The 225,461-nt window shown below is 60.7% G+C and carries 219 protein-coding genes, 2 tRNA genes and 1 riboswitch (2 of these 222 running past the window's edge); of the genes, 78 read left to right on the top strand and 143 right to left on the bottom strand.

The features are described 5' to 3' along the window. The 5 genes from ung to ACWHXT_RS07530 form a co-directional block, all read right to left on the bottom strand. Positions 1-233, bottom strand: the 5' portion of a protein-coding gene (ung, locus tag ACWHXT_RS07550) for a uracil-DNA glycosylase (RefSeq protein WP_447957810.1). It extends 451 nt beyond the left edge of the window; the window shows 233 of its 684 coding nt (coding positions 1-233); its start codon is at positions 231-233; the stop codon falls past the left edge of the window. Between the two features lies 1 nt (position 234). Beyond that, positions 235-714 (bottom strand): xanthine phosphoribosyltransferase, encoded by a 480-nt coding sequence (gene gpt, locus ACWHXT_RS07545; RefSeq protein WP_447528581.1) that lies wholly within the window; start codon positions 712-714, stop codon positions 235-237. An 8-nt stretch (positions 715-722) separates the two neighbouring features. Next, on the bottom strand, positions 723-1,268 hold the full coding sequence (locus tag ACWHXT_RS07540) for an adenine phosphoribosyltransferase (RefSeq protein ID WP_447957809.1): 546 nt from the start codon (positions 1,266-1,268) through the stop codon (positions 723-725). Between the two features lie 38 nt (positions 1,269-1,306). Further along, complete coding sequence (locus ACWHXT_RS07535; protein WP_447928865.1) at positions 1,307-2,605, bottom strand: NCS2 family permease; 1,299 nt, start codon at positions 2,603-2,605, stop codon at positions 1,307-1,309. Between the two features lie 160 nt (positions 2,606-2,765). Beyond that, positions 2,766-3,386, bottom strand: a complete 621-nt coding sequence (locus ACWHXT_RS07530) for a riboflavin synthase subunit alpha (protein ID WP_447957808.1) — start codon at positions 3,384-3,386, stop codon at positions 2,766-2,768. Between the two features lie 419 nt (positions 3,387-3,805). On the opposite strand from ACWHXT_RS07530, the gene ACWHXT_RS07525 reads away from it, so the two are divergent. The 4 genes from ACWHXT_RS07525 to ACWHXT_RS07510 all read left to right on the top strand — a co-directional run bounded on the left by ACWHXT_RS07525 (position 3,806) and on the right by ACWHXT_RS07510 (position 6,956). Next, positions 3,806-4,849 carry a methionine ABC transporter ATP-binding protein gene (locus tag ACWHXT_RS07525; protein ID WP_447928863.1) on the top strand — a complete coding sequence of 348 codons (1,044 nt, stop codon included), beginning with the start codon at positions 3,806-3,808 and terminating at the stop codon, positions 4,847-4,849. Next, on the top strand, positions 4,830-5,483 hold the full coding sequence (locus tag ACWHXT_RS07520) for a methionine ABC transporter permease (protein ID WP_447895839.1): 654 nt from the start codon (positions 4,830-4,832) through the stop codon (positions 5,481-5,483). The genes ACWHXT_RS07525 and ACWHXT_RS07520 overlap by 20 nt, the downstream gene beginning before the upstream one ends. 104 nt (positions 5,484-5,587) lie before the next feature. Continuing rightward, a complete protein-coding gene (locus tag ACWHXT_RS07515; protein WP_447928862.1) occupies positions 5,588-6,382 on the top strand; it encodes a MetQ/NlpA family ABC transporter substrate-binding protein in 795 nt (264 codons plus the stop codon). A 94-nt stretch (positions 6,383-6,476) separates the two neighbouring features. Then, positions 6,477-6,956 carry a GAF domain-containing protein gene (locus tag ACWHXT_RS07510; RefSeq protein ID WP_447928861.1) on the top strand — a complete coding sequence of 160 codons (480 nt, stop codon included), beginning with the start codon at positions 6,477-6,479 and terminating at the stop codon, positions 6,954-6,956. A gap of 65 nt (positions 6,957-7,021) precedes the next feature. Here the strand turns inward: ACWHXT_RS07510 and ACWHXT_RS07505 are convergent. Beyond that, positions 7,022-7,098, bottom strand: a tRNA-Val gene (locus ACWHXT_RS07505). A gap of 24 nt (positions 7,099-7,122) precedes the next feature. After that, positions 7,123-7,199: transfer RNA gene (locus ACWHXT_RS07500), tRNA-Val, on the bottom strand. 170 nt (positions 7,200-7,369) lie between these two features. On the opposite strand from ACWHXT_RS07500, the gene ACWHXT_RS07495 reads away from it, so the two are divergent. Next, positions 7,370-8,440, top strand: coding sequence for an endonuclease/exonuclease/phosphatase family protein (locus ACWHXT_RS07495; protein ID WP_447957807.1), 1,071 nt, complete (start codon positions 7,370-7,372; stop codon positions 8,438-8,440). Positions 8,441-8,456: 16 nt separating this feature from the next. Here ACWHXT_RS07495 and ACWHXT_RS07490 read toward each other — a convergent pair whose 3' ends face one another. From ACWHXT_RS07490 to ACWHXT_RS07480, 3 genes are all read right to left on the bottom strand, one after another. Next, entirely contained in the window at positions 8,457-9,833 is a 1,377-nt protein-coding gene (locus tag ACWHXT_RS07490; RefSeq protein ID WP_447957806.1) for a class II fumarate hydratase, read from the bottom strand. 303 nt (positions 9,834-10,136) lie between these two features. Further along, positions 10,137-10,841, bottom strand: coding sequence for a DnaA regulatory inactivator Hda (hda, locus tag ACWHXT_RS07485; protein WP_447928858.1), 705 nt, complete (start codon positions 10,839-10,841; stop codon positions 10,137-10,139). Beyond that, complete coding sequence (locus ACWHXT_RS07480) at positions 10,838-11,947, bottom strand: AI-2E family transporter (protein ID WP_447928857.1); 1,110 nt, start codon at positions 11,945-11,947, stop codon at positions 10,838-10,840. The genes hda and ACWHXT_RS07480 overlap by 4 nt, the downstream gene beginning before the upstream one ends. Before the next feature lie 195 nt (positions 11,948-12,142). On the opposite strand from ACWHXT_RS07480, the gene purM reads away from it, so the two are divergent. Next, positions 12,143-13,225, top strand: coding sequence for a phosphoribosylformylglycinamidine cyclo-ligase (gene purM / locus ACWHXT_RS07475; RefSeq protein WP_447957805.1), 1,083 nt, complete (start codon positions 12,143-12,145; stop codon positions 13,223-13,225). Between the two features lie 35 nt (positions 13,226-13,260). Beyond that, the gene (purN, locus tag ACWHXT_RS07470) at positions 13,261-13,956 is read left to right on the top strand and encodes a phosphoribosylglycinamide formyltransferase (RefSeq protein ID WP_447958017.1); all 696 of its coding nucleotides are present in this window, start codon (positions 13,261-13,263) and stop codon (positions 13,954-13,956) included. 60 nt (positions 13,957-14,016) lie between these two features. Here the strand turns inward: purN and dcd are convergent, their stop codons facing one another. From dcd to ACWHXT_RS07455, 3 genes are all read right to left on the bottom strand, one after another. Further along, entirely contained in the window at positions 14,017-14,583 is a 567-nt protein-coding gene (gene dcd, locus ACWHXT_RS07465) for a dCTP deaminase (protein ID WP_447528568.1), read from the bottom strand. A 9-nt stretch (positions 14,584-14,592) separates the two neighbouring features. After that, positions 14,593-15,408 (bottom strand): iron-sulfur cluster carrier protein ApbC, encoded by an 816-nt coding sequence (apbC, locus tag ACWHXT_RS07460; protein ID WP_447928855.1) that lies wholly within the window; start codon positions 15,406-15,408, stop codon positions 14,593-14,595. 145 nt (positions 15,409-15,553) lie between these two features. Further along, the gene (locus ACWHXT_RS07455) at positions 15,554-16,777 is read right to left on the bottom strand and encodes a kinesin (protein ID WP_447957804.1); all 1,224 of its coding nucleotides are present in this window, start codon (positions 16,775-16,777) and stop codon (positions 15,554-15,556) included. 277 nt (positions 16,778-17,054) lie between these two features. On the opposite strand from ACWHXT_RS07455, the gene ACWHXT_RS07450 reads away from it, so the two are divergent. Then, positions 17,055-18,245: an amino acid aminotransferase gene (locus ACWHXT_RS07450; RefSeq protein WP_447957803.1), complete on the top strand. Its 1,191-nt coding sequence runs from the start codon at positions 17,055-17,057 to the stop codon at positions 18,243-18,245. 128 nt (positions 18,246-18,373) lie between these two features. Then, a complete protein-coding gene (locus ACWHXT_RS07445) occupies positions 18,374-19,855 on the top strand; it encodes an NCS2 family permease (RefSeq protein WP_447957802.1) in 1,482 nt (493 codons plus the stop codon). Here ACWHXT_RS07445 and ACWHXT_RS07440 read toward each other — a convergent pair. The 3 genes from ACWHXT_RS07440 to ACWHXT_RS07430 form a co-directional block, all read right to left on the bottom strand. Continuing rightward, entirely contained in the window at positions 19,818-21,143 is a 1,326-nt protein-coding gene (locus ACWHXT_RS07440; RefSeq protein ID WP_447958016.1) for an MATE family efflux transporter, read from the bottom strand. The genes ACWHXT_RS07445 and ACWHXT_RS07440 overlap by 38 nt on opposite strands. A 146-nt stretch (positions 21,144-21,289) precedes the next feature. Next, positions 21,290-21,874 carry a YceI family protein gene (locus ACWHXT_RS07435; protein ID WP_447528563.1) on the bottom strand — a complete coding sequence of 195 codons (585 nt, stop codon included), beginning with the start codon at positions 21,872-21,874 and terminating at the stop codon, positions 21,290-21,292. Positions 21,875-21,951: 77 nt separating this feature from the next. Beyond that, the gene (locus tag ACWHXT_RS07430) at positions 21,952-22,509 is read right to left on the bottom strand and encodes a cytochrome b (protein ID WP_447957801.1); all 558 of its coding nucleotides are present in this window, start codon (positions 22,507-22,509) and stop codon (positions 21,952-21,954) included. 425 nt (positions 22,510-22,934) lie between these two features. On the opposite strand from ACWHXT_RS07430, the gene ACWHXT_RS07425 reads away from it, so the two are divergent. Continuing rightward, positions 22,935-23,204, top strand: coding sequence for a hypothetical protein (locus ACWHXT_RS07425; protein ID WP_447928850.1), 270 nt, complete (start codon positions 22,935-22,937; stop codon positions 23,202-23,204). A gap of 88 nt (positions 23,205-23,292) precedes the next feature. On the opposite strand, the gene ACWHXT_RS07420 is transcribed toward ACWHXT_RS07425, so the two are convergent. From ACWHXT_RS07420 to leuC, 15 genes are all read right to left on the bottom strand, one after another. Further along, positions 23,293-24,489, bottom strand: a complete 1,197-nt coding sequence (locus ACWHXT_RS07420; protein WP_447957800.1) for an O-succinylhomoserine sulfhydrylase — start codon at positions 24,487-24,489, stop codon at positions 23,293-23,295. Positions 24,490-24,519: 30 nt separating this feature from the next. After that, positions 24,520-26,043, bottom strand: coding sequence for an amidophosphoribosyltransferase (purF, locus tag ACWHXT_RS07415; RefSeq protein ID WP_447928848.1), 1,524 nt, complete (start codon positions 26,041-26,043; stop codon positions 24,520-24,522). Positions 26,044-26,146: 103 nt separating this feature from the next. After that, positions 26,147-26,737, bottom strand: a complete 591-nt coding sequence (locus ACWHXT_RS07410) for a CvpA family protein (protein WP_447928847.1) — start codon at positions 26,735-26,737, stop codon at positions 26,147-26,149. Between the two features lie 2 nt (positions 26,738-26,739). Further along, positions 26,740-27,411: an SPOR domain-containing protein gene (locus ACWHXT_RS07405; protein WP_447957799.1), complete on the bottom strand. Its 672-nt coding sequence runs from the start codon at positions 27,409-27,411 to the stop codon at positions 26,740-26,742. Between the two features lie 60 nt (positions 27,412-27,471). After that, entirely contained in the window at positions 27,472-28,761 is a 1,290-nt protein-coding gene (folC, locus tag ACWHXT_RS07400; protein WP_447957798.1) for a bifunctional tetrahydrofolate synthase/dihydrofolate synthase, read from the bottom strand. Next, positions 28,754-29,755, bottom strand: a complete 1,002-nt coding sequence (gene accD, locus ACWHXT_RS07395; protein ID WP_447928844.1) for an acetyl-CoA carboxylase, carboxyltransferase subunit beta — start codon at positions 29,753-29,755, stop codon at positions 28,754-28,756. Before accD ends, folC begins: the two co-directional genes overlap by 8 nt. Positions 29,756-29,844: 89 nt before the next feature. Further along, positions 29,845-30,648: a tryptophan synthase subunit alpha gene (gene trpA, locus ACWHXT_RS07390; RefSeq protein ID WP_447957797.1), complete on the bottom strand. Its 804-nt coding sequence runs from the start codon at positions 30,646-30,648 to the stop codon at positions 29,845-29,847. A gap of 8 nt (positions 30,649-30,656) precedes the next feature. Then, positions 30,657-31,907: a tryptophan synthase subunit beta gene (trpB, locus tag ACWHXT_RS07385; protein ID WP_447957796.1), complete on the bottom strand. Its 1,251-nt coding sequence runs from the start codon at positions 31,905-31,907 to the stop codon at positions 30,657-30,659. Positions 31,908-31,959: 52 nt separating this feature from the next. Further along, positions 31,960-32,607 carry a phosphoribosylanthranilate isomerase gene (locus ACWHXT_RS07380; RefSeq protein ID WP_447957795.1) on the bottom strand — a complete coding sequence of 216 codons (648 nt, stop codon included), beginning with the start codon at positions 32,605-32,607 and terminating at the stop codon, positions 31,960-31,962. A gap of 52 nt (positions 32,608-32,659) precedes the next feature. Continuing rightward, a complete protein-coding gene (truA, locus tag ACWHXT_RS07375; protein ID WP_447957794.1) occupies positions 32,660-33,601 on the bottom strand; it encodes a tRNA pseudouridine(38-40) synthase TruA in 942 nt (313 codons plus the stop codon). Between the two features lie 25 nt (positions 33,602-33,626). Then, the gene (locus tag ACWHXT_RS07370; protein ID WP_447957793.1) at positions 33,627-35,489 is read right to left on the bottom strand and encodes a FimV/HubP family polar landmark protein; all 1,863 of its coding nucleotides are present in this window, start codon (positions 35,487-35,489) and stop codon (positions 33,627-33,629) included. Between the two features lie 179 nt (positions 35,490-35,668). Next, complete coding sequence (asd, locus tag ACWHXT_RS07365; protein WP_447957792.1) at positions 35,669-36,781, bottom strand: aspartate-semialdehyde dehydrogenase; 1,113 nt, start codon at positions 36,779-36,781, stop codon at positions 35,669-35,671. A gap of 114 nt (positions 36,782-36,895) precedes the next feature. Next, positions 36,896-37,978: a 3-isopropylmalate dehydrogenase gene (gene leuB / locus ACWHXT_RS07360; RefSeq protein ID WP_447928830.1), complete on the bottom strand. Its 1,083-nt coding sequence runs from the start codon at positions 37,976-37,978 to the stop codon at positions 36,896-36,898. Between the two features lie 31 nt (positions 37,979-38,009). After that, positions 38,010-38,657 (bottom strand): 3-isopropylmalate dehydratase small subunit, encoded by a 648-nt coding sequence (gene leuD, locus ACWHXT_RS07355; RefSeq protein WP_447957791.1) that lies wholly within the window; start codon positions 38,655-38,657, stop codon positions 38,010-38,012. A 3-nt stretch (positions 38,658-38,660) separates the two neighbouring features. Beyond that, the gene (leuC, locus tag ACWHXT_RS07350; RefSeq protein ID WP_447928828.1) at positions 38,661-40,130 is read right to left on the bottom strand and encodes a 3-isopropylmalate dehydratase large subunit; all 1,470 of its coding nucleotides are present in this window, start codon (positions 40,128-40,130) and stop codon (positions 38,661-38,663) included. Between the two features lie 317 nt (positions 40,131-40,447). Here leuC and ACWHXT_RS07345 point away from each other — a divergent pair, with 317 nt between their 5' ends. From ACWHXT_RS07345 to ACWHXT_RS07325, 5 genes are all read left to right on the top strand, one after another. Further along, positions 40,448-41,320, top strand: coding sequence for a LysR family transcriptional regulator (locus tag ACWHXT_RS07345; RefSeq protein WP_447957790.1), 873 nt, complete (start codon positions 40,448-40,450; stop codon positions 41,318-41,320). Between the two features lie 207 nt (positions 41,321-41,527). After that, positions 41,528-43,969: a poly-beta-1,6 N-acetyl-D-glucosamine export porin PgaA gene (gene pgaA / locus ACWHXT_RS07340; protein ID WP_447957789.1), complete on the top strand. Its 2,442-nt coding sequence runs from the start codon at positions 41,528-41,530 to the stop codon at positions 43,967-43,969. Next, positions 43,969-45,918: a poly-beta-1,6-N-acetyl-D-glucosamine N-deacetylase PgaB gene (gene pgaB, locus ACWHXT_RS07335; protein ID WP_447957788.1), complete on the top strand. Its 1,950-nt coding sequence runs from the start codon at positions 43,969-43,971 to the stop codon at positions 45,916-45,918. The genes pgaA and pgaB overlap by 1 nt, the downstream gene beginning before the upstream one ends. Continuing rightward, the gene (gene pgaC, locus ACWHXT_RS07330; RefSeq protein WP_447957787.1) at positions 45,915-47,186 is read left to right on the top strand and encodes a poly-beta-1,6-N-acetyl-D-glucosamine synthase; all 1,272 of its coding nucleotides are present in this window, start codon (positions 45,915-45,917) and stop codon (positions 47,184-47,186) included. The genes pgaB and pgaC overlap by 4 nt, the downstream gene beginning before the upstream one ends. After that, a complete protein-coding gene (locus tag ACWHXT_RS07325) occupies positions 47,155-47,544 on the top strand; it encodes a hypothetical protein (RefSeq protein ID WP_447957786.1) in 390 nt (129 codons plus the stop codon). The genes pgaC and ACWHXT_RS07325 overlap by 32 nt, the downstream gene beginning before the upstream one ends. Here ACWHXT_RS07325 and ACWHXT_RS07320 read toward each other — a convergent pair. From ACWHXT_RS07320 to ACWHXT_RS07295, 6 genes are all read right to left on the bottom strand, one after another. After that, a complete protein-coding gene (locus ACWHXT_RS07320) occupies positions 47,541-48,116 on the bottom strand; it encodes a nucleotidyltransferase family protein (protein WP_447957785.1) in 576 nt (191 codons plus the stop codon). The two genes, ACWHXT_RS07325 and ACWHXT_RS07320, sit on opposite strands and share 4 nt — an antisense overlap. Before the next feature lie 73 nt (positions 48,117-48,189). Continuing rightward, positions 48,190-48,666, bottom strand: a complete 477-nt coding sequence (locus tag ACWHXT_RS07315; protein ID WP_447957784.1) for an HD domain-containing protein — start codon at positions 48,664-48,666, stop codon at positions 48,190-48,192. Positions 48,667-48,905: 239 nt separating this feature from the next. Next, entirely contained in the window at positions 48,906-49,253 is a 348-nt protein-coding gene (locus tag ACWHXT_RS07310) for a DOPA 4,5-dioxygenase family protein (protein WP_447957783.1), read from the bottom strand. A 230-nt stretch (positions 49,254-49,483) separates the two neighbouring features. After that, positions 49,484-50,056, bottom strand: coding sequence for a hypothetical protein (locus ACWHXT_RS07305; RefSeq protein ID WP_447957782.1), 573 nt, complete (start codon positions 50,054-50,056; stop codon positions 49,484-49,486). A gap of 114 nt (positions 50,057-50,170) precedes the next feature. Then, positions 50,171-50,659 carry a hypothetical protein gene (locus ACWHXT_RS07300; protein WP_447957781.1) on the bottom strand — a complete coding sequence of 163 codons (489 nt, stop codon included), beginning with the start codon at positions 50,657-50,659 and terminating at the stop codon, positions 50,171-50,173. 19 nt (positions 50,660-50,678) lie between these two features. After that, positions 50,679-51,296: a DUF7822 domain-containing protein gene (locus tag ACWHXT_RS07295; RefSeq protein ID WP_447957780.1), complete on the bottom strand. Its 618-nt coding sequence runs from the start codon at positions 51,294-51,296 to the stop codon at positions 50,679-50,681. 414 nt (positions 51,297-51,710) lie between these two features. On the opposite strand from ACWHXT_RS07295, the gene ACWHXT_RS07290 reads away from it, so the two are divergent. Continuing rightward, positions 51,711-53,024: a hypothetical protein gene (locus ACWHXT_RS07290; RefSeq protein WP_447957779.1), complete on the top strand. Its 1,314-nt coding sequence runs from the start codon at positions 51,711-51,713 to the stop codon at positions 53,022-53,024. A 24-nt stretch (positions 53,025-53,048) separates the two neighbouring features. Here the strand turns inward: ACWHXT_RS07290 and ACWHXT_RS07285 are convergent, their stop codons facing one another. Next, positions 53,049-53,567 carry a zinc ribbon-containing protein gene (locus ACWHXT_RS07285; protein WP_447528541.1) on the bottom strand — a complete coding sequence of 173 codons (519 nt, stop codon included), beginning with the start codon at positions 53,565-53,567 and terminating at the stop codon, positions 53,049-53,051. A 172-nt stretch (positions 53,568-53,739) separates the two neighbouring features. On the opposite strand from ACWHXT_RS07285, the gene leuS reads away from it, so the two are divergent. The 5 genes from leuS to ACWHXT_RS07260 all read left to right on the top strand — a co-directional run bounded on the left by leuS (position 53,740) and on the right by ACWHXT_RS07260 (position 59,335). After that, the gene (gene leuS, locus ACWHXT_RS07280; protein ID WP_447957778.1) at positions 53,740-56,325 is read left to right on the top strand and encodes a leucine--tRNA ligase; all 2,586 of its coding nucleotides are present in this window, start codon (positions 53,740-53,742) and stop codon (positions 56,323-56,325) included. Beyond that, a complete protein-coding gene (locus ACWHXT_RS07275; protein ID WP_447957777.1) occupies positions 56,322-56,831 on the top strand; it encodes an LPS-assembly lipoprotein LptE in 510 nt (169 codons plus the stop codon). Before leuS ends, ACWHXT_RS07275 begins: the two co-directional genes overlap by 4 nt. Next, positions 56,828-57,889, top strand: a complete 1,062-nt coding sequence (gene holA / locus ACWHXT_RS07270; RefSeq protein ID WP_447895809.1) for a DNA polymerase III subunit delta — start codon at positions 56,828-56,830, stop codon at positions 57,887-57,889. Before ACWHXT_RS07275 ends, holA begins: the two co-directional genes overlap by 4 nt. Before the next feature lie 112 nt (positions 57,890-58,001). Further along, the gene (locus tag ACWHXT_RS07265) at positions 58,002-58,400 is read left to right on the top strand and encodes a PA2779 family protein (RefSeq protein WP_447957776.1); all 399 of its coding nucleotides are present in this window, start codon (positions 58,002-58,004) and stop codon (positions 58,398-58,400) included. A gap of 8 nt (positions 58,401-58,408) precedes the next feature. Continuing rightward, positions 58,409-59,335, top strand: a complete 927-nt coding sequence (locus ACWHXT_RS07260; protein WP_447957775.1) for a PA2778 family cysteine peptidase — start codon at positions 58,409-58,411, stop codon at positions 59,333-59,335. 59 nt (positions 59,336-59,394) lie between these two features. On the opposite strand, the gene sthA is transcribed toward ACWHXT_RS07260, so the two are convergent. The 9 genes from sthA to ACWHXT_RS07215 form a co-directional block, all read right to left on the bottom strand. Next, a complete protein-coding gene (gene sthA, locus ACWHXT_RS07255; RefSeq protein WP_447528535.1) occupies positions 59,395-60,786 on the bottom strand; it encodes a Si-specific NAD(P)(+) transhydrogenase in 1,392 nt (463 codons plus the stop codon). A gap of 84 nt (positions 60,787-60,870) precedes the next feature. Continuing rightward, on the bottom strand, positions 60,871-61,125 hold the full coding sequence (nqrM, locus tag ACWHXT_RS07250; RefSeq protein WP_447528534.1) for a (Na+)-NQR maturation NqrM: 255 nt from the start codon (positions 61,123-61,125) through the stop codon (positions 60,871-60,873). Between the two features lie 212 nt (positions 61,126-61,337). Next, the gene (nqrF, locus tag ACWHXT_RS07245; RefSeq protein ID WP_447928808.1) at positions 61,338-62,570 is read right to left on the bottom strand and encodes an NADH:ubiquinone reductase (Na(+)-transporting) subunit F; all 1,233 of its coding nucleotides are present in this window, start codon (positions 62,568-62,570) and stop codon (positions 61,338-61,340) included. A 65-nt stretch (positions 62,571-62,635) separates the two neighbouring features. Then, entirely contained in the window at positions 62,636-63,253 is a 618-nt protein-coding gene (nqrE, locus tag ACWHXT_RS07240) for an NADH:ubiquinone reductase (Na(+)-transporting) subunit E (protein WP_447528532.1), read from the bottom strand. A 1-nt stretch (position 63,254) separates the two neighbouring features. Beyond that, positions 63,255-63,923, bottom strand: a complete 669-nt coding sequence (locus ACWHXT_RS07235) for an NADH:ubiquinone reductase (Na(+)-transporting) subunit D (protein ID WP_447895806.1) — start codon at positions 63,921-63,923, stop codon at positions 63,255-63,257. 2 nt (positions 63,924-63,925) lie between these two features. Next, positions 63,926-64,747: a Na(+)-translocating NADH-quinone reductase subunit C gene (locus ACWHXT_RS07230; RefSeq protein WP_447928807.1), complete on the bottom strand. Its 822-nt coding sequence runs from the start codon at positions 64,745-64,747 to the stop codon at positions 63,926-63,928. Continuing rightward, positions 64,747-65,970, bottom strand: coding sequence for an NADH:ubiquinone reductase (Na(+)-transporting) subunit B (locus ACWHXT_RS07225; RefSeq protein WP_447928806.1), 1,224 nt, complete (start codon positions 65,968-65,970; stop codon positions 64,747-64,749). Before ACWHXT_RS07225 ends, ACWHXT_RS07230 begins: the two co-directional genes overlap by 1 nt. 1 nt (position 65,971) lies before the next feature. Next, entirely contained in the window at positions 65,972-67,321 is a 1,350-nt protein-coding gene (locus ACWHXT_RS07220; RefSeq protein WP_447928805.1) for a Na(+)-translocating NADH-quinone reductase subunit A, read from the bottom strand. Positions 67,322-67,614: 293 nt separating this feature from the next. Further along, the gene (locus tag ACWHXT_RS07215; protein ID WP_447928804.1) at positions 67,615-69,072 is read right to left on the bottom strand and encodes a glyceraldehyde-3-phosphate dehydrogenase; all 1,458 of its coding nucleotides are present in this window, start codon (positions 69,070-69,072) and stop codon (positions 67,615-67,617) included. Between the two features lie 238 nt (positions 69,073-69,310). Between ACWHXT_RS07215 and mfd the strand changes: the two genes are divergently transcribed. Both mfd and ACWHXT_RS07205 read left to right on the top strand, forming a co-directional pair. Further along, positions 69,311-72,763 carry a transcription-repair coupling factor gene (gene mfd / locus ACWHXT_RS07210; protein ID WP_447957774.1) on the top strand — a complete coding sequence of 1,151 codons (3,453 nt, stop codon included), beginning with the start codon at positions 69,311-69,313 and terminating at the stop codon, positions 72,761-72,763. Positions 72,764-72,857: 94 nt separating this feature from the next. Continuing rightward, positions 72,858-73,997 carry a L,D-transpeptidase family protein gene (locus tag ACWHXT_RS07205; protein WP_447957773.1) on the top strand — a complete coding sequence of 380 codons (1,140 nt, stop codon included), beginning with the start codon at positions 72,858-72,860 and terminating at the stop codon, positions 73,995-73,997. A gap of 198 nt (positions 73,998-74,195) precedes the next feature. Here the strand turns inward: ACWHXT_RS07205 and ACWHXT_RS07200 are convergent, their stop codons facing one another. The 6 genes from ACWHXT_RS07200 to ACWHXT_RS07175 all read right to left on the bottom strand — a co-directional run bounded on the left by ACWHXT_RS07200 (position 74,196) and on the right by ACWHXT_RS07175 (position 81,906). Next, the gene (locus ACWHXT_RS07200; RefSeq protein WP_447528524.1) at positions 74,196-74,459 is read right to left on the bottom strand and encodes an Lpp/OprI family alanine-zipper lipoprotein; all 264 of its coding nucleotides are present in this window, start codon (positions 74,457-74,459) and stop codon (positions 74,196-74,198) included. 227 nt (positions 74,460-74,686) lie between these two features. Then, positions 74,687-75,316: a L,D-transpeptidase family protein gene (locus ACWHXT_RS07195; RefSeq protein WP_447957772.1), complete on the bottom strand. Its 630-nt coding sequence runs from the start codon at positions 75,314-75,316 to the stop codon at positions 74,687-74,689. Positions 75,317-75,458: 142 nt separating this feature from the next. Further along, entirely contained in the window at positions 75,459-75,929 is a 471-nt protein-coding gene (locus ACWHXT_RS07190) for a 2-hydroxyacyl-CoA dehydratase (RefSeq protein WP_447957771.1), read from the bottom strand. Positions 75,930-76,029: 100 nt separating this feature from the next. After that, a complete protein-coding gene (locus tag ACWHXT_RS07185) occupies positions 76,030-76,491 on the bottom strand; it encodes a DUF6586 family protein (protein WP_447895799.1) in 462 nt (153 codons plus the stop codon). Beyond that, positions 76,488-79,115, bottom strand: a complete 2,628-nt coding sequence (gene topA / locus ACWHXT_RS07180; protein ID WP_447957770.1) for a type I DNA topoisomerase — start codon at positions 79,113-79,115, stop codon at positions 76,488-76,490. The genes ACWHXT_RS07185 and topA overlap by 4 nt, the downstream gene beginning before the upstream one ends. A 328-nt stretch (positions 79,116-79,443) precedes the next feature. Then, on the bottom strand, positions 79,444-81,906 hold the full coding sequence (locus ACWHXT_RS07175; RefSeq protein ID WP_447957769.1) for a DUF3141 domain-containing protein: 2,463 nt from the start codon (positions 81,904-81,906) through the stop codon (positions 79,444-79,446). Between the two features lie 207 nt (positions 81,907-82,113). Between ACWHXT_RS07175 and ACWHXT_RS07170 the strand changes: the two genes are divergently transcribed. Both ACWHXT_RS07170 and lipA read left to right on the top strand, forming a co-directional pair. Further along, on the top strand, positions 82,114-83,103 hold the full coding sequence (locus ACWHXT_RS07170; RefSeq protein WP_447957768.1) for a LysR family transcriptional regulator: 990 nt from the start codon (positions 82,114-82,116) through the stop codon (positions 83,101-83,103). Positions 83,104-83,313: 210 nt separating this feature from the next. Further along, positions 83,314-84,366 (top strand): lipoyl synthase, encoded by a 1,053-nt coding sequence (gene lipA / locus ACWHXT_RS07165; RefSeq protein WP_447928796.1) that lies wholly within the window; start codon positions 83,314-83,316, stop codon positions 84,364-84,366. Between the two features lie 91 nt (positions 84,367-84,457). Here lipA and lipB read toward each other — a convergent pair whose 3' ends face one another. From lipB to ACWHXT_RS07110, 11 genes are all read right to left on the bottom strand, one after another. Then, complete coding sequence (gene lipB / locus ACWHXT_RS07160) at positions 84,458-85,117, bottom strand: lipoyl(octanoyl) transferase LipB (RefSeq protein WP_447957767.1); 660 nt, start codon at positions 85,115-85,117, stop codon at positions 84,458-84,460. Then, positions 85,117-85,428, bottom strand: coding sequence for a YbeD family protein (locus ACWHXT_RS07155; protein WP_447528515.1), 312 nt, complete (start codon positions 85,426-85,428; stop codon positions 85,117-85,119). Before ACWHXT_RS07155 ends, lipB begins: the two co-directional genes overlap by 1 nt. 81 nt (positions 85,429-85,509) lie before the next feature. Next, positions 85,510-86,709 (bottom strand): D-alanyl-D-alanine carboxypeptidase family protein, encoded by a 1,200-nt coding sequence (locus tag ACWHXT_RS07150; protein ID WP_447928794.1) that lies wholly within the window; start codon positions 86,707-86,709, stop codon positions 85,510-85,512. 58 nt (positions 86,710-86,767) lie between these two features. After that, the gene (locus ACWHXT_RS07145; RefSeq protein WP_447957766.1) at positions 86,768-87,760 is read right to left on the bottom strand and encodes a septal ring lytic transglycosylase RlpA family protein; all 993 of its coding nucleotides are present in this window, start codon (positions 87,758-87,760) and stop codon (positions 86,768-86,770) included. Then, positions 87,757-88,782 carry a lytic murein transglycosylase B gene (gene mltB / locus ACWHXT_RS07140; RefSeq protein ID WP_447957765.1) on the bottom strand — a complete coding sequence of 342 codons (1,026 nt, stop codon included), beginning with the start codon at positions 88,780-88,782 and terminating at the stop codon, positions 87,757-87,759. Before mltB ends, ACWHXT_RS07145 begins: the two co-directional genes overlap by 4 nt. 37 nt (positions 88,783-88,819) lie before the next feature. Then, positions 88,820-89,980, bottom strand: coding sequence for a rod shape-determining protein RodA (gene rodA, locus ACWHXT_RS07135; RefSeq protein ID WP_447928791.1), 1,161 nt, complete (start codon positions 89,978-89,980; stop codon positions 88,820-88,822). Beyond that, entirely contained in the window at positions 89,980-91,887 is a 1,908-nt protein-coding gene (gene mrdA, locus ACWHXT_RS07130) for a penicillin-binding protein 2 (RefSeq protein WP_447957764.1), read from the bottom strand. The genes rodA and mrdA overlap by 1 nt, the downstream gene beginning before the upstream one ends. 60 nt (positions 91,888-91,947) lie before the next feature. After that, complete coding sequence (rlmH, locus tag ACWHXT_RS07125; protein WP_447528509.1) at positions 91,948-92,415, bottom strand: 23S rRNA (pseudouridine(1915)-N(3))-methyltransferase RlmH; 468 nt, start codon at positions 92,413-92,415, stop codon at positions 91,948-91,950. Between the two features lie 16 nt (positions 92,416-92,431). After that, the gene (gene rsfS / locus ACWHXT_RS07120) at positions 92,432-92,821 is read right to left on the bottom strand and encodes a ribosome silencing factor (protein ID WP_447528508.1); all 390 of its coding nucleotides are present in this window, start codon (positions 92,819-92,821) and stop codon (positions 92,432-92,434) included. A gap of 78 nt (positions 92,822-92,899) precedes the next feature. Continuing rightward, a complete protein-coding gene (nadD, locus tag ACWHXT_RS07115) occupies positions 92,900-93,556 on the bottom strand; it encodes a nicotinate-nucleotide adenylyltransferase (protein ID WP_447957763.1) in 657 nt (218 codons plus the stop codon). After that, on the bottom strand, positions 93,553-94,860 hold the full coding sequence (locus ACWHXT_RS07110; RefSeq protein ID WP_447957762.1) for a glutamate-5-semialdehyde dehydrogenase: 1,308 nt from the start codon (positions 94,858-94,860) through the stop codon (positions 93,553-93,555). The genes nadD and ACWHXT_RS07110 overlap by 4 nt, the downstream gene beginning before the upstream one ends. Before the next feature lie 240 nt (positions 94,861-95,100). Between ACWHXT_RS07110 and ACWHXT_RS07105 the strand changes: the two genes are divergently transcribed. From ACWHXT_RS07105 to ACWHXT_RS07095, 3 genes are read left to right on the top strand one after another with little or no spacing between them, the layout of a single operon-like run. Further along, on the top strand, positions 95,101-95,940 hold the full coding sequence (locus ACWHXT_RS07105) for a hypothetical protein (RefSeq protein WP_447957761.1): 840 nt from the start codon (positions 95,101-95,103) through the stop codon (positions 95,938-95,940). Continuing rightward, positions 95,937-96,869 (top strand): diguanylate cyclase domain-containing protein, encoded by a 933-nt coding sequence (locus tag ACWHXT_RS07100; RefSeq protein ID WP_447928786.1) that lies wholly within the window; start codon positions 95,937-95,939, stop codon positions 96,867-96,869. The genes ACWHXT_RS07105 and ACWHXT_RS07100 overlap by 4 nt, the downstream gene beginning before the upstream one ends. A 43-nt stretch (positions 96,870-96,912) precedes the next feature. Then, positions 96,913-98,310, top strand: coding sequence for a bifunctional DedA family/phosphatase PAP2 family protein (locus ACWHXT_RS07095; protein ID WP_447957760.1), 1,398 nt, complete (start codon positions 96,913-96,915; stop codon positions 98,308-98,310). A gap of 7 nt (positions 98,311-98,317) precedes the next feature. Here ACWHXT_RS07095 and ACWHXT_RS07090 read toward each other — a convergent pair whose 3' ends face one another. The 3 genes from ACWHXT_RS07090 to mpl are packed head-to-tail and all read right to left on the bottom strand — an operon-like array spanning position 98,318 to position 100,990. After that, a complete protein-coding gene (locus tag ACWHXT_RS07090; RefSeq protein ID WP_447957759.1) occupies positions 98,318-98,941 on the bottom strand; it encodes a LysE family translocator in 624 nt (207 codons plus the stop codon). A gap of 27 nt (positions 98,942-98,968) precedes the next feature. Continuing rightward, positions 98,969-99,613, bottom strand: coding sequence for a flavin prenyltransferase UbiX (locus ACWHXT_RS07085; protein WP_447957758.1), 645 nt, complete (start codon positions 99,611-99,613; stop codon positions 98,969-98,971). Further along, positions 99,614-100,990, bottom strand: coding sequence for a UDP-N-acetylmuramate:L-alanyl-gamma-D-glutamyl-meso-diaminopimelate ligase (gene mpl / locus ACWHXT_RS07080; RefSeq protein ID WP_447957757.1), 1,377 nt, complete (start codon positions 100,988-100,990; stop codon positions 99,614-99,616). A gap of 219 nt (positions 100,991-101,209) precedes the next feature. Between mpl and ACWHXT_RS07075 the strand changes: the two genes are divergently transcribed. The 8 genes from ACWHXT_RS07075 (at position 101,210) to pepQ (ending at position 110,084) form a co-directional block, all read left to right on the top strand. After that, positions 101,210-101,596, top strand: coding sequence for a glutaredoxin family protein (locus ACWHXT_RS07075; RefSeq protein WP_447957756.1), 387 nt, complete (start codon positions 101,210-101,212; stop codon positions 101,594-101,596). A 402-nt stretch (positions 101,597-101,998) separates the two neighbouring features. Then, positions 101,999-103,570, top strand: coding sequence for an ABC transporter substrate-binding protein (locus tag ACWHXT_RS07070; RefSeq protein WP_447957755.1), 1,572 nt, complete (start codon positions 101,999-102,001; stop codon positions 103,568-103,570). Between the two features lie 160 nt (positions 103,571-103,730). After that, the gene (locus ACWHXT_RS07065; RefSeq protein WP_447957754.1) at positions 103,731-104,780 is read left to right on the top strand and encodes an ABC transporter permease; all 1,050 of its coding nucleotides are present in this window, start codon (positions 103,731-103,733) and stop codon (positions 104,778-104,780) included. Continuing rightward, positions 104,777-105,712, top strand: a complete 936-nt coding sequence (locus ACWHXT_RS07060) for an ABC transporter permease (protein WP_447928779.1) — start codon at positions 104,777-104,779, stop codon at positions 105,710-105,712. The genes ACWHXT_RS07065 and ACWHXT_RS07060 overlap by 4 nt, the downstream gene beginning before the upstream one ends. A gap of 6 nt (positions 105,713-105,718) precedes the next feature. Further along, the gene (locus ACWHXT_RS07055) at positions 105,719-106,735 is read left to right on the top strand and encodes an ABC transporter ATP-binding protein (RefSeq protein ID WP_447928778.1); all 1,017 of its coding nucleotides are present in this window, start codon (positions 105,719-105,721) and stop codon (positions 106,733-106,735) included. Next, positions 106,732-107,814: an ABC transporter ATP-binding protein gene (locus ACWHXT_RS07050; protein ID WP_447528494.1), complete on the top strand. Its 1,083-nt coding sequence runs from the start codon at positions 106,732-106,734 to the stop codon at positions 107,812-107,814. The genes ACWHXT_RS07055 and ACWHXT_RS07050 overlap by 4 nt, the downstream gene beginning before the upstream one ends. Positions 107,815-107,863: 49 nt before the next feature. Continuing rightward, positions 107,864-108,775, top strand: a complete 912-nt coding sequence (locus ACWHXT_RS07045; RefSeq protein ID WP_447928776.1) for a LysR family transcriptional regulator — start codon at positions 107,864-107,866, stop codon at positions 108,773-108,775. A gap of 10 nt (positions 108,776-108,785) precedes the next feature. Beyond that, the gene (pepQ, locus tag ACWHXT_RS07040; protein WP_447957753.1) at positions 108,786-110,084 is read left to right on the top strand and encodes a Xaa-Pro dipeptidase; all 1,299 of its coding nucleotides are present in this window, start codon (positions 108,786-108,788) and stop codon (positions 110,082-110,084) included. A 72-nt stretch (positions 110,085-110,156) separates the two neighbouring features. Here the strand turns inward: pepQ and ACWHXT_RS07035 are convergent, their stop codons facing one another. Then, positions 110,157-110,963 carry a TatD family hydrolase gene (locus tag ACWHXT_RS07035; RefSeq protein ID WP_447957752.1) on the bottom strand — a complete coding sequence of 269 codons (807 nt, stop codon included), beginning with the start codon at positions 110,961-110,963 and terminating at the stop codon, positions 110,157-110,159. A gap of 110 nt (positions 110,964-111,073) precedes the next feature. Further along, positions 111,074-111,688, bottom strand: a complete 615-nt coding sequence (locus tag ACWHXT_RS07030; protein WP_447528490.1) for an OmpW/AlkL family protein — start codon at positions 111,686-111,688, stop codon at positions 111,074-111,076. 571 nt (positions 111,689-112,259) lie between these two features. On the opposite strand from ACWHXT_RS07030, the gene ACWHXT_RS07025 reads away from it, so the two are divergent. Together ACWHXT_RS07025 and ACWHXT_RS07020 are read left to right on the top strand one after the other, a co-directional pair. Further along, positions 112,260-113,114, top strand: a complete 855-nt coding sequence (locus tag ACWHXT_RS07025; RefSeq protein ID WP_447957751.1) for an AAA family ATPase — start codon at positions 112,260-112,262, stop codon at positions 113,112-113,114. 3 nt (positions 113,115-113,117) lie between these two features. Further along, positions 113,118-114,296 carry a vWA domain-containing protein gene (locus ACWHXT_RS07020; RefSeq protein WP_447957750.1) on the top strand — a complete coding sequence of 393 codons (1,179 nt, stop codon included), beginning with the start codon at positions 113,118-113,120 and terminating at the stop codon, positions 114,294-114,296. 29 nt (positions 114,297-114,325) lie between these two features. On the opposite strand, the gene ACWHXT_RS07015 is transcribed toward ACWHXT_RS07020, so the two are convergent. Continuing rightward, positions 114,326-114,886 carry a hypothetical protein gene (locus tag ACWHXT_RS07015; protein WP_447957749.1) on the bottom strand — a complete coding sequence of 187 codons (561 nt, stop codon included), beginning with the start codon at positions 114,884-114,886 and terminating at the stop codon, positions 114,326-114,328. Positions 114,887-115,063: 177 nt separating this feature from the next. Between ACWHXT_RS07015 and ACWHXT_RS07010 the strand changes: the two genes are divergently transcribed. After that, complete coding sequence (locus ACWHXT_RS07010; RefSeq protein ID WP_447957748.1) at positions 115,064-115,501, top strand: RidA family protein; 438 nt, start codon at positions 115,064-115,066, stop codon at positions 115,499-115,501. Positions 115,502-115,523: 22 nt separating this feature from the next. Here ACWHXT_RS07010 and ACWHXT_RS07005 read toward each other — a convergent pair whose 3' ends face one another. Continuing rightward, complete coding sequence (locus ACWHXT_RS07005) at positions 115,524-116,996, bottom strand: cobyric acid synthase (RefSeq protein WP_447957747.1); 1,473 nt, start codon at positions 116,994-116,996, stop codon at positions 115,524-115,526. 154 nt (positions 116,997-117,150) lie between these two features. Here ACWHXT_RS07005 and ACWHXT_RS07000 point away from each other — a divergent pair, with 154 nt between their 5' ends. After that, positions 117,151-118,071 carry a glutaminase gene (locus ACWHXT_RS07000; RefSeq protein WP_447928769.1) on the top strand — a complete coding sequence of 307 codons (921 nt, stop codon included), beginning with the start codon at positions 117,151-117,153 and terminating at the stop codon, positions 118,069-118,071. A 13-nt stretch (positions 118,072-118,084) separates the two neighbouring features. Here the strand turns inward: ACWHXT_RS07000 and ACWHXT_RS06995 are convergent, their stop codons facing one another. Both ACWHXT_RS06995 and ACWHXT_RS06990 read right to left on the bottom strand, forming a co-directional pair. Beyond that, a complete protein-coding gene (locus tag ACWHXT_RS06995; protein WP_447957746.1) occupies positions 118,085-118,612 on the bottom strand; it encodes an O-acetyl-ADP-ribose deacetylase in 528 nt (175 codons plus the stop codon). Between the two features lie 3 nt (positions 118,613-118,615). After that, a complete protein-coding gene (locus ACWHXT_RS06990) occupies positions 118,616-119,476 on the bottom strand; it encodes a methylated-DNA--[protein]-cysteine S-methyltransferase (RefSeq protein ID WP_447958015.1) in 861 nt (286 codons plus the stop codon). A gap of 150 nt (positions 119,477-119,626) precedes the next feature. On the opposite strand from ACWHXT_RS06990, the gene ACWHXT_RS06985 reads away from it, so the two are divergent. Further along, the gene (locus ACWHXT_RS06985; protein WP_447957745.1) at positions 119,627-120,220 is read left to right on the top strand and encodes a LysE family translocator; all 594 of its coding nucleotides are present in this window, start codon (positions 119,627-119,629) and stop codon (positions 120,218-120,220) included. Here the strand turns inward: ACWHXT_RS06985 and ACWHXT_RS06980 are convergent. Then, a complete protein-coding gene (locus tag ACWHXT_RS06980; RefSeq protein WP_447957744.1) occupies positions 120,185-121,039 on the bottom strand; it encodes an AraC family transcriptional regulator in 855 nt (284 codons plus the stop codon). The two genes, ACWHXT_RS06985 and ACWHXT_RS06980, sit on opposite strands and share 36 nt — an antisense overlap. A gap of 157 nt (positions 121,040-121,196) precedes the next feature. Here ACWHXT_RS06980 and ACWHXT_RS06975 point away from each other — a divergent pair, with 157 nt between their 5' ends. Together ACWHXT_RS06975 and ACWHXT_RS06970 are read left to right on the top strand one after the other, a co-directional pair. Further along, positions 121,197-122,018 carry a DUF1206 domain-containing protein gene (locus tag ACWHXT_RS06975; RefSeq protein WP_447957743.1) on the top strand — a complete coding sequence of 274 codons (822 nt, stop codon included), beginning with the start codon at positions 121,197-121,199 and terminating at the stop codon, positions 122,016-122,018. Positions 122,019-122,021: 3 nt separating this feature from the next. Continuing rightward, on the top strand, positions 122,022-122,624 hold the full coding sequence (locus ACWHXT_RS06970) for a YqaA family protein (protein ID WP_447895769.1): 603 nt from the start codon (positions 122,022-122,024) through the stop codon (positions 122,622-122,624). A 42-nt stretch (positions 122,625-122,666) separates the two neighbouring features. On the opposite strand, the gene ACWHXT_RS06965 is transcribed toward ACWHXT_RS06970, so the two are convergent. Beyond that, positions 122,667-122,984, bottom strand: coding sequence for an antibiotic biosynthesis monooxygenase family protein (locus tag ACWHXT_RS06965; RefSeq protein ID WP_447957742.1), 318 nt, complete (start codon positions 122,982-122,984; stop codon positions 122,667-122,669). A gap of 194 nt (positions 122,985-123,178) precedes the next feature. Between ACWHXT_RS06965 and ACWHXT_RS06960 the strand changes: the two genes are divergently transcribed. Next, a complete protein-coding gene (locus tag ACWHXT_RS06960) occupies positions 123,179-123,748 on the top strand; it encodes an isochorismatase family protein (RefSeq protein WP_447957741.1) in 570 nt (189 codons plus the stop codon). Then, the gene (locus ACWHXT_RS06955; protein ID WP_447957740.1) at positions 123,738-124,769 is read left to right on the top strand and encodes a GlxA family transcriptional regulator; all 1,032 of its coding nucleotides are present in this window, start codon (positions 123,738-123,740) and stop codon (positions 124,767-124,769) included. Before ACWHXT_RS06960 ends, ACWHXT_RS06955 begins: the two co-directional genes overlap by 11 nt. Here ACWHXT_RS06955 and ACWHXT_RS06950 read toward each other — a convergent pair. After that, positions 124,745-125,167 carry an MAPEG family protein gene (locus ACWHXT_RS06950; protein ID WP_447895765.1) on the bottom strand — a complete coding sequence of 141 codons (423 nt, stop codon included), beginning with the start codon at positions 125,165-125,167 and terminating at the stop codon, positions 124,745-124,747. The genes ACWHXT_RS06955 and ACWHXT_RS06950 overlap by 25 nt on opposite strands. A 162-nt stretch (positions 125,168-125,329) precedes the next feature. Here ACWHXT_RS06950 and ACWHXT_RS06945 point away from each other — a divergent pair, with 162 nt between their 5' ends. The 3 genes from ACWHXT_RS06945 to ACWHXT_RS06935 all read left to right on the top strand — a co-directional run bounded on the left by ACWHXT_RS06945 (position 125,330) and on the right by ACWHXT_RS06935 (position 127,498). Next, entirely contained in the window at positions 125,330-126,145 is an 816-nt protein-coding gene (locus ACWHXT_RS06945) for a helix-turn-helix domain-containing protein (protein ID WP_447957739.1), read from the top strand. Between the two features lie 52 nt (positions 126,146-126,197). Next, positions 126,198-126,659, top strand: coding sequence for a carboxymuconolactone decarboxylase family protein (locus ACWHXT_RS06940; RefSeq protein WP_447957738.1), 462 nt, complete (start codon positions 126,198-126,200; stop codon positions 126,657-126,659). A 95-nt stretch (positions 126,660-126,754) separates the two neighbouring features. Continuing rightward, entirely contained in the window at positions 126,755-127,498 is a 744-nt protein-coding gene (locus ACWHXT_RS06935) for a class I SAM-dependent DNA methyltransferase (protein ID WP_447957737.1), read from the top strand. Between the two features lie 113 nt (positions 127,499-127,611). Here ACWHXT_RS06935 and ACWHXT_RS06930 read toward each other — a convergent pair whose 3' ends face one another. After that, positions 127,612-128,013: a DUF4019 domain-containing protein gene (locus tag ACWHXT_RS06930; protein WP_447957736.1), complete on the bottom strand. Its 402-nt coding sequence runs from the start codon at positions 128,011-128,013 to the stop codon at positions 127,612-127,614. 292 nt (positions 128,014-128,305) lie between these two features. On the opposite strand from ACWHXT_RS06930, the gene ACWHXT_RS06925 reads away from it, so the two are divergent. Next, a complete protein-coding gene (locus ACWHXT_RS06925) occupies positions 128,306-129,757 on the top strand; it encodes a hypothetical protein (protein WP_447957735.1) in 1,452 nt (483 codons plus the stop codon). Between the two features lie 82 nt (positions 129,758-129,839). Here the strand turns inward: ACWHXT_RS06925 and ACWHXT_RS06920 are convergent, their stop codons facing one another. The 6 genes from ACWHXT_RS06920 to ACWHXT_RS06895 all read right to left on the bottom strand — a co-directional run bounded on the left by ACWHXT_RS06920 (position 129,840) and on the right by ACWHXT_RS06895 (position 134,602). Continuing rightward, on the bottom strand, positions 129,840-130,325 hold the full coding sequence (locus tag ACWHXT_RS06920) for a DUF1456 family protein (RefSeq protein WP_447957734.1): 486 nt from the start codon (positions 130,323-130,325) through the stop codon (positions 129,840-129,842). Positions 130,326-130,335: 10 nt separating this feature from the next. Further along, a complete protein-coding gene (locus ACWHXT_RS06915) occupies positions 130,336-130,758 on the bottom strand; it encodes a tetratricopeptide repeat protein (protein WP_447895761.1) in 423 nt (140 codons plus the stop codon). 82 nt (positions 130,759-130,840) lie between these two features. Further along, positions 130,841-131,239, bottom strand: coding sequence for a fosfomycin resistance glutathione transferase (gene fos / locus ACWHXT_RS06910; protein ID WP_447957733.1), 399 nt, complete (start codon positions 131,237-131,239; stop codon positions 130,841-130,843). Between the two features lie 343 nt (positions 131,240-131,582). Further along, the gene (locus ACWHXT_RS06905; protein WP_447928752.1) at positions 131,583-132,191 is read right to left on the bottom strand and encodes a DNA-3-methyladenine glycosylase I; all 609 of its coding nucleotides are present in this window, start codon (positions 132,189-132,191) and stop codon (positions 131,583-131,585) included. 79 nt (positions 132,192-132,270) lie between these two features. Further along, positions 132,271-133,116, bottom strand: coding sequence for an EamA family transporter (locus ACWHXT_RS06900; protein WP_447957732.1), 846 nt, complete (start codon positions 133,114-133,116; stop codon positions 132,271-132,273). 241 nt (positions 133,117-133,357) lie between these two features. Further along, positions 133,358-134,602, bottom strand: coding sequence for an acetylornithine/succinyldiaminopimelate transaminase (locus tag ACWHXT_RS06895; protein WP_447957731.1), 1,245 nt, complete (start codon positions 134,600-134,602; stop codon positions 133,358-133,360). Between the two features lie 99 nt (positions 134,603-134,701). Here ACWHXT_RS06895 and ACWHXT_RS06890 point away from each other — a divergent pair, with 99 nt between their 5' ends. Further along, positions 134,702-135,607: a LysR family transcriptional regulator gene (locus tag ACWHXT_RS06890; protein WP_447957730.1), complete on the top strand. Its 906-nt coding sequence runs from the start codon at positions 134,702-134,704 to the stop codon at positions 135,605-135,607. A gap of 42 nt (positions 135,608-135,649) precedes the next feature. Here ACWHXT_RS06890 and ACWHXT_RS06885 read toward each other — a convergent pair whose 3' ends face one another. The 7 genes from ACWHXT_RS06885 to ACWHXT_RS06855 form a co-directional block, all read right to left on the bottom strand. Next, a complete protein-coding gene (locus ACWHXT_RS06885) occupies positions 135,650-135,991 on the bottom strand; it encodes a GFA family protein (RefSeq protein WP_447957729.1) in 342 nt (113 codons plus the stop codon). 31 nt (positions 135,992-136,022) lie between these two features. Beyond that, positions 136,023-136,568, bottom strand: coding sequence for a GNAT family N-acetyltransferase (locus ACWHXT_RS06880; protein ID WP_447957728.1), 546 nt, complete (start codon positions 136,566-136,568; stop codon positions 136,023-136,025). 130 nt (positions 136,569-136,698) lie between these two features. Further along, positions 136,699-137,148 (bottom strand): GNAT family N-acetyltransferase, encoded by a 450-nt coding sequence (locus tag ACWHXT_RS06875; RefSeq protein WP_447957727.1) that lies wholly within the window; start codon positions 137,146-137,148, stop codon positions 136,699-136,701. A 50-nt stretch (positions 137,149-137,198) separates the two neighbouring features. Beyond that, positions 137,199-137,942, bottom strand: coding sequence for a class I SAM-dependent methyltransferase (locus ACWHXT_RS06870; protein WP_447957726.1), 744 nt, complete (start codon positions 137,940-137,942; stop codon positions 137,199-137,201). 173 nt (positions 137,943-138,115) lie between these two features. Next, the gene (locus ACWHXT_RS06865; protein ID WP_447957725.1) at positions 138,116-138,652 is read right to left on the bottom strand and encodes a GNAT family N-acetyltransferase; all 537 of its coding nucleotides are present in this window, start codon (positions 138,650-138,652) and stop codon (positions 138,116-138,118) included. Positions 138,653-138,703: 51 nt separating this feature from the next. Next, positions 138,704-138,979: a putative quinol monooxygenase gene (locus ACWHXT_RS06860; RefSeq protein WP_447928743.1), complete on the bottom strand. Its 276-nt coding sequence runs from the start codon at positions 138,977-138,979 to the stop codon at positions 138,704-138,706. A gap of 271 nt (positions 138,980-139,250) precedes the next feature. Next, on the bottom strand, positions 139,251-139,676 hold the full coding sequence (locus ACWHXT_RS06855) for a VOC family protein (protein ID WP_447928742.1): 426 nt from the start codon (positions 139,674-139,676) through the stop codon (positions 139,251-139,253). A gap of 97 nt (positions 139,677-139,773) precedes the next feature. On the opposite strand from ACWHXT_RS06855, the gene soxR reads away from it, so the two are divergent. The 4 genes from soxR to ACWHXT_RS06835 all read left to right on the top strand — a co-directional run bounded on the left by soxR (position 139,774) and on the right by ACWHXT_RS06835 (position 142,544). Next, positions 139,774-140,235: a redox-sensitive transcriptional activator SoxR gene (gene soxR / locus ACWHXT_RS06850; RefSeq protein WP_447928741.1), complete on the top strand. Its 462-nt coding sequence runs from the start codon at positions 139,774-139,776 to the stop codon at positions 140,233-140,235. A gap of 61 nt (positions 140,236-140,296) precedes the next feature. Then, positions 140,297-140,977, top strand: coding sequence for a class I SAM-dependent methyltransferase (locus ACWHXT_RS06845; RefSeq protein ID WP_447957724.1), 681 nt, complete (start codon positions 140,297-140,299; stop codon positions 140,975-140,977). A gap of 165 nt (positions 140,978-141,142) precedes the next feature. Further along, positions 141,143-142,009, top strand: a complete 867-nt coding sequence (locus ACWHXT_RS06840; protein ID WP_447957723.1) for an SUMF1/EgtB/PvdO family nonheme iron enzyme — start codon at positions 141,143-141,145, stop codon at positions 142,007-142,009. Then, a complete protein-coding gene (locus ACWHXT_RS06835) occupies positions 142,002-142,544 on the top strand; it encodes a carbapenem self-resistance protein CarG family protein (RefSeq protein WP_447957722.1) in 543 nt (180 codons plus the stop codon). The genes ACWHXT_RS06840 and ACWHXT_RS06835 overlap by 8 nt, the downstream gene beginning before the upstream one ends. Before the next feature lie 33 nt (positions 142,545-142,577). On the opposite strand, the gene sugE is transcribed toward ACWHXT_RS06835, so the two are convergent. The 4 genes from sugE to ACWHXT_RS06815 all read right to left on the bottom strand — a co-directional run bounded on the left by sugE (position 142,578) and on the right by ACWHXT_RS06815 (position 144,497). After that, positions 142,578-142,895, bottom strand: a complete 318-nt coding sequence (gene sugE / locus ACWHXT_RS06830; RefSeq protein ID WP_447957721.1) for a quaternary ammonium compound efflux SMR transporter SugE — start codon at positions 142,893-142,895, stop codon at positions 142,578-142,580. A 121-nt stretch (positions 142,896-143,016) separates the two neighbouring features. Then, entirely contained in the window at positions 143,017-143,322 is a 306-nt protein-coding gene (locus tag ACWHXT_RS06825) for an NIPSNAP family protein (RefSeq protein WP_447528454.1), read from the bottom strand. Between the two features lie 90 nt (positions 143,323-143,412). Continuing rightward, entirely contained in the window at positions 143,413-143,805 is a 393-nt protein-coding gene (locus ACWHXT_RS06820; protein ID WP_447957720.1) for a GNAT family N-acetyltransferase, read from the bottom strand. A 137-nt stretch (positions 143,806-143,942) separates the two neighbouring features. Continuing rightward, positions 143,943-144,497, bottom strand: a complete 555-nt coding sequence (locus ACWHXT_RS06815; RefSeq protein ID WP_447957719.1) for a GNAT family N-acetyltransferase — start codon at positions 144,495-144,497, stop codon at positions 143,943-143,945. A 248-nt stretch (positions 144,498-144,745) separates the two neighbouring features. Here ACWHXT_RS06815 and ACWHXT_RS06810 point away from each other — a divergent pair, with 248 nt between their 5' ends. Then, entirely contained in the window at positions 144,746-145,246 is a 501-nt protein-coding gene (locus tag ACWHXT_RS06810) for a hypothetical protein (RefSeq protein ID WP_447957718.1), read from the top strand. 15 nt (positions 145,247-145,261) lie between these two features. Here the strand turns inward: ACWHXT_RS06810 and ACWHXT_RS06805 are convergent, their stop codons facing one another. Together ACWHXT_RS06805 and ACWHXT_RS06800 are read right to left on the bottom strand one after the other, a co-directional pair. After that, the gene (locus ACWHXT_RS06805) at positions 145,262-145,582 is read right to left on the bottom strand and encodes a hypothetical protein (RefSeq protein ID WP_447957717.1); all 321 of its coding nucleotides are present in this window, start codon (positions 145,580-145,582) and stop codon (positions 145,262-145,264) included. A 55-nt stretch (positions 145,583-145,637) separates the two neighbouring features. Next, complete coding sequence (locus ACWHXT_RS06800; RefSeq protein ID WP_447957716.1) at positions 145,638-145,955, bottom strand: hypothetical protein; 318 nt, start codon at positions 145,953-145,955, stop codon at positions 145,638-145,640. Between the two features lie 313 nt (positions 145,956-146,268). Between ACWHXT_RS06800 and ACWHXT_RS06795 the strand changes: the two genes are divergently transcribed. After that, positions 146,269-147,465, top strand: coding sequence for a DEAD/DEAH box helicase (locus tag ACWHXT_RS06795; protein WP_447957715.1), 1,197 nt, complete (start codon positions 146,269-146,271; stop codon positions 147,463-147,465). Between the two features lie 126 nt (positions 147,466-147,591). Here ACWHXT_RS06795 and rho read toward each other — a convergent pair whose 3' ends face one another. Next, on the bottom strand, positions 147,592-148,545 hold the full coding sequence (rho, locus tag ACWHXT_RS06790; protein ID WP_447957714.1) for a transcription termination factor Rho: 954 nt from the start codon (positions 148,543-148,545) through the stop codon (positions 147,592-147,594). Positions 148,546-148,764: 219 nt separating this feature from the next. On the opposite strand from rho, the gene ACWHXT_RS06785 reads away from it, so the two are divergent. Together ACWHXT_RS06785 and ACWHXT_RS06780 are read left to right on the top strand one after the other, a co-directional pair. Continuing rightward, positions 148,765-149,037, top strand: a complete 273-nt coding sequence (locus tag ACWHXT_RS06785; protein ID WP_447957713.1) for a type II toxin-antitoxin system Phd/YefM family antitoxin — start codon at positions 148,765-148,767, stop codon at positions 149,035-149,037. Next, positions 149,018-149,290 (top strand): Txe/YoeB family addiction module toxin, encoded by a 273-nt coding sequence (locus tag ACWHXT_RS06780; RefSeq protein WP_447957712.1) that lies wholly within the window; start codon positions 149,018-149,020, stop codon positions 149,288-149,290. The genes ACWHXT_RS06785 and ACWHXT_RS06780 overlap by 20 nt, the downstream gene beginning before the upstream one ends. Positions 149,291-149,885: 595 nt before the next feature. Here ACWHXT_RS06780 and ACWHXT_RS06775 read toward each other — a convergent pair. From ACWHXT_RS06775 to cbiE, 10 genes are all read right to left on the bottom strand, one after another. After that, positions 149,886-150,461 (bottom strand): hypothetical protein, encoded by a 576-nt coding sequence (locus ACWHXT_RS06775; RefSeq protein ID WP_447957711.1) that lies wholly within the window; start codon positions 150,459-150,461, stop codon positions 149,886-149,888. A gap of 391 nt (positions 150,462-150,852) precedes the next feature. Next, positions 150,853-151,809 (bottom strand): hypothetical protein, encoded by a 957-nt coding sequence (locus ACWHXT_RS06770; protein WP_447957710.1) that lies wholly within the window; start codon positions 151,807-151,809, stop codon positions 150,853-150,855. A gap of 92 nt (positions 151,810-151,901) precedes the next feature. Next, positions 151,902-152,336: a hypothetical protein gene (locus ACWHXT_RS06765; RefSeq protein ID WP_447957709.1), complete on the bottom strand. Its 435-nt coding sequence runs from the start codon at positions 152,334-152,336 to the stop codon at positions 151,902-151,904. Further along, the gene (locus ACWHXT_RS06760; protein WP_447957708.1) at positions 152,333-153,046 is read right to left on the bottom strand and encodes a sensor histidine kinase; all 714 of its coding nucleotides are present in this window, start codon (positions 153,044-153,046) and stop codon (positions 152,333-152,335) included. The genes ACWHXT_RS06765 and ACWHXT_RS06760 overlap by 4 nt, the downstream gene beginning before the upstream one ends. An 8-nt stretch (positions 153,047-153,054) precedes the next feature. Continuing rightward, positions 153,055-153,960, bottom strand: a complete 906-nt coding sequence (locus ACWHXT_RS06755; protein ID WP_447957707.1) for a restriction endonuclease — start codon at positions 153,958-153,960, stop codon at positions 153,055-153,057. A 490-nt stretch (positions 153,961-154,450) separates the two neighbouring features. Further along, on the bottom strand, positions 154,451-154,891 hold the full coding sequence (locus ACWHXT_RS06750) for a YtoQ family protein (protein ID WP_447957706.1): 441 nt from the start codon (positions 154,889-154,891) through the stop codon (positions 154,451-154,453). A gap of 68 nt (positions 154,892-154,959) precedes the next feature. Next, a complete protein-coding gene (gene cobF / locus ACWHXT_RS06745) occupies positions 154,960-155,724 on the bottom strand; it encodes a precorrin-6A synthase (deacetylating) (RefSeq protein WP_447957705.1) in 765 nt (254 codons plus the stop codon). Further along, a complete protein-coding gene (gene cobM, locus ACWHXT_RS06740; RefSeq protein ID WP_447957704.1) occupies positions 155,721-156,512 on the bottom strand; it encodes a precorrin-4 C(11)-methyltransferase in 792 nt (263 codons plus the stop codon). The genes cobF and cobM overlap by 4 nt, the downstream gene beginning before the upstream one ends. Continuing rightward, entirely contained in the window at positions 156,509-156,913 is a 405-nt protein-coding gene (locus ACWHXT_RS06735) for a cobalamin biosynthesis protein (RefSeq protein ID WP_447957703.1), read from the bottom strand. The genes cobM and ACWHXT_RS06735 overlap by 4 nt, the downstream gene beginning before the upstream one ends. Continuing rightward, complete coding sequence (gene cbiE, locus ACWHXT_RS06730) at positions 156,914-158,116, bottom strand: precorrin-6y C5,15-methyltransferase (decarboxylating) subunit CbiE (RefSeq protein ID WP_447957702.1); 1,203 nt, start codon at positions 158,114-158,116, stop codon at positions 156,914-156,916. Positions 158,117-158,134: 18 nt separating this feature from the next. On the opposite strand from cbiE, the gene ACWHXT_RS06725 reads away from it, so the two are divergent. Then, entirely contained in the window at positions 158,135-158,884 is a 750-nt protein-coding gene (locus tag ACWHXT_RS06725) for a cobalt-precorrin-6A reductase (protein WP_447957701.1), read from the top strand. On the opposite strand, the gene cobJ is transcribed toward ACWHXT_RS06725, so the two are convergent. From cobJ to ACWHXT_RS06625, 20 genes are all read right to left on the bottom strand, one after another. Then, positions 158,860-159,609: a precorrin-3B C(17)-methyltransferase gene (gene cobJ, locus ACWHXT_RS06720; RefSeq protein WP_447957700.1), complete on the bottom strand. Its 750-nt coding sequence runs from the start codon at positions 159,607-159,609 to the stop codon at positions 158,860-158,862. The two genes, ACWHXT_RS06725 and cobJ, sit on opposite strands and share 25 nt — an antisense overlap. Further along, a complete protein-coding gene (locus ACWHXT_RS06715; protein WP_447957699.1) occupies positions 159,606-160,331 on the bottom strand; it encodes a precorrin-2 C(20)-methyltransferase in 726 nt (241 codons plus the stop codon). Before ACWHXT_RS06715 ends, cobJ begins: the two co-directional genes overlap by 4 nt. Next, the gene (locus ACWHXT_RS06710) at positions 160,328-160,957 is read right to left on the bottom strand and encodes a precorrin-8X methylmutase (protein WP_447957698.1); all 630 of its coding nucleotides are present in this window, start codon (positions 160,955-160,957) and stop codon (positions 160,328-160,330) included. The genes ACWHXT_RS06715 and ACWHXT_RS06710 overlap by 4 nt, the downstream gene beginning before the upstream one ends. After that, the gene (locus tag ACWHXT_RS06705) at positions 160,941-162,092 is read right to left on the bottom strand and encodes a cobalamin biosynthesis protein CobG (RefSeq protein ID WP_447957697.1); all 1,152 of its coding nucleotides are present in this window, start codon (positions 162,090-162,092) and stop codon (positions 160,941-160,943) included. The genes ACWHXT_RS06710 and ACWHXT_RS06705 overlap by 17 nt, the downstream gene beginning before the upstream one ends. 5 nt (positions 162,093-162,097) lie before the next feature. After that, complete coding sequence (gene cobN / locus ACWHXT_RS06700; RefSeq protein ID WP_447957696.1) at positions 162,098-165,922, bottom strand: cobaltochelatase subunit CobN; 3,825 nt, start codon at positions 165,920-165,922, stop codon at positions 162,098-162,100. After that, complete coding sequence (cobW, locus tag ACWHXT_RS06695) at positions 165,922-167,043, bottom strand: cobalamin biosynthesis protein CobW (protein WP_447957695.1); 1,122 nt, start codon at positions 167,041-167,043, stop codon at positions 165,922-165,924. Before cobW ends, cobN begins: the two co-directional genes overlap by 1 nt. Next, on the bottom strand, positions 167,030-168,391 hold the full coding sequence (locus ACWHXT_RS06690) for a cobyrinate a,c-diamide synthase (protein ID WP_447957694.1): 1,362 nt from the start codon (positions 168,389-168,391) through the stop codon (positions 167,030-167,032). Before ACWHXT_RS06690 ends, cobW begins: the two co-directional genes overlap by 14 nt. Beyond that, on the bottom strand, positions 168,391-168,984 hold the full coding sequence (gene cobO / locus ACWHXT_RS06685; protein WP_447957693.1) for a cob(I)yrinic acid a,c-diamide adenosyltransferase: 594 nt from the start codon (positions 168,982-168,984) through the stop codon (positions 168,391-168,393). Before cobO ends, ACWHXT_RS06690 begins: the two co-directional genes overlap by 1 nt. Further along, positions 168,981-170,786 carry an AAA family ATPase gene (locus ACWHXT_RS06680; protein ID WP_447957692.1) on the bottom strand — a complete coding sequence of 602 codons (1,806 nt, stop codon included), beginning with the start codon at positions 170,784-170,786 and terminating at the stop codon, positions 168,981-168,983. The genes cobO and ACWHXT_RS06680 overlap by 4 nt, the downstream gene beginning before the upstream one ends. Further along, positions 170,783-171,580: an ABC transporter ATP-binding protein gene (locus ACWHXT_RS06675; RefSeq protein WP_447957691.1), complete on the bottom strand. Its 798-nt coding sequence runs from the start codon at positions 171,578-171,580 to the stop codon at positions 170,783-170,785. The genes ACWHXT_RS06680 and ACWHXT_RS06675 overlap by 4 nt, the downstream gene beginning before the upstream one ends. Beyond that, complete coding sequence (locus ACWHXT_RS06670) at positions 171,577-172,593, bottom strand: FecCD family ABC transporter permease (protein ID WP_447957690.1); 1,017 nt, start codon at positions 172,591-172,593, stop codon at positions 171,577-171,579. Before ACWHXT_RS06670 ends, ACWHXT_RS06675 begins: the two co-directional genes overlap by 4 nt. Further along, the gene (locus tag ACWHXT_RS06665; protein ID WP_447957689.1) at positions 172,551-173,438 is read right to left on the bottom strand and encodes a cobalamin-binding protein; all 888 of its coding nucleotides are present in this window, start codon (positions 173,436-173,438) and stop codon (positions 172,551-172,553) included. The genes ACWHXT_RS06670 and ACWHXT_RS06665 overlap by 43 nt, the downstream gene beginning before the upstream one ends. Next, positions 173,428-175,236 (bottom strand): TonB-dependent receptor domain-containing protein, encoded by a 1,809-nt coding sequence (locus tag ACWHXT_RS06660; RefSeq protein ID WP_447957688.1) that lies wholly within the window; start codon positions 175,234-175,236, stop codon positions 173,428-173,430. The genes ACWHXT_RS06665 and ACWHXT_RS06660 overlap by 11 nt, the downstream gene beginning before the upstream one ends. 136 nt (positions 175,237-175,372) lie before the next feature. Next, positions 175,373-175,587, bottom strand: a riboswitch (cobalamin riboswitch). A 20-nt stretch (positions 175,588-175,607) separates the two neighbouring features. Further along, a complete protein-coding gene (locus tag ACWHXT_RS06655) occupies positions 175,608-176,045 on the bottom strand; it encodes a bifunctional adenosylcobinamide kinase/adenosylcobinamide-phosphate guanylyltransferase (protein ID WP_447957687.1) in 438 nt (145 codons plus the stop codon). Next, positions 175,997-176,641, bottom strand: a complete 645-nt coding sequence (locus ACWHXT_RS06650) for a histidine phosphatase family protein (protein ID WP_447957686.1) — start codon at positions 176,639-176,641, stop codon at positions 175,997-175,999. The genes ACWHXT_RS06655 and ACWHXT_RS06650 overlap by 49 nt, the downstream gene beginning before the upstream one ends. After that, positions 176,593-177,354 (bottom strand): adenosylcobinamide-GDP ribazoletransferase, encoded by a 762-nt coding sequence (locus ACWHXT_RS06645; protein ID WP_447957685.1) that lies wholly within the window; start codon positions 177,352-177,354, stop codon positions 176,593-176,595. Before ACWHXT_RS06645 ends, ACWHXT_RS06650 begins: the two co-directional genes overlap by 49 nt. A 13-nt stretch (positions 177,355-177,367) precedes the next feature. Further along, positions 177,368-177,898: a bifunctional adenosylcobinamide kinase/adenosylcobinamide-phosphate guanylyltransferase gene (locus ACWHXT_RS06640; protein ID WP_447957684.1), complete on the bottom strand. Its 531-nt coding sequence runs from the start codon at positions 177,896-177,898 to the stop codon at positions 177,368-177,370. Next, positions 177,895-178,914 carry an adenosylcobinamide-phosphate synthase CbiB gene (gene cbiB, locus ACWHXT_RS06635; RefSeq protein WP_447957683.1) on the bottom strand — a complete coding sequence of 340 codons (1,020 nt, stop codon included), beginning with the start codon at positions 178,912-178,914 and terminating at the stop codon, positions 177,895-177,897. Before cbiB ends, ACWHXT_RS06640 begins: the two co-directional genes overlap by 4 nt. After that, positions 178,911-179,948, bottom strand: a complete 1,038-nt coding sequence (gene cobT, locus ACWHXT_RS06630) for a nicotinate-nucleotide--dimethylbenzimidazole phosphoribosyltransferase (protein WP_447957682.1) — start codon at positions 179,946-179,948, stop codon at positions 178,911-178,913. The genes cbiB and cobT overlap by 4 nt, the downstream gene beginning before the upstream one ends. A gap of 159 nt (positions 179,949-180,107) precedes the next feature. Continuing rightward, positions 180,108-181,556 (bottom strand): efflux transporter outer membrane subunit, encoded by a 1,449-nt coding sequence (locus tag ACWHXT_RS06625; protein ID WP_447957681.1) that lies wholly within the window; start codon positions 181,554-181,556, stop codon positions 180,108-180,110. Between the two features lie 205 nt (positions 181,557-181,761). Here ACWHXT_RS06625 and ACWHXT_RS06620 point away from each other — a divergent pair, with 205 nt between their 5' ends. The 12 genes from ACWHXT_RS06620 (at position 181,762) to ACWHXT_RS06565 (ending at position 196,212) form a co-directional block, all read left to right on the top strand. Beyond that, entirely contained in the window at positions 181,762-182,790 is a 1,029-nt protein-coding gene (locus ACWHXT_RS06620) for an efflux RND transporter periplasmic adaptor subunit (RefSeq protein ID WP_447957680.1), read from the top strand. 9 nt (positions 182,791-182,799) lie between these two features. Next, entirely contained in the window at positions 182,800-185,961 is a 3,162-nt protein-coding gene (locus ACWHXT_RS06615; protein WP_447957679.1) for an efflux RND transporter permease subunit, read from the top strand. Positions 185,962-186,088: 127 nt separating this feature from the next. After that, positions 186,089-186,985, top strand: coding sequence for an NAD-dependent epimerase/dehydratase family protein (locus ACWHXT_RS06610; RefSeq protein ID WP_447957678.1), 897 nt, complete (start codon positions 186,089-186,091; stop codon positions 186,983-186,985). A 126-nt stretch (positions 186,986-187,111) separates the two neighbouring features. Next, positions 187,112-189,001, top strand: coding sequence for a phosphogluconate dehydratase (gene edd, locus ACWHXT_RS06605; protein WP_447957677.1), 1,890 nt, complete (start codon positions 187,112-187,114; stop codon positions 188,999-189,001). Next, a complete protein-coding gene (gene glk / locus ACWHXT_RS06600; protein WP_447957676.1) occupies positions 189,001-189,966 on the top strand; it encodes a glucokinase in 966 nt (321 codons plus the stop codon). Before edd ends, glk begins: the two co-directional genes overlap by 1 nt. A gap of 111 nt (positions 189,967-190,077) precedes the next feature. Beyond that, positions 190,078-191,043, top strand: coding sequence for a carbohydrate kinase family protein (locus tag ACWHXT_RS06595; RefSeq protein ID WP_447957675.1), 966 nt, complete (start codon positions 190,078-190,080; stop codon positions 191,041-191,043). A gap of 83 nt (positions 191,044-191,126) precedes the next feature. After that, on the top strand, positions 191,127-191,840 hold the full coding sequence (locus tag ACWHXT_RS06590; protein ID WP_447957674.1) for a FadR/GntR family transcriptional regulator: 714 nt from the start codon (positions 191,127-191,129) through the stop codon (positions 191,838-191,840). 43 nt (positions 191,841-191,883) lie between these two features. After that, positions 191,884-193,032 (top strand): galactonate dehydratase, encoded by a 1,149-nt coding sequence (gene dgoD / locus ACWHXT_RS06585; protein ID WP_447957673.1) that lies wholly within the window; start codon positions 191,884-191,886, stop codon positions 193,030-193,032. A 20-nt stretch (positions 193,033-193,052) separates the two neighbouring features. Further along, positions 193,053-194,018: a 2-dehydro-3-deoxygalactonokinase gene (locus ACWHXT_RS06580; RefSeq protein WP_447957672.1), complete on the top strand. Its 966-nt coding sequence runs from the start codon at positions 193,053-193,055 to the stop codon at positions 194,016-194,018. Positions 194,019-194,031: 13 nt separating this feature from the next. Beyond that, entirely contained in the window at positions 194,032-194,646 is a 615-nt protein-coding gene (locus ACWHXT_RS06575) for a 2-dehydro-3-deoxy-6-phosphogalactonate aldolase (RefSeq protein ID WP_447957671.1), read from the top strand. Beyond that, positions 194,639-195,520, top strand: coding sequence for an SMP-30/gluconolactonase/LRE family protein (locus tag ACWHXT_RS06570; protein WP_447957670.1), 882 nt, complete (start codon positions 194,639-194,641; stop codon positions 195,518-195,520). The genes ACWHXT_RS06575 and ACWHXT_RS06570 overlap by 8 nt, the downstream gene beginning before the upstream one ends. A gap of 71 nt (positions 195,521-195,591) precedes the next feature. After that, positions 195,592-196,212, top strand: coding sequence for a TetR/AcrR family transcriptional regulator (locus ACWHXT_RS06565; RefSeq protein ID WP_447957669.1), 621 nt, complete (start codon positions 195,592-195,594; stop codon positions 196,210-196,212). 60 nt (positions 196,213-196,272) lie between these two features. Here the strand turns inward: ACWHXT_RS06565 and ACWHXT_RS06560 are convergent, their stop codons facing one another. From ACWHXT_RS06560 to zwf, 5 genes are all read right to left on the bottom strand, one after another. Next, positions 196,273-197,064 (bottom strand): SDR family NAD(P)-dependent oxidoreductase, encoded by a 792-nt coding sequence (locus ACWHXT_RS06560; RefSeq protein ID WP_447928665.1) that lies wholly within the window; start codon positions 197,062-197,064, stop codon positions 196,273-196,275. Between the two features lie 166 nt (positions 197,065-197,230). Further along, positions 197,231-198,829: a solute:sodium symporter family transporter gene (locus ACWHXT_RS06555; RefSeq protein WP_447958014.1), complete on the bottom strand. Its 1,599-nt coding sequence runs from the start codon at positions 198,827-198,829 to the stop codon at positions 197,231-197,233. A gap of 208 nt (positions 198,830-199,037) precedes the next feature. Continuing rightward, the gene (locus ACWHXT_RS06550) at positions 199,038-199,700 is read right to left on the bottom strand and encodes a bifunctional 4-hydroxy-2-oxoglutarate aldolase/2-dehydro-3-deoxy-phosphogluconate aldolase (protein ID WP_447528412.1); all 663 of its coding nucleotides are present in this window, start codon (positions 199,698-199,700) and stop codon (positions 199,038-199,040) included. Positions 199,701-199,747: 47 nt separating this feature from the next. Next, positions 199,748-200,413, bottom strand: a complete 666-nt coding sequence (gene pgl / locus ACWHXT_RS06545) for a 6-phosphogluconolactonase (protein ID WP_447957668.1) — start codon at positions 200,411-200,413, stop codon at positions 199,748-199,750. Between the two features lies 1 nt (position 200,414). Next, on the bottom strand, positions 200,415-201,908 hold the full coding sequence (zwf, locus tag ACWHXT_RS06540; protein ID WP_447928662.1) for a glucose-6-phosphate dehydrogenase: 1,494 nt from the start codon (positions 201,906-201,908) through the stop codon (positions 200,415-200,417). Between the two features lie 250 nt (positions 201,909-202,158). Between zwf and ACWHXT_RS06535 the strand changes: the two genes are divergently transcribed. Then, positions 202,159-203,649, top strand: coding sequence for a TrkH family potassium uptake protein (locus tag ACWHXT_RS06535; RefSeq protein ID WP_447895690.1), 1,491 nt, complete (start codon positions 202,159-202,161; stop codon positions 203,647-203,649). Positions 203,650-203,651: 2 nt separating this feature from the next. Here the strand turns inward: ACWHXT_RS06535 and ACWHXT_RS06530 are convergent, their stop codons facing one another. The 6 genes from ACWHXT_RS06530 to kdpF are packed head-to-tail and all read right to left on the bottom strand — an operon-like array spanning position 203,652 to position 211,569. Next, positions 203,652-204,371: a response regulator gene (locus ACWHXT_RS06530; protein ID WP_447957667.1), complete on the bottom strand. Its 720-nt coding sequence runs from the start codon at positions 204,369-204,371 to the stop codon at positions 203,652-203,654. Next, complete coding sequence (locus ACWHXT_RS06525) at positions 204,361-207,039, bottom strand: ATP-binding protein (RefSeq protein ID WP_447957666.1); 2,679 nt, start codon at positions 207,037-207,039, stop codon at positions 204,361-204,363. Before ACWHXT_RS06525 ends, ACWHXT_RS06530 begins: the two co-directional genes overlap by 11 nt. 4 nt (positions 207,040-207,043) lie before the next feature. Next, the gene (gene kdpC, locus ACWHXT_RS06520; protein ID WP_447957665.1) at positions 207,044-207,730 is read right to left on the bottom strand and encodes a potassium-transporting ATPase subunit KdpC; all 687 of its coding nucleotides are present in this window, start codon (positions 207,728-207,730) and stop codon (positions 207,044-207,046) included. 10 nt (positions 207,731-207,740) lie between these two features. Continuing rightward, the gene (gene kdpB, locus ACWHXT_RS06515) at positions 207,741-209,777 is read right to left on the bottom strand and encodes a potassium-transporting ATPase subunit KdpB (protein WP_447957664.1); all 2,037 of its coding nucleotides are present in this window, start codon (positions 209,775-209,777) and stop codon (positions 207,741-207,743) included. Between the two features lie 10 nt (positions 209,778-209,787). Then, complete coding sequence (kdpA, locus tag ACWHXT_RS06510) at positions 209,788-211,479, bottom strand: potassium-transporting ATPase subunit KdpA (protein ID WP_447957663.1); 1,692 nt, start codon at positions 211,477-211,479, stop codon at positions 209,788-209,790. 9 nt (positions 211,480-211,488) lie between these two features. Continuing rightward, positions 211,489-211,569 carry a K(+)-transporting ATPase subunit F gene (kdpF, locus tag ACWHXT_RS06505; RefSeq protein WP_447896152.1) on the bottom strand — a complete coding sequence of 27 codons (81 nt, stop codon included), beginning with the start codon at positions 211,567-211,569 and terminating at the stop codon, positions 211,489-211,491. A 206-nt stretch (positions 211,570-211,775) separates the two neighbouring features. Here kdpF and trkA point away from each other — a divergent pair, with 206 nt between their 5' ends. After that, positions 211,776-213,149, top strand: a complete 1,374-nt coding sequence (gene trkA / locus ACWHXT_RS06500) for a Trk system potassium transporter TrkA (RefSeq protein ID WP_447895684.1) — start codon at positions 211,776-211,778, stop codon at positions 213,147-213,149. Positions 213,150-213,171: 22 nt separating this feature from the next. On the opposite strand, the gene ACWHXT_RS06495 is transcribed toward trkA, so the two are convergent. The 3 genes from ACWHXT_RS06495 to ACWHXT_RS06485 form a co-directional block, all read right to left on the bottom strand. Next, positions 213,172-213,885, bottom strand: a complete 714-nt coding sequence (locus ACWHXT_RS06495; RefSeq protein ID WP_447895683.1) for an anti-sigma factor — start codon at positions 213,883-213,885, stop codon at positions 213,172-213,174. Continuing rightward, complete coding sequence (locus ACWHXT_RS06490; protein ID WP_447957662.1) at positions 213,882-214,442, bottom strand: sigma-70 family RNA polymerase sigma factor; 561 nt, start codon at positions 214,440-214,442, stop codon at positions 213,882-213,884. The genes ACWHXT_RS06495 and ACWHXT_RS06490 overlap by 4 nt, the downstream gene beginning before the upstream one ends. A 137-nt stretch (positions 214,443-214,579) precedes the next feature. Next, positions 214,580-215,101, bottom strand: coding sequence for a DUF3455 domain-containing protein (locus ACWHXT_RS06485; protein ID WP_447895681.1), 522 nt, complete (start codon positions 215,099-215,101; stop codon positions 214,580-214,582). 254 nt (positions 215,102-215,355) lie between these two features. Here ACWHXT_RS06485 and ACWHXT_RS06480 point away from each other — a divergent pair, with 254 nt between their 5' ends. Then, positions 215,356-217,347 carry a bifunctional 2',3'-cyclic-nucleotide 2'-phosphodiesterase/3'-nucleotidase gene (locus ACWHXT_RS06480; RefSeq protein WP_447957661.1) on the top strand — a complete coding sequence of 664 codons (1,992 nt, stop codon included), beginning with the start codon at positions 215,356-215,358 and terminating at the stop codon, positions 217,345-217,347. Between the two features lie 138 nt (positions 217,348-217,485). Here ACWHXT_RS06480 and gap read toward each other — a convergent pair whose 3' ends face one another. Further along, complete coding sequence (gap, locus tag ACWHXT_RS06475; protein ID WP_447895679.1) at positions 217,486-218,490, bottom strand: type I glyceraldehyde-3-phosphate dehydrogenase; 1,005 nt, start codon at positions 218,488-218,490, stop codon at positions 217,486-217,488. A 279-nt stretch (positions 218,491-218,769) separates the two neighbouring features. Between gap and pyk the strand changes: the two genes are divergently transcribed. Together pyk and ACWHXT_RS06465 are read left to right on the top strand one after the other, a co-directional pair. Then, complete coding sequence (pyk, locus tag ACWHXT_RS06470) at positions 218,770-220,236, top strand: pyruvate kinase (RefSeq protein ID WP_447957660.1); 1,467 nt, start codon at positions 218,770-218,772, stop codon at positions 220,234-220,236. 57 nt (positions 220,237-220,293) lie between these two features. Next, on the top strand, positions 220,294-220,770 hold the full coding sequence (locus tag ACWHXT_RS06465) for a methylglyoxal synthase (RefSeq protein ID WP_447957659.1): 477 nt from the start codon (positions 220,294-220,296) through the stop codon (positions 220,768-220,770). A gap of 33 nt (positions 220,771-220,803) precedes the next feature. On the opposite strand, the gene cra is transcribed toward ACWHXT_RS06465, so the two are convergent. Then, entirely contained in the window at positions 220,804-221,802 is a 999-nt protein-coding gene (cra, locus tag ACWHXT_RS06460) for a catabolite repressor/activator (protein WP_447957658.1), read from the bottom strand. A gap of 201 nt (positions 221,803-222,003) precedes the next feature. Between cra and ptsP the strand changes: the two genes are divergently transcribed. Together ptsP and pfkB are read left to right on the top strand one after the other, a co-directional pair. Then, positions 222,004-224,892: a phosphoenolpyruvate--protein phosphotransferase gene (gene ptsP, locus ACWHXT_RS06455; RefSeq protein ID WP_447957657.1), complete on the top strand. Its 2,889-nt coding sequence runs from the start codon at positions 222,004-222,006 to the stop codon at positions 224,890-224,892. Then, positions 224,892-225,461 carry the 5' portion of a 1-phosphofructokinase gene (pfkB, locus tag ACWHXT_RS06450; protein WP_447957656.1) on the top strand. It continues 399 nt past the right edge of the window, so the window shows 570 of its 969 coding nt (coding positions 1-570); its start codon is at positions 224,892-224,894; the stop codon falls past the right edge of the window. Before ptsP ends, pfkB begins: the two co-directional genes overlap by 1 nt.

The following is a 225,461-nucleotide window of genomic DNA, read 5'->3' as shown; positions in this document are numbered from 1 at the left end:
CAGAGCCCGTGGGCCTGGTCGGGGCCGTGGTAAGGATCCTGGCCCAGAATGACGACTTTCACCTCCTCCAAAGGCGTGAGCTCGAAGGCGCGAAACCAGTTGGACGAGTGCGGATAGATGACCTTTTTAGCCGCTTTCTCATCGGCCAGAAACGCTTTTAGCGCGGCCATGTAATCCGCCTGGAACTCCTGGCCGAGCCATTGGCTCCAGTCCTTGGGTAGAGGGTCGGTCATATCATTTCTTCAATTGATCGGCGAGCGGTTCGACATAGGCGATGCCCATGTCCCAGGGAAACTGAATCCAGCAGTTCTGGCCCACTTCCGTGAGGTACTGATCGACCAACGGGCGGCCGTCGGGCTTGGCGTAAATGGTAACGAAGTGGGCATTGGGCAGCATTTCACGCACGGCCCGGGCGGTTTTACCGGTATCGACCAGGTCGTCCACTAAAAGCCAGCCCTCGCCGTCGTGGTCCACGCCCTTCATGATATCGAGCCCGCCCTGATCCATATGATCGTAGCTTTTGATACAGACCGTGTCGATCAGGCGGATATTGAGCTCGCGGGCGATCAGCGCGGCAGGAATCAACCCGCCCCGGGTGATCGCCACGATACCCTTGAAATCGCGCTCGATCAGTTGGTGGCAAAGGGCCCGAACGTCGCGATGGATCTGGTCCCAGGAGACCGTGAAGTGCTGGTGATAGCGTTCGCTGCTCATGGGAGGCGTTACTCGTCTTCGTTAAATGAACATACCGCGAACACGCCAAAGCCAGCGTCGCGAATCTTTTGAGAGCCGCCGAGTTCGGGCAGATCGACGATCGTCGAGGTCTCGACTACCTGACCGCCACAGCGCTGAATCAGGTTGGCGGCGGCCAGCATCGTGCCACCGGTCGCGATCAAGTCGTCCATCAGCAAAATCCGGTCACCCTTTTCGAACGCGTCGGAGTGAAGCTCCACTTCCGCGGCGCCGTATTCGAGAGTGTAGGTTTCGCTAACCGTTTTGAACGGAAGCTTGCCCTTTTTACGTACCGGCACGAAGCTGCAACCAAGCTCATAAGCCAGCGGTGCGCCGATGATGAAACCGCGCGCGTCGATCGCCGCAATGGCATCCAGATTCATGTCCTGATAGCGGTGTACGAAGCTATCGATCAGTTTACGAAAGGCTGAGCTGTTTTGCAGCAAAGGCGTGATGTCACGAAAATTGACACCCTGCTCGGGCCAGTCGGGAACCGTGCGAATAACGGACTTGATGTAGTCGCCGTAAATGCTCATCGCGTCTCTCATTGGTTAATACAAAGCCGGGCCAACGCCTAGCCGAAGAATACGAATTTCACCGCAAACAGCAGCGCCAGAACGATCACCGCCGGATTGAGGTCCTTGAAGCGCCCGGAGAGCGTCTTGATACCGACAAAGCTCATAAAGCCCAGCGCGATGCCGTCGGCAATCGAGAACGTCAGCGGCATGGCAATCGCGGCGATCAGTACCGGCGCGGCGTCGGTGGGGTCTTCCCAGTTGGCATGGGCCAGGCTACCCGCCATCAGCACCGCCACATACAAAAGTGCTCCGGCGGTGGCGTAGGCCGGAATCGAGCCCGCCAGCGGCGCGAAGAACAGGCTGATCAAAAACATCACACCCACGACCACGGCGGTCAAGCCCGTGCGCCCGCCGGATGCGATACCTGCGGTGGATTCGATATAGCTGGTGGTGGTCGAGGTACCCAATACCGCACCGGCCATGGAAGCCGTGCTGTCGGCCATCATGGCGCGGCCAATGCGCGGAAGCTTACCGTCTTTATCCAAAAGCTTACCGCGATGGGCAACGCCGACCAGCGTACCGGAGGTGTCGAACAGGTCCACGAACAAAAAGGCAAAGATGACGCTGAGCATTGCCACGTCGAAAGCGCCGGCCAGGTCCATCGCCATGAAGGTCGGCGCGATGGACGGCGGCATCGACATCAGCCCGCCGTACTCGTTATGCCCCAGAAGCATGGCCGCAACGGTCACGCCCAGAATGCCGATCAGCACCGCGCCGGTAACGTTTAAGTAGGCAAGCGCGGTAATCACGAAAAAGCCGAGCAGCGCGTAAATGGCCGAAGGCTCGGAGAGATCGCCCATCGCGACCAGCGTTGCCGGATTGGCAACCACGATACCGGCGTTTTTAAGCGCGATCATCGCCAGAAAAAGCCCGATACCGGCGGCAATGCCCAAGCGCAGCGAAAGGGGTATGGCGTTGATGATCCATTCGCGAATCTTGAAAATACTCAGCAGGAAAAAGGTAAGACCCGAAAGAAATACCGCCCCGAGCGCCGCCTCCCAGGTATAGCCCATGCCCAGCACCACCCCGTAGGTGAAGAAGGCGTTGAGCCCCATACCCGGCGCCTGGGCAATGGGGTAGTTGGCCCAAAGACCCATGACGAAACAGCCAATGGCCGCCGCCACGCAGGTCGCCACGAACACCGCGCCGTAGTCCATCCCCGCTTCCGACAAAATGCTCGGGTTGACGAAGATGATGTACGCCATGGTCAAAAAAGTGGTGATGCCCGCGATCACCTCGGTTTTGACGTTGGTATTTTGCTCGGTGAGCTTGAAGTAGTTGTCCAAACCTTTCATATCGTTTTGTTCCCTGCGCCCGGTGATGCGAGAAAAGCCGCACAGTCTACCGAAAGCCCGAAAGCGATGCGAGCTTCGGCGCGCAGCCGATGAGTGCGGGCTTCCCCGCTCTGATTCTCCAGCAATTTTCAGGCCACTACTTAACCAACTGGTCAAAGCCTCAAGCGCGCGCCGCCAGCACCCGCTCGACGGTTTCCACGATGACCTGGGTTTGCGGGTCCACCTCGATGTTGACCTGGGCGCCGGGCAGGCGCTCTTTCAACACCGTGCGCTGTAGCGTTTCGGGAATTAGATTGACGCTGAACACGATGTTTTCACCCGCCGAGCGCACATCCCCCACCGTGAGACTGATACCGTCGACGCCGACATAGCCCTTCTCGAAAACGAAGCGCCCCAGGGTTTTGGGCAGCGAAAACCACAGCCGGCGGTTGTTGGGCGCCTCGTCGATGCCCACCACATCCGCCATGGCGATGATGTGCCCGGACATGGCGTGGCCGCCGATCTCGTCGCCAAAGCGCGCGGCGCGCTCTATATTGACGCAATCGCCAACGCTCAATGCACCAAGATTGGTCAATCGCAGCGTCTCGCGCATGAGATCAAAGCTTACCTTGTGGCCGTCGATGGCGGTAACGGTCAAGCACACCCCGTTATGCGACACCGAGGCGCCAAGCTCGAGCCCTTCGCAAAGCGCGGGCGAAAGCTCGACCACATGGGTTTGAAACGCTTCGAGCTCACGGATTTCGACAACCCGGCCAACGCCTTGCACAATGCCTGTAAACATTACTCCCCCTAACGCCCTGCGGGCCTGAACGTTTTGCAAACCGCCATTATCGCCTTTAACCCGCTTCAAGCTAAAGGCCCGAGTAGGGTTTATTGCTCCCGCCGGGTACGGTCGTCGTTTTTTCGAGCGCCTAACGGGCCCTAAAACGCTGCTTTGTGCGTCGAATGCTTTCGATTTGGCGCGGGTGGCGTTTTAGCGCCGCTTTAATTGACAAGCCGACAGGCCCTCTCTAGACTCTCGCCGCTAATAGTTTAGACGCCGATTTATACCCGGATTGCGGGCGTCCACCAGCCAAGCGCGGTGAAGTGCAGCTAAAAGGGTGTGTCCAGCGTCGATGGCCACCCCAAGGGGTGGCCTTATTTATTTTAAGCCCCTCCCCCTGCACTTCACGTCTTTGGCCTCACGTTAAGGCAGACGCCATGATAGAACTCAAAAACGTCAGTAAAACCTACGGCAGCGGCCCCCGCGCGGTCCACGCCCTGAAAAATGTCGATTTAACCGTCCCCCGGGGCGCCATTCACGGCGTGATCGGCCTGTCCGGCGCGGGTAAGTCAACGCTCATCCGTTGCGTCAACCTGCTCGAGCGGCCCAGCGAAGGTAGCGTGTTGGTCGATAACCGCGACATCACTCACCTTAGCCGGGGCGAGCTCAACCAGGCCCGCCATCGCATGGGCATGATCTTTCAGCACTTCAACTTGCTGACCACCCGCACGGTCTTCGACAACGTCGCCCTGCCCCTGGAGCTGATGGGCGAGAAGCGCCGCGGGATTAAAACCCGCGTGACGCCGCTTCTGGAGATGGTCGGCCTGGCGGACAAGGCAACGATGTACCCGGCCCAGCTCTCTGGCGGGCAGAAGCAGCGCGTGGCGATCGCCCGGGCGCTGGCGAGCAACCCCCACGTGCTGCTGTGCGACGAAGCGACCTCCGCCCTCGACCCGCAAACGACCAGCTCGATTCTCGAACTTCTGCGCGATATCAACCAAAAGCTCGGTATCACCATCTTGCTGATCACCCACGAAATGGAGGTCGTGAAATCGATTTGCCACCGGGTAAGCCTGATTTCCGGCGGCGAGCTGGTCGAAGACGCCGACGTGGGCGACTTCTTTACCGCCCCGACCACGGCCCTGGGCCGCGAGTTTCTCAACGACTTCTTGCAGCTAAGCCCGCCCAAGGAGCTCACCGCGCGGCTAAGCGACGTGCAAAGCCCCGATAGCCACCCGGTGGTGCGCCTGACGTTTTCCGGCGACGCGGTTTCGACGCCGCTGATTTCAAGGCTTGCCCGGGAGTGCGACGTCGACGTGAGTATTTTGCAGGCCAAGGTGGAGTCCATTCAGGAGCGCACCCTGGGGCTGATGATCGCCGAACTGCTCGGTAGCGCCGAGCAGACCCAAAAGGCGATGACCTATCTTCAAGCGCATCAACTACAGGTAGAGGTACTTGGCTATGTCCAGCGCGATGTTTGATCTTATCTGGCAGGCAACCCTGGACACGCTCTATATGGTGGCCATCTCCGGGGCGATCTCGACGCTGCTTGGCCTGCCGCTGGGCGTCCTTCTCTACGTGACCCGCCCGCGTCAGATTCTGGCCATGCCGGTGCTCAACCACGTGCTCAGCCTCGTCACCAACGTCGGCCGCTCGATTCCGTTCATCATTTTGATGGTGGCGATCATCCCCTTCACACGGATGCTGGTCGGCACCTCGATCGGCATCAACGCCGCCTCGGTGCCGCTGACGATCGCCGCTATCCCCTTCGTCGCCAGGTTGATCGAAGGGGCGCTCAACGAGCTCTCTCCGGGGCTTGTAGAGTCCGCCCAGGCGATGGGCGCCACCCCTTGGCAGATCATCTGCAAGGTACTGATCCCCGAAGCCCGGGGCGGTATCATTACCGGCCTTACGATCACCGTGGTCACGCTGGTCAGCTATTCGGCCATGGCCGGTGCGGTCGGCGGTGGGGGCCTTGGGGATTTAGGCATTCGCTACGGTTACAACCGCTTCAACCCGACCATCATGCTGACGACGGTGGTGATTCTGGTGGTGATGGTGCAAGGCTTTCAAAGTCTGGGCGACTATCTGGTGCGCAAAAGCGATCGCAAGTAGCCGGGCATTGAATAAAATCGCTATCGGCCATATAACCTGAAAGAATTATGCGCGGCTTTTTTATTGCTATAATATCGTCAAGATTCGCTTACAGGAGAACTCGCATGAAAAAACAGCTACTCACCGGACTGACCGCTTTGGCCCTGGCCGTTAACGTGGCCAACGCCCAGGAAGCCCGCAGCATCAAAATGGGCACCGTGGCCGGCCCGGAAACCGAGGTGATGGAAGTCGCCGCACGCATCGCAAAGGATGAGTACAACCTGGACGTCGAGATCATCGAGTTCACGGACTACGTGACGCCTAACGCCGCCCTTGCCGACGGCAGCCTCGACGCCAACGCGTATCAGCACGCGCCCTATCTCGAAACGATGAACAACGATCGCGGCTACGACCTAACGGTTGCCGGCTACACCTTCGTTTACCCGATCGGCGCCTACTCGGAAAAATTCGACAGCATCGACGATCTTCCGGACGGCGCGCAGATCGCCCTGCCCAACGACCCGACCAACGAAGGCCGTTCGCTGATTCTGATGCACAACGAAGGGTTGATCACACTCAACGACCCGGAGAATCTCGAAGCCACGCCGATCGACATCGCCGAAAACCCGCGCAACTTCCGCTTTCGCGAAATCGAAGCCGCGCAGCTGCCGCGCGTACTGCCGGACGTGGACATGGCGTTCATCAACAACACCTTCGCCCAGCCGGCCGGCCTGAGCCTGGAGGATGCGCTGGTGCGAGAAGGCGCCGAGTCCCCTTACGTCAACCTGATTGCGGTGCGTAGCGGCGACGAAGAGCGCGAAGAGATTCGTCAAATGGTCGACGCCTACCAGCGCGACGAAGTCATCGAAAAAGCCGAAGAGCTCTTCCAGGGCGGCGCCGTGCCGGGCTGGATCGAGTAACTCCAAGGCAAACTACCCAACGCCTCGTTTGGCGTGCTTTGAATGCACAAGGGCCGGCCGCAAGGCCGGCCTGCTCGTTTATAAGGAAAATGACATGGCTTACGTAGACTACGCCCTACTGAACCGCCAGCTCGACGCCCTGCTGGACACCTCAGACTGGCTGACCAACAGCGCCCAAACCAGCGCGTTCATCATGCAGTCGCTGGGTTCGCTCAACTGGGTCGGCTTTTACCTTCAACGCGAGCCCCAGGTGCTGCATCTGGGGCCGTTCCAGGGCAACCCCGCCTGCAACCCGATTCCCTTTAGCAAAGGCGTTTGCGGGGCCGCAGCGCGCACCCAAACCACCCAACGGGTAGACGACGTACACGCCGTTGCCGATCACATTGCCTGTGACGCGGCCTCCCAGTCGGAGCTGGTCGTGCCCATCGTGGTCGACGGCGCGACATGGGGCGTTCTGGACATCGACAGCCCCGAGCTCAACCGCTTTAGCCAGGAAGACCAGGCGGGCATCGAGGCGCTGGTAGCGACCTTTATTCGCAAGACCACGCTTGCGGCTCAAACCTCGGCGGTTTAAGCCTTGATCACCTAAGCGACCCAACGCAAAACGCCCCGACCTTTCGGCCGGGGCGTTTTTAAATTTGGTAGGACCAGGCGGATTTGAACCGCCGACCTCTACGATGTCAACGTAGCGCTCTAACCAACTGAGCTATGGTCCTTCAAGCAGGCACTTTAACGCAAAATGGTAGGACCAGGCGGATTTGAACCGCCGACCTCCACGATGTCAACGTGGCGCTCTAACCAACTGAGCTATGGTCCTTCAGTGCGGGGCGTATTCTACTTCTTCACAGCGTAATTGCAACCAGTTTTTTACCTCGTGACATTTTCATAGGGTGTTGAAAAGAAAGTTCTCTTTTACATCGACACGTCTTTCGCAACAAAGCTAAGCTTACCCCAAAGAGTTTCTTATCCTGAGTTAAGGGGGTTGATTTGCTGGAGTTCTTGTTTGCTGGCACGGCGGTGGCGCTCGTTCTTGCCACTTTAATGCCTCATATACCGCTTCGCTGGTGGTTCATTCGCAGCTTCGAATTCCCTCGTGTCCAGATCGCCCTGCTGGCCCTTTTGAACGCCCTGGTGGTCTACTTTTTTCTCGACACAGGGCCCTGGCGGTCGCTGTCGGGTATCTTTTCGTTTAGCGCGCTGGTCGTTCAGGTGGGCTACATTCTGCCCTGGACGAAAATCTGGCCCGTGGAGGTCAACGCCGCCGGCGACCCGCCGGAGGAGCAAACCGTTACGCTGTTGGTCGCGAACGTGCTGACGAGCAATCACAATACGCGCAAGCTCTTTCAAATGATCGAGGCGCACCAGCCGGATATCGTACTCACCCTGGAATCCGACCAGTGGTGGCAGGTACAGCTCGACACCGCACTGGACGAGCAGTGGCCCTATAGCGTCAAGATCCCGCTGGATAACCTGTACGGCATGCACCTCTACTCGCGGCTGGAACTGACCGATACAGAGGTCAAAAGGCTGATTCAGGAGGACATCCCGTCGATCCACACCTATGTGACGCTAAAAAATGGCGCAAGAATCCGCTTTTACGCGGTACACCCGCGCCCACCCGCCCCCAGCGAAAGCGATAAATCGCTCTGGCGGGACGCCGAGCTTTTATGGGTGGGTGAACGCATCCATGAAAAACCCGAACCGACCCTGGTGGCGGGGGATCTCAACGACGTCGCCTGGTCGCATACCACTCGCCGGTTTTGCCGCGTAGGTGGCATGCTCGACCCGCGCCGGGGCCGCGGCATGTTCAGCACTTTCCACGCAAGCTACCCCTTTTTACGCTGGCCGCTGGATCATATCTTCGTGACCGAGCATTTTACGTTGGTCGGCATGCGCCGCCTTGATGCCTTTGGCTCGGATCACTTCCCCATTCTGGCGACGTTTTGCTACTGCCCTTCGCAAAAAGACGAGCAAGAAACGCCACAGGCAAGCGAAAAGGAGCGTGAAGAAGCCGACGAGACCATCGTCGAGGGCAAGACGGAAAAGCAGGAGCGCTGATCCGCCTTGCGATGGGTTACTCCGGTACGCCGCCTTGGGTTAGCACGGTGGGATCGAGCAGGCGCTCCAGGGTGGCGCGGTCCAGGTCGGTCTCCTCTTCGGCCACGTCAATGATCGGCCGACCGGCCTGATAGGCCTTCTTGGCCACCTGGGCGGCGGCGTTATAGCCAATCGTGCTGTTCAGCGCCGTCACGAGTATGGGATTACGCGCCAGCGGCTCCTTGAGGTGATCTTCGCGCACCTTGAAGGTTGCGATGGCCCGCTTGCCGAGCAGCTCGGCCGTATTGCTCATCAGCGTGATCGCGTTTAACAGGTTCGAGGCCACCAGCGGCAACATGACGTTGAGCTGGAAGTTGCCACTTTGGCCGGCCACGGTAATCGCGGTGTCCAGGCCAATGACCTGAGCCGCGGCCTGGGCGGCGGACTCGGGGATCACCGGATTCACCTTGCCCGGCATGATCGAGCTGCCCGGCTGCAGCGCCTCGAGCTCGATCTCGCCAAGCCCGGCCAGCGGCCCTGAGTTCATCCAGCGCAGGTCATTGGCGATCTTCATCACCACGCACGCAAACCCTTTGAGCTGGCCGGAAAGCTCCACGGCGGCGTCCTGGCCCGAGAGACTGGCAAAGAAGCTGTCGTTGGGCGAAAACGCAAGCCCGGTTTGGCGACTCAGGTCGCTGGCCACTTTTTCGGCAAAACCTTGCGGGGCGTTGATACCGGTACCGACCGCGGTGCCCCCCTGGGCGAGTCTCTGCAGGCGCTCCATGGCGCTGTCGAAACGCTCGATCGCCTGCCCTACCTGGCTTGACCAGGCACCCAGCTCCTGGTCCATGCGCAGCGGCATGGCATCCATCAGGTGGGTACGCCCGGTTTTGACCACGTCTTTTAACTCACCGGCCCGCTGGTCGATGGTCTCGCGAAGCGCCACTAGCGCCGGGCGCAGCGACTCTTTCACGGCAATGGCGGCGGCCACGTGAATGGCGCTGGGGATCACGTCGTTGCTCGACTGACCCATGTTCACGTGGTCATTGGGCGTTACCTCGACCCCTTCTCTCGATGCAAGAGTGGCCAGCACTTCGTTGACGTTCATATTGGTCGAGGTGCCCGAGCCGGTCTGATAGACATCGATCGGGAACTGATCGTCGTGCTCACCATCGATGACCGCCTGCGCGGCTTTTTCGATCGCCTGGGCACGTGCGTTATCCAACAGGCCAAGTTCGAGGTTACTGCGCGCGGCGGCGAGCTTGATACGTGCGACCGCGTGCACGAATGCCGTGGGCATGGGCGTATGCGATACCGGAAAGTTATTGATCGCCCGCTGGGTCTGGGCGCCGTAAAGGGCGCCCGCCGGTACCTCGAGTTCGCCCATGCTATCGCGCTCGATACGTGTTTCCATACAACGTCTCCTTTGTGCTCAACCCATGTGCGCGCGTTTCGCGCGGCTACCCTTCACCCTAGTCACTGTAGCGGCTCGCGACAATATAAAGCCCTGCTTGTGCGCATAAAACGCGCCGCCAGGTGGGGCGCAATATGTCAGCGCATACCGATAGAACGCGACAAAGACGACCCGGGCCAGGTCGCCTCCATCCGGCGTGACATTTGCAAAAGCGTTAGAAACTTACAGAAGAGAACGTGCCAAGGCACGCCGCGCCGCCCGCGGAGCAAAACGGCTCAAAGCCGTTTTCGACAAAGCCGGGGGCTACCAGCCCAGCGCCGATTTGACGAAGGGGATGGTCAGCTTGCGTTTGGCAGAAAGCGATGCCTGATCAAGCGTATCCAGCGCCGCGCAGAGCTCGCCAAGCTCGCGAGGGCCGCGATGCAGGATATAGCGGGCTACGTCGTCGGGGAGCTCGAGCCCCCGCGCCTTGGCGCGCAGTTTCAACGCCTCGAGGCGGTCGGCATCGTCGAGGGGCGGCAAATGGTACGTCACGCCGAAGCTAAGCCGGGAGGCAAGATCGGAAAGGGCCACGTTGAGCTGGCGCGGCGGGGCGCTCGCGGCAATGATCAACCCCTTGTTCGCGTCGCGCAGTCGGTTGAACGCGTGAAACAGCGCCTCCTCCCAGCGCTTTCGGCCAACCACACACTCCAGGTCGTCGATGGCCACCAGATCCAGACGCTCGATATCCTCGAGCATCAGCGGTGGAAAGTGCCCCAAATCCTCCAGCGGTAGATAAAGCGCGCGCTTGTCGTTATCCGAGGCCGCGTGGCAGGCGGCCTGTAGCAGATGGCTACGCCCGCTGCCCGGCGCCCCCCAAAGGTAGAGAAACGGCTCGGCGTCCGGTTCCAGCTGGCGGGTGAGCGACGTTAATAGCGAGGCATTGGCACTCGAGGCAAAGTAGTTGCTAAACGTGGCGTCATCGCGCAGCCCGACGCCTAACGGCAGCTGAGCCGGTACTCTGCTCATGGATTCTCCCTATCCCTTTTATGGTCGAGCTGGTGAAGCGGCCTTCTGGCAAGCGGGCCATCAACGTCACTGTAAAGCTCGCTTTTCTTGTAGCGCTCGATCACCTCGCGCAAAAGCACCATGATGACCGCCGCGGCTGGAAGCGCCAATAGTACGCCAGTCAGCCCAAAAAGACTGCCCCCGGCCAGTACGGCGAAAATCACCGCCACCGGATGCAGGCCTATTTTATCGCCCAGAAGCTTGGGCTGTAAGACGATGCTTTCGGCCACCTGGCCCACGCTGAACACCCCCAAAACGCCCACCAGGCCCCACCAGGTATCGAATTGGAAAAACGCGACCACCAGCGCCACGCCCATCCCCACGATAAACCCAAGAAAAGGCACGATGCTGACAAGCCCCGATACCACGCCGATCAAAAGGCCAAAGTTGAGCCCCATCAGCGTCAGCCCCACGGCGTACATGATCCCCAGACAGAGCATGACCAAAAGCTGGCCGCGCAAAAAAGCGGACAAAACCTCGTCGCAGCGTTTCGCCAGGCGTGTCGCATCGCTTAACCAGTGACGCGGTACCAAGTCGGCGATATTGGCGATCAACCGGTCCCAGTCGAGCAGCAAATAGAAGGTCACCACCGGAATCAGCGCCACGTAGGTCACCCAGGTGATGAAGGCGGCCCCGGAGCGGCCGATCTGACCCAGCGCCTGAGCCAGGTAGCCGCCGGCGTCGCGCCAGTTGTCGGCAAGCGTTGCCTGCACGTTGCCAAGCTCGGCGCGCACGTCGTAGCCGGTCCATTCCAGCACCTGCGGGGCTAGCCGGCTCTCTACCCAGCTAAAGATACCCGGCAACGCCTCACCGAGCTGTTTGAGCTGAGAGACGATCAGCGGTATCAAAATCAAAAGCGCCACGGCGAAGATCAACAGGAGCACTACGAACACGCTGGCCACGGCTAGCGGGCGCTTCATCCCCCAGCGCTGAAGCCGATTGGCGAGAGGGTCGACCAGGTACGCCAGAATCATCCCGGCGATGAAGGGCATCAAAACGGAGTCCAGCAGGTAGACCAGGCCCACCAGCAGTATCAAACAAAGAGCGCCCCACCAGGAGTTGCGCATGGAATTTTTTCCTCCGAAGTCGTTGCCGCGTGCCCACAAAGGCCATGTTGACTTAATAAGGTAACGTGTCTTGGCCCATAACTCGACACGGCAATGCGGCCTGCGGTACCAAATGATACAATCCGCCCGTTTATTTGCCAGCACCGGCTCCGCGCCATCCTATCCTGTACCGCTATAGGCTCTAAAGGACCTGTCATGACCAAGACGACCCCTTCTCAGGCTTCCCCTTCACTTAGCTATAAAGATGCCGGGGTCGATATCGATGCCGGTAACGCCTTGGTTGAACGTATCAAGCACGTAGCCAAGCGCACGACACGCCCGGAAGTGATGGGCGGGCTGGGTGGTTTCGGCGCGCTTGCCGAGCTTCCGGCGGGCTATCACCAGCCGGTGCTGGTCACCGGTACCGACGGGGTAGGCACCAAGCTCAGGCTGGCAATGGAGCTTGGTAAGCACGACACCATCGGTATCGACCTGGTGGCCATGTGCGTCAACGACCTGGTCGTGGCCGGGGCCGAACCGTTTCTGTTTCTCGACTACTACGCCACCGGCAAGCTCGATGTCGATATCGCCGCCGACGTGGTGACCGGGATCGGCACTGGCTGCGAGCAGGCGGGCTGCGCGCTGGTCGGCGGAGAAACCGCAGAAATGCCCGGCATGTACGAAGGCAGCGACTACGACCTGGCCGGCTTTTGCGTAGGCGTGGCCGAAAAGGCCGACATCCTCGACGGTAGCAAGGTCGGCGAAGGCGACGTGCTGCTGGGCCTGGCCTCCTCCGGCCCGCACTCCAACGGCTACTCGCTGATTCGTAAAATCCTCGAGGTCAGCGGCGCCTCGTTGGATGAAACCATCGACGGCGTACCGCTTGGCGATGCGTTGATGGCGCCTACGCGCATCTACGTGAAGCCGCTTTTGTCTCTGCTGCGCGATACCGACCTTGCCGTTCACGCGCTTTCGCACATCACCGGCGGCGGCCTGTCCGAGAACATTCCCCGCGTCCTGCCCGATGACCTGGCTGCGCGGGTCGATGTCACCACCTGGCAGCGCCCGGCCGTCTTCAACTGGCTGCAGGCCAAGGGCAACGTCAGCGAAGCCGAAATGCACCGGGTGCTGAACTGCGGTATCGGTATGGTGGTGGTCGTGCCCAGCGCCCAGGCCGACGAAGCGCAGGCCTATCTGCAGAAACAGGGTGAGACCGTTTACCGTATTGGCGATATCGTCAAGCGCGACGCCGAAGCGGTGTTGCTGGAAAACCTGGCCTTGGGAGAAACCACGCAGTGAGCAGTGACGAATACGCAAGTGATACGTTAAACGACATGACGCCGGAACCGGTGGATCAGCGCCGTATCGTGGTGCTGATTTCGGGTAGCGGTAGCAACCTGGCCGCACTCATCGAAGCGCAGAGCCATGATCGGCTGGGCGGCGAGATCGCCGCGGTGATCTCCAACGAACCCGGCGCTTACGGGCTTAAGCGGGCCCACGAAGCGGGGATCGAAGCGGTCGCGCTGCCCCACCGCGAGTACGAAAGTCGCGACGCCTACGACGGCGCGCTGATCAAGGTGATCGAGCGCCACGAGCCTGACCTGATCGTGCTGGCGGGCTTTATGCGCATCCTGACCCCGCGCTTCGTACAGCGCTACCTGGGCAGGATGCTCAACATCCATCCGTCGCTGCTGCCCGCCTACCAGGGGCTCAACACCCACGCCCGGGCGCTGGCCGACGGCGTCACCCAGCACGGCTGCAGCGTGCACTTCGTCACCGAGGAGCTCGACGGCGGCCCGGTCGTGCTGCAGGCCGAGTGCCGGGTCGAGCAAGGCGACAGCGAAGAGAGCCTGAAAGAGAAAGTGCACGCCCGGGAGCACTTGATCTACCCCATCGCGGTACAGTGGTTCCTGCAAGGCCGGCTTCAGTTCAAGGACGACAAGGTCGCCATGGACGGACACACCTTGCCGGCGCACGGCATGCGTCTTTCCCACGACGACGCGGCAGAAGAGCTGGACGAGGACGTTTAGCGCTAATATCTGCCTACAAAAAAGCGCGCCCCCAGGGCGCGCTTTTTTTGATCCAACCGCTCAAGTCCGCGGGAGCGTAACCCCGCGCTGGCCCATGTACTTGCCGCCGCGGTCCTTGTAAGAGGTTTCGCACTCCTCGTCGGCGCCGAGAAAGAGCATTTGCGCCACGCCTTCGTGGGCGTAGATCTTGGCGGGAAGGTTGGTGGTGTTGGAAAACTCCAGCGTCACGTGGCCTTCCCACTCCGGCTCGAGCGGCGTCACGTTGACGATGATACCGCAGCGCGCGTAGGTGGATTTGCCCAGACAGATCGTCAACACGTTACGCGGAATACGAAAGTACTCCACGGTGCGCGCAAGCGCGAAGGAGTTCGGCGGAATGATGCAGACATCGCCCTTCACATCGACGAAGCTTTTATCATCGAACGCCTTGGGGTCGACGATCGCCGAATGGATATTGGTGAACACCTTGAACTCGTTCGAGCAGCGCACGTCGTAGCCGTAGCTCGACGTGCCGTAAGAGATGACCTTTTGATCGTTGACATGACGCACCTGGCCGGGCTCGAACGGCTCGATCATGGCGTTGTTTTGCGCCATGCGGCGAATCCACTTATCAGACTGAATACTCATTCTTGCTTATCACTCACTAAAGGAAATCGTGGGACCGTCTTGACGCGTTCCCATGACGGTGCCTGCCACCTGGCGGGCAATATCGGCAAAGGCCTGGCTTTCGGAGCTTTCGGGGTCGGCGACAACGCTTGGCGCGCCGGAATCAGCGTGCTCGCGAATGGAAAGCGTCAGCGGCAAACGGCCTAGCAGCTCGGTGTTGTACTCGCTGGCAATACGCTCGCCGCCGCCGGTACCGAACACCGCCGCCTCGTGGCCGCATTTTTCACACGTGTAAAGGCTCATGTTTTCGACCACGCCCACCACCGGCACGTTGACCTTACGAAACATTTCGATGCCCTTACGCGCGTCGAGCAGCGCGATATCCTGGGGGGTCGTCACGATGACCGCGCCGGATACCGGCACTTTCTGGGCAAGCGTCAGCTGGATGTCACCCGTGCCCGGCGGCATGTCGATCAGCAGAAAATCGAGCTCGCCCCACTGGGTCTGGTTGAGCATCTGCTGGAAAGCGCCCACGACCATCGGGCCACGCCACGCCATGGCATCGCGGCTATTGACCAAAAAGGCCATCGACATCGCCTTGAGACCATGGGCCTCCAAGGGTTTGAAAGCGTTTTCGCCCGCGGGCTCGGGGCGCGTACCCTCTTTGACGCCGAGCATTTGGGCCTGGCTCGGGCCGTAGATATCCGCGTCGAGAACGCCCACGCGGTAGCCCTGGGCGGAAAGCGCCAGCGCCAGGTTGACGGTGACGGTCGATTTGCCCACGCCGCCCTTACCGGATGCTACCGCGACGATATGCTTGATGCCTTCCATTGGACGCTCCTTCATATAGCGTTTCGATGACTAAATCATACGCGCTGGGGCCGCGTTCATAAACTCGAAACACGAAAAAGCGGATACGGCCGCTAGCCGTACCCGCTTTATAGCGCCAAGACCTGACGGGACGAACCCGCTGTTACGAGCCCGTCATCGATCAGTTGTTTTGCTGACTAGCGCTCTGCTCGTCGTCTTGCTGCTCGGCGGCTTCCTCGCTTTCTTCACCGCCTTGCTGGCCGGAGGCGCCCTGCTGACCCTGTTCGCTCCGGTTCTGCTCGTTCTGGTTCTGGTTCTGGTTCTGGTTCTGGTTCTGCTGGCCGTCTTCGTTTGGCGCCAGATTGGGCACGTCGTCTTCCGCCGCGTCGTCTACTTCACCCAGGCGCGAATCCAGCGCGGAAAGCTCGTTGCGCCACTCGCTTAACTGGCTTTCCAAGCGCTGTAGCTGCTCTTCGCGGGTTTCGACGTCATCTTCGACACTGGCAAGCTCTTCGCGCCCCATATCGAGGGCAACCATGAGATCGTCCATTTCCGAGCGTACCTGGGTCAGGCTTTGCTCTTCCTGCTCACGCTGCTCGCTGAGCGAATCGATTTCCGACTGCAGTTCGTCGCGCTCACTAGAAGCGCTTTCGCGATCGCTTTCGAGCTGCTCGAGTTCTTGCTGGCCGCTTTCAATTTCCTCTTCCAGGCTTGCTATACGCTCATTGGCCTCGCTGACCTGAGACTCCAGGGCTTCCAGCTCTTCCTGCGCTTCGCTCTGTTCATCGAGGGCTTGTTGGCGCTGTTCTTCGGCTTCCTGGCGGGCGCTTTCGGCTTCCTGACGCGCCTCTTCGGCACTTTCCCGCGCCTGCTCGATCTGATCCAGCGTCGACTGGGCTTCATCGCGCTCGTCTACGGCGGCGTCGCGTTCGTCACGCAGCGACTGCATATTGCTCTCGGCGTTTTCGAGCTCTTCGTTGAGGCTTTCCACTTGTTCCTGAAGCGTATCGCGCTGGCTTTGCAGCTCCTCGAGGCGCGACTGGGTTTCGCTTACCTGCTGCTCAGCTTCCTCGAGCTCGGCCTGGGCCTCGGTTTGGCGCTGCTGAAGTGCCTGCGCTTCTTCACGCATGGCGTTCAGGTCGGTTTCGGCCTGCTCGATCTCGTCGACCCGCTGGCTTAGGCGGCGATTTTGCTGCTCGGTGGCGGCAAGCTCACTTTCGAGCGTGTCGATACGGTCGCGGTGGGTGCCGGCATTGGACTGCGCCATGATCGCCCACACCACCGCGATGGCGGCGATACCGGCAATGGCCCGAACGCGATTGTCCTTGAAGAGTGCCCCGGTGCTGAGCTTGCGCGCGGGTTCCTGTTCATGGTCCTGGTGGTCCAACTGGTTATCGTCTGCCATGTAATACGTCCCTGAATAATTTGTTTATATTCAAAAAAGTAGTTAACTTGCCCGCCTCGCGCCAGTAATTCCCGCCAATCGCCCTTCAACGATCGACCGACCCCGCCAAGGGTACGCCTGGCTCTGCAAACCGTTTATGACCAAGGTGAGTAGCGCTAACACGTTAAAACCTCACTCTTTTCGCGATTACCGCGCCGCCGGTGTGGCAGTTCACCGAGCACGATGGCATCATGAAGCGCTGCTGTTTTTTGTCATCGCTAAAGAGGTAGTCACTTAAATGTTCGAGCATATTGAGCGGGTCCCGGGAGATGCCATTCTTGGACTGATCGAGGCTTTCAAAAAAGACACCAACCCACAGAAAGTGGACTTGGGCGTGGGCGTTTACCGCGATGCCAATGGCACGACGCCGGTCATGCGCGCCGTCAAGGAAGCAGAGGCTCGTCTGCTCAATAACGAAACCACCAAGACCTACATCGGCTCTCATGGCGCTCCGGCCTACGCCCAGGCCGTACTGCCGATCGTGCTCGGTGAAGGCTCGAACGTGCTGAGCGATAATCGGGCCAGCGTCACCCAGTCTCCCGGCGGCACCGGCGCACTGCGCCTGGCGGCGGACTTCATCGCCAGCCAAATGCCGGGCAAGGGCATCTGGGTAAGCGATCCGACCTGGCCGAACCACCACGGCATTTTCACCTCGGCGGGTATCGAGCTTCACAAATACCCCTACGTCGACCCGGACAACCGGTTGGACTTCGAGGGTATGATCGGGGCGCTGAACAAGATCCCGGAAGGCGACGTCGTGGTGCTTCACGCTTGCTGTCACAACCCGACCGGCTTCGATCTATCCGAGGCGCAGTGGCAGGAAGTCCTCGAGGTACTCAAGGAGCGCAACTTGCTGCCGCTGGTCGACTTCGCCTACCAGGGGTTTGGTGAAGGCCTCGAAGAAGATGCCTACGGGGTTCGCCTGCTGGCGGAAAACCTCGACGAAGTCATGATCACCAGCTCCTGCTCGAAGAACTTCGGCATCTACTGCGAGCGTACCGGCGCGCTGATCATGGTGGCTAAAAACGCCGAGCAAATGGAGAACGTACGCTCGCAGATCGCTATCGTCGCCCGCGAGAACTACTCCAACCCGCCGGCCCACGGCGGCGCCATTGTCAGCGAGATCCTGCTCGATTCCGAACTCAAGGCGATGTGGCACGAGGAGCTAACCGAAATGCGCGATCGTATCAATACGCTGCGCCGCGATTTCGTCGAGGCACTCAAGCCCTACGGGCTTTCCGATAAATACGCCTGCGTGGCCGAGCAGCGCGGCATGTTCTCCTATACGGGCCTGACGCCGGAGCAGGTAGACCGCCTGCGCGACGAGTTCGGCATCTACATGGTGCGCTCGGGCCGGGCCAACGTGGCCGGGTTCTCCCAGGAGAACCTGCCCTATCTCGCCAAGGCGATCGCCGCCGTTAACGAGTAAACCGGTATTCCTCAAGCGCCCAGACATTTTGTCTGGGCGCTTTTGTTTCAGTCAGTATAAACCTGACCGATTAGTCAAGCAGCGCCCGATATCATTCGAGCGCCTGCATTCACTCTCGAGGCTTTTTCATGGCGGCCACCGGCTTTCACTACCCCTGGTATAAAAAAGCAGATACCGACGCGTTTTTCGCGCTTTTCCAAAACAATATCGCCAACTTCGTGATCATTGCGATCACCATGCTGGGAATGGGCTTTCCCGCCGAGATCGTCTACGGCCAGGTGCTGCCCGGTGCGGCGGTGGCGGTCATGGTGGGTAACTTCTACTACGCCTGGAGTGCTGCGCGCCTGGCGCACAAGGAGCAGCGCAGCGACGTCACTGCCCTCTCCTACGGCATCTCGACGCCGGTCATGTTCGTTTTTCTCTTCGGCGTTTTGCTGCCCGCCAAGCAACTGACCGGCGACGCCGAACTTGCCTGGAAGGTGGCGGTCGCGGCCTGCTTTATCAGCGGCGCGATCGAAGCGCTGGTGAGCCTGGTGGGCCGTTTCGTTCAGCACCACTTACCGCGGGCGGCCATGCTGGGCGCGGTGGCCGGGGTGGCGCTGACCTTCATCGCCGGTGAGATGCTATTTAAAACCCTCGAAATGCCAATAATCGGCCTACTGGTACTGGGCATTACCATCGTCGGGCTGATCGCGCGAGTGAGTATGCCGTTCAAACTGCCTACCTCGCTGTTCGCCATCGTGCTGGGCACGGCGATGGCCTACCTGATCGGTGATGCCGGCGGCGAGCGCTTCAGCGATGCCTTTACCCACCTGGGCTTTTATCCGCTGCTGCCCAATACCGCCTGGTGGGAAGGGCTTGGCCTTTTGTTTAGCACCATGCTGGCGGTATTGACCGTCGTGCTGCCCATCACGCTCTATAACGCGATCGAAACGATGAACAACGTCGAGGCGATGGAAGCCGCCGGCGACAGGTACGATGTCCGCGAGTGCCAGGCGGTGGACGGCGCAGGTACGATGATCGGCGCGCTATTCGGCGGCGTATTTCCGACCACGGTCTACATCGCCACGGTGGGCGCCAAGTGGATGGGCGCGGGCCGGGGCTACAGCATCGCCAACGGCGCGGTGTACGCGTTGGCGACCATGCTGGGGCTGATCGCCGCACTCGCGGCCATCATACCCGTCTCGGTCGTCGCCCCCATTCTGGTGTTCGTGGGGATCTCGATGATCGCCACCGCCTTTCAGGCCAACGACACCCGCTACTACCCGGCGGTGGCGCTTGCCATGCTGCCTTATTTCGCCAACTACGTCTCGACCCGCTTCAATCGCGGCGCCGAAGACGTGGTTAGTGGTATCTCACCCGCCATCGTGGGGATGGGCCAAGGCGCGATGTTCATGGCCATTTTGCTCGGCGCGATGACGGTCTGCGCCATCGACCACCGGTTTCGCAAGGCGGCGGTGTTTGCGCTGGTGGCCGCTGGGTTCTCCTTCGTCGGCCTGATGCACGCGCCAAAGCTTGCCTTGAACGCCGCGCCGGATTTCGTTTTGGGCTATCTCGCCATGGCGCTGCTGTTCATGTACTTCGCGCTTCAACAGGCGCCGCGTCGCTAGCAGCGTCCGCCTCCCCCGCCTGGCGATGCGGGCGGGATAAAATACGGCGCAGCACGTACCAGGCGGCGAGGCCGGCAAGCACGTTGCCCATCGCCGCGCCGGCGGCAAGCCCGGTCCAGCCAAACAGCAGCGCCCCGACCCACAAGCACGGCAGGTAGAACAAGAAAAGCCGGGCGCTGGACAAGAGCATCGCACGAAGCGGCCAACCCAGCGCGTTGCCCGCCGATACGACCAGCATGCACACCCCAAGCAGCGCGTAGCTTGGCAGCATGAACCGAATCAACAGCGTCAGCGCCTCGCGCACCTCGACACTGCCCGCCAGCGCCGCGGCCACCCAGGGCGCGGCCAGGGCCAGCACCCCGCCCAGCACGAGCTGCCACACCACCGCGACCTTGAGCGCCAGGCGCATCAACTGATGAATTTGGCCCCAGTCACCGGCACCGTAACAGCGCCCAAGCCAGGGCGGCAGCGACATGGTCATGGCGAGTATGACCATCAGCGACACGGTCTCCAGGCGGCTGGCAAGCCCCCAGGCGGCGACCTGGACCTCGCCAAGCCCGGCCACGGCGGAAATGGCCAGCATGGCGGCCAGGGGCGGCATGAGCTGACTGACCATCGCGGGCCCGGCAATACCGGCAAAGCCGCGGCCGGAGCGTCGCGCTTCCGAGTAGATCCCCTCGAAAGCGAGCCACTGGTTGCCAAGCAGCTTGCGCCCGGTGACCAGCAGCCCCACACCGAAGGCGACCACGCTCGCCCAGGCGGCGCCCGGCAGCCCCAATCCCTCCCAAGAGCCGAACCCAAAGATCAGCAAGGGGTCGAGTGCCAGGTTGATCGCACTGGTCAGCACCATGACCGACCCCGGCAGCCGGGTATCGCCGTGGGCGCGGAACAGGCTATAAATAAAATACAACATCGCCGCCAGCCAGGCCGAGAAGAGCTGGGGTCCCCAGTAGGTGTGTATATAGCCAAGCGTGGTGTCATCGGCGCCGAGCAGCGAAAAAATCGGGGTCTGAAAAAGCCACAGCGCGATGACCAGCACGCCGATCACCCCGCCGCCGGCCAGAAGCACCAGGCTTGCCAGCCGCTTGGCGCGCAGGTTTTCACCGGCCCCTAGCGCCCGGGAGACCAGCGCCGCGATGGCAATCCCCATGCCCACCTGTACGCCAATGATCAAAAAAGAGAGCGGAAACGTAAACGACTGAGCAGCCAAGGGCGCGGTACCCAAACGGGCGATAAAGGCGCTGTCCACCAGCTGAAAGCCGAGTAGCGCGAGTACCCCGATCGCCATGGGCCAGGTTTGCTGCCAGAGAGTAATGGCCAAAGTGCGCTGACTTAAAACTGCCACGTCGGGACTCCTTACATGAATTTAGTGACCGCTAACGAAAAAGCGCCGCCACCCCGGCGAGGGTGGCGGCGCTTTTTAACATACCAGGCTTACTGGCGGATACCTTCGAATACGACGTACAGATCGAGTTCCTGCATGGCGTCGCCAAATTCACTCATGTCGATGTTGTAATCGCTTAGCGTGATGGTGGTGGTGCCTTCGAAACCGGCGCGGTAGTTGCCCCAGGGGTCTTCGCCCTGGCCGATCAGCGTTACCGGCATTTCGAGTTCGTGGGTTTCGCCGTTCAGGGTGAAATCACCGGTGATCACGCCTTCGTTATCACCTTCGGACTCGAACCCGGTAGAGGTGAACGTAGCGGTCGGATGCTCGCTCGCGTTCAGAAAGTCTTCGCTTAGAATGTGACGATCACGTTCGGCGTGATTGGTATTGAGGCTGTCGATCTGAACTTCCATCTCGATGGAAGAAGCGTCCAGGTCGTCCTCGTCATAGGTGAAATCGCCGGAGAACTCTTCGAAGCTGCCCAGAATGTAGGACATACCCAGATGGCTGATCTTGAATTGAACGAAGGCGTGCTGGCCTTCTGTGTCGATGGTGTAGTCAGCGGCCTGGGCCTGGCTCAACGGAACCAACGCTACGGCGGCAACGGCGCTTGCTAAAAGGCTCTTTTTAAACATCGAATAAACTCCTCGCTTTCCCTGGAAGAACCCAAAGCGCTAAACCGCTTCGGGGTGTGAAAAATGGTGGCGCCGGCTTACGTTAGCTGACGGCTATGGGCCGGGTTGAGCATACGCACCAGCGTTTTGTGACGGCCAAGCCAGTGGTGCTTGAGCGCGGCCAGGGCGTGGCCAGCGGCAATGACGATGAGCGTTACCGCGCTGTACCAGTGGATATCCCCGGCAAGGCTTGCCTGATTGGGGAGGCCGGCCAAAAAAGCGGGCACTTCGAACCAGCCAAATACGCTGATACCGCGCCCGTTCGCCGTCGATATCAAATAGCCGCTCAGCATGACCAGCAGCAAGAGCATATAAAGCCCAATGTGTCCGACGTGGGCCGCCATACGCTCGAACCGGCTACCCTCTCCGTCTGGCGTAGGCTGGCACACGCGCCAAATCAAACGCGCCAGGGTTACGAAAAGCAGCAAAATACCGATCGAGCGGTGAACCCAGGGACCCTGGTTATACCAGCTGTCATAGTAGCCAAGGCCTGTCATCCACCAGCCTAGTACAAAAAGACCCACGATGGTCAGCGCGCTCAGCCAGTGAAACGAGATACTCATAAGGCCCCAGCCACTTCGCGTATTACGCCACATGCTTTTTTCCCTGCTCTTGCGACCCAAAGGGCCATGCTTTTGCCGAAAGAGGATTAAGTATTTTTTTTGATTCGATTAAGTGGCAAAGAGCATAGCGCTTTGAACCTCAAACTACCGCTGAAAAAAGCAGGACAGTTCGTTCGTAAAAACCATTTGTTAACGGGCTAACGAAACTAAAAAAATCGCGGTATACAAATCGAAAAAATGGTCGGCGCACCCTCGCAATCTCTTACAACCAAAGTTGTATAGCCATAAATCAAAGCGTATGAAAATAGCGATTATAATTAAATTAATCGAATGGTCTAGCGCATTTTTCTCAATTTTTATTTTCTTTTTTCGACTTTAGTATGACGCCACGTTTTACGAAAGATCGGCGAACCGATCGCCTAATAAAGCTTTATATAAACCAAAACGAGTACGCCACCATGAAAAAACTAACCACTTTTGCTGCCATCGCCGTTGCACTCGCTTCCGGTTCTGCCTTCGCCGAGCGTGGCTCTGCCGAGCAAAACACCATTGAAAAACCGAGCTCCTCGAGCGAGCAGCGCTCCGACGAGAGCCGCAACGCCTCCGTTGAGAACCTGCGCATCAAGAACAGCGCCGGCGGCCAGATGATCAATCATCCCGAGTCCAACACCGAGTCGCGCGACAACGACTTCAATGACCCGCACGACCTGCCTGCGCGCAACCAATAAAGATTTAGCTTCCCCTTGAACGAAAAAACCCCACCTCGGTGGGGTTTTTCGGTTTAAAGCGCTCATTCACCCGCAGCGGCACTGCTTGCTATTGGGCAAGTGCGTCTAGCCCGCGCGCCAGATCCTGGCGAATATCTTCCTGGCTCTCCAAACCGACCGCGATACGGATCAACCCCGGCGCAATGCCGGCGGCGCTGCGCTGCTCGTCGCTCAGCCTGCCGTGGGTGGTCGTCGCCGGGTGGGTAATGGTCGTTTTGACATCCCCCAGGTTGCCGGTAATCGACAGCAGTTGCGTGGCGTCGATCACCTGCCAGGCGCCCTCCTGCCCGTTGATGACCTCGACGCCAAGCACCGCGCCAAAGCCGCGCTGCTGCGCTTTGGCGAGCGTGTGCTGGGGGTGGGTTTCCAAACCACTGTAATGGACGCGCGTCACCGCCGGGTGCTGCTCGAGCCACTCGGCCAGCGCCTGGGCATTTTCGCCGTGAGCCTTCATGCGTATCGCCAGGGTTTCGAGGCCCTTGGTGAAAATCCACGCATTGAACGGACTCATGCAGGGTCCGCAGGTGCGCACCACGCCAAAGACTTCTTCCAAAAGGTCGTGGCGCCCGACAACGGCGCCGCCAATGGCGCGGCCCTGGCCGTCGAGATACTTGGTCGCGGAGTGAATCACCAGGTCCGCCCCCAGGGCGATGGGCTGCTGAAGCGCCGGGGTCAAAAAGCAGTTATCGATCGCCAACAGCACCTGGTGCTTTTTAGCAAGCGCGGCAAGCCCGGCAATATCCGCCACTTCGGAAAGCGGATTCGAGGGCGTTTCGGCAAACAGCAGTTTGGTATTCGGGCCGATCGCGCGCTCCCAGGCGGCCAAATCGGAAAGCTCGACGTAGCGCGTGGTGATCCCGAATTTGCCCAGGTATTTGTCGAACAGGCTAACCGTGGAGCCGAACAGCGAGCGCGAGGCGACGATCTCATCGCCCTGGGACAAAAGCGCAAGCGCAGTGGAAAGGATCGCCGACATGCCGGAGCTGGTGGCCACGCAGCGCTCGCCCCCTTCGAGCGCGGCCAAACGGCGCTCGAAGGTGTGTACGGTCGGGTTGGTAAAGCGTGAGTAGACGTTACCGGCCTCTTTACCGCCGAACTTGCGCGCCGCCTCGGCGGCGCTTTCATAGACGAAGCTCGACGTAGGAAAGATCGGCTCGGCGTGCTCTTGCTCGAACGTGCGGTGGTGGCCGGCACGAATGGCCAGGGTCTCTAGCGACCACTGGGGACGTTCACTGTCATCCTGCATGAGTAGACCTTCTTGGCATTCGTTGGCGGGTTAGTCGTCCAGGTCGTCATCGTCCTGGTTGTGCATATCGACCAGGGCGTGGTCCCCCGCGCTCTGATCCTTGGCCGAATCGTTGCGGTTGGCTTCCAGAACCGCCAGGTACGCCTCGTCGATATCGCCGGTGACGTAGTTGCCGTCGAACACGGAGCAGTCGAACTCCTCCATTTCCGGGTTCACTTCACGGCAGGCGGACTTTAGATCCTCAAGATCCTGATAGAAGATACGATCAGCGCCGATCAGCTCGCCGACTTCCGCTTCCGTGCGCCCGTGGGCGATCAACTCCGAGGCCACCGGCATGTCGATACCGTAGACGTTGGGATAGCGCACCGGCGGCGCGGCGGAGGCAAAGTAGACATTGCGAGCACCGGCATCCCGGGCCATTTGAATGATCTGCTTACAGGTCGTGCCGCGCACGATGGAGTCGTCCACCAGCAGCACGTTCTTACCGCGAAACTCGACGTCGATCGCGTTGAGCTTTTGACGCACGGACTTCTTACGCTGGGTTTGCCCCGGCATGATGAAAGTACGCCCGATATAGCGGTTTTTCATGAACCCTTCGCGGTAGGTCACGCCCAGGTGCTGGGCCATCTCGAGCGCCGACGTACGCGAGGTATCGGGTATCGGGATGACCACGTCGATATCGTGATCCGGCCATTCGTTCAGGATACGATCACCCAGTTTGCGGCCCATCTGCATCCGCGTGCCGTACACGTAGGCGCCGTCGAGCAGCGAATCCGGGCGGGCAAGATAGACGTGCTCGAAAATGCACGAGTAGAGCTTTGGCTGATCCGCGCAGACCTGGGTGTGATAGTTACCCTGCATGTCGACGAATATGGCTTCCCCCGGGGCCAGGTCGCGGGCAAGCTCGAAACCGCCCACATCCAGCGCCACCGACTCGGAGGCGATCATCACTTCCTGGCTGTCGCCCTCCTGGCGGGTGCCGAACACCACCGGACGGATACCGTGGGGGTCGCGAAACGCCACCATGCCAAAGCCATTGATGATCGCCACCGCCGCGTAACCGCCTTTACAGCGGCGATGCACCCGGCGTACCGCATCGAAAATGTCCTCGGCGGTGAGGTGAAGGCCCTGCTTGCCAAGCTCGTGCGCAAAGACATTAAGCAGTACTTCGGAGTCGGAGCTTGTATTGATGTGGCGAAGATCGGTGGAGAAAAGCTCCTGCTTCAACTGCTCGGAGTTGGTCAGGTTACCGTTATGTGCCAGCGCAATGCCGTAGGGGGAGTTAACGTAGAAAGGCTGCGACTCGGCTTCGCTCGAGGAGCCCGCCGTTGGATAGCGTACGTGGCCGATACCCAGATGTCCTTTCAATCGCGCCATATGGCGGGTATGAAAGACATCGCGCACCAGGCCATTGCTTTTGCGCAGTAAAAAGCGTCCCTCGCTCCACGTCATCATACCCGCGGCGTCCTGGCCCCGGTGCTGAAGTACGGTCAAGGCGTCGTAAATGCCCTGATTCACCGCCTGCCTGGCCAGAAGGCCCACAATACCGCACATTCCAGTTACCTCTCTTTGTGCCGCGGCTTACCGGGAGTAAGCCGGAACATTATCGATCCAGGACGCTGTGCCCTGCTGGCTCACCAGGAAGTCCCGCGCTTGGTTAGCGGTCGTTCGGTGGTGGCAACGTAATATTGGAGGAATCGTTCATCACGCCCTTCGAGCGAAACTCGGGCAGGCTGATATCGCGAAGCGATTCCGGCGCTTGGGGTAGCTCGCGCTCCCATTGATTAAGCTGGCTGACTGCCCAGTCTCGTAGTTCGATAAAGGTGGGGCGAAGGCTCGCTTCCTGCCAGGCCTGGAGGTCTGAAAACGGTGTCAGAGTAATCAGCACCGTGGCAATCAGCAAAACGACCACGCCGCGGGCGAGGCCAAACACGGCCCCGGCAAAGCGGTTCAAAAGGCCCATGCCAGCCCATACGATGGCGGCGTGGACCAGTCGAATCACGATGCCACACAAAAGGATCACCGCGAAAATCACCAGCGCGAAGGCAAGCACCAGGCGCGCATCGTAGCTATCGATCATTCCCGACAACAGTTCGGCGACCGGGTCGGCAAGCACGCGTGCCACCATCAGCGCCACGACCCAAGCCGTTAGGCCCAGCGCCTCGCGAATGAATCCGCGCAGGAAACCGGCCAGCATGGAGAGCGCCAGTACGGCGAGAAAAACCGCGTCGAGCCAAGTCAGCGCCATGGTCAGTCTCGTACCCTGACCAGTAGCCCTTGCACGTTGGCCCGCTGTTTGATCAGCGCCATTGCCGACTCGCCCTCTTCCGCAGTGGCGTAGGGGCCGACGTACACGGACGTCAGGTCATTGTCCCGGGCACGGCGAAACGCGCTAAACCCCTGGCCCGAGAGCTGATCGCTCAGCCGCTCGGCGTTGCTCACATCACCGAAACTCCCCACTTGAACCGCCCACTCGCCCTGTTCGGCGGTCGCCGGTGCCCCGCCACTTTCGCTCTCACTGGAGGAAGACGAATTGGAGGAAGTGTTGGACGTCGCCGCGTTGGAGGCGACCAAATCGGCGATCGGGTCCGCCTCGGCGGGCGCCGGGGAAGATGTGCTTTCGGCTTCGGCCGTCGCCTGGCCGGTCTGCGGCTGGGCGGGGTCGGCGCCAATAGGATCGGTAATGATCTCGCCCCCCGCGTCTTCGGCCTGCCCCCCTTGGGGCATGGCCTCGATACTGGCGGGCATTTCGGGCGCAGGGACATTTTGACGCGTGACGTTATTGGGCTGCTCGATGACGAACGTCGGCTGGGGACGCTCTTCGCGGGGGGCCGGGTCGCTCATTAGCCAGGGCACGAAAATCGCCAGCAGCGCGAGCAAAATCACAATTCCGCTAATGCGTTCCGTTTTACCGTATTTCATATCCCTCTCCTCAAAGCGTGGGGCCGGCCAGGCCTGGAAGTCTCGCGAATACGCATAGCATCAGGCTTGCGGTAGCGAGCACTCCAAAAGCGCAGCAACGGTTTTAAACGAACCCATGGCAAGCACACGATCATTACTGCTTAGCTGCTCCTCGATAAGCGCGACCCCCGCTTGCGGCGACTCGGCCATACCTTGAACCACGCCGCCTTTCGCCCGAATGCGCTGGGCCAGATCATCGGCGCTACGGCCACGCTCACCGTCAAGGCTCACGCACACCCAGTCGCTCACCCGGGCCATCAATGCTTCGATCACGCCGTCGGCATCCTTGTCCTCGAGCATACCGATCAAGGCCCATTGACGCCCGCCTTCGCCAGGCGCGGGTAGGCGGCTGGCCACATAGCGCGCGGCGTGAGGATTGTGCCCGACATCCAGACACCACTGGCCGATCCACTGCATACGTCCGGCCACGATCAGCGCGCGAAACGCCTGATTGACCAGCGCGGTATCGAAGCTAACGCCGACCAGCGCAAGCGCTTGAAGCGCCGTCGCGGCGTTGTCGATTGGAAGACCGGGATCCGCCAGCGCATCCAGCGACACCGTATCGCCGTCACGGGTCAACCCGTGCCAGCACCAGGCGGTGGTCAGGTCGCTACCCGCCCAGGCCTCGGCGCTATGCTTGAAGCCTACGCCCAGCGCGTAAATGGTCGAGGCCATGGCAATGGCGGTATCCGCCACGCTGACCGGAAGCGACTGGCTGCCCAGCACCGCAGGCTTGAGCGGGCGAAAAATACCGGCCTTTTCGCGCCCGATCTGCTCGAGATCAGACCCCAGGTAGTCGGCGTGATCAAGCGCGACCGTGGTCACCACGCTTACATCCGGCTCGACCACGTTGACCGCGTCCAGGCGCCCGCCCAGGCCCACTTCCAGAAACGCCAGATCCAGCGCCTGCTGCGAAAGCGTCCAAAGCGCGCAGAGCGTTCCGGCCTCGAAGTAGGTCAGGCTGACCGCTGGGGCCTCGGTACGCGCCTTTTCGACGCGCTCGAAGCCCTCGATGAGCTGTGCATCGCTTGCCAGTTGGCCGTTGATGGTCACCCGCTCGTTGTAGCGCATCAGGTGTGGCGAGGTGTAAGTACCCGTTCGAAAGCCGTGGGCCCGAGCTATGGCGTCCATCATGGCAAGGGTCGAGCCCTTGCCATTAGTGCCGGCTACCATGACCACGCGGGTTGCCACGGGGCGCTCGAACAGCCCCATACGCGTCGCCACTTCGGACACCCGGTCAAGGCCCATGTCGATGCCGACGGGGTGCAGCGTTTCCAAATGGTCGAGCCAGTCGGCTAAAGAGCTAGGCATTGCGGCTGGATTCGTCGCTCGCTGCGTTGGCAGCCGTCGATGTGCTGGCTTCGAAAGCGTTGGCCAACGCCTCTTCATCGACCAGGGGCTCGCTCACCTGGGCGCTGGTATCCTCGACCGCTTCGACCTGGGGCCGGGCGCTTTGGTGGGTCAGCTTACGCAGTATCCCGCCTACCCGGTCGCGCATTTCGTGGCGGTGAACGATCATGTCCACGGTGCCGTGCTCGAGCAGGAATTCGCTGCGCTGGAAGCCTTCCGGCAGCGTTTCGCGAACGGTCTGCTCGATGACCCGCGGGCCGGCAAAACCGATCAGCGCGTTCGGCTCGGCGATATTGAGATCGCCAAGCATCGCAAGTGACGCCGAGACGCCGCCGAACACCGGGTCGGTCAGCACCGAAATGTAGGGAATACCCGCCTGCTTGAGCCGTTCGAGCGCCGCGGAGGTTTTCGCCATCTGCATCAGAGAGAAAAGCGCCTCTTGCATGCGCGCCCCGCCGGAGGCACCAAAGCAGATCAATGGAATTTGCTGTTCGAACGCGAGCGTGGCGGCGCGCACGAATTTCTCGCCCACGATAGCGCCCATCGAGCCGCCCATGAAGGTGAACTCGAAAGAGACGGCCACGATGGGCAGGCCGTCGAGCTCGCCACGCATAGCGATCAGTGCATCTTTCTCACCGGTCTCTTTTTGCGCGGCCGCCAAGCGGTCCTTGTACTTCTTGGAGTCTCTGAACTTGAGCCGGTCGACGGGCTCAAGATCGGCGGCGATCTCTTCGCGGCCCTCTTTATCCAGGAACCAGTCGAGGCGTTTGCGCGCGGTGAGCCTTAAGTGATGCTCGCACTTGGGGCAAACGCTTTGATGTTTCTCAAGTTCGGGGAGGTAAAGCACCGCCTCGCACTTGGGACATTTACGCCAAAGACCGTCGGGCACGCTGGCACGACGGTCCTTACGCTGGATACGCCCCATGGAGGGTACGATTTTATCTAACCAGCTCATATCAAAAAGGCTTCCGTATACGTCAATGCCCGGCCACGCCAGGCGAATGAGTGTCGTCGATCAAGTCAGTGTAGACAATGGAGGCACCCTTAGGCGTCCATCGCCGTGCGCATTTCGGCCAGCACGGTTTTAAGCTCGCCAGCAATCACTTCCGGGGTATCGGCATTCTCGGCGATACGGTTCACCAATGCGCTACCTACGATGACCCCGTCGGCCACTTTGGACACTTCGGCGGCGGTCACGCCATCGCGAATACCAAAACCCACGCAGAGCGGAAGATTCGTCATCTCACGCAGCGGCGCAAGGTGCTCGGCCACGTCCTGGGCATTGAGCGTGGCGGCGCCGGTCACGCCTTTGAGCGACACGTAGTAAAGATACCCCTGTCCATGGGCGCATATTGTAGCGGCTCGGGCATTGGAAGTGGTAGGTGCAACCAGAAAAATTGCAGCTAAATCACGCTCTTTCAAGAGCGGGCCGAACTCCTCGGCTTCTTCCGGCGGCATATCGACCACGAGCACACCGTCCACGCCGACGCTGGCCGCTCTATCGGCAAAACTGGCGTAGCCGATACGCTCGATCGGGTTCAAATAGCCCATCAGCACCACTGGCGTGATGGTATCGGTTTGGCGAAATTCCGCGACCATGTCGAGAAGATCCACCAGCCGGGTGCCCTTCAAAAGCGCGCGCTCGCAGGCTTTTTGAATCACCGGGCCGTCGGCCATGGGGTCGGAAAACGGCACGCCAAGCTCGATCACGTCGGCGCCGGCATCTACCAACGCGTGCATGAAACCGACGGTGTGCTCGGGGCCGGGGTCGCCCGCGGTGATGTAGGGGATCAAGGCCTTGCGGCCCTGCTGTTTAAGTTCGTCGAAGCGCTGATCGATACGGTTCATGCTGACCCTTAAAACTTGAGACCGTCAATATTGGCAACGGTCATGATGTCTTTATCACCCCGGCCCGAGAGGTTGACCACGATATGCTGGTCGGTGCGCATGGTCGGCGCCAGCACCTTGGCGTGAGCCAGCGCGTGAGCGGACTCCAGCGCCGGCATGATGCCTTCCATGCGGGTAAGCTCACGAAACGCCTCGAGCACTTCCTTGTCGTTGGCGGCCACGTAGTTGACGCGCCCGACATCCTTCCAAAGCGAATGCTCGGGACCGACGCCCGGGTAGTCGAGCCCGGCGGAGATCGAGTGGGTGTCCGAGACCTGCCCGGCCTCGTCGGACATCAAGTAAGTGCGGTTACCGTGCAGCACGCCTCGCGGCGCGTTGGAGGCCAAAGGCGCGGCGTGACGACCGGTTTCCACCCCATCGCCGCCGGCTTCGACACCGTACATGGTAACGTCGTCATCCTCGATGAACGGGTAGAAGAGCCCGATAGCATTGGAGCCGCCCCCCACGCAGGCCACAAGCGCGTCCGGCAGCCGGCCGATCTGCTCGAGGGACTGGCGCCGCGCCTCGCGTCCGGTTACTGCGTTGAAGTCGCGCACCAGTTGCGGGTACGGGTGCGGCCCCGCCACGGTGCCGATGATATAGAAAGTGTTGTCGACGTTGGTGACCCAGTCGCGCAGCGCTTCGTTCATGGCGTCTTTCAAGGTCCGCGTGCCGGATTCGACCGGAATCACCCGGGCGCCAAGCAAGTGCATGCGGTAGACGTTGAGCTTTTGGCGCTCCACGTCCTGGGCGCCCATGTAGACATCGCACTCAAGCCCCAAGCGCGCGGCAACGGTGGCCGTGGCCACGCCGTGCTGGCCCGCGCCGGTTTCGGCGATCACCCTGGGTTTACCGGTCTTTTTGGCCAGAAGCGCCTGGCCGATGGTGTTGTTGACCTTGTGGGCACCGGTGTGATTCAGGTCTTCACGCTTGAGCCATATCTGCGCCCCGCCGAGATGCTCGGACCAGCGCTTGGCGTGATAAAGCGGCGATGGCCGCCCCACGTAATGCGCAAGGTCATAATCGAACTCGGCCTGAAAATCCGGGTCGTCGCGCAGGCTGGCGTAGGTCTTCTCCAGCTCTTCCAGCGCGAAGCTCAGGGTTTCCGAGACGAAGCGGCCGCCGTAAGGGCCGTAATGGCCGCGGGCGTCCGGCATTTTGGTCAAATCGCTAAACCGGGTCTTTACGATGTCGGTGTCACCAGTTGCTGAGACAGTCACAGAGGTACCTCACAAGATCGCCCGAGCAGGCAAACAATAAATGAACGTAGCGTCACGAATCGGCGCCGCCTCGATCCGGTGTTTCGGCGTCGGCAAGCGCTACCTGACGAACGAATGCGCTCATCAAGGCCGGGTCCTTGACGCCGGGTGACGCCTCGATCCCGCCGGAAACATCCAGCGCGTAGGGCGCAACGCGAGCCGCCGCCTCCCCCGCATTGGAGGAGGTCAATCCACCCGCGAGGATAACAGGTTTTGCAAGAGATGCGGGAATTCTAGACCAATCGAAGGTCTCGCCGGTACCGCCTGGAATGCCCGGCCGGTAGGCGTCGAGCAGCAGCGCCTGCGCCCCTTGATACTCCCCGGCAGCGTGATGCAAATCCACGCCGTCGCGCATGCGTAGCGCCTTGATCCAGGGCGCACCAAACTGCTCGCAAAATGCCGCCGATTCGTCACCATGAAACTGCAAAAGATCCAGATACGGCAGGCAGCGCTCGATGTCGTCAACGCTTTGGTTGACGAAAAGCCCCACCCGGGTCACGAAGGCCGGCACCCGCCGACTGAGCTCTTCGAGCTTGTGTGGCGTAAGCGCCCGTTTGCTTTCTGGCCACATGACGAAGCCGAGCGCGTCGACCCCAAGGGCCACGGCGCACTCGATATCCTCGGCCTGGGTGAATCCACAAAACTTGATGCGCGTGCGCATGACGCTCCTCGGCTTTAAAAAATGGGGGACGCTAATGATAAGACCGCGGCGCTCAAGGCGTTGAAGAGCCCTTTGCCGTCGCTTTGGGGCTATCGGCAAACGTGAGCTTGCGCCTAGCGGCGATGCGCGGGTTGTCCGGCAGCACCCGGTCGCCGGTCCACTCGCCGGTAAAGGCGAGCAGGTTCGGCCCGAGCGGCTCCTGGGGGAGCGCAAAACGCTCGTCGTAAATCGAGTCGACGAAGTGAAGGCCGCAGGCCGGCGCCGTCACATCGCCTTCGCGACGGCTTTTTTTGGCCAGCAGCGCCTCGATATAGCCTTCGTTTTGCGCACCGCGCCCTACACTTGCCAGCGCCCCGGCGATATTGCGAATCATGTGATGCAAGAAGGCGTTACCCTGGATATCGATGACCACCAGTTGCCCGTAGCGATGCACTTCGCAAAAGTGCATCTGCCGCCAGGGGGTTTTGGACTGGCACCCCGCCGCGCGAAAGCTTGAGAAATCGTGCTCGCCCACCAGCGCCTGGGCGGCGCGGTGCATGGCGCCTGCATCCAGGGGGTCGCGACACCAGGTTACGTTGTTGCGCTCCAGCACCGGCCGGCTTGGCTGGTTCAAGAAGAGATAGCGATAGCGCCGCCCAAGCGCCCCCAGCCGGGAGTGAAAGTCATCGGATACCGGTTTGACCCAGCGAATGGCGACATCCTTGGGCAGATTGGTGTTGGCGCCGAAGATCCAGGCTTTTTCGCTGCGCTGGGCGGGCGGGTCGAAGTGGACGACCTGACGGGTAGCGTGTACACCGGAGTCGGTGCGCCCGCTTGCGTGAATTTGCACCGGCGCCCCAGCCACCTTCGCCAGCGCCTGCTCGACGGCCCCCTGCACGGAGGCGGCGTGCTTCAAGCGCTGAAAGCCGCTAAAGCGCGTGCCGTCGTACTCGATACCCAAGGCCAGCCGCCCGGTGAGCGGCGTGGTTTCATCAAAGTGGTAAAAAAGCGTCATTAGCCACGCCGTGTTGGAAAAAGGGTTAGCTATTATCCCGGCGTCGCGGCTTAAATGCTACCTCCTCGATTTCCCACTGCGGCTCAGTAGAAGATGGCGGCTCGGTCGCGCCAACGTCCTGGGAAAGCGGCTTTGCGTCAGTGTCTTCGGGTGCAGTCGCGCGCGCCGGCGGGTAATCGATCAGGTGATTCGACGAACTAGCCGGGGCTTTCGGCGCCAGCGCCGGTTCATCTTGTTCGCCAGGCTCTAACGCCTCGCTGAACGCCCCGGCAGACTCAGGTTCGTCTGGCTCGCCTGGCGCGTCGTTTGGCGCCCAGGGCGCGGGCGTGGGTTCCATCAGGTCTTGTTCGGCCAGGGCGCGGCGTTCGACCGCCAGGGTTTGCGGCCCGGGGCTTTCTGGCATCTGTGGCTCAGGTGTTTCATCAACAGGCGGTGTTGCGATGGACGATGAAGCGGCAGCGGCCGGCACGGTGTGGCTCGGCGGTGCAGCGGATGCCGCGGGCGCTACCGGCGCAACCGGTAGAGGCGCAGCCTCCCACTGGCTTTCGCGACGCTTACGACTGATCACCATGGACGCCAGCAGCAGCAAAAGCGCAATACCCGCAAGCCACACCCAGCGCTCGCGAAGCGATGCCCAGACGCCAGGCGCCGGGGCGCTTGGCTGCGCACTGGCCGAGACGGGGCCGGTTTGAGCCAGCGCGAGCGTTTGTACATCGCCAAGGGTTTGGCGCAGCGCCGCCACCTCCTCTCTCAGTGTGTCGATTTCTGCTGCTTGGCGGGCCTGTTCATCCAAAAGCGCCTGATACTCGCCGCCATTGGGTGCGGCTTCGGCGGTGGGAAGCGGCGAAAATGGCGCCAGCGCCTGGCTTACAACCGCCGTAGGCGCGGCGCCGCTATCGGCCAGCAGCGGGGTCGCGGGCGTTTCCGCCTCACCGGCGGCGAGCGCCGCCTCGAGACTGAGCGAGGCCATTAACGCATCCAACACCGCGGCTTCGACGTCGGCCTGTTCGCCGGCCGGTGGCGAAGGCTCCCGGGCGCTATCTTGCTCGTTACTCTCGCCACCGCTTGGCTCAGCGGCCCGAGGCGCGGCCGGCGCTTGCGCGACGGCTTGATTTTGAGGCTCGGGCGAAGCAGCGCCGCGCTCCGGCGATTCGCCGCTGCGCGCGCTCACGGCCCGGGCTGCCTGCTGCGGGCTTCGTCCTAGCGCCTCTTCCCGGGAAGGCAGGCGCAGGCGCTGGCCAACGCGGAGCGAGTCGATGCTTTCCCCGGCGAATGCGGCCGGGTTGGCCTCTGCCAGCGCGGCGATCATCTGCTGAACGTCGACGCCAGGAGCGCGGGTTCTCAGGGCGATATCCCAAAGCGTGTCGCCGGGCTGAACGGTGGTATGGGTGGCATCCGGCTGGGCGCTTGCTGGCGGGGCCGGCCGCGATGGCGCCGGGGCCGGCGCAGCGGTTTGACGCACGTCCGCAACCCCAGCGCCTGGTTGGCCGGGCAGGTAATCCACCGGGTCGAACAGCAGCGTGACCGCTTGAGTTTGGCGCCCGGTGGGGGTATCGAGGGTAATCAGCACGTCGAGCCAGGGCGCGCTCACCGCCTGGGGGCTACTCAGGCGCAAAAAAGTGCGCCCGTTTTGGCGCGCTGGCGTCACCTGTAGATTGGACAGCAGCGGCGACCACTCGAGCCCCAGCGCGCTGAATGCAGAAGGCTCGGCCACGCTTGCCCGAATATCCTCCACGCGGTAACCATCGCTTTCAAGCAGAACCACCGTGGCATCGAGCGGCGCTTGAAGCGGTGAAAGCGTTGTCGCATGGCCCAGGCCCAAGGCAAGCGCGGCCGGGCTCAGCGTTGCAAGAACGAGCCAAACACTGGTGGCTAGCGTTTTATTCATCAAGGCCCCTTGCCTTTGATTACCCACGAGCCCTGAGTGACGGGCCCCACTCATCATTCTTTATTACTATAACCTGGCGAGTTAAACCTTCCTTGGGAAGTTTAGCGATTTTTAAGGTATGCAAATAAAAAGGGAAGCCACTGGGGCTTCCCTTTTTCAGGCGTTAAACCTTATCGAGCTTACCGCTCGCGCAGAATCTTCAGCATACGCTTGAGCGGCTCCGCTGCGCCCCACAGAAGCTGGTCGCCTACGCTGAACGCCGACAGGTATTCGCCGCCCATGTTGAGCTTTCTAAGCCGCCCCACCGGTACATCCAGGGTGCCGGTGGCGGCCGTGGGCGTAAGCCCCGCGATGGTGGCGTCTTTATCATTGGGGATCAGCTTGACCCACTCGTTGTGCTTGGCGATGCGATCCTCGATCTCATCGAGCGGCACGTCCTGCTTGAGCTTGATGGTGAACGCCTGGCTGTGCGAGCGCATCGCGCCGATACGCACGCAAAGACCGTCGATGGGGATCGGGTTATCGCCCAGTCCCAGAATCTTGTTGGTCTCGACGAAGCCCTTCCACTCTTCGCGGCTCTGGCCGCTGTCGAGCTTGCTGTCGATCCAGGGGATGAGGCTTCCGGCCAAGGGCGCGGCGAAGTTCTCGGTCGGGAAATCACTGCCGCGCATTTTGGCGGTGACCTGGCGGTCGATATCCAGAATCGCGCTGGCCGGATCGTCGAGGTCAGCCGCCACGCTTTGGCGCAGATCGCCCATCTGGTTCAAGAGCTCGCGCATGTGCTTGGCGCCAGAGCCCGAGGCCGCCTGGTAGGTCATCGAGGTCATCCACTCGATCATGCCAGCCTCGAACAGGCCGCCAAGCCCCATCAGCATCAGGCTTACGGTGCAGTTGCCGCCGCAGAAGGTTTTCGTGCCCTTGGTGAGCTGCTCGTCGATCACGCGGCGGTTGACCGGGTCGAGCACGATGGTGGTCTCGTCTTCCATGCGCAGGGTGCTGGCCGCGTCGATCCAGTAGCCGTTCCAGCCGTCGCTACGCAGATCCTTGTAGACCTTCTTGGTGTAGTCGCCGCCCTGGCAGGTAATGATGACGTCCAGCGCCTTGAGCGCCGCCAGGTCAAAGGCGTCTTTTAGTGCCGGCACATCGACGCCGATGTCGGGTCCGGGCTGGCCGACCTGAGAAGTGGTGAAAAACACCGGCTCGATGCCGTTGAAATCACCATCTTCCTGCATACGGTTCATTAGAACCGAGCCCACCATCCCCCGCCAGCCTACAAAACCGACCTTCAACATGTAACGTCCTCCAGTAGATTAAAGTCTTCTCAACACCACTATAACAAAAGAGATCGGCCGCTGCGTAAGGCGGCCGATCTCGTTAAACGTTTCTAACCTCGAGGCCTGCCCGCTTTAGCCAAGCCGGGCAAACGCCGCGAGCACGGCGTCGCCCATCTCGACCGTCGAGGTGCTCGGCTCGCCGCTTTGGGCGATATCCGCCGTGCGCAGCCCCTGGTCGAGCACGTCGCCCACGGCGGTTTCGATGCGCGCGGCAAGGCGGGGCTCGTTGAGCGAGTAGCGCAGCATCATGGCCACCGACAGCATCATCGCCAAGGGGTTGGCGATGTTTTGTCCGGCGATGTCCGGGGCGCTGCCGTGGCAGGGCTCGTACATGCCCTGGCCGGATTCGTTGAGCGACGCCGAGGGCAACATGCCGATGGAGCCGGTCAACATGGCCGCGGCATCGGAAAGGATGTCGCCGAACATGTTGCCGGTCACGACCACGTCGAACTGCTTGGGCGCACGCACCAGCTGCATGGCCGCGTTATCCACGTACATGTGCGAGAGCTCGACATCCGGATACTCCGGCGCCAGCCGCTCCATCACCTCGCGCCACAGGATGGTGACTTCCAGCACGTTGGCTTTATCGACCGAACAGAGTTTCTTGCCCCGCTTTTGGGCCATCTCGAACGCCACGCGGCCGATACGCTCGATCTCGCTTTCCGAGTAAACGTAGGTATTGAAGCCCACGCGTTCGCCGTCGCGCTCTTCGATACCCCGCGGCTCGCCAAAATAAATGCCGCCGGTGAGCTCGCGCACGATCATGATATCGAGCCCGGCGACCAGTTCAGGCTTCAAACTCGAGGCGCTGGCCAGCTGCGGGTACAAAAGCGCCGGGCGCAGGTTACCGAAAAGCCCCAGATGCTTGCGCAATCCCAAAAGCCCCTTTTCCGGACGCTTGGAGAGATCCTCGATCTTGTCCCATTTCGGCCCGCCCACCGCGCCGAGCAAAATGGCGCTGGCGGCTTTGGCTTTCTCGAGCGTTTCAGCCGGCAGCGGCTCGCCGTGAACGTCATAAGCCGAGCCGCCGACCAGCGCCTCTTCGACGTCGATATCGAGCCCCGCCTCCTGACAGGCTTTTAGCAGCCGTGCCGCCTGGGCGGCAATTTCCGGGCCGATACCGTCACCGGGCAGCAGTAAAACTTTCTGGGTCATGCGGTTTCCTCAACAAACGAAGCGGTAAATCTCAAGCGGACTGGCGGAAAAGCCAGGGGCGAGCGGCCTTGTGCTTTTGCTCGAAGGCGCGAATGGCGTCCTCGTCTTTCAGGGTGATGCCGATATCGTCCAGGCCTTCGAGCAGGCAGTGCTTGCGAAACGCATCGACCTCGAAGGCGAAGCTGTCGCCGCCGGGGGTGGTCACGCGCTGGCCTTTCAGGTCGATATCCAAGCGGTAGCCCTCAATCGCTTCGACCTCCTGGAATAACTGCTCTACCTGCTCTTCCGCCAACGTGATCAGCAAAATGCCGTTCTTGAAGGCGTTGTTGTAGAAGATATCGGCAAAGCTTGGCGCAATCACCACCCGAAAACCGAAGTCCTCGAGCGCCCAGGGGGCGTGCTCCCGGGAGCTGCCGCAGCCGAAGTTACGCCGCGCCAGCAGCACCTGGGCGCCCTGGTAGCGGGGCTGGTTCAAAACGAACCCTTCGTTGAGCGGGCGCTCGGAGCAGTCCTGGCCCGGCTGGCCTTCATCCAGGTAGCGAAGCTCGTCGAACAGGTTCACGCCAAAGCCGGTACGCTTGATGGATTTCAAGAACTGCTTCGGGATGATCAGGTCGGTATCGACGTTGGCGCGATCCAGCGGCGCCGCCAGGCCTTCGAGACGTTCGAACTTTTTCATGGCTTAGGCCTCCTGGGCGTGGCTTTCATCGTTGGCGGGCAATGTACGGACATCGACAAAATGCCCGGCAATCGCGGCGGCGGCGGCCATGGCCGGGCTTACCAGGTGGGTGCGCCCGCCGTAGCCCTGGCGGCCTTCGAAGTTACGGTTGGACGTCGAGGCGCAGTGCTCGCCGGCACCGAGCTTGTCGGCGTTCATCGCCAGACACATCGAGCAGCCCGGCTCGCGCCACTCGAAGCCCGCCGCGGTAAATATCTTGTCGAGGCCTTCCGCCTCGGCCTGGCGCTTCACGAGCCCCGAGCCCGGCACCACCATGGCGAGCTTGATCGAATCCGCCACCTTCTTGCCCTTGGCGACCTTGGCGGCTTCGCGTAAGTCTTCGATGCGTGAATTGGTGCAGGAGCCGATGAACACCTTGTCGAGTTTGATATCGGTGATCTTTTGATTCGCCTGCAGGCCCATGTACTCCAACGCCCGGGTATGGCTGCGCTGTACCGTGTCATCCACGGCGGCCATCGGGTCCGGCACCTGGCCGGTAATACCGGTGACCATCTCGGGGCTGGTGCCCCAGCTCACCTGGGGTTCGATCTCTTCCGCCTGAAGGGTGACGACCTTGTCGAATTCGGCGTCCGCGTCGGAGACCAGCTCGCGCCAGTCGGCCACGGCGGCCTCCCACTGCTCGGCGGTGGGCGCGAAAGGACGCTTGCCAAGATAGTCGATGGTGGTGTCGTCCACGCCAATGAGCCCGACCCGGGCACCGGCTTCGATGGCCATATTGCAGACCGTCATGCGCCCTTCCATGGAGAGCGAACCAATGGCGCTGCCGGCGAACTCGATGGCGTAGCCGGTGCCGCCGGCGGTGCCGATCTCGCCGATGATCGCCAGCACCACGTCCTTGGCGGTCACACCCAGGCCCAACTCGCCTTCGACGCGCACCTGCATGTTCTTCATTTTTTGCGCCAGCAGACACTGGGTGGCCAGCACGTGCTCGACTTCTGAGGTACCGATACCGTGGGCCAGGGCTGCGAAAGCGCCGTGGGTGGCGGTGTGGGAGTCGCCGCATACCACGGTCATACCCGGAAGCGTGGCGCCCTGCTCCGGGCCCACTACGTGGACGATGCCCTGGCGCGGGTCGTTGATCTTGAACTCTTCGATGCCGTACTCGCCGCAGTTGTCGTCCAGGGTTTGTACCTGGATCAGCGAGACCGGGTCTTCGATACCGCTGTTGCCCGCGGCGCGCTCCTTGAGCGTGGTGGGCACGTTGTGATCCGGTGTAGCCAAATTGGCGTCGAGGCGCCAGGGCTTACGCTTGGCCAAGCGCAGGCCTTCGAACGCCTGGGGCGAGGTCACCTCGTGGAGCAGTTGGCGGTCGATATAGATGAGCGCCGTGCCGTCATCGCGCTGCTTCACCAGGTGTTGATTCCAGAGTTTATCGTAAAGGGTTTGGCCTGACGTCTCGGTGTGACCTGACATTGTGCTCTCCCGGGCGGTGCCCTGCTGGTTCGGTCCGGCGTTTTCGCATTGCCCGCCTCTTGGGGCGGTTTTAGGCTCTGTCTGAAAAGCGCCTGCGCTCGACAATACGGCGTTAAAAATTGGCTCGCGCGCGAGTCCGATCAAAATACTCATTTACACATGTAAACTCCGTTTTTTCGTCAATTTTTGCCTTGTCTTGTCTTCGCTCGTCGACTTTTCAGACAGACCCTAGTGAAGCCAGTGTTGCGCGCCTCGCGCATAAAAGCAATTCATGTTATTTATGGATTGGATTCCAAAAAGGAATAGCGAGAACATACATGGATACGCAGAGCCTCCAGGCCTTTATCGCCGTTGCCGAGTCGCGAAGCTTTTCCCGCGCCGCCGAGCAGCTCCATCTGACCCAGCCGGCGGTCAGCAAGCGTATCGCGACGCTCGAAGCCCAGGTCGGCACCCGGCTTTTCGACCGCATAGGCCGGCGTATCGCGCTCACCGAAGCGGGGCATCTTTTGCGCCCCAGAGCGCTGCGTATTTTGCAGGCCGTAGAAGATAGCCGCCGGGCGCTGGCGAACCTTTCCGGCCAGGTGGGCGGCACGTTGACCCTGGGCACCAGCCATCACATCGGTCTTCACCGCCTACCGCCGGTGCTCAAACACTACACCGAGCAGCATCCGGAGGTAGCGCTGGATCTGCACTTTCTGGATTCGGAGCTTGCCTATCAGAACGTACTGGACGGCACGCTCGAGATCGCCGTCGTCACCCTGGCCCCGGCGCCGTTTGAGCAGCTGGAAACCGTCGAGCTTTGGCGCGACCGGCTCTGCTTCGTTTGCGCGCCGGACCACCCCCTTCGCCGCTCCTCCGTGCCCATCACGCTCGAGACGCTGTGCAATCACAACTGCGTAATGCCCGGGTCCAGAACCTTCACCCATGCGTTGATTCAAAAGCGCTTCGAAAATGCCGGGCTCACGCTTCACGTAAGCATGGCGACCAACTATCTCGAAACGCTCAAGATGATGTGCAGCGTGGGGCTGGGCTGGAGTCTGCTACCCGAAAAAATGCTCGACGACACCATCGTGGAGCTAAATGTTCAAACACCGCGTATCGAGCGCCCGCTAGGCTACCTGGTGCACACCAACCGCACGCTTTCAAACGCCGCCAGCCGCATGATCGAGGCGCTCATCAAAAGCTATTGATTCAAAAGCAATCGGTCCTTATCAGCATGGGAAACCCCATGTCATGCCACTCCTTTAGGTGAATGAGCTTGCCGCTCCCCGGGTAGCATTGCCTCATTACCACATTCAGCCATTAGCCTGATTCGGCGCTTTGTATACTTCTATACACTCAAAGTTACACTTTATTACATAAGTGTCACGCCTTTCGCTTTGCGCAGGAATGTCACCATGCCCAGCCGTCTTTGCCGCTTTTGGCCACTTGGCCTGCTCGCAAGCTTGATGGCGGGGGCCGCTCATGGCCAAACCACTCATGATCAGCGCACCACGGATCTCACCCGCGAGGCATGGGTGCTCGAGGCGCGGGAAGGCGAGCTGGCCGCACCGATCCAGGGCCTTGAAACGCTTTACGCTCAAACCCGCGATGAGGCAGTCCGCGCAGACCTGATCGCGCTGCTCTTACGCGCCGAGCGCTACCAGGAAGCACTCGATGTCTGCGCCCGCTGCCCTGTCGAGCAGTACCGGCCCAACGAGCTGGAGAACCTGGGCGGCGCGGCGCGTCGCGTCGAGGCCTTTGATGAAGCGCTGGCGTTTTTCCAGGCGCTGGCTCACCGCCACCCGCAAAATGGCCAGGGGTTTTTGGGCCAGGCGCTGATCTATACCGATATGCAGCAGTATACGCTCGCCGAGATTGCCCTGGATCGCTACACCCAGGTAGCGGGCACGACACCTCAGGGGCTAGAGGCGCAAGGATATCTTGCCTCGCGCACGCAAAACGCCACCCAGGAACTCGCCGCACGCCAAGCGCTTGTAGAGCTCGACCCGGCCAATACAAGCGAGCTTCAGGCGGTTTACCGGCTCGCGGTGGGGCTGGGCGCCAGCAGCGCCGCCCGCGCGCTCATGCAGCAAAACCCGGATACCTTCAACGCCAGCGACCGGCTTTGGCTTACCTACTACGAGGCGGTAACGGATGTTCGCTTAGGCATTCATACCGATGAGCCCCGCCGTACCGCAAGCGGGTTGGCACAGCTGGATACGGTGATAGCCAACGCCGATACGCCCCAGGAACTTGAGCGCCTGGCCGAATACGACCGGGTCGTGGCTCTTACCGAGCTTCGCCGCTTCAGCGAAGCCGAAGCACTCTCCACACGGCTCACCACCCAGCACGGCACCCTTCCGGACTACGTGCTGCGTGCCCGGGCGCTAGCGCTTACCGGGCTTGGTCGACCGGATGACGCCACGAGGCTTTATCGTGAGCTCATTGCGCGCAACCCGAGCATGGCCATCACGCCGGAAGACCCGCTCAACGAGGGGCTTTTCTACAGCTATACCGATGCCCAGCGCTTCAAGGACGCCGACCAATTGCTGCAGAACTGGCTGAGCCAGGAGCCGGAGTATCGCTGGGACTTCACCCGCACGACGCAAATCACCAATACCCAGTATCAAAAAATCCTGATGCTCGATGTTCTACTGACCGCCTGGCGCGGGCAAATGGACCAAGCGAGTGAGCGCTTGGCGAGCTACCAGGCCCAGGCCCCGGGCGAGCCCTACCTATGGATTACTCGTGGCGATCTCGAGCGTGCTAGAGGCTGGCCCCGTCAGGCCGAAGCCTCTTATCAGCGGGCCGAGACCATGCTTCCCCCGGATCAACGCTACCAGGTCGAGCACGGTGAGCTGTTATCGCGCCTGCAGCGCGGCCAGTGGGAAGGTACGACGACCGAGATCGCCAAGCAGATCGTCGAAACACGCCCCAGCGCCTCCCGGGACGAACTGGCCCGGGAGTGGCGCGAAGCGCGGGCGCCCCAGTTAAGCGCCACCGTTACCCGCAGTAGCGGCGAAGGCGTCAGCACCCAGGCCTCGAAAGAGTGGCGCTCGGATGTACGCCTGGACGGGCCACGCAATGCCAACGGTTCGCGCCCGTTCGTTCAGCAAGTCAACCAGTACGGCGAGTTCGATGAACAGGATCTGCGCGCCGGTTACACCATCGCGGGCTACGAGCTGAACCTGCACCCTACAACGCTGGTGCTCTCGGCGGGTCATGGCGCTCAGCTTGGTAGCGACTTTCTCGCCCAGGCAGAGCTCCGTTACGCGCCAACGGATCATATAACGACCACGGTAGGCGCCGAACTCAACACGAAGGAGACACCCCTTCGCGCGTTGGTGGATGACGTGAGTGCCGACCGCTACCACGGCGAATTGACGCTTCGCCGCGACGAGCGCGGAGCCGGCGCATTCGGGGTGGCAGCGGTGGATTTCGATGATGGCAACCTGCGCCGATCAATCTACGGCTATTGGAGTGAAACCTTCTACCATCTGGATCGCTGGCAGGTGAACGGCGAGATTCAGGCCGGCGCCTCACAAAACGACGAAGTGGCGGCGAGCTACTTCAATCCCGAGCGCGACGCAAGCCTGGCCGGCGTCGTGTCGGTGAACTACGAAATGCCGCTGGATTACCGCCAGAGCTTCATACAAACGGTTTCGCTGGGCTCCGGACGTTACTGGCAAAAGTCGTTCGATGACGAAAACACCTGGTCGATCGGCTACGGCCACCGCTTCGAACTCGCCCCGGCCTTCAGCCTCGAGTACGGCATCACCCGCGAACGCGCGGTCTACGACGGCCTCCCCGAATACGACAACACCTTCACCGCGGGCTTTGTATGGAGATTTTTGTGATGCACTGGCGAACAATCGTGACCGGTATGGTGTTGCTGCTTTTAAGCGTTCAGGTCCAGGCTCAGCGGGCACCGGACGACTTCGTCGTCATCAGCTACCACGACGTGGTCGACCATCAGGTGACGCCGAATCTGCCGCTCTATTCGCAAACTATCACACGCACCCGGCTGGTCGAACACTTCAACCTGATCGAAGCCGAAGGCTACCAGCCGGTAAGCTTTCAGCAAATTATCGACGCCAGGCAAGGACGCGCGCCGCTGCCGGAAAAAGCCGTACTGCTCACCTTCGATGACGGCTACCAAAGCTTTTACGATATCGTTTTTCCGCTTTTGAAACTCTACGACTTCCCCGCCGTGCAGGCCGTCGTGGGCAGCTGGCTCGACGTGCCTGCCGGCGGCCAGGTGCCCTACGGCAGTATCACGCTGCCGCGGGATCGGTTTCTAAGCTGGGCCCAAGTGCAGGAACTCGACGCCTCGCCGCTGGTGGAGATTGCCTCTCACTCTTTTGATCTTCACCACGGCGTGCCGGGTAACCCCATGGGCAACGAACAGGGTGCGGCGGTTACCAGCACCTGGCACGCCGGCACCGGCTATGAGAGTGAAGCCGCTTATCTCGAGCGCATTCGTGGCGACATGGCCCGCACCCACGCGCAGTTCGAAGAGTATCTCGGGCGCGAACCGCTGATGATGGTCTGGCCCTACGGTGCGTACAGCCAGGCCACGCTCGAGATGGCCGCCGAGGTTGGCATGCGCTACAGCTTCAGCCTGACGAGCGCCCCTAATCGGCTTGACGACCCGCTCGAGAGTATCAACCGCTACTTGATCGATCAGGAGACCAGCCTCGAGACTTTTAACGAGATACTGGCCAACCGCACCTGGGAAATCGAGGCGCTGCGCATCGTGCACGTGGATCTGGACTACGTGTATGACCCCGACCCGGTTCAGCAGGAGCAAAACCTCGACCGGCTGGTACAGCGTATCTACAGCTACGGCGTCAGCACCGTGTATCTGCAGGCGTTTGCCGACCCGGACGCCGATGGCGTGGCCCAGGCGCTCTACTTCCCCAACCGCCATCTGCCGATGCGCGCCGACCTTTTCAACCGGGTGGCCTGGCAGCTTAAAAAACGCGCCAACGTAAAAGTGTACGCCTGGATGCCGGTGCTCGCTTTCGACCTGGGCGAGGGGCATCGTTACGTCATCAACGACCGCACCGGCGGTGAGTCGCCGAAACATTACCGCAGGCTCTCGCCATTCAATTTGGATAACCGCCGTATTATCAACGAAATCTACCAGGACTTGGGCCGCATGACCAAGTTCGACGGCGTGCTGTTTCACGACGACGCCTTCTTGACCGATCATGAGGATACAGGCCCCGACGCGCTCGATGCGTACGCCCGCGCAGGCCTGCCCCGAGATATTGGCGCCTTGCAGCAAGACGGTGTCATAACGCGCTGGACCGCCTTCAAGGAACAGTACCTGGGAGATTTCACTCAAGAGCTGCTGGCCTCGGCCAATCACTATCGTCAGTCGGATAACAAGGCGTTTACCAGTTCGCGCAACCTCTATGCGATGACGGTGATGGAGCCCGAGAGCCAACAGTGGTTCTCCCAAAGCCTTGCCGGCTTCGCCCGTGATTACGACTACGTGGCGGTCATGGCGATGCCCTACATGGAAGAGGCCGAGCACCCCAACGCCTGGCTCACCGAACTCGCCCGCCGCTCACTTAGAGAGGTCAGCGCAAAACAGCTGGTATTCGAGCTACAAACCCAGGACTGGCGCACCCAGACGCCGATTCCCAGCGAAGAGATCGCCGAATGGGTCCGGATTCTACGCGCGCAGGGCATCGTCAATATCGGCTACTACCCGGACGATTTTCATCGAAACCATCCGGATATCGACGTCATCAGGCCACACTTTTCCAATGGACTACGCTTTAGAGCCGTGCCATGAACCTGCTCGACGCATTGGCGGTGTTTACGTTGGGCTACCCAAGCGTGATGGCCACTATCTGGATATGTGGCGGGGTCTATTTCTACCTGCACTGGGAGCGCAAGCAGCCAGCCTTCACCACCTTTCAGTTCGAGAGCACGGCGCCGAAGGTGACGGTACTACTGCCCTGCTACAACGAAGGTCTGAATGTAGACGAAACGCTGCATCACCTGTTCCGGCAAAACTACCCCCATATGGACGTGGTCGCGATCAACGACGGAAGCCAGGACGACACCCTCGCTCGCCTTCAGGCGTCAACCGCGCAGTATCCCAAACTGACGGTACTGAACCAGCCCAACCAGGGCAAGGCCAGCGCCATGAATCACGGCCTGGCCTGCGCCACCGGCGACATCATCGTCGGTATCGACGGTGACGCCATTCTCGATTACGACGCCGTGGGCTTCATGGTCAGCCACTTTCTCAATAGCCCAAAAGTCAGCGGCGTGACCGGTAACCCCCGGGTGCGCACTCGTTCGACGGCGATCGGCAAGATTCAGACCGGCGAGTTCTCTGCGATTATCGGCCTGATCAAACGTGCCCAGCGTATCTATGGAATGGTGTTCACTATTTCCGGGGTGATCTGTGCGTTCCGCCGCGATGCGATCGAGAGAATCGGGGGCTGGAACACCGACATGATCACCGAGGATATCGATATCAGCTGGCGACTGCAGCTCGACGGCGGCCAGGTGCGCTACGAGCCGCGCGCCATGTGTTGGGTACTGATGCCGGAAACCCTGCGCGGGCTTTTCAAGCAGCGCCTGCGCTGGGCCCAGGGCGGCGGCGAGGTCTTTCTACGTTACTTCACACAAACCATGCGCTGGAAAAACCGACGCTTTTGGATACTGATGCTTGAGTACGTTGTCAGCGTCGTGTGGTGTTACTCGGTGCTTTTACTAATCATCGCGTGGCTAGTCGCCAAGGCGCTTTCACCCACGACCTGGCCCGTCACCGCCAGTGTGCTCTCTTACTTCAGCAGCCTTTTGATCTTCATTAGCTTCATTCAGTTTTCGGTGAGTTTTTATATCGACAGCCGCTACGACCGGGAGATTCTCAAGTGCGTTTACTGGAGCATTTGGTACCCCTTTGCGTACTGGATACTGAACCTGATGACCGTCATCGTCGCTTTTCCCAAGGCGATGAGACGTCAACAAGGCCGCCTGGCTACCTGGCAAAGCCCCGACAGAGGAGAAGCGTTCAATGAACAAACTGATACCCGTCATCATCGATAACCCCTGCCAAAAGTGCTGGCAGTACCGCACCCGAGACGCGGTCATGGCAACGGCCACGCTTGCGCTGTGGCTGGTGGTGCTGTCACGGCTTCACGGGTTTTATATGCTCGAGGAGGCGATCATCGACCAGCTTTACGGCTCTACCATGCTGAAAATGCTGGTGGCGGGCTTTATCACCACCTTTCTAACCTTTCACCTATGGGCGATCTACAACCGCTACCTCTATACCAGCGTACTCAAACGTGGCGAACCTACGCCCCCAACGCCCCTACTCGAAGAGCACGCTCCTAACCAGCCCCTGGAGCTTTTGAATGGAATACCCCACGCCTCCAAGCCGGAAGGCAACCTCATCCCTTAGACGTCCTTGGCATCCGGTGGCACCGGCAACCCCTGCACTACCAGTTTGGGCCAGCTTATTTGCCAGCCTTTTTCGATTATCCGTTTTTCGAGCGCCTGGGGTTTAGGCCGCGCCGGGTTGAGGGTAATGGTCAGTTCGAAAAGCGCCGCCACGCCAAAGGGCGCGACCAGCCGAATCCTTCCGCGCTCATCGAGTAGCGCCCCCACCGCGGTTTCTACCTCCACCCAGTGGCGCATGGCGTCTTCACATGAGCCGTAGGGCGCATCACCGTTGCGGGTATGCATCCGCGCCTGGTTTTTCACCGACCAGGGCAGTGCCATGCGCCGGTTAAGTTGCAACTCGAGGGCGCGGTCCTTCTCGGGGCAGGTATCCTGGGGGTCAAAATAGATCAAATCGATGTCGTTGAGCGGCGTGGCGCTACCGAAGCCGTGTGCTTTATCCCAGGCCAGGTTGCGCACAAACCCGGCGGCCAGACACCAATGGCGCAGTCCCAAACCAGCCGCCACCCGAAGCGCCTGCATACGCAAGCGGTCTTGACCCAGCCACGCCATCAGTCTGGCCTCGTTGGTCATCTAGCCCCCTCATGCAAGCGCCGAGCGAAAATAGCACCGTCGTTGGGTGTCGCCCAACGGCGTCGACCGTTTTTTAACTCAGCCGAGTCGCTGGTTCGGGGGTATAAAATACCCCGCGCGCCCGGGCTTGTGACAGCAAACGCCGATAGTACTCTTTGAACACCCCATCCGAAAAAAACGCTTCCAGATAATTGACGGCCTCCGCATACTCGACGCCGCTGTCTCTGTAGGCCGAGCGCTGTTCGCTGGTGCACAGGTTTTGAATGAGCGGCATCAGCTTATCGGCGGACTTTACCAATTGTGCCTCGCGGGTTTGCTGCGCCGTGTACTCATCGAAAAGTGCGGCAAAAGAGTGGGCCGTGTGCTCGGGCAGTTTGGAAAAAAGCTTGTTCGCCGCCGCTTTTTCGTGCACTTCTTTATGGCGCGTATCGCTTCGATAAGGGTTGGTGTCCCCGGCGTATAGTTCGGGAAGATCATGAAGCATCGCCATCTTGAGCATTTTGGGAAAATCGACGTCTTCCAGTTCGTTTTCAACCAGCATTAAAAACATCGCAAGATGCTAGGAGTGCTCCGCATCGCTCTCGGCTCTTCCGATTTGCGTCGTATGGCACTCTCTTTCACAGGTTTTGAAGGGTTCTATCTCTTTCAAAAACGTGATTTTCGACTCGATATCCATGTACGGCTCTCATTACTGCTTAAAACGTTTACTACTTACCGCAGGCCTTTAGCGCTTCACCCATGCGCCCCTTAAGCAGCTTTCAAGACGGCGCCTGGCTTCAGCCCTGGCGACTACAATCCGTTCAGATCCAGCGCCACCGGCTCACCGAGCCAGTAGGCGTAGGTCGTGTGATCCATGAGTGTGTTACCCGTTAGGGCGTGGATCAATACGCTAAGGCCCTTTCTGTTCGTATCCAACCAGGCAATGAACTGCTCGAAGCTTTTCTGACCAAACACGATCTGGCAGCTCCACTTGGTGTGCGGCCCGACGCACTTTTGGTGCACGCGGCCAACCTTGAGGCCAAATATTTCGCCAGCATCGGCGCAGAGCTTGGTGGCGAACACGACCGTCTTTTCGTCGAAGTAGACGTGGGCGTGGTAGGCCTTGTGAAGGTTAACGGGTCTGTTGGGTTGATTCATGGGAAGCCTCGCTCTCGATTAACCGAATGGGGTAGCCATAGGTATTTAGTCGGCGCTTATTTCATTCAGCAGCCTTAAGCAGGTGTCCTTTTAGAACGCGGGTATGAATATACGTTTCGAGGTTTGCACTATAGAGCACTAAGAGGCGCTGTTTACCTCCTCCTCTTCAAATACGGCATTACCATGACCCAAGTCATAATCGAAAAGAAATGTTTAGTAGACACCCAACATCAATACCGTCCCATCAGGTAACCGAGAAAACGTACCAGGGCGTTGGGACGGGGCCGACAATCCCATTTATAAATTTCCCCTTGAGGCATTTCTTCCTCGGCGCCATAACCCGTGAGGTCTTTGGCTTGCAGCAGCGCCAGGGAGTAAAGGTGGTCGATGACTTCATCGTCACGCTCCTGCTGGCGCTGCATTCCCAACAGCGTTTTCTTGATAACGGCGTAGTTTCCCGGCGGCTTCCCGGTTTCCTCGAGATGGGTAACGCCCTCATCGCCTATATGGCAAACACCCCACTCGTTAAGTCCGTCTTTCCAAAAAGATATGTCTGAAAAATGCGCGCGCTCCTCTGCCTCACAGAAAAGTACGTCGCGTTTTGCGGAAAGGTAGCGGCGCTCTTTAACCTGAAAGAAGAGCGAGGCACGTTTTCCGCCGTACTCAAAGACAAAAAGCTTTTTTTCAGGCGTGACGATGGCAATCAAGTCGGGATCCTCTGGGTCGTTCGTCTCCTGCGCCACCAGGTCCTTTTTCATTTGCGCAAAATGCGCTGCGTCACACACCAACCATGAAAAATCCATACTCTATGACCTCTTGCCTATATCCTGCACAAAAACCAGAACACCAAAAGCGGTTTGGTCGCTGCAAACAGTCACAACGATGGTCAAACGCACCGTCTTCTATAGCGTGCAACTTTAAGGTGATACGAGCGCTATAGAACGTGTCTCGACGTCTCGTTTGGTAGCGGCGATAGCGTTCGAAAGCTGCCTTTTGAAACTTCCCCACTCATCAGTTTTTTTGCCATGAAACATAAGTACACTGCCGCTTTTATCTTCATAGCTCAAAATAGAAGCCGTTACGGGTGTTAAAAATCCAATTTGATCGTAAACAAGCGATAGTGAAAGGATGAATATAAAAATGCCGATGATCGCAATCCAAAATGTCGAGGTAAGCCATAGTATTACCGTGGATACCGATAAACAGATCAGCGCCTTCAAGAGCCCTTCCCCGACAAAATGAGGATAACCTCGCCAACGCTCGAATACCGGAGACATCTCGGCCAGCGGGTACTGGTCCTCTACTAAATTTTGCCCTTTTTTCCAGTACAAATAGAAATACTCCTCGTCAAAGGAGTACCGATATATTGCCCTGAACTTCTTCACTTCGATAGACTGATCAATCAAACTGACCTACCTATTTCGGTTATTCATCGCGAGTATAAAACAGAGTGTTCGACCAGTTACCGAAGCCCAGGGCAAGGACATCGTTATATGATTGCCGGTATGGCGCAGGCTTGAACAGCGAAATAAGCCGGCTCATTACTCCACCAGCACTACGCTCATGAAGTTCTGTCGCCACTGCCTTGCTGGTAACAACGATGTTTTTGACCTCTTCGAGTAAGCGTTGATTCTGGATTTCCGCATTCTCATCATCCATCCAGAAAACCTCGGCGCACTCGAGTAGAAAATAGCGATTTTTGACCGTATCCGAGGCAAGAAACTGACGTGCTTCCTCAATAGCATTGGATACATCCTCTCGCTCAATACGGCTCAGAAACTGTTCGAGATTGGCAAGCCCCCCTTCAAAATCACCCAATAAGGCAATCTTTTCCTCTTTCTCATCAAGCTCCCCGTCGTCCAGCTCTTCCTCAGCGTCTTCAGGGTCGAAAATCATCGAATCACAAACTCGCGGCTGGCTCGAAACCAACAGTTTGAAAAGTAGTGGGATGTCGTAATTCCATTCTGACACGCCCGTGATTGACACTTTTTCATCTTCGCCTGGTATGCCACTGCAGCTATACAAATAAGCGCGATTCGCCATGGTCTCTCTCTGTCATCTGATTATTCTGAAACAAACCCAGTATCAACCAGGTTCATAATGTCAATAACCTATCTTAATATCCATTCGATCATCAATATCATTTAATAATTTTTATCAATTGAAAGATTGCGGGTAAAGCTCGTTTATTAGCCCAAGCTCTCTCTTCCAAGGGATTTGATGGATTGGTCTTAGCGCGGTTAATGCGCTTGCGAGCCGCCCGCGAAAGCTATCGGCGCTAAGTTACTGGAACAACCGAACCTATTTCTTCCAAGAGCATCTATCCAGGCCTCGGGTGCGCTAATCGCTTACTCGCGCCACATGGCCGTTTCGACTCTAGAAGCGCGCCGCCGCCCTTCTGCTGGCCTTTAGGCGCTTTCCCGATTAGCCTAATCCTTCGAAGTTAAAGGATCACGTATGGATCAAACGACCTCTCGGCGGCGCCTGGCGGGCACGCTCGCCTTGCTTGGGCTTTTTTTGCAGATTATCGGGTTTACGCCCTTCATCACCTCGACCCAGCTTGTGAGTTATCTGCTTTGGGCGGCGGTCGTCCTGCTTTGGAAAGACATTCCCAAGCGCTCGCGGGTGCAGGCGGCGGCGCTGATCGGGATTGGCGGGCTGATGCTTTTGGCGGCGCGGTTCCTATACGGCGCTGATGTGGATTGGCCGCACGTGCTGGAAGGTAACGTGTTCGTGGTCGCGATGCTGATCGGGGTGAGCTTTATCTCGCTGGTCGGCCGGCAAGGCAACAAACCCGCGGCGGGTAAGCGACTGACCGGCAGCGGCGGTGTACTGCGCACCTGGCTTGGGGTGCACTTTCTGGGCACGATTTTGAATCTTTCCACCGTGTTCATGGTGGGCGACCGTATCGCGCGGCGAAGTCCACTCACCACACCGCAGTTTTTAGCACTCAACCGCGGACTCTCGAGCGCTGCTTTATGGTCGCCGTTTTTTGCGTCCATGGGGGTGGTGATCGCACTGGCGCCCGAGGTTCAGTACAGCCAAATCGCCCTGGTGGGCTTTCCCATCGCCATGCTGTCCGGGCTAATTACGACGCTGGAGCTTCGCCGCCGCTTCGATTTGAGCGGCGTCGACGGCTTTTCGCTCTCACCGCGTAGTCTCTTCATGCCGCTGGGCATGGCGTTTGGGGTGATGCTCTTTCACTTTTGGCTCACCCCGTCGCTTTCGATCGTGAGTATCATTACCTTTTTACTGCCCGGCGTGGCGCTCGCGGTCAATCTACGCGAGGGCCCCGTTTTCACGGCAAAGCGAATTCGCCAGCACACCTTCAACCGGTTGCCCGCCATGCGCGGGGAAATATCCCTGTTTCTGGCCGCCGGGCTTTTGACCGTTGGTCTTTCCACGCTGGTCAACGCCGCGGCGGGGGATGAGTGGACACTGTTCGAGCGCTTCGCCACCGGCCAGGCGATGATCAGCTATGTCGCGATCTTATTGAGCGCCCTGGCGGGACTTCATCCGATCATTGGGGTGTCGGTGCTGGCCTCGATACTGAATCTTTCTGCCAGCGAGCAGACGCTGTTCGCCTTTGTCGCCCTGAGTAGTTGGGCGGTGGGCACCAGCGTCGGGCCGCTTTCGGGGATCAATCTTTCGCTACAGGGGCGCTACGGGGTGAGCGGCTATCAGATGATGCGCGATAACCTGGCCTACGCCGCCATCATGAGCCTGCTCTCGCTGGGCGCGATCGCAGGCATCGGGCAGTTTAGCGCTTGAATCGTCGAAATCCGGTTCGTGAACTCAGGTTTCGATGATCTTGTTGGGGAAGCGGTAGAAGTAGCGATGGCCGCATTCATGGCAGGGCTCCAGCCGCGCAACGCCGCTAAGCATGACCTGGGCGTCGCAATGCACGCAGGCCATGAGGCCAGGGGCTGCCAGCTCGCCTTCGCAGTAGTCGGCCCGGGCCGCCTCTAAATCGTCTTCGAATCGCTCGCGCTCGACCACGCTGCGATCGGCGATGGATAAAAGCGACTCGACCACGCGCCGCGAAACCCCATCGACATCGATACCCAGCCACTGCGCCACCTGTTTGCCGGTATCCGACATGTAGTGACGCATGTCGCGCAAATCGCGTTCGACCCAGGCGCGCAGAAGCGCCAGTTCGTCCTTGGTGTACTCCTCGAACTCGGCTTCAAAGGCGACGGCGTCGTCCAGATCCCTTTGCAGATTCGTCCAGGTGAGTTCACCGGTACCATCTTTCATACGCTCGAGCAGGCGCTCGTAGCCTTCGCGTAAACGGTGGTCGTTATCTCGTTCCATGGTTACTCTCCTGTTTCAGTACCACGCGGTCCTTGCTTGAAGGGCTATCACCGGCTAACCGTTCAAGGTTACACCAGCATAGGATACAATCGGCACTACTAATCTGACAGCCGCCATTATCATTCATACTGCGCCCTTGTGGGGCGAATTACGCCAAGGCATTGAAAAACCGATGGATGCACACTATAGCCCTCGCGAGATCGAACGTGACGCCCAACAGTACTGGGACAAGAATCAGTGCTTCAAAGCCGTAGAAGACGCCAATCGCGAAAAGTTCTATTGCCTTTCCATGTTCCCCTACCCTAGCGGTAAGCTCCACATGGGTCACGTGCGTAACTACACCATTGGCGATGTGGTTTCGCGTTTTCATCGTATGCAGGGCAAAAACGTCATGCAGCCCATGGGCTGGGACGCCTTCGGCATGCCGGCGGAAAACGCCGCTATTCAAAACCAGGTGCCACCCGGCGAGTGGACCTACCAAAATATCGATTACATGCGCACCCAGCTCAAGGCACTGGGCTTCGCCTACGACTGGAGCCGCGAATTCGCCACCTGCGATACGAGCTATTACCGCTGGGAGCAGTGGTTCTTCACCAAACTCGTCGAAAAGGGCCTGGTCTACAAGAAGATGTCCACGGTGAACTGGGACCCGGTGGACCAGACGGTGCTGGCCAACGAGCAGGTCATCGAAGGCCGCGGCTGGCGCTCCGGCGCGTTAGTCGAGCGCAAAGAGATTCCGCTGTGGTTTCTTAAGATCACCGACTACGCCGACGAATTGCTGGCTGATCTGGACAAGGTCGAGTGGCCCGAGCAGGTCAAGACCATGCAGCGCAACTGGATCGGCAAGTCAAAAGGCGTCGAGCTCAGCTTTGATATCGAAGCCGCGGACGGCGCCGCGTGTGAGCCGCTTTCGGTCTACACCACCCGCCCGGATACGCTGATGGGCGTGACCTATGTGGCCGTGGCCGCCGGCCACCCGCTGGCGAAAGAAGCCGCCGCGCATAACCCAGAGCTTGCGGCCTTTTGCGAGGAGTGCGCCAAGGGCGGCACCTCGGAAGCCGAGATGGCCACCAAGGAGAAGCTGGGGATGGCCACCGGCCATAGCGCCGTACATCCGCTTAGCGGTGAGCGCGTGCCGGTGTTCGTTGCCAACTTCGTGCTCATGGAGTTCGGCACCGGCGCGGTCATGGCCGTGCCCGCTCACGACCAGCGCGACTGGGAGTTCGCCACCAAGTACGGTGTCGAGATCAAACCCGTCATTGCCGATGAAAACGGCAATACGCCGGATCTCAGCCAGGCGGCCTTTGTTGAGCACGGCACGCTGATCAACTCAGGTGACTTCGATGGTCTCGAGTTTGAGGCGGCTTTTGATGCCATCGCCGCCAAAATTTCCGAGCTCGGCCGCGGCGAGACCAAGACCAACTACCGCATTCGCGACTGGGGCGTGGCCCGCCAGCGCTACTGGGGCGCGCCGATTCCGGTGAAGTACGGCCCCGAAGGCCAGACAGTGCCGCTGACCGATGACGAGCTGCCGGTTGAACTTCCCATGGAAGTCACCGTGGATGCCTCGGGTTCGCCGCTCAAGAAGATGCCGGCATTTTCCGATCTGGGCGATGGCTGGACCCGCGAAACCGATACCTTTGACACCTTCATGGAGTCTTCCTGGTACTTCGCGCGCTTTTGCTGCGCGGACAACCATGATGCGATGCTCGACGAGCGCGCTAACTACTGGCTGCCGGTGGATCTTTACATCGGCGGGATCGAACACGCCATTTTGCACCTGCTCTACGCCCGCTTCTTCCACAAGCTGATGCGCGATTTCGGCCTGGTCGAATCGGATGAGCCGTTCCAGCAGCTTCTCACTCAGGGCATGGTGATCGCCGAAACCTTCTATCGGCCCATGGATAACGGTGGCAAGCAGTGGTTCAACCCAGCGGATGTGGAAGTGACCCGCGATGAAAAGGGCCGCCCGATCAGCGCCGTGTTGATGAGCGACGGCGAGCCGGTGGAAATGGGCGGCATCGAGAAGATGTCCAAGTCGAAAAACAACGGCGTCGACCCGCAGTCGATGATCGACAAGTTCGGCGCGGACACCGTACGGTTGTTCATGATGTTCGCCGCCCCGCCGGAGCAGTCCCTGGAGTGGTCGGATTCCGGCGTGGAAGGCGCACACCGCTTCTTGAAGCGACTCTGGCGCCAGGTCAGCGAGCATCTGGAAGCCGGTACACCCGAGGCGCTTTCCGTCGAGGCCCTCGACGAGCATCAAAAGACACTGCGCCGCAAGACGCATGAAACGATCAAGAAAGCCGGTGACGATATCGGTCGTCGGACCACCTTCAACACTGCTATCGCCGCCGTGATGGAGCTTTCCAACGCGGTGGGTAAATTCGACGATAGCTCGCCCCAGGGCCTGGCCGTGGCGCGGGAGGCGTTGGAAGCCAGCGTACTGATTTTGGCACCGATCACCCCGCACCTTTGCCACTCGCTTTGGCAAGCGCTTGGCCATCAGGAGCCTGCCATCGAAGCGCGCTGGCCTGCCGTGGACGAGTCGGCCTTGACCCGGGATAGTCTGGAACTGGTGGTACAGGTCAACGGCAAACTGCGCGCGCGCATCGAGGTACCGGCGAGCGCCGACAAGGCCTCCGTGGAGAAACTCGCCATGGAGAACGACAACGTACAGCGCCACCTCGAAGGCCAAACCGTGCGCAAGGTCATCGTGGTACCCGGCAAGCTGGTCAATATCGTGGTGAGCGGATGAGCACGATGAGATTAACGCGCCGGCGCTTGCTGGCGCTGGGGGCCGCCGCCATTACGGCGGCCACACTGGCCGGCTGCGGTTTTCAACTGCGGGGGGCGGACTCGCTCCCCACGCTTCCGGCGCTCACGATCGAAGGTGAGACGGCTACTCCGCTTGCCCGCGAGCTCGAAAGCCAGCTTACCCGCATGGGGACCAACGTAACCCCTGGCGCGCCCTGGCGGGTGACCCTGGGCACGCCCAGGGTCGAAAACCGCGCACTGGGAAGCGAAGGACGCGCCAACCGCGACCACGAGCTGACCATGCGCGTCTCACTCTCGGTGCAGCAGCGCGACACCAGCGCCTACGCGCTCAACAATGCCGTGGTCGATACCGCAACGCGTATCCGCGTCAACGACGACGACCTCTTGAACCGCGAAACGCTGTTGGATGAAGCGAATCAAACGCTGAACCGTCAGCTCGCCAAGCGCATCATCGAGCGCCTCGCCACGCTAGAGACGCCGCCGTGAAGGTGTTCGCCGACCAACTGCCGGGCCAGCTTGCCAAAAAGCTGCCCCGGGTCGTGATCGTTGCCGGTGAAGAGCCCTTGCAGCACCGCGATGCTTGCGACGCGGTGCGCCAAGCCGCGCGCCAGGCCGGTATCGAGGAGCGCGAAGTGCTCGATGTCGAGCCCAATTTCGCCTGGGGGCGGCTTCTGGAGACGGCGAGCAACCTGTCGCTATTTGCCACCAACAAGCTTTTGGAACTGCGTTTAGGCAATCAAAAGCTCGGCCAGGAAGGCAGTAAGGCGCTTGCCCAGTACGCCGAGCAGATGGACGCCAGCGACGATGTGCTCTTGATCAGCATGGGCAAGCTCGACGCCAAGCAGCAAAAAAGCGCCTGGTTCAAGAGCCTGGATAAACACGGGCTCTTCGTGCCGGTATGGCCGGTGGATGCTTCGCGGCTGGGTTACTGGCTACGCGACCGCGCTGGGCTCTACGGCGTGCAGATCGATTTGGACGCGGCCAGGCTTCTGGGCGAGCGTACCGAGGGTAATCTGCTCGCCGCCGACCAGGAGCTTCAAAAACTTGCGCTGATTCACCCCCAGGGCACGCGGCTCAACGTCGAAAGCATCGCCGTGGGTGTCGAGGACAGCTCGCGCTTTGACGTGTTCAACTTGGCGGATGCCTGCTTGAAAGGCGAGCCCCAGCGGGTCTCGAAAATCGTCTCCGGGCTCAAAAGCGAAGGGGTCGAGGCGCCCATCGTGCTTTGGGCGCTGACCCGCGAGCTGCGTACGCTCTTGTCGCTGCATCAACATCTCGATCAGGGCCAGAGCTTCGAACACGCCTGCAAGACCCAAAAGCCGATGATTTTCGATAAGCGTCGCCCGGCGTACCAAAAGGCGATCAGCCGCCTGCCGATGAAGCGGCTGCACAAGCTGTTGCTCATGGCGCAGCGCCTGGATCTGTCGGTCAAGGGCGCGTCCAGCGTGCCGCTCTGGCCCGGCCTGCACGATTTGGCGATGACGATGTCCGGCGCGAAAGGTATACTAACCGAAACCGCATGGACCTACCGAATTGGCGTGTAGCCCGTTAGCAAAGGCTTGAATGGCCGCCCTTAAGGTGGTCCAGGCGACTCATTACCTATTACTCATTACCTACTTAAAAAGCGCTCTGCGCATTTGTCCAAGGATGAAGACGATGAAAACCCTGCGTGCCTCCCTTTCCGCTCTGTTGATTCTGGCGCTGGTCGTTACCAGCCTGCCGGTGATGGCGTCGAGCAACAGTGCCTCGACCGGTATGGTGTCGACTCAGTCGATGCTCGCCAGCGACCAGGCCGGTAGTGATCGTCAGCGTATCAACGACCTGCTGGCCCGCGCCGATGTTCAGCAAGCGCTTGTCGGCCAGGGCGTCGACCCGAGCGACGTTCAGGCACGCGTGGCCGCCCTGAGCGACAGCGAAGCCCAGCAAATGGCCGAGCGCCTGGACGAGCTGCCCGCCGGCGCCAGCGGCGTGGTCGGCACCCTCTTTGCCGTGTTCATCATCCTGCTGATTACCGATATTCTCGGCCTGACCGACGTCTATCCGTTTACTCGCTAATCGCACCGATGCGCCCTCTTCTTCACTACGCCCGCCTTGCGGGCGTTTTCATGCTCGCGCTTTGGCTTTGCGGCTGCGCGCGCAGCCCGGTTCTACTCGAAAGTACCTATCAAAGCATTGCCCCCCAGGCCGAGCTTGCAAGCGTCCCCTTCTTCGCGCAAAGCGAGTACCAGTGCGGCCCGGCGAGTCTTGCCATGGTGCTCGCGTACCAGGGCAAAGACGTCAGCCTGAAGAAGCTCATTCCCCAGGTGTACGTGCCGGGGCGAGAAGGCAGCCTGCAGCCGGAAATGCTGGCCACGGTTCGCCGCCATGAGCTGATCGCCTACCCGATCCGCCCCACCATGGACGCACTACTTGCCCACCTGGCGGCCGGCGAGCCGGTGGTGGTGATGCAAAACCTGTCACTGCCGATCTACCCGCTTTGGCACTACGCGGTGGCGATCGGCTATGACCTGCCCGAGCAGCGCTTGATTCTAAGAAGCGGTGAAATCGAGCGGCACACGATGGCGTTTAGCCGCTTCGATGCGACCTGGGCGCGCAGCGAGCGCTGGGGGTTCGTGGTCAAGGCGCCGGGGGAGCTTGCCGCCAACGTATCGGCGCGCGGCGCGGTAGAGGCCATTAGTGCTTACGAGGGGCTACACGGCCCGGTTGCCGCCCTCAGCAGTTGGCAGGCACTCGTCGAGCGCCACCCCGCCAATGCGCTGGGCCAGTTCGCCCTCGGTAATGCGCTCTTTGCCAATCAGGAGCCGGCCGCCGCACAGCGCGCTTTTGAGGCGGCGACGCAAAGCGACCCTAACCTGGGCGCGGCCTGGCTCAACCTGGGGTTGCTGCGTGCCAACCAGGGGGATTCAGAGGCCTCCCGCCAGGCGCTAAGCCGGGCCGCCGCCCTCGAAGGGCCCTGGCAAAGCCGTGCCGAGGCGCTATTGGGCGATTGATCGGCTGGCATTAAAAAAGGGCCCGTTGGGCCCTTTTTCGCTTGCATGGCAACCTGCGCCTAGAAAACGCGGTTCAAGCCATTTTGCGCCGCTACCCGGTAGGCCTCGGCCATTGTCGGGTAGTTGAACGTGGTGCTCACGAAATAGCGCAGCGTATTGGCCTCGCCCTCTTGCTGCATGATGGCCTGGCCGATATGCAGAATTTCCGACGCCTGGTCGCCAAAGCAGTGGATGCCGAGAATCTCCAGCGTATCCTGATGGAAAAGAATTTTTAGCATGCCCACCGTATCGCCGGTAATTTGCGCCCGAGCGGTATCCTTGAAAAACGCCTTGCCCACCTCGTAAGGCACTTTCGCCTCGGTCAGCTCGCGCTCGTTGGGGCCAAAAGAGCTGATCTCGGGAATCGTGTAGATGCCGGTCGGGATGTCGGTCACGAACCGGTAGTCCTTGTCCAGCAGCTCGTTACAGGAGTTCAGGCCCTGATCGTAAGCGGCGCTGGCCAGGCTCGGCCAACCGATGACGTCTCCCGCCGCGTAAATATGGGGAAGCTCGGTGCGGTAGTGGTCGTCCACGCTTAGCTGGCCACGGCCGTTAGCCTTCAGGCCGATATTCTCGAGCCCCAGGGTATCGGTATTGCCGGTGCGGCCGTTTGCCCACAAAAAGGCGTCGGCGCGAATCTTCTTGCCGGATTTCAAGTAGACGACCACGCCGGACTCATCGCCCTCTACCCGGTCGTACTCTTCGTTATGGCGAATCAACACGCCGTGCTTGCGCAGATGATAGGAGAGCGCGTCGCTGATCTCGTCATCGAGAAACGACAGTAGACTGTCGCGGCTATTGACCAAATCGACCTTGATGCCCAGCCCGGAGAAAATCGAGGCATACTCGCAGCCGATAACGCCGGCGCCAAATATCACCATCGTGCGCGGAGTGTGCGCCATGCTCAAAATCGTATCGGAGCAGTAGATACGCGGGTGACGGAAGTCGATATCGCCGGGGCGATAGGGGCGTGACCCGGTCGCAATGACGACTCTTTTAGCCACCAGCTCCTCGACGCCTTCCTGGCGGTCGCGGACCAGCAGCGTGTGCTCATCCTTGAAATGGGCGGTGCCGTGAAACAGGTCGATACGGTTACGCGCGTAAAAGGTCGTACGCATCTCGACCTGCTGGTCGATGGTATCGCGGGAGCGCTCCATGACCCGGGGATAGGAGAACATCCGGGGCTCGCCGATATCGCGAAACATGCGGTTGGTATTGAACGCCAGGATTTGCTTGACCTGGTGGCGCAGCGCCTTGGAGGGAATCGTACCCCAGTGGGTGCAGTTGCCGCCCACTTGGGGTTGCTTTTCGATGATAGCCACGCGCTGATCGTTCTTGGCCGCGTTGATGGCCGCGCTCTCGCCGGCCGGGCCCGTACCAATCACTACGACATCGTAATTATGAACCGCCATACCGTCTGCGTCTCCTCGATCCCATGATCGCGCGTACGAAACGTACGCGCGCTTACCTCACTTACACCGTCGCTGGCGTGGCGCTTAACGGCGGGTAGCGTTGTAGCCGAGATCCGCACCCCGGCTTTCATCGCTTACCCGGCGCGCGCCGCCCCGCTTGCGGTTCTCTTCTTCGCATACCTTGTCTTTACCACCGCAGATATCGCAGCCGTCTTTCATGCCGATCTGATTGAGCCCGCCGCAGGAACCGGCGATCGGCTTGCGCCCCATCAAGACACCTACCGCCATGGCGGTCATGATGAGCGCCATGAAACCCAAAACCAGTAACCAAATAGCCATATAAGCCTCCTCTGACGTTGTCTTTCTCGGGACAGCAATAGGCCCTGAAAGTGCCGTCATTCGGGTTAACACACCCGCTTTGATGGGTGTACTGCGTCATTATACCTTGGTCATTATACCCTGGAGCGGGCGATATAATCAGGCAGTACGGCCATGGGGTAAAACGAACGGGGCTAGCATCAAGCTAGCCCCGCTGAGCGTGGGATAAACCCTTAACCGCCGAAGTCATCCAGCATGATGTTTTCAGGCTCGACGCCCATATCCAACAACAGCTTGATAACGGAGGCGTTCATCATGGGCGGACCGCACATGTAGTACTCGCAATCCTCCGGCGCCGGGTGATCCTTCAAGTACTCTTCATAGAGCACGTTATGGATAAAGCCGGTCGCCCCTTCCCAGTTATCTTCCGGGAGCGGGTCGGAAAGCGCCAGGTGCCACTCGAAGTTCGGAAACTCTTCGGCCAGCTGATCGTAATCTTCGTTGTAGAACGTCTCGCGCCAGGAGCGCGCACCGTACCAGAACGAGATCTTACGATCGGTTTTCAAACGCTTGAGCTGATCGAAAATGTGGCTGCGCATCGGCGCCATGCCCGCACCACCGCCGACGAAGATCATCTCGGCATCGGTATCCTTGGCGAAGAATTCACCGAAGGGCCCCATTACGTCGACCTTGTCGCCCTCTTTCAAGCTGAAGACGTAGGTCGACATCAAGCCCGGCGGATGGTCGGACTTGGGCGGCGGCGTGGCGATACGGATGTTGAACTTGAGAAGCCCCTTCTCTTCCGGGTAGTTCGCCATGGAGTAAGCGCGAATTACTTCTTCGTTGTTCTTGTGGGAAACGTCGAACAAATTGAAGGTTTCCCAATCACCGCGGTACTCCTCTTCGATATCGAAGTCCGAGAACTTGATATCGTAGGGCGGTGCGACGAGCTGCACGTAGCCACCAGCGCGGAAGGCCACTTCTTCGCCTTCAGGAAGCTTGAGGTTGAGCTCCTTGATGAAGGTCGCGACGTTGGGGTTGGCGGTGACTTCGCACTCCCATTTCTTGACGCCGAATACCTCTTCAGGCACTTCGATCTTCATGTCCTGCTTGACGGGCACCTGGCAAGAAAGACGCCAGCCTTCCTTTTTCTCGCGCATGGTGAAGTGCGACTCTTCGGTCGGCAGAATCGAGCCGCCGCCCTCTTCTACGCGGCATTTACACTGCGCGCAGGAGCCGCCGCCACCACAGGCGGAGGAAAGGAAAATACCGTTGGCCGCCAGGGTGTTCAACAGCTTGCCGCCAGCCTGGGTGGTCAGGGTGTTCTCGGGGTCGTCATTGACTTCGATCGTCACGTCCCCGCTACTCACGAGCTTGCTGCGCGCTGCCAGAATGATCGCCGTCAAACTAATGACGATGACCGTGAACATGACAACACCGAGCAAGATGACAGATGTATCAACCATGTCGGTTTCCTATTGCTGAGGGTTTTCTACCTCGGCGACGAACCGCCGCCGAGAAAACCGGCCGATTAAAGCTGAATGCCCGAAAAGGACATAAAGCCCAGAGACATCAAGCCAACGGTGATGAACGTGATGCCAAGGCCCTGCAAGCCACCCGGTACGTCGCTGTACTTTAGCTTCTCGCGGATACCGGCCAGGGCGGCAATCGCCAGCGCCCAGCCCGTACCGGCACCAAAGCCATACACCACGGCTTCGCCAAAGTTGTAGTTACGCTCCACCATGAACAGTACGCCACCCAGGATCGCGCAGTTAACGGTAATCAGCGGCAGGAAAACGCCCAGCGCGTTGTAAAGCGACGGCACGTACTTATCGAGGAACATTTCCATGATCTGCACGAGTGCCGCAATAACGCCGATGTAAGAAAGCAGACCCAAAAACGATAGATCGATGTTTTCAGCCCCATCGATGCCCGTCCAGGTCAGCGCACCTTCCTGCAGCAGATAGGTGTACACCAGGTTGTTCACCGGCACCGTGACGGTGAGTACCACGATGACCGCGATACCCAAGCCGATGGCCGATGAAACCTTTTTGGACACCGCCAAAAACGTACACATGCCCAAAAAGAAGGCCAGCGCCATGTTCTCGACAAAGACCGAAGCAACGAAAAGGCTTAAATAGTGTTCCATGTTACACGGCCTCCTTCGGCTTGGTGTTTTCCTTCATCTTGAACTCGTTCTCTTCGACCTGCTCCGGGTTGAGCGAGCGCAGCACCCAGATCAAAAGGCCGATGATGAAGAACGCGGAAGGCGGCAGCAGCAGCAAGCCGTTGGTAATGTACCAGCCGCCATCCTGAACGGTCGGCAAAATGGTGTAACCGAACAAGCTGCCCGCGCCGAGAAGTTCGCGGAAGAAACCCACGACCAGCAGTACGAAACCGTAGCCCAAACCGTTACCGACACCGTCCAGAAACGACATGCCCGGCGAGTTGGACATGGCGAAGCCTTCGGCGCGGCCCATGACGATACAGTTGGTGATGATCAAGCCAACGAAAACCGACAGCTGCTTGGACATTTCGTAGGCGTAGGCTTTCAGAATCTGATCCACCACGATAACCAACGATGCGATGATGGTCATCTGCACGATGATACGAATCGCCGAGGGAATGTGGTTACGTATCAATGATACGAACAGATTCGAAAACGATGTTACGAAGATAACCGCTAGCGCCATGACCAGCGATACACCCATGCTGGTGGTTACCGCCAGCGCCGAACAGATCCCCAGAATTTGTAGCGCAATGGGGTTATTCTGGAATATGGGCGCGGTCAACACGCCCTTTGCATTTACATCCGCCATGATCAAGCCCCCTCAACGTCGTTGAAGTCGGTGTCGGTGTCTGCGGCGTCTTCCGGCTCGGTGTCACCCCGGAACTTGGCCAGGTACGGCCCAAAGCCTTCCTCGCTGAGCCAGAACTGGAGCATATTGGTAACGCCGTTACTGGTAAGCGTGGCACCGGAAAGTGCATCCACCTCGTACTCGCTGCTGGCGCCGCCCTTGGTCAGGTGAATCGCCGGTGAGAGGTCGCCCTCTTCATCGTAGATCTCTTTACCTTCCCACTGAGCCTGCCAGCGCGGGTTGTTCACTTCGCCACCCAGCCCAGGCGTTTCGCTGTGCTCGTAGTAGGTGATACTGACAATGGTATTGCCGTCACCTTCTACCGCCAGAAAGCCGCGCATACGGCCCCAAAGACCCTGTCCGCGAATCGGCAGAACGATCTGTTCCGGGTCTTCCGGGTCGCCTACCAGGTAGACGGTCGAGTAGTTCTCGACACGGGACAGACCCGCGATGTCGCGATCGCCAGACAGCGTACGACCGGTCGCCGGGTCCCGCGCCGCTTCGAAGCCATCGTACTCGTCCGCATCGAACTCATCGGTATAGTCGCCGGTTTCAAGCTCGACGACGCGACCGGTGATCTGCTCGCTGAACGCCTGCTCGACATCCATGCCGGGCTCATAGAGCCTGGCCACGTTCAGAATATTGGTCTTGCGGTCGAGCTCCTGGTTGAGCTGCTGCGCAGGGCGCAGCGCCACGGCCGCGGTAGAGACAATCACCGAGCAAACGATACATAGCGAGAACGCTACGATCAGAATTTTCTTGATGGAGTTGTTACCTTGTGCCATTAGGCAGTCTCCTCGGCCGGTGCGCCGATACGCTTGGTACGGCGTTTGATATTGGCCTGGACGAAGAAGTAGTCAATCAAGGGCGCAAACAGGTTCGCAAACAGTATCGCCAGCATGATGCCTTCCGGGAAAGCCGGGTTCACCACGCGGATCAATACGGTCATCACACCGATCAATGCACCAAAGACCAGACGCCCCTGGTTGGTCATCGACGCGGATACCGGGTCGGTGGCCATGAACACCATACCGAAGGCAAAGCCGCCGATCACCAGGTGCCAGTACCAGGGCATCGCAAACATCGGGTTGGTCTCGGAGCCGATCAGATTGAACAGCGCACTGGTCGCCACCATACCCAGGAAGACCCCGAGCATGATCCGCCAGGAAGCGATACGCGTCCAAAGCAGCACCGCCGCGCCCACCAGTATAGCAAGCGTCGACACTTCACCCACCGAGCCTGGCACGAAACCGAAGAAAGCATCCGTCCAGCTAAAGGTGTTGGCGAGTGTATCCATGCCGTCCTGGAAAGCGACGGACAGCGCCGTTGCGCCGGTGTAGCCATCCGCGGCCACCCAGACGGCGTCGCCGGAGATTTGCGCCGGGTAGGCAAAGTACAAAAACGCCCGGCCGGTCAGCGCCGGATTCAGGAAGTTCTTGCCGGTACCCCCGAAGATCTCTTTACCGATCACTACACCGAAGGTAATGCCCAATGCCACCTGCCAAAGCGGAATGGTCGCCGGCAGGATCAGCGCATAGAGCACCGAGGTTACGAAGAAGCCTTCATTGACCTCGTGGCCCCGCTTGATGGCGAACAGCACTTCCCAGAACCCGCCCACGGCGAAGGTGACCAGGTAGATCGGCAGGAAGTACACCGCGCCGAGCGCGAAGTTGGACCACAGGCTACCGGGGTCGTGACCCGCTGACATCAGCAAAAACAGCGTTTCACGCCAGCCTTCGAGGGCCGCGTAGCCCGAATCGACCGCCACGTTGGTCTGCCAGCCGGCGTTCCACATGCCAAAGAACATCGCCGGGAAGGTGCAAAGCCATACGGTGATCATCATCCGCTTGAGATCGATACCGTCGCGAATGTGGGCAGTGGTTTTGGCAACGCTGGGGGGCGAGTAAAAGATCGTGTCGACCGCCTCGTAGAGCGGGTAGAACTTCTCGTATTTGCCGCCCTTGTGGAAGTGCGGCTCGAGCGTGTCGAGCGTTTGTCGAATACCCATATCAGGCCTCTTTCTCGATCATGGTGAGATTGTCACGCAGGATGGGGCCGTACTCGTACTTGCCAGGACAAGCGTAGGTGCAAAGCGCTAGATCTTCTTCATCCAGCTCCAGGCACCCCAGGTCCATGGCAGACTCGATATCTCCCACGATCAGCGAACGCAGTAGCTGCGTCGGCATCACATCCAGCGGCATAACCCGCTCATAGTTGCCCACCGGCACCATCGCCCGCTCGGAGCCATTAGTGGAGGTGGTCGGCGCAAAGTTATTCAATCCCTTGAACCCGGAAAGGTAGATACCCATGACCGAATGGCGGTTTTTCCCCGGCGAGAGCCAGCCCAGGAAGGTGCGCTTGTTACCCTCTTCCAACAGGCTGACCTGGTTGTGAAAGCGGCCAAGATAGGTCAGTTTGCCTTCGGCGGAAAAGCCTGAAAACACCGAACCGGAAATGACGCGGGTGCCGTGCGGCTCGATCACTTCGCCCTCGAAGAGCTCGTCGGTGCTGGCGCCAATGCGGGTACGCAGCAGGCGCGGCTTCTCGGCCCGCGGGCCGCCGAGTGCGACGATACGCGTGACGTCGAGCTTGCCTTCCACGAATAGCTTGCCGAAAGCGATCACGTCCTGATAGCCGATATGCCACACGCTTTTATGCAGGGCGACCGGCGAAAGGTAGTGAATATGCGTGCCGACCAGCCCCGCCGGGTGCGGCCCCTTGAAGCTTTCGCTCTTGACGCCGCTGACATCCCCACCGGGGATAGAGGCATTTTCACCCGTGCACAGAAAAACGTTGCCCTCGGTCAGGCGGGTTAGCACCTTGAGGCCGTCTTCGAATGCCTGGGAATTTTCGTTGATGATCTGAGCAGGGTCAGCGCTGAGCGGATGGGTATCCACGGCGGTGACGAAGATATCGGAAGGCGTGCTATCCAGCGCCGGTGTGCGCGAGAAGGGCCGGGTCCGCAGCGCGGTCCAAAGGCCGGTCTCCACCAACTGGTCGACGACCATCTGACGGTCAAGCGTTGCCAATGCGTCGCGCTCGTGAGAGGCAAACGCCATGGCTTCTTCATTCTCATCGACTTTAATGACGACGGAAAGTAAACGTCGTTTTTCGCCACGGTTAATAGCGACTACCTCACCGCCGGCCGGCGCTGTAAAACGCACGCCTTCCGTTTTCTTGTCGGTGAAAAGTAGCTGGCCCAGTTTGACCTTGTCCCCTTCCTGAACTTCCATGGTTGGCTTCATGCCAACGTAGTCAGTCCCCAGAATTGCCACATGGCGCACAGGCCGCGCATCGTCGATACGCGCCTCAGGCGCTCCCGTGATGGGAAGATCCAGGCCTTTTTTGACTTCGATCATAGTCTCGCCCAGTTGATGGATCGGATATACGAAGGTAGGGGTTCGAATGCTTATTTTCTGCTGGATGAATTGTTATTTGCTCTGCAGATTGTTACCAGTCAGGCCCAAGCACGCTTGAACCACCCCGAAAAATCTACCGTATTATAAAGATAAGCGCGGCCAATGACCACAACCCCGACCGTCTCCTAAAGTGCTATATACATATACTTTTCGCTTTATTTAACGACATAAAAAAACGCCACCTTGCGGTGGCGTTGGCTGAACGAGGCGTCGAGTGCCCGCGAAACGCGCCTTCAGGCGCTTGGCAGCTTCAAAAACGCAACGTTAGACATGTGCTGCAAAATGCGAATCACCTGGCAGCTGTAGCCGAACTCGTTGTCGTACCACAGGTAGACCACCGCGTGGTGACCATTGGCAATCGTTGCCTTGGCATCGACGATGCCCGCATGGCGGTTGCCGACGAAATCCGAGGAGACCACTTCCGGCGAATCCACGAAGTCGATCTGTTTTTGGTAGCGGGAATCGATCGACATGCGGCGCAGGTAGTCATTGAGCGCGGCGACGTCGGTCTCTTTTTCCAGCGTCAGATTCAAGATCGCCATCGAGACGTTGGGGGTCGGCACGCGAATGGCGTTGCCGGTCAGCTTGCCGTCGAGCTCCGGCAGCGCCTTGGTCACCGCCTTTGCCGCGCCGGTTTCCGTCAGCACCATATTGAGCGCCGCACTTCGCCCGCGCCGGTCGCCCTTATGGTAGTTGTCGATCAGGTTTTGATCGTTGGTGTAGGCGTGCACGGTTTCGACGTGGCCGGTCTTGACGCCATACTCGTCGTTAAGTGCCTTGAGTACAGGGACGATCGCGTTGGTGGTACACGACGCCGCCGAGACGATACGATCGTTTTCACCGATTGCCTCGTGATTGATGCCATAAACGATATTTTTGATATCGCCTTTGCCCGGCGCGGTCAAAAGCGCCTTCGCCGCCCCCTTGCACTCGAGATGCTGGCCAAGGCCGGCTTCGTCGCGCCAGATACCGGTGTTATCCACTACCACGGCGTTATGGATGCCGTAGTGGGTGTAGTCGACCTCACTGGGCGAGTCGGCGTAGATGACCTGCACCACGTTGCCGTTGACCGTGAGCGTGCGCGCCTCGGTGTCGATGGAGATCGAGCCATCGAAGGGGCCATGAACCGAGTCGCGGCGTAGAAGGCTTGCGCGTTTCTCCAGGTCCTTGGCGATATCGCCACGCCCGCGCACCACGATAGCGCGTAGCCGCAACAGATTGCCGCCACCGGCTTTTTCCACCAGCACGCGGGCCAGCAGGCGGCCGATACGCCCAAAACCGTAAAGCACCACGTCCTTGGGCTCACCGGTGCTTGCGCCCGGCTCATAGCCGTCGATGATCTCGCCAAGCTCGCGTTTTAGAAAACCGTCGAGATCATCGCCGCCCTGATGTTTGAAGGCGACCGCGAGTTTGCCGATATCCACGTGCGCCGGGGCCAGGTTCAACGTGGCCATCGCTTTCACGATCGGAAAGGTGTCCCGGACCGAAAGCTCGGTGCCTTCGATTTTGCGCACGAAACGGTGATCTTTCAGAATGCGGATGACCGAGCGTTTGATCAGCGAGCGCCCGAACATGGTGGCCACCACGTTGTTCTGACGATAAAGCACACCGACCAGCGGAATCATCTGCTCGGCAAGCGCTTCGTCGCCTTGCCACTGTTGAAAAACGTTCTCGAGCGTTGACTGACTCACGTGCGGCCCCTTTGCATGGTTTTACTTGATGGATGGAAAACATGGTGCGAGGTAATCTGCGCGTATTATCCGGGGGTTACGATAAGGCCGCAATCAAAGGATAGTCGCACGCCGTGTAGGGGTATTACACAAATGCCCATTTGACTACACGCGCAAAACAGGGTTGGGCACAGCTCTCTAACTGGTGCGGCGGATGGTGTATGATTGCTCCTTTGTTCAAGCGCAAGATACTCTGACTATGCCCTCTTTTTCTCTGCTCGACCCACCCAGCCCCCAAGGGGCACGCGACACGCTCTATCTGACGGCGCCGCCGGGCAGTGCGACGGCGCTTGCGCTTGCCCAAATAGCCAATGCGGCCCCCTTACTGGTGGTGACCCCCAGTACGGCCAGCGCCCAGCGCCTGGAACAGGACCTGGCGTTTTATAGCCAGGTGCCGGTACTGCCTTTTCCCGACTGGGAAACGCTGCCCTACGACAGCTTCTCGCCGCACCAGGATATCGTCTCCGCCCGTTTGCGCACGCTCAAGTTACTCCAGGACGGCGTCAAGGGCATCGTGCTGGTACCGATCAATACGCTCATGCAGCGCCTGCCGCCGGTGGATTACATCGCCGGACGCGTCATGACCCTCGAGGCCGGCACGACGCTTGAGCGCGAAAGCTTTCGCGAATCGCTCTCCCGTGCCGGTTACCGGGCGGTCGAAACGGTGTACGAACCCGGCGAATACGCCATGCGCGGTGCGCTGATCGACCTGTTTGCCATGGGCATGGATGAGCCGATTCGTATCGACCTGTTCGACGACGAGATCGACACCCTGCGCCACTTCGATCCGGCCAATCAGCGCTCCACCGACAAAGTCGACAAAATCGAGCTGCTGCCCGCTCACGAATATTCGCTAAGCCGCAGCGCCATCGCCTGCTTTCGCGAGCAGTTCGAAACGCTGTTCGACGTCGACCCGCGCCAGTGCGCGCTTTATAACGATGCGCTCAAGGCGATCCCCTCGCCGGGGCTCGAGCAGTATTTGCCGCTGTTTTTCGACGAGACGGCCTCGCTTTTCGAACACGTCACCCCCGACACACGGGTCGCACTACTGCCTGGTGTGTTCGAGGCCGCCGAGCAACATTGGCGCTCGATCGAGTCGCGCTTTGAAAACCTGGGGGTCGACCCGACTCGGCCACTATTGCCGCCCCACCGCGCCTTCATCCCGGTCAACGAGATATTCTCGGCGATCAAAGAGCGCCCGCGCCTGGAACTGGTTAGCGAAGAAGACGCCAACCGCCATGCGCACACCCCCAAGGCGCACGAGCTGCCTACGCTTGCCGTCAACGCCCGGGCGAAAGAGCCATTCGCCAGCCTGCTGGAGTTTCTCGAGCAGCACCCGGACACCCGCGTACTGTTCGTGGCAGAGTCCCGCGGACGCCGCGAGGCGCTCGAGGAATTGCTGGCACCGCTTCATTTGAAACTGCCCCACGTAGAGAGCTTCAGCGCCTTTTTGCAGGGCGGCGAGCGCGCGGCGATTACCGAAAGTCAGGTCGGTAGCGGCCTTTGGCTGACCGAGCCCAACGTGGCGGTGATCAGCGAAACCGAACTCTTCGGCGACGTGGTACGTCAAAGCCGCCGCCAGGAGAAAGCCACCGACGACAACGAGCTGGCGGTGCGCCATCTCTCCGAGCTCAAGGAAGGCGCGCCGGTGGTCCACCAGGCCCACGGTGTAGGCCGCTACCTGGGGCTCGAGGCGCTGGAAGCCGGCGGCCAGGCCAACGAGTTTTTAGCACTCGAATATGACGGCGGGGCCAAGCTCTACGTGCCGGTGGATAGCCTGCACCTCATTTCGCGCTATAACGGCGCCGACGACGAGCACGCGCCACTTCACAAGCTCGGCTCGGACCAGTGGGAGAAAGCGCGGCGCAAGGCCGCCGAGAAAATTCGCGATACCGCCGCCGAGCTTCTGGATATCTACGCTCGCCGCGAAGCCCAGCAGGGCACGGTGTACGAAACGCCGGACGAAGAATATAGCCGCTTTGCGGCCAGCTTCCCTTTCGAGGAAACACCGGATCAGAAAAACGCCATCGAAGCGGTGATCGGCGACATGATTTCGCCACAGCCGATGGACCGCGTCGTGTGCGGCGATGTCGGCTTTGGCAAGACCGAAGTCGCGATGCGCGCGGCGTTTTTGGCGGTGCAGTCCGGCCGCCAGGTCGTGGTGCTGGTGCCCACCACCCTGCTCGCCCGCCAGCACTTCGAGAACTTTCGCGACCGCTTCGCCGACACCGCGGTCAATATCAGCCTGATTTCGCGCTTTACCGGCGGCAAGGAGATGACCAAAACCCTCGAAAGCATCAAGGAGGGGCAATCGGATATCGTCATCGGCACGCACAAGCTGCTCTCCAAGAGCGTCGAGCTACCCAAAATGGGCCTTCTGATCATCGACGAGGAGCACCGCTTCGGCGTGGCGCAAAAGGAGAAGCTCAAAACCCTGCGCGCCGAGATCGACATTTTGACGCTTACCGCCACGCCGATTCCCCGCACACTCAATATGGCGATGAGCGGCATTCGCGATCTTTCGATCATCGCCACGCCCCCGGCCCGGCGGCTATCGGTCAAGACCTTCGTTCAACAGCGCAACGAAAGCCTGATCAAGGAAGCCCTCCTGCGCGAGATTCTGCGCGGCGGCCAGGTTTACGTTTTGCACAACGAAGTCAAAACCATCGAAAATACCGCCGAGCAAATCCGCGAGCTCGTCCCCGAGGCCCGCGTAGGCGTGGCCCACGGCCAACTGCCGGAAAGAAGCCTCGAGCGGGTCATGTCGGATTTTTACCACCGGCGCTTCAACGTACTGGTCTGCTCGACGATCATCGAAACCGGGATCGACGTGCCCAGCGCCAACACGATTTTGATCGAGCGGGCGGATAAGTTCGGCCTGGCCCAGCTGCACCAGTTGCGCGGGCGCGTGGGGCGTAGCCACCACCAGGCCTACGCATACTTACTGACCCCGCCGCCCAAGGCAATGACCCGCGATGCGGTCAAACGCCTGGAAGCCATCAGCGCCTCGGACGATTTGGGCGCCGGCTTCACGCTTGCCAGCCACGACATGGAAATCCGCGGGGCCGGCGAGCTTTTGGGCGACGAACAAAGCGGGCAGATGGAGACGATCGGCTATTCGCTCTATATGGAAATGCTCGACCGGGCGGTGAAGGCCATTCGGGCCGGTAAAACGCCTAATATCGATGCGCCGTTCAATAGCGGGCTCGAAATCAGCCTGAACCTACCCGCTTTGATCCCCAACGACTATATTCATGATGTACAGCAGCGCCTGGTGATGTATAAGCGCATTGCCAATACGCAAAGTGACAGCGAGCTCAAGGAACTTCAGGTAGAACTCATCGACCGCTTTGGCCTGCTGCCGGATGCGCTCAAAAACCTGATACGCCAAACCCAATTGCGCCACCGAGCCGAGCCCCTGGGGATCGCGCGTATCGAAGCCGGTGAAAGCCGCGGACGCGTACTCTTTACCAACGACACCCAGGTCGACCCGCTGACGCTGGTAAAACTGATTCAGACCTCGCCGGAACGCTACCGTTTGGACGGATCGGACACGTTAAGGTTTGAATTCGAAATGGAAAAAACCGAGCAGCGTTTTGAAGCCGTTGAAAACCTGCTGGGGCTTCTCAATCAAAAAGTAGCGGCGGCGTAACGCTTGGGGCAAACTAGACCTAAGCCGTATATACCAACGGATTGGTTCGCATCGAAACCCGACCTCGCGGTGGAACAACTCATCAGGAACGACCATGACGACACGACGTACTTATAAACTTTGGGGCCCCACCAGCCTGGCGGTACTGTTAGCTGCCAGCCTGAACGGCCCGGTCCTTGCTCAGCAGACCGACGACCAGGCCCCCATTGCCACACCCACGCTTGAAAGCGATGCGCTTGCCAGCGCAGACCAGGTGTCGGCACAGCGCGAACTACCCCGCGGGCATTTTCGCTTGCCGGAAGAAGGCGACATCGTTGGCCAGTACTACACCGTAACGGTGCAGGACCCGGAAGAGACGCTGCTCGATATCGCCAGACGCCATAATATCGGCTACGAAGAGATTCGCATGGCCAACCCGGACGTAAGTCTCTGGGTACCCGGCGAAGGCACCGAAGTGATCATTCCCGCCCAGTACATTCTTCCCCCGGCCCCGCGGGAAGGCGTCGTGGTGAACCTTTCGGAACTGCGCCTTTACTACTACCCGGCGGATAACCCGGGCGTCGTCGAAACCTATCCGGTCAGCGTAGGCCGCGAAGAGTTCGCAACGCCGGTGGGCATGACGCGTACCACGGTGAAGGTAAAAGACCCGGCCTGGTCGCCGCCCTCTTCCATGCGGGCCGAAGCCGCCGCGCGTGGCGAGCCCGCGCCGTCGGTCGTACCGGCAGGCCCGGACAACCCGCTTGGCCGTCACGCCATTTTGTTGGCCATGCCCAGCTACCTGATTCACGGCACCAACCGCCCGGAAGGCGTCGGTATGCGCGCCAGCCGCGGCTGCATTCGCATGTACCCGGAAGATATCGAGTCGCTTTACGAGCGCGTACCCAGCGGTACCCAGGTCAACCTGATGGACGCACCGTTCAAGGCAGGCTGGGGCGCCGATGGCACGCTGTTCGTGCAGTCTTACCCGCAGCTTGAAGAGAACGTGGGTGATTTCGAGCCGCTTTTGAACGCCATCGAGCGCGTCGAGTCGCTCACCGAGGACGACGTCCAGGTCGACTATGCCCAGGTCAAGCGCGCGGTCGAGTCCCCCAACGGGCGCTTCGTCGCGCTGTATGGCCCGCAGGCGCCGGCACCGGAAGCCGAATCCCCCGCCGAGCAGGCACCTTCCCAGCGCAGCGGGCTGTTCGAGGAAGTAGAGCTTAGCGCCATCAGTGAGCGCGACAGCGACGCTTAATCGCACGCGATAAAGGCAAGCCTGGCCGCTCGAGGCCCAAAGAGGCTATCGCTTTGACGAGCGGTAGCCTTTTTCGTACCCGCTCGGTCGACACCAGGCGCCAAACGGCAGGCAATAAAAAACCCCGCACGAGGCGGGGTTTTTTTACATCTTACGCAGACCGCTGAGCCTAAAAGCTGCTCAGTGGTCCATGCAGAATTACTTCTGCATGGAGCGCTGGAACTGACGGCTCATTTCTTCACGGTTCTGCTCGGTCATCTGCAGGGCAGCTTGCGCGTCGCGCTGAGCCTGGTTAGCAGTGTTCAGAGCTTGTGAAGCCATGCTGCGAGCTTCTGCAGCGTCAGCCTGGGCGGACTCGGCAGTCATGCGAACTTCTTCCAGAGCGCTGGTAGAGGCACAACCAGCCAGAACGGCCAGAGAAGCAGCAGCAGCGGTCATTTTCAGAGCAGTCTTAAGAGTCATAATGTTCTCCTTGAGTCTTCCTTGGGTACTACGTTGAAGGTATGACAAAAAATAAGGCTAGAAGGTAAGCTTAATTTTGTCTACCTGCGATGCAGGTTCATTTCGGTGACTGGCGCCAATAACTTATGTCATGTTGCCGAAGTCAAACGCTGTTTTATATTAGTCCACAACGCTTGTCTATAGCCACCTCTTTAAAACCTCGAACTTCCTTAGGGACTACGCCCATATTAGCGGATCACGACGCGGGTGCCAACATCTACGAGCGACGCAATGCGCTCAATTTGCTCGTTGTTTACTGCAATGCACCCTTGGGTCCAGTGAAACCGCCCGTGAATCTGCGGGTCGGACGACCCGATACCGTGTATCCCGATAGCCCCCCCAAGCGCGGTGTTTTGCGGTGGGTAGCCGTAGCGGCGGTATTCATCGAAATAGGCCTCGTAATCGGCCTGGGAGTAAATACCCTGCTCCAGCGCCATGCGAGCATGCGGGGGCGTAGGATAATCGATTCCGATGAAGATGCGCCAGCGGCTTTCGTGATTAAAACGATAAACCCGGAACTCGCCCAGTGGCGTGGTGCTGTCGCCCCGCACGCGCTGAGTTCTCGCGCCGCCGGTCCCCCGCGAGATCGGCGTAAAACGCTCGATCAGGGCGCTTCCGCGAAAAATGCTCAGCACCCCCTCTTTATCGTCGATCAGCACCCAGAGCTCGGTACTGTGGCGCGGCACCGCCGCCCGATTCAAAAGCGTCTCGATGATGTCGCTTGAGGGAAGAGTGCTGGCAGGCGCGGAGACGTTAGCGCTGGCCACGGCAGGCAAGCCCATGGCAAGTGCTAAAAAGCGGCGGCGGTTTACAGACATGGGGCAGCTCTCGGTACAGGCCGGGGCAACCGACCAACGGGTATGAATAGCCTGGAACGTTTATACCTTATTGCCACGCCCTGTGTCAGCGCCCGAGCGTTAAAAAGCCATCGCTTGCGCCGTTGCTTCAAACGAAGAGGCGCTAGATATCCTCGAACTCACGCATGCTGGTGACCAGTTTACGCACTTCGGCTTCATGCCCCTGGGCCAGCGAGTTGAAAAATGCCTCCTCCGGCTCGATCTTCGCGCACTCGGCGCGATGCTCGTAAAGTGCGCGAAGAAGCTCATGGGCTTCGGAGGCGGTTTCGATGGCTTCATCGATGGAAGCGGCGAAGCCGCGCTCGTAAAGCGCCTCGAGCTTGGGCGGACGCGGGAAATCACTCGTCTCATCGAACCAGAGCTCGAGGACTTCACGGTGATCACTTCCATCGTGAAAAATGGCCTCGAGCCCGCTGCGCATTTTGACCTCGCGGGAGGCCAGATAGGTCAACGCCATGGCAAGGCGCTCGTTATCAGTGCGGGCGGCGCCGTCGCTGTACTGCTTGGCCATACGCCCGTGAAAATCCTGGGCCCACGTTAGTAGATCCTTTACCTGGTTATAGCGCGTTTGCATCGTTTCTCCTCGACCATAGACCCGAGTAGTCACCACTCGGTTAACGTCTTTTCAGAGCACCTGGCCAAAACAGAGTTCCCGTTGTGGGTATCTTGAGACGCTACCACTCCTGGCTGGTTTCGCGCAGCCCGGCCATTTCCCGTTTGGCCGCCTGTACATTGGCATGCAGTGCGCGCGCAAGCGATACCTCCCCATCAAGGGCAATCATCGACGGGTTGCTTACCGGGCGCCTGGCGGCGCCCTCGTCGCTTTGGAGCTTCATGAGCTGGCTGATCAGCCAGTGAAGCCAGCTATCGGGCTGGGCCGCCAAATCGCGAAGCCGGGTCAGCTCGGCGACCTGGGGTCCGTCGGCGGCCAGCAGCGTCTGCCAACGGCGCGTATCCAAACGCGCGTGCTCGGTCACCTCGGCCAGAAAGGAATTCAGGGCGAGCTCGAACAGGGCAAGCGCGCCCTCTTCGATGGCCATCTGACGGACAATGGCCTGCTCCCCCGCCGCTACCGGCGTCTCGATCAAAAGCTCGGTCTGGTAAAGGAGCTGATTGGTGCGGGTGCGGGCACTCACTTGCGCTTGTCCTCCACGTGCCACTTGCCGGCCTCGAAAGTCGCCTTCCAGCCGGTCGCCTTACCGCCTTCGTCGGTCATGACGTACTGCTCTTTATTTTTGCGCGAGTAGCGGATCTGCGCGGGACGGCCATCCGGGTCTTCGCTTGGCGCCTTGAGAATGAAGTGGTACTTCTCCGGCAGCTCGTCCTTGTGCGCTTTTAACTCCTTGACCAGAGGCGGGCGCGTTTCGCGGTTTTTGGGGAACTTGCTGGCGGCTAAAAACAGCCCGCTCGCCCCATCGCGCAGCACGTAGTGGTCCTCCACCTTTTGGCAGGCGAGCTCCGGCATCGGGATCGGGTCCATTTTCGGCGGCGCCACCTCGCCACTTTTCAAAAGCTTGCGGGTATTGCTGCAGTCGCTGTTGGTACAGCCGAAGTACTTGCCGAAACGCCCGGACTTGAGCTGCATCTCACTGCCGCACTTGTCGCACTCGATGACCGGACCTTCGTAGCCCTTGATCTTGAACTTGCCTTGCTCGACCGCAAAGCCGGTGCAGTCCGGGCTTTCGCCGCAGATATGCAGCTTGCGCGTCTCATCGATCAGGTAACTGTCCATCGCCGTACCGCACTTGTCGCAGCGGCGCTTGGCACGCAGCGCGTCGGTTTCCGCCTCTTCGCCGGCGTCGTCGGCGACCACCTCGTCGCCGGGAATCAGGTCGATGGTCGTCTTGCAGCGCTCCTTGGGCGGCAGGTTATAACCACTGCAGCCCAAAAACACCCCGGTCGAGGCGGTACGAATCTGCATGTCACGCCCGCAGGCCGGGCATTCGATATTGGTCGGCACGGGCTGATTGGGGCGCATGCCCTCGTCGCTTTCGGCCTTGCCCAGTTCTTCGCGAAATTCGCCGTAGAAGCTATCCAGCAGCGCCTGCCAGTTGCGCTCGCCGTCGGCGACTTCGTCCAGGCTATCCTCCATCCGCGCGGTGAAGGAGTAGTCCATCAAATCCGGGAACGACTCTTTGAGACGCTCGGTGACGATGTCGCCGAGCTTCTCGGCGTAGAAGCGCCGGCTTTCGAGTTTGACGTAGCCGCGATCCTGAATGGTCGAGATGATCGCCGCGTAGGTCGAGGGGCGCCCAATGCCCTGCTTCTCGAGCTCCTTGACCAGGCTCGCTTCGGTATAGCGGGCCGGCGGCTTGGTGAAGTGCTGCTGCGGATCGAGCTGCTCGAGGGTCATTGCGGTACCGACGGGCAGGTCCGGCAGGCGCTGATCGTCGTTCTTGCCGGCGGGTTTGATGACCCGGGTATAACCGTCGAACTTCAGCACGCGCCCTTTGGCGCGCAGGTCATAGCCGCCCACCTCCACGCTCAGCGTACTAGAGAGATACTCCGCGGGTACCATTTGGCAGGCCAAAAACTGGCGCCAGATAAGCTCGTAAAGGCGCTCGGCGTCGCGCTCCATACCGGCCAGGTCGCTCGCTTTACGCTCGACGCTGGACGGGCGGATCGCCTCGTGGGCCTCCTGAGCGCTCTCCTTGCTCGAATAGCGCACCGGCGCCTCTGGCAGGTACGCCTTACCGAATTCACTCGAGATATAGTCGCGGGCGCTCTCGACCGCGTCCTTCGAGAGGTTGGTGGAGTCGGTACGCATGTAGGTGATATAGCCCGCTTCATAAAGACGCTGGGCCATGGTCATGGTCTTTTTCACCGAAAAGCCCAGCCGGCCGCTCGCCGCCTGCTGCAGCGTAGAGGTAATGAACGGCGCCGAAGGCTTGGAGCTGGTCGGTTTGTCTTCGCGGTTGGTGATCGAAAGCGATGCATCGCGCAGCGCCGCGATCCGCGACAGCGTTTCGTCTTCCGAGGTGGGGCGAAACGCCTGGCCGTCCTGACGGGCAAGCGCAAAGCGCACCCCCTCGCCGTCCGGGGAGACCAGGTCGGCGTGAACGTCCCAAAATTCTTCGGGAATGAACGCCCGGATATCGCGCTCGCGCTCGACGATCAGACGCACCGCCACGGACTGCACCCGTCCGGCGGAAAGCCCGCGGGCGATTTTCGCCCACAGCAGCGGTGAAAGCATAAAGCCCACCACCCGGTCGAGAAAACGCCGCGCCTGCTGCGCTTCCACGCGAGGGATATTCAGCGCCCCCGGCGCCTTGAAGGCGTCCTGAATGGCGTTTTTGGTGATCTCGTTGAACACCACGCGCTTATAGCGGGCATCGTCACCGCCGATGGTCTCGCGCAGGTGCCAGGCAATCGCCTCCCCTTCGCGGTCCAAATCCGTCGCAAGGTAAACGGCGTCGGCCTTCTCGGCGAGCTTTTTGAGCTCGGCAACGACTTTTTCCTTACCCGGCAGCACTTCGTACTGCGCCGCCCAACCGTTGTCCGGGTCGATTCCCATGCGCCGAATAAGCTGGTCGTGCGCCTTACGCTTTTTATAAACCGCTTTCTCGTCCGGCGAGAGTTTGCGGGTCGCCGCGGCCTGGCGCGCGCGCTCCTTGGGATCCGAGGCGGCCTTACCCGAGCCGCTGGTCGGCAGGTCACGTATATGGCCCACGCTCGACTTGACGATGAAATCGTCGCCGAGATACTTATTGATCGTCTTCGCTTTGGCAGGCGACTCGACGATGACCAGTGACTTGCCCATAGTGCTCCACTTCCTGTTGCTTAAGCTCTCAAGACCAGCTCTCAAGACCAGCTCTGAATACGTACCGCGTTTGAAAACGTGGTGGCGGTGTGAAAAATGCGCCTACCCTACCCCAGCCCTTTCTCAAGCGCCAGTGGCTCTGTAACAAGCAAGCGCACTTTACTAAATAGGGGTGTAGCGCGGCGTTTGCAAATTTTGCGATGAAATAACCCACGACCCGATCACCCGCTCGGCCCGAAAACACCCACTGCCGGGACAAAAAAACGCCCCCGGCCAGGCCGGGGGCGTGATAACGACAACGTCAAAAAGGCTATATCGAAGTTTGGCGTTAGCGTTTGTTACGCGGCTTGCCGCGCGCGCCCGAGGTACGTTTTGCCGCACCGCTTTTAGCGTTAGCGCCACTTGCACTGGCCGGATTTGCGTTTTCCGACGTCGCTTCACTAGCACTGCCTGGCTGATCAAAACTTGCCTGGGCGCTCGGCTTTTCTTCATCGGTGCTTTCGACGGCCGGGGGCGCGCTCTGCGCAGGGGCGACCTCTTCGCTGCGCCGCGCTTTGTCGAAAAGCGCCTTGATCTGGTCAAAGCGTTTTGCGCCCTGCTCGCTTAGCTCGCCGCTGGCGGCGAATACCTGGGTCATGTGCTGGATGTGCTCATCAAGCGCTGCGTTGCTCTCACCTTCCAGAAGGCCCGGGAGCGAGTCGAGCGCCTGCTCGCGGTCGAGCTTTAAAATGAAGAACTGCTCGCGCACCAAGCGCTTGAACTCGCAAAGCGTCGTTTGCGATTCGAGCTCGGCGCGGGAGGCGCGCAGGCGTTTGAAGTTACGCTCATCCGAGGCCGGTGCGCCGCCCAGCACGTAGATGACCGAGCGAATGGTGGCTTCCAGCGGGCCGCCTTCGACGATCTTCTCGCGAAGCGCCGCCTTACGGCTTTCGATGTAGCGAAGATGCTCGGGTTCGGCCCCCGGCCGGCGGCGGTGCACGTGGGCGTCGCCATGAAGCCCAACCGCCGCTTGAAGCTGGGGCTGGCCGTAGAAAGCCATGAACATTTTTTCGGTGGCGCCATCGCGAATATCGCGGAAGGTATTCAGGCTATCGACAATTTGATTCGAGGCGAACGACTCGAAGGTCTTGAAGATATTGTCCTCGCTGACCTCGGCGCGATTCTGGCGCACTGCGTCGGCCATTTTGGGCAGCCACACCGTCATCGGATTGCGATCCGACATGAGCCGGTACCCCAGGCGAATCGGATGCATTTTACGCATGAAGCGCGCCGATTCCGGCGTGACCGCCGCGCGAATGAACGGCTGCAGGCAAAGCCGATAAAAGCCCAGGTTGATCTCGGAAACCCGCGCGACGGCTGCAAAGCGCCGGTCATCCTCGGGGCGGTGCTGCACTTCCTTGTCGAGCTCTTCGAAGTTGCGCGGCGTGAACTCGAGCAGGTAATCGCGCTCTATCAGCTCGGCATCCTTGCGCTCGCTGGCATGCGTGATCGTCGTCTCGTAAAGCCCGGGCGGCATGACATCGATATAGTCCATGTTCGCCGTGAACTCGGAGTGCTCCTTGCGCGAAACGCTGCCGGAGACAAAAATCCCCAGGTGGCCGGTAGTATCGTGCATGCAGTACATGATCGTCTGCTCGTTGGCGACGATATCGTCCGTGCCCTCGTAAAGATCGCGTATCCACCCCAGCGCCTGAGGCGGTGGGGTAATATCGTCGCCGCGGGAACAGAACACCACGACCGGCGAGCGCAGATTACGAAGGTCGATCCGACGACCGTCGCTGGTCACCAACTGCGCCGTAGACAGGCGGTTGCCGACGAACAGGTTATCGACGATGTACTGTATTTCGTCGCCGCCGAGTATCACGTGACCGCCCCACCACCGTTCGAACTCCAGATAGCGCGTGGACTCGGTATCCACGTTGGCATAAAGGTGATACTGCTTTTTCCAATAGGTATTGGCCGGGTTCAGACGCTCGAAATTTTGCACCAACCAGGCACCATCGAACTGGCCATTGCCCAGGTCGCTGGTCAGTGCGGTCACCCAACTGCCGCCAGCCATGCCGCCGGTATAGCGCATGGGCGCCTTGCCGCGCTCGCCGGCCCAGTAGGAAAGCGGCGCGCCGGCAATCAGGATCGGCCCGAACACGTCGGGCTCCAGGGCGGCTGCCATCATCAACTGCCAACCAGCCTGGCAGTTACCCACCACCATGGGTTTTTCGGTGATAGCCGGATGCAGCGAAATCACATGGCGCAAAAAGGCGACTTCCGCTTCGACCACGTCTTCGACGGTTTGACCAGGCTCCGGGTAGGGCAAAAAGCCGATGAAATAGCAGGGATGCCCCGCCTTGAGTGCTACCCCGAGCTCGCTATCGGGCTTGAAACCACCAATGCCGGGGCCGTGGCCGGCGCGCGGGTCGACCACCACGAACGGACGTTTTTTGGGGTCGACCAGGCTGCCCTCCGGCGGTAATACCCGCAGAAGTTCGTAGTTGGTGGGACGGGCCAGGGTGCGACCATCCACCAGCACCTCGGTTTTGAACCCCAGCACGTTGGGCTTGGTCTGCTCCATGTGCTCGAGGTATTGGTTGCCTCGCTCGCGCATGACATCCCAGTAGAGAATGTTGCGCTCGACGCTGTCGCGCCAGTAACTGGCGGCGGCACGGCCAAAACCGAAGGGGTCCATCATGCTGACCAGCGCCTCCTGGCCCGGGAAGGCGGAGGCGCTTTGGCGGGACTCGGAGGCGCCGTTCAACCAGCGGCCCGAGAGCAAGGGATTAGCGAGAAAATTCATGGATTCTCCTGATGGATCGATGCAAGACGCTCATCCATACACACATCATGATGCTGCAATGCAATATAGTCTAGACCAAACCCGCAAAGCCGTCGATAAAGACGCCACCGGTGCATCGGTGGTAGCATCACCCCAGGATCTTGCCATTTTTCATCAAGCCGCCTGCCGCCCGCCCGGCGGCTCGAACCGATGTATTGAGGGGCTTACATGACACCCAAGAGCCTTCTCAACCGCCTGACGTTCCGCCAGCTCCAGGTCTTTCAAGCGGTCTACCAAAAGCGCTCCTACTCCCGCGCCGCCGAGCAACTCGGTTTGACCCAGCCCGCCGTGAGCGCACAGATCCGCCAGCTCGAACAAGCCGTGGACGAGCCGCTTTTCAAGTACGCCGGCAAAACGCTTTATGCGCTGCCCGCCGCCGACACGCTGGCGGTATCCGCCCGCGAAATCATCGGCCAGCTTGCGAAGCTCTCGATGAACCTGTCCGACCTGAACGGCACTATCAAAGGCGAGCTCAATCTGGCCGCCGTCTCGTCGGCCCAGTACGTGGTGCCTTACCTGCTCGCCCGCTTTCGCGCCCAGTACCCGGAGGTAACGGTGCGCTTGAAAGTGTGTAACCGGAGCCAGGCACTGGAGCGGCTGGCCGAGCAGCGCGACGACCTGGTGATCATGGCCATGGTGCCCGACAACGACGGCCTTTCGGTGACCCCGCTGCTCGAAAACGAGCTCATCCCGGTGGTGTGGCCCGGCCACTCGCTTTTGACCATGCAAGCGCCGACCCTTGGCGACTTTGCCCGCCACTACATATTGATGCGCGAACCCGGCTCCGGCGTGCGCAACGCCTTCGAGCAGTTGGCCGCAAGCCAGGAAGTGGGCCTTGCCCACCGTATCGAGCTGGGTTCCAACGAGGCGATCAAACAGGGCGTCATGGCGCGCCTGGGCGTGGCGGTATTGCCGCGCCTGGCGGTACAGCTCGAGCTCGAGCATCAGCTACTTGCAAGTCTGGACCTCCCCGCCTTTCCAATCCGCCGGGCGTGGTGTGCCGTCCATCGCCGGGAGCAGTTCCTGTCGCCGGTAGCCGAGCTCTTCTTGCGTTTCACCAAGGAGCGTTTGAAAGAGTACCGCCGCTACTTCCAGGCCCCGGCCACGGCGCTGCCCGGCCATGATGTCGCGTGCCTGCCGCTCACCACTCCCCCTTGAGCCCCGCGCCTGGGGGCTATCGTGCTATTTTGCACTTTGCTAAATATGTTACATTAACGAGTACTACCTACGTCGTGTCTAGCGCGTAGAGACCGCATTTTAAAGAGTGCCCATTGGAGAAGCGCCGCGGGCCCAGCCCACCGGGCGCCTCGCCCTTTTCCTAACGCGCTTTTTGATGTAGCCCGTTGCACAGTAGAGAGGCTCTTTTTTATGAGCAACACCCCCACACAGCGTGTGTCCAGCGGCGAAAAATATCGTAACGAGCACGGCACCTCGGCGATCAAGGACGGCATGAAGCAGCGAAAGGAAGAGCCCCAGGCGCCTTCGCTGGAGCGCAAGCCCAAGTGGCTGCGCGCGCAGATTCCCGCCGGCGAGCGCTTCGAAGCCGTCAAGAAAAACGTCGCTGAGCACCGCTTGAGTACGGTATGCGCGGAGTCTCACTGCCCCAACATGGGCGAATGCTGGAGCAACGGAACCGCCACGATCATGCTGATGGGCTCGGTATGCACCCGGGCGTGTCGTTTCTGCGCGGTGGATACCGGCAACCCCCAGGGCTGGCTCGACAAGGAAGAACCTGAAAACACCGCCAAGTCCGTCGAGCTGATGGCGCTTCGCTATATCGTGCTGACGTCCGTCGACCGTGACGATCTCGATGATGGCGGCGCTGGCCACTACGCCAGCTGCATTCAGGCCATCAAGGCGCGTACACCCGAAGTGGTGGTCGAAGCGCTGACGCCGGATTTCGACGCCGAACCCGCGGCGATCGAGCGCGTCGTCGATTCAGGGCTCGAGGTATTCGCCCAGAACGTGGAAACCGTCGAGCGGCTGACCTCGCGGGTGCGCGATCCGCGGGCGGGCTACCGTAAAACCCTCGACGTACTGGCCCATGCCAAAAAGCATCGCCCGGACGTGATCACCAAAACGAGCCTGATGCTGGGTCTTGGCGAAACCGAGGAGGAGATTCTGCAAACCTTCGATGACCTGCGCGAAATCGGGGTGGATATCGTGACGCTGGGCCAGTACCTGCGCCCGACGAAAAACCACCTGCCCGTCGAGCGCTGGGTCACCCCGGAAGAGTTCGACCGCTACCGCGTGCTGGGTCTGGAAAAAGGCTTTATGGAAGTGCCTTCCGGACCGCTGGTACGCTCGAGCTATCGCGCCGACAAGGTATTCGAGAAGAACAACCTGGGACTGGCCTCGCCGGCCGCGGTACCCGGCCAGCAGGAGGATGAAAACCGCATCCCCGCCCTGAACGTCGGCTAAAGCCCCGCCCGTTAACGCCAACCCATAAAAAAAGCGCCTGACCGATAACGGTCAGGCGCTTTTTTTGGGCGCCGCCTGGCAAGCCGCCGCGCTAAAACGTTTTGCGCTGGGCAGGCCCCAACGTGCGCCCGAGCTCGCAAGCCAACGCCCGAGCAAGCTGCTCGCCCACTGCCTCAGGCGCCTGGAGCTTCACAAGATCGGCAAGCCGGGTAACGGCCATACCCGCATAGCCGCAAGGGTTGATGCGCACAAACGGCGCGAGATCGGCGCTGACGTTCAACGCAACGCCGTGATAGCTCGCCCCGCGGCGGATACGTAGCCCCAGGGAGGCAATCTTTGCCTCCCCCATCGGCGTTGGTACGTAGACCCCTGGCGCATCCGGGCGGGCGCGGGCGCTCACGCCGTACTCCCCCAGCACCGCGATCACCGCGTTTTCCAGCGCGCTGACCAGCTCGCGCACGCCAAGCTTCGCCCGGCGCACGTCCAGAAGCGGGTAAAGCACGACCTGGCCCGGGCCGTGGTAGGTCACCTGCCCGCCGCGATCGGTTTGCACCACCGGGATGTCGCCTGGCATCAACAGGTGCTCGGGCTTGCCTGCCTGTCCCTGGGTAAACACCGGGTCGTGCTCGACCCACCAAAACTGATCCGCGGTGTGTTCATCGCGGGTATCGGTCAGGTGGCGCATGGCCTGCCATACGGGGGCGTAGGGCTGCCTTCCCAGGGCGTAGAACTCGATAGGCTCGCCTGCCATTAAACGACCATATGTACGCGGCCGGTCGCCTTGAGCTCTTCGAAAAGCGTTGCCAACTGTTGCTCGCCGGTGGCTTGAAACGTCAAACGCACCGACTGGAAGCGGCCATTGCGGCTGGGCACCACTTTAATGGCGGTAGCATCGAAAGCGGGATCGTACTTCACCAGAATCTGACACACGCTCGCCGCGAAGTCGTCCGCGGCGTCGCCCACCACCTTGATGGGGTAGTCACAGGGAAAAGTAATTTTGGGGGGCTCGCTGGCGCTTGGCATTCTTAAATCGCGAAACCCGTTATTCGCATCCTTTTTCATAGTCCAACCTTGTTTACCCAATAGAGGACGCGCGCCGGGCAAGGCCAGGCGCGCGCATGACATCCATTTTAGACGATTCGATCAGTCAGTGAAGCTTGCGATCAAGCCACTGAAAAAGCGCCGCACCTGATCGAATAGACGCTTGAACAGCCCACCCTCTTCGACGGCTTCGAGAGCGGTCAGCTGGCGCTCGCCCATCATCTCGTCACCCAGATAAACCTCGAGGGTGCCGACTTCGTCGCCCACGGCGATCGGCGCCTGAAGATCCTGATGCAGGTTGAGGCGCGCACGCAGCTCTTCGTTACGGTTACGCGGCAACGTCATGAAGACCTCGTCGTCTACGCCAACGCGTAGCTCGTTGGCTTCGCCACCCCATACGCGTGGAGTGGCCAGCACCGCGCCGCGCTCGTAGAGCTTCATGGTTTCGTAAAAGCGGAAACCGTAGCTCAGCAGTTTCTGGGTTTCCTGGGCGCGGGCTTCTTCGGAGTGGGTGCCCATGACCACCGAAATCAAGCGCATGTCGTCGCGCTTGGCCGACGACACCAGACAGTAACCCGCCTCGGTCGTCCAGCCGGTTTTCAGGCCATCCACGGTCGGGTCGCGCCAGAGAAGCCGGTTACGGTTGGGCTGATCGATGCCACCGAAGGCAAAATTACGCTGAGAGTAGATCTCGTAGTGCTCGGGGTAGTCGTTGATGATGTGCTGCGAAAGCCGCGCCAAATCGTGCGCCGAGGAGTAGTGATTCTCGTGGGGCAAGCCCGTGGCGTTTTCGAAATGGGTGTTGACCATGCCCAGGCGGTCGGCGTGCTGGTTCATCAGGTCGGCGAACGGCGCCTCACCGCCGGCCAGGTGCTCGGCCATGGCAACGCTTGCATCGTTACCCGACACGATGATGATACCGTGGAGCAGGTCGTTGACGGAGACCCGGTCGCCGACCTCGATAAACATCTTGGAGCCGCCGGTACGCCAGGCGTTCTCGCTGATGTTGACCATATCCTCCATGTTGATAGTGCCCCGATCCAGCTCGCGTTCGACCAGGTAAGCGGTCATCAGCTTGGTGATACTGGCCGGCGGCAAACGCTCGTCGGCGTTGTGCTCGACGAGTATGCGCCCGCTATTGGCATCCATCAAAATCCAGGAGCTGGCCGCCAGCTGCGGGGCGGCGGGAATGATGGTTTGCGGTTGAGGAATTACCTGGGCCGTGGCGGGTAGCGCCACTGCGGTCACCGTTGCAAACAAACAGAGCCGGGCGGTACGGCGAAACGCATTAAAAATAGTCATTACTCACTTCTCACTTGCATAAAGAGCGTCAAAAAACGTTAAAACCAGGGTAATCCGATTATCTCACAACAAACACCTGCGGGAAGCCCGCCTGACCAAGCGCTGAGCGAGCCTGCTGCTCCTGGCCGGGTGACATGGGCCCGACCTGCACCCGATACACACCGGCATCGCTTTGCACGCGCACCGAGTGTAAAAGCTCATCGCCCAGGCGCTGTTGAAGCGCGCGGGCGCTCTCTTCGCTGCCGAGCGCGGCGATCTGCAAAAATATCTCTTCGCCGCCGTTCTGGGGCGCCGCTGCGGGCGCTGGCTGAGATGGAGGCTGCGACTGGGGCTGAGGCGCTGGCTGGGCGCGCGGCGGCGCCTTTGCGGGAGCGGCGGGCTGAGCGGGGGCGGAAGCACCGCCGCGGCTGGCCAGCCACTGCTGCGGGTCGATCGCCTCGACGCGCACCGGGCCGGTCCCGTTATCCAGAATACCCAGCCGCGCCGCCGCCGCGTAGGAAAGATCGATCTCGCGGTCACTGTGGAACGGGCCACGGTCGTTGACGCGCACGATGACCGACTCGCCGCTATTCAAACTGGTGACGCGCGCAAACGTCGGCAGTGGCAGCGAACGGTGCGCCGCCGACATTTTATACATGTCGTAAATTTCGCCGTTGGAGGTCGCGTAGCCGTGAAATTTCTCACCGTACCAGGAGGCATTGCCCTGCTTGGCATAGCCTGAAGCGCTTGGCAGCACGTTGTAGGTCTCGCCCCACACCTCGTAGGTCGAACGGTTGCCCGCCCGGGACGGCTCCTCGATACGCGGCTGGGCGTCGGGCACTTCGCTGACGTCCGGTGGCTCGAGCGGGTAGGCATCCCCGGTCATGGCGTAGCGCTCGCCGCTTTTTGCAGCGCCCGAACTGGACGCCTGGCTTGCGGGGGCCGGCGCGGCTTCTCGAGGCGGATGATCGGGATTGACCGCCGGCGGCGCGCTTTGGCTGGCACAGCCGGTCAATAGCGCCAGCAGAGTGACACCTCCGACCAGGCGCGGCTTCTTAAACAGTGACCTCATCCTTGCCCCTCAAGCGTGTGCGCAATGGCCTGTGCAAGCTCCACCACGGCCATCGCGTAGAGGTGGCTATGGTTGTAGCGGGTAATGACATAAAAATTGTATTCGCCAAGGCCGTAGCGGGTATCGCCATTGGCAAGCTCGAGTTTTAACGGCACTACATCGCGGGACGCCTCGAGCTCGGTATCGGCGGGCACTAGCCCGGCCTCGGCGGCCTCGGCGGCGGTGGTCACCGGCGTGCTGGTCTGGTTGAACGTAAGCGTGTCCAGCGTATCGCCGCTTGCCTGGGCTTCGTGGTAGACCGGCGCACCCGGCTGCCAGCGGTGCTCGGCGAAATAGTGGGCGACGCTGCCAATCGCATCGACGGGATTTTCCCATAAATCACGGCGGCCATCACCATCGAAGTCGACCGCGTAGGCATCGTAGCTGGTGGGAATGAACTGCGGATATCCCATTGCGCCGGCATAGGAGCCATAAACGCTCTCCGGGGCGACCTGCTGCTCATAGGTGATATCCAAAAAGGCGGCCAGCTCGCCGCGAAAGAACGCGCCGCGCGTGGGGTGATGAAAGGCGAGCGTGGCTAGCGAATCCAGCACGCGGTGATCGCCTTTATAGCGCCCGTAATAGGTTTCCACGCCGATGATCGCGGCGATGATTTCTGCAGGCACGCCATAGGTTTGCTCGGCGCGCTCGAAGGCATCCTGATGGGCCTTTATGAAGTCGGCGCCCTGGGCGATACGCTCGTCGCTAATGAAAATATCGCGGTACTCGTACCAACGCAGGCGGCGCTCCGCGGCGCCTTCCATCGCATCCAGCACGTTCTGGCGGTACTCGGCCGTGTCGAAGGCTTCTCGCAGCCAGGCCTCGGGGATGCCCTGGGCGCTGAGCTCTTCGAGCAGTTGCCGGGTCTCGGGGTGCTCGTCCGGGGCGAAGGCGCTTTTGCCCTCGCTTGCCAGCGCCGGATTGAGGCCGGCAAGGGTCATCATCAACACAAAGCCGCTGACGCTGTTTCGGGTCCTGCCCATTACCACCACTCCTTTGTAAACGAATCGCGCCGCGAGTCTAGCGCGACAGCAGCCGCCGGTGGGCGTGTATCGACATGAGAATACCGAAGCCGGCCAGCAAGGTCACGCTCGACGTACCTCCGTAGCTGACCAGCGGCAGTGGGACACCCACCACGGGCAAAATGCCGCTGACCATGCCTACGTTGACGAACACGTAGATGAAGAATGTAAGAATGATGCTGCCGGCAAACAGCCGGCCGAACGTGTCCTGGGAGCCGGCCGCAAGCCACAAACCGCGGCTGATGATCAGGGTGTAGAGCGCGAGCAGCACCAGCATGCCGACCAGCCCGAACTCCTCGCCCAGCACCGCAATGATGAAATCGGTGTGGCGCTCGGGCAAAAACTCGAGCTGTGACTGGGTCCCTTCGAGCCAACCCTTACCCCATACGCCGCCGCTGCCGATCGCCGTGGTGGACTGGATGATATTCCAGCCCGAGCCCAGCGGGTCGCTGTCCGGATCGAGAAAGGTCAGCACGCGCTGGCGCTGGTAGTTGTGCATGTTCATCCACAAAAGCGGCAGCGCCGCCCCGGCAAGCCCGGCGATGAAGGCAATCAGCCGCCAGGAGAGTCCGGCCAACAGCACCACCAAAACGGCGGCGCTGGCAATCAAAAGCGAGGTACCTAGATCGGGTTGAATAGCGGTCAGCACCACCGGTACGCCGATGATTACCGCGCACACCGCGATATCGCGAATCCGCGGCGGCAGCTGGCAGCGGTTCAAATAGGTGGCCACCATCAGCGGTACGGCCAGCTTCATCATTTCCGAGGGCTGAAAGCGAATGACCCCGGGAATTTCCAGCCAACGCTTGGCGCCCATGCCGATATCACCGGCGATCTCCACCGCCAGCAGCATGGCAAGCCCAATGCCGTACGCCAGTGGCGCCCAACGCAAAAACGTGGTCGGGCTTAGCTGGGCGAGAATGAACATCCCCGCCAGCGCCACCCCAAAGCGCGACGCCTGGCCGATGACGACTTCGATGCGCTGGCCCGAGGCGCTATACAGCACCAGCAACCCCCCGGCCATCAGCAGCAGCAGCATGCCCAAAAGCCAGGGGTCGATGTGTAGCCGCTCCCAAATACTCTTGCGCCGCGCGATACCGCTATCCGGTGGGCGGACCGGGTGACGGCGGAAACTACGCGGCAGCGGCCAGGCCGTCATCAGTTGCCCTCCACGTTGGCACTTTCGTTTTCCATCTCATCGAGCACCTCTTCCGCCTCCGGGGCGTCGTCGCGCAAGAGCCAGGCGTCGGTCATGGCACGGGCCAGGTGAGCGGCGTGGGTACTGCCGCCGCCCGCGTTTTCGACGATCACCGAGACCGCGATTTGCGGATCGTCGATCGGCGCGAAGGCCATGAACAGCGCGTGGTCGCGCAGGCGCTCTTCGAGCTCATTGGCGTTGTAGCGCTGGTCCTGGCCTAGCGAGAACACCTGGGCGGTACCGGATTTGCCGCCCATGCGATACTCGAGCCCCACGCCGGTACGCCGGGCAGTACCTTCGCTGCCGCTAAGTACTTTTTCCATGCCGCTGAATACCCGGTCCCACCAGCCGTCGTTGTCCAGCTGGATATCCTCGAGGGTATTCGGTAGCGGCATGGCCAGCGGCTCGCCGCCAATCGTGCGGGCCAGGTGTGGTTTGACCCAGTGGCCCCGGTTGGCAAGCGTCGCGGTGGCGCTGGCAAGCTGCAGCGGGGTGATTTGCCAGTAGCCCTGACCGATGCCGACGGATAACGTCTCCCCCGGGTACCAGGGCTGATTGAAGCGGGCGCGCTTCCAATCCCTGGAGGGCAAAAGACCGGTGCTTTCACCCTGAACGTCGTGGGCAACGCGCTGGCCGAAGCCGAAGTTGCTCATTTGCTCGTGAATATTGTCGATGCCCATATCGTGGGCCAGCGAATAGAAGTAGGTATTGTTGGAGACCGCAAGCGCGCGCTCCATATTCACCCGCCCGTGGCCCCAGCGCAGCCAGTTACGGTAACGCCGCGAGTCGTTGGGCAACTGATAATAACCCGGGTCGTTGATCGTGGTGTCCGGCGTAATGGAGCCCGTGACGAGGCCGGCAAGCGCCAAAAACGGCTTGACCGTGGAGCCCGCCGGGTAGTGGCCCCGAATGGCGCGGTTGAAAAGCGGCAGGTCGATATCGTCCTGAAGCGCCCGGTAAGAGGCGACATCGATACCGGTCACGAACTGGTTGGAGTCGAATCCCGGCGTCGACACCATGGCCAGAATTTCACCGGTACCGGGCATGATGGCGACGATCGAGCCGCGTCGGCCATCCATGAGTTCGTGGGCAAGCGTTTGCAGTCCCTTGTCCAGGGTCAGCGTCACGTTCTGGCCAGGCACCGGGTCGGTCCGGCCGAGCTCTCTGAGCACCCGGCCCCGGGCGTTGGTTTCGACCTTGCGAAAGCCCGCCTCGCCGTGAAGCTCCTCTTCGTAGAAGCGCTCCACCCCGGTTTTACCGATGAAGTGGGTGCCGGCGTAGCGCCCGCTATCGAGCTCCTTGAGCTCTTCTACGTTGATCCGCCCAACATAACCCAAGGCGTGGGACATGATCTCGGCATCGGGGTAGTAGCGCAGAAGCTGCGCCTCGACCTCTACCCCGGGCAGGCGGTGGCGGTTGACGGCCAGTCGGGCGATCTGGTTTTCGCTGAGATCGCTCATCAAGAGCGCCGGCTGGAAGGGGCGCTGGCGCTGGCGGGAGCGCACGTTGAACGCCTCGATCTCTTCTTCGGGAAGCGCCAGCAGATCCACCAAAAGCGCCAACGTCTCGTCCAGGTCGTCCACCCGCTCGCGCACCAGCGTCAGGTTATAGGTCGGCCGATTTTCCGCCAGCAGTACGCCGTTGCGATCGAAGATCAGCCCGCGGTTGGGCGGCAGCGGTTCGACCCGCACGCGGTTTTTCTCCGAGCGCGTGGTGTAAAGCTCGTGCTGGGTGATTTGCAAATAGGCGAGCCGGCTGGTCAAAAGTCCGGTCAAAATCATGACGAACACGATCGCTAGAAGCGCTCGTACCCGGAAAATACGTAGCTCCTGCTCGGCGTTTTTTAGCGTGTCTCGGCGCTTGCGCATAGCAACAGACTGTTCCTGGATATGGCGCGGGGCGACCCTGGCGAGCGGCCAGGGATGCGCCTAGCGGTGGTAAGGGTGACCGATAAACAGCGTCCACGCCCGGTAGAGTTGCTCGGCGAGCAGAACCCGCACCAGCGGGTGCGGTAGCGTCAATCCGGAAAGCGACCAGGTTTTGTGCGCCAGCGCGGAAACCGAGGGTTCCAAACCATCCGGGCCGCCGACCAGCAGGACGATGTCCCGCCCGTCCATGCGCCACTCGCCCACTTCCCGGGCTAACTGTTCGGTGGTAATACGCTTGCCGTTCACTTCGAGGGCGACGATGAGCTCATCGCCGCGCAGCTTTTCGCGGATGCGCTGGCCTTCGAGTGCCCGCGCCTTGGCGATATCGGCATTCTTGCCCCGGGCGCCAAGCGCAATTTCTTCGACCTCGAGGGCAAACTCGCGCGGCAGACGCTTACGGTAAGTGTCCACGCCCTCTTCCACCCAGCCAGGCATTTTCGTGCCGACCGCCAGAAGCCTTACCTTCATGAATCGAGGCTCGCCATCACGACATCGTGATGCGCTGATCGGACTTTTGCAGCGTTTCGTTGATCATATCATCGCTGTCGCTGGGTAGATCCGCCCAGAGCCGCTCCAGGTCGTAAAGCGCGCGCGCCTCGGGCAACATGACATGCACCAGCACATCGCCCAGGTCGACCAGTACCCAGTCGGCGTTATCGCCGCCTTCTACGCCCTGGGGCTTCAAGCCCTCGGCCTTGGCTTTTTCGACGACGTTTTGGGCAAGCGCCGATACGTGGCGTGTCGAGGTGCCGCTGGCAATCAGCATCAGGTCGGTGACCTGGGTCAACTGCGACACATCGAGTTGCGTAATATCGCGGGCCTTGAGCTCTTCTAGCGCGTCAATCGCCAGGTTTTTCAGTGTATCGATTTGCATGACTCCCTAAACAACCTCATGTGATGGTCACTAAATAGCGGGCCATTGTAACGGCTTCTTTACCGACTACCAGCGCTATTAGCGACTTTGATAGAGCCGACGGGCAAAAATACGTGCTTCAACTGCCTCGGGCAGCAGGTAGCGCACGCTTTTCCCCTCGCTCAGGCGCGTACGGATGGCCGTGGCCGATACCGCCATGCGCGACTCCAGGCTAAGCGATAAAAACCGCCCCTGGGGGTGGGCCATTAGGCTTGCCACCGTATCGACTTCGCGATGGCTCACCAGTTCCGTAAGCGGCGTGGGCCACCGCGCTTGATAGCCCGGCCGCGCGATCACCGCCAAATGGGCCAGTTCAAAAAGCGCTTCGGGGTTTTGCCACTCGGCCAGGCGCAGGAAGGTATCATAGCCGATCACCATGACCAGCCGCGCCTGGGGGCCGTACTCCTGGCGCAGCTCTTTGAGGGTATCGACGCTGTAAGACGGCCCATCCCGCTTGAGTTCTCGGTCGTCGGCGATCAAACCGGGTGTATCGCCGACCCCGGCCTCGAGCAGCGCAAAGCGCTCTTCGGCAGTGACCTGGGGGGTGTCGCGAAGCGGCGGCCGGGGCGCGGCAATCATGTGGAGTCGGTCAAGTGTCAGCGCCTCGCGCACTTCCACCGCGCTTCGCAGATGACCGACATGCACCGGATCGAAGGTGCCACCCAGCATGGCCACCTTGAGCACTGCCTGGCTCATTGGCGAACCTGACCCTCGCCCAACACGATATATTTCTGCGTCGTCAGGCCTTCGAGACCCACCGGGCCGCGGGCGTGAAGCTTGTCGGTGGAAATACCGATCTCGGCGCCCAGGCCGTACTCGAAGCCGTCGGCGAAGCGGGTCGAGGCGTTCACCACCACGGAGCTCGAGTCCACCTCGGCCATGAAGCGCCGGGCAAGCGTATAGTCCTCGGTCACGATCGCATCGGTGTGCTGCGAGCTATAGCGCTCGATATGGGCGATGGCCTCGTCGACGCCGTCCACCACCTTGATGGCCAAAATCGGCGCGAGATACTCGGCCTCCCAATCCGACGGTTGAGCCTCGAGCGCCTGGGGCAGCAGCGCGCGGGTGCGTTCACAGCCGCGCAGCTCGACCTGGTGCTCGGAAAACGCGCGGGCAAGCTCTGGCAGCAAAATATCGGCCACCGCGGCGTCGACCAGCAGCGTCTCCATGGTATTGCAGGTTCCATAACGCTGGGTCTTGGCATTGACCGCGATGGCCAGCGCCTTGGCGGGGTCGGCGGTGGCATCGATGTAGACGTGACAAACGCCGTCGAGGTGCTTGATGACCGGTACCTTCGCATCCGCCGAGATCCGCGCGATCAGCGATTTCCCGCCCCGCGGAATGATCACGTCGACGAACTCAGGCATGCTGATCAGCTCGCCCACCGCGGCACGGTCGGTGGTCGCCACCACCTGCACCGCGTTCAAGGGTAAGCCAACACTTGCAAGCCCCGCCTGAATACAGGCGTTGAGCGCGGTATTGGAAGCGTGGGCCTCGGAGCCGCCGCGCAGAATGCAGGCGTTACCGGATTTCAAACACAGGCTCGCCGCCTCGATGGTCACGTTGGGGCGGGACTCATAAATGATCCCGATCACACCGAGCGGTACCCGCATCTTGCCGACCTGAATGCCGCTTGGCCGATAGTTCATCGCGCTGATCTCCCCCACCGGGTCGGGCAAGGCGGCCACCTGGTCGAGCCCTTCGATCATGGCGTCGATGCGCGCCTCGTCCAGCGCCAGCCGATCCAGCAGCGCCGGCTCCAGGCCGTTTTGCCGCCCCCGCGCCAGGTCCTCCGCATTGGCCTCGATCAGCGCAGCGCGGGCGTTATCGAGTTCGCTTGCAATCGCGCCAAGGGCGCGCTGCTTGATACCGGTATCGGCGCTACGCAGCACTCTTGCTGCAGCCCGGGCGTTTTGTCCGACGTGTTGCATATAAGCGGGCACGTCGCTTGTGGCTAACGTGGGCAAGTCGTTTCGTTGGTCGGCGCTGGCAACGCTCATGCTCCCTCCGGGTGGTGTCCACAGGCATTAAAATCATGAAGATGGCGGCTCGTAATACGGTGACCGGGGCGTTAAAGGGCACCACAAAATGACGACCGCCACATCCGGTAACATTAACACCCCCCAATAGATAAACTAAACGTTATAATGCGTTTTAAACGCCGCTTATCACCGCGCGAAAGATGTTCTCAAATCGGTCAATAGTTCGCCTTTATGGAAAACAAGTACAAGATACACTTTTTGAGAATCAACTTACTGATGGCCGCCGCAGCGCTTGCCTGCTGGAGCGTAAGCGCCCCGGCAATAGCCGCCACCGCGCTTTGGGCAAGTGCGCTCTGGCTTGCGTTAACCGCGCTGCTTTTGGATTTTACCCTTCGCCGCTCTCGCGACGTTTGCTGGCAGCTTTTCACCAGTGGGCTGCTGTTATGCCTGATTGCCGCTGCCCCGGCGCGCCACAGCATGCTCATTTGGGTCTGGACGGCGCTTTTCATGTTGCCGCAAAGCCGGCGCATGACGTTTTGCAACGTGGCCGGCGCGCTGATTAGCTGGCTGCTGATTGCGCCCAGCACCCCCAGGCCCCAGGCCGTGATGCTGCTTTTAGCGCTTTGCGGGCTTTCACTTCTGGCGTTTGCTCAAAGCCGCTGGCTGATCAACGTCAACGGCACCATACGCCAGCGGCTGCGCCTGATCCCCGGGTTAAACCTGTGGGCAGGCGAGCAGCTTTTGAAGGACCTGAGCCGCGAGCAGATTCGCGCCGAGCGCGAGAACATTTACGCCGAAGTGTTGATCATTCACGTCAAACGCAAAAAGCTATGGTCGTCGGCCCAGCGGCTTTGCGAGCTCATCCACGGTTTCGAAAATGTCTACCACTTGAACGGCTCTTGCCTGGCGGTGCTGCTTTTGTGCCACGACCGCGACGCGGGCGCCAGGCGCCGCCACGGGCTTTGCAAGGCGCTCTCCAGTAGCGCGGTCTACCATCATCTGCCGCTCGCTCAGCTCGACACCACCACCGTAACGCTCGACTCGCTCAGTCAATACTCACTCAGCCAACACTCTGCCTTCGAGGAGACCCGCACATGATTCGGTGCTTACATCCCAAGGCGCTCATGACACTGACCTACGCGATCTGTCTTTTGATCACCGCGCTTTATACCGCCTGGCTTTATGCCATGGGCTACTACCGCGAGCTGGTCGTGCCGATGTTCGTGACGCTACTGCTTCTGGCCGCGCTGCTGCTGCACTACGGCCAGGCCTTTTCGCCCTACGGCCCCCGGGCCATTTTGCTAATAAGTGCCTATATCAGCGTCTCCTCGGCGCTCTATTTCGGGCTCACGCACTCCATGCTGTGGCTTGGCCTGCCCATCGCCGCCGCGTTCGTGCTCTTGCCCCACTGGAGTGCGATGCTCCTCAACCTGCTTTATATACCGCTTTGGTGGCTGCTCCCCCCTGCCGGCGAGGCGTTTTTCCCGTTTCCCTTCGAGTACCTCGCCCTCGTTTTGCTGTTCGCGCTGCCCCCCTGGGAGCTCGCCAGGCGCCACGCCCTGTTAAAGGCGTCCGACCCCAACGACAGCGAGTGCAACGCCTACCATATCGACACCTTGAAGGAGCGCTTGGGCAACGAGTTTCAGCGCGCGCTACTGCTCGACAAACGCCTCGCCGTGCTGGTGCTTCACCTGCCCCAGCTGGACATGGCCGAGGAGCAGTTTGGCGTACGCACCAAAAAAGCGCTGCTCGGGGCGTTTTGTAGCGAGGTCAATAGCCGCTGCCGCGACCACGACTTGCTGGGCCGGGCCGGTAGCGCAAGCTTTTGGCTGGTATTGCCGGACACCAGCGAAAGCGGCGCACTTCTGGTGCGCGAGCGTCTTTATCGGGCGCTCTCCCGGCGGGTCTTGATCGAAACCGGCCCGCTCGAAGCACGTATCGGGGTATGCTTACCGCAGCAAAGCGAACGCTTCGCCCCTTACGTCCGGCGCCTCGAGTACGTCTCGAGAACGCTGCCCGGCGCTTGACGGTCTCGCTTTGGCGCGCCACCAACATTGAATGGAGTCATTTGTGCACCTAGCTGAGCAGTTGCTGGACCTTTCTCTCTCGCCGTTAACCCTGCTGTTGATGATTTTTCTGATTTCCGCGCTCGAGTCCCTGGCCGTGGTGGGGCTTTTGGTGCCCGGGGTGGTACTGGTGACCGCCGCGGCGTCCATGGCGGGCCATCAGGGAGTCGATGTCATTTGGCTACTGCTGGCCGCTTTTCTGGGTGCCGTGATTGGCGATGGGGTGAGTTTCAAGCTGGGCTATGACCACCATGAGCAGGTGACAAAGCGATGGCCCTTGTCGCAGCACCCGGAATGGCTGGGCCGCGGGGCGCGCTTTTTCGAGCGCTACGGCATCTATTCGGTCTTCATCGGACGCTTCGTCGGGCCGGTACGGCCGATCATTCCGCTGGTGGCAGGCATGATGCACATGCGCCCACGCACGTTCTTGTGGGCCAACGTAAGCTCTGCGGCGATATGGGCTCCGGCCTACGTGCTGCCAGGGTATTTGCTGGGCCATACCTGGCAGCGCTACCTGGAACTACCGTCCAATATCGAAACCGCGGTTTTTGCTATCGCCGCGATTATCGTCGCGCTGATCGTGGTGTTCTCCTGGGGTCGCGCTCAGGTAGGCCGCCACGGCCGGCTCTATTTGATGACGGCGCGCCTGGTGCGCCGGGTGCCGTTTATCCGCCGACCCTGGCTTGCCATGAGCCATTCCGGCGAAGTGCCGCTGGCCTCGCTACTGCTGCTGATCATCGCGCTGGCCGCTTTTAGCGGCTGGACGCTTTACATACTACAAAGCAATGGCCCGCTTGCGCTGGACCTGCAGGCCCAGCGGCTGTTCGAATGGCTGCATACCGCGCCACTTCTAAGCGTCAGCGTATTTCTTGCCAAGCTGGGCGATAAGCTCGGTATCGTGGTGCTGATGACGCCCTGGGCGCTTTGGCTTTTGCTGCATAAACGCATCGACGTACTGAGCCACTGGGCCGTAGCACTGGGCGGGGTAGCGCTTCTCAATACCGCCGGAAAAGCCGCCTTCGGCCGCGCTCGGCCCGATACGCCGGACTACCTGACCGGCTCGCTCTCCTACCCAAGCGCCCACACCTCGGGTTTTGTGGTGGTGATCGGCCTGGCCGCGGCGTTCGTGGCCGCCGAGTGCTCGCGTCAGTATCGGCTGTGGATTTACTGGGCCGCCATTTTACTGGTGGTGCCCATGGCCCTTTCACGGCTTTTGCTCGGCGTGCACTGGCTAAGCGATTTAATCGGCGGTGCACTTCTGGGGCTCATCGTGTGCGCGCTGGTCAGGCTTTCCTGGCAGCGCCGTGCTCGCCCGGCGCTGCCGCCCTGCCCAGTGACGCTGCTGGTGGGCGCAACCGTGGTGCTAATGGGCCTACGGGTCGGCTTTTTGCCCCCGGTTTAAGGCGCGCCTAGCCCAGCGCGAGCCAAAGCCCCACCCCAATCATCAAGGTGCCGGCGATACGGTTCATAAGGCGCACGTTACCGCTTTTACCCAGCGTACGACGCAGGGTTTTACCGCCCGTGGCGTAGATCAGCATGCTGGCAAATTCGATGACGAGAATCACCGCGATCAGCGCGGTGAGCTGCTGCGCAAGCCCCCGGGAGCTATCCAAAAACGGCGGCAACAGGGCAACGAAAAACGCCCAGCCTTTGGGGTTGGCGATCGCAGTCACGAACCCTTGAGTCGCCAGTTGCAGGCGCCCGGCGGGCAGGCCCGTATCGAGGGTATCGGGAATTGCCATGCGCCCACGCGAGCGCCACATCATCACGCCCAGGTACACCAGGTACGCCCCGCCGGCCCACTTGAACACCGTAAATAGCGCCGGCTGTTTGAGCATCAGCGCCGCCACGCCCGCCCCGGCCGCTGCGGCCACCAGGCCGACGCCGGCAAGCTCTCCTATCATCATCCAAAGAGTGCGTTTGACCCCCTGGGTCATACCCAGCACCATCGCCAGGGTCATGCACATACCCGGCGTGAGCGAGACGAACAAAAAAGTGGGGATGAAAACGGAGAGTGTCGCCCAGGAGAGCATTCGCGAAGTTCCTTACTATTGAACGGGTTATGAGCCAGCGGGTTGTTCGCCCCAGCGGGGCACCAGAGAATGGGCGATACCCAACTGATTGAGAATGCGCGCCACGATAAAGTCGACCAGGTCGTCGATCGAGGTTGGCTTGTGATAAAAGCCGGGGGCGGCGGGCAAAATGACCGCGCCCAGCCGACTCAGCGTCAGCATGTGCTCCAAATGAATCGCCGAGAACGGCGTTTCGCGGGGCACCATGACCAGGGTACGGCGCTCCTTGAGAGCGACATCCGCGGCGCGCTCGATCAGGTTATTGCTCGCCCCGGTGGCCACCGCCGAAAGCGTGCCGGTAGAGCACGGACAGATCACCATTCTAGAAGGCGCGCCGGAGCCCGAGGCGACCGGGGCCATCCAGTCTTCACGCCCGAAGCAGCGAATCTGGCCCGGCTTCGCGCCGCTTAGCGCCGTCAGGGCTTCCTGCAAGCGCTCGGGCTTGGCGGGCAGGTCCACATCGGTTTCCGTGGCGATGACCATGTGGGCGGCCTTGGAGATCATCACCCACACCTCACAGCCAGCGCCTACCAGTACCTCGATAAGGCGCAGCCCGTACTGGGCGCCGGAGGCGCCGGTCAGCGCCACGCTCACCGGGGCCTTGAACCCCGTCGTGCTATCACGCTCGTCCATTCAAACCCCCTTGTCAGCCAGTGCGCGTAAAAGACGCTCGTGAACGCCGTCGAAACCGCCGTTGGACATGACCACGATACGGTCCTGGGGCAGCGCCCGGGCCACCACCGCCTCAACCAGCGCGTCGATATCGTGATACAGCCCGCCAGGCTTTTGGTCGTCCACCAACGTGGCCATCGACCAATCGAGCCCCTTGGGTTCGAACCAAAAGGCGGCGTCGGCATCTTCGACAGAGCCTTTCAACCGCTCGGCAAGCGCCCCAAGGCGCATGGTATTGGAGCGCGGCTCGATCACGGCCAAAAGCCGCCCGTTGGGGGTTGCGGCGCGCAGCCCCTTCAGCGTAGCGGCGATGGCGGTGGGGTGATGGGCAAAGTCGTCGATCACCTGTATGCCGTTTATGTCGCCGCGCACTTCCTGGCGGCGCCGCGGCGTTTGAAAGCGTGAAAGCGCCGCGCACGCCCGCGCCAAATCCACGCCCAGCCGATGAGCAGAGGCGAGCGCGGCGAGGGCGTTACGCGCGTTGTACTCGCCGGTCAGCCCCCACTCCACTACGGCGTCCTCGGCGGTCTCGCCCGGCTCGTGAATCACCCGAAAGCGGCTGGCGTCCGGCTGTTCCAACTGATAGCGCCAGGGGCTTGCCGGGTCATTTCCAAAATACGCGATCGGTGACCAGGCGCCCATATCGAGCACCCGCGTCAAAGCGCTTTGATCGTCGGCGGTGAGCAACAGGCCCTTGCTCGGCACGGTGCGCACCAGGTGATGAAACTGGCGCTCGATCGCCGCCAGGTCCGGAAAAATATCGGCGTGGTCGAACTCCAGGTTATTGAGCACGGCGATATGCGGGCGGTAGTGGACGAACTTGGAGCGCTTGTCGAAAAACGCCGTGTCGTACTCGTCGGCTTCGACGACAAAGGGCGCTTCTTGCGCTCCCAGCCGGGCGGAAACCCCGAAATTGCGCGGCACCCCGCCGATCAAAAACCCCGGTGTGAGCCCGGCGCTCTCCAAAAGCCAGGCCAGAAGGCTAGCCGTAGTGGTTTTACCGTGAGTGCCGGCGATCGCGATCACCTGGCGACCGGGCAGCACGTAATCGGCAAGCCACTGCGCACCGGAGGTGTAGCGCAGGTTCAAATCGAGCAGCGCCTCGACTTCCGGATTACCCCGGGACAGCGCGTTACCCACCACGACCAGGTCGATGTCCTCGCCGAGGTTATCGGCCCGGTAGGCGTTTTTAAGCGTGATGCCGGCGTTTTCGAGCTGAGTGCTCATCGGCGGGTAGACGTTGGCATCCGAGCCGCTGACCTGATGGCCAAGCTCGCGGGCCAACAGCGCAAGGCTGCCCATAAAAGTGCCACAGATACCGATAATATGCAGACGCATGGGTTTTACCCCCTCCCCTTGGCGACACCGCTTGGCCGAGCGATTCCAAAAAAGCGTAAAAAATCAGTCGCTGAGACTAGCACGCCTTGAAGACAGGCTCATCTTCGCCCGCCAATTTCGTGGCCTGAATGTGACAACGCGCCCGCTTTGTTGCAGGATGCAGCCACTCAATCGACCCACCCTTTTCAAGCGGCGCAGCCCCCGCTTATGGAGTACCTGATGCGTAGCGTGATTCGCACCTTCTTTCGCGGCGTCCGTTTGGTGATGTCTCCTTTCATGCTGGCCTCGGAGAAGCTCTCCACGCCCAAGGGGATGGAGCGCACACCCGAGGCGCAGGCCGAGGCCGACAAGGCCTGCGAGAACCTGGCGCTTTATCAGTTCCGCACCTGTCCTTTTTGTATCAAGGTGCGCAAGGAGATCGCCCGACTGAATCTCAACATCGAAACCCGGGATGCCCAGCACGACGCCGCCAACAAGGAGGCGCTATTGCAGGGCGGGGGCCGGACCAAGGTGCCGTGTCTTAAAATCGCGCGGGACGACGGCGAGACCGAGTGGCTTTATGAGTCCGATGATATCAACCGCTGGCTTCACCAGCGCTTTGGCTAACCTCTTCGCGGGAAAGCGCTGACCGCCGAGACTACTTCGCCCCGGCCGCGATACTCCACCACGACACCCAGCCACGACACGGGCGCAAGCGCGCCCCAACATGTTGGCGCTTGGCCCGGCGGCTTTAGCGGCGTTTTGGGACGCGTCTTCATCGCCATTCCCTTATACATCATCGCTTTGAATCATACGTTAGTTTTATTTCATGAATAAGGCACCACGCGGCTTTGCGCCGACTCATTCAGTAGATGAATGAAGCGTGTCATTTTTTCGATTGTGCCTGGCCACGGGCAATCTCTATGTTATTAAGATGGCTTACGGGCTGACCGTGTCTACTTTGTTGGCGCCTAGTGGAATAGGCGCCAACAAAGTTGAACAATAACTAATGTCTAACGGGAACAATTCATGAAGCTTAAAAAAACGATCCTCGCGTCCGTTATCGGCGCGGCTTTGGCGGGTACTGCCCTACTTCCTCTCACCGCAAGCGCTGAAACGCTGCGTATCGGCTACGCCGCGGACCCGGAAACCCTGGATATCCACGAACAGCTCTCCGGCGGCATGCTGCGCTTTTCTCACCTCGTTTTCGACCCGCTGGTACGCTGGACCAAGGATTTCGAGTTCGAGCCGCGCTTGGCAACCGAATGGGAACAGGTCGACGAAACCCACCTGCGCATGACGCTACGTGAAGGCGTGACCTTCCACTCTGGTAACGAATTGACCGCCCAGGACGTGGTGTGGACCATCGAGCGTTTGCAGCAGAGCCCGGACTACCGCGCGATCTTCGAGCCGATCGCAAGCGTCGAGGCCGTGGACGACTATACCGTCGAGATCACCACCACCGAGCCTTACCCGTTGATGCTCAACCTCGCCACCTACATCTTCCCGATGGATAGCCAGTTTTATACCGGTGATACCGATGGTGGCGACGATAAAGCCGAGATCGTGAAAGCAGGCAACTCCTTTGCCTCACGCAACGTCTCCGGTACCGGTCCCTTCGAGGTCACTAGCCGCCGCCAGGGCGTACGGGTCGACTTCGCGCGTTTCGATGACTACTGGGACACCGAAAGCGAGGGTAACGTCAGTGAAATCGTGTTGACGCCGATTTCCGAAAACGCTTCTCGCGTCGCCGCGCTGCTTTCCGGCGGGGTCGACTTCATCGACGCCGTGCCGCCCAACGACCTGGACCGTGTACGCGACGCCCAGGGCGTTGACCTCATCGAGGTGCCCGGCACGCGTATCATCGGTTTCCAGCTCAACGAAGAGCGTGTCGAAGCCTTCCAGGACGTACGCGTTCGCCAAGCCGTCGACCTGGCCATCAACCAGGAAGGCATCGCTGATCGCTTGATGCGCGGCTTCGCCACCCCGGCCGGTCAGCTCTCCGCGGAAGGCTACGTCGGTTTCAACCCGAATCTGGTACCGCGCTACGATATCGAACGGGCCCAGGAGCTGATGAACGAGGCGGGCTTCGAAGACGGCTTCACCGTTGAAATGATCGCGCCTAACAACCGCTACGTGAACGATGCCCAGATCGCTCAGGCGGTCGCCAACATGCTGTCGCAAATCAATATCACCGTGAACCTGCGCACCATGCCGCTGGCCCAGTACTGGCCGGAGTACGACGAGCGCACCTCCGATATCGCGATGGTCGGCTGGCACTCCGATACCGAAGATACCGCCAACCTCTTCCAGTACCTCACTTTCTGCCCGGATGAAGAGACCGGTGCCGGTCAATACAACTACGGCAGTTACTGCAACGAAGAGATCGACGCGCTGGTCACCGAAGCGGATAGCGAAACCGATCTGGAAAAACGCGCCGAGATGCTCCAGGAAGCCGAAGCCATGCTTTACGAAGACGTCGGCTATATCACGCTTCACTGGCAGAACCTGGCCTACGCCGCCGCCGAAGGTATCGATATCGAGCCGGTCGTGAACGCGATCGACTTCCCGTACCTGGGCGACCTGGTGATCGACCGCTAATACTTGCGCGTTTCGTAGCCGCTAGTTCCCAGCACGACCCGCAGGCAAGGATGCTTCGCTCTCTCGACCGAGAGGGCGAAGCATTTTACGTGGCTGCCCGCTGCGGCTGCGAATCACCCTTTTGCTCCCCTGACCAACGATTACATAGGTGGCGTACGCCATGATTGCTTTTTTAATCAAGCGGCTGATGCACGCGGTATTGGTGATGTTTGTCATCAGTGTATTGGCCTTCGCCATCCAGGATAACCTGGGTGACCCGGTACAACAGCTGGTGGGCCAGTCCGTTCCGGAAAGCGAGCGCGAGGCGCTGCGCGAGCGGATGGGGCTCAACGACCCCTTCCTGGTGCAGTACGCGCGGTTTGCCACCAACGCCGTGCAGGGCGATTTCGGCCAATCCTACTTCTATCGCGAACCCGCGCTCGAGGTCATTGCCCGCCACCTGCCCGCCACCCTCGAGCTGGTCTTTGCGGCAACGCTCATCATCGTGGTGTTCTCGGTCCCCATTGGGGTATACAGCGCCATCAAGCCGCGCTCGCCGGTCTCGCGCTTTTTTATGGGCGCCTCGATTATCGGCATCTCGGTCCCGGTATTTTTGACCGCGATCGTGTTGATCCAGATATTTTCGATCGGCATGACCGTGACCCTCTTTCCCCAGGCCACCGGCTGGGGGGCATGGCTCAACGGCCTGCTTTCCACCTCGGGCAACATGCCCTCCTTCGGGCGCGGCTACGACCTGGTCCATGTCGCCGGCCACTGGGACACCAACTTACTCACCTGGAGCGGTATCCAACACCTGGTGCTGCCCGCGATCTCGCTGGCCTCCATTATGCTGCCGCTGTTCGTCCGCCTGATTCGCGCGGAAATGATGGAAGTATTGCAGTCGGAGTATGTGAAGTACGCCCGCGCCAAGGGTATTTCCATGCGGCGCATCTACTTCGTTCACGCGCTGAAAAATACCATGCTGCCGGTCATCACCGTGGGCGGCGTGCAGATCGGCACCATGGTGGCCTACACCATCCTGACCGAAACCGTTTTCCAATGGCCCGGCATGGGACTGATGTTCCTGGAAGCAATCAACCGGGCCGACATTCCGCTGATCGTCAGCTACCTGATGATCGTCGGCGTCATATTCGTGGTGACGAACACGATCGTGGATTTGATCTACGGCTTCGTTAACCCCACCGTAAAACTGACAGGTAAGCCCGCATGACCACCACGACCGCCCCAAGCCGCTGGGAGCGCCTGCGCGACTCCTATCTGTGGTACAGCTTCAAGCGTGACCGCACCGCTCAACTGTGCCTGTTCATTTTCATCTGTTTGGTGGTCGCGGCCTTTTCGGCACCGCTTTTGGCCCCGACCGACCCCTACGATCTACGCCAGATCAACATCCTCGACTCCGAGCTTCCGCCCTTCTGGATCGACGGTGCCGACGATCGCTACAGCCTGGGCACCGACGCCCAGGGGCGCGATCTTTGGTCGATCATCCTCTACGGCACCCGCGTCTCGCTTTTGATCGGCTTTGGCGCCGTGCTGCTACAGGCGCTGATCGGCGTCACCTTTGGCCTGATGGCGGGCTACCTGGGCGGGCGCGTCGATGCGATTCTGATGCGCCTGGCCGATATCCAGCTTTCGTTTTCCACCCTGATGGTCGCGATCGTGGTGGGTGCGGTGGTCAAGGCCACCATGGGCAGCGCTTTTTACAGCCAGTACGCGGTGCTCATGCTGATTCTGATCATTGGACTTGCCGAGTGGCCTCAGTACGCGCGTACCGTGCGCGCCTCGGTGCTGGCCGAGCGAAGCAAAGAGTACGTCGACGCCGCCCGGGTCATGGGCCTTCGCAGCAAACGCATCATGTTTCGCCACGTGCTGCCCAATACGCTGTCGCCGATTTTCGTCATCTCCACCGTACAGATCGCCAACGCGATCATCTCCGAGGCCGCGCTTTCGTTTCTGGGCCTTGGGATGCCGGAAACCCACCCATCGCTTGGTTCACTGATCAAGGCCGGGTTCGACTATATTCAGTCGGGCTCCTGGTGGATTACGCTGATCCCCGGTGCGGTACTGGTCGTGCTGGTGCTCTCTATCAATTTGCTGGGTGATTGGCTTCGCGATGTCATGAACCCCCGGCTCTACAAGGGGTGACACACCATGGCACTACTTGAAGTTTCACAGCTCGATGTTCGTTTTGCGCTGCGCCAGGGCGAAGTGCACGCCCTGCGCGACATCAACTTCACCCTGGACCGCGGCGAACGCCTAGGGATCGTCGGTGAGTCCGGCGCCGGCAAGTCGGTGGCCGCGTTTTCGCTTTTGAACCTCATCTCCAAACCCGGCTTCATCGCCGGCGGCAGCGTCGCGTTCGAGGGTCAAACGCTCAACAAGATGTCCGAGCGCGGCTTGCGCAAAGTACGCGGCAACCGTATCTCGATGATTTTCCAGGACCCGATGATGACGCTCAACCCGGTGCTTTCCATCGGCGAGCAGATGGTCGAGTGTTTGAAAGCGCACCGGCGTATTTCCAGCAAGGCCGCCCGCGCCATTGCGCTGGACAAGCTCCAGCAAGTGCAGATTCCCTCGCCGGAGAAGCGCCTGGACCAGTACCCGCACGAGCTTTCTGGCGGTATGCGCCAGCGCATCATCATCGCCATCGCCCTGCTGCTCGACCCGGACATCATCATTGCCGACGAGCCCACCACCGCCCTCGATGTCACCATCCAGGCGGAAATCATGGCGCTATTGCTGGATCTTTGCGAGCAGCACAACGTCGGTTTGATCCTGATCACCCACGATCTGGGGGTGGTCAGCCAGGTCACCCAGCGGATGCTGGTCATGTACGCCGGCCGGGTCATCGAGCAGGGCCCAACCCGGGAGATCATCAACGACCCGCAGCACCCGTACACCCAGGGGCTGATCAACGCCCTGCCGCAAATGGCCACGCCCGGCGAGAAGCTCAACCAGATTCCCGGCAGCATGCCGTCGCTTTCCAATCTGCCCAGCGGCTGCGCGTTTCATCCGCGCTGCGACTTCCGGGTCCGCCAAAATGGCGAACCCCGGACGGCGTGTACCGAACAGGTGCCAGGCTTTGTCGATACCGGCAACTGCCGCGTCGCCTGCCACATGGTGGCCGAAATGCTCGAAGACCGCCGCGCGAAGGAGGAAACCCCATGAGTGCCGAGGCCAACGTGATCCCGGCTCGTGAGCTCGAGACGTCCAGCACCCCTGGCGTCAACGAGCCAAGCCCCGAATCGCTTTTACAAATTCGCGACCTGAAAAAACGCTTCTCGCTGTCCGGCGATTTTCTCGATCAGCTGCGCTTTAAAAAGGGCCGGCTGGTCCGCCATCAGGAGTACGTTCACGCCATCAACGGCGTGAACCTGGATATCAAGCGCGGCGAAGCCCTTTGCGTGGTCGGCGAGTCCGGCTGCGGCAAATCCACCGTGGCGCGCACCGTCATGGGGCTTTTGAGCCCTTCCGAGGGGGAAATTCATTTCGACGGTCAGCGTATCGACGACTTGAGTTCCCGCCAGCTGCTGCCGTATCGCAAGCGCATGCAGATGATCTTTCAAAACCCCTACGCGTCGCTCAACCCGCGGATGACCATCCAGCAAACCCTGGAAGAGCCGCTGCGCTTTCACCATCCAGAGTGGGGCCGTGACGCGGTGGCCGACAAGGTACAGTCGGTGATGCAGTCGGTGGGCATCGACCCGGACTGGGGCAAGCGCTTTGGCCACGAATTCTCCGGCGGTCAGCGCCAGCGTATCGCCATTGCTCGCGCTTTGGCGGTAGACCCGGAGTTCATCGTCGCCGACGAGCCGATCTCGGCGCTGGACGTCTCAATTCAAGCCCAGGTGCTGAATCTTTTGATGGACGCCCAGCACGAGCGTAACCTGACGTATCTGTTCATCACCCACGATCTGGCCGTGGTCGAGCACTTCGGTACCCGGGTCGCGGTCATGTACCTGGGGACGGTGTGCGAAATAGCCACCACCGGTACGCTTTTCGACAAGCCCCGCCACCCCTATACTCAGGCGCTGTTATCGGCGATCCCGCGCTTGCAGGATGACCGGCCCCAGCACATTCGCCTTTCCGGCGAGGTGCCGACCCCGGTGAACTTACCCAGCGGCTGCGTGTTCCACGGCCGCTGCCCCTATGCCAACGCGCGTTGTAAGCAGGAGATTCCCGTACTACGAACCCAGGACGACGGCACGCGGGTGGCCTGTCACGGCGTTGAAGAAGGCCGATTATAATGTCGAGCCACCGGATTAGCGCCGCTCCTTCATTATCACGGAGTAAGGCATGGAAATTCGCTGGCTAGAAGATTTTATCGCCCTGGCCAGGACCCGGCACTTCTCCCGCGCGGCGGACGAGCAGCACGTGACCCAGCCCACCTTTTCACGGCGAATCAAGCTACTCGAAGAGGAAATGGGCGCAACGCTGATCAACCGCCAAACCCTGCCGCTGTCACTCACACCGGCCGGGGAGGAGTTTTTGACCCTCTGCGAGCAAATCACCGACCGAGTGCGCCTGACCCGCGACCGGGTTCAGGAAATCAGCGCCGGTCAGCAGCGGCGGATCATGGTGGCCACCCCCCAAAGCCTGCTGCCCCAGTTTCTGCCCCGATGGCTTTCCGACATTGGCTGGCAGGACCGCATTCAGCCCTACCTAAGGGCGACGGGTTGGGTGGCCGGCGACTACTTTCAGGCGCTGGCCCGGGCCGAGTGCGATCTGGCGATCTGCTACTGGCCCACCGGGCGCTGCGATCTGGATATCGACACCAGCGGTTGCATCTACCGGGTAATCGGCAAGGAGCGGCTGATTCCGGTAACCGCGCTGAACCCGGCGGGCGAGCCCGCCGCCCAACTGCCTGGTACCTCCGCACAGCCCGTGCGCTGGCTGGCCTACCCCAAACGCGGGCTTTTGGGCGCGGCGGTGAAAGCGCACCTGGCTCGGCTCTCTCAGAGCAGCTATTTGACCGCCCAGAGCGAAAACCTGTTTGCCGCGAATATCAAGGAGCTGGTGCTGCTGGGTTACGGCATGGCCTGGCTACCCGAGCGCAACGTCGCCACCGAGCTTGAAAGCGGCACACTGATGCGCGCCGGCAGCACCCAGTGGGATGTAACGATGGAGCTTCGCCTGTATCGTCATCAGAAAAAGCACCACGCCGAGCTCGAAAGGCTCTGGAGCGAGCTGCCCTCGCTACGCGTTTAAAAGGATCGTTATGTCTGACACACTCTTGTTACTTCAAAAAGCACACTTGGCGCATCTCGAGCGCACTTACGCCGACCTGTTACAACGCACTGCCTTCGATAGCGTCGCGATTTACAGCGGCCACACCGATAATTTCTTCGCCGACGATCACGCCCCCGCCTTCCAGGCTTACGGTCACTTCATGCACTGGGTAGGGCTAAGCGATGCCCAGCACAGCTGGGTGGTGATCGAGCCGGGCAAAAAGCCCAAACTGCTTCTTTTTGCTCCGAGCGACTTCTGGCACCTGACCACCGCGCTTCCCGAAGAGCCCTGGGTCGAGGCGTTCGACATCACGCTTTGCCGCGAGCGCCCCACTCCCACGCTTTCCAAAAATGCCGCGGTGATCGGTGACATCGAGCGCCTGGACGAGGGCCAACGCCAGGCGCTTGAAGGCCAGGTGATGCCCAAGGCGCTAGTCCACGCGCTGGACGAAAACCGCCTTTATAAAACCGACTACGAACTTGCTTGCCTACGCGAGGCCAACCGGCTGGCCCTGGCCGGCCACCAGGCCGCCAAGGCTGCATTCATCGGCGCCAGCAGCGAACTCGACATTCAGTTGGCGTATCTCGGCGCAAGCCGTCAGCGCGAATCCGCAGTGCCCTATCAAAACATCATCGGCCTCAACGACCACGCCGGGGTGCTCCACTACCAGCACTACGATTTAGCGCCGCCCCAACTGCGCCATAGCCTGCTGGTGGATGCCGGGCATCGCTTCCGGGGTTACTGTGCGGATATCACCCGCACCCACGTCGGCCCGGATGCCCCGGAAACCTTCGGTGCGCTGGTGGTCGCCATGCACGGGTTGAAAAACGAACTGGTCAAAAGCATCGGGCCGGGAGTCGAATACCTGGCGCTGCACGAAAAGATGCACAAACGCCTGGCGGATATTCTGGTGAGCTTCGATCTTTACAAGGACACCGCCGAAAGCGCCGTGCGCCTGGGGGTGACGCGCGCGTTCTGCCCCCACGGGTTGGGGCATTCGCTGGGCCTGCAGGTGCACGATGTCGGCGGGCTCAATGCCGCCGACGGCACCCCGATGCCCGCCCCGAAGGAGCACCCGGCACTGCGCCTGACGCGCACGCTCAAACCCGGCATGGTCGTGACCATCGAGCCCGGGCTCTACTTCATCCCCATGCTGCTGGACCCGCTCAAGGCGCAGGACGTTGCCATCAACTGGCCGCTGGTGGCGTCACTGCTGCCCTGCGGCGGGATTCGTATCGAGGATAACGTAGCGGTCACCGAATCGAGCTTCGAGAACCTGACGCTTTAAAGCGTTGCGCCTTTGAGGGGCGCTTTTAAACACCGGCGCGCTGCTCCGGCGGCCGCGCAAAGGCGCCGGCGCTCAGATACGAAACAGACGGCGGCTATTGTCGCGAAGGGTGTCCGCAATGTCTGACGGCGACTCATCGCGGATCTCACAAAGGCTCTGCCAAACGTGGCGAATACGCTCGGGGCGGTTGGGCTCGCCCTGGAACCCTTGCACGGGCATATCCGGCGAGTCCGTTTCCAGCAAAAGCGAAGAGAGCGGCAGGCGAGACAGGGTGCGGCGGGTTTTGGTGGCGCGCTCGTAGGTCATGGTACCGCCCACCCCAATGAAGTACCCCGCCTCGATAAAGGCTCGCGCCTGCTGCTCGCTGCCGGCAAAGCCGTGCACCACGCCGGCTCTGGGAAGCTCGAGGCGCCTTAAATGCATCGCGAGTTTGTCGTGGGTGCGCCGGGAGTGAAGTATCACGGGCAAATCGAACTGGCGGGCCAGGCGCAGTTGAGCCGTCAGCACCGCCTCCTGTTTTTCGAACTGGGGGTCATCGATAAAAAGATCCAGGCCGATTTCTCCGATCGCCACCAGCTTGTCGGGCTTTTGTTGAAGCCACGCCTCGAGCTGCTCGAGATCGCCCTCTTGCACCTCCTTTACCGCCATGGGGTGAATGCCGAGCGCGGCATACACCGGCTCGAAACGCTCGGCCAGCGCCATGACGCCGTCGAAGCGCTGCGCTGAGACACCTACCGCAATGATCTTTTCCACCCCGGCGTCTCGTGCCAACGCCAGGCTCCGGGTTTCGTTCCCGACAAACGGGGGAAAATCGAAGTGACAGTGGGTATCAACGAAGTAGGTATCAGCTGAGGGGGTATCAACAGACTGTGCGGGCATGTCGGCACTCCTTTAACCGTGACCGGCGTCGTGGCAAACCGGGCATACACAAAAACGCCCGGCGTTTGCCGAGCGTCTAGGTGCTTATCTAGCGCTGTTCACCCGAAGGCTTAGAAGCGGTAGGTAACGCCGCCACCAACGGTAACAGGGTTCATATCGACTTCACCAACGGTCTCGCCGCCGACACGAATGTCGGAGTCCACATCCGAGTAGCTTACGTAACCGTTGAGCATGACGTTGTCGGTGACGGCCAGATCGACACCGGCCTGGCCGATGGCGCCGTAGCTGTGCTTGACGCTAACGTCGCTGGGCTCGCCAGAGAAACGCGTGTAGTTAAGGCCCGCGCCTACATAGGGCTGTACGGGAGAGTCAAAACCACCCAGCGGGTAGTAGTTGACCAGCAGGTTGACCGGTAGACGATCGATCGAGCCGATATTACCCGCCGAGCCAGTGTTCAAGGTGTGCTCGAATTTTTCGGAGCTGTTGAGCTCGAGGCCGACGTTAGGCGTGAACAGGTAGCCCGCACCGAAGGTGAAGCCATTTTCACTTTGCACGTTCAGGGAATCACCGGCCACGTTACCGTTGCTGGAACCGGTATCCGTTTGCGCGAAACCACCGCGAACGAAGATGTCGCCCGCCTCGTTCTGGCTTGCGAAAGCCGCTTGGCTCGCCATCAAGACGCTGGCGGAAATCACGGCGGCAGAAATCGTTTTAACGCTGTTCATAAGAGTCATCCTTTATCTTTTGCCAGGGATTGGCGCCGGTTCGACCGGCTTACTTATACAATATATACCAATCGAACACTGTTTCCAAATAAAGCGTAGAACATATTTATAATATTTTTACATGACGACTGCTTTTTTAAGCACAAAAAAAAGGCCCCCCGAAGGGGGCCCAGGTGGAGCACGCCAGCTCACTCAGTGTGCCGCCCGGCTCGGGCGGCGTAGCAGTAAAGGGAGAGTCGTTTACGCGGTGACTCTGTTCAGCTGCTTCTTGGCTAATATATTGCGAGGTACGTGCCAATATTCATAAAAAACATAAAAATCATGCATTTAAAAAAACAAGCCTGATAAAACTTTCAGCCAGCCGCCTTAGCGCGTCCAGCACTGCACCAACAGCGCGCAAAAAAAGCCCTTCTCGCTTCATTAAGCAGCACTAAAGTCATAGCCAAGCGCTACTTTCTGCTTAATTTACAAAGCATTGCTGCTTTCCGGGCGGCTAACCCGTGGTAGCCGCTTCGTGGCTGACGTAAACTGCCCTTAACGCATTTGAACGAACTTTCTTAAAGGAGCCTCCATGGCGTTCGATTCAACCTCTTCTTACATCGCAACCGACGCGCTCAAGCAGGCGGTCAACGCTGCGGTCATGCTACAACGCCCGCTTCTGATCAAGGGTGAACCGGGCACGGGCAAGACGCTACTGGCCGAGGAGCTGGCCCGCTCGCTCTCCACCAGGCTGATCACCTGGCATATCAAGTCCAGCACCAAGGCCGCCCAGGGGCTTTACGAATATGACGCGGTCAGCCGCCTGCGCGACTCTCAGTTGGGCATAGAGGGCGTGGAGAACGTGGCCAACTACATTCGCCCGGGCAAACTTTGGGAGGCGTTTAGCGCCGATGAGCGCGTGGTGCTTTTGATCGACGAGATCGACAAAGCGGATATCGAATTCCCCAACGACCTGCTCCAAGAGCTGGATCGTATGGAGTTCCACGTTTACGAGACCGGCGAGACCATTCGCGCCGAGCACCGCCCCATCATCATCATCACCTCGAACAATGAAAAGGAGCTGCCGGACGCCTTTCTACGCCGCTGCTTTTTCCACTATATCGATTTCCCCGACCGCGCCACGCTCCAGGCCATCGTCGATGTGCACTTCCCCGATATCGCCCCCAGGCTCGTGTCCGAGGCGCTCAACGTCTTTTTCGAGCTGCGCGATGCGCCGGGGCTCAAGAAAAAACCCTCGACCTCGGAGTTGGTCGACTGGCTGAAACTTTTAATGAGCGACGAACTCTCCCAGGAAGCGCTTTATAACCGCGACCCGGCCAAGGCGCTGCCGCCGATGGCCGGGGCGCTGGTTAAAAACGAGCAGGACACCCATCTTCTCGAGCGGCTGGCCTTCATGCTCCGCCGCCAAAAAGGCACGGGGCGCTAAGCCATGTTCATCGGCCTGTTCGAAACGTTAAAGCGCGCCGGTGTGCCGGTGTCGCTTCGCGAGCTTCTGGATCTACACGCGGTGGCCGAGCGCGGCGTAGTGTTCGCCGATATCGATGCCTTTTACCACGCCGCGCGCACGGTCATGGTCAAGGACGAGCGCTACTTCGACCGCTTTGATCGCGCCTTCGCCGCCTGGTTCGAGGGTCTTGAGAATGTGGACGCCGGCGTCGAGGCGCTGATACCCGACGAGTGGCTGCGCCGCGAGTTCGAGCGTCAGCTAAGCGATGAAGAGAAAGCCAAAATCGAATCGCTGGGCGGACTCGAGGCGCTGATCGAGACCTTCAAAAAGCGTCTCGAGGAGCAAAAAGAGCGCCACGCCGGCGGCAACAAGTGGATCGGTACCGGCGGTACCAGCCCGTTTGGCGCCAACGGCTACAACCCCGAGGGTATCCGCATCGGTCAGGACGGCTCGCGCCATCGTCGCGCCACCAAGGTGTGGGACGAGCGCCGCTTTCGCGACTACGACGACAGCCTGGCGCTTGGCACCCGCAACATCAAAATGGCGCTCCGGCGGCTGCGCAAGTTCGCCCGTCAGGGCGCGCGCTCGGAGTTCGACATTACCGGGACTATTCGCGAAACCGCACGGGATGCGGGGCTGCTCAACGTGCAGATGCGACCAGAGCGACACAATAGCGTTAAAGTGCTGCTGTTTTTGGACGTGGGCGGTTCGATGGATGACCACATCCGCGTTTGCGAAGAGCTCTTTTCGGCGGCGCGTTCGGAGTTCAAGCAGCTGGAGTACTACTACTTCCACAACTGCGTGTACGAAGGCGTGTGGAAGAACAACGCCCGCCGGGCGAGCGAGCGCCTGCCCACCGAAGAGCTTTTGCGCACCTATGGGGCGGACTACCAGGTGGTCGTGGTGGGCGATGCAGCCATGTCGCCTTATGAGATCACCCACCCCGGCGGCAGCGTCGAGCACTTCAACGAAGAGCCAGGCGGGGTGTGGCTCGAGCGTTTGACCGCGCATTTCCCCAAGCTCGTTTGGCTAAACCCTGCGCCGCCGCGCGCCTGGGAGTACACCTACTCCACCCAGCTGGTTCAAGAAATCACCGAGGGGCGCATGTACCCGATGACCGTCGAAGGGCTGGAGCAGGCCATGCGCGAACTGGCACGCTAACCTGGGTCGCCATCAATGGGTAGACGGCGTCAAAGCGTTTTGGGCACGTTCTCGAGCCCTTCCAGAAAGGCCTGCTTGGCACGTTCAAAGGCCTTGGGGTCGTGTTTGAAGCGGCGCAGAATGAGCGCGTGATCCAGTGTCAAGGTCGGCGATACCGCCTCGAGACTTTCGGCCGGGTGGCGGGCATTAAGGCCAATTTGCTCGCCGTTTTCCCCCTCGAACCAGCGCTTGATGCCACACCCCTGGTAGAAAGGCACCTGGCCCGGGTCATCGGCGGCTACCTTGAGCGGCACGTTCAAGCTCAACTCGCTGATCAGTCGCGCCTTCGCGCCTTCCGTCTGCTCCCAGACAAGGCTTAGCGTCATGCCCTCGCCTTTCTCATCCAATACCAAAAGCGCAAGCGCCAATAGCTCGCCATCAGCGCCAACACCGCCCACCAGCCTCGCCGCTTCCTGCTCGAACAGCACGTTCTGAGTGCCGGTAAATACCACCAGCGGCGTCAACCCCGCACTTTGCCCATACACCTTGGCGCACAACGTTGCCAGGCACGCGCTGCGCACGTTAGGGTCTTTAATCTGAACGACCTTCATTAAGCTCTCTCGTTGCACCTGTTTTAAAGGGCCCGCGGGCATCAAAGCCCGCAAGCCTAGAGCATTAAGGCGTAGGGTGCCAGCGGGTTAAGCGGATTGAACCCTAATGTGCCAGGCTGGTCCCATGACGTGATACATCTAACGTCAAAGATTCATCCAGGCCGCCAAGGAGAGCCCATGCCACAGTTCATCAACGACCCAACCCTGCCCAAGCCCGATTTTCCCGGTAGCCACATGGTCGTCGACGACCACTACGTGTTCATTTCCGGTTTGACCATCGCCGACATCGCCGAAGAAGAACCGGTGCTGGGGGATGTGAGCAAGGAGACCCACCGCGTCATGCGCGAGCTAGAGCGGATGCTGCGCCAGGAAGAGCTTAGCTGGGGCGACGTGGTCCGCGTCGATATCCACCTCACGGATCTGGGCGAGATTCAGAAAATGAACAGCGTTTACGCCGAATTTTTCGAAGCCGGCCGCTATCCGGCGCGCACCTGCACCGAGGCCAGCCGCCTTTGCGGCGGCAGCAACGTCGAAATCACCCTGATGGCGAGCCGCCAGCGCCCCGCAAGCGACGCTGCGCCGACCCAGCCCGACGCGGACACCGGCACCGAGTAACACCTCTTGGTCAGAAACGCCCTCAGTCACTGCCCGTGGCTGGGGGCCTGGCGCCGAGTAGCGCGGTGATGCGCTTGATATCCAAATGGGCTTCTAGAGTGTCCGCCAGGCGCTCCAGTTCGCGCTCGCGGTGGGCCCGGTAATCGACGACGACCGGTTCACTGAGCCCCAAGCGCTTAAGCAGCGCCTGGCAGGTGTCACCGCTATCGAACACGCCGTGCAGGTAGGTACCAAGCACCTGGCCATCGTCACTTACCGCGCCGTCTCGGTGGGTTCCCAAATCGAACAGCGGCTGGTCGAGTGCCGCACCGCTGCTGACCCCGTTATGGATTTCGTAACCCGTCACACTTGCCCCTTCCGCCATCATGACACCTGCTACATTGCGAAGCTGCTTGCCCTTGACCATGCGTGTGGTGAGTTCGAGCAGGCCAAGCCCCTTTGCTCGCCCCGCTTCGCCCTCCAGCCCCTCCGGGTCTTCGACCCACTGGCCGAGCATTTGAAAACCGCCGCAGATACCCAGCACCCGTCCGCCGTAGCGCAAATGACGCGCAATCGCCTGCGCCCAGCCGTGGCGTTTAAGCCAGGCCAAATCACTTAACGTGCTTTTACTGCCAGGCAGGAGAATGACGTCCGCCGGCGGGATCGGCTGGCCTTCGCCAATAAACGCAAGCGAGACCTGGGGGTGCAGGCGCAGGGCGTCGAAATCGGTATGGTTACTGATACGTGGCAGGCGCGGCACCACGATATTGAGCGTTTGGGCGTGTTTCTCGGCGTTGACCTTCCCGATGCTGTCCTCGGCGTCCAGCAGCAGCCCGGGCACGAACGGCAGCGTCCCCCATACCGGCTTGGCCGTGCGCGCCTCGAGCCACGCAAGCCCGGGGTTCAAAAGCGCGATATCGCCGCGAAAACGGTTGACGATGAACCCCTGGGTGCGGGCGCGTTCGCTCTCGCTCAAAAGCTCGAGGGTGCCCACCAGCTGGGCGAAAACCCCGCCGCGGTCGATATCCCCTACCAGCAGCACCGGGCAATCGGCGGCTTCGGCAAAGCCCATGTTGGCGATATCGCCTTGACGCAGGTTGATCTCGGCCGGGCTGCCCGCGCCTTCGGCGATGATGACATCGAAGCGGGCGCTCAAATCCTGCCAGGCGGCCATCACGCTCTGCCTGGCCACCTGCTTAAAGGCGTGGTAATCCAGCGCCTGCATATGGCCGTGAACCTGGCCACGCAGAATCACCTGGGCGCCGCGCTCGCTCTCGGGCTTTAAAAGTACCGGGTTCATGTCGCTATGGGGCGCCACCCCCGCGGCCTGGGCCTGAAGCGCCGTGGAGCGGCCAATCTCGCCACCGTCGACCGTGACCGCGCTATTGAGCGCCATGTTTTGGGGTTTGAACGGCGCCACGGAAAAGCCGCGGCGCTTCAGCACACGGCAAAGCCCGGCCACGACGGTGCTTTTACCCGCATCCGAGGTGGTCCCTTGAATCATCAACGTGGCCATCGCGGCGCCTCACACAAAAAGGCGAACTCTAGCGCTGGACGCCAGGCGGCGCAACGCCCAGCACCGGCAAAGCCATCAAAGCGCAAGATCGAAGGACAAGGGCCGCTTTTTCCGCTAGGGTTGCCAGCCTTTCACGACAAACGACCGCCGCTTTATGCAATCGCTTTTAAACGACATTGCCGAACAACTTGCCCTCGAGACCGAGCGAGGCCAGGTCGCCGACTACATTCCCCAGCTTGCCGGCGTGGACCCGCATCAGTTCGGCATCAGCCTGGCCACCGTGGAGGGCGAAACGTTCTCGGCAGGAAGCGCCTCGACCCCCTTCTCGATTCAAAGCATTTCCAAGCTTTTCACGCTGACAATGGCGCTGGGCAAGCTCGGCGACGGCCTGTGGGTCAACGTGGGCCGCGAGCCGTCGGGCGACCCGTTCAACTCCATCGTTCAGCTCGAACACGAAGGCGGCAAGCCGCGCAACCCGTTCATCAACGCCGGGGCGATTGCGGTGGTCGATGCCATCATGATGGGCCACGAACCCAAGGTGTCGCTGGCCGAGATCCTCAACTTCGTGCGCTATCTTGCCGACGACGCTAGCATCTTCTTCGATCACCAGGTCGCCGCCTCGGAGATGGCGCATAAGGATCGCAATGCGTCACTTGCCCACTTCATGAAAGCCTTTGGGCGGCTGCGCCATGACGTCGACAAGGTGCTGGGCACCTATTTCCACCAGTGCGCCATCGCCATGAGCTGCGAGCAGCTCGCCCGGGCAGGGCTTTTCCTCGCCTCCGACGGCGTCAACCGGCCACGCAATATTCGCGTGGTGTCACCCCAGCGGGCGCGGCGTATCAACTCGCTGATGATGATGTGCGGCCACTACGACGCCTCCGGCGAGTTCGCGTTCCGCGTGGGCTTGCCGGGTAAAAGCGGCGTGGGCGGCGGCATTCTCGCCATCGCCCCGGGCCGCGGCGCCCTGGCGGTGTGGTCGCCGGGCCTCGATGAGTTCGGCAACAGCCTGCTTGGCACCCGGGCGCTGGAGCTATTCGTTCAGCGTACCGAGTGGTCGGTCTTCGGGCACTGACCGGGCAAGGCGCTCAAGCCCCTAGCGCGGCCTCGTACACCGCCAGATCATCCGCAGAGAAGCAGCAAAACGTGACCGACTCGACCGAAGAGCCCGCTTTCAGCGCTTCTTTCACCGTGGCGACGGCGACCCCGGCGGCCTGCTCGATGGGGAAGCGGTAAACGCCGGTGCTGATGCTGGGAAAGGCGATGGAGCGCGCATCGACGGACTCGGCCAGTTCGAGCGCGCGCCGGTAACAGCCGGCGAGTTTGTCCGCTTCGCCACGCTCGCCGCCGTGCCACACCGGGCCTACCGCGTGGATCACATAGCGCGCCGGCAGGTTGAACCCCTCGGTCAGCTTGGCATCGCCGGTGGCGCAGCCGTTGAGCTTACGACACGCCTCGACCAGTTCGCGCCCGGCGGCGCGATGAATGGCGCCGTCCACGCCGCCGCCGCCCAGAAGCGACTGATTCGCGGCGTTGACGATCGCATCCACCTCGAGGGTCGTGATATCCGCCTGCAGTGCCTTGATCTCCATGGTGCGCTCCTTGTGTTGGTTCATGGGTCACTCTATCAGCGCCAGGCCCTGTTCGCGCGCTTCAAGATGTGACTGGCTGCTCTCCCAGGCCTGCACCATCTGTTTTCGCGCCACGCCCCAGCGGTAACCGCCCAGCGCCCCGCTTTGCTGAATGACCCGGTGGCAGGGTATCCAAAGCGCCACCGGGTTAGCCCCGACGGCGCTGCCCACCGCCCGCGAGGCACCGGGCTTGCCAAGCGCCAGGGCAAGCTGCCCGTAGCTTGCCAGCCGCCCCTCGGGGATCGCGAGCAGCGCCCGCCATACCGCAATTTGAAAGTTAGTGCCCGCCACGTGTAGCGCAAGCCCGGCCTCGCCTGGGCGGCAATCAAAAAGCCCCTCTACGGCGTACCGGGTGGCCTCCGCGGATTCGACCAGCGCGCTGCCGGGCCACTGGGCACGTAGCGTTGCCAATTGCTCGTTTGCGCTGACCGCGCCGGTAAAGCCCATGCGGCAGATTCCCCGCCGGGTAATGGCCACCAGCACCTCGCCAAACGGGCTTGGGTGCAGGCCGTACTCGATGGTGAGCCCCTCGCCCTGGCGCTTGTATTCGCCGGGTGTAACGGCCTCGAGGGTGACGAAGTGATCATAAAGGCGCGAGCCGCCGCTCAAGCCGACCGCGTGGGCGGCGTCCAAAAGCGGTTCGGTGGCGGTCATGATGCGCTTGGCACGCTCGAGGGTCAGTGCCTGTAAAAAGCGCTTGGGCGATACCCCGGCATAACGAGTAAAAAGCCGCTGAAAGTGGCTGGGGCTTAAATGCACGTGCCCGGCCACCGTGGCCAGGTCTGGTTGGCGGGTAACGTTATCCACCATGTAGGCCATCGCCTTTTCGATACGCGCGTAGTCGTCCATCGCCTCGTCCTCGGTTTTTTTCAAGCTTAAGCGTGCAAGCCCAAAGCGGCGACCCGAATCCTGCGCGCCGGGCATCAATTTTTTGCAATACGCGATAGCACTCGACGGGCACACTGAACCCTGCCTTTCACAAACCCGAAGAGAGTCACGATGAGCGTATCACTGCTGCTGCCGATGTCGGCATTTGCCCTGGCCGCGTCCATTTCCCCAGGGCCGGTCAACCTGGTCTGTTTGAGTAGCGGCACACACTACCCGCCCGCCAAGGGGCTGGTCTTTGTCACCGGGGCAACGCTTGGTTTTATCACGCTCTTTTTGGGTATCGGCGCGGGGCTCTATTCGCTGCTTACATCCTGGCCACCGCTTGCCGCGCTTCTGCGCTATGCCGGGGTGGCGTTTTTGCTTTACCTGAGCGTTAAACTCGCACTCGATAACGGCCGGCTACCGGCCAGGACCCCGACCAAAGCGCCGGGATTTATGACCGGCGCCGCCATGCAGTGGCTCAACCCCAAGGCTTGGCTGGCTTCCGCTTCCGGTATTAGTGCCTACACCAGCGGCGGCGAGCTCCATCAGATTTTGCTCTTTGCAGCGATCTATCTGCCCGTTTGCTGGCTATCCCTGGCCTGCTGGGTAGCCGCCGGGGCTTTCTTGAAGCGCTACGTTCAAACACCCTGGATACTGGCCTCGCTCAACCGTTTGCTGGCCCTGCTACTAGCGATTAGCTGCGTTTTTATCCTGCTCGACTGAGGCCTTTCGATACTGGTGCGGGGTGGCCGCCACCAGCCGCTTGAAGGTTCGTTGAAAATGCGGCTGGTCGTTAAAGCCCAGGGTCAGCGCTGTCTCGGCGATAGAGCGGCCCTCCTTGAGCTTTTGCTGACCCAGTTGAATGCGTCGGTTGATCACATAGGCGTGGGGCGTCATATCAAAATGCTTTTTAAATGCCCGAATCAAGTGTCCATCGCTCAAGCCGGAATAGTCGCACAGGTGCGCAAGCGAGAGCGCCTTCTGAGCATTTTCATCCAGGTAGCCAGCCAGCGACCGAAGGGCCGACGGCGCTTTCAAATTCGCTTGAGTGGGAGGTTCCTTCAGATGATGAAACACCGTCAGCAGGCAAGTGATCAATGCGCGCTGCTTGTCGGCAACACTCACCCGCCCATCCAATAAACACGCGGCCATATGTCGGTAACGCTGATAAAGCGCTGCATTGGAAATCCTCGGGGCTGCGATATCCTGCCACTGCGGCGTGGCCAAGAGCCCTGCTTGATAGCGCAAGTCGGTGACCCACTGCGTATCGACGTAGAGCATCAGGTACGACCAGGGTTTCTCGACCATGGGGTTGCAGGCATGCACCCAGTGCGGGTTCATCAACACCAGATCACCGGCGCCAATCGCGTACCGAGATGCTCGGTACTGAAAATGGCTGTTGCCGCGGGTCACCGCGCCCAACGACCAGTGATCGTGGCTATGTAGGGCGTACGCGACTTGTCGTGCATCGCCAATACAGCGCAGCTCTACATAGGGCATGCGTGGGTCGCGCCAGAACACCGGCGCCGTCGATGCGTTCACCACCAGGTTTTCCTCACAGCTCGAACGTTAATAAACTCCGCAGACGCTAGGTCTTTTGCGTATCATCGCCTACTTTACACAGTACCGTTTCAAGCGCCTATTTTGGCGTTGGCTCATACTGGACGGTAGCGCCATACCCTTTCGTCAGGAGGACTACGTGACCCCATCATCTCCCAATACGCCCGACCATAAAGACGCGATCCAGTTATACGCCCGTATGGGCTACGCCTCGCGGGGTGTCGTGTACTTGCTGGTCGGGGGTCTTGCTGCCATGGCCGCGTTCGGCCAGGGCGGGCAAACCGAAGGGAGCCGAGGGGCACTGGAAAGCGTGCTGAGCGCGCCTTTTGGTAAAGTCCTGCTGGCCATCATCGCCCTTGGCCTGCTCGGCTACGCCATGTGGCGCTCCATACAGGCCCTCAAGGACGCCGACCGCCACGGCACCGCCGCCAAGGGTATCGCGATTCGCGCGGGGCTTTTGGTCAGCGCCGTTACCCATACATTGCTGGCCTTTTACGCGGCCAGCCTGATTTTTCGCCTGGGCGCCTCGTCCTCCGGCGATTCCGGCGGCTCGCAGGACGCGGTGATCTGGCTATTTCAGCAGCCGCTGGGCCGCTGGATCGTCGGCGCGATGGGCCTTGCCATTATCGGCGCCGGTATCGCTCACGCCTTGAAAGGCTACAAGGCCAAGTTCGACAAGCACTTCAGCATGTCCACCGCCACCCAACAGTGGGCCTACCCGGTATGTCGTTTCGGGTTGGTGACTCGCGGCGTCGTTTTTATCATCGTGGGCAGTTTTTTTCTGATTGCGGCCTATAACGTCAACCCAAGCGAGGCGGGCGGCACCGAGGAAGTATTCAGCACGCTACGCACCCAGGCGTACGGGCAGTGGCTTTTGGCGTTTGTCGCGCTCGGGCTTTTTGCCTTCGGGGCCTACAGCGTACTGGCATCGCTCTACCGCCGCATCGACCCGGCGATGTAGGCCATGAAGCTTCTCTCGGCGGGTCAAAAGCAGTGGCTCGAGCGTCTCAATCACTCCCGGTACATGCTTTGGCTGCTGGGCACGCTCTCGTTTCTCGAGACGATCATTTTGCCGGTGCCGCTGGAGCTCATCATCATACCGCTGATGGCGTCCAACCGGGCGCGCATTTGGGCCATGGCAACCGTGGTGACGTTTGGCTGCCTGCTCGGCTCGCTGGTGGGTTACGGGGTGGGCATGCTGCTGTTTCAGTCCGTGGGTACCTGGCTGATCGGCTTCATGGGGGTCGAGCAAAGCTACCAGGCGTTTCAGACGTTTTTTGGCCAGTACGGGTTCGCGGCGATTCTGGCCATCGGCATTCTGCCGGTCCCCTTTCAGGTGGCCATGATCACCGCCGGGCTTTCCGGCTACCCTATTCTGCTTTTCGGGCTGGCGGCGGTTTTGGCCCGGGGCTTTCGTTACTACGGCATCGCCTGGCTCGTTTACCGCTTTGGTCATGAAGTAGAGCGCATGTGGCAGCGCCACGCGGTAAAAACCAGCATCGTGGCCGGCGTTTTGTTGCTGGCGCTTGGGCTGCTGATGCAGACGCTGGCGAGTCGCCTACTGTAAAGAACCCGGCGGCTTCATCCTCGCGCCCGTCGGGCTAACCGATCACCCCGCGTAGTCCCGCTCCACTTTGGCGATGCGCGTTTTAAACTGCGCATACCACTTTGCATGCCCCAATCGCTGCGCCTCCTGATGCTCGGCGTGCGCCTTCCACGCCTTGATCGACTCGATGTCTGCCCAATAAGACACCGTCACCCCGACCTCCTCCCGCGCCGACTCCACGCCCAAAAACCCCGGCTGCTCGGCGGCAAGCTCCACCATTCGCGCGGCCATCTCAGCGTAACCTTGTTCGTCATCCGTGCGTATCGAGGTAAATACCACGGCGTAATACGGGGGCTTGGGGGTTGCAGCAATGGCGGTCATGGTCGCTCACTCGGGCAGGTTGGCTAAATTCGAGCCTTTTATCCTAAGCCCTTGCCAAGCGTTGTCGACCCGAAAACGACTTTTTTAGCGTCCATTCCACAATGTCCGAATCTGTCCGCTTCGTGGCCGCGGATGTGTCGCGGGTCTTGCGCCCTCCCCTTACGCTATAGCCTCCATGACCCACGAGGCTCACCATGACACACCCGACGACCGCCCTGCTGATGATCGACGTTCAGGCCTCTTTTCCCGCCAAAGCGTACTGGGTCGAGGCCCTTGCCGACACCTGGCGGCCCCACCAGCGCGCCCTGCTCGACGCCGCCCAACAACACGGCCTACCCATGGTGCGAATTTTTCACGAAGCACCGGCAAGCCAAGGGCCGTTCGACCCCGTAAACGGCCTGATTCGTCCGCTTGAAGGGTTCGATGACGCCGCTGCCGCCACGTTTCACAAGCGCGTACATAACGCGTTCAGCGATACGGGGCTCGAGCGCTGGCTACGCGAGCGGTCTATTTCACGCCTGGCCATCAGCGGCATCCGCAGCGAACAGTGCTGCGAAACCACCGCACGCGTGGCCTCGGATCTCGGCTTCGAGGTCGATTTTGTAAGCGATGCCACGCTTACGTTTCCCATGACGCGCCAGGGCGTCACCTGGCCCGCCGAGGATATCAAGGCGCGCACGGAGCTCGTGCTGGAAGACCGCTTTGCGCGTATTATCGACACCCAGGATTTGATCGACGAGTGGCGAGACGCGCGTGACCAATAGCCCCCAGCCAAGCCAGCCGCCCACCCCAAGGGGCAACACCCTGCGGGTGGCGGTATTGATGATGCCAGGACAGGTGCCGCTGGATCTGGTGGGCCCGCTTCAGGTATTGCAGTGCGCCAGCCGCTTGGGGCTGGACATCGACGTTAGCTATATCGGCCCCAGCGCCGCCCTTGAGTGGCTGGGGCCGCTAACGCTTTCCGGCATAGCGCCGCTACCGGATGAACTCCCCCACCAGCACCTGCTGCTGATTCCAGGCCAGTACCGCCGCCACCTGGACGTTGAGGCCCAGCGGGCGTGCATCGGCTGGCTAACGGCCAACGCCGCCTGCGCGGATACGCTGATGACGGTGTGCTCCGGGACACTGCTATTGGCGGATGCCGGGCTGCTCGATGGGCGGCGCTGCACCACCCACCACACGCTACTCGAGCAACTGCGCGCCAAAGCGCCCAGGGCCCGCGTTCAGGGCGACTGCATTTTTAGCGAAGATGGCCGCTACCTGACCAGCGCAGGCATTTCCACGGGGATCGACACCATGCTGCACTGGCTCACCCGCGTAGGGGGCCATGGGCTGGCACTGGCGGTGGCTCGGGAGATGGTGCTGTATCTTCGCCGCAGCGGCCAGGAACCCCAGTTGGGTGCCTGGCTCGAGGGGCGCAACCACGTGGACGAGCGGATTCATCGGGTACAAGACGCCATTTGCGCGGCACCCGCCCACCCCTGGCGCAGCGAAGCGCTGGCCGCACAAGCGGCCATGAGCGAGCGCCACTTCCGGCGTCAGTTCAAACATCTCACCGGCCTGCAGGTCGGCGACTACATTAGCGGCCTGCGCCTGCAACGGGCCAGGGCGCTAATGATCGAAACCCCATGGAGTCTCGCTCGCATTGCCGAAGAGACGGGCTTTGGCGACGAGCGCCAGCTGCGCCGACGTTGGTCCCAAGAGGAAAAGCACCCGCCCAGCGTATGGCGCCGCGTTCAACCGGATATGGCCGATTTCGATCAGGGCAGCGCGAGTACGATCTGAACACACATCACCACCATGCACAGCATGCCCACGCCATAGGCGATGGTGCGCCAGGGCTGAAACGCGGCCAGGTAACAAAGCGTGTGGCAGTAGCGCGCAGCGGTAAAAATCATGAACAGCCACACGGCAAGCCCGGGCGCCGCCCCCACCATCACGTAGGCCACGCCCAGCCCCAGGAAAATAGGGATGTTTTCAAGGTCGTTCGACCAGGCTTTGCTCGCCTGCTGTACCTGGGGCAGCTCCTCCTGGGCAGGCTCCTTGCCCGCCATGCGCGCATCTTCCGGCGTTTTAAAGGTCATTTTGGTGATGCGATGAAATCCCTGGTAGAGACCCGTCGCCCACATTTTCACGAACAGCAGTACCGTGGCAACGGCGTACCAGTAAACGGGCTCTTCCATGATCGCTCCTTTTCTCGGTGGCGTTGTGGCTTGCATGACTCACCCGGCTAAGCATAGCCGACACACAAAATGACACCGATAAATTGCGGGATTCGTCCTGGGGCGTTACGTTTTTGACGTACGCGAGGTTTGATAAAGCGTAAGAGGCAATCGGTTGTTCTGATGCAGGTAGAGGATATGGATGCGATTATTCTGCCAGACAGCGCGTTGCCGCTAAATTTTCAGCAGCGCCCACCCCATTACCGGCTAAGACGCTGGGTGCAGTGTTTGTGGTCGCTGGGCGGGGGCGACGCGGGAGCTTCCCGTATCGAGAAACTTTATCCCGATGGTGGGGCAAGCCTTACCATTCACCTTGATAAGGCCCAACCCGATATTACGCTCTGTTTCAACAAACACACCCTGGTGGAAACGCTGGACGCGTCCACTGCGCGTATGGGAGTGCGCTTCAAACCCGCAGGTATGCACTGCCTGATGGGATTGGCTGCTGACGCCCATGTCGATTTTTATCATCGGCTTGAAAGCGCCACTCAACCGGCGTGGTTGGCGAGCCTAATGCCCATCATCGATTCGCTTTACCCACTAGATAGCCCAGCAGGTATGAACCTGCTGGAAAGCTGGTTATTGGGGCTTTTGAATGGCGCGTCGAACATACAAAGTCGCCTGCCTCTGCTCGTCGATACGCTCAGTACGTCAAAGCTTTTGCCTGACCAGTTAGGTGCCTACTTGGGCTTCACCCGGCGCACGCTGGAGCGCAAACTCAAACGCGAAGTGGGGGCTTCTCCCAGCCAGTTGGTTAACTTCGCCCGCCTTCACCGCGCGCGTCACGCATTAATCGAAACCAAAAGGCCACTGGCCGATATAGCGCTTGGCTGTGGCTTCCATGATCAGGCCCATTTTACCCACGCCTTCAAAAAATTCGCCCTGGAAACCCCAAGCGTATACCGCCAGCGCAAATTGTCGCAAAGTTACAAGGCGTAGCCGGCCCGCCGCTTTAAATTAAGGCCTTTCTTAAACGACACGGGCCTGCACCATGAAGACACGCCTCTCCCAGCAAGCGGTTTACACGCTCAATCCGCGTATCCCCAAACACCTGGCCGCACTGGCCAATACAAGCTCGAATAGTGCAGTGACACCCATGATCGTGCACCTAGTCGAGCTACGCGTTTCCCAGCTAAACCAGTGCTGTTTTTGCCAACATAAGCATGCCGAACAAGCACGCGAGAGTGGCGAGCATCAAAGGCGTCTCGACGTTCTGCCTGGCTGGCGTGAAGCGCCCTGCTTCAATGTCCAGGAGCGCGCCGCTCTGGCATGGGCTGATGCTTTGACGCTGGTCAATCAACAGCGGGTGGATGACCCCACCTATCAGCAAGCGCTGGATGCGTTTGGTGAGCGCGATCTTATGGAGCTGACCGCCGTCATTCTTGCAATGAATAGCTGGAACCGGGTGGCCATTAGTATGCAGTTCGTTCCTGACATGACGGCCTCTTTGTAAACTGCCCGTGGCCTTTTAAAGGAGCCACGGCATCGCTTCTAAAATTCAGAGCGCTCGTTTACCATGCGCCACCCCCTTACGAGCGCCGCCCTGCCATGTCCGTCAACGCACTTTATACCGACCTTTCTCACTATTACGATTTGATGTGCGAGGACATCGACTACCCGGGGCAGAGCCGCGGCGTGCAGCGCCTTCATCATGTGCTGGGTAACGGTGGTCGCCGGCATCTGGACCTGGCCTGCGGCACCGGCCCGCACGTGCGCCACTTTCTGGATGCAGGCTTTGCAAGCAGCGGCCTGGATATCAACCCACCCATGCTGGCACTGGCCGCCGCCCGCTGCCCCGAGGCGCAGTTCAGCTGCCAGGACATGGGGGATTTCAGCGTTAGCGAACCCCAGGACCTAATCACCTGCTTTCTCTACTCGGTTCACTACAGCGACGGTATCGCGCGGCTCAAGGCGTGTATCCAAAGCGCCTACCGCGCGCTTGAAAGCGGCGGCATGTTTTGTTTCAACGCCGTGGACAGGGAAAAGATCGACAATGCGCTTCTGGTCAGACATAAGGTGCGCAAGGGGGATGACGAGTTTGCGTTTCGTTCGGGCTGGCACTACTCGGGCAGTGGCGAAAAGCAATCACTCAAGCTGAGTATCGAAAAAAGTCGGGGAAGCGGCGTTGAGCGCTGGGACGATGAACACGCCATGGTCGCCGTCAGTTTCGCCGAACTCACGGCGCTGCTGACACCCTACTTCACCGTGCAGGTTTTCGAGCACGACTACGCGGCCATTACGCCCTGGAACACCACCTCGGGCAACGCGATATTCGTCTGTATCAAAGCCTGACCGACGATACCAGACGGCCTAAACGGCGCGATAAAGCCTGATCGCTGCCGCTATTGATCCGGTTTCTATTGAACCTGGTATTTATTGAACCTGGTCTCTATTGAACCTGATCTCTATTGAACGTAATAGCCGCTGACGCGCCAGGCGCCGTCTTCGAAATGCGGGGTAACGGTTTCGGTGAGCAGCCGGTTGGCGAAGTTGGTCTGGAAGGTAAAGATCTTGTAGTCCCCCCGCGGGGCGCCGGGCATCGAGGTCTCGCTGATCACGCGCAGGCGGCGGCGGGACTTCATCTCGCCTACGTCCTGGCGGGCAAGCTCGATGGTACGCTCGAGCATGCTGGGCGAAAGCGGGCGCTGTAAAAGCGGTGAGGCGCTGTCCCAGGCTTTTTCGAATTCACCGTTATCGATACTTTGAAGCCAAGCCATCACCGCTGTTTCAGCGGCGTCCGCGTGGGCGCTGGCGGGAAGTACGGAAAAAACGAGGGCGGCCACTAGGGCACGCAGCGTGGTGGGCATGTAGGGCTCGCAGTGGTTGAAAAACGTTTGCTTTGCTATCCATACGTTATATCGGTCAATCGCCCTCCGACTTTAACGCCACCCCTCAATACCCGGTTGTGCCGGTTATAGCCCCTGTCGGCCCGAGGCTTACCGGTAGGCAGTTGCTTTAGTGCGCGATTGTACTAGGGTAATGGCTGGGCACGCGTCTCACCCTGCCTTCCATACCGATCTCTTTTCGGGTCGGTATTTAACCCAGCCGGCTTTTAATAATTAAAAAGGCATATAAAACGACACTAGCAAGGAAAACTTCATGTCATACCTACGCGTATGCCAGTTCAACAAGCTGGCACTTGGGCTTAGCGTTTCCGCAGCCATGATCTCGAGCGCGGCAGCGCAAACCAGTGACCAGCAAACCATCGAAGAGCTGCGCTCACAGCTCAACCAGATGCAGCAGCGCCTCGAACGGTTGGAAAGCCAGCAAGGTACCGCCGCCTCCAGCACCGCTCAGTCAGGCACGACCTCCCAAGGCGATTCCAACCAGGACTATACGAGTCAGAACGCGAACCAGGGCTCATCGAATCGTGGCTCTTCAAGCCAGGGCTATACGGAGCAAAGCTCATCCGGTGACACGGGCGCCGAAGGCTCCTCCTCCCGGGACGGACAGGAACTGGCCCAGGAAAACCAAAGCACACTCGAAGAGATGCAGCAGGTCGAATTCGGCGGACTGGTAGAGTTCAGCGGCAGCGCGAACGACTGGGACGACCAGAGCAAGGATACCGTTGGCGATCTCGACTTCGGCAAGCTCGTTTTCACCGTAGAAGGCGAAACCGGCAATATCGATTATTCCCTGGCCTACCGCTTCTACGACGACTACCACTTTCTGCAGCACGGCTGGGTCGGCTATAACCCCACCGAGGAAGATTCCATTCAGCTGGGTCTGGTGCAAACGCCCTTCGGCAACATGGATTACGGCTACCTGGGCTACTATGGCAACCTGGGGTACCTGGCGGGTTTCAACGATAACCAGAACGCCGGTATCAAGTGGGACCGCTCTGCTGGGGCCTGGGATACGTCGCTGGCCTTTTTCAAAAGCGACAGCTTGAGTAACGACAACGAGCACTACGGCGCCAACGCCGTGGGCGACAGCGCGCAGGGTAACAGCGAAGAGAACCAAGTCGCCGCGCGAGTAGGCTACACCTTTGGTTACGACACCGACTACGCTACACAAGTGAACGTGTCCGCCAAGGGCGGCCAGCTTTATAACCGCAACACCGAGCGCAGCGGCGATAACTGGTCCGCCGCCCTGGGCGTAGACGGAAGCTATGGCAACTGGCGCACGCTCGCTCAGGCCACGACCTACGAGTACAACGCCAAGAACCCGGCGGAAAGTGAATCGGGTATTTCCGATAACGCCCTGCAAATCGGCGCCTTCAACTTCAACTACCTAATCCCCGCCAAGGGTGAGATCTACTCGGCAAGCGTGGGCTACAACCTGGAAGTGGATTGGGGCCCGGTCGATAACCTGTTCTTCTTCAACGACTTCAGCGTCATCGACCCCTCCGGCGACTACAGCGCCATCAATGGCGGCTTCGGCGATCAACAAAACCCCATGGTCAACGACTTGGGGGTACAAATGACCGCCGGCCCCTTCTTTGCCTGGTTCGATATCGTGAGCAACAAAAACGGGTTGGATTACTTCGGCTCGCCGGTCGACAACGGCTGGAATACGGCGTTTCTCACCAACTTCGGTTTCGAATTCTAAACCGCGCCCCGCGTAGCAAAAAGGCCCCCAAGGGGCCTTTTTAATTTAAAACGCTTCGTTTAAACGCGGCGCTGCGATGGGTTCACGCCTTCGCAGCGCCGTTTTCCTGGGCCGGGCGGTACTGGTTCTGCAGGCCCATCAGAAAATTACGCAGCATTTGATCCTTACACTCACGGTAATTCTTGTGGCCGGGCTTACGGAAAAACGCGCTCAGCTCATGGTGGCTTAACGGCAGGTCCTCGCGCTCGAACACCGCGATAATATCGTCGGCCTGCATGTTCAAGGCGATACGCAGCTTCTGGAATACCTTGTTGTTATTGAGCTTGGCTTCCGGCGTGGGCGCCGGACCTTCACGCTTGCCGCGCTTGTAGCTGATAAAGCCGTTCAAAAACGCCGCCAGATCCTTGTCCTTCATCGTCTCAAAGGCCTCGTCGTCGTCCTTTTTCAACCAGGCCGTTACCTGCTCTAAAGCAACGTCCACATCGGCCAGCTTGAAAATGGCCACGATGGCGGTGTCTTTCAAATCGAAGGTGTAACGGATGCGGCGTAAAATATCGTTATTGGTCAACGTGGGGGTCCTAACGAGTAGTGAGCGAGGTCAGCAGCGCGTCGATCTCTGCTTTCAGTTCATCATCTTGAATGTTGGCTGCGCCAGCTTTAGCCTGGCGCAGGCTTTTAATGGCGTCGTCGATGTCGTCCCGCTCTACCTGAAGCGTTGCCATCGAGAAACCGATCGAAGCGATATGGTCCTGGGAGGGTATAGCGACGGCTTTATCCAGCGCTTTTTGGTACAGCACCAGCGCTTCGTCCAGCTCTTCGCTAAAGTCGGCCAGCGTTTCCCATTGCTCCGGGTGGTCTTTCTCGGTGTATTCGTTATCGATACAGATGGCTTCGAGCTCGGCGTACAGCACATCGAAGCTTTCGCGGTCGTCCTTGTGCGCCGCTTTCATCAGCTTCTCGGCCAGCTCATACACGGCCTTGTAGATTTTGGTGTTAATCATTACGTCAAAACGTCTCTTGAATAAAAATCGGAACCTGCCGCCGGCGTGTTTGCGCGTGACGCTACACCTTTACGCGGCCAGTTTAAAGCCAAACGAGCCCGCTGTAAGGTTTCGAATTAAGTGATGCCAACCGGCTTGCCAAACCACCCGCGTGAATTTCCAGTTTGTGTCCGTCCGGGTCCAGTATATAGATAGACGCTCCTTCGCTGGTGTTCTCTTTCCATTGACGTACATTCAGCGCTTCGAGCCGGGTGTAAAAGGCCTCGAAATCGGCCTTTTCGATATCGAACGCGATATGGGTGTAGTCCTCTTTCGCACAAGGGGTATCGCAAGAAAGACACAGCCATAGATCCCCTGCCGAAAGGTAAGCGCCATTGTCCCACTTCACGTGACCGGTGAGCCCCAGCACATGGGTATAAAAGTGGAGCGAGCGCTCGAGGTCGCTGACAGCCAGAGTGATATGGTTTAGACCCGTGATCATTGTTCTGTTCCTTATATATTCGACTCAAACGATCCTTGATATAGCTTTATTCATTCGTAGTCAGTCTATATCTCGAGCCACCATCAAAACTTCATCAGCCGAATAAAGATTCGAAATGGTCGCCACCCCTTCAGCGCCCAGCGCGCTTCTATACAGTTTTTGAGCATTGTTATTGGCTCTTGTGCTTACTAAAATGCTCTTTGGTACAGAGTTTTTCAAAGCAAGCTGTTCTCTTTACGAAACCGTTAAGTTGGTCAAGAACTTGGAAAAGCTGCAGTGCATTCTGATGCTGAAGCTCCGGCATTAGCGCTACTACGCCAGCGAATAACGGGGTCGTAACGCATCAGGCAGGCCGGGTAAACGCCCGGCGCGCCTCATTGATGCGCGGGCGCAGAAAGCACGCTTCTGCGTGATCGTTAATCAGGCCCATGGCCTGCATGAAAGCGAACACCGTGGTAGGGCCGACGAACTTCCAGCCGCGTTTCTTCAGATCTTTCGAGAGTGCGATGGACGTCGGTGAGGAGGAGACGCTTTGCGGCGCGGCCACGTCCTCCTCCCGAGGCTCGAAGCGCCAGAAGTACGCCGCCAGCGACCCTTCCTCTTCGACCAACTCGCTGGCGCGCCGGGCATTGTTGATCACCGCCTCGATCTTGCCGCGATGGCGAACGATGCCGGCGTCCTCGAGCAGGTGCTCGACATCGCCCTCATCGAAAGCCGCCACCTGGTAAAAATCGAACCCGGCAAAGGCGGCGCGAAAATTCTCGCGCTTGACCAAAATGGTGCGCCAGCTAAGCCCGGCCTGAAACGCCTCGAGGCTTATTTTCTCGAACAGGCGCTGGTCACCCGCGACCGGAAAGCCCCACTCGTGGTCGTGATAGGCATCGAACTCCGGCGCCGTAGCGCACCACCCGCAGCGACGCTTTCCATCCGGGCCTTGCGTTGTCGTGTTCATGAGTATGATGTCCGGTAAACCCAAGCGGACGAGTAGTTTAACAAAGGCAGCTTGCCAGTGTGTGACGCCCACCAGGCGCTCAGGGCTTGTAGCGGGTCAACACCACGCCAAGCGTAATCAACGAGGACGACACGAACCGCCAGACACCAAAGCCCTCCTTCAAAATAAAGGTCGAGATCAGCGCGGCGAACAACACGCTGGTCTCACGCAAGGCCGAGACCATTCCCAGCGGGGCGTAAGCCATGGCCCAGATAACGATCCAATACGCCCCCACCTGCAGGCCGCCGCCCACGGTGGCGGGCAGCAGGTTCTCCCGCACTACCCGTTTGATGGCGTTGAGTTTCCAGAGGGAAGCAATCAAAAAGGTCAGCACGCCGTTACCGATGGTAAGGCAAACGGCAAACCCCATTATTGAGCCGGCCTGCCGCGCGCCCAGCCCGCCCACTAGCGTGTAGGAGGCAATGAACGCCCCCGTTCCCAGCGCCAAGAATATTGCGCGCGGGTTTTGCGTAATGCCAGTGGCTTTCTCGAAAGCCAGCGCAATGACCCCCACCGCCAAACAGACGACCCCCAACAAGGGAATGAAACTAAGCACCTCCGCGGCAAAAATGGCGGCGCCTAATGTGACCAGCAGCGGGGCCGAACCGCGGGCAATGGGGTAAACCTGCCCGAAATCGCCATACTGATACGCCAAGGGCAAACTGAAGTGATACGCGGTATGCAGCAAGATAGCAGTGGCCAGAAGCGGCCAACTGGCGGAGTCTGGCAGCGCCACGAACGGCGGCGCCAACAGCGATATTAAACTTCCCAGCAGCGTGATGACCGCCATGACGGCGATTCGGTCGCCGCTGACCTTGACGATGGCGTTCCAACTGGCGTTGAAGAAGGCCGCCAGCAATACGATTATTGTTATTTCCAGGCTCATGATTTTCCCTTTGGCGCGTCATTAAAGTGCCGCGCATTGATCGGCAAATCTCGCAGCATCGTACCGGACTATGACGCCTTGAATACTCCTCAGGCAAGGCGCGCGCCAACCAAAGGGTCGAGGCTTTTCCGCTTATGCCTCGTCGAAGACGAGCGCCGGATTGTCGCCAATGGGCCACGTGATTGCGCCATGAAAGCACCGTGACAGCTCCTCCATTGCCCTCTTTCTCTTGGCCGGCGGTCTATGTGGCAGAAAGACGTGCCAGTATGCTGATCGCGCGCTTCAACCGCCGCATTCCCTCCTGGATATCCGCTTCGGGGATGATGAGCGATGGCGTCAACCGCAGCACCATGGCCCCGGCCATCTGGGCGATCAGCCCCTCTCTTATCAGTAGTGGCATGAGCGACTCCGCGCGGCCCTGATACACCTCACTCAACTCGGCGCCAATCAGCAGCCCTTCACCGCGAATCTCCTTGAATACGGGGTACTGTTGGTTGATCGCCTCGAGTTGCTCGATCATGAGTTGATGGCGCGCTTCGACGCCGCTCAAAACCTCTGGCGTGTCGATCGTCTCCAGTGCCGCCATGGCCACGGCGCAGGCAAGCGGGTTGCCGCCATAGGTCGAGCCGTGGGTGCCCACCGCGAAGGACGCCGCAATAGAGCTTGTGGTCAGCATGGCGGCAATGGGAAAGCCGCCCCCCAATGCCTTGGCACTGGTAAGAATATCCGGCACCACGTGGTGGTGCATGTAAGCGTAAAGCGAGCCCGTGCGCCCCATGCCCGTTTGCACCTCATCGAAGATCAGTAGCGCCTGGTGCTGATTGCATAGTGCGCGCAAGCCTTCGAGAAAATCCTGCCAGGCGGGAACGACGCCGCTCTCCCCCTGTACCGGTTCGATTATCACCGCGCAGGTGGCATCGTCGATCAGCGCGCGTACGCTTTCCAGATCGTTGAATTCGCCGTGTACCACGCCTTGCGGTAGCGGGCCAAAGCCTTCGGTATACGCGGGTTGACCACCTGCCGTTACGGTAAATAGCGAGCGGCCGTGAAAGGCCTGCTTGAAGGCGATGATCGTGTTCTTTTGGGGGCCGAAGTGGTCGTAGGCGTAGCGCCTGGCAAGCTTCAGCGCCGCTTCGTTGGCTTCATTACCGGAGGAGCAGAAAAAGACCTTATCGGCGAAGGTGCGCTGGGTAAGCGCGCGGGCCAGCGCCAGCGCCGGCTCATTGGTGTAAACGTTAGAGAGATGCCAGACCCGGCGCGCCTGGGCTTGTAGCGCCGCAACCAGTGCCGGGTGGCAGTGCCCCAGGCCGCTCACGGCCACGCCGCCGGCAAAATCGATGTACTCTCGCCCCGCCTGGTCCCACAGGCGGCTGCCCTGCCCGTGGGTAAGCATGACCTCTTGGGGGGCGTAGTTGGGCGTCATGTAACGCGCATAATCCTCGCGCTGTGGGGTTTGCGGGCGATTCGATAACGGGGGCTGTTCCATGATCACTCCTGGCGGTTAGCGGCATTGACGCAGTATCATCCAGAAGCAGGGCTGGAAAAACACAGCCAGATTGGAAGCACTATAAAGCGAGGCTTGATAATGGATCTTTACCACTCGATGGAGGTCTTCGTGGCCGTGGTAGAGAGCGGCAGCATGACCGCGGCGGGTGATCGTTGCGGCTTGTCCACGACCATGGTCGGCAACCACCTGCGCGCGCTCGAAAAGCGCTTGGGCGTTAGCCTGCTGCGGCGCACCACCCGGCGTCAGAGCCTCACCGAGTTTGGCGCGGTTTACTATCAGCGCTGCGTGGACATCCTCGCGCTGGTCGCGGATTCCGAACGCCAGGCCGAAGCCAGCCAGGCCATACCCAAAGGAACACTCAAGATCACCGCGCCGCCCACCTTCGGCGCAGAGTGTTTGATGCCAAGGCTAGCCCCCTTTATGGCGCGCTACCCGGAGATCAAGCTGGATGTGGCGCTTACCGACCGGGTGATCGACCTGGTCGAAGAGCGCTTCGACGCAGCGTTTCGCCTGGGCACGCTGGAGACCTCCGACACCCTGGTCGCCCGCCCGCTGATGAAGTACGGCCTTACCCTTTGCGCCTCACCCACGTACCTGCAACGCCGGGGCGCACCGCAAACGCCATGTGAGCTGGCCCACCACGACTGCCTGGCGTTTGCCTACCCGCCGGGCACCGAGTGGCAGTGGGCCGAAAAAAAGTGGCAGTTCCACGGCCCTGAAGAAGAAGTCACCGTGGAGTTTTTAAGCCGTATCGAAGTAAATCACGCCGAGGGGCTGCGCCAGGCCGCGCTGGCGGGCATCGGCATTGCGATGCTGCCCAACGTGCAGATCAGCGAGGATATCCGCGCCGGGCGGCTAATCCCTTTGTTGGCAGATTACTCGCTGCCCCAGCGCCCGATGCATCTTCTCTATCATCAGGACCACTACCGCTCGCCCAAACTGCGCAGCTTCATCGACTTCGCGGTGGAGGCATTTGGGCATTGATGGGCGGTCGCCAGTAGGTCGCATACGCCGTAGCACAGTCGTTCAGGACGCGGCGCCGTTGATGTTCCTGACCGGTATTTCAGCAACGCTGGCCTCATCGGCGAGGCGCATATTGATGGCGACGGTGGGTTCATCACACCGCTCCGTGGTTTGGTAATGAGTAGTACAACCGCACGTCGTACACCAATGAAATTCGGCTTCTTTATCCCCCCAGCTATAGAACACCGTCTTTGAATGGCGACAGTTTATCGTGACCAGGTTGGGTGAATAGTAAGCCCAGAGCGCCGCATACCGGCGGCAAATCGAACAGTTACACTGGCCGATCTCTTCCGGAAAGTGAGCGGCGGTGATTTCGACATTTCCACAGTGGCAGGTAACCTTCACAGACACTTCCTTTTCATGACGTCCAGTCGGGTTAACGCTTATCGTTAGTAGCGAACTCGCGGGCCAGCATTGAATAAATGGCGTGGTCGACATAGTGGCCGTAGAGATACTCACGCTCGCGCAGGACGCCCTCGAACGTGAACGCCAGCCGCTCGGCAATGGCCCGGCTTTTGACGTTTTCCGTCGCGCAGGCAATTTCGATGCGGTTCAAGCCGTGTTCGCAAAAACCAGCCTCGACCAGTGCTTTGACGGCCAGGGTCATGATGCCCTTGCCTGTATAGCTCTCGCTCATCCAGTATCCGATACCCGCCCGGCGGTTCGTCGTATCGAAGGGATGAAAGCCGCATACGCCGCAGGCCGACCCATTATAAAAAACGCCGTACTGCGGGCCCTTGCCCGCCTCGTACTGCTTGATAACCGACGTTAAAAAAGCTTCGGTGTTCGCTGGCGACTGATTGGCATCGATCCAGGGCAGCCACGCGCGCAAATGCGCCCGGTTTTGATCGACCAGCTCGAACACCTCATCCCGGTGTTCCATGCCAAGCAGCCTTAACTCGATGGACTCGCTAATCAACAACGCTCTCTCCTTTTGTAACACGATAATTGCCCCTGATGGCGGGCCCTATTCAGTGGCACCGGCACGGTATTGGGCATTTAAAAGTCCCCTCAAACCTTAAAAGATCAGGTTTACGACGTCAGGAATGCCTTCAATCGAGCGTCAAATAAAGCCGCAGCGCATCCCGGTGCTGTATGCCCTTCTCGAAAATAGGCTCCGAGTAATGTTGCAGAAAATGGTTTTTCATTACCCTGTCCACGCGAAACCCCTGGCGCTGATAATAGGTAAGTTGGTACCCAAAGGTGCCTGTGCTTAACTCCACCCGCTGCATCTTTTTGCTTTTTAACGCGTCCAGCACGTAGCGCAGCAGGCCAGAACCCACACCTTGCTGCTGAAATGGCGGATAGATCGCGATATTGAATATCTCGGCAATGCCGGCACCGATCGGTTTAGCAACACACGCGCCCAGAACCTTTCCATCACGCTTCGCGGCAAAACACCAGGCTTCGCGCAGGTAGGAGGCAATAACCTGCTCGGAGGGGTCCGCTTCAAGCAATAGCTCGATAGGCATTTCACCAGCGCCTACTTCCAGATAGTGCACGTTTCACCTCGGGGGGCTTGATACTCAGCAACGCTACGAAGTGTTTTTTATCATCGAGCCTCGTACTGCAGTATTTCGTAAGAGTAAGCGTATTGAAATACGCCGCTAAGATCGATATTAGAAAGGCCTTCGCGTAATTCAGCCACTATTGAATCCAACGCCCTGCCCCGTCGTACGGCCTCTTCGATATTCGATTGCGTAGTGAGATAACCGATCAGTGATTCGAGCGTAAATGAGATCGGCAGCCAGCCATTCTCACTCGCCAGCAGGGAAAGTTGTTGGTCGTCTGCCAGCTTCATGTCCTCGTATCGAACCCGCGGCGGTGAGGGGTAGCGCTTCAAATACTCCCCCTGGAACCATTCGTTGAACCGAGCGGACGTGGAGTGGCCCGCGAAGGCAAAATTATAGATAATCCACACGGCCCCAAGGTTAGAGGCAGCTTTATAGGCATCCAAGGCCCGGGGACCATCGAACCAGTGAAATGCCATACACGTCGAGATGAGATCGAAACGGCCATGTTGGGGTAGCTCGGTGTAATCCGCTTTCCTCACGGTCAGGCCACGGCGCTTCGCTATGGCCAGCATCTCCTCAGAAGAGTCGATCCCCAAGACGTCTTTACCAATATCCAGCAAAGCCAAAGTGGAGTCGCCCGTACCGCACGCAACGTCCACGACTCGACTAAAGTTCTCGACGGGCAAATGCCGCTTCATGATGTCGAAGAGCGCAGAATGAACTTTCGGGCGGTATTGATCGTAGCGTTCGCCAACGCCGGTATCGGCGAAATATTGTGCCATGCAGACTTCCTCGAAGAGCGGTTCGGATCTTTAAGAAATACCTAACACCTATCTTTATCGTAATTAATCTTAATGCTTGTCCAGCATTTGCGTGCTTCCGGCATTCACTGGATAAAAAACGCCATCTAAAGTTCTCATAAACATACTTCCTACCTGGATGCCGTTTTAACCATTCAACTGCTGGCAGCCCTGCTTGGATACCACTGCGCCAACGTCTGCCGGTACATTCTCACTTCACGTCCGTGAAATTCATGCAGCTCGTAATGCGTAAAACCTACCTTAAAGGCGACCTTTTGCGATGCCCCATGTTCGGGTTCGATCAGCGTTACTACCGAGGGGAGCGACTTCATTTCAAAGGCGTAAGCTAACACTGCTTTGGCAGCCTCGGATGCAAAGCCTCTATTCCAATACTGCGTAGCGAGCCGATACCCAAGGCTAATTTCCTCGACACCATTGACCTCTTCCGGGCCAACGCCGCAAAAGCCGATCAGCCTATTCGTATCCTTTTCAATTAACGCCCAAGGCCCGATTCCGTGCATCTCGTAACTTTCTAGACACCACTCGATAAAGCGGCGCGTCATGACCTCATCGCAAACGCCACGAATCGAGTATTCCATGACGGCAGGATCGCTCAAAATTTTGGTCAGCTCCTCTGTATCGCTTAAGGACAATGTCCGTATTACCAGCCTATTTGTTTCACAGATCCACATACCCTTCACCCGAATTACGCTTCAAGCGCTTATAAACTAATGAATACTCTCCTATTCAACTATCTCATAATGGCGCACGGCATTGCGCGTCTGCTTTCCCCAATCGGAGGTGGCCACGCGGCGCTGGTGGTAATCAAACGCGGCGCGGTCGATAAACGCCTCGAACACCTTAAAACGACAAGGGTCGGATTGATCCTGAATGACCTCGAAGATTAGGCACCCCGGCTCCGCAAGCGTTAGCGTTTTATGCGTGACAAGCGCTTCCTTGAAAGCTTCAAGCTCGGCTGCCGGCACGGTGATAAATCCTTCTAGCGTTAATTTAGGCATGGTTGTTCTCTATTGGTTAGGCTCTGTCTGAAAAGTGCCTGCGCTCGACAATACGGCGTTAAAAATTGGCTCAAAATACTCATTTACACATGTAAACTCCGTTTTTTCGCCAATTTTTGCCTTGTCTTGTCTTCGCTCGTCGACTTTTCAGACAGACCCTAGGCGCTGCCGCTTCTAAACGGCGCGCCCTTCTTGAAGCGCCTTTCATAGGCAATCGAAAGATCATACATACGGCTCGTTCAAGGCTCTGTTAAATACCCGGTTCAGCCTATTAAAGAGCGTCGCGGTTTAAATTGCGCTCGGCGGGAATATCGCTGAGATACTCGACGAACTCTACTTCGAACCCGGCCGGGTCGACGAAGTAAGCGTTTTTACGAAATGGCTCGGTAGCCCCCGGTTTGGCAACGGGGTACCCCGCGTTATTCAACCGTGCGACCAAGGCATCCAGGTGTTCGGTCACGTAGGCAAAATGAGCAAGCCCCACGCTGTGGCCTTCAAGCGCCCGGTTCTTACCTTCTCCGTGGTCGCTCAGCGCTAGGTAGTGGTGGTCGTCGCCAAAATGCACCCACTTGCGTGGCTTGCCGTACCATTCGCCCTGCCCTTCATCGCGTATGCGCCAATGAGGAAAAGCAGCGCGGTAAAAATCCAACGTGGCGTCCATATTCGCGACCACCAAATTAACGTGTTCAAGATACATGGTGTTTCTCCTTGCGTGGGTTCGGGTAAAAGGTTAAAACCTCAACCTAAGTTGAGGTAAAGCTTTTTTTTGAACAAAGAGAACACCGGGGGCAAGCATGGCAGAAGCAACCTGGAGCGTCGGCAAGGTCGCCAAGCGCTGCGGCATTAACGTGAGTGCCCTGCACTTCTACGAACAGCAAGGGCTGATTCAAAGTTGGCGTAACGCGGGCAACCAGCGCCGCTACAAGCCCGAAGTACTCAGGCGCATTTCAGTTATCAAGGCCGCACAGAAAGTCGGCGTGAGCCTGGAGGAGATCAAGCAGGCCTTTGAGTCGCTCCCCAATGGCCGCACGCCCACGGTTGAAGACTGGCAGCAACTTTCCGAGCGCTGGCAGCGCATGCTGGATGGCCGCATCGCGTACCTGCAAACGCTGCGCAACAGCCTGAGCAGCTGCATCGGGTGTGGATGTCTGAGTATGACCAACTGCCCGCTTTACAACCCGGAGGATGAACTGGCCGAAGTAGGCAGCGGGCCGGTGCTTTTGGAGCGCGCGGCCGCGCGAGCCAAGTCGAATTAATTGCCCTAATCTTTTTATTGATACACTCGATACATCTACACCACGCCCTATGGATGGCTCAATGAACCCTTTTAGTGATGAAAAAATCGTCGATTCCTGGGAGAAGAACGCCTCACCCTGGACCGATGTAATACGCAATGGGCATATCGAAAGCCGTAAGCTGGTCACCGACCAGGCCGTCGTCGAGGCCGTTCTAAGCCGGTCGCCCGAATCCGTGCTCGATATCGGGTGCGGTGAGGGGTGGCTCGTACATGAACTCGCGCCCCACGTAGCGCACCGGGTGGGGGTCGATGTCGTGCCCGCGCTCATCGAGAAGGCCCAGGCCGCGGGTAATGGGCACTTTCATGTTTCATCCTATGAAGCGATTGCGGCGGGCGCGATCGAGGAGCGCTTCGATGCGGTTGTCTGCAATTTCTCGTTGCTGGGTAAGGAATCGGTCGATGCACTGTTGCGCGCCGCCCCCGCGCTTCTGAATCCCGGGGGCGTTTTCATCGTACAAACGCTGCACCCCGTGGCAGTCGATGTGACGCCCTACGCCGATGGCTGGCGTGAAGGCTCCTGGGCGGGTTTCGGCGCCGATTTTAGCGACCCGGCGCCCTGGTACTTTAGAACGCTGGAAAGCTGGGTAAGTCTGTTTTCCGCCAGTGGGTTTCAATTACTCGAAATGCGCGAGCCCGTTCACCCGAAAACGCAAAAACCGGCGTCCGTCATTTTCATAGGCGCGGTAGCTCGGGATAATTGATAAGCCAACAGCGCACGTTGAAAAGATCAGGTGGTCTTCGGATTGGCCTGTCGTGAGAAAACGTATTAGCCATTTCTTGTAAAGAAAAACATCAATCAATAGGATAACTGGCTCAAAAAAGATGTTTAAAAATGGCTAAGCGGTACTGATTTCGAGGACACGGGTTTGAAAAATGCCATGGGGATTTTGTGCTTTCTTTTGAGCACACCGGCGCTTGCACAGAATAGCCTTCACTTACCGGACGAGGCTAAAGTCAATGGTGGTAGCTTCTACGTCGGCACGGTATTTGGCGATGAAAACTACACAGACAACGCCAATCTTTCCACCGCCTCCTTCTGGATAATGAAAACGGAAGTGCCGTACCCGCTCTATAAGCAAGTGCAGCCCTGGGCCCTCCAACACGGTTACGCATTAGGTGATGCCTGCAATGGCGCCACCCCTGGCGGCTGCCGGCCGGATGATCAGGATGAAGGCCACCACCCCGCCGTGAATGTTACCTGGTGGGACGCCATGATGTTTGCCAACGCGTTGAGCGAGCACCAGGGGCTATCTCCCTACTACCTCACCTTTGAGGGGGAGCCGCTAAAAGCGATGCCGGAAAGCGACGACAGCTCCGCCATAAAAAGAGCGCCTGAAGCATCGGGCTACCGTTTACCGGATATGGTCGAGTGGCATGTCGCTGCAAGAGGCGCTCATGAAGGGCTCGCGGACGGCTCCTACGGCTACCCGCATGCCGGTAGCCCACAACCGGAAGCAGTCGCCAATTTCCCCACGCAAGACGGTTCCGGCTCGGGCACACTGCCCGTAGCCTCCCTGCACTCCAATGCGCTGGGGCTTTTCGATATGAGCGGTAACGCGGCGGAGTGGATCGACGAAAGAAATCACTACGCCCAAGGAGTGCCCATGTATTACGTTTGCGGTGGCAGTTTTGAGCAAGCCGTAAAAGACGTGTTATCCGGCTGCGACGTGCATTCACCGGGATTTGGCATGCCCGATATCGGTTTTCGACTGATCAGAGCGGCCAATGATTAAACGGCTGCTTTGCCTGCTGGCGGCGCTTTTCAGCACGCCTGCCCTGGCCTTTTCGCAGATCGAATTAAGCGAGGACGTCAACCGTATCGACCTCAACCAAAACGGCCGCCCGGATTACGTCATTGCGTCGGTATATGACAGGAACATGTCCTATAGCAACCATACGCTCACCTTCTTCATTCGCCTGCCCAACGATGAGCTTGGCATCATGCCGGCAGCGGATCGCGATACGTTCACCTGGCTCGACCATCGGATTTTCTCCGGCGCGATTACGGTGCGGGATAATCGCCTTTTCGAGTCCGGCGGCGAGGTTTTCCTGGTGGTGGCCAAGAAACACACCGAGGACGCGGATTTGTTCGGGCCCGGGCCTTTTACGTTCGAGATTTACGGCGTGCGCCAGTTCAGCCAACACCCCGGCACCCCGTTTTATCAATGGTCGCTACTGAAGACGTTTGAATCCGAAAATCATCACGACTCTTCCGAACAGGCTTACCAGGAAATCGACGCAGAGGCGCTGGAGCACGGTAGCGATTGAGTCGCCTTTCCCGCGCTCGTTCGTACCCCTCTTTTAGGCACTGGAAAGCTTGAGCCCGACAAGACCGGCCACGATCAGCGTCAAACTCACCAGCTTAAGCGTGCCGGTAGGCTCACCGAACAAGAAGATACCCAGCAGCGCCGTGCCCACCGCCCCGATACCCACCCAGATGGCGTAGGCGGTGCCCACGGGCAGGGTTTTAAGCGCCAGGCCCAGCAGTAGAAAACTCACCACCAGCGAGAACAGCGTCCATACGGTGGGCCAAAGCTTCGTAAAGCCCTCGGAGTACTTCAACCCAATGGCCCAGCCCACTTCCAAAAGCCCTGCGAAAAACAGAATGATCCAACTCATGCACGTCTCTCAAACGTTGGGGCCGTCCCCTAACGAAAATCGAGCGGTGAGGCCGTCCTCACTTCGCCGTGGTTACTTATTCACTTTTCAAAACCTGCCGGGAGAGAAAAGCGTCTAGCCACTACCCCAGTACGGGCCTGAAAAAGCTGCGCTCGTAGCTAACGATGCAATCGACTTGCTCGGCAAACTCGAACGCCTTAATGCACTCAGGATCATTCAGCGAGTCGATCCGATACTGCTCGTAAGCCGCCAGGCTTTCGAAGGTGAACAGGGCCAGCGCGATGTTATTGGCCCCTTCCGCCGGCAAGTAATAACCGTTGTGTTGGCCGCCAAATTTCTCGACCAGCGGGATCCACATTCTGGCGTACTTTTCGAATTCATTGACCTTTTTGGGATCGATTACGTACTTCACGTGGCAAGTGATCATTGGTTCGAACCTTGATATTTGGGTGATTCATAGAGGCGCAGCGCGCTTTCCGCTTCGAGCAAGTACAACGCTTCGAGTATTAGCCGTTCGTTATCCCTTATCGCTTTCGCGTACCATCTCATTAGCTAAAACGGCTTTTCCGTTATAGGACGTCTCAAACTCTCGAGTAACCTCAAAGCCCTGTTTTTGATACATGGATATTGCCGGCAGATTGCTCTTCGCTACGTACAGCGTGGCGGGCGTTTCAACCCGGCTCACCAAATGATGAAACAATGTGCTACCAATTCCCTTTCCTCGAAAAAGCGGGTGAACAAAAAGCGAGCGAATCACGTTCTGATAAAGGGCGCCATAGCCGAGAAGGCCATTGTCTTCATAAACAAAAATTTCGGACTCCATTAGCGCTTGAAGGCGCGTTTCGTCATCGCGCAGGGGCAGAAGCTCGAATGTCTGCTCCTCGAAGCGAAGTTCATCGAGCTTCGCCAATGAATAAATCTCGCTTACTTGCTCAAAGTCACTTTCCAGAAAATTTCGTATCACTGTAAATTCGACGCCAGATTAAAGGGTGATGACCGATATAAAGCTTGCCTGAAACTCGGGTTAAAGTATTGGTGCTGTGTCATCTAAGCTGGGCAATCACTCGCCAGCCTTCCATACAGGGCCGAATCCGAGACGCGCCCATTGATTTCCCAACGCTGCCTTAAAAGGCCTTCTCTCGAGAAGCCAAGCTTCTCCAACGCTTTCGCTGAAGCCTGATTGGCTGGATCGATTTCCGCTTCAATGCGGCGAAGCCCCAGGGTCTCGAATCCGTAATGAATCAGCGCTTGTGCCGCCTCGTTGATATACCCTTTTCCCCAGTAGGAACGGCCCAATCCAAAACCGATCTCGGCCCTTTTGGAGGTCTTGTGGCAATCAAATAGCATACACTTCCCCACCAGCACGCTTGTCGCCTTCATATACACGCCCAGGGTGATTAACTTTTCGCGTTGCCTCGAAGCATTCGCGTCATCGATAAAATCAAGCGCGTGCTGACGTGAGGACCAGGGTGGTGTATTCCAGTACCGCATCACCTCGGGGTCGGAGAGAATCTCCAGCAGGCTATCGGCATCCTCAGCGACCAAAGGCTTCAGCGTTAAGCGCTCGGTTTCGATGACGGGTGAGAACAGCGCTTGCGACATTCATGCCTCCTTTTCAAGCTAACGCCGCACCCACGGCTGAATAGCACGTGCGGCGCGTCATTTTGGCGAGGGTTAAACCTGGTGTGCCGCTACCTCACATAACCTTGTCATTAAATGGGTTCGGATGACTATACGCCATGGCGCGTTTTTCGAACGCAACAGCCCCCTCGGCGCTTATCATGCTATCGTTTGTCTCGCACGAGCGGTGAAAGACCCAGGTTCGCAAAAAAGTATTCAAAGGATAGAGAATGAACATCGACAAGACACTGCTGCTGGCCATGTTCCTCCTTTTACCCGGTATGGGCCTGGCCCAAGACGCCCCCGCCACGTCGCAATGGGAAACGGAAGAGCACCATGACGACGAGCTGGATTTACACTTCGTCGTGCTCAAAACCCATGCTACCGGGCTCGCGGTGCCCACGGTCGTTTTTCGCTGCTTCGAGGACACTACCGTTGCCTACTTCAACCTGTTCGATCAGGACGAAAGCGGTACCTACGAATACGACGACGTTACGCTACAGCTGGACGACGACGAACCCGAGAGCTACGCGATGGAAGCCATCGATAACGGCCACGCGGTAGGCTTCTGGGAAAGTGAAAACGCCACTGCCTTCATTGAAAGCCTGTTCGGTACGCAAACGCTGAGCATGACCATCATCCCGGTCGAGGGCGAGCCCATCGCGATGGACTTCAATGTCGAAGGTATCGAAACGATGATTGGCCCGGTGCGTGATGCCTGTGGCTGGTAATGAAGGGCACAAACGCTAGGCGATAGCGTTTAAAGCGGTTTCGATATCAGCGAGTGGATGCGCAGCGCCTTCAACGACAGCGGTCGCGTTGGCCGGGTCCACCTCGATGAGGTACTCCCGGTCGCCCTCCGGGTAGCGCGCAAGCACCATGATGATTCGCCCGTTCCCCTCGGTGACCCGGCGCAGATCCCACCGGCTGCCCGAGAGATCGAGCACGGCCTTCTGCGTGGCGCATTCCACCACGACCGGCGAGTAGACCCAGAGCGACATACGCATTTCATGGGGGATAGTGATCACTTCGTACTGGCCACCCAGAACATACTCGTTTTGTTGCACTCTCGCTCCCCGTCAGTTTCTTGTACCCGCCTGCCGCCCTTTTCTACCAGCTTGATCAGCCAGAGCCGACCAGCTTGGCGATCACGATGGCTGCCCCTAATAACGCCAGCAGACCCACCAACGATACCGTGGTATGCACCAAATCGGACGCTTCATCCTCATCCGTGATGAATTGCCGGGGAAAGTGATTAAGCGTGAGCGCTCGACATATCGACCAACCGATATACCAGGCCAGCGTCAGAAAAAACAGCTCCCAGATTAGCCAAATCAGCGTGCGCACCACGACGCCGAACAAGCGGAGCACCGTTTTTAAAAAACCATCGGCCAACTCGTCCAATATCCTATCCCCCACCATTAATACCGTCAGTTCCATGTGCGTTTCAGCTAATCCTGGCGTGCCAAGGCCTCACCAGGAAAAAACCACGCGATAACGAAAAGCCGGCCATTGGCGCTACCTGGAACTGAAAACCACAGACTGAAAAAGTGTCTAGCTAACAGGCGCCTGAAAATAGAGGCCATCAAGGATGACCTGCCTAAACAAGATGAAGCCTGCCCCCAGTAAATCAGCGGCCTGGTTTCAATCAGGTTACCCTTTCACACTTTGAATATCGAATAGCGGCTTTTCCGTTATACTGCACCACTTTTTTATTTTCGCCCCCCTTTACGACACATCGTCAGAGCTTCCCATGCCCTTTGCAAAACTCGGCTTATCCAGCCCGCTGGTTCAAGCGATTACCGAACTCGGTTACCAAACGCCCACGCCTATTCAGGAACAAGCGATTCCCGCCATTCTCTCGGGTAAAGACCTGATCGCCACTGCGCAGACCGGCACCGGCAAAACCGGCGCTTTCGTGCTGCCGCTGCTTGAACGGTTCAGCAACGCGGGACCGCTGCGCGGCAAACGTGTACGTGCGTTGATTTTGGTGCCCACCCGAGAGCTTGCGATTCAGGTCGAAGCCAACGTGGCGCAATACGCCAAACACCTGGATTTAACGTCGATGGCCGTGTACGGCGGCGTGGATACCGCCCCGCAAAAAGAGCGCTTGATCGAAGGGGTCGATATTCTGGTCGCCACACCTGGCCGGCTGTTGGATTTGGCCCACCAGCGTGCGGTGCACTTCGATGAACTCGAAGCGCTGGTGCTGGACGAAGCGGACCGAATGGTCGACATGGGCTTTGTCGATGACATTCACAAGATCATCGTCCGCCTGCCGGAAAACCGTCAGAACCTGCTGTTTTCCGCCACCATGAGCGGTGACGTGCGCGCGCTGGCCTACGGCTTTAGCGACAGCAAGATGACCGACCTGGCGGCGGATATCTCCATTACGCCCAATGTCCGCGCCGCCGCGAATATCAAGCAGTGGCTCATCACGGTCGATAAGGACACCAAGTCTGCTCTGCTGAGCCATTTGATCAACGAGAACGCGTGGGATCAGGCGCTGATTTTCGTCGAGAAAAAACACAGCGCGGCCAAGCTTGTAGCCCAGCTGGAAAAACGTGGCATCAAGGCGGATTCCATTCACGGCGGGCGAAGCCAGGCGATGCGCGAAAGCGTGTTGGCGCAGTTCAAATCCGGCGAGCTCAAGTACCTGGTCGCCACCGGCGTGGCCGCACGGGGGTTGGATATCGATGAGCTGAGCCGCGTGGTGAACTACGATTTACCGTTTCAGCCCGAAGACTACATCCACCGCATTGGCCGCACCGGCCGGGCGAGCGCCTCGGGTGAAGCCATCTCGCTGGTCGACATCAGCGACTTCAAGAACCTGTGCGCTATCGAGCGGCGCTTGAATGCGGTGATCGAGCGCAGGGAAATCGAAGGCTTTCCTGTTAACAAAGCCGTTCCTGCTTCCAACTTGAACCACGTTAAAAAAAGCAAACGCTAACGCGTGACCAGGAAGCTCACCGCTTGAACGTATAAACGGTGAGCTTCTCTACTCGATATTTTGCTATAAAAGCCGCTTTGGCAAAAGCCGGGTAAGCCCTGTGGCGGTCAGCGCCCTCTTTTAAAATCAAACAGGGACAAATGCATCCAATAGCTCGGCGTTGGTGGGGTATTTCTCCAACAGCGTAAGCAGCTTCTGCGCGCCCTCGACTGGCTTAAGCTGGGTCAACGCGCGACGCAGCGTACGTACTTTTTCAATATCTTTTGCATCGATCAACAGCTCTTCCCGGCGGGTACTGCTTTTGGCAATATCGATCGCCGGGAAAATCCGCTGGCTGGCCACGTCGCGGGATAACACCAGCTCCATATTACCCGTGCCCTTGAACTCCTCGAAAATCACCTGATCCATCCGGCTGCCCGTATCCACCAGCACAGTGGCCAGAATGGTGAGCGATCCACCGTTTTCGATCTTTCGCGCCGCGCCAAACAGCTTACGCGGAATTTCCATCGCCCGGCTATCCAGCCCGCCGGACATCGTGCGGCCATTGCCCCGCTGCTCGGCGTTATGCACGCGCGAAAGCCTGGTTAATGAGTCGATCACGATCATTACATCGTGGCCTTCGCCCGCTTGCTTGCGCGCATTAGCCAAGAGCTGGTCGGCCATGCGCACGTGGTGGGTGTAGGTTTCGTCTGATGACGAGGCATGCACTTCTGCCGTGACGCTGCGCTTGAAGTCCGTCACTTCTTCCGGGCGCTCATCAATCAGCAAGGCATACAGCTTGATGTTTGGGTGTGCCTCGGCCACGGCCTGGCAGATATGCTTGAGCATCGTCGTTTTGCCAGAGCCTGGGGGTGCGACGATCAAGCCGCGTTGGCCCATGCCGATGGGCGTGATCAAATCCATCGCCCGCACGCTGCGCTGGCTGGAACCAGCCTCTAAACCAATGCGCGGGGAAGGATGGATGGCGACGCCGTTTAGAAAGCGTTTTTCGGGTTCATCGGGGAATGGGTCTTCTGCTTCGACAGCGGGCTCGGCGTCTACTTGCCTTTTTACCTTTAAGCCTAATGTTTTTCTCGTCATAAGATCGCTGGATCGCCTGGATAGTTTGAATGTTGAAATAATGGCAGTGCTTTGGAAATGATATAGATCTTATAGCACTACCGGTCATGGCAGGATGCGATGCCTTCTGAGCAAACAAAATGGAGGCAAAGCCGCAATGTAGTAGGCGTAGCCGTGACTAGTCTTATCAGGGCTATTGCGATACAGTTGTACGGAGCTTCCGTACGTAATGGTGGAATTATGGATATCATCAGTGTAAACAAGTTCAGAGACAACCTGAAAAGTCTTGTAGAACAAGTTGTTAACAACCATGAACCTCTCAAGGTGACACGTCGCGCCGGACAGGCTTTCGTCATTATAAGTGCTGAAGACTGGGAAAGAGAACAGGAAACCCTGCATGTTCTTCAAAACCGAGACCTGATGCAGCAGATTGCGACCTCTCTCGATACTCACAGCCGTGGCCAAGGATACACCCCGAATGATGAGCAGCTGAATGAGATCACTGGTATTTGAGGGCAGCACTTGGGAAGCCTATGAAACGATGCGAGAGAAAGACATAAAGCTGCACAAAGCGCTCTGCAAATTGCTGAAAGAAATGCTCCGCTCCGACGACCCATCCACTGGAATAGGCAAGCCTGAACCGCTGAAACACAATTTGTCAGGCCTATGGTCACGGCGCATCTCACAGAAAGACAGGCTCATATACCGATTCGACGACACATTCATATATGTGTTCGCGATTGGTGGGCATTACGATCAGCTCTAACGCCCGCATTTGCGGCTGGTTTGGAGCGCAGCGGAAAACCAGTCCGACAACATGCGCTCGTTATATCATTGCCTAAATAGATTTACTCCAACCTTTGTATACAAGTCGGTTTCGACAATATTGTTCGCAAAAGCTTGTTTTATGGAATCATGTTCATGAATATCAAATTTATCTTCTACATAGGTAGGATTTAACGCAATGTTCTCTACATGATTGAAAATCATGTTTGATAGCCCAACTTTTATATAATCTATATCGCTGTCGAGTAGCTTCCCGATTGCACTCTTGAATTCGGCATTTTTCTTTGAAAAAGAAAATACTACATGAGTACATCCATTCTCAGGGAAAATATTTAGCGAAACACTTTTTGAATCTGCAATAGCTTTAGTTTCGTTATGAGATAGCCTGATTATTACTTTCTGATCTAGGATTTTATTTCCATCATGATCGAAATACGGGATAAAGTTGGAGCAACAAGCTATAGGATATTCTGAACTAAATTGATAATATTTGTGTTCAATCTCGGAATTACATTCTTTTTGTATTACGCTCTTTAAATGATTGGATAGAAGACCAAGCTCTGAAATATTCAGCTCTACATTTTTAGCCTGGTTCTCAATTGTTCATTCTTATAGCTTTCAATCATTCCTTCTTTAATGAAGTCAGGAACAACTATTTTTCCCTCAAGGATAGCCGGGAGCGTTGCCTTAAAATGTGGGGGAAAATCATTTTCTTTCAATTTATCACCCAGCAAGTTTTTCATTAGCTGACAAGATTCAAGATTGGCATGAAGTTCTTTTGTAGCGGCCCGATAGGCATAAATATTCATCTGCTCATTTTTACCATCAAAAGGTTTATCTTCAATAGGCTGAAATATTTTCTTGTCATGCTCACCACAGAACCCGCTAAATGTACTAAACTTCTTAATTCCCTCTTTTTTGAAAACCGGCTCTAATCCTATCATATCATCACTTGGTTCTAGCCCCAAATAATAGACACGTCCTGACTCAGCAATGGAAGATAAAATTTTTCCACGCTGGATAGAATGTGCAGCGATAATTTTATTAGAACATTCGCTATTCCCATCATCTCTCCATAGGCATAACTTTACCGCAGCTTCTTTCCTATTCTTAGTCAGAGTTTTATTAAACTCGATCTGGTCTTTATTCATTAATCCTTACTCGATATTTGATATAACATCCGCAGCACGCGTGGCTTGGTAGTGAAGGCGAAGCCGGAAAGGAAAAGCCATCGCTGTGACTGCGTTTGTTATGCCGTACGCTAAGAAATTACTATTTATAGAATTGAACAACAACACCATCAATTAGATCATCAAAAGTTAATATTTCTATGTCTTTGTAATCGGAAATTATTTCCCGCCAGATGTCGCTATCAAAATCGTTTCTTCGGCCTACTACAAGCCACCTTCTTGGTTTATGAACCTTGAAGCCATATTTTTCTTCAAACCATTTTCTATTGTTTGGGTCATCAAAATATGTTGAATAGACTCGCGCCTGGGCAATATACGAGTTTAGCCAGGCAGAAAATGTTTCTCGATTATTTCAGCCAACAATAAAGCTTTTGTCAATATGTGGTAACTTGAACTCAACAATATCTGCGTAGCCATTAGGTTGAACGACAAAAAAGTCTGGTCTTATATCTTTTCTCTCTTCGCTCTGCCACTTGCAAGTCAGCTCAGAATATATTTCTTTCGCTCCAAACTTCATGGTGAGGATGAATTCGTTTTCTTTTTTTGCTAAATGGTATGTGATGTCCGTTTCTGTACTTTCTCCGCTCCCCCAGATTTCTATGAATCGGTTGATTTTCGGTAGTTGAATAAACTTGTAATCATCAGGAAGTGGGTACTGATAGTGTGCATCATGGGCAACCAACTTTTTCATTTTTTTTAAGCTAAAAGAAATGGTGTCTGTCGCTTCATCACTTCCATCAAAGTGAATTGGAAAAAAATCCAACCATTTGATATGCCGAGATTTTAGCCCTGACTCACCTGCATCAAAAAACAAACCATTAATTATCCTAGTAAATTGGCCATGGGATGGTTCAGGACTAGGGGTATTAAAGCCCATAATACTGTTCTGTGCTGCAAAGTTCCACTTTAGCTCAGTCAGCTTATCCAACCCTCTATTGGTAGGGAGGAGTAGGTCAACACTTACGGGTGGTAATGGCATCGAGATGCGCGTCGTTGAGTCATATTCAAAGCCAATTATTTTTTCAAAAAGATTGCAGTCCTTGGTTGAGTACTCGTGGTATTGAATTTCAGCTTTCCCCTCGGCTTTAAGCTCCTCTAGCACCTCCGAGCCGATATACTCCACAGCTATATGAGTTCTACCGATATACACGATTAGTTTTTCGTAACCTAATAGAAAACCTGGGACAGTTTTTATAAGTTCTGGGCTTTCTTTTACATAGTGATATAGAGGGCCCAAGTAATTAGTCATTAACTCTTTTAAAAAAGCATTAACTAAAGGCCTAATCGTGCTATGGACTTCTTCTGTCATCTGTCCCTCGAATCAGTTTTTAGTAAGCATAACGCCCGCAACACCGGGCAATTTGGAGCGCAGTGGAAAATTGCTCCGCGTGCTTGCGCTTGTTATGAGTCATTCCGGGACCGAGAAAATACATTCTCCAATTTTTGTTTAAGTAGATGCGGCCTTCCTTTCGCTATATGATCAATACCCAAGCGCTGACATATAGGCAATAATTTTTCATCCGCATGGACAGAATAGATGACTACATTTCTACCCGGATATCCCTTGTTTCTAGCTTCATTTGCAACATACAACCCTCTGTATTCACGATACAACGAATCTTTTTTTGCTATCTCCTCATCAAGGTCAGCTGACGAGGGAACGTTCAAGTCAACCAAAAGAGCCATATATTCGGTTTTTGAAATCTCTTTGATAGCATCCGGTATGTTCGTAACAAATTTAGTTTTAAACCCCCGAGACTCTATATAGTCCTCCAGCCAATCAAGGAATAATGGCTCATCATCTAAGATAAGTACTGTGTCGTTTACTTTGCTCATTGGTCTTCCTCATATGCATTTGGCAATCGAATTTCAAACATAGCCTTACCTGTCGAGGTTGAATTGCCTTTTATATTTCCGCCAAAGACATTTTCTACAATCAGCTTACATATATGAAGCCCAAGACCGGAGCCTGAAGATGTTTTACGCTGTGCCTCTTGACCCCGTGCACCCAAACTAAAAATATCATCATCTTTATCAAATGGTGTGCTTTCACCTTCTATTGTAATTATTAATTGCCCTGTTTTCCTTTGTATCCAGTTTTCAACTACAACTTTTGTATCTTTCCTTCCATACTTGACCGCATTGTCAAACATATTCATGAATACTTGGCGGAGCAAGTCAGGATCACCGGGCACGCAATTCTGTACAGCTTTATTTTTAAGCTCAATATGAATTCCATTATGCTTCCCTTGCTCTTGAAAAAACTGGGCTGCCTGAATAATCACTTCTGGAACAATACATTTTTTCGATGACCCGGGTTTCTTTTCGTCAATTTTTTCAGTCGCATATTCGGCAAAATACGATAAATTTCTTATAAGAGAGACCGTGTACTCTAATTGTGCTCTTGCACTTTTTAGACGCTGTTCAACTTTATGCTCAGGAACATCACCCTTAACGACATTGTCAAGAGTACCAATAACTCCATTAAGCGGATTAATTGCTTGGTGAGTAATATTAGAAATTAAAAATAGCGTTAAATCTTCCATCTCTCGCTTCAATTTTCCACCTCCTCTATATGCAAACTATTTCCTACAATAAAAAACTGAAAGTTAGACCATGCAGAAACCGTCCTTAAATCAATGATTTGATATGACTCCAAAAAAACCTCCAGAGTAATACGTGCGCCCTTTTCACCGGAAGCAATCACCAGATGATCAATATCAAAGCATAGCTTCAAGTAGCAGACAAAGGCCCTAAAAGAAGGTGAATCGATTTTATCTAACGATGCCGAGTCATCTATTTCCAACCACTCATAAACATCACAGGATTTATCAAAGTACTTCCAATGCACTTTCCCATCGCACTCAATTTCACTAACTCTTGAGTCTAGCAATTCAGTCAATGAGTGTGCTAGATCGAGCTTCCATTGATACTTTGGATTTGATTTTTCAGTTGAGAATAACGAGTGATTAACTTTTGTCATCAACTTTACAAGCGGCAACATCGAATCAATAACATTCTGCATGCTGCTAAGAGAAAGGCCATATTTAACTGAAATCTCTTTTCTTACAGTTAGTTTTTCTTGAATATCGACCTTATTCCAAATTCGTATTGTGGGCTTTTTTCTTGACTCGTTCCATCTAACCACTTGGTTCTGCGCTTGCGGTGTAATCGTAGATGAGTTCGCTAGCAGGAGGATGTCGGCATCATGATTTTCAGCATATGAAATTTTCTCCCATATTTGAGGCCACGGTACGCTACCGGTATATCGCTTGCACTCTATATACCAAACTTGCTTCTGATAGAATCCCGATAGATCACTAATGAAAAATTCACCTTCAATATCTCTCCCTTCGTCACTTCCTGGTGTTCTCCACTTTGGATTAACCAAGCCAGAAGCGCACGCTAAATCAAAGATTAAATTTTCAAATGTTGTAGGACTTAGATCCTCTAACTCCATATATTTTCCTTTTGTGCTCCAATCTAGCAGGACTCATAACAGTGATTATATAGCTATCTGCATAACATCAATAAACGCGCCAGCACATTCATTGATGTTATACAGCCTACAAAAGTAATCGTAACCGGCTGTTTTATATATTTTCTCAAAAATTTTGGGCAGCATATTCATTATTCGCGTGCGCGCTCGTTTTGCTCGTTTCAATCACACTCTATTCGCAAATTTATCTTAGGTCACGTGGTAATTTAATGACTGCGGTCAGCAATAGTTCGTAGGCCTGCATGAAATGCTAATAGATGATGCTTTGGGGGGATGACAGGGAATGAGCTTGAGGTAATTTTACGACGGAAGTGAGGGCTGTGGCGGTATCGGGGCAGCTGGCGCTGCCCTTCGCGCGCTGAAGCGTGCTCCTACCAATGCTTCCAACTGCTGTGGCTCGTTGAAAGTTTTGGCACCTGCTCGGTGGGCCTGCAGGTGTTTTGGGGCTTGATTACGCTTTGAGAACGTACTTGAGGGTTTCCACGACCTGCTCAGTGGTCATACACCAAGCCTGTGCCCCGGCATCCACTTCTTTCAGCGGGTGGATGATGTCTTCAGCGTGCAGGGTGATGTAGGGCTTGGCGAGTGCTGAGCAGTAGCCCGCATCGAACGCGGCGTTCCACTGCTTGTACTTGTCGCCGAAGCGCACCACGACTAAATCGGCCTGTTCGATCATTGTGCGGGTGCGGATGGCGTTGACTTTCGATGACTGGTGATCGCGCCAGAAGCCGTTTTCGGGCTTGCCCAAGTGGTCACCGGCGGCGTCACTGGCGTCGTGATCGGTGACCGGGGCGGTGAAGACGATGTCCAGGCCGGCGGCTTCGGCGCCGCGTTGGATCTCGTCGCGCCAGTCGGTGTGAATCTCGCCGGATAGGTAGACGTAGAAGCTCATGGCGTTCTCCTTAATGTGAAATGAGTTGCCTGTTATTTTATGGAAAAACCTTCCACATTCCTACCGGCTTATAAAAGCGGCTCTCGAGCTAGAAGGTAGATATCCATAATCCAGCCGTGGGTTTCTCGCAGTTCGGCGCGGCGTTCGATGATTTGTTCGCTTACCTCTAAAAGGCGCCCTTCTATCAGGCACTGTTTCTCCATTCCCAGGTACGCGCCCCACCAGATGTAAGTCTCTTGCTGGTCTATCGCGTTGAACGCCCCGCCGCTGTCGAGCATGACGGCGACCGTGGCGGCGCCTTCGGGCCAGCCGTACTCGCGCAGGCGGCGGCCGGTGGTGATGTGGATGGAAGCGGCCAGGGCGTTAAGGGGGATTTTGTGCTCGGCGGTGAGCACCTGCAGGCTGGTGATGCCGGGCACGACGTTGACGGCTACTTCGCGCCCACCGTCCAGCAAGCGCTTGGCGATGCGCAGGCTGCTGTCATAAAGCGAGGGGTCGCCCCATACCAGCATGGCGGCCTGGCCGCCGCGGGGCAGGTGCTTGTCTAAAAGCTTTGCCCATACGGCGGCAATCGCGGCGTGCCAGTCGTTTACCGCGCCAATATACGGCGCCTGGCCGTCGCGGGTGGGCAGGTCGAACTCGATGATTTTTGTTGCACTCGTACTTTCCAGCAGCTCGTCGCAGAGCAGGCGGCGCAGGTCGATCAAATCTGCCTTGGCGTCACCCTTACGTGGGAGAAACACCGTATCAGCCTTGTTCAGTGCGCGCACGGCAGCTAGCGTCACGTGGTCCGGGTTGCCGGTGCCTATGCCGATCAGCGAGAGCGAGATCACGGTTCGCCCTCGCCGCTTACAAACGGCGAGTCCGCGGACTGCGGGCGAAAGCGGCGGTCATACCCCACGGCGTACAGGCTACTCTCCTGAAAATCGTCGTTTTCCAGAACCGGGCCAACGAGTATCAGGCCGGTGCGCTGTAGGGCGTCGCCCATTTGCGCTTCAATGTTGGCAAGGCGCCCGCGCAGTACCCGCTCGTCCGGCCAGCTGGCCCGCCAGACAATCGCCACTGGGCACTCAGGGCCGTAATACGGCGTCAGCTGCGCGACTACCTCGGCCAGGTTATGCACGGAAAGGTGAATCGCCAGCGTCGCGCCGCTGCGGGCAAAGTTTTTAAGGGTTTCACCCTCGGGCATCGCGCTTGCCCGGCCCGGCGTGCGGGTCAGCACGACGGACTGCGCCACGCCGGGCAGTGTCAGCTCCTGGCCCAGGGTCGCGGCGGCGGCGGCGAACGCGGGCACGCCGGGGGTTACGCTATAGGGAATATCGAGTGCGCGCAGGCGGCGTAGCTGCTCGCCCATGGCGGACCACACCGAGAGATCCCCCGAGTGCAGCCGGGCAACGTCCTGGCCCTGCGCTTGGGCGCGCTGGATCTCGGCCAAGATGTCGTCAAGCGAGAGCGGCGCGGTGTTGACGATGCGCGCGCCCGGTGGGCAGTGGGCGAGGATTTCTTCGGGCACCAGTGAACCTGCATACAGGCACACCGGGCAGGCGGCGATCAAGTCGCGCCCGCGCAGCGTGAGTAGGTCCGGTGCGCCGGGGCCCGCGCCTATGAAATGGACGGTCATGGGGTAACTCCTGGGCGTTGTAGAACCACCGCTTGCGCCAGCGCCGCGGTGGCCCGTCTGTCGTCTGACACAAGCCGGGGGCCTAAAAGGCGCGCGCCGGGCCCGGCGGCAAGCAGCGCCACGGCTTCCGCCACGCTGCCCGTGCCCCAGGCCTTTAAGCTGGGCGCGGATTGGGTGAGCGTGGCGGCAACGGGCAGCTCAGCGTCGGCCACGACGTGTACCGAAAGCAGACGCTTGCGGCCAAGCGCCTGCACCAGCGCCTGCTTGCTGTGTGTTGCGGCCAGGGCCTGCACCGGGCCGAAGCGCTCGATGAGTTGATCAAGCACCTGACCAAGCGAGTCAAGAGTAGCTGCGCTTTGAAAGCCGAAGCCCGCCACACGAGGCGCGTGTTGGCCCGCCACCTAGCGCACCACTCGCCACTGAACGAGCGGGTAGTTCGCCTTCCAGCCCCGGCGGGTGCCAATGGGCGCGGCACTTGAAAGTTCGATGCGCATTAATTCGCCCCCATTCTGCGCTTGCCAGTGGGCCAGCAGCGCCTCGGACTCCAGCGTCACGGCATTGGCCACCACGCGGGTGCCTTGCGGCAACCGCTCCCAAAGCGCCTCCAGCAGCGCCTGGGTTAGCCCGCCGCCGATGAATACCGCGTCGGGTAGCGGCGCCTGGTTCAATACCTCCGGTGCTTTGCCCTCTTTCACCTCCAGCCAGTCGACGCCCAGGTTCACGGCGTTTCGGCGCGCCCGCGCGGCGCGCGCCGGGTGCTGCTCGAAGCCAATGGCCTGGTTCTCCGGGTGCGCCAGCAGCCACTCGATGGCAATCGACCCGGAACCGGCGCCGATATCCCACAGCCGCTCACCCGGGCGCGGCGCCAGCGCGGCCAGCGTGAGCGCGCGCGCCGCCTGCTTGGTGATCTGGCCGTCGTGCTCGAAGAAGGTGTCCGCCAAACCGGGCGTGAGCGGCAGCGCCGGGCCCGGCCCCGCGACCTCGAGCGCGACCGCCACGGGGTGGACGATGTCATCGGGCACGCTGTTCACATTACAAAGGCGCACGCGCTCTAAATCGCCCCCAAGCGCTTCCAGCACGGTGAGCCGGGAATCCGCAAAGTCAAGGCGTGTTATTAGCGCGGCAAGCTCGGCCACTGCGGCGGCGTCTCTTAACAGCACGATAAGGCGCTGGCCGGGCTGAAGGTGGCGGCGAATGCGCGTGAGCGGCGTGGCATGCAAGCCCAGGCAGGTGCAGCGCTCAAGGCCCCAGCCAAGGCGCGCTGCGGCCAGGCTGAAGGTCGAGGGTGCGGGCAGCGCCTGCCACTCGTTGGGTGCCAGGTGGCGGGTAAGCGAAGTGCCCGCGCCAAACCAGAACGGGTCGTTGGAGACCAGCATGACCACCCGGCGGCCGCGCTCGGCCAGAAGCGCCGGAACGCCATCGGCAAACGGCACCGGCCACTCGCGCACTTCACCATCGAGCTGCGGTAGCAGGCGCAGGTGGCGGCGGGCGCCAAACACCACCTCGGCGGCGTCAAGCTTTGCCCGGCTTGCCGCGGTGAGCCCCGCTGTGCCACTCTCGCCCCAGCCGATAAGGGTGAGCCAAGCGCTTTGAGTTACTGCCATGAACACCGTCCTGACATCATGAATAAGGTTTTGATTCTGGGGGGCACCGGCGAGGCCAGCGCCCTGGCCCGTGCCTTGGCCGCGCGCGGCATTCGCGCCGTTTTTAGCTACGCCGGGCGGGTCAAGCACCCCAAGCCCCAGCCGCTGCCCACCCGCGTGGGCGGCTTTGGCGGCGTGGCGGGGCTTTACGCGTTTATCCAACGCGAAGGCATTACCCACCTGGTGGATGCCACCCACCCGTTCGCCGCGCAGATGAGCCACCACGCGGTTGAGGCCGCCAAACTGTGCGATACGCCGCTCATCGCCCTGACCCGCCCCGCCTGGCAAGAGGCCGAAGGCGACCACTGGCAGCGCGTGGCAAGCCTTGATGCCGCCGTAAGCTCGCTTTCAGGGCCGCCCCAGCGCGTGCTGCTGGCTATTGGCCGCCAGCACCTGGCGGCCTTCAGCGCCCAGCCCCAGCACCACTACGTGCTGCGCCTGGTCGATGAACCCGAATGCCCACCGCCGCTTGCCCACCACACCGTGCTTATTGAGCGCGGCCCGTTTACTTTGGAAGGCGACCTGGCGCTGCTGCAAATCCAGCGCATCGAGCTCATCGTGTGCAAAAACGCCGGCGGCACCGGGGCGGCGGCCAAGCTCGCCGCCGCTCGCCAGCTGCAGCTGCCCGCTACCTTGATCGAGCGCCCTCACCTGCCGCCACGTTTAGAGGCGCACGCGGTGGACGACGTGCTGGCCTGGCTCGGCTACTCGGCCGATCGCGGCGTATAAACCAGCGGCGCGCCGCTTCGCTCGATCAAGCGCGTTTGCCTGGAGCCGACGATCACCAGGGTGCGCATATCCGCCATCTCCGGGTTGGCCTCACGAAGTGTAACCACGCGAATCGACTCCTCGGGCGTGGAAACCGCCCGGGCGAAGATGATCACGCGCTCGGGCTCGCACTCCTCACGCAGCACCGCTAACGTGCGCTCGAACCCGACGGGGCGCGATTTCGAGCGCGGGTTATAAAACGCCATGGCGAAATCCGCCTGGGCGGCCAGGCGCAGGCGTTTTTCGATCAGCGCCCAGGGCTTTAAATTGTCGGATAAATTGATGCAGCAGAAGTCGTGGCCCAGCGGCGCCCCGGCGCGGGCACTCGCCGCCAGCATGGCGGAAATACCCGGCAGCACCTGAATATCGAGCGCGCGCCAAGCGGGGTTGCCGGCCTCCAGCGCCTCAAAAACCGCCGCGGCCATGGCGAACACGCCGGGGTCGCCGGAAGAAACCACCGCCACGCGCCGCCCTTCCAATGCCATTTGCAGGGCGTGGTCGGCGCGGCGAATCTCCTCGCGGTTGTCCGAGCCGTGGCGAGTCAGGCCCGCGCGCGGGGCCACGCGGTTCACGTAGGGCACGTAGCCCACCACGTCCGTGGCCTCTTTAAGGGCGGCGGTGACTTCAGGTGTAATCATCGCCTCCGCCCCCGGCCCCAGCCCGACGATCTTGACCCAGCCGCTCATGGGCGCCTCCCGCTTCCGTGAATCAGCACGATCGAGAAGTACGGCACTTTGTCGCCGGCATCCGCTAAAGGCACCACGCGCTGGTTCTCCATGGCGGCGTATTCGATCAGCCAGGCGTGCTCCTCGCGGCCCGCGCTTTTGAGCGCCCGACGCAGCTTGCCAAGATGCCGGCCGATTTTCATTACCACCAGCGCATCGGTTTGCGCGATACGCTCGGAAAGCGCGTCTTCCGGGAGCGTGGCCATCGCCACGGTCAGCACGTCGTCGCCCCAGGTGATGGGTTGGCCGGTGGCCGTCCAAGCGGCGGACATCCCGGTAATGCCCGGCACCACATCGACCGGCACGCGGTTTGAGAGCCGCGTATAGAGATGCATGAACGAGCCGTAAAAGAACGGGTCGCCTTCACAGAGCACCACCACGTCGCACCCGGCGTTACTCATCTCGATCAACTGGGCCACGCTTTGCTCGTAGAAGGTCGCCAACAGCGCGTTGTAGCGCGGGTCGTCAAAGGGGATCTCGGTGGTGACCGGGTACTCCATGGCCAGCTCGACTACGTGGGGGGCCAGCAACCCCTCCACGATGCTGCGCGCGTGGCCCTTTTTGCCCTTCTTGTGGAAGTAGGCAATATGGGTGGCGCCGCGAATCAGCCGGTCGGCGCGCACGCTCATCAAATCCTGACAGCCCGGCCCCAGGCCGACGCCGGTGATGCTCCCTTGAGTCATTCGATGCGATCCGCCAGGGCGTTGATCGCGGCCACCGTGACCGCGCTACCACCCAGGCGCCCGCGCACGATGCAACCGGGGATCTCCGGGGTTTGCCAAAGCGCCTCCTTGGACTCCGCCGCGCCGACAAACCCCACTGGGCAGCCGATCACCGCCGCCGGGCGCGGGCAGCTCGGGTCTTCCAGCATATTGAGCAGATGAAAAAGCGCCGTGGGTGCGTTGCCGATGGCCACCACCGCGCCTTCCAAATGTGGCCGCCAAAGTTCCAGCGCGGCCGCCGAGCGGGTGTTGGCCATCTCCTTGGCGAGTACTGGCGTGCGCTCATCGTGCAGCGTGCAGATCACCTCGTTGTTGGCGGGCAGGCGCGTGCGGGTGATGCCTTCCGATACCATGCGCGCGTCACAAAGAATCGGTGCGCCGGCCTCCAGCGCGGCGCGGGCCTTGTTCACCGCGCCCGGTTGGAAGTGGATATGCGCGGCCAGTTCGACCAGGCCCGCGGCGTGAATCATGCGCACGGCAACGACCTCTTCCTCTGCGCTGAAGCGGCCAAGCTCGGCTTCGCGGCGGATGATCGAAAACGACGCCCGGTAGATCGCCGGGCCGTGGGTTTCATAGGTGTAAGGCACCCAGCTTCTCCAAAGTGTTCAATACGTCAGGCTCATCGAGCCCGCGCGCCGCCGGCTCTGCGTCGGCGCGCTCGTTGATTATTAAATCGAACCGCCCGTCGCGCCCCACCAGGCACACCGCCGCCGGGTGCTTGCGCGCGCAGCCCTTGGCGCAGCCGGAAATATGCACGCTTTCTGCTTTAATGCCGGTCAGGCGGCGGGCTAAGGCTTGGGTTTCGACGCTTGCCTGGGCGCAGTACGGCGCGCCGGGGCAGGCATCAATTAGAAGGCGCGGGTCGTCATCGCGGACAATGACATTCTCTAATACGGGCAGCTGCGCAAACGCCGCGCCGGTGATCAGCAGCCGCCGCCAGGGCGTGACTTGCACAGCGCACTCAGCGAGGGGCGTAATCAGCGCGCGAAGCTCCCGGGCGCTTACCCGGCCAAGGGCGAGGCCCACCACGGCGCCCAAAGGGTGATCGCCCAAGGGCAGCTTTTCTCCTGCGCCTGCCGGGCAAGCGTTTTGGGGCGCCCACACCGGCAGCGCCGCGCAGTGGCGGGCCATGCGTTTGGCCTCACGCCCGCCGCTTTCTAGGAACCAGTGCGAAAGCTCAATCACCAGTTCCACGGCGGCCTCGATGCTCGGCGCGAGCGTCCCCTTGGCGCGGCCTTCGCAGCGCACCAGCGGCGCGCCGTTGTCATCCCGCTCGATGCGAAAATCCGCAGGGCTTTCCTGAAGTACCGGCGCGGGCCCCAGGTCGACCGCGACACCCACCTTGGCGGGAAGCGCGGGGAACCCATGGCCCCGGGCGCTTAGAAGGCGCGCCGCGCGGCGAGTGTCGTCACCTTCTTGACCGCCGGGGGCCAGCATCATGGGCGGTACGCGCTCGGCGTCCGGGGTTTGGCTTACCAGGCCGTGCTCGATTAGAAAATCCATCAGCGGCGGCCAGGTGGCTTCGCTTACCCCGCGCAGTTGCAGGTTGGCGCGGTTGGTCAGCTCGACCAGCCCGCTGCCGTAAATCTCCGCCGCCTCGCAAAGCGCCAGCGCTTGAAACCGGGTTAGCTCGCCAAGCGGGGCGCGCACGCGCACCAATAGGCCGTCGCCGGTGGCCATGGGCCGCCAGGCGCCGGGGCACCAGCCCTTTATTTGCGGCACGCGGTTCACCGCCCGCCCCGTTCTTTGGCTTCGTCCATTTCCAGCAGTAGCTCACCCAGTTTTTCAGCCTGCTCGCCGGGCGCCTGCCACATGCCGCGCTGGACGGCTTCCATCAGCCGTTCGGCCATCTCGTCAAGGGCAGCCGGGTTATGCTCACGCAGAAACTGCTGGTTGGTTTCATCCAGCACCAGCGCCTGGCTCACCTGGGCGTACTGGTAGTCGGCGATCAAATCCGTAGTGGCGTCATAGGCGAACAGGTAATCGATCGTCGCGGCCATTTCAAACGCGCCCTTGTAGCTGTGTTCACGCATCGCCTCGATCCACTTGGGATTCAGCACCCGGGAGCGAATCACCTTGGCGAGCTCCTCTTTCAAGGTGCGAATGGTGGGCCTCGCCGGGTTGGCGTGGTCGGCATGGTAGATCGTCGGTTGTTTTCCGCTGAGCGCGCGGCTGGCGTTGGCCAGGCCCCCTTGAAAGGCGTAGTAGCTGTTGGAATCGAGAATATCGTGTTCGCGGTTATCCTGGTTGTGCATCACCGCGTCCAGCCCCTTCACCTGCTGTTCAAACGCCCCGCGGGCCCGAGTACCCGAGTTTTCGAACTGGCCGTAGGCGTAGGCGCCGGTGCTCAGGTACGCCTCGGCCAAGTCACCCGCGCTTTCCCAACTGCGGTTTTCGATCAGCCGGTTCAGCCCCGCGCCGTACTCGCCGGGCTTGCTGCCAAATATGCGGTAGCGCGCTTGCTCGCTTGCCTGCTCCTCGTCCAGCCCTTGGGCTTTTAGCTCCGCGGTGCGGGCGCGCACGGCCTGGCGAATCGTGTTGCTGTTGCCGGGCTCGTTGTAGTCGGCCACCGCCTGCACCGCGGCGTCGAACAGGCGAAGCACGTTGGGGAACGCATCGCGGAAAAAACCGGAAACCCGCAGCGTGACATCGACCCGGGGCCGGTTTAAAAGCATCGCGGGGATGACCTCGAAATCGATCACCCGCTGGGAACCCAGCGACCACTTGGGCCGCACGCCCATCAGCGCAAAGGCTTGGGCGATATCGTCGCCGCCGGTGCGCATGGTGGCGGTGCCCCAAATCGAAAGCCCGAGCCTTCGCGGGTAGTCGCCGTGGTCCTGCAGGTAGCGCTCCACGAACGCCTGGGCGGATTTCTCGCCCAACTGCCAGGCCGCAGGAGAGGGGATCGAGCGGTTGTCCACGCTGAAGAAGTTGCGCCCGGTGGGCAGGGTATCGAGGCGCCCGCGGCTTGGCGCGCCGCTCGGCCCGGCGGGTACGAAGCGCCCTTCAAGGCCCGCGATTAGCGAGCCAAGCTCCATCGTCACGCCGCGCTGTAATGTGGCCCAAAGCGTGCGGCCAAAGGCGAGCTGCTCGGCGGTGGCCGGGTAGTCGCGCGAAAGCGCCTCCAGGCAGTCGTCTTGTAGCACGTAGGCGCTGACCAGCTGCTCGGCCAGAAGCTCCAGGCGCTCGCGGGTATCCGCGCCGCTGCGCCAGGGGCTTGTCAGCAGCGCCTTCAGCACCGCAGGCGTCGGGCCCGTCCAGGCCTCGCTGCCGGCGGCCAGCGGGTCAATCTCGAGGTTTAAATCATCGGCCAGGTTCTGCAACAGGCTACGTCGGGTCACGACGTTGCCGCGGGGCAGGCGCAAAAGCGCGACCAGCGTGCCCGCGCGCTTCTCAAGCGGCGGGTTGGTGCCCAGCACGTGCAGGCCGTGGCGAATCTGGCTCTCCTTGATATCGCACAAAAACGTGTCCAATTCGCTTAGCAGCTCAGCGTCGCACTCGCCGCCGCAGTCACCACCTTGGGCGAGTTCCTGGTCGATGCCGGAATCGCGCAGGTGCTTAAGAATTTGGCTGCGAATCAGCGCCTCGCGCCGGGGGTCCATGTCCAGCGCTTGGTAGTACTCGTCCGTCAGCGCCTCCAATTCGGCCATGGGGCCGTATAGCTCGGCGCGGGCCAGCGGCGGCATCAGGTGATCGATAATCACCGCCTGGCTTCGCCGTTTGGCCTGGGCGCCCTCGCCCGGGTCGTTGACGATGAACGGATAAAAGTGCGGCAGCGGCCCCAGGGCTATTTCCGGCCAGCACTCACCGCTTAACGCCGTGCTCTTGCCCGGCAGCCACTCAAGGCTTCCGTGCTTGCCCACGTGAACCACCGCTTCTACCCCGTAGTGCTCGCGCAGCCACAAATAGAAGGCCAGGTAGCTGTGCGGTGGCGCCAGCTCCATATCGTGGTAGGACTGGGTCAAGTCGTCCGCGAAGTCGCGCTCGGGCTGAATGCCGACGAAGGTTTCGCCCAAGCGCACGCCGGCAATCATTAGCCGCCCCTGGCGGTACTTGGGGTCGTCTTGTGGGGCGCCCCAGCGCGTGGTCACCGCCGCGCGAAGACTTTCGGGCAGGGTCTCGAACCAGGCCAGGTACGCGTCCACGCCGATGCTCTGCCAGCAGCCGCGATCTAGCCCCGCGTGATCGTTGGTGATCGAGCCCTGAAGCAGGCCAATTAATGCGTCGCCGCTTTCGGGAAGGTCCGCCACCGGGTAGCCCGCTTGCTGAAGGGCGGTCAAAATATTGAGCGTCGAGGCCGGGGTGTCGAGCCCCACGCCGTTGCCGATGCGCCCGTCCCGGTTGGGGTAGTTGGCCATGATCAGCGCCACGCGCTTTTGGGCGTTGGGCGTTTCGCGAAGCGCCAGGGTGCGCCGGGCGAGTTGGGCCACGAAAGCGGCGCGCTCACGATTGACGCCGTGATGGGTGATCGAAAGCTGGCAGCGCTCATTGAAATGGGCCTCGGCCTTGAAGCCCACGGCCCGGGTAAGCACCCGGCCGTCCATTTCCGGAAGCACGATCTGCATCGCCACGTCCCGGGCGCGAAGCCCGGCGCTCGATGCCGCCCAGTCCTCAACAGTGCTGCTGGCAAGCATCGCCTGCAGCACCACGGGCTGGCCGGTAAACAGGCTCGCGTCGGGGGCGACCGTGACGGACTCGGTGTCCGCCTCGTCGCTGTTGCGGTTGACCGAGAAGCTCGTGGTGTTGATCAAAAGCCCCGCGCCGGTCGCCTCGATCAGGTGATTGACGAACTCGATACAGGCGCGCTCTTTGAGAGAGGCTACCGCCACCGCCAGCGGCGAAAGCCCCTCGGCTTCAAGGGCTTCAAGCATACCGTCGACCACGCCGGTATTGCCGCCCTGCAGGTGGCTTCGATAAAACACCAGAAGGCAGGTCGGGCCGCCGCCGCGGGTTTTGCGCCACTCGTGAAGGCTGCCCGAGGCCTTAGCGCCTTGCGGTGCGTAGATCACCGCCGGCGGAACGACCCGCGGCTCCCGCCAACTAAAATTTTCAAGGCTTTGCGGCATACAGTTCGCGGCGATAAAGCGTAGAAGCTGCTCGGCGTTGTCCACGCCGCCTTCGCGAAGAAAACGCCAGACCCGGTAGGCGTCATCAAAGCCCACGCTCGACTCGCGCAGCAGCGCATCGTCCGGCGCGTCGCAGCCGGGCACGACGATGAGCGCTCGCTCAGTGCCCGCGGCCTGCCAGGCAAGCAAACGCTCGAAGCCGTACTGCCAGTAACCCTTGCCGCCCAAAAGCGAGACCACGACCACTTTGGCGTGCTCCAGCACCTTGTGCTCGTAAAGGTCGAACGCCGCGGGCTTGGCCAGGTTCATCCAGTTGGCCAGGCGCAGGCTCGGGTAGGCCTCGCCCAGCCGATCAGCGGCCTGGGCCAACGCCGACAGGTTGCTATCGGCGGCGGAGAGAATCACGACCTCAGAAGGGCTTTGCTGTAAATCGACGATGCCTTCATCGTCGACAAAGCCCCCGGGCTTGGCGGCAAATAGATGCATCAGGCGCTGGCCGTCATCTCGCTATCGGCCAGGGCCTTTTCGATCGCCTCGCGGTCAAGGTCGTGGCCGATGAACACCAGCTGGGTCTGGCGCGGCTCGTCTTGCGCCCATAGGCGGTCGAAATAGCCGTCCAGGCGCTTGCCCACCGCCTGCACTACGCGGCGCATCGGCTTGCCCGGCACCGCGGCAAAGCCCTTGGCGCGGTAAATTTGCTGGGTGTTCAAAAGGGTTTGGAGCGCGGCATCCAGGGCGGTGGCGTCGACTTCGCCCAGGTTAATAACGCAGGAGTCGAAATGATCGTGGGCATGGTCGTGGTGGGCGCCCTCGGCGTGGTGCTTGTCGTGGTGGTTGGTGATCGCGTCGATCCCCTCCTCGCTTGCCGCACCGATGCCCATCAGCGCCTCCAGCTGCGCGACGTTGTCGGCAAGCGTGGGGTCGATGAACAGCGTCTTGACCGACTGGGGCACCTTGGCGGCGATCAGCGCTTCGACGCGCAATTTTTCGTCCTCGCTTAGCAGGTCGGTTTTGCTCACCAGCACCAGATCCGCGGCGCTTAGCTGGTCATCCAAAAGCTCCTGCAGGCTGGGGTCGTGGTCGAGGCTATCGTCCGCGAGGCGCTGGGCGGCCACGCGCGCTTCATCGTGGGCGAAGCGCCCGGCGGCGACGGCCGGCCCATCGAGTACGGTAATGATCGCATCCACGGTGCAGTGCTGGCGCACTTCCGGCCAGTTGAACGCCTGCACCAGGGGCTTGGGTAGCGCCAGGCCGCTGGTTTCGATCAGGATATGGTCGATCCGGTCGCGCCGCTCGACGAGCTTTTTCATCACCGGCAGAAACTCTTCCTCCACGGTGCAGCAGATGCAGCCGTTGGCGAGCTCGTAGATACCGTCGTCATCCCCCTCAAGTGCGGCGCCTTCGGCTCCGGGTTCGCAGTCGAGCGCGCAGCTGCGCAGAAGGTCGGAGTCGATATCCTGCTCGCCGAACTCATTGACGATCACGGCGATGCGCTTGCCGGTCATGCGGCGCAGGATGCTGGCCAAAAGCGTGGTCTTGCCGCTGCCCAGAAAGCCGGTGACGACGGTGGCGGGAATTTTGCTCAGCTGTACGTTAGGAGTTGGCATTCAAGGCCTCGCGGGATAGCGGTTCACTGGCCGTAAGGCGCGCGGAAAAAAGCGCGGCCACGGCCTCGGGGTTATTCGGGAAAAACAGGTGCAGGTAGGTCGCCGTCAGTCGGCGTGCGCGGTAAATCGCCTCGCCGGGGGCCGGGTGGCGCTGGCGGCGCCCATAAGCCACCGGTTTTGGGGTGCCTTCGGCCATGGAGCGGTGGTGGGCGTGGCCGCGAATGTCGCCTTCCGGCAGGGCCGCGGTTTGCATCCCCTGGCAGCCGCGCCGCCCGCGCATCGCACCGTGGCCAGGTAGCAAACCAAGCAGGCTGTGGCGCGCCTCGTCGTAGTCGGTCAGCGTTTCGAGGCTATATAAAAGCCCCCCGCACTCGGCAAGAATCGGTTTATCCGCCTCGAAAAACCCGCGAATCGCCGCTTTCATGGCGTGGTTGTCCGAAAGCGCGGCGGCGTGAAGCTCCGGGTAGCCGCCGGGCAGCCATAAAGCGTCGCACGCCGGTAGCGCTTGATCAGCCATGGGCGAGAAAAAGCGTAGCGTCGCGCCCATCTGCGTTAAAACGTCCAGGTTCGCCTGATAGATAAAGCTGAACGCGGCGTCCCGGGCGACCCCTATGGTGCGGCCGGCAAGCACCGGGCCAAGCGTGGGCGGCGCGTCTTGTGGCGCCGCGAAGCTTACCGGTTCGAGGGCGCTTAGCGCCTCCAAAAACCCGGCGGCTTTCATCGCCGCAGCGCCGGCCTCGAAACGCGCTTCGAGCTCCTCGCGGATCTCATCCGCCTGCACCAGCCCCAGGTGGCGCTCGGGAAGCGCAAGCGCGGGGTCCCGGGCGATGTTGGCCAGCAGCGGAATGTGCGCGGGAAGCGCGCCTTCGATGAGTTCGCGGTGGCGGGCGGTGGCGCAGCTATTGGCGATCAGCCCGGCGATGTTGATGTCGTCGCGAAAGCCCGCCAGCCCCGCCATCACCGCGGCGGCGGTTTGCGCCATACCCTTGACGTCCATCACCACGGCCAGCGGAATGTTAAAAAGCGCGGCCAAGTCAGCGCTTGAAGGTTCGCCGTCAAAAAGGCCCATGGCGCCTTCGACGAGGATCAAATCCGCATCGACCGCGGCTTCATAAAAGCGCTGGCGGCAATAAGAAACGCCGGCCATCCACAAATCGAGCTGGTCCACCGGCGCGCCGCTGGCCTGGGCGAGAATTTGCGGGTCAAGATAATCCGGGCCGGTCTTGAATACCCGCACGACCTTGCCCTGGTTGCGTACAAGACGGGCAAGTGCGGCGGTCACGGTGGTTTTGCCCTGCCCGGATGACGGTGCGGCGATAAAGAGCGCGGGGCAACGAGCGGTACGCATCAGTATTCGATCCCCTTTTGGGCCTTCACACCGGCTCGGAAGGCGTGGCGCTCGTCCTGAACGACACTGATGGTATCGGCGATCTCTTGTAAGGGCGTTGCCATGGTGCGCCCGGTAATGATCACGTTCTGGTGCGCCGGGCGGCTTTGTAACGCCTCGACCACCGGCGCCACGTCCAGGTAGCCATACTTGAACATGTAGCTCATTTCATCGAGCACGATGATATCGACGTCCGGATTCTCCAAAAGCCCCTTCGCGACGTGCCAAGCGGCCTGGGCGGCTTTTACATCCCGCGCGCGATCCTGAGTCTCCCAGGTAAAGCCCTGGCCCATGATGTGCCATTCAAGACGCGGGTGGTCGCGAAAAAACAGGTACTCGCCGGTTTCCCGGCGCCCCTTGATGAACTGAATCACCGCGCCTTGTTGGCCGTGGCCCAGCGAGCGAGCAAGTGTGCCCAAAGCGGAGCTACTCTTGCCCTTGCCGTTGCCCTTTAAAAGGATCAGCACGCCGCGCTCTTCGGTGGCCTGGCTAATGCGCTCGTCGACCACTTCCTTTTTGCGCTGCATGCGGTTTTGGTGGCGCTCGATGCTCATGGGGTCTCCTGAAAAGGGAGGGGTTGATAGCGCGCGCCCAGCTCGCGGGCGAGCCGCTCGCCCTGGCCGCGCTTGACCCTGGCTTGTTCGGTGTCCAGCACCAGGCAGTCGCCCAGTGGCTTTAACCCCGCCAGGGAGTCGCGGGTGCGGCCATCGGTAATCAGGTAGGTCAAAACGTGCAGGCCGGGCTCGCGGCGCTGCCACTGGCGCACCAGGCGCCCGGCCTGCTCCACCGCCCAGCGAAGCGGGGTGCCACCGCCGCTCGCGGCGTCGTCGAGTTTCACCAAAAGGCTTTTGGGCGCGCGCTGGCGGGCAAGTAACGCCGTGATGGTGTCGTTGCCAAAGCCGAATACGGCGAGCTGCTCGCGGCCCCGATACGCCTGGCGGGTTAGCGCCTCGACAAAGCCCTTGGCGCGGCTTAAAAGCCGCCCGCCTGGGGTTGAAGACAGCGTGGAGCCCGAGGTATCCAGCAGCACCAGGTGAAGGCGCGGCTGGCCAGCGCGCGCCGGGCGGTAGCAAAGCGTTTGCCAGGGGCGTACGCCGCGGTTGGCGACGATGGTCGCGAACGGGTCGAGCCGTGGTGTGGCCGCCGGGGCGCGCTTGAACGCGCCGCGGCCCCATTGGCGGCCCTTGCGCGCGCCGCCTTCCATCGGGTCGTTCAAGGCGTTGTTGACCGGGGCGCGTAAGGGCGCTTGCGGTATCATTGGGCCCGCCTCATTCGCCGCGGTTTGCTGTTTGACCGGCGCCATGGCGCCCCACTGGCCTGAATCGTCTGAGCCTGCATTATCGCTAGCGCCCTGGCCCGCACCTGCGCCCGCCGCCTCACCACGGTTGGACGTTGGCGGCGGCGTGTTGCCCGAGCGGCTGTTCGGCTGGTTCCCCGAGCCGCCGCTTTCGCCGTTATTCGATTCGCCGTCGTCGTTTGAATCCGGGCTTTCGTCCTCCGGGACGGTGCGGCGGTGGTCGAGCACCCAGGCGGCGACGGCGTCGATATCCCTTTGTTCGACCTTGGCTGCCTCGCGCCAGGCGGCGTGGGCCTGGGCGGCGCGGTGCCAGGTGACGTCGGCGCGCAGGCCCTCGACCCCTGCCGCCGCGCAGCGTTTGGCGATCTGCTCATAGGCGGCGTCCGGTGTGATGACGCTATCAAGCCTTTGCTGGGCGCGGGCCACGCGCTCGATCAGTGCACGCTGCTCTTGTAAAAAGCGCTCGGCAAAACCTTCAGGGTCACGGTCAAACGCTTCGCGCTGGCGCACGATGGCGATGCGCTCGGCAACGCTCGTCTCGCTTGGCTGCACCACGCTCAGGCCAAAGCGGTCCAGCAACTGCGGCCTGAGCTCGCCCTCCTCCGGGTTCATGGTGCCGACCAGGCTAAAGCGCGCCGCGTGGGAGTGGCTGACGCCGTCGCGCTCGACGACGTTGGTGCCGCTGGCGGCGACATCGAGCAGCAGGTCGACCAGGGTGTCCGCCAATAAATTGACCTCATCGACGTACAAAATGCCGCCGTGGGCACGGGCCAAAAGCCCTTCCTGAAAGTGGACCTGGCCGTCGGCCAGCACGCGGTTGACGTCGAGACTGCCCGTCAGGCGCTCTTCACTGGCGCCCAGGGGGAGCGTGACGAACGCCGCTTCACCGGCGGCGCTTTTGGGCAGCAGCGCGGCCAGCGCCCGGGCCAGGGTCGATTTGGCGCTGCCCCTCGGGCCGCTGATCAGCACCCCGCCAATGCGCGGGTTGATGGTATTGAGGATCAGCGCGGTCTTGAGCGCTTCATGACCCACGACGGCGGCAAAGGGAAACGTCGTCACAAGGGCCTCCCGGCATTTTGGGTGGGGGTCACCCGCGGCATGTAGACCGGCGCGCCGTCGATCTCGGCTACGCTTAGCCGCTGGCGGTAGAGCCGCTCCAGGGCGTCGAGCTTAAGTACCTCATTGCGCGGCCCGGCGCTGACCTCGCCATCCGGGTATAAAAGGAGTAAATGGCTGCACCAGCGGGTGGCCAGGTTGAGATCGTGCAGGCACATCATCACCGCCTTCCCCGCTTGGGCCTGCTCGGTCAACAGCGCCATGACCGCGCTCTGATGGTGAAGGTCCAGGTGGTTGGTGGGCTCGTCCAGAAGCCACACCGCCGGGTTTTGGGTCAGCACCGTGGCCAGCGCCACCCGCTGGCGCTCCCCGCCGGAGAGCGTGGTGATCAAGCGCTTTTCGAGCGCGCTCAAATCGAGCTGGGCCAGCGCCGCCTTCAGGCGCTCGATATCCTCATGACGCTCGCGCTGCCAAAGTGACAGGTACGGGTGGCGGCCCATCATCACGCTCTCTTGTACCGTGGCGGGAAAGCCATCCATGCGCTCCTGAAACACCAGCCCCAGCCGCCTGGCGATATGGCGGCGCTTGAACGAGCCAAGCGGCGCGCCGTCGAGCTCGACGTGGCCCGCCCGCGGCGCGTTCAGCCCGGCGAGTGTATGCAAGAGCGTGGTTTTGCCCGCCCCATTAGGCCCGAGCACGCCCCACACCTGGCCGGGTGCCACGCTCACCTCGATGGGCTGGCCGGTTACCCGGCCCGGAATCTCGAGCACCAGCCCCTTCGCGCTTAGCGTACTCATGGGCGGCTCCGGTAGAGCAGCAGCAAAAAAGTCGGCACGCCTAAAAGCGCGGTGATCACACCAACAGGCAGCTGCTCCGGGGCGATCAGCGTGCGCGCGAGCGTATCCGCCAGTACCAGCAGCGTGCCGCCGGCCAGGGCGCAGGCGGGTAGAATCCGGCGCTGGTCGTTGCCCAGCCCCAGGCGCAGCATGTGCGGCACCACCAGGCCCACAAAGCCGATGCTGCCCGCGGTGGTTACCGCCACCGCCGTCAGCAGGCTTGCCAGTACGTAAATGCCCCACTCCAGTGGGCGCACCGCCACACCTAAAGCGGCGGCCTGGTGCGGGCCGCGGGCCAGCACGTTCAGGCTTCTGCCCAGCGGCCATAAAAGCACGCAGGTAGCCAGCAACACCGCAAGCGGCGGCCAGAACGTTCGCGCGTAGGCGAGGTCGCCCATCAGCCAGTAGAGCATGCCCGGCAGGCGCTCGGCCGGGCTCATCGCAAGCATCAGGGTAATTACCGCGCCCCAGCCCGAGGCGACGACCACGCCGGTCAGCAAAAGCCGCGCCGGGGTCCAGCCGCCGCGCCCCTGGGCCAGGCCAAATACCAAAAGCGTCGAGACCAGCGCGCCGACAAACGCGGAGCCGGTGACCAGCAAGCCGCTGATACCCGCGAGCATCGCGCCAAGCGCCCCGATGCTCGCCCCGCCGGAAAGCCCCAGCACGTAAGGATCCGCCAGGGGGTTGCGTAAAAGCACCTGCATCAGCGCCCCGGCAACGGCCAACAGCCCGCCGACCGCGAAGGCGGAGAACGCCCGGGGCAGGCGTAAATCCAGCACCAGGGTGCGCGAGAGCGCCTCGCCCCCGCCGGTTAAAACCTTTAAAAGCTCGCCCACTCCTACTGATGCGCTGCCGCTGACGAGCGCCAGCCCCAGCGCCAGCACGGCCAGGCCAACCAGCGCAGCGGGCCAGGCTTTCAAGTGGCTTACGTTCAAGGCGCCGCCTCGGTGCGGGCGGTGGCCAGGTGCTCGCATAAAAGACGCGCGCCTTCAGCCAGGCGCGGCGTGGGCCGCTGAATCAGCGAAGGCGGCACGAAATAGAGCCGGTCATGGGCGACCGCCTCGAGAATCGGGTACTGCTCCCAGTGGGTCAGCCAGTGGCGGTTCTCCTCGCCCATGCCGCCGGCGACGATCACCGCCGGGTCAGCGGCGAGTACCGCCTCGTCGTCCAGGCGCGGCACCAGCCGGCCCTGGCTTCCAAACACGTTGCGACCGCCGCACAGGCGAATCACCTGGCCGATCAGGTGCTCGTCGTTCACGCTCATCAGCGGCGCGTCCCACACCTGGTAGAAGGTATCGACCGGGCGCTGGTTGGCGTACTGCGCTTCCAGCGCCGCCATTTCGTCGCGAAAGCGCTGGGCGATTCGCTCGCCCTCGGCATCGGTGCCGGAAAGCGCGGCGAGACGCTCGATGGCGCTGGCGACCCCCTCTACACTGCGCGGCTCGATATAAAATACCGCCATACCCAGCGCCTCTACCGTGTCGAGCTGCTCGGCGGGGTTGCCGGTCACCCAGCCAATCACCAGGTCCGGTTCGAGCGCCACCAGCGCCTCAAGATCAAGACGCGTGTGGCTGCCAACGGACGCTACCGCTTGCGCCTCGGGCGGGTAGTCACTAAATGACACCACCGCTACCACCTGCTCGCCGGCCCCGGCGGCGTAAACGAGCTCCGTCGCCCCCGGCGAAAGCGCGGCGATGCGCTCGGACGGGGCGCTCAAACACACCTCGCGGTCGAGATCGTCCTGGGCGCACACCTCGGCTTGGGCGGTGGCGCTTATAAAGAGCGCCGCTGCCAGGCCCAGAAGCCACTTATTGACCAAAGTTGACGCTCAAAAACGCCGCACGGCCGGCGTTGATGTAGTCGGCGCCATCGAAGGAGCGCGTGGTGACGTAATCCTGATCCAGGGCGTTCTCCAGCGTCACCCGGGCGCTCCACAGGGGCGCGAACTCCCAGCCGGCGCGCAGGTTCACAAGGCCGTAACCCGCCAGGCGGTCGTCGTTGGCCCCGTCGCGGTAGCGGTGATTCTGCGCCACCCAGGAACCGCCCAGGGAGTACTCGCCCAGCGCGCGGTCCACATCCAAACGCAGGCTTTGCGTGGCGCGGTTTTGCAGCCGGTTGCCGGTGGCGCGGTTCTCCGGGTCGGTGTAGGTGAGTGCGGCGGCTAAGGTCCAGGCATCGATTTCTACACCGCTCGATAGCTCGACGCCGCGAACGCGCGAGGTGGGCACGTTGAACTGCTCGCCCTGGCCGGCGATCAGGTTGTCGATATCGGTCTGGTAGAGCGCGGCGTCCCAAAAGAGGCTTGCGTACTGGCCCCGCGCGCCGAGTTCGACGGTCTCGGATGTTTCCGATTCGAGGTCCGGGTTGCCGAAGTCCGGGTAGTAAAGCTGGTTATAGGTCGGCGCGTTGAAGGCGGTACCATAATTGGCACGCAGGGTGTGGTGGGCGTCGACATCGAAGCCCAGGCCTACGCTTCCGGTCACCTCGTCGCCGTAGCTTTCGTTGCTGTCGAAACGGGCGCTGGCCTGCAGGGTGAACGGGGCGAAGTCGAAAAGCGCCTGGCTGAACGCCGCCTTGTTGTCCCGGCTGGTTTCGTCGTAATCGACGGTGCTGTCGATCTTGTCTTCGCTGTACTCGGCCCCGGCGATGAACTCATGGGCGCCGGCGGTGAAGGTATTCTCCCAGCGCGCGGTGCGGATTTTGGTGTCGAAGGTGGAGTCGCCGAACTCATCGATGTTGTCGCTTTCGTCCCGGGCCTCGGAGAGCGTGACCCGCGAGCGCCAGGCATCCATCACCGGCACCTCACCGTAGACGGCGGCCACTTGTTGCACGAAGTCGTCCTCGCCCTCGTCGTACTCGTTGTTGCCCCTGGCGCGCAGCGCCAGTACGCCGGTCTCCGCGCCGTTATCAAAAGTGTGCGAGACCCGGGCGAGCGCGGAGGTGTTGTCAAAGCCTTTGTCGTCGCCACCGCGGCGCACCGGCTCGCCGTCGGTATTGAAGTGGCTGGCGGCGAAGCTGTAACGCGTGCCGCCTTCCTGGCCGCTGATACCGGCGCTGGCCCGCGCGGTGCCGAAAGAGCCGCCGCCGAAGGAGAGCCGCGGCTGCGGGCCTTGTTCATCGCCCTGGTGGGTGAATAGCTGCACCACGCCGCCGATGGCATCCGCCCCGTAAAGGCTGCCCCTGGGGCCGCGCACGACCTCGGCGCGCTCGAACATGCGCGGGTCGAGATTCGACCACGCCGCCCCGCCGCTGGTGGCGGAGCGCAGGCGGATACCGTCGATCAACAAGACGTTCTGGGCGCTTCCGGTGCCGCGAATGAACACGCTCGAATTTTTGCCGAAGCTGCCGTTGCTGGAGACGTCGACGCCGGGCTGGCCGCGTAAAAGATCGGTGACGCTGACCGGGTCCTGGCGGCGAAAGGTGGCTTCATCGAGCACGGTAACCGAGGAAAGACTTTGGTGGGCGGTGCGCGGGGCGAGTGCGGCGGTCACGACGACCGGATCGAGGGTTCGCTCGGGCGCTGTCGTGTTCGCTGAAGGCCCTGGCTGGGCGAAAGCGGCCAGCGGCAGAGCGGCAAGCGTCAAGGCGGCAAGCCCGGTAGGTCGCGCGTATGTCATGAAAAGCCCCTCGAGCCGTGCTCACCCGCACAGCCGTTTTTTATGGCCGCGCGGAGAACTGGCAAGGGGAAATAGCGGGGTCGAGTGCCGCGTATCAGCCCTGAGCACGCCCTCCGCGACTCGGCAGAAATGGTAGTAAAACCGTGACGTTTGGGCCGGTCTCCGGGCTGACGAGCAAAAGGAGTACGTTAACAGCACCCTTTTCGAACGGCGGCCTTCCCATGTCGAATGCGACACAGTGGCGTATTGGCCGTTCTTGACTCGATTACCGTTGCGGGGGCAGCGCTGGATTGGGCACCAGCTTCCCGTTTAACTGGCGCGCAGGCCAGCACCCAAAGGTGAGCGTAAACTAGCAAGTTGCCCTGACAAGGTCAATCGACCTCGGCGAGGCGCTGGGTCAGGCCGTGGCGCACGTACCACACGCGCTCGGCGCGCTTCGCCGCGTCCTGGCTCAGCCAGCCGTTCAAATCGCGCAGGCGGCGGTCGTCCTGAGCCATGGGCACCAGGCCTCGGCCTACTTCGTTTAAAATCAATACGATGGTCGCGTTGCGGGCCGCAGCGGCCTGGCATAGAAAATCGATATCCTCACGCCATTGAGCGCGCAGGCGGTCGTTATCCGCCTCGTATTCGCCGTGGCGCGCCACCCAGTTTAAAAAGCCGTTGATCACCAGTGGTTTGTTGGGCACCAGTATCGAGTGGCAGTCCGCCAGGCGCTGGCCCGGGGCGAGGGTCCACCAGGCGGCGTTTTCAAAGCGCGCTTTTACGGCGTCTCGTTTTCCAGCGCGGGCACCGCCGATGAAAAGCTGCATTGCCACCCCTCTTGCTGAGCGTGATACTTGAGTGTCAGGCGCCGGCCAGTGGCCTGGAGCACCGTGGCCTCCCAGAAAGGCACGGACTCGAAACGCCGTCTTAGTTCGCGAATCACCCCGCCGTGGGTGACCGCCAGTATGCGCTGATGGCCGCACTGGCGGGCGCTTTGGGCCACGTCCTCGAGCCAGGCGTCCAAGCGGTGACGCAGATCACCCGCGGATTCGCCGCCGGGGATTCTAAGCTCTCCTACGCTATCAATCCAGGCGCGATAGCCCGGGTCGTTTTTGAGTTCGTCGTACACCTTGCCCTCGTAGTTGCCGAAGTCGAGCTCACGAAGCCGGGGCTCGTCATGGACCGGCGCTACACAGGCTTCGGGCTTGATCCACTCGAAGGTTTGTCGGCAGCGGGTCAGGTCACTCACGTAAATGGCGTCGAACGCCTCCCCTGCCAGCGCTTCGCGCAGCGTGTCGAGGCCCTCTTTCGCATCGGGCAACAACAACGGAATATCGCGCTGGCCCTGGTAACGCCGCTCCAGATTCCAGGCCGTTATCCCGTGGCGAACCACCACCAGCTCCACATCACCATCAAAAGCCACAGTTCAACTCCTTCTATCAAAGCGCCGGCCATATCCCCATTGATGCCCCTGAAGGCACGCAGAACACCCGCCCGGTAAAGCGCGGTAAACAAAAGCGCCGCCATGAGCCACAGGACCAGCGCCGGGTAAAAAAGCGCCACTACCAGTAGCGGCACCAGCGCAAGCACGGCGTCTTGCGCGGTAAGCGAGCGCTTGAAACTGTAGGCAAGCCCCGCTTGATGAGCGCAGGGGCTTAGCACCAGAAACGCCGCGCCCGCAAAGCGGCCCAGCGCCGGAATGATCAAAAGCCAAACGAGCGGCGCCTGGTAGACGAGCAGCGCCCATAAAAGCACCGCCTTCCAGGCCAGCAGGAAAAAAAGCGCCAGCAGCCCGAAGCTGCCTACCTGGGGGTCTTTCATGATTTCGAAGCGCCGCGCCAGCGGCTGGTTACTGCCCAGCGCATCGGCCAGGTCCATCGCGCCATCGAGATGCAGGGCGCCGCTCAGCGCAACCCACAGGCTCAAAAGCGCCAGCGCGCCAAGCGGCGCGGGCATCGCAACGTACTCCAAAAAATGCGCGACGAGCACGAGCACGGCGCCGATAAAAAGCCCCACCACCGGGTAGGTTCGCAGTGCCCAGCGCCGGGTGGCGGCGTTCCATGGGCACTCGATGGGCAGCGGCACGCGGGTCAAAAACTGAAACGCCAGCACGGCGCCGAACAGGGCGTTTTTCAAGGCGGTGACTCTTCTAATCGGTATTTGCGGGTTTCCACTCGACGCCGCGCCCGGCGACGACCTCGACCACCGAGTCGGCTTCCTGGGCCAGCAAACGGTGCAGGCGCTGCAGAAAGCTTACAAAGCGCCAGACCACCGGGTCCTCCGGCAGCAGCGCCTCGTTGATGTCGTTGGAGACCACGACCAGGTGCAGGCGCCGGGCGCGGGCTCGTTGCACGAACGCCTCGAGGCGCCGGACGCCTTCCTCCTCGGAAAGCCCTGCGCTGAACAGGAGCTGGCTGGCCCAGAGCGTCAGGCAGTCTACCAGCACGGCCTGGTGGGCCGGAATACGTGCCAGCGCCTGGTCAAGATCAACCGGGGCTTCGAGGGTGACCCAACGGCTGTCGCGCCGGGCCCGGTGATGCACTACGCGCTCGGCCATCTCGGCATCACTCACCCGCGCCGTTGCCACGTAGTAGCAGTGCCCCTTAGCGGCTTTTAGCGTGAGGCTTTCGGCCAGCCGGGACTTTCCCGAGCGCGCCCCGCCGCTTATGAACGCGATCATTCGGCCCCCAGGCGCAGGGTCACCGCACCAGCCGCCGAAGCGAGCGTTTCGAGCGCCCCTCCCGCCCAACCACAGATGATCATCATCAACAAAAAAAGCCCCCAGGCCAAATGCATCAGGCGAATCGTCACGGCGATATGCCGGGCGCCGAGCGTGACCCTCCCCGGCCCCAGCGTTGCACGATGGGAAACCACACCCTGGTAATAGTTGACCCCGCCAAGGCGCACCCCCATGAGCCAGGCGACCATCGCCTCGGGCCAGCCGGCGTTGGGGCTTGGGTGGCGCGGCGCTTGGCGCCGGGTATGGGTAAAGGCATCGGCCACGAAGAGGGTTTCTTTACCGCTGGCCGCTAAAAGCGCCCCCGCCGCCCACAGGCAGACCGCAGTCAGCCGCGCGGGTAGCCAGTTGGCGATGTCGTCAAGCTTCGCCGAGGCGAAGCCGAAATCCGCGAAGCGGGCGTTTTTGTACCCCACCATGGAATCCAGCGTATTGACCGCCTTGTAAGCAAGCGCCAGCGGCGCGCCGCCGATGAGGGCGAAAAAAAGCGGCGAGGTGATCCCGTCGACGCTGTTCTCGGCCACGGTTTCCACCGCGCCGCGGGCGATCTCGGCCTCATCCAGCTGTTGGGTGTCGCGGCCCACCACCCTGGCCAGTGCCTGGCGGGCGCCGGGTAAATCGCCCCGGGCGAGCGGCGCGGCAATCATCCGCCCTGCCTCGGCCAGGCCCTTGATCGCAAAGGTCGTGGCGAGCAGCCAAAGCTCGGCGGCCAGGCCAAGCCAGGGGTGCACCCTGCTCAACAGATCGAGAAGCAGCGTCGCCAGGCCCAACACCCCGCCCACCACGACCAGTGTTAAAAGCCCGCCTTTGAAGCGCCGGGCAAGGGCGCCGCCGCGATTAAGCCGCGCTTCCAGAAAATCGATCACCCGGCCCATGCCCACCACCGGGTGCGGCAGCCGCCGAGGGTCGCCCACGGCCAAATCGACCGCGACCGCCCAAAGCACCAGCCAAACCGTCACTCGCTTGCAACGCCGGCGTTTGCAAACGTGGCCATCTCACCCATCATGGCGCAGGCGGCGGTCAATAGCGGAAAGGCAAGCGCGGCGCCGCTGCCCTCGCCCAGGCGCATGTCGAGTTCGAGCAGCGGCGTGGCCTCCAGCGCTTCGAGCGCCAGGGTGTGGCCAGGCTCCGCGGAGCGGTGGCCGAAAACCAGATAATCGCGCACCGCGGGGCACACCCGTACCGCCACCAGCGCCGCCACGGTCGCGATGAAGCCATCGACCACCACCGGCAAGCGGTTGGCGGCGGCGCCAAGATAGGCCCCGGCCATGGCGGCAAGCTCCAGCCCGCCTAGAGCGGCCAGCACCGAAAGCGGCGCCTCGCTATAGGTGCGCTCGTTCAGGGCGCGCTCGATCACGCCCACCTTGTGCGCGAGACGATCCTGGGCCAGGCCGGTGCCCGCCCCTACCAGCGCGGACACCGGATGGTTCAAAAGCGCCGCCAGCACCGCGCTACTGGCAGTGGTATTGGCGATCCCCATTTCGCCGAGTATCAGGCTTTTACAGCCGGCCCTTTGGGCGCGCGCAACGGCGTCCGCGCCCGCCTGCATCGCACTTTCCACTTCTTCCCCGGTCATCGCATTTTCCCGAGCGAAGTTGCGCGTGCCGCGGCGCACTTTGGCAGCGACCACCCCGGGCGCTTCGATATCGCTTGCCACGCCCACATCGACCACTTCCAGCCGTGCGTCGATCTGGCGGGCAAATACGTTGACCGCCGCCCCGCCGCTGGCGAAGTTGGCGACCATTTGCGCGGTCACATCCTGGGGAAACGCGGAGACGCCCTCGGCGGCCACGCCGTGGTCCGCGGCGAAGACGATCACCCCGGGCGGGGTCACATCGGGGGTGAGCGTGGCGCTGATTTGGCACAGCGTGACAGCCAGGTCTTCCAGCCGCCCAAGACTGCCCGGGGGTTTGGTGAGTGAGTCCAGATAGGCCCTGGCCTGGCGCTCCATGCCGGCGTCAATGGGCTGAATGCGGGAAATCAGGGTGTCCATGGCGGGCTCCGGCGCGAACGGGGTGGGTCAAGGTTTTAAAATCGGGCCGGAAAAAACCGCCGGCCACGAGAAACGGGCCTGCCAGAAGCAGACCCGTCGCGAGTGACACCCATGATACCAAAGCCTGGCCGCGCTGGCTTTGCCTCTGCGCCCCGGATATCAGCGGGGCTGGCTCTCCCAGCCACCGCCCAATGCCTTGAAGAGCGTGGCCACGGCGGTCAAGCGCTCGCTCTGCACCGCCGAGCGGTCGAGCCTGGCGGAGAGCAGCGAGCGCTCGGCGTCCAGGCGCTCGAGCATGCTGGTTTGGCCCTGGTCGTACATCAGCACCGCCAGGTCGCGGGCCCGCGATACCGCGGCGAGCTCCTCGTCCGCGGCCTCGATGCGCTGCTCGGAGAACCGGTAGCTATTGAGCGCGTCGCGCACCTCGACGAAGGCGGTCTGCACGGTGAGCCGGTACTGGGCGTCGGCCTGCTCGACCTGGGACTCTGCCACTTCCACGTTGGCCCGGGTGCGGCCGAAATCCAGAATCGGGCCGACCACCGAGGCGCCCAGCCCCCAGGCGCGGGCGTTGTCGGTGAACAGGTCGCTCGAGTCTGCGGCAACGCTTGCAAGCGAAGCGGTCAGGTTGATCGACGGAAGCCTGGCCGCCTCGGCGACGCCCACCTGGGCGTTGGCGGCAATCAGCGTCGCCTCGGCGGAGCGGATGTCCGGGCGGCGCTGTAGAAGTTCCGAAGGCAACAGCTGCGGCAACCGCTGGGGTTCGGCGATCTCGACCAGGCGGGTGTTGCCGTAGTCGAGCTCCCCCATCAGCTCCGCCGGCGTAAGCCCCACCAATGTGGCCAGCGCCCCTTTCAGCGTTTCTACCTGCTGGTTGACCTGGGGGAGCTCGGTGCGCACGCTGCGCCACTCGGCCTCGGCCTGGCGAAAGGCAAGCTCGCTGATATCGCCCAGATCGAAGCGCAGCTTCTGTAGCCGGTAGGTCTCTTCGTAGGTCGCCTCGGTCTCTTCGAGAATATCGCGCTGGTACTGGGCGTTTTTCAAATCGAAATAGGTGGTGACGACATCGGCGATCACGCCGATCTCCGCGGCGTCCCGGGCGAACAGGTTTTCGCCCAGTGAGGCCAGCGCCGCCTCGCGCTGGCGCTCGAGCCGGCCCCACAGATCCAGCTCGTACTCGAGGCTTGCCGCCAGCGAGAACTCGTTGTTGACCGAGGTCAAAAGATCCTGCACCGGGTCGATGTCGATGGGGATCGAGGCCCCCGGCATGCGCTCCCGGTTGGCCTCGAGCTGATAGCCCACGGTGGGAAAGCGATCCGCGTCGGCAAAGCCGAGCTCTGCCCGGGCCTGCTGAATGCGCGCCAACTGCACGGCGAGCTCCAGGTTGTCCTCGGTGGCACGCTCGACCAGGGCGTTGAGCGCCGGGTCGTCGAACTGGCGCCACCAGTCGCGCCACTCACCGCGCTCGGTTTGGCTCAGAGTGATTTGCTCGGGCCAGGTATCGGGCAGCGCGATCTCCGGGCGCTCGTACTCGGGCCCCACCGCGCAGCCGGTTAAAAGCGCCAGCCCCACCGCGCTCAGCCAGTGGCGCTTAAAGACTCCCTTCTTCATCGATTCTCCTTGCTTTTTTAATCACTTACTTGCGCGGACCGGCCATGAAAATCTGGCTTCTCGAGGGCTTAAAAATTAAAACGACTGTTCGCGTTTTTTCAGGCACCCACTATAGTAGGTGCCTGACGTAATACCACCCCGTTTTAAAATGCTACTGCCCGCAGGGAGACGCGACGCAATGAGGCCGGTTTTTTCATGGATAGCTTTGTTCATTACGCTTTTGGTACTAACCGGCTGCGGTGACGACGAAGAACCCCAACAGCGCCCCGCCCAGGTCGTCAAACTGGTGGAAGCGAAGCAGCAGTCCGTCTACCCCGGACGGCGCTTCGTGGGCCGGGTCGATGCGCGCAGTACGGTCGACTACGCCTTCCAGGTCGGCGGCCGGCTACAGGAATTCCCCGCGGTTCAGGGGGCCATCATTCCCGAAGGCGAGCTGATCGCAAAGCTCGACCAAACCGATTACGTGCTGCAGCTGCGCGCCGCCGAGGCGGATTTCGAGCAGGCCCGGCGTAATCTGGATCGCCAGCGCACCTTACGCAGTCAAGGCGCGGCGTCCCAGGCGGCGCTAGACGCCGCCGTGGCCGAGGCCGAGCGCGCCGAAACCCAGCGCGATACCGCTCGCCAGGAACTCGCCTACACCACGATCCACGCGCCCTTCGATGCGCTGATCGCGCGTCGCCTGGTCGAGAACTACACCACCGTGCCGCCCAACACCGAAATCGTGCGTATTCAGGATATCTCGGAGCTGCGCATTCGCTTCAACGTACCCCAGGCGCTGATGCAGCACCTGGAGAACGGCCGTGCGTTCAGCGCCGAGGCGGAAATCGCCACGCTCCCGGGTCAGCGCATTGTGCTCGAGTACCGCGAACACGTGACCGAGCCCGACGAAGTCGCCCAGACCTACGAGGTCGAGTACGCCCCGGTGGGTGATGGCCTCATCGCCCTGCCCGGCACCACCGCCACGGTCTACATCCAGCCCGACGCGCAGATCGAAAGCCCGCTGATCGTGTTGCCCAGCAGCGCCCTGGACAGCGACGAAGAAGGCGCGTTTCGCGTGTGGGTGTTCGACGCCGACGAAGGCGAGGTAAGCCCCCAAACCGTTAGCGTCGGCGAGATCGTCGACGACCAGGTGATGATCGTTGCGGGCCTGGAAGAAGGCACCCGCGTGGTCGCCACCGGCGCGCACCTCTTGAGCGAGGGCATGCGCGTCAAACCCCTCGAAAACGCGCTTTAAGGGGGCGTCATGGATATTGCAAAGCGCTCGATCGAAAAACCGATCAACACCTGGCTTTTGGTTGTCATCTGCGTACTGGGCGGCATCTGGGGTTTCAACACCGTCGGCAAGCTCGAAGACCCGTCGTTCACCATTCCCTACGCGATCATCAACACGCCCTACCCCGGCGCCACCGCCGAAGAGGTCGAAGAGGAAGTCACCGAGCGCCTGGAGCGTGCCATCCAGGAGATGGAGCAGCTCGACGTACTCGACTCCAAATCGCTGCCCAACCGCTCGGAAATCCAGGTCGAGATTCAGGACACCTACGGCAGCGACCAGCTTCCGCAAATCTGGGACGAGCTGCGAAGCAAAGTGAACGACGCCCAGGCCGACCTGCCCCAGGGGGCGCTCCAGTCCCAGGTCAACGACGATTTCGGCGAGGTGTACGGGCTTTTTTATGCGGTCACCGCCGAAGGCTTCTCGACCCGTGAGATTCGCGATATCTCGACGTTTTTGCAGCGGGAGCTGCTCGCCGTACCCGGGGTCGCCCGGGTCAGTTCCGCCGGCGAGCGCGAAGAGACGATCTATATCGATATCTCCAACGAGCGCCTGACCACCCTGGGCGTCACGATCGATCAGGTCATCGACACCATTCAAACCGAAAACGCCGTGGAGGACGCCGGCACGCTCAGAGTGGGCGACCGCCAGGTGCGCCTGGTGGCGCGCTCCAGTATCGACAGCACCACGCTTTTGGAGTCGATTCGTATCGGCCGCCCCGGCACCACCGAGCAGGTGGCGCTGGCGGACATCGCGACGATCTACCGCCAGCCCACGGAGATCCCGGATCACGTGGTGCACTACAACGGCAAGCCCGCCTTCACCTTAGGCATCGCCGGTATCGCCACGGAAAACATCATCGAAATCGGCGAGGCGGTCGAGGCACGCATGGAGGAGCTTCAGACCCGCATTCCGCTGGGGGTCGAGCTGCACCCGCTTTACGAGCAGCACAACGTAGTGAACGAGGCGATCAACGACTTTTTGATCAACCTGGCCATGTCCGTGGGTATCGTCATCGGCGTGCTGTGTCTGGTCATGGGCTGGAAGATCGGCGTCGTGGTGGGCAGTACGCTGCTGTTCACGGTGCTGGGTACGCTGTTCGTGATGGGCCTTTTCAACATCGAGATGGAGCGCATATCGCTGGGCGCGTTGATCATCGCCATGGGCATGCTGGTGGATAACTCCATCGTGGTCGCCGAAGGGATGGTCACCAACATTAAGGGCGGCATGAAGGCCAAGCGCGCGGCAAGCGACGCCGCCAAACGCGCCCAGATGCCGCTTTTCGGCGCCACGCTGATCGGCATCATGGCGTTTGCGGGCATCGGCCTTTCAAGCGATGTGACCGGCGAATTCATGTTCTCGCTTTTCATCGTCATTTTAGTATCGCTGATGCTGAGCTGGGTGCTCGCGCTGACCGCGACCCCGCTATTCGGCTACTACCTGCTGCGCAAAAAAGGCGAAGAGGACGACGCGGACGAAGCAAGCGACGAAGAGTCCCAGCAGAGCCAGCAGCGCGAAGAAGCAAGCGACGAGAACGGCGATAGCCAACAGAATGACCAGGACGACGATAAGCCCCGCGGTATCGTCTACGGCACCTATCGCACGCTGCTGCTCGCCGCGCTCAAGGTGCGCATCATTACCGTCTCCGCGCTGGTGGTGATTACCGGGGTCTGCATGTGGGGCTTCACGCTGGTGCCCCAGTCGTTTTTCCCGGATTCCAGCACGCCGCTGTTCTTCATCAATTACGAACTGCCCCAGGGCGCGGACATTCGCGCCACCCTGCGCGATGTCGAAGAGATCGAAGCCTACATTCTCGAGCAGGAGGACGTGGTCTCGGTGGCAAGCTTCGTGGGCCGCGGCGCGACGCGCTTCATGCTCACCTACTCGCCGGAGCAGCCCAATACCGGCTACGCCCAGTTCATCATTCGCACCAATGAGCTCGACCCCATCGACGGGCTGGACCGTCAGTTCTACAAGGAGCTCAACGAGCGCTTCCCCAACGCCCAGGTGCGCACCCAGCGGCTGCAGTTCGGCCCGGGCGACGGCGCGGATATCGAAGCGCGCTTTGCCGGGCCCTCGCCCCAGGTACTGCGCAAGCTCGGCGACGAGGCAAGAAAGCGCATGGCCGCCAACCCGCTTTTAATCGACGAGCGTATCGACTGGCGCCAGCAGGAGCTCATTGTCGCGCCCCTCATCAACGAAGAACGCGCGCGCATCGCCGGCGTCACCCGCGAAGATATCGCCCAGACGCTGCAGTTCGCTTCCTCCGGCGTTCGCGCCGGCACCTACCGCGAAGGCGAACACCTGATACCGATTACCGCCCGCGCCCCCGCGGCGGAGCGCGACGACGTGGCGCTACTTAGCGATCGTCAGATCTATAGCCAGGCGCAGCAGCGTTTCGTGCCCCTCTCCCAGGTGGTCGACGACTTCGAGATACGCAGTGAAGAAGCGCTGATCGAGCGGCGTAACCGGGTGCGCACGCTGACCGTGGGCGCCGAGCCGGACAAGGGCTACACCGCCGCCCAGGCGTTTGACGCCGTGCGCGCCGAGATCGAAGACATCGCGCTTCCGCCGGGCTACACCCTCGAGTGGGGCGGCGAACACGAGGACTCCGGCGACGCCCAGGCGTCATTGGGTCAGCAGCTGCCGATGAGCTTTCTGATCATGGTGCTCACCTCGATTCTGCTATTTGGCAAGCTCAGACAGCCACTGATCGTTTGGCTGGTGGTGCCGATGTCGGTGTGCGGCGTGGTCATCGGGCTGCTCGTGACCGGCCTGCCCTTCTCGTTCACCGCGCTTTTGGGCATGTTGAGCCTTTCGGGCATGCTGATGAAAAACGCCATCGTGCTGGTCGACGAGATCGACGGTCAGATCGGTGAAGGCAAGGCCCGCTTCACAGCCCTCGTGGATGCCAGCATCAGCCGTTTGCGGCCGGTCTTTTTGGCCGCCGGCACCACCATTTTGGGCATGATTCCGCTTTTGTGGGACGCCTTTTTCAACAGCATGGCGATCACGATCATGGGCGGGCTCTTGTTCGCGTCTATACTGACGCTGATCGCCGTACCCACGCTGTACGCGCTGTTCTTTGGCATCAAACGCGACGAGGTGGACGAGAAAAACACCTCGACCTCTTGAGATGACTTGAGATAAAAACAAGCGCCCAGCGTGCCCGCCTGCCCACTCCAGGGGCCGGCGGGCACGCTGCCATTGAAACGGTGCAAAAAAGCGTTCGCGACCCATTACAACAATCGGAGAACTCACCATGCGTCTTTTATTCACTGGAGGCAGCGGCAAGGCGGGGCGTCATGTAACCGCTTATCTACGCGACCAGGGCCACCAGGTGACCAACCTGGATTGGGTCAAATCAGACGTGCCCGGCGTCGACACCCTGATCACCGATCTCACCGATGCAGGCCAGGTCTTCAACGCCTGCCAGGCTTACGCCAACGCCAATGAGCTGGAACCCGGCACGGGCGTGCCGCGCTATGACGCCATCGTGCATTTTGCCGCCATACCGGCCATTTTGCACCGGCCGGATAACGAGACCTACCGGATCAATACGCTAAGCACCTATAACATGCTCGATGCTGCCACCAAGCTGGGCATTCCCAAGGTCATCTTCGCATCGAGCGAAACCACCTACGGCATTTGCTTTGCCGATGGCGAGCGCAAACCCGACTACCTGCCCGTCGACGAAGCGCACCCTACCGTTCCCGAAGACAGCTACGCCATGAGCAAGGTGGTCAACGAGGCCACGGCGCGCTCGTTCCAGGCGCGCTCGAACATCGACATTTACGGCCTGCGCATCAATAACGTCATCGAACCCCACGAGTACCGCGAGAACTTTCCCGCCTACCTGGACGACCCGGGCCTGCGCCGGCGCAACATATTCGCCTACATCGACGCCCGTGACCTGGGCCAAATGGTCGACTGCTGTTTGAAAGTCGATGGCCTGGGGTATGAGGTCTTCAACGTGGCCAATAGCGACCTGTCCGTCGGTCTGACCAATGCCCAGGTGGTCGAGCGCTACTATGCAGGCGTTGCCATCGAGCGCGAAATGGGGGAATTTGAGACCTTCTACAGCATCGAAAAAGCGCGCCGCCTGGTCGGTTTCGAGCCGCGCCACACCTGGCGAGAAGAGCTGGGGCAGAAGGACTGAACCACCGGATCAAGGTAATAAAACAACCGATTTGGTTTTTTATTGGCGAAACATCGCTCATATAGATGCTAAAAATGTAAAATAACGACAGTTCCCCAAGACCGTTTCTACCCTGCGGAGGCTTTTATGCCGAGTTCAACGCCTGCCACCTTAAACGCCACCGTCGCCAAGGTGACCCAACGCATTGCCGAGCGCTCCAAAGAGCGCCGGGCACTGTACGAGCAGCGCATGGCCGACCAGCACCGTCGCGGCGTGCACCGCGGCGAACTCTCCTGCGGTAACCTGGCCCACGGCTTTGCCGCCTGCAGCCCGGGTGAGAAAGACTCGCTGAAGCTGATGAACAGCGCCAATCTGGGCATTATCTCGGCCTACAACGACATGCTCTCGGCGCACCAGCCCTTCGAAACCTTTCCGGAAACGATTCGCGGCGCGGCCCGGGCCATGGGCTCCACCGCCCAGTTCGCCGGCGGCGTACCGGCGATGTGCGACGGCGTGACCCAGGGCCAACCGGGCATGGAGCTTTCGCTTTTCTCCCGGGATGTAATCGCCATGGCCACCGCCGTGGGGCTTTCCCACAACATGTTCGACGCTGCGCTTTATCTGGGCGTGTGCGACAAGATCGTACCCGGGCTTTTCATCGCGGCGGCGCGCTTTGGCCACCTGCCGGCGATGTTCGTGCCCGCCGGGCCGATGCCATCGGGCCTGCCCAATAAGGAAAAAGCCCGGGTCCGCCAGCTCTTCGCCGAAGGCAAGGTGGGCCGCGCGGAGCTTCTGGAGGCCGAGTCCGAGTCCTACCACAGCCCCGGCACCTGCACCTTCTACGGCACCGCCAACTCCAACCAATTGATGATGGAAGTGATGGGCCTGCACCTGCCCGGCACGTCGTTTGTGAACCCGGGCACCGAGATGCGCGAGGCGCTGACCCGCTTTGCCACCGAGCAGGCGATTCGCAACACCGAACCCGGCGGCGCGTACCGCCCGTTCTATCAGCAGATCGACGAGCGTGCCATCGTCAACGCGGTGGTCGGGCTATTGGTCTCCGGCGGTTCGACCAATCACACCATGCACCTGATCGCCATGGCCGCCGCCGCGGGCATCACGCTCACCTGGGATGACTTTACCGAGCTTTCCGCGGTCACGCCGAGTTTGATGCAGGTTTATCCCAACGGCCAAGCGGACATCAACCACTTCCAGGCCGCCGGTGGCATGAGCTATCTGTTCCGCGAGCTGCTCGGCGCGGGCCTCATTCACGGCGACATCCCCACCGTTTTCGGCACGGACCTGACCGCCTACACCCAGGAGCCCTTCCTGGAAGATGGCAAGCTGGTTTGGCGCGAAGGCGTGGATGCAAGCCTGGACGAAAACGTGCTGCGCCCGGTGGCCACGCCTTTCGCGCCCACCGGCGGCTTGACCGTGCTGGACGGCAACCTGGGCCGCGGGGTGATCAAGATTTCCGCGGTGACCGAGGAGCACCGGGTGCTGGAGGCGCCGGTGCGTATTTTCGATGACCAGAACCAGATGAAAGGCGCGTTCGAAGCCGGTGAGCTCGACCGCGACGTGGTGGTCGTGGTGCGCTTCCAGGGCCCCAAGGCCAACGGTATGCCGGAGCTTCACAAGCTCACGCCTTTCCTTGGCGTATTGCAGGACCGCGGCTTCAAGGTCGCGCTGGTGACCGACGGGCGCATGTCCGGCGCCTCGGGCAAGGTGCCCGCGGCGATCCACATCAGCCCGGAAGCGCTGGACGGCGGGCCGCTGGCCAAACTGCGCGACGGCGACGTGGTTTTTCTGGATGCCAACACCGGCGTGCTCGAAGCCAAAGTGGACCCGGCGGAATGGGCCAAGCGCGGCCTGGCCCACGCCGACCTGGACGAGTACCACGTGGGCATGGGCCGGGAGCTCTTTGGCGGCTTTCGCCACCTGGCGATGCGCGGTGAAGAAGGCGCCGGCGTGTTCGGCGGTTTCGAGGCCGAGGACTTGGCGCGCCAACAAAACCAGATTTCCCAGGAAGACGCCTGATGCGACCGGCCTTGATCGGCGATATCGGCGGCACCAACGCCCGCTTTGCGCTGGTGATCCCCGGTGATACCGCGCCTTACGACATGCATAACCTGCCCTGCGCCGACTACGCCGGGCCCATCGAGGCGATCAAAGACTACCTCAAGCTGGTCGGCGCGGTGGAGGAGCTCGCCCCGCGCGAGGCGTGCCTGGCCTTTGCCTGCCCGGTCCACAACGAGCGGGTCAAGATGACCAACAACCCCTGGGACTTTCAGAAAAGCGCGGTGAAAGCCGCGCTGGGGCTGGACGTTTTCAAGGTCATCAACGATTTCACCGCCCAGGCGCTGGGCGTGCCCCACGTGGATGAAAGCCACCTTTTCGAGGTGCAGGCTGGCCATGCCCAGCCCCACGCCGCACGGCTGATCATCGGCCCCGGCACCGGGCTTGGCGTGGCCGGGGTGTTTCCCGGCCGCCACGCCTGGATTCCGCTACCCACTGAGGGCGGCCACGTAAGCTTCGCCCCGGTGGACGAGCACGAACTCGCGCTTTTACGGTTTTTCCAAAAGCGCCACGGTCGCGTCAGCGTCGAGCGCGTGCTCTGCGGCCAGGGTCTTTTCGAGCTTTACCTGGCGTACTGTGAAATGAACGACGCCACGCCGCGTTTCGAGACGCCGGCGGAGATCAGCCTGGGCGCCGACGAGGGCGACGAACTTGCGCGCACGGCGCTTTTGCGCTTTTTGAAAATACTCGGCGACGTGTGCGGTGACGCCACGCTAACCCTGGGCGCACGGGGTGGGGTGTATCTCTGCGGTGGCATCTTGCCCAGGCTTCTGGACTGGTTGCCGCACAGCGCGCTTGCCCAAAGCTTCAACGACAAGGGCCGCATGCAGGCCTACAACGCCGACATTCCCATTCAGGTGGTCACCCACCCCTGGACGGGGCTTTTAGGCGCAGCGGAGGCGCTACATAACGAAGAGGTATTCTAGCCCTTCGGGCAAGCTTTTTGGCTCGAACAAAACCCATTCGTAAAAAACGGGTTCGCAGAAAACTGGCGTATACAAAACAATGAGCGCGAGCACGCGCAAAAGGAGGTGTGCATGACCCCGGTCGTTACCTTTGGCGAGGCCCTGGTCGATATGCTCTCGAGCCGGCTGGGCGATGAAGCCGGCCCGGAAACCTTCACGCCCTACGCCGGCGGGGCGCCGGCCAACGTGGCGGTGGCCTGCGCCAGGCTGGGCGTGCCCAGCCGGTTTTTGGGCATGGTGGGCGACGACCGCTTCGGGCGCTTTCTCGTCGATGAACTCCGGCGCCACGGCGTCGATACCCAGGGCGTGGTGTTTACCCAGCAGGCGCGCACCGCACTGGCGTTCGTTTCCCGCGACGCGCACGGTGAGCGCACCTTCGATTTCTACCGCCCGCCGGCGGCGGACCTTCTCTACCGAACCGCGCACCTGCCCCAGAACACTTTTTCGGCACCGCTCATCTGGCACGTATGCAGCAACAGCCTGACCGAGGAAGGCATCTTCGATACGACGCTTGCGCTAACGCGCATGGCCCAAAAGGCGGGTGCGCTGGTCAGCGTGGACGCCAATTTGCGCCACAATCTGTGGCCCGAGGGCAGCGCCTCGCCCCACCGCGTCACCGCGCTTTTGGAGCTGGCGGCCCTGATCAAGGTATCCCAGGAAGAGCTCGACTACCTGCGCGGCGCTGACAGCGAAGAGGCCTGGCTTGCCGAGCGTTTGAACGCGGGTGCCAAGGCCATACTGATCACCGACGGGCCCAACGACGTGCGCCTTAAAACGGCGACGCTCGCGCAGCGCATCACCCCGCCCCGCGTCAAAGCGGTGGATACCACCGCCGGCGGCGACGCCTTCATGGGGGGCTTTATGGCCTGCGTGAGCCAGGCGATGAGCGACGAGCCCGCCTCCCTCAAAATACTCGAAAGCGCGGACTTTCTTGAGCGCGCCGTGCGCCTGGCCTGTCGCTGTGGTGCCCACGCGGTGACCCGCCCTGGTGCCTACGCCGCCCTACCGACCCGCCAGGATATAGAGGGTTTGGACTAGACCAACGTCGGCTTGTCTTAATGTCAGACATTTAATAAGCTCCTTCACAACGGCCTATTTCGCGTTGTGAAGGAGCTTTTTTAATGCCGCTTGACGCCCTACCCGCGCACTCCGGCGACGCCGACGACTTGGCAAGACTGCTTGCCCAGGCGCTTTTGAGCGGGCATTGGCAGCCCGGCGAGACGTTTCCCAAAGAGCTCGATATCGCAAAGCACTTTGCCATTAGCCGCAACCAGGTGCGTACCGCCCTGGCCCGGCTGACCGCCACCGGCCTTTTGACCCGCACCGCCGGGCGCGGGAGCGTGGTTCGCGCCATCGACGAGTGGCACCTTCTCGACCCCGCGATGAGCGCGTGGATGACCGGGCTGACCCGGCTCGACCCGCAGCTGATTCGCGCCATTTATGCTTTTCGCCTCTCGGCGGAGCCGGTCGTTTCGGCGCTTGCCGCCCAAAAGGCGGGGCCTGAGGATATTCACCGCCTCACCCAGGCCTTTGAAGGCATGCAGCAGAGCGCGCAGGAAGACCGCGCCCGCCACGCCGAGTTCGACGTGCAGTTTCACGACGCCATTTATAACGCCAGCCACAACCTGGTGTGGCGGCAAATGGGCCACCTGCTGCGTCCCTGCATCATGGCGCTGGTGCAAGGCTCTCAACACCAGCTGACCACGCTTAACGACAGCTTAAAGCGCCACGCGCGGCTGTTCGAGGCCATAAAGGCCGGTGACGCCGAGGCGGCCAGCGCCGCGGCGCACCAAGTGCTTGAGCGCACGGCCCAGGACCTGGGCCTGGCCGATTAGCCTCGGGCCATGAGCCCCCAACCGTTTTTTAAAGGAGCACAGTATGAAGATCACCCGGCTTAAAACCTGGCAGGTACCGCCCCGCTGGCTGTTTTTAAAAATCGAAACCGACGAAGGCGTGTACGGCTGGGGGGAGCCGGTGATCGAGGGGCGCGCCGCTACCGTCGAGGCCGCCGTGCATGAGCTTTCCGACTACCTGATCGGTGAAGACCCGCACCGCATCGAGCACCTTTGGAACACGCTTTACCGCGCGGGCTTCTACCGCGGTGGGCCGATTCTGATGAGCGCCATCGCCGGTATCGACCAGGCGCTTTGGGATTTGAAAGGCCGCGACCTGGGCGTGCCGGTTCACCAATTGCTGGGCGGCGCGGTGCGCGACAAAATGCGTATGTACGCCTGGACCGGCGGCGACCGCCCTGCTGATGTCGGCGCCGGAGCTCGCGCGCTGGTCGACAAGGGCTTTACCGCGTTCAAAATGAACGGCACCCCGGAGATGCAGATCGTCGACTCGCACAAAAAGATCGACGAGGCGGTGGCGCGCGTTTCCGAGGCCCGCGAGGCGGTCGGGCCGGATGTCGGCATCGGCATCGACTTCCACGGCCGGGTGCATCGCCCCATGGCCAAGGCACTTTTGCGCGAGCTCGAGCCCTTCCACCCGATGTTCGTCGAAGAGCCGGTCGCCCCGGAGCACCTGCCCTGCCTGAAAGAGATCGCCGGCGGGCTAGGCTACCCTTTGGCCACCGGCGAGCGGCTGCACACCCGCTTTCAGTTTCGCGACCTGTTACAGGACGGCATGATCGATATCGTCCAGCCGGATATCTCCCACTGCGGCGGCATCAGCGAGGGTCTCAAGATCGCCGCCCTCGCCTCGGCCTACGACGTGGCACTCGCCCCGCACTGCCCGCTCGGCCCGCTCACGCTGGCCGCCTCGCTCCAGCTGGATGCGGTGAGTCACAACGCCTTCATCCAGGAGCAGAGCATGGGCATTCACTACAATCAGGGCAACGACGTGCTCGACTACCTGGTGGATAAAAGTGCGCTTTCCATCGAGGACGGCTTCTGCGCCATCCCCCAAGGGCCGGGGCTCGGCGTGGAGATCAACGAAGCCTTCGTCGAAGAGCGCGCCCAAACCGGCCACCGCTGGCGCAACCCGGTGTGGCACCACGAAGATGGCTCCATTGCCGAGTGGTGAGCGAAGACCAGGAGGTTTGCGTGAAAGACGATATTCAGCATGTTCGCCAACGACTCGACTGGATCGCCGCGGACTGGGGCTCATCCAATCTACGCGTCTGGGCGATGGACCAAAACGACCAGGTGATCGCCCAGGACAAGAGCGACAAGGGCATGCTCGCCCTTTCAAGTAACGAATACGAAAGCGAGCTTTATCGCCTGGTCACGCCTTGGCTTGCCGAAAAAAAGGTGGATGTTCTGGTGTGCGGCATGGCCGGCGCCCGCCAGGGCTGGCGGGAGGCAGCGTACCTGGCCCTACCCGCAGCGCTTGACCGGCTAAGCCAAGGGGCGGTTCACCCACCGCTCGATAACCAAGCGCTCCGGGTTCACTTATTACCCGGGGTAAGCCAGCGCCAAACGAGCGAAGGGTTCGATGTAATGCGCGGCGAGGAGACCCAGCTTGCCGGTCTTGTCGCCGACACCCCCGGGTTCGATGGCCTGGCCTGCCTGCCCGGCACCCACGCCAAATGGGCGCGGCTGGAAAACGGCGCGCTGACCCGCTTCGCGACGTTTCTCACCGGCGAGCTTTATGAGCTGCTGGCGCGCCAGTCGGTCCTGCGCCACTCCATTGGCGAGGACGAAAACGATAAGACCTCGAACGCTGCCTTCCAGAACGCGGTGCGCGAAAGCTTCCAAACTCCGGCGCGCTTTAGCAGCCAGCTTTTCAGGTTGCGCGCCCAGGACCTGCTCGATTCATCGCTGCCCCAGGGCGTGCGGCGTAAAAGCGTGCTCGCCGCCAGGCTATCCGGGCTTGTGATCGGGCTCGAGCTTGCCGGGGCGGCGGCGCTTACGCGAGAGGGAGAAAGCGTCACCTTGATCGGCGGCCAGGCGCTGACTCGGCGCTACGGCCTGGCGCTCGATGCCATCGAGCGCCCTTACCAGATTTTCGACGGCGACACCGCGGTGATCAAGGGCCTGAGCCTGGCCCGCCGCTCGCTGACCGCTTGAACAGGAGATTGCCATGACGCTGCCCTTGATCGGCATTTTACGCGGCGTAACCCCCGCCGAAGTGGGCCCTATCGCCCAGGCGTTGATCGACGCGGGTATCACCCGCATCGAGGTGCCGCTGAACTCGCCAAAGCCGCTTGCCAGCATCGCGTACCTGGCCGAGCATTTCGGCGACCAGGCGCTGATCGGCGCAGGCACGGTGCTCACCCCCCAACAGGTGCGGGATGTGCACGCCGCCGGCGGGCGCTTGATCGTTTCGCCCAACTGCCGCCCGGCGGTCATCGAAGAAACCGCCCGGCTCGAAATGCAGAGCTGGCCGGGCATCGTCACCCCGTCTGAGGCGTTCGACGCCTTGGACGCCGGCGCCACCGGCTTGAAGCTCTTCCCCGCCGTGCAGGTCGGCATCGCGGGTATGAAAGCGGTGTGCGCGGTGCTGCCCCCGGGCACGCTGCTGTACGCGGTGGGCGGCATCGGCGAGGAGAACTTCGGGGAGTGGCGCCTTGGGGGCATCGATGGCGCGGGCCTGGGCAGTGCACTCTACAAACCCGAACAGAGCGCTGATCAGGTGGCCCGCCAGGCCGCCGCGCTAGTCAGCGCCTGGCAAGCGGCAGGAGGTGAGCATGGTTGATTCGATCCCGGCCAGGCTTGCCGTCGACTGCCGCTGCGAGCTGGGCGAAGGCCCTCAGTGGCAGGCGGCAAGCGGGCGTCTTTACTGGTGCGATATCCTCGGCCACACGCTTCACTGGCTGGAGCCCGAAACGGCCATCCACGAAAGCGTGGCTCTGGAACGCATGGTCTCCTGCGCCGCGCCGACCGAAGACGCCCGGCTACTGCTGGTCGGCGAAAACCGCCTGACGCTGTTCGACCCGGCCTCCAGGACCCAAACGCCGTTTTGCGATTTCGAAGCGGACAACCCGGTGACCCGCAGCAACGACGCCCGGGTCGACCGCCACGGCAGCCTTTGGCTTTCCACCATGGGCAAAAACGCCGAACCCGGTGCGGGCAGCCTCTACCGCCTGCACCGCGGCAAGCTCCACACCCTTCGCACCGACTTGACGATCCCCAACGCGATCTGTTTTTCGCCGGAAGGCGATACGGCCTACTTCGCCGACACGCCCACCGGCGTGGTGGTGCGCTGGGCGCTGGATGAGCAAGGCTTTCCCATCGGCGCCCCGGTGCCTTTCGCGGATTTCTCTCAGCTTGATGGCAACCCGGACGGCGCAGTGATCGACGAAGAAGGCCTGATGTGGCTTGCGCTTTGGGGCGCGGGCAAGGTCGTGCGCCTGGACAAGCGCGGCCAAATCGTCGCCCACATCACCCTTCCCGTCGACCAGCCCTCCTGCCCCGCCTTCGGCGGTGCGGCGCTTAAAACGCTCTATATCACCACCGCCCGCGAGGGACTGAGTGACGCCGAACTTGCCGCCACGCCAAAGGCAGGTTCGCTATTCGAAGGGAAGCCAGATATCGCCGGGCTCGGTGAGCCGCCCATCCAATTAGCTTAGCCAATGTTGCAGAATCGCCAAAAGCGTCGAAAATGGGCCAAAAGCAGAAACGACGATAAGGCGAGGTAGTTTTGCAAACCAAAGCAGGCAATACCCAGGAGCGAGGCAGGATAAGACGGCAGCGGCTATTAAAAACGGCCGAGTCGCTTTTGAACGATCAGGCCATGGATACACTCACCTTGAGCCAAGTCGCCGAAGCGGCGAGTATACCCAAAGCGTCGGCGTATCATTTCTACAAAGATATTAACGACCTGTACGGCGATCTTTATGTCTGTTTGTCACAGCAGCTGGAAAACGTGATAGCCACCTGCGAGCTTCAAAACGCGAACGAGTGGTCGGACGTGCTTTCGCAGTGCATTCAGATCGGCGCCACCTGGGTCGACCAATCGACCAGCCGACGACAACTCATGTGGAACGGCAACGCCCCGTTCTCCATTCGCCAGGCAGGCCGCGCTGCCGACTTCCGGCTGGGAAACGTTGTCCTGAACCGACTACGAGAACAATTTGTAATCCCCGATGCGCCCCAACTGAGCGAACGCTTTTTCCGCGGCATGCAGATTGCCGATTTGTTCTTCACACTCAGCCTACTCGAAGAGCGAGTGCTTACCCGGTCCATGATCACCGAAGCATGCCATGGCACCGTTGGCTACATGAAGCAGCACCTGCCCTGCGCCCTCGCTAAACACGCATAGCCCAAGCCTACCTGCCCTTTAGAAAATCTGGCCGCGCAAAGCGCGGCCGAAACACAGGATTTAAAGCTTCAACGTCTGCAGGCAAGTAGCCGTTGCACCGCCGTCGATGCTAAAGACCGATCCGTTGATCAGCGAGGCACGATCCGACGCCAAAAAGCAGCATAGATCAGCGACTTCCGAGGGGTCTCCTGCGCGCTGGAGCGGCGTATCCGAAGTAACGAGTTCGTAGGCGCCCTCGAGCGAAAGACTCTCCCGCTCCATGACTGGCTGCATCTCCTCGTCTGCCATGGGCGTGCGAATCCAACCCGGGCAAATGGCGTTGGTGCATACGCCCTGAGGACCAAAATCGACGGCCAGCGAGCGCATCAGACCAATCAAGGCATGCTTTGCCGTGACGTAACCGCAGGTCGATGGCATCGCTTGAAGACCGGCCAGCGACGACATGATGACGAACTTGCCTTTACGCTCGATGAGCGCGGGCATGGCGGCCTTCGCCGTAATAAACGCGGTATCCAGGTTAGCGGTCATTTCAAGACGCCATGCATCCTCTGAAAGTTCGAGCGCATTACCTACCTGCACCGTTCCCGCACAGGCAATGACCGCATCCAGTCCACCGAACGTCTCTGTGGCCTTGGCGACGATGGCATTCATGCTGTCGAGAGAAGATGCATCCGCCGCCATGTATATAACGGATTCAGGCGCGTCGAGCTCTTTGGCGACCTGCTCGAGCGCTTCGTGGCGAAGATCCGTCAGTACCACTTTACCGCCTTCAGCGAGAACCTGCTTGGCGACCGCGCGACCGATGCCGGCGCCTGCGCCGCCGGTGACTAGCACTACTTTATCTTTAAGCATGATTAAACACCGCCTCATTGATCAAAACTCGACTGTATTCGGTTTTCGATCCAATGAAAAGGCAAGATGTCACTTTGTTGCCTGGGCTCAGCTGGACGGCAATAAAAAAGCCCGGTGGATTGCACCGGGCGATTCAAGCGTTCAAGAGAGGTGAATAGCGCTACAGTTACCCCCCGGCAAAGCTTATGTACATCACGATCACCAGGATCACCAGCACCGCGCCGACGGGCACCGCGCCTTTCCAGGGGGTCAGGTCGACATCTCCCGTATCCTGCTGTACCCAGTCGGTTTCCCGGGGGCGCAGCTTGCCGATGACCAGCATCATGACCACCAGCAGCGCAAACACCAGCGCGACGAAGTGGAACTCGTGCATCACTTCGGGCAGCAGCGTGAACGGCGGCACGAAGTAGCCCGCAGAGATCATCAAGCAGCCGCCGACCAGCGCGATCTTGGCGGCCATGGGCGGTACACGCTTGGTGAGAAGCCCGACGATGACCACCGCCAGAATCGGGATGAAGTAGATGGCGTTCATCTTCTGCAGATAGCCGAACAGGCTCTCCTGGCCTGCGAGCAGCGGCGCGATGATCATGGTGAGTATCGCCATGATCCAGCCGAATACCTTGCCGGATTTCACCACCTGCTCTTCATTCGCGTCCGGATTCAGTACGCCCTTGTAGATGCCCAGGCTGAAGATCGTGGTGGTACTGTTCAATGCCGAGTTGAACGACGAGAGGATCGCGCCGACCATCACCGCGGCGAAAAAGCCCGTAAGGTACGGCGGCAACACGTTGAAGACCAGGTGGCCGTAGGCCTCGTCGGCGCGCACGCCGTCATCGAAGTAAAGGTGGTAGGCGATGATGCCGGGCAGCACGAGATACAGCGGGCCGAGCAGTTTGAAAAAGCCGGTGAGCAGCACGCCTTTTTGGCCTTCCGCCAGGTTCTTGGCGGCGAAGGTGCGCTGGATGATCTGCTGGTTGGTGCTCCAGTAGAAAAGATTGATCAGGAAAACGCCGGTGAACAGCGTGAAAAACGGCACCTGCTGCTCGTCGCCGCCGATGGAGTTGAACTGCTCCGGGTTGGAATCCTTGAGGATGCTCCAGCCTTCCATCACCCCGGTGCCGTCGCTGACCGCCTGCAGGCCGAAGTAGACGATGACGAAGCCGCCGATCAAAAGCCCCGCGCCGTTCAGCGTGTCCGACACCGCGACGGTACGCAAGCCCCCAAACAGGGCGTAAATCGCGCCGATGATGCCGACGATCCATACGGTGAGCCACAAGAGCGTCGTCGAGGAGTCGATACCGGTCAACCCTTGAAGGTCGAGCATACCCTGCAAACCGATGGCACCGGAGTAGAGAATGATCGGTAGCAAAATCACCGCGTAGGCGATCAAAAAGATCACGTTGGTGATCAGCTGGGTGGTTTTATCGAAGCGAATCTCCAAAAGCTGAGGAAGCGTGGCGATACCGCTTTTCAAAAAGCGCGGCAAGAAGAACAGCGCCAGCGCCACCAGGGCGATGACCGCCACCACTTCCCAGGCCATGACGCTCAGGCCGTCGGCGAAAGCCGACCCGTTGAGGCCGACCATCTGCTCGGTGGAGAGGTTGGTCATCAACAGCGAACCGGCAATCAGCGGGAAGGTCAGGCTACGCCCGGCCAGAAAATAGCCGCTGGTGCTGGAGTGATCGTCGCGGCGGGTAATCCGCCAGGTAACAAGCGCGACCAAACCTGTAAAAAACAGGAAGGACGCCAGGGTCAGCAGGTGCATGCTCGCCTCCGGGTTGCACGCGCCTCGATAGCGCGCGGATATGTCAGACAATTAAAACGCTCATTTTAATCGCCGCGCCCCGGCTGGGTAATCCACCTTTGGTAGTAGCACGCTAGGCACTATTACCCGCTTTTTCAGCCCCCGTGCCCACAAAAAGCCCAGGCCAACGAGCGGCCTGGGCTTGAGGGTCTTTTTAACTGGCGAACGCTTAGTGGTGGAAGCGCTCCGCGGCTTCCTGGGCGAGCTTTTTGATGCCGTCCCAATCTTCGGCGTCGACCATGGCCTTGGGCGTCAGCCAGCTGCCGCCCACGCACATAACGTTAGGCAGCTTCAAATACTCGTCTGCGTTATCCAGGGTGATGCCGCCGGTCGGGCAGAAACGTGCATCCCCCAGCGGCCCGCCGATCGCCTTGATCGCTTTGGAGCCGCCGCTGGATTCCGCGGGGAAGAACTTGAAGCGCCGGTAGCCGTACTGCCAGCCGGTCATTAGTTCGGACACGGTGGAAACGCCGGGCAGCATGGGCACCGGGCTTTCGACGCCATAGCGGTAGAGCGCCTCGGTGGTGCCGGGGGTGACGACGAAATCGGCACCGACCTCTTCGGCCTGGCGGTACTGGGCGGGGGTGAGCACGGTACCCACGCCGATGCTGGCGCCGGTCAGCTCTTTCTTCATGCGCTTGATGGCCTCAAGCGCGCAGTCGGTGCGTAGCGTCACTTCCAGCACATTGATACCGCCTTCGATCAGCGCGCGGCCCATGGGTACGGCGTCTTCCAGCCGGTCGATGGTGATGACCGGTATGACTTCGGCTTTCAAGCAAATACTGTCGAGTTCTGCGGTGCGGCTGGAGGGGAGCTGTTTATCGATCGTCATTGTGGTGTTTCTCCAGTTAACTGATGGGGGCGCTTAAGTAAAAAACCCTAAGGGGCCCAATAAATGGCCAGGGGGCAGCTCAAGAAGGCGCGGATAGGGAGCGTGCGAACATCGTCGCCGCCCAGGGCGCGGCCGAGTACGGCGCGCTTGTCCTCGCCGGTAATATGCAGAAAGTGGCGGCGCGCCTGGTGCAGGCGGTTCGCGCTGAACGTGATGCGCGGCTGGGGCTGGCTTGGCGTGCGTACGGCCAGCAGAGCCTCGTCGGTGGCAAGCGCCAGGCCAAGCTCCGGGCTATCCGGGAAAAGCGAGGCGGTGTGTCCGTCGCTGCCCATTCCCAGAATGACCACGCTTGCCGGCCAGGCAAGCGCTTCGGTACGCCGCGCGACGTCTTCCACGCCCTGCTCCGGTGTCTCGGCGCTAGCGGTCAAAGGGATGAAGTCGGCGTTGGCCGCCTCCCCCACCAGCAGGTTTTCGCGCACGAGTTTGGCGTTGCTGTCACTGCTTTGGGCGTCGACCCAGCGCTCGTCGGCAAGCGTCACCTGTACGCGCTGCCAGGGCAGCGGTTTGGCCGCCAGTGCTTTGAAGAAAGGCACCGGGGTGGAGCCGCCGGATACGACCAGCAGCACCTTTTCCTGCTGGGCCAGGTCGCTTTCGAGCGCCTGAAAAACCGCTTCGGCCAGTTGCTCGGCAAGGGCGTTGCGTACGTTGCTCATCCTAGTAGTCCTCGTACCAGCTGCGGCCATCCTGGGTAATCATGGCAATGGATGCCACCGGCCCCCAGGAACCAGCGGGGTAGCGCCGGGGCGGCGTTTCGCGGGTTTTCCAGCCGTCGATCAGTTGATCACACCAGCGCCAGGCGAACTCGACTTCATCCCGGCGCACGAACAGATACTGCTGGCCTTTCATGACTTCCAGCAGCAGCCGCTCGTAGGCATCCGGAATACGCGACTTCGGAAAGGCGCTGTTGAAATCCAGGTGCAGCGGGCCCTGGCGCAGGCGCATGCCTTTATCCAGGCCGCTGTCCTTGGTCAGCACTTGTAGCGCGATGCCCTCTTCCGGCTGCAGGCGAATGATCAGCTTGTTGGAGGCGATGTCGCGCTGGTCCGGGTCGAAAATGTAGTGCGGCTGCTGGCGAAAGTGAATGACGATTTGCGAGAGTTTCTCCGGCATGCGTTTGCCGGTGCGCAGGTAGAACGGCACGCCGGCCCAGCGCCAGTTGCTCACTTCGGTTTTCATGGCAACGAAGGTTTCGGTGTGGCTGTCGGTATTGGCGCCCTCTTCGTCCAGGTAGCCCGGCACCGACTGGCCGTCGCTGGTGCCGCCGATATATTGCCCGCGTACCACGTCGCGCCCCAGCGCCTCGCCGGTGAAGGGTTTGAGCGCCTTGAGCACTTTTACTTTTTCATCGCGGATGGCGTCGGCGTCCAGATTCGACGGCGGGTCCATGGCGATCAGGCATAAAAGCTGGAGCAGGTGGTTTTGCACCATGTCGCGGAGCTGGCCGGCATCGTCGAAGTAGCCCCAGCGCCCTTCGATGCCGACCTTTTCGGCCACGGTGATCTCCACATGCGAAATGTGGTTTTGATTCCACTGGGTGCCGAACAGCGGATTAGCAAAGCGCAGCGCAATCAGGTTCTGCACCGTCTCCTTACCCAGGTAGTGATCGATACGGTAGACGCGCTCTTCCGGGAACACCGCGCCGATGGCATCGTTGACCTCTTTGGAGGACGCCAGGTCGTAGCCGATGGGCTTTTCCACCACCACGCGGGTGTCGTCGTCGAGACTTTCGCTCTCTGAAAGGTTATGGCAGATATCGCCATAGATACGCGCCGCCACGGAGAGATACACCACCATGGGGCGGTTCGCGCCTTCGCGCCAGGCCTTGATCGCGCTATAACCTTCCACGCTTTTGAAATCGAGCTGCAGGTATTCGAGCCGGTTCAGAAAGCGCTCGAGGCTTTGCGGGTCCTGCTCGTCGTCCTTGAGACGTTTTTGAAGCGCCTCCAAAACCAGCTCGCGAAAGCCGTCGGTGTCGTGCTCTTGCCGGGCAAGCCCCAGAATACGCGTGGCCTCGGGCATCAGCCCTTCGCGGTCCAGATGATAAAGGGCTAAAAAGAGCTTGCGCGTGGCAAGGTCTCCCAGCGCACCAAAAAGCGCCAGGTCGATCGCATGGTTCGGATCGCCTAAAGGGGATTGGGGCTGGCTCATCGTGACTCCTTGAATCCAGAGGCCGCTCAACGTTGTTGAATTACCTAAAATCTATCCGATGGCGGCCATGATACGCAATAAATTATGTAATTTTACTACCTAACGAAAATTTTTTACCCGCCACCCCTGAATACCGCGCGTGGCACCGTATGGCAACGCTCAGGGTAAAAAAGAACCGCGACTTTTTACGGATTTTTTATACCAGCCCATGATGAGATAAGCGCATCCTGCACCACAAGACGAGACGACCATGCTCCCTGCCACGATAAGCGTATTGAAGCAGCGCGACGTTAGCCGCCAATGGGGGCCGGTCATCAGAATTCTCGCGGTGATCTGGATGATTTTGGCGCTGTTCATGCTGCTGCCGCTTTGCGTACTGCTTTGGGAAAACGACCCGGACGCCCACGCCTTCCTGCTGGCGGTGCTGCTCGTCACCCTACCCGCGGGCCTTGGCCTGGCGGCCACCCGGGGCATCCCTATCGAGCTTAAACCCTGGCAGATGTTTGTGCTAACCGTGGCCAGCTGGGTCAGCGTGAGCGCCTTTGCAAGCCTTCCGCTCATATTGGGCGCCCCGCAAATGAGCGTGACCAACGCTATCTTCGAGTCGGTCTCGGCGATTACCACCACCGGCTCCACGGTGATGGTGGGCATCGAGCACTTATCCGATGGCCTCAAGCTTTGGCGCGGCCTCATGCAGTGGCTGGGCGGCATTGGCATCATCGTCATGGGCATCGCGATTCTGCCCTTTTTGAAAGTCGGCGGCATGCGCCTTTTTCATACCGAGTCCTCGGACTGGTCGGAGAAGGTCATGCCGCGCACTGGCGGCATCGCCAAGGCTACGCTGAGTATTTACGTGGGCCTGACGTTTCTGGCCATGGCAAGCTACTGGTTTGGCGGCATGGCGCCCATCGACGCCGTCGTCCACGCCATGACCTCGCTTGCCACCGGCGGCTTTGCCAATTCCGATGCCTCCTTCGGCGCCTACGCGCACATGCCCTGGCTTTTGTGGCTGGCAAGCTTTTTTATGTTGTGCGGTGCGCTGCCCTTCGTGCTGTATATCCGCTTTTTAGCCGGCGCCCCCGGCGCGCTTTGGCACGATCATCAGGTACGCGGGCTTTTAAAACTGCTGCTGGCGACCATTGTGCTGTTGAGCCTTTGGCGCATTGTTCACGGCGACCCCTGGTTTGCCTCGCTCACCCATGTCACGTTCAACGTGATCTCAGTGGTGACGACCACCGGCTACGCCTCGGACGACTACACGCTTTGGGGAACGCTGCCGGTCACCGCGTTTTTCTATCTGACCTTTATGGGCGGCTGCAGCGGCTCGACCAGCGGGGGCATGAAAATGTTCCGGTTTCAGATCGCCCTGCTGATGCTGCGCAACCAGCTCCGGTATTTGATTCACGCCAACGGTGTGTTTACCACGCGCTATAATCAGCAGCCGGTGACCAGCGACATCTCGCGAAGCGTGGTGGCGTTCTCGTTTTTCTTCTTGATCACGATCGCGGTGCTGGCGCTTTTGCTATCCACCCTCGGCCTTGATTTGGTCACCTCCGTCACCGGGGCCGCTACGGCGGTGGCCAACGTGGGCCCGGGCCTTGGTGATGTGATTGGCCCGGCGGGCAACTTCTATACCTTACCGAACGCGGCCAAATGGCTTTTATGCCTGGGCATGCTGCTGGGCCGCCTTGAGATACTCACCGTCGTGGTGCTGATGACACCGATGTTCTGGCGCCACTAACGTCAATGCGTCGGCGCGGGCTCCACCAGTAGCCGATACCCCACTCCGGCCTCGGTCTGCAAAAGCGCCGGGGCCTGGGGGTCGTCGCCGAGCTTTTGTCGCAGCCGGCTGATGACGATGCGCAGATAGTGCGTATCGTCCACGTGGGTCGGGCCCCATACCTCCTTGAGCAGTTGGGTCTGGGTCACGACGCGACCGGCATGGCGGCAAAGGCGCGCCACGACGGCAAACTCCTTACGAGTGAGGTGCACCGGCGCGTGGTTCAGCGTGACCCGGCGAAGCGTCAGGTCGATATCAAGCCCGTGGCCCGTGGTATAGCCACTGGCGGCGTCTTCGCCCTTCGCCCGGTGGGCCTGACGCTGCACGGCGCGAATACGAGCCAGAAGTTCCTGAATGCCGAACGGCTTGGTCACGTAGTCGTTGGCTCCCACGTCCAGGGCGCTCACCTTCTCGTCTTCCCGGTCGCGCACCGAGACCACGATCACCGGTACGCTGCTGTGCTCGCGAATACCGCGCAGAACCTCGTGGCCGTCCATGTCGGGCAAGCCCAGGTCAAGCAGTACTACGTCCGGTGCCTGGGTATACACCGCACCCAGCGCCTGCTCGCCGTTTTCCGCTTCCAGCACGGCGTAGCCCTGGGAGGCCAGGCTGATACGCAGAAAGCGCCGGATCTGGGGTTCGTCGTCGACGATCAGGATACGTCCGCTGGCGTCACTTTTCATCGGCTCTCCTTGACTCGGTGTCTTCCAGTGGCAGGGTGATAATGATGGCGGTGCCTTGGCCGTTCTCTGCGGTGTCGGCGCTGATGGTGCCGCCATGGGCGCCAATCATGCCCCGACAGATGGCCAATCCCAGGCCACTACCGTGAGCGCTGCGATCGCCGTCGCCACCACTGTAGAACATATCGAATACCTGCTCGCGCAGCTCCAGGGAGATACCCGGGCCCTGATCTTCGATGGTGATGACCAGCGTGGTCGGTTTGCCTTCGCGCAGGTGGGCCTTGATGTAAAGCTCCCCGCCCGGCGGTGAAAACCGCTGGGCGTTGTCCAGCACGTTGACCAGCGCTTGCTCGACCAGCGCCGGGTGAACGTACAAAAGCGGCAGCGACCCAAGCCACGACCGGCGCACCGTCACGTGCTTCATGGCATGTTCCAGGCGCTTGAGCGCTGCGTTGATTATGTCATCGAAGGAAACCCAGTCGCGCTCGATTTTCAGCGTACCGTGGCCCAGGCGCGTCATGTCCAGCAGGTTCTGGATATAGCGGTTGAGCCGTTCGCTCTCGGAGAGAATCCCGTCCAGCAGCTCACGCTGGTCACTGTCGCTCAGCTGGGGCTTGAGTTCGATCAACGAGCTGGTGGCGCCGATAATCGAGGCAAGCGGGGTGCGCAGGTCGTGAGACACCGACGAGAGTAGCGCCGAGCGCAGCCGCTCGTTCTCCTCCGAAACCCGCGTGGCACTCAGCTCGGCGACCAGCCGGGTGCGCTCCAGCGCCATGCTCAGCTGGCGCAGCAGCGTGTCCATCAGTGCTTCCTGCTCATGGCTTAGGGCCTTGGGGTTCTCCGCCAGTTTGAGGGCGAGCATGCCCAGGGTCTGCCCCTGCACCGTCAACGGCGTCAGCCGCCAAGCCTGATGACTAAGGGTCTGCGTGTCACGCCCGCTGGGCTTGTGGTGCTGCCAGCTCCATACCGCTGCCTGCCGGGCAGTGATATCGAGGTGCTCGGCGGCGGGCACCGCGTGCTTAACGCGCACTTCGCTGGCGCTCTCGGCGCTTTCAATGAACATCGTGGGCACCTTAAAGCAACTCACCAGCGTATCGACGCCCACCCGGGCAACGCCGGCGCTGTCGGTCGCCATGGAAAGCTGTTCGGCGTAGCGCAGCAGTAGTTGGGTCTGGTCGCGGCTCGCCCGCAGAGCCAGCAGGCGCTGGCGCCCGCGCCCGGCCAGTTGCCCCACCACCAGCGCCACCAGAAAGAACAGCACCACGGTCAATAGCTGTCCGCGCTCGACCATCGCAAAGGTCAGCCGCGGCTGGGTAAAGAAGAAGTTGAACACCAGAAATCCGGCCACGGCGCTGAGCATGGCCATGGTGGTACCTGCCCAGACGGCGCTGAACAGCACGGCGGCCAGAAACACCAGCGACAAGTTGGCAAGCTCCAACCAGGGTTCCAGCACCAGCGCCACGCCCAAAGAGGCCATGACGCCGACGCCGGTGGCAATGAACATTGAAGGGCGCAACCGCAGGGCAACCCGGCGTGGCGCCCGGTGGCCTCGGCGGCTTCCCTGGGCCACCACGACGATATCGAACGCCTCGCCCTGAGCCATCAGCCGCGTGGCTAGCGGGCGCGACCACCAGCGGCGCCCCGCTCCGCGCCCCACCACGATGGTGGTGGCGTTGATGGTACGGGCGTAATTGATAACTTCCGCCGACTGGCTTTGCCCTTGTAGGCGCAGCGAATCACCGCCTAACCGGGCCACCAGGCTGAAGGTGCGCTCGATGGCCAGCTGCTGCTCGGCGCTGTCGGCGCCCTTGTAGACATACACCGCGCGCCAGACGGCCAAGCGCCGTTCGGCCATGCGGTGGGACGCGCGCACCAGCGCGATATCGTTCTCATTACCGTTGACCACTACCACCAGGTGCGGCCTGACCGGCCAGGGCCCGGCACGCCCTCCGGCGTCCATGGCGACCTTGACATCGGCATCGACCCGCTCGGCCATGGTCTGGATGGCAAGCTCGCGAAGCGCGTGGAGGTTCGACTCACTGAAATAGCCCTCCATGGCGGCGCGGGCCTGCTCCGGGATGTAGACCTTGCCGCGCTTCAAGCGCTCGAGAAGCTCCACCGGGGTCAGATCGACCAGCGACACGTCCCGGGCGCGCTCAAGCAGTGCATCGGGCACGGTTTCACGCATCCGGATCCCGGTAATTCGGGCGACGTCATCATTGAGGCTCTCCAGGTGCTGGACATTGACCGTGGTCCATACGTCGATGCCCGCCGCCAAAAGCTCCTCGATATCCTGATAGCGTCTGGCGTGGCGGCTGCCGGGAATATTGCGATGGGCAAGCTCATCCACCAGCAAGATACCGGGGCGGCGCGCCAGGGCGGCGTCGATATCGAACTCGTGAAAGGTGCGACCGTGATGCTGCAAAGGCGCCAGCGCAATCCGCGCCAGGCCCTCACAAAGCGCTTCGGTGTCGCCGCGGCCATGGGACTCGACCACGCCGATCACGATGTCCTCGCCCTCCTCTTGTCGCTCGCGGGCGGTGCGCAGCATGGTGTAGGTCTTGCCAACCCCAGGCGCGGCGCCTAGAAAGACACGCAAGCAGCCGCGCGCCTCCCGGCGCGCGGCTTTGAGTAATGCATCGGGATCGGGCCGCTGATCCGCTGAATACATTGTGTCACTCCACGGTGTTGTTCGGGGTATCGTCGGTGGTTGCCGACAAGTCACTACCCGCGGCGATGGGGTAGCGCTCATCAAGGCCTGCGTTCAGGCGCAGCACGTTGACTACGGGCGCGCCCAGCCAGCCGGTATTTTCAAGGGCCGACGCGAGCAGCGCGGTCACGCTAGCTTCGTCGATTTGGCGCGCCTGCGCCACCCTTGCCACCTGAAGTCGGGCGGCCGCTGGCGAGATATGCGGGTCAATCCCTGAGCCGGAGGCGGTGATCAGATCGATTGGGATTTGATCGACACTCACGCCTTCCCGTTGGGCAATGGCGTTGGCATCCGCCTCGGCCCGCGCGCGCAGCGCTGCGTTGTCCGGCGCCAGGTTCGAACCGGCGGCCCCACCGGCATCGTTGTCCGCGGCGGACGGGCGGCCAATAAAGTACGCATCACCGACAAAGGTCTGACCGACAAGACGCGAGCCGATGACCCGCCCCTCGGCGTCGCGCATCAGGCTGCCTCCCGCCTGCTCGGGGAACAGCCAGCCGCCGACGGCGGTGGTGGCCAGCGGATAGGCAAGCCCCAGAAGCACGGCCATGACGGCCATGAAGCGCAGCGCGCTACTCCAGGAGGTAGGCACCTGACAGGTTTCTTCACTGGCCACGGGTGACGCTTTTTGCGCGACGTTCACGGCATTATTCATGGAAGTTCTCCTAAAGGAATAGAGCGATCAGCATGTCCAGTAGCTTGATGGCGGGAAACGGCAGCAGCAGCCCGCCCAGCCCATAGATCAGCAGGTTACGGCGTAAAAGCTCGGTGGCCGAGGCCGCCTTGACGGATACCCCGCGCAGGGCGAAAGGAATCAGCGCGGGTATGATCAAGGCGTTGAATGCCACCGCCGCCAGCACCGCCGTGGTGGGGGAATGCAGGTGCATCACGTCCAGCACGCCAAGCGCTGGAAGGCTGGCGGCAAACAGCGCCGGCAAAATGACGAAGTACTTGGCCACATCGTTGGCCAGCGAAAACGTGGTCAGCGCTCCCCGGGTCACCAGCAGCTGCTTGCCGATTTCCACTGCGTGGATCAGCTTGCCAGGGTCGGAGTCCAGATCCACCATGTTGGCGGCTTCACGAGCGGCCTGGGTGCCAGAATTCATCGCCAGACCAAGATCCGCCTGGGCAAGCGCGGGGGCGTCGTTGGTGCCGTCCCCTACCATGGCCACCAGACGACCGCTGGCCTGCTCTTCGCGAATCAATGCCAGTTTGCGCTCCGGGGTGGCCTCGGCAATGTAGTCGTCCACCCCGGCGGTGGCGGCAATGGCCGAGGCGGTGATCGGGTTGTCGCCGGTGATCATGATGGTTTTGATGCCCATGGCGCGCAGCTCGGCGAATTTCTGCGCGATACCGCTTTTGATCACATCCGACAGCGCCACCACGCCCAGCAGCTGCTTGCCTTCAGCCACGGCGATGGGCGTTGCGCCATCTCGGGAGATACGCTCGATGACCTGCTCGTAGTCGCCGGGGATCTCGCCGCCCTGCGCCTTGACCCAGGCGGCGATGGCGTTGGGTGCGCCCTTGCGAAGCGCACGCCCGCTTGTCAGATCCACCCCTGACAGCCGAGTTTCGGCGCTGAACGCCTCGAACGTGGCGCCCTCGGCCTCGTCACTGAGCGTGCGATCCACGCCCTGTTCGGTGGCTAGAGCGACAATCGAGCGCCCTTCCGGGGTCGGGTCTTCCAGCGACGTAAGAAACGCCACATCGCGAAGGCGCTGGCGTGATACCTGCCAACAGGGGGCAAACTCCGTAGCGCGTCGATCCCCCAGGGTGATGGTGCCGGTCTTGTCCAGCAGCAGCGTGTCGATACTGCCGGCGATCTCCACGGCCTTGCCGGACTTGGCTACCAGATTGGCGCGCAGGGCGCGCTCCATGCCGGCAATGCCGATAGCCGGCAGCAATCCGCCGATGGTGGTCGGTATCAGACACACCAGCAGTGCCACCAGCATGACCGGCGAGGTTTCTACACCGACGAAGGCGGCCATGGGAACCAGAGTGACCACCACGATCAGAAACACCAGGGTGAGCATCGCCAGCAGCACCGAGAGCGCAAGCTCCGAAGGCGTCTTCTGGCGGTTGGCGCTTTCCACCAGAGCAATCATGCGATCGAGCAGCGACTCACCGGGGTTGGCACTCACCTCGATGACCAGTTGATCCGACAGCACCTGGGTGCCCGCGCTAACGCCGCTGTTATCGGTACCGGCTTCACGCAGCACCGGCGCGGACTCGCCGGTCACCGCCGATTCGTTGATCGACGCCGCGCCTTCGACGATATCGCCATCGGCCGGGATCAGTTCGCCCGCGACCACGATGATGCGATCGCCCTTGCGCAACGACTCTGCGGTGACACTTCGAAGGGCGCCGTCGGCCTCAAGCTTTTTCGCCGAAAGCTCTGACTTGGTCTTGCGCAGTGCCCCGGCGTGCGCCTTGCCACGGGATTCCGCCAGCGACTCCGCGCCGGTGGCGAACAGCACCGTGGCCAGCAGCAGCAGCGCAATGCCCAGAGCAAAGCCACCGTTTTCCCCTTGCGCAAAGGCAACGGGGGTCAGCGCGAAGCACACCACGGTGCCGATGGCGACCACCGCCATGACCGGATTACGTGCCAAAAGGCGCGGCGCCAGGCCCTTGATTGCCCCGGTCACCACCTGAGCGTTAAGCGGCGAGCGACGCGGCTTGTTGGCTAACGGTATATCTGACATCTCGTTTCTCCTAGAAGCCCTGCGCGACGGCTTCGGCAATGGGACCCAGTACCAGCGCCGGCAAAAAACCCAGCAAATTGACAATCACGATCACCCCGGCGGTCAGCCCCAGGAAAGCGGCGCTATCCATGGGCAGCGACCCGCGCCCGGCGGGGGCGGTGCGCTTGCCGGCCAGCCACCCGGCCACGGCCAACGGCACCAGCATGGGCAGAAAACGGCCCACCAGCAGAGCGACGACACAGGCCAGATTCCACCAGGGCGTATCGTCGCCCAGCCCTTCGAAGCCGGAGCCGTTGTTGGCAAAGGCCGAGGTGAATTCGTAAAGCACCTGGGACAGGCCATGAAAGCCGGGATTCGAGGTCTGCGCGGCGCCCGGCATGGCGACCGTGAGCGCCGAGAGCCCCAAAATGACCAGCGGCTGGGCCAGAATTGCCAGTGAAATCCAGCGCATCTCGCGGGTTTCCAGGGGCTTGCCAAAAAGCTCCGGTGCTCGCCCGACCATCAGCGAGCCCACGAAGGCGGCCAGCATCAGGTAGAGCACGAAACCGATCAGCCCCACGCCCACGCCACCGAAGGTGACGTTCACGAACATGTCCATCAGCAGCATCATGCCGCCCAAGGGGTTGAAGCTATCGTGCATGGCGTTGACCGAGCCGTTGGAGGTCTGGGTCGTCCAGCTTGCCCAAAGCGCGGACAGGTCCGTGCCGAAACGCAGCTCCTTGCCCTCAAGATTGGCCCCGGGTTGGGAAAGCTCCACCAGGGCGGCGTTGGGCATGCGTTCGGAGTAGACCACCACCGAGGTGGAGACGAGCGAGAACGCCAGCATCACCACTCCGATCCCCAGCATGAGCCGCCGTCGACCGCTGATCACGGCAATGGCCAGCAGCAGCGCCACCGGAATCAGCGTCAATGAGGCGGTTTCGATCACGTTGGCAAGCGGCGTAGGGTTCTCAAGCGGCACGCTGGAGTTGGGCCCGTACCAGCCACCGCCGTTGGTTCCCAGCTGCTTGATGGCCACCATGGAGGCCACCGGCCCCAAGGGAATCGACTGCACATCGTCAACCTGGGCGTCCATCATTTGGATCTCAGGGGCTGGCTGATAGCTTGCCGGCACACCCTGCCAGGTAAGCAGCAGCGCCACCACGACGGCCAAAGGAAGCAGCACGCGGACCACGCTGCGGGTCAGGTCCTGGTAGTAATTGCCCACCCCTTTCAACGCTTCGGCGCCTCGGGTGGCCAGCAGCGTGCGCGCGATCGCTACCAGCACCGCAAGCCCCGTGGCCGGGGTGAGAAACTGAAGCGTCACGATCGCCAGCGTCTGGCTCAAATGTGAAAGCTGGGCCTGGCCTGAGTAATGCTGCTGGTTGGTGTTGGTGGCAAACGAGACCGCCGTATGCAGCGCGGTATCCCAGGGCATGCCAGCGATGCCATCCGGGTTTAGCGGCAGCACGCCCTGGAACATGAAGACCAGCCAGGCCATCAGTATCAGCCCCACGTGCAGCTTCATGATCGCCAGCGCATAGACGCGCCAGGTCATGCACTGCTGGCTATCAATATCCGCCAGGCGGTAGATAGGTGTTTCAATGACGGCGAACAGCGCATCCATCCGGGTTCGCTTGCTCTTAAGCGCTTGGCCCATGTAGAGCCCCAACGGCACGCCGAGCAGTGCCACCAGCGCGTAAATGGCGATCATGTCGTTCATGGCGATCTCCTAGAAACGCTCGGGGCACATTAATGCGTAGAACAGATACGCGGCCGTCAATGTGGCAATGATCAGCAATACGGTATTCATCGATACGCCTCCTGTGATTGGCCTATCGAGAATAGAAAGAGACGGCGTAAAAATTCGATGCCGGTTTGCGGCTTCCGGCGTTAAAAAGGCGTAAAAAAAACGCCCATCTGGGCGTTTTAAGCAGCCTTGAGAGGCAACCGCTATCGACAGCTTCCCCATAGATAGGTGACTATCAGACCTCTTGTGACTCGAATGGGCTTACTGCCATGAAAATCATCATTCTTGGCGCCGGCCAGGTCGGCGGAACACTGGCCGAACACCTCGCCCACGAAGAGAACGATATCACCGTGGTGGATACGGACACGGCCAAGCTACGCGAGCTGCATACCAAGCTCGATATCCGTACCGTGACCGGCGCTGGTTCCTACCCGATCGTGCTGCGCCAGGCAGGCTGCGAAGACGCCGACATGCTGATCGCGGTGACCAACTCCGACGAAGTCAACATGATCGCCTGCCAGGTCGCGCACACGCTGTTTCGCACGCCGACCAAAATTGCCCGCGTACGCGCCACGCCCTATCTCACCCGCAAGGGGCTATTCGCCAACGACGCGATCCCCATCGATGTCCTGATCAGCCCCGAGCAGGTGGTGACCGACCACGTGCGCCGTTTGATCGAGCACCCCGGCGCCCTTCAGGTGCTGGAGTTCGCCGGCGGCCTGGTGCAGCTCGTCGCGGTCAAGGCGTTTTACGGCGGCCCGCTGGTGGGCCAGGACCTGGCGTTTCTGGGTCGCCATATGCCCAACGTGGATACCCGGGTTGCGGCGATCTACCGGCGCAACCGGCCGATCATCCCGCGCGGCGATACGATCATCGAGGCCGACGACGAAGTGTTCTTTCTCGCCGCGAGGCGCGATATTCGCGCGGTCATGAGCGAGCTTCGCCGGGTCGAGCGCGGTTTCCGCCGGGTGGTGATCGCCGGCGGCGGCAATATCGGCGAGCGCCTGGCCGAGCACCTGGAGCACAACCACCAGGTCAAGATCATCGAACACAGCCTTGAGCGCTGCACCACGCTTTCCGAGCGCCTGGATCGCACCGTGGTGCTGCACGGCAGCGCCACCAGCAAGCGCCTTCTGGAAGAGGAGAACATCGAGGATTGCGATATCTTCTGCGCGTTGACCAACGACGACGAGGTCAACATCATGTCGTCGCTTTTGGCCAAACGGCTGGGGGCCAAGAAGGTACTTACGCTGATCAACAACGCCGCCTATGTGGATTTGGTGCAGGGCGGCGAGATCGACATCGCGATCTCGCCCCAGCAGGCAACGATCGGGAGCCTTTTGACCCACGTGCGCCGGGGCGACATCGTCAACGTGCACTCCCTGCGCCGGGGTGCGGCGGAAGCAATCGAGGCGATCGCCCACGGCGACAAGCAGTCTTCCAAGGTGGTCGGCCGGGCGGTGCGCGATATCGACCTGCCCGAGGGCACCACCATCGGGGCGATGGTGCGCGGCAAGGAAGTCATCATCGCCCACGGTGACGCGGTGGTGGAAAGCGGCGATCACGTGATTTTGTTCGTGATCGACAAGCGCCGGATTCGCGACGTCGAGCGGATGTTCCAGGTCGGCTTGAGCTTTTTCTAGGCGTTGGCCGACAGTGACTGCGCTAGATTTCCACCGCGCGACCGATGTACTCGATGGGCCCGGTAGGTAGCCCCGTGGGCGAGCCGGTGGCGTCTTCCATGGTCAGCTCGAAAAGCTGATTGTCCTCGAGCGGAGGCAGCTGGTCCAGGTCCAGGCGTATCGGCTCGCCGGGTTCGACCAGGCCAAGCGACACCGGCGCCTGCCAGTCGTCGGCCTTGGTCCAAAACTCCAGCGCCTTGCCCTCGGGCACCTCGAAAGCGCCCAACGGGATCAGCTCGATCTGGCGCCGGTTGGCGGCCTGCACCACCCAGCCGGCGGATTGATTCTGTGGGGCGAGCAGCACCACCATGTACTCCGGCGTGGCCGTGCCTGCAGGCTTTAACAGCAGAAGCGCCGCCATTAATACCGCCGCGGCCACCCCCGCCCCCGTCGCCGCGCGCCACAGCGCCACACGCTGCCAGAGCTCCGGTTGCGTCTTCGTCACGGTAGTAGACGCCCCGCGGCGCGCATTCAGGCTTCGCTGAATGCGCGGCCATAGCAATTCGCTGGGGGTTAGCGCCTCGGTGAGCGCGTTGTAGGGGAAGAAGCGCTCCTCCCAGTCGCGCACGATTTGCTGCAGTTCCGGGTCGTTTTCAAGGCGTGCTTCGAACGCCTGGCGCTCGTCAAACGAGAGCGTGCCCAGAACGTACTCACCCGCCACCGCCTGCTTGTCATCCTGGTCGTTGGGCGCTGTCATGCCAGACACTCCCGTAGGCGCACCAGGCTTCGCTTGATCCAGGCTTTGACGGTGCCCAGCGGCGCGCCCGTATGTGCGGCGATTTCTGCATGGCTCAAGCCATCGACGTAGGCTTGAAGCACGCAGTTGCGACGTTCGGCTTCAAGCTCTTTTAAACATTCATCCATTCGCTGGCCGGTTTGCCAGTCGAAGGCGTCCAGGGTCTGCCCTTCCGGGCGTCGGGTATCTTCTTGCTCAACACTGTCCGCATCGAAGGCGTCGTCCGTCACTCTTTCGCGCTGACGAATGGCGTTGAGTGCCAGATGGCGGGCAATGCTGAAAATCCAGGTGCGGGCGGTGCCTTTTTCGGGGTCGAAGGTAGCGGCGCGCTGCCAGATATTCAAAAAAGCGTCATGCACGATATCTTCCGCCATGCCACGGTCCTTGACGATTCGATACACCACGCCGAGGATGCGCGACCCTTCCTCACGGTATAGCGAATGAAGTGCGTCGTGCTCACCGCGGGCGCAGCGCACTAACGTGTCGGCATAGTCGAATTCATGGTTTTTTTCAGCCACGCTTTTGCTCCCTCGTAACGCGCCGGTTCACTCCCTTGTGCGCTGAGATAGAGCATAACGAGTAAGGGCCCGCGAAACGAGCCCTTAATTTTAATGAGGCAGAAAAACCCCTGCCCCGATAACGGGCAGGGTTGAACTTATTCGGCGGTCCAAAAGATGTAGTCGGCCTGATAAGTGACGATGGCCGTGGCGCCTTCGTGGTCGCTATCGCAGGCCATATCCGGCGCTACACCGCCTTCGGTGTTCAGACGCTGAATGTAGCTTACGTCGGTCATGGCGCCTTCGCCTTCAGCCGGATTGGCTTCGACCAGCTGAAGCGGAATGTTGGCGTCGCCGTTATCGGCGGTAGCAAGCTGGGTACCGGTCACTTTGGAGCCGTCCATCGCCTCCCAAGTGGCGGGCGGGCCGTAATAGCTGCCGACCTGGGCGCCTTCGCCGTCGTTGAGCGCCGCGCTCGGGCCCTTGAATACCCACGCGACGTCGCCGGAATCGTTGGTTTCACACATGTATTTGATCGCGCCTACACCGACGGTTTCGAGTGCGACGGTGTGGCCGTCCGGTACCTGGACGTCCTCTGGCGTATCCGCCAGAGCAGCGTGACTGAAGGATGCAATCAGGGCAGTAGCTAAAGTAGCACGCGTTAGATGTTGAATACTCATTTCAGTCTCCTTAAAGGTTATTATCAACCGCGTGATTCTGTGCGGCTGTATAAGGGATACACGCGAGCCTTCGTTTTGGATGCACTTTTTTTAAAAAAATTTTAGCGCGCCCCGCTCTACCCCTTTTGTCGTGTTCTCTTTTATAGTCAAAACAGCGGCTTAATCGTTAAAAGCCCTATCGCCGTCCAATAGATGTCATATCAACGCCGTAGGTTAAAGGCGGCTACTACTACTCACTGCCTTGGGAGCCCCGTATGTCTTCGAGTATCGACCCTTATGCCCTTTCGCGGCGTACGTTTTTGGGCGGTTTGGCCGCGTCGTCGTCGCTGATCCTGCTACACCCCTTTGCAGCGCACGCCTCGCCCCGCCAGGCGCACCTTCGGCTGATGGAAACCACCGACATCCACGTCAACGTGCTGCCTTATGATTACTACGCCGACCGGCCCAACGACACCATGGGCCTGGCGCGCACCGCGTCGCTCATCGACGCGGTGCGCGCGGAGTCCACCAATGCGATGCTGATCGATAACGGCGATTTTCTTCAGGGCAACCCGATGGGCGACTACATCGCCTATGAGCGCGGCATGCGCGAAGGCGACCATCACCCGGTCATCAACGCGATGAACGTGTTGGGCTACGACATCGCAACCCTGGGCAATCACGAGTTCAACTACGGCTTGGACTTCATGTTCAAGGTGTTGAACGGCGCCAACTTTCCTTTTGTTTGCGCCAACCTGACCAAGGGCGCGCTGGCGGCCAACCCGCGCAACGACGATCTTTTCCTGCGCCCCTACCTGATCAAGGAGAAAACGATCACCGATGGCGCTGGCCAGAGCAGCAGCGTCAAGGTCGGCTTCATTGGCTTCGTGCCGCCCCAGGTCATGACGTGGGACGAAAAGCACCTCGAAGGCCGCGCCAATACCCGGGACATCGTCGAGGCGGCCCAGGCCTGGGTGCCGGTAATGAAAGAGGAAGGTGCGGATATCATCGTGGCACTCGCCCACTCCGGCATCGAAGGCGCGGGCCAAACCGAGCGGATGGAAAACGCTGCGCTGTATCTTGCCGGGGTCGATGGTATCGATGCCCTTTTCACCGGCCATCAGCATCTGGTCTTTCCCGGCCCCAATGATTTCGAGGGCATCGCCGGGGTCGACCCGGCGCGGGGAACGCTGATGGGCAAGCCGGCGGTCATGGCGGGGTTTTGGGGTTCGCACATGGGGCTGATCGATTTACTGCTCGAACGCGACGGCGGGCGCTGGCGAATCGTCGACTTCACCACTGAGGCGCGCCCGATCTATCACCGCGACGAAGACCGCGACGTGATACCTAACGTGTCCTCAAGCGCAGCAGTGACTAGCGCGGTGAGCGACGACCACCAGGCCACCCTCGACTACGTACGCACGCCGGTCGGGCGCAGCGCGGCCCCGCTCCACTCCTACTTTGCGCTGGTCGCCGACGACCCCTCGGTGCAGCTCGTCGCCAATGCCCAGATCTGGTACATCGAAGAGATGCTCAAGGGCGGCGAGTACGCGGGGCTGCCGGTGCTTTCCGCCGCGGCCCCCTTCAAAACCGGCGGACGAGGCGGCCCCGACTACTACACCGACGTACCGGCGGGAGACATCGCCATCAAGCACGTGGCGGATTTGTATCTTTACCCCAACACCATTCGCGCCGTAGCGGTCAGCGGCGCCCAGGTGCGCGAGTGGCTCGAGATGTCGGCGGGCATGTTCCATCAGGTCAATGAAGGCGCCGAGGACGCGCCGCTTCTTGATACGCGCTTCCCGTCGTACAACTTCGACGTGATCGATGGCGTGAGTTATCGCATCGACCTGGCACAGCCTGCCCGCTACACCGCAGAGGGCGAGCTTGCCCACCCCGAGGCCCACCGCATCGTCGACCTGGAATTCGAAGGCGCGCCGATCGACCCGGCGCAAATGTTCGTCGTGGCCACCAACAACTACCGGGCCGGGGGTGGCGGCAACTTCCCGGGTGTCGACTCGGAGGCGGTCATTTTCGTGGGCCCGGACACCAACCGCGACATCATCGTGCGCTATATCGTCGAGCAGGGAACGGTCGACCCGGCGGCGGACTTCAACTGGGCATTCAAACCGATGCCCGGTACCACGGCGCTGTTCGAAACCGGACCCGGGGCAGAGCACTACCTGGCCGACGTGGCGCAGACCACGCAAATCGAACCCGCGGGGGATGGCGACAACGGCTTTGCGCGCTACCGGATCACGCTTTAACCGGCATCCCGCGCTCAGGCGACCAGGTCGTACATGAACGAAAAAAGGGCGAGGCGCCAATGGCGCCCCGCCCTTTTTTACAAACCGGCCTTTTTTACAAACCGGCCTATTTTACAACACAGGCCTTGCGCTTAAGCGTTACTGCGCGGCTTTTTGCATGGCGAGTGCGGTGTCCAGCATACGGTTGGAGAAGCCCCACTCGTTGTCGTACCAGGCCATGATCTTGACCAAGCGGCCGTTGACACGGGTGTGGTTGGCGTCAAAGGTCGAGGAGTTCGCATCGTGGTTGAAGTCGATCGAGACCAGCGGCTGCTCGTTGACGGCCAGTACTTTGGAATTCGCCGCGGCTTTTTGCACCGCTTCGTTGATCTCTTCCTTGGTGGTGTCGCGCGAGGCGGTGAAGGTCAGATCCACCAGGGATACGTTGATCACCGGCACGCGCACGGCCAGGCCGTCGAACTTGCCGTCGAGCTCGGGCAGCACCAGACCCACGGCGGCGGCGGCCCCGGTTTTGGTCGGAATCATGGAGTGCGTGGCACTGCGCGCCCGGTAGGGGTCCGAGTGGTACACATCCGATAGATTCTGGTCGTTGGTGTAGGCGTGAACGGTGGTCATCAGGCCGTTTTCGATACCAACGGCGTCGTTCAACGCCTTGGCCACCGGCGCCAGGCAGTTGGTCGTGCAAGAGGCGTTGGAGACCACCTTGTGCTCGGCGGTCAGGATATCGTCGTTCACCCCAAACACGATCGTGGCATCCGCGTCCGGGCTCGGCGCGGAGATCAACACGCGCCCGGCGCCGGCTTCGATGTGCTTGGCGGCGGCGTCGCGCTTGGAGAAAAGGCCCGTGCACTCCATGACCAGGTCGACGCCCAGCGCTTTCCAGGGAAGGTTGGCCGGGTCGCGCTCGGAGGAGATCGCAATGCGGTCGCCGTCCACGGTAATGCTCTCGTCGTCGTGTTCGACGGCGAAGGGAAAGTGGCCGTGAACCGTATCGTGGCGCAGCAGGTGGGCGTTGAGTGACGCTTCACCCAGGTCGTTGATGGCCACGACTTCGAAGCGGTCGCGGTAGCCGTTTTCATAAAGCGCGCGCAGTACGTTACGGCCGATGCGGCCAAAGCCATTAATCGCAATCTTAATGCTCACAGGGCACCTCGTTTGGCTGGTAGTGAAGTCGTTGCTAACTGTCGTAAAACGCTATTACAAAACGTGTTACAAAAACAGAAAACCAGTAAAAAAATTACAAAAAAGAGGTAAAAAAACGTATTTAAATCAATTAAAGGCCAGTTAGGGCGCTCCCAAGCGGCCTTAAGCCTAATATGTAGTAAAATTACTATAAAAACGCTATCTTGGTCCAATCATTAATTGTGGTCCGACACCCGTTTGCCAACCGCAATGCTATTTAGTCGATAAAGGAGACGCCCCATGAGCAGCAATGTGTCCTACACGCCCCTGCGCCGCACCAAAATCGTGGCAACGCTGGGACCGGCCAGCGACCGCCCCGGGGTGCTCAAAAAAATGCTCGAGGCGGGGGTCGACGTGGTGCGGCTCAACTTCTCCCATGGCTCCAAAGAGGATCACCAGCGCCGTTTAGAGGCGGTACGCGAGATCGCCGCACGCCTGAACCGCAGCGTTGCCGCGCTTGGCGATTTGCAGGGCCCGAAGATTCGCATCGCCCGCTTCGCCGACGGCCCGGTGAACCTAAAGGTTGGTGACGCATTCATTTTGGACATGGCGTTGGATAGCCAGAGCGGCAGCGCCGAGCGGGTGGGCTGCGATTACAAGGCACTGATCGACGACGTCGCCCCCGGTGATCGGTTACTGCTCGACGATGGCCGCGTGGTGCTGGATGTCACCAAAATCCAGGGCCAGGAGGTACACACCCTCGTACACGTGGGCGGCAAGCTCTCCAACAACAAGGGCATCAACAAACAGGGCGGCGGGCTCTCCGCCCCGGCGCTGACCGACAAGGACCGGGAAGATCTCAAGACCGCGGTCGAGATCGGCGTGGACTACCTGGCGGTGTCGTTTCCGCGAAGTGCCGCGGACATGCAGGAAGCTCGCCAGCTTCTGGGCGAGGCGGGTAAGGAGATCGGCCTGGTCGCCAAGCTCGAGCGCGCCGAGGCGGTCGCCACCGATGAAACCCTCGACGGTATCATCGACGCCAGCGAGGCGGTCATGGTCGCCCGGGGTGATTTGGGCGTGGAGATCGGCGACGAAGCGCTGATCGGTACGCAAAAGCGCATCATCAAGCATGCCCGCTCGCACAACCGGGCAGTGATCACCGCAACGCAAATGATGGAGTCGATGATCGAATCGCCCTTGCCCACAAGGGCCGAGGTGTTCGACGTGGCCAACGCGGTGCTGGACGCCACCGACGCGGTGATGCTCTCGGCAGAAACCGCCGCCGGCGACTACCCGGTAGAAACCATCGAAGCCATGGACCGGGTCTGCCTGGGCGCCGAGCGCGAACGGATCGCGCAGTCCTCGGGCCACCGGATTCACGAAGGGTTCGAGCGTATCGATGAAACCATTGCGCTGTCGGCCATGTACGCCGCCAACCACTTGACCGGTGTGCGCGCCATCGCCTGTATGACCTCGACCGGCTATACCCCCTTGATCGCCTCGCGCATTCGCTCCGGGCTTCCGATCGTGGGGCTTGCCCACAGCCCGATTGCCCAGCGGCGCATGGCGCTTTACCGCGGCGTGGTCTCGATTCCCTTCGACACCACCGGCATGGCCGCCACCGAGGTCAATCAGAAAGCCGTCGAACTTCTCAAGGCGCACGGATTGGCGGGCCCGGGGGAACATGTCATTCTCACCCGGGGCGATCACATGAACGCCCACGGCGGCACCAATACCCTGAAAGTGTTGGCGGTGGACGCCGAATAAACGAGCCAGCGCGCCCGCAAGGCGCTATCGATAAGCCCCATAACAAGAGAACACGCCATGAACGATGCCCGCCCACCCCGCCAGGCCACGCGGACGCTTGCTACCAAAAAGCGGATTGCGCTGATTGCTCACGATGGTAAAAAAAGCGAGCTTTTGGAGTGGGCGGCGCGCTGGCAACAAACGCTTGGCGCACATACGTTGCTTGGCACCGGCACCACCGCCGGGCGGCTAAAGAGCGCGCTGGGGCTCGAGGTCGAAGGGTTGATGAGCGGGCCCTTGGGCGGTGATCAGCAGATTGGCGCGCGCATCGCCGAGCAGCGCCTGGATATCCTGATCTTTTTTTGGGACCCCTTCGCCCCCCAGCCCCACGACCCGGATGTCAAAGCGCTGCTGCGTTTGGCCGCGCTTTGGAACGTCCCGGTGGCCTGCAACGCAGCCAGCGCGGATTTCATGCTCTCGTCGCACTATATCGACGCGGAATACGTCATGAACATCCCGGATGCCCAGGCCTGGGCCGAGGCCCGCACGCCCTAGAACGCCCTGGCGCTACCGACAGTGCCGGGCGTTTTAGGCGCTTGCGTATTGGCCCTCGCGGACGCGCAACTGGCGCGCCACCACTTTTTGACCGGGTTGGACGCGGCCTTCGATGGCGTCCAGCGCGCAGGCAAGCGTGCACTGGGCCATACCCTCGTAATCCTGGGAGACGGTGTTGATCGGCTGGGGCAAAAAGTCCAAAAGCCGGTGATCGCCAAAGGTGGCCAGTTTGAGCGCTTGAGGAAGCCCCCCACGGCCGAGAAAGTGATCGAACACCCCTTCCATCAGCGTGTAAGAGGCGGTGACGATGGCATCCACTTCGCCCATCTCGCTTTCGAGCTCGGCCATTAGCCGGGCGCCCTCGCCGCGCTCGTAGCGGTTGGCGCAAAGCGTCCGCCCTTCTACACCGCGCTCGTACAGGGCAGTTTCGAACCCGGCCCGACGGTCGCGGCTGATCGAAAGCCCGGGCATCGCATCGATCCAGACAAGGCGCCGCGTAGCAGTGCCGATCACCGATTGCGTTAGCGCCTGTGCCGCCGCGAAGTCATCGCTCACCACGCTTGCAAAGCGCGCGGGGGAAAGTCCCCGGTCGACCCCTACGATGCGAACGCCCTCGTTGGCAAGCTCGGTATAGAACGGGTCGCTTTGACTCAAACAGCTCGCGGTAATCAGCACCTCGCAGCGCTGGGCACGCAGCGCCAGCGCCAGCGCGCATTCGCTTTCGGCGTTGTCGTCAGAGCTTGCCACCAAAAGCTGGTACCCCTTCTCCCGTGCGCCCCGCTCCAGGCGCTTGGCAAGGCGGGCGTAGCTTACGTTCTCCAGGTCCGGCACGATCAGCCCGATCAGCCGGCTGGCGCCACGGCGCAGCGCCGCCGCTTGGGGGTCGACGTGATAGCGGTGCGCCCGTACCACGCTCATTACTTTTTCGATGGTCGCGGCGCTAATACGGCGCTTTTCCGCCTGGCCGTTGATCACGTAGCTGGCGGTGGTTCGCGAGACGCCGGCGAGCCGGGCGATATCGGCAAGTGTCATGTCGTGTCCTCACATTGAGCGCTTTAGTGTACCAGCGCCTTGACTAAGCCCCTACCAACGTCTACAAACACACCCCTTGTGCCCTGAGGTGAATCGTTTCAGCATAGCATCACCAAGGGTTTCACGATTTTAATGCGCGTTGTGACCCCGCCTTCGCGCCGCTTTCGAGTTCACGCCGGACGCGCTTTACAGGAGAACTGCATGCTCACACTTGGCCCTGACGATATCCTGCTGGGTTGCCGGGCGGATAGCTGGCAAACCGCGCTGGACGCCGCCGCCGGCGCGCTGAACGAAGCGGGGCTGACCGCGCCGGAATACCGTGACGGGCTGCACGCTCGCGAAGCCCAGTCGTCCACGTACCTGGGCAACGCCATCGCCATACCCCATGGCACGCCGCAAAGTCGTCAGCACGTTCAGCAAACCGGCGTGCGCGTGCTGCAGTTCCCCGAAGGGCTCGAGTGGCACGACGGCAACCGTGTTCACGTACTGGTGACCATCGCCGCGCAAAACGACGAGCACCTGGATATTTTGCGCCAGCTCACCCATGTGCTGGACCGGGATGGCGTGGCCGAGGCGCTGGCCAGGGCGACCTCCGCCGAGGACGTCGCCCGCCTGCTGGCCAAAGAGGTCCCGGCACCGCGGTTGGGTAAAGAGACGCTGTGCCTGAAGTTTCCCGCCCAAAGCGCCCAGGAACTGGCGCTGGCCGCGGCGGCCAGGCTCTATCAAAGCGGCTGCGTGGATAACACCTTCATCGCCGCCGTGGCCGACCAGGCCCCGGTATGGCTGGGCGATGGCTACTGGCTCGTTAGCCACTCGGGCGGGGCGCTAACGCCTGCGCTTGCGCTGGCCACCCCGGCGGATACCGCGCTCGAGGAAGCGGGCCACCCGGTGCAGGCGCTTTTCTGTTTGGCCGCCATGAGCGACTACCACCTGCCGCTTTTAAAGCAAGTCGATGCGCTGCTCGAGAGCGTAGCGAGCCAAACCCTTGCCGACGCCGACACCGCCAGGGCATTGGCGCTACTCGCCGGTGAAAACGCCGCCACCCCGACCCGTCGCGTGCGCGTGCTCAACCCCCACGGCCTGCATGCCCGCCCGGCCAAGCAGCTGGTGCAGGTGGCCCGTGCCCAGAGCGTGGCGCTCAACGTGCGCCTGGAGGAAGGCAGTCCGACCAGCGTCTCCGCGGCGAGCTTGACCAAGGTGATTGGCCTGGGCGCCCGGCGCGGGCAGTGGCTGACGCTCTCCGGCGAAGGTGAAGGCGCCGAGCAAGCGCTCGAAGCGCTGGCCCAGGCCATCGAAGGCGGGCTTGGCGAAAAAGTCGCGCCCTTCGACGGCGGTTTCGAGCCGCCCGCCCCTGCCGAGCATGAGGAACAACCGGTCATGGCCCTCGAGGCCGACATGCCGCATACCGGTGTGGCCGCCTCCCCGGGGCTTGCGATCGCGCCGGTGTTCGTCATGCGCGCCCCGCAATTCGACTACCCGGAGCAAGCGGCAGACCCCGAGCGGGAGCTATCCCGGCTGAAGGAGGCGGTGCAGGAGGGCAAAGCGCAGCTAAGCGCGCTGGTGCGCCACGCCGCCGGCGGCGACGTGGCGGATATTCTCTCCATGCACGAAGAGATGCTCGACGACCCGGAGCTTCACCACGCCGCGAAAGACGCCATTCGCGAGGGCCGCTCGGCGGAGGCCGGCTGGTGGGAGGCGATCGACACCGCCGCCCACGCCCAGGAAATGCTGGCTGACCGGCTATTGGCCGAGCGCGCCGCGGACCTGCGTGATGTGGGCCGCCGGGTACTCAGCGTTTTGTGCAATGTGGAGCTCCCCGAACCGCCTAATCACCCCTACATTCTGGTCACCGAGGACATCGGCCCGTCGGATGTGGCGCGGCTCGATACGTCCCGGGTCAAGGGGCTTTTGACCGAGCGCGGCGGCGCCACGGCCCACAGCGCGATTCTGGCGCGAGCCTTGGGCATTCCGGCGGTGGTCGGCGCCGGCAAGGCGGTAATGGGCCTTAATAACGCCTGCATGATGATTCTCGACGGCGAGCGCGGCCGCATTACGCCCTCGCCAAGCGAGGAGCGCCTGAGCCGCGCCGAGCAGCAACTGCTCGACCTGCAAAGCCGGGAAGCGTACGCCTGGGAGCGGCGCTTCGAGCCCGCCCAAACTCGCGACGGTCACCCGGTCGAGGTTGCGGCCAACCTGGGCAATACGCTGCACGCCGAAGATGCGGTGGAGCGCGGCGCCGAGGGCGTAGGGCTTTTACGTACCGAGTTTCTGTTCATGGCCCATTCGAGCGCCCCGGATTTGGCCACCCAAACCGCCGAATACCGCCAGGCCCTCGAGGCGCTTGCCGGGCGCCCGCTGGTGGCCCGCACCCTGGACGTCGGCGGCGACAAACCCCTGCCCTACTGGCCGGTACCCCAAGAGGACAACCCGTTTCTGGGGCTGCGCGGCATTCGCCTGGCACTGACCGAGCCACAGGTGCTGGAAACCCAACTTAAGGCGCTTTTAATGGCCGCCGCCCCGGACGCCCAGGGCAACGCGCGGCCGCTGCGTATCATGCTCCCCATGGTCAAGGACGTGGCCGAGTTCCGCGCCGCCAAAGCGATTTACGACCGGCTGCTCGCCGAGATTCCCACCACGGAGCGGGCAACGGACGTGCAGCTCGGGGTGATGATCGAGATTCCCTCCAGCGCCCTGCTCGCCCCCACACTGGCCAACGAGGTCGACTTCTTCTCGATCGGCACCAACGATTTGACCCAGTACACCCTGGCGATCGACCGCGGCCACCCGGTGCTTTCCGCCCAGGCCGACGGCCTGCACCCGGCGGTGCTGCGCCTGATTCAGATGACCGTCGAGGCCGCCCACGCCAAAGGCAAATGGGTCGGCGTATGCGGCGAGCTCGCCTCCGACGCCGCCGCCGTGCCGGTGCTGGTCGGCCTGGGCGTCGACGAGCTCTCGGTCAGTGCCCGCCAGGTGGCGCTGGTGAAAGCGCGCCTGCGCGAGTTCGACTTGGCAGATGCGCAGGCCAGCGCCCGCCTGGCCCTTGCTCAGGCCACCTCTGACGCAGTACGCGACGCCCTGGAGGCCCGCTAATGGCCCGCATTCTGACACTCACACTCAACCCGGCGCTGGATCTCGCCTTCGCCCTCGATGAGCTGGCCCTGGGGGCGGTCAACCGCCCCCACCACGCCCAGCTCGAAGCCGCCGGCAAGGGCGTCAACGTGGCCCGCGTGCTGGCAGGGCTCGGCCACGAGGTTATCGTGAGCGGCTTTCTGGGGGTTGATAACGACGGCCCCTTCAAGCGCGCCTTCGAGCAGCTTGGCGTTACGGACGCGTTTTTGCGCGTACCCGGCGAGACCCGCATCAACGCCAAGCTTGCCGAACGAAGCGGCCGAGTGACGGATATCAACGGTCCGGGGATCGCGGTGGACGCCGCCACCCTGGAGGCGCTGCTGCGTGGCGTTGAAGAGACACTGGCCCACACCCCGGTCGAGGCGATCGTGGTCGCCGGGAGCCTGCCGCCCGGGCTTGATGTGGACCGCTTCAGTGCCTTGCTCGAAAGACTCAAAAATACCGGGGTGCCGCTTTGGGTCGATACCAGCGGCGAGGCGCTAAAGCGTGCCATCGCGATCGCCCCGGCGGCGGTCAAGCCCAACGAAATC

The sequence above is a fragment of the Vreelandella halophytica genome, from assembly GCF_968193635.1.
This window is presented reverse-complemented; position numbering and strand designations above follow the sequence as displayed.

Excerpts from the sequence above, each read along its gene's own strand:
- gpt (WP_447528581.1), bottom strand. The coding sequence starts at position 714 with ATGAGCAGCGAACGCTATCACCAGCACTTCACGGTCTCCTGGGACCAG.
- ACWHXT_RS07540 (WP_447957809.1), bottom strand. The coding sequence starts at position 1,268 with ATGAGCATTTACGGCGACTACATCAAGTCCGTTATTCGCACGGTTCCC.
- ACWHXT_RS07535 (WP_447928865.1), bottom strand. The coding sequence starts at position 2,605 with ATGAAAGGTTTGGACAACTACTTCAAGCTCACCGAGCAAAATACCAAC.
- ACWHXT_RS07530 (WP_447957808.1), bottom strand. The coding sequence starts at position 3,386 with ATGTTTACAGGCATTGTGCAAGGCGTTGGCCGGGTTGTCGAAATCCGT.
- ACWHXT_RS07525 (WP_447928863.1), top strand. The coding sequence starts at position 3,806 with ATGATAGAACTCAAAAACGTCAGTAAAACCTACGGCAGCGGCCCCCGC.
- ACWHXT_RS07520 (WP_447895839.1), top strand. The coding sequence starts at position 4,830 with ATGTCCAGCGCGATGTTTGATCTTATCTGGCAGGCAACCCTGGACACG.
- ACWHXT_RS07515 (WP_447928862.1), top strand. The coding sequence starts at position 5,588 with ATGAAAAAACAGCTACTCACCGGACTGACCGCTTTGGCCCTGGCCGTT.
- ACWHXT_RS07510 (WP_447928861.1), top strand. The coding sequence starts at position 6,477 with ATGGCTTACGTAGACTACGCCCTACTGAACCGCCAGCTCGACGCCCTG.
- ACWHXT_RS07490 (WP_447957806.1), bottom strand. The coding sequence starts at position 9,833 with ATGGAAACACGTATCGAGCGCGATAGCATGGGCGAACTCGAGGTACCG.
- hda (WP_447928858.1), bottom strand. The coding sequence starts at position 10,841 with ATGAGCAGAGTACCGGCTCAGCTGCCGTTAGGCGTCGGGCTGCGCGAT.
- ACWHXT_RS07480 (WP_447928857.1), bottom strand. The coding sequence starts at position 11,947 with ATGCGCAACTCCTGGTGGGGCGCTCTTTGTTTGATACTGCTGGTGGGC.
- purM (WP_447957805.1), top strand. The coding sequence starts at position 12,143 with ATGACCAAGACGACCCCTTCTCAGGCTTCCCCTTCACTTAGCTATAAA.
- purN (WP_447958017.1), top strand. The coding sequence starts at position 13,261 with ATGACGCCGGAACCGGTGGATCAGCGCCGTATCGTGGTGCTGATTTCG.
- dcd (WP_447528568.1), bottom strand. The coding sequence starts at position 14,583 with ATGAGTATTCAGTCTGATAAGTGGATTCGCCGCATGGCGCAAAACAAC.
- apbC (WP_447928855.1), bottom strand. The coding sequence starts at position 15,408 with ATGAAGGAGCGTCCAATGGAAGGCATCAAGCATATCGTCGCGGTAGCA.
- ACWHXT_RS07455 (WP_447957804.1), bottom strand. The coding sequence starts at position 16,777 with ATGGCAGACGATAACCAGTTGGACCACCAGGACCATGAACAGGAACCC.
- ACWHXT_RS07450 (WP_447957803.1), top strand. The coding sequence starts at position 17,055 with ATGTTCGAGCATATTGAGCGGGTCCCGGGAGATGCCATTCTTGGACTG.
- ACWHXT_RS07445 (WP_447957802.1), top strand. The coding sequence starts at position 18,374 with ATGGCGGCCACCGGCTTTCACTACCCCTGGTATAAAAAAGCAGATACC.
- ACWHXT_RS07440 (WP_447958016.1), bottom strand. The coding sequence starts at position 21,143 with ATGGCGATCGGGGTACTCGCGCTACTCGGCTTTCAGCTGGTGGACAGC.
- ACWHXT_RS07435 (WP_447528563.1), bottom strand. The coding sequence starts at position 21,874 with ATGTTTAAAAAGAGCCTTTTAGCAAGCGCCGTTGCCGCCGTAGCGTTG.
- ACWHXT_RS07430 (WP_447957801.1), bottom strand. The coding sequence starts at position 22,509 with ATGTGGCGTAATACGCGAAGTGGCTGGGGCCTTATGAGTATCTCGTTT.
- ACWHXT_RS07425 (WP_447928850.1), top strand. The coding sequence starts at position 22,935 with ATGAAAAAACTAACCACTTTTGCTGCCATCGCCGTTGCACTCGCTTCC.
- ACWHXT_RS07420 (WP_447957800.1), bottom strand. The coding sequence starts at position 24,489 with ATGCAGGATGACAGTGAACGTCCCCAGTGGTCGCTAGAGACCCTGGCC.
- purF (WP_447928848.1), bottom strand. The coding sequence starts at position 26,043 with ATGTGCGGTATTGTGGGCCTTCTGGCCAGGCAGGCGGTGAATCAGGGC.
- ACWHXT_RS07410 (WP_447928847.1), bottom strand. The coding sequence starts at position 26,737 with ATGGCGCTGACTTGGCTCGACGCGGTTTTTCTCGCCGTACTGGCGCTC.
- ACWHXT_RS07405 (WP_447957799.1), bottom strand. The coding sequence starts at position 27,411 with ATGAAATACGGTAAAACGGAACGCATTAGCGGAATTGTGATTTTGCTC.
- folC (WP_447957798.1), bottom strand. The coding sequence starts at position 28,761 with ATGCCTAGCTCTTTAGCCGACTGGCTCGACCATTTGGAAACGCTGCAC.
- accD (WP_447928844.1), bottom strand. The coding sequence starts at position 29,755 with ATGAGCTGGTTAGATAAAATCGTACCCTCCATGGGGCGTATCCAGCGT.
- trpA (WP_447957797.1), bottom strand. The coding sequence starts at position 30,648 with ATGAACCGTATCGATCAGCGCTTCGACGAACTTAAACAGCAGGGCCGC.
- ACWHXT_RS07380 (WP_447957795.1), bottom strand. The coding sequence starts at position 32,607 with ATGCGCACGCGCATCAAGTTTTGTGGATTCACCCAGGCCGAGGATATC.
- truA (WP_447957794.1), bottom strand. The coding sequence starts at position 33,601 with ATGACGCTTTTTTACCACTTTGATGAAACCACGCCGCTCACCGGGCGG.
- ACWHXT_RS07370 (WP_447957793.1), bottom strand. The coding sequence starts at position 35,489 with ATGAATAAAACGCTAGCCACCAGTGTTTGGCTCGTTCTTGCAACGCTG.
- asd (WP_447957792.1), bottom strand. The coding sequence starts at position 36,781 with ATGTTGAAGGTCGGTTTTGTAGGCTGGCGGGGGATGGTGGGCTCGGTT.
- leuB (WP_447928830.1), bottom strand. The coding sequence starts at position 37,978 with ATGACCCAGAAAGTTTTACTGCTGCCCGGTGACGGTATCGGCCCGGAA.
- leuD (WP_447957791.1), bottom strand. The coding sequence starts at position 38,657 with ATGAAAAAGTTCGAACGTCTCGAAGGCCTGGCGGCGCCGCTGGATCGC.
- leuC (WP_447928828.1), bottom strand. The coding sequence starts at position 40,130 with ATGTCAGGTCACACCGAGACGTCAGGCCAAACCCTTTACGATAAACTC.
- ACWHXT_RS07345 (WP_447957790.1), top strand. The coding sequence starts at position 40,448 with ATGGATACGCAGAGCCTCCAGGCCTTTATCGCCGTTGCCGAGTCGCGA.
- pgaA (WP_447957789.1), top strand. The coding sequence starts at position 41,528 with ATGCCCAGCCGTCTTTGCCGCTTTTGGCCACTTGGCCTGCTCGCAAGC.
- pgaB (WP_447957788.1), top strand. The coding sequence starts at position 43,969 with ATGCACTGGCGAACAATCGTGACCGGTATGGTGTTGCTGCTTTTAAGC.
- pgaC (WP_447957787.1), top strand. The coding sequence starts at position 45,915 with ATGAACCTGCTCGACGCATTGGCGGTGTTTACGTTGGGCTACCCAAGC.
- ACWHXT_RS07325 (WP_447957786.1), top strand. The coding sequence starts at position 47,155 with ATGAACAAACTGATACCCGTCATCATCGATAACCCCTGCCAAAAGTGC.
- ACWHXT_RS07320 (WP_447957785.1), bottom strand. The coding sequence starts at position 48,116 with ATGACCAACGAGGCCAGACTGATGGCGTGGCTGGGTCAAGACCGCTTG.
- ACWHXT_RS07315 (WP_447957784.1), bottom strand. The coding sequence starts at position 48,666 with ATGTTTTTAATGCTGGTTGAAAACGAACTGGAAGACGTCGATTTTCCC.
- ACWHXT_RS07310 (WP_447957783.1), bottom strand. The coding sequence starts at position 49,253 with ATGAATCAACCCAACAGACCCGTTAACCTTCACAAGGCCTACCACGCC.
- ACWHXT_RS07305 (WP_447957782.1), bottom strand. The coding sequence starts at position 50,056 with ATGGATTTTTCATGGTTGGTGTGTGACGCAGCGCATTTTGCGCAAATG.
- ACWHXT_RS07295 (WP_447957780.1), bottom strand. The coding sequence starts at position 51,296 with ATGGCGAATCGCGCTTATTTGTATAGCTGCAGTGGCATACCAGGCGAA.
- ACWHXT_RS07290 (WP_447957779.1), top strand. The coding sequence starts at position 51,711 with ATGGATCAAACGACCTCTCGGCGGCGCCTGGCGGGCACGCTCGCCTTG.
- ACWHXT_RS07285 (WP_447528541.1), bottom strand. The coding sequence starts at position 53,567 with ATGGAACGAGATAACGACCACCGTTTACGCGAAGGCTACGAGCGCCTG.
- leuS (WP_447957778.1), top strand. The coding sequence starts at position 53,740 with ATGGATGCACACTATAGCCCTCGCGAGATCGAACGTGACGCCCAACAG.
- ACWHXT_RS07275 (WP_447957777.1), top strand. The coding sequence starts at position 56,322 with ATGAGCACGATGAGATTAACGCGCCGGCGCTTGCTGGCGCTGGGGGCC.
- ACWHXT_RS07265 (WP_447957776.1), top strand. The coding sequence starts at position 58,002 with ATGAAAACCCTGCGTGCCTCCCTTTCCGCTCTGTTGATTCTGGCGCTG.
- ACWHXT_RS07260 (WP_447957775.1), top strand. The coding sequence starts at position 58,409 with ATGCGCCCTCTTCTTCACTACGCCCGCCTTGCGGGCGTTTTCATGCTC.
- sthA (WP_447528535.1), bottom strand. The coding sequence starts at position 60,786 with ATGGCGGTTCATAATTACGATGTCGTAGTGATTGGTACGGGCCCGGCC.
- nqrM (WP_447528534.1), bottom strand. The coding sequence starts at position 61,125 with ATGGCTATTTGGTTACTGGTTTTGGGTTTCATGGCGCTCATCATGACC.
- nqrF (WP_447928808.1), bottom strand. The coding sequence starts at position 62,570 with ATGGTTGATACATCTGTCATCTTGCTCGGTGTTGTCATGTTCACGGTC.
- nqrE (WP_447528532.1), bottom strand. The coding sequence starts at position 63,253 with ATGGAACACTATTTAAGCCTTTTCGTTGCTTCGGTCTTTGTCGAGAAC.
- ACWHXT_RS07235 (WP_447895806.1), bottom strand. The coding sequence starts at position 63,923 with ATGGCGGATGTAAATGCAAAGGGCGTGTTGACCGCGCCCATATTCCAG.
- ACWHXT_RS07230 (WP_447928807.1), bottom strand. The coding sequence starts at position 64,747 with ATGGCACAAGGTAACAACTCCATCAAGAAAATTCTGATCGTAGCGTTC.
- ACWHXT_RS07225 (WP_447928806.1), bottom strand. The coding sequence starts at position 65,970 with ATGGGTATTCGACAAACGCTCGACACGCTCGAGCCGCACTTCCACAAG.
- ACWHXT_RS07220 (WP_447928805.1), bottom strand. The coding sequence starts at position 67,321 with ATGATCGAAGTCAAAAAAGGCCTGGATCTTCCCATCACGGGAGCGCCT.
- mfd (WP_447957774.1), top strand. The coding sequence starts at position 69,311 with ATGCCCTCTTTTTCTCTGCTCGACCCACCCAGCCCCCAAGGGGCACGC.
- ACWHXT_RS07205 (WP_447957773.1), top strand. The coding sequence starts at position 72,858 with ATGACGACACGACGTACTTATAAACTTTGGGGCCCCACCAGCCTGGCG.
- ACWHXT_RS07200 (WP_447528524.1), bottom strand. The coding sequence starts at position 74,459 with ATGACTCTTAAGACTGCTCTGAAAATGACCGCTGCTGCTGCTTCTCTG.
- ACWHXT_RS07195 (WP_447957772.1), bottom strand. The coding sequence starts at position 75,316 with ATGTCTGTAAACCGCCGCCGCTTTTTAGCACTTGCCATGGGCTTGCCT.
- ACWHXT_RS07190 (WP_447957771.1), bottom strand. The coding sequence starts at position 75,929 with ATGCAAACGCGCTATAACCAGGTAAAGGATCTACTAACGTGGGCCCAG.
- topA (WP_447957770.1), bottom strand. The coding sequence starts at position 79,115 with ATGGGCAAGTCACTGGTCATCGTCGAGTCGCCTGCCAAAGCGAAGACG.
- ACWHXT_RS07175 (WP_447957769.1), bottom strand. The coding sequence starts at position 81,906 with ATGAATTTTCTCGCTAATCCCTTGCTCTCGGGCCGCTGGTTGAACGGC.
- ACWHXT_RS07170 (WP_447957768.1), top strand. The coding sequence starts at position 82,114 with ATGACACCCAAGAGCCTTCTCAACCGCCTGACGTTCCGCCAGCTCCAG.
- lipA (WP_447928796.1), top strand. The coding sequence starts at position 83,314 with ATGAGCAACACCCCCACACAGCGTGTGTCCAGCGGCGAAAAATATCGT.
- lipB (WP_447957767.1), bottom strand. The coding sequence starts at position 85,117 with ATGGCAGGCGAGCCTATCGAGTTCTACGCCCTGGGAAGGCAGCCCTAC.
- ACWHXT_RS07155 (WP_447528515.1), bottom strand. The coding sequence starts at position 85,428 with ATGAAAAAGGATGCGAATAACGGGTTTCGCGATTTAAGAATGCCAAGC.
- ACWHXT_RS07150 (WP_447928794.1), bottom strand. The coding sequence starts at position 86,709 with ATGACTATTTTTAATGCGTTTCGCCGTACCGCCCGGCTCTGTTTGTTT.
- ACWHXT_RS07145 (WP_447957766.1), bottom strand. The coding sequence starts at position 87,760 with ATGAGGTCACTGTTTAAGAAGCCGCGCCTGGTCGGAGGTGTCACTCTG.
- mltB (WP_447957765.1), bottom strand. The coding sequence starts at position 88,782 with ATGGGCAGGACCCGAAACAGCGTCAGCGGCTTTGTGTTGATGATGACC.
- rodA (WP_447928791.1), bottom strand. The coding sequence starts at position 89,980 with ATGACGGCCTGGCCGCTGCCGCGTAGTTTCCGCCGTCACCCGGTCCGC.
- mrdA (WP_447957764.1), bottom strand. The coding sequence starts at position 91,887 with ATGCGCAAGCGCCGAGACACGCTAAAAAACGCCGAGCAGGAGCTACGT.
- rlmH (WP_447528509.1), bottom strand. The coding sequence starts at position 92,415 with ATGAAGGTAAGGCTTCTGGCGGTCGGCACGAAAATGCCTGGCTGGGTG.
- rsfS (WP_447528508.1), bottom strand. The coding sequence starts at position 92,821 with ATGCAAATCGATACACTGAAAAACCTGGCGATTGACGCGCTAGAAGAG.
- nadD (WP_447957763.1), bottom strand. The coding sequence starts at position 93,556 with ATGAGCCAGGCAGTGCTCAAGGTGGCCATGCTGGGTGGCACCTTCGAT.
- ACWHXT_RS07110 (WP_447957762.1), bottom strand. The coding sequence starts at position 94,860 with ATGAGCGTTGCCAGCGCCGACCAACGAAACGACTTGCCCACGTTAGCC.
- ACWHXT_RS07100 (WP_447928786.1), top strand. The coding sequence starts at position 95,937 with ATGATTCGGTGCTTACATCCCAAGGCGCTCATGACACTGACCTACGCG.
- ACWHXT_RS07090 (WP_447957759.1), bottom strand. The coding sequence starts at position 98,941 with ATGCTCTCCTGGGCGACACTCTCCGTTTTCATCCCCACTTTTTTGTTC.
- ACWHXT_RS07085 (WP_447957758.1), bottom strand. The coding sequence starts at position 99,613 with ATGGACGAGCGTGATAGCACGACGGGGTTCAAGGCCCCGGTGAGCGTG.
- mpl (WP_447957757.1), bottom strand. The coding sequence starts at position 100,990 with ATGCGTCTGCATATTATCGGTATCTGTGGCACTTTTATGGGCAGCCTT.
- ACWHXT_RS07075 (WP_447957756.1), top strand. The coding sequence starts at position 101,210 with ATGCGTAGCGTGATTCGCACCTTCTTTCGCGGCGTCCGTTTGGTGATG.
- ACWHXT_RS07070 (WP_447957755.1), top strand. The coding sequence starts at position 101,999 with ATGAAGCTTAAAAAAACGATCCTCGCGTCCGTTATCGGCGCGGCTTTG.
- ACWHXT_RS07065 (WP_447957754.1), top strand. The coding sequence starts at position 103,731 with ATGATTGCTTTTTTAATCAAGCGGCTGATGCACGCGGTATTGGTGATG.
- ACWHXT_RS07060 (WP_447928779.1), top strand. The coding sequence starts at position 104,777 with ATGACCACCACGACCGCCCCAAGCCGCTGGGAGCGCCTGCGCGACTCC.
- ACWHXT_RS07055 (WP_447928778.1), top strand. The coding sequence starts at position 105,719 with ATGGCACTACTTGAAGTTTCACAGCTCGATGTTCGTTTTGCGCTGCGC.
- ACWHXT_RS07050 (WP_447528494.1), top strand. The coding sequence starts at position 106,732 with ATGAGTGCCGAGGCCAACGTGATCCCGGCTCGTGAGCTCGAGACGTCC.
- ACWHXT_RS07045 (WP_447928776.1), top strand. The coding sequence starts at position 107,864 with ATGGAAATTCGCTGGCTAGAAGATTTTATCGCCCTGGCCAGGACCCGG.
- pepQ (WP_447957753.1), top strand. The coding sequence starts at position 108,786 with ATGTCTGACACACTCTTGTTACTTCAAAAAGCACACTTGGCGCATCTC.
- ACWHXT_RS07035 (WP_447957752.1), bottom strand. The coding sequence starts at position 110,963 with ATGCCCGCACAGTCTGTTGATACCCCCTCAGCTGATACCTACTTCGTT.
- ACWHXT_RS07030 (WP_447528490.1), bottom strand. The coding sequence starts at position 111,688 with ATGAACAGCGTTAAAACGATTTCTGCCGCCGTGATTTCCGCCAGCGTC.
- ACWHXT_RS07025 (WP_447957751.1), top strand. The coding sequence starts at position 112,260 with ATGGCGTTCGATTCAACCTCTTCTTACATCGCAACCGACGCGCTCAAG.
- ACWHXT_RS07020 (WP_447957750.1), top strand. The coding sequence starts at position 113,118 with ATGTTCATCGGCCTGTTCGAAACGTTAAAGCGCGCCGGTGTGCCGGTG.
- ACWHXT_RS07015 (WP_447957749.1), bottom strand. The coding sequence starts at position 114,886 with ATGAAGGTCGTTCAGATTAAAGACCCTAACGTGCGCAGCGCGTGCCTG.
- ACWHXT_RS07010 (WP_447957748.1), top strand. The coding sequence starts at position 115,064 with ATGCCACAGTTCATCAACGACCCAACCCTGCCCAAGCCCGATTTTCCC.
- ACWHXT_RS07005 (WP_447957747.1), bottom strand. The coding sequence starts at position 116,996 with ATGGCCACGTTGATGATTCAAGGGACCACCTCGGATGCGGGTAAAAGC.
- ACWHXT_RS07000 (WP_447928769.1), top strand. The coding sequence starts at position 117,151 with ATGCAATCGCTTTTAAACGACATTGCCGAACAACTTGCCCTCGAGACC.
- ACWHXT_RS06995 (WP_447957746.1), bottom strand. The coding sequence starts at position 118,612 with ATGAACCAACACAAGGAGCGCACCATGGAGATCAAGGCACTGCAGGCG.
- ACWHXT_RS06990 (WP_447958015.1), bottom strand. The coding sequence starts at position 119,476 with ATGGACGACTACGCGCGTATCGAAAAGGCGATGGCCTACATGGTGGAT.
- ACWHXT_RS06985 (WP_447957745.1), top strand. The coding sequence starts at position 119,627 with ATGAGCGTATCACTGCTGCTGCCGATGTCGGCATTTGCCCTGGCCGCG.
- ACWHXT_RS06970 (WP_447895769.1), top strand. The coding sequence starts at position 122,022 with ATGAAGCTTCTCTCGGCGGGTCAAAAGCAGTGGCTCGAGCGTCTCAAT.
- ACWHXT_RS06965 (WP_447957742.1), bottom strand. The coding sequence starts at position 122,984 with ATGACCGCCATTGCTGCAACCCCCAAGCCCCCGTATTACGCCGTGGTA.
- ACWHXT_RS06960 (WP_447957741.1), top strand. The coding sequence starts at position 123,179 with ATGACACACCCGACGACCGCCCTGCTGATGATCGACGTTCAGGCCTCT.
- ACWHXT_RS06950 (WP_447895765.1), bottom strand. The coding sequence starts at position 125,167 with ATGGAAGAGCCCGTTTACTGGTACGCCGTTGCCACGGTACTGCTGTTC.
- ACWHXT_RS06945 (WP_447957739.1), top strand. The coding sequence starts at position 125,330 with ATGCAGGTAGAGGATATGGATGCGATTATTCTGCCAGACAGCGCGTTG.
- ACWHXT_RS06940 (WP_447957738.1), top strand. The coding sequence starts at position 126,198 with ATGAAGACACGCCTCTCCCAGCAAGCGGTTTACACGCTCAATCCGCGT.
- ACWHXT_RS06935 (WP_447957737.1), top strand. The coding sequence starts at position 126,755 with ATGTCCGTCAACGCACTTTATACCGACCTTTCTCACTATTACGATTTG.
- ACWHXT_RS06930 (WP_447957736.1), bottom strand. The coding sequence starts at position 128,013 with ATGCCCACCACGCTGCGTGCCCTAGTGGCCGCCCTCGTTTTTTCCGTA.
- ACWHXT_RS06925 (WP_447957735.1), top strand. The coding sequence starts at position 128,306 with ATGTCATACCTACGCGTATGCCAGTTCAACAAGCTGGCACTTGGGCTT.
- ACWHXT_RS06915 (WP_447895761.1), bottom strand. The coding sequence starts at position 130,758 with ATGATTAACACCAAAATCTACAAGGCCGTGTATGAGCTGGCCGAGAAG.
- fos (WP_447957733.1), bottom strand. The coding sequence starts at position 131,239 with ATGATCACGGGTCTAAACCATATCACTCTGGCTGTCAGCGACCTCGAG.
- ACWHXT_RS06905 (WP_447928752.1), bottom strand. The coding sequence starts at position 132,191 with ATGAACACGACAACGCAAGGCCCGGATGGAAAGCGTCGCTGCGGGTGG.
- ACWHXT_RS06900 (WP_447957732.1), bottom strand. The coding sequence starts at position 133,116 with ATGAGCCTGGAAATAACAATAATCGTATTGCTGGCGGCCTTCTTCAAC.
- ACWHXT_RS06895 (WP_447957731.1), bottom strand. The coding sequence starts at position 134,602 with ATGGAACAGCCCCCGTTATCGAATCGCCCGCAAACCCCACAGCGCGAG.
- ACWHXT_RS06890 (WP_447957730.1), top strand. The coding sequence starts at position 134,702 with ATGGATCTTTACCACTCGATGGAGGTCTTCGTGGCCGTGGTAGAGAGC.
- ACWHXT_RS06870 (WP_447957726.1), bottom strand. The coding sequence starts at position 137,942 with ATGGCACAATATTTCGCCGATACCGGCGTTGGCGAACGCTACGATCAA.
- ACWHXT_RS06865 (WP_447957725.1), bottom strand. The coding sequence starts at position 138,652 with ATGTGGATCTGTGAAACAAATAGGCTGGTAATACGGACATTGTCCTTA.
- ACWHXT_RS06860 (WP_447928743.1), bottom strand. The coding sequence starts at position 138,979 with ATGCCTAAATTAACGCTAGAAGGATTTATCACCGTGCCGGCAGCCGAG.
- ACWHXT_RS06855 (WP_447928742.1), bottom strand. The coding sequence starts at position 139,676 with ATGTATCTTGAACACGTTAATTTGGTGGTCGCGAATATGGACGCCACG.
- soxR (WP_447928741.1), top strand. The coding sequence starts at position 139,774 with ATGGCAGAAGCAACCTGGAGCGTCGGCAAGGTCGCCAAGCGCTGCGGC.
- ACWHXT_RS06845 (WP_447957724.1), top strand. The coding sequence starts at position 140,297 with ATGAACCCTTTTAGTGATGAAAAAATCGTCGATTCCTGGGAGAAGAAC.
- ACWHXT_RS06835 (WP_447957722.1), top strand. The coding sequence starts at position 142,002 with ATGATTAAACGGCTGCTTTGCCTGCTGGCGGCGCTTTTCAGCACGCCT.
- sugE (WP_447957721.1), bottom strand. The coding sequence starts at position 142,895 with ATGAGTTGGATCATTCTGTTTTTCGCAGGGCTTTTGGAAGTGGGCTGG.
- ACWHXT_RS06825 (WP_447528454.1), bottom strand. The coding sequence starts at position 143,322 with ATGATCACTTGCCACGTGAAGTACGTAATCGATCCCAAAAAGGTCAAT.
- ACWHXT_RS06815 (WP_447957719.1), bottom strand. The coding sequence starts at position 144,497 with ATGTCGCAAGCGCTGTTCTCACCCGTCATCGAAACCGAGCGCTTAACG.
- ACWHXT_RS06810 (WP_447957718.1), top strand. The coding sequence starts at position 144,746 with ATGAACATCGACAAGACACTGCTGCTGGCCATGTTCCTCCTTTTACCC.
- ACWHXT_RS06800 (WP_447957716.1), bottom strand. The coding sequence starts at position 145,955 with ATGGAACTGACGGTATTAATGGTGGGGGATAGGATATTGGACGAGTTG.
- ACWHXT_RS06795 (WP_447957715.1), top strand. The coding sequence starts at position 146,269 with ATGCCCTTTGCAAAACTCGGCTTATCCAGCCCGCTGGTTCAAGCGATT.
- rho (WP_447957714.1), bottom strand. The coding sequence starts at position 148,545 with ATGACGAGAAAAACATTAGGCTTAAAGGTAAAAAGGCAAGTAGACGCC.
- ACWHXT_RS06785 (WP_447957713.1), top strand. The coding sequence starts at position 148,765 with ATGGATATCATCAGTGTAAACAAGTTCAGAGACAACCTGAAAAGTCTT.
- ACWHXT_RS06780 (WP_447957712.1), top strand. The coding sequence starts at position 149,018 with ATGAGATCACTGGTATTTGAGGGCAGCACTTGGGAAGCCTATGAAACG.
- ACWHXT_RS06775 (WP_447957711.1), bottom strand. The coding sequence starts at position 150,461 with ATGAATAAAGACCAGATCGAGTTTAATAAAACTCTGACTAAGAATAGG.
- ACWHXT_RS06770 (WP_447957710.1), bottom strand. The coding sequence starts at position 151,809 with ATGACAGAAGAAGTCCATAGCACGATTAGGCCTTTAGTTAATGCTTTT.
- ACWHXT_RS06765 (WP_447957709.1), bottom strand. The coding sequence starts at position 152,336 with ATGAGCAAAGTAAACGACACAGTACTTATCTTAGATGATGAGCCATTA.
- ACWHXT_RS06760 (WP_447957708.1), bottom strand. The coding sequence starts at position 153,046 with ATGGAAGATTTAACGCTATTTTTAATTTCTAATATTACTCACCAAGCA.
- ACWHXT_RS06755 (WP_447957707.1), bottom strand. The coding sequence starts at position 153,960 with ATGGAGTTAGAGGATCTAAGTCCTACAACATTTGAAAATTTAATCTTT.
- ACWHXT_RS06750 (WP_447957706.1), bottom strand. The coding sequence starts at position 154,891 with ATGAGCTTCTACGTCTACCTATCCGGCGAGATTCACACCGACTGGCGC.
- cobM (WP_447957704.1), bottom strand. The coding sequence starts at position 156,512 with ATGACCGTCCATTTCATAGGCGCGGGCCCCGGCGCACCGGACCTACTC.
- cbiE (WP_447957702.1), bottom strand. The coding sequence starts at position 158,116 with ATGGCAGTAACTCAAAGCGCTTGGCTCACCCTTATCGGCTGGGGCGAG.
- ACWHXT_RS06725 (WP_447957701.1), top strand. The coding sequence starts at position 158,135 with ATGAATAAGGTTTTGATTCTGGGGGGCACCGGCGAGGCCAGCGCCCTG.
- cobJ (WP_447957700.1), bottom strand. The coding sequence starts at position 159,609 with ATGAGCGGCTGGGTCAAGATCGTCGGGCTGGGGCCGGGGGCGGAGGCG.
- ACWHXT_RS06715 (WP_447957699.1), bottom strand. The coding sequence starts at position 160,331 with ATGACTCAAGGGAGCATCACCGGCGTCGGCCTGGGGCCGGGCTGTCAG.
- cobN (WP_447957696.1), bottom strand. The coding sequence starts at position 165,922 with ATGCATCTATTTGCCGCCAAGCCCGGGGGCTTTGTCGACGATGAAGGC.
- cobW (WP_447957695.1), bottom strand. The coding sequence starts at position 167,043 with ATGCCAACTCCTAACGTACAGCTGAGCAAAATTCCCGCCACCGTCGTC.
- ACWHXT_RS06690 (WP_447957694.1), bottom strand. The coding sequence starts at position 168,391 with ATGCGTACCGCTCGTTGCCCCGCGCTCTTTATCGCCGCACCGTCATCC.
- cobO (WP_447957693.1), bottom strand. The coding sequence starts at position 168,984 with ATGAGCATCGAGCGCCACCAAAACCGCATGCAGCGCAAAAAGGAAGTG.
- ACWHXT_RS06675 (WP_447957691.1), bottom strand. The coding sequence starts at position 171,580 with ATGAGTACGCTAAGCGCGAAGGGGCTGGTGCTCGAGATTCCGGGCCGG.
- ACWHXT_RS06670 (WP_447957690.1), bottom strand. The coding sequence starts at position 172,593 with ATGCGAGCACCTGGCCACCGCCCGCACCGAGGCGGCGCCTTGAACGTA.
- ACWHXT_RS06660 (WP_447957688.1), bottom strand. The coding sequence starts at position 175,236 with ATGACATACGCGCGACCTACCGGGCTTGCCGCCTTGACGCTTGCCGCT.
- ACWHXT_RS06655 (WP_447957687.1), bottom strand. The coding sequence starts at position 176,045 with ATGCAGCTTTTCATCGGCGGTGCCCGCGCTGGAAAACGAGACGCCGTA.
- ACWHXT_RS06640 (WP_447957684.1), bottom strand. The coding sequence starts at position 177,898 with ATGATCGCGTTCATAAGCGGCGGGGCGCGCTCGGGAAAGTCCCGGCTG.
- cobT (WP_447957682.1), bottom strand. The coding sequence starts at position 179,948 with ATGGACACCCTGATTTCCCGCATTCAGCCCATTGACGCCGGCATGGAG.
- ACWHXT_RS06625 (WP_447957681.1), bottom strand. The coding sequence starts at position 181,556 with ATGAAGAAGGGAGTCTTTAAGCGCCACTGGCTGAGCGCGGTGGGGCTG.
- ACWHXT_RS06615 (WP_447957679.1), top strand. The coding sequence starts at position 182,800 with ATGGATATTGCAAAGCGCTCGATCGAAAAACCGATCAACACCTGGCTT.
- ACWHXT_RS06610 (WP_447957678.1), top strand. The coding sequence starts at position 186,089 with ATGCGTCTTTTATTCACTGGAGGCAGCGGCAAGGCGGGGCGTCATGTA.
- edd (WP_447957677.1), top strand. The coding sequence starts at position 187,112 with ATGCCGAGTTCAACGCCTGCCACCTTAAACGCCACCGTCGCCAAGGTG.
- glk (WP_447957676.1), top strand. The coding sequence starts at position 189,001 with ATGCGACCGGCCTTGATCGGCGATATCGGCGGCACCAACGCCCGCTTT.
- ACWHXT_RS06595 (WP_447957675.1), top strand. The coding sequence starts at position 190,078 with ATGACCCCGGTCGTTACCTTTGGCGAGGCCCTGGTCGATATGCTCTCG.
- ACWHXT_RS06590 (WP_447957674.1), top strand. The coding sequence starts at position 191,127 with ATGCCGCTTGACGCCCTACCCGCGCACTCCGGCGACGCCGACGACTTG.
- dgoD (WP_447957673.1), top strand. The coding sequence starts at position 191,884 with ATGAAGATCACCCGGCTTAAAACCTGGCAGGTACCGCCCCGCTGGCTG.
- ACWHXT_RS06575 (WP_447957671.1), top strand. The coding sequence starts at position 194,032 with ATGACGCTGCCCTTGATCGGCATTTTACGCGGCGTAACCCCCGCCGAA.
- ACWHXT_RS06570 (WP_447957670.1), top strand. The coding sequence starts at position 194,639 with ATGGTTGATTCGATCCCGGCCAGGCTTGCCGTCGACTGCCGCTGCGAG.
- ACWHXT_RS06560 (WP_447928665.1), bottom strand. The coding sequence starts at position 197,064 with ATGCTTAAAGATAAAGTAGTGCTAGTCACCGGCGGCGCAGGCGCCGGC.
- ACWHXT_RS06555 (WP_447958014.1), bottom strand. The coding sequence starts at position 198,829 with ATGCACCTGCTGACCCTGGCGTCCTTCCTGTTTTTTACAGGTTTGGTC.
- ACWHXT_RS06550 (WP_447528412.1), bottom strand. The coding sequence starts at position 199,700 with ATGACGATCGATAAACAGCTCCCCTCCAGCCGCACCGCAGAACTCGAC.
- pgl (WP_447957668.1), bottom strand. The coding sequence starts at position 200,413 with ATGAGCAACGTACGCAACGCCCTTGCCGAGCAACTGGCCGAAGCGGTT.
- zwf (WP_447928662.1), bottom strand. The coding sequence starts at position 201,908 with ATGAGCCAGCCCCAATCCCCTTTAGGCGATCCGAACCATGCGATCGAC.
- ACWHXT_RS06535 (WP_447895690.1), top strand. The coding sequence starts at position 202,159 with ATGCTCCCTGCCACGATAAGCGTATTGAAGCAGCGCGACGTTAGCCGC.
- ACWHXT_RS06530 (WP_447957667.1), bottom strand. The coding sequence starts at position 204,371 with ATGAAAAGTGACGCCAGCGGACGTATCCTGATCGTCGACGACGAACCC.
- ACWHXT_RS06525 (WP_447957666.1), bottom strand. The coding sequence starts at position 207,039 with ATGTATTCAGCGGATCAGCGGCCCGATCCCGATGCATTACTCAAAGCC.
- kdpC (WP_447957665.1), bottom strand. The coding sequence starts at position 207,730 with ATGAATAATGCCGTGAACGTCGCGCAAAAAGCGTCACCCGTGGCCAGT.
- kdpB (WP_447957664.1), bottom strand. The coding sequence starts at position 209,777 with ATGTCAGATATACCGTTAGCCAACAAGCCGCGTCGCTCGCCGCTTAAC.
- kdpA (WP_447957663.1), bottom strand. The coding sequence starts at position 211,479 with ATGAACGACATGATCGCCATTTACGCGCTGGTGGCACTGCTCGGCGTG.
- kdpF (WP_447896152.1), bottom strand. The coding sequence starts at position 211,569 with ATGAATACCGTATTGCTGATCATTGCCACATTGACGGCCGCGTATCTG.
- trkA (WP_447895684.1), top strand. The coding sequence starts at position 211,776 with ATGAAAATCATCATTCTTGGCGCCGGCCAGGTCGGCGGAACACTGGCC.
- ACWHXT_RS06495 (WP_447895683.1), bottom strand. The coding sequence starts at position 213,885 with ATGACAGCGCCCAACGACCAGGATGACAAGCAGGCGGTGGCGGGTGAG.
- ACWHXT_RS06485 (WP_447895681.1), bottom strand. The coding sequence starts at position 215,101 with ATGAGTATTCAACATCTAACGCGTGCTACTTTAGCTACTGCCCTGATT.
- ACWHXT_RS06480 (WP_447957661.1), top strand. The coding sequence starts at position 215,356 with ATGTCTTCGAGTATCGACCCTTATGCCCTTTCGCGGCGTACGTTTTTG.
- pyk (WP_447957660.1), top strand. The coding sequence starts at position 218,770 with ATGAGCAGCAATGTGTCCTACACGCCCCTGCGCCGCACCAAAATCGTG.
- ACWHXT_RS06465 (WP_447957659.1), top strand. The coding sequence starts at position 220,294 with ATGAACGATGCCCGCCCACCCCGCCAGGCCACGCGGACGCTTGCTACC.
- cra (WP_447957658.1), bottom strand. The coding sequence starts at position 221,802 with ATGACACTTGCCGATATCGCCCGGCTCGCCGGCGTCTCGCGAACCACC.
- ptsP (WP_447957657.1), top strand. The coding sequence starts at position 222,004 with ATGCTCACACTTGGCCCTGACGATATCCTGCTGGGTTGCCGGGCGGAT.